This window comes from Leptospira langatensis (assembly GCF_004770615.1).
Classification (GTDB): domain Bacteria; phylum Spirochaetota; class Leptospiria; order Leptospirales; family Leptospiraceae; genus Leptospira_B; species Leptospira_B langatensis.
Genome location: NZ_RQER01000002.1, coordinates 115,343 through 293,891, shown reverse-complemented (window position 1 = coordinate 293,891; position 178,549 = coordinate 115,343). Strand labels below are relative to the sequence as shown.

Genomic DNA, 178,549 nt, shown 5'->3' with positions numbered 1-178,549 from the left:
CAAAGGCCACTCTCTCCCGAGAAGCTCTCCTTCAGGCGTAAAGACCATATTAATTACGTCGCCCAACCCGTCAAATCACTTTTGTATTATTTGATCCACTTTTTTTAACAATTTCTGCCCCTAACAGAAATAGAATTCGGACCCTTCTTCTTATAAATCGAAGCTGATCGGCGGTATTTGAGCCCTTGTTCATAAAGTAAGGATAAGTAGGAAATTTCTTTCTTAGAAATGCACGAAACTCTGGTTATGAACAAAATTCTGTCACATTATTTTGGTTTAATCTGAACTCATAATACGTTAAACTGTCCGAATCCGATCCGATCCATAAAGAGATATTTAAGAGAGGAAGAACTTTGGGACCCGCAGACGAATACATAGACCAATATCTTAAAGAGAATATTATAGAATCTGAAACTATTCAGAGAATGCGACATGTGATCCATGAGTTCAGTTCAAGGACTCCAAAGGTCATCGTTACGAAGTGTATAGACGGAAGAGTTCATGGAAGTAAGTTGAAAGGCTATCCAGTCACTACTATCAGGTTTGGAAGAACGGACGGCAATATCGTATCTACTAGTCAGAATAATTTTTGGTATTGGAACCGTATCGATAAGGCGGTGAATGATGCTCAATGCAATACTCCTAATATGCCTGCACTATTCATCGCATACATGCATAGATCCGATATACCCGGATTAGGATGTGCGGCTCATGGAGGAGATGAGGTTGCAGCAGCTAAGGCAGTGAGAGATCAAGTCACTGCGGTCAGAAAGGTTTTTCCTCGAGATAAGCTCTACGTGATCGAGGGGATTACGAATACGGATAGCATGGCGGAGACCTTGATATTCGAAGATGGAACTATTTTAGATTCGCTTCAGATCGGGAATGATTTTGGCCTCACGGATCCTTCTCAGGTGTTTCATTCTGCTTTTTTAAAATACCAGATCAAGGATCCGGCTATCTCTAAGAATATTGGATTTCGGACCCCCGAGCAGTTGTTTACAGGAAAGACATTCGATTTCTATGATGAATTCCAAACTTCTCTTTCTATGAAATCGTTTTTGATCCGGGAGATCTCTGCGATTGTGAGTTCCGGAGAATTCGATACGCAGAAATTGATCCAACCAGATCTACTGAGCGCGCTCTATCATAAGCTTTCCTCCGTCAAAGATCTCCCTAAGGCGTTGTTACCTAGTCTTTTATATCAAACGATTTGGAATATTGCCTATTCTATGTATCAGAAGAGAAAACTTTCGCTAATGAATCCAGACGATCGTTGGAAACTTTTAGACCATGCAGAAGAGATTATTTGTTATGGGGACGGTTTCGAACTTCTGCAAAGGAACAAGGCGGTGCTTGTAAAAACAGGGAGAGGGGATGATACCGACGCATTGCTCGTGGCAAAGAAGGTCTTGAGTAGAAATCGTCAGCATGAAGCCAAGCCCTACCCTATTATTATCCATTTGAATGTGGAGAACTCATGTGAGCTGCGTTCTTGGGCGGATTTTAATGAGAATATTTCTTCTCGAATGAATACCATGCTTAGAAATTTGGATACCGTTTTCGAAAAAGAAGAAGTAGTGATCTTGACGACCTTCTCTTATTTGGATCAGAAAAGATTTTATCCGATCAGAACGAAAGAGGATCCTCGGATCTCTTATCCTGTGAACATTATGACGGATATTAATGGAGAAGATCTGTTTTCTACGATCGGTCTAAGGGCGAGAGAAGCCTTTTACGCGGCAGAAAGGATCCCCTCCGCGTATGAGGCTCGGTATTTCGACTAAGACTATCTCGCCTTTTTCGCCTCGACGAACTTGGAAAGCTCTTCTCTGAAAGAGAATTTCTTAGTGCCCATGAGATAGCGAAAAGCGCTTATGATCACGTCCGGGCGAGGAGGATCTCCTCCGATGAATAGGTCGGGCTGTTTGGGAAGATTTCCGAGCGGGAAGAGACCACCGGAAACAGCTTCTGTTCCGCAGGCGACGAGTGCCTTTGGGCTTGGCATCGTGTCCCAGGCAACTTGTAGAGGGACTTCCATGTTTGGACCGACTGGCCCGGCATAGACGACAGCATCCGCATGTTTGGGAGAGGCCACCACTCGCACCATGCTTGCCTCGCTATCGAACACCGCATTGAAGCTTGCGTTTAACTCCGCTTCTGTGGAATTGTTGCCGCTTGCCGCAACTTCCCTGTATTGGAAACCGGTCTTACGAGTGATATTACGGAATTGTTTTACTTCGTCGGAGATCGACTCTTCGTGAGAAGTAGGGGTCCCATCTATATAAGAAACTTTTAATGCGCTTCTGTCTACGGAATACACGTGAACAAACCCCGAGTTCTCGAGTTTATCCGGAGAATGCTCCACGCAGAGTCCGCATTGCAGGCAGGCCCCGTAATCGAATATCACTTCTTTTGCTGATACTACCTTGATCCCACCTGTAGGACATACCTTCTCCACGGATTTATCCAGAGACGAGCCTTTCTTAAATGTAGGGACAGGGATCCCTCGAGCGTTCGGGTTCGTGGTCTGCATCTTCTCGAAATCTAAATTACGAGCAGGGCGAAGGATGTTTATAATTTCTTGAAATATTTTCATAGATCGACTCCCACATAACTTAGGTTGAAGGACTTATTGTTGAGAGGGAAATCCCCAATATTTTCCCCTCTGACTGCAAGCTCTAACGCATGCCAGTTCAAAACGGAAGGATCTCTTACATACGCCTCCGTGATATCCCCGGAAGAATTCAAGGTAAAGGAAACAAGAACAGGTCCTCTCCAACCTTCCGCGGCACCGAAATAGACTCCGGGCTTCGGCTTGGATGCTTTTGCTTTCTTGAATGCCTCGTTTGCCGCATGGAAATTCTTGAGCGCGGGGATCGCTTTGGTTAACCAGGCTCCGCTATTCTTCAACTCTTCATAACGAAGATAGAATCTTGCCCAAGCATCTCCTTTCATGTTCGCATGATCCAGGTCTAACTTGATCCCTTCTCCTGCGAGTGAATAACTTGTATCGTGATGACGTAAGTCTCTAGAGAAACCGATGCATTTCTCTACCATTCCCACAAAGCCAAGATCTTTCCATTGTTTTGGGGTAAGGGTTCCGCAGATCTGAAGCCTTTCTCTGTTTGTGGATTTGCTTGCTGCTCTTTCGAAATGGCCCGCCACATCTTCTGTGACATCTGCAATTCGTTTTGCAAGATCCATAAGTACGGATTCGGAGAGATCTTTTTTGAGACGCACTTTTCCCGGAGAGAGTGCTCCTCTTCCAAAACGATTTCCGGTAAGAGCCTCCATGACTCCCAGAGGAACCCCTCTTTGCATGGAGCAAACCCCTTGCAACGGATAATATCCTACGTCACCCGCAATCGCTCCTAGATCCCCGATATGGATGGCAATTCTTTCGATCTCGAGAAGAACGGTTCTTGCGAAATTTACTTCTTGTGGAACGGAGATACCGTGGGCCTCTTCGAATGCCTTACTGAATGCAATCCCATAAGCAACACTCGAGTCCCCGGAGACTGCTTCCGCATAAGAAGAGATATCGTCCTTATTCTTTCCTTTGAGTAGGTCCAGTAGTCCCCTTCTCTGGAAACCGAGACGGATATCCAAGTTTTGGATGACTTCTCCTTGGACAATGAATCTGAAATGACCAGGCTCGATCACACCTGCATGGATGGGACCCACCGCATGAGAATAATAAGAAGGAGGAACAGGAACATTGAAACCTCGATAGATAATGTCCTTGATCCCAGCCCTTGTTAAAAACTTCTCCAGGAGATGCTTTCTATCTTGGGAAAGATACTTCTCATAATCCATATGAGAATAATCTTCGGGACCTTGGTTGGTCCCGAGGCTATGTCTTAGGATCCAGATCGGATTTGCATGATCCTCATAGAGATTCTTCTCTTCGGATTTGGAAAGAGTCTCTCTTTCGATCCCGTCCTTAGTGAGCCAGAATCTATGAGTCTGTTTGGTTTCAGAAGAATGAAAAATACCGGTAACGTTTTTCATAATACACCGTGTAAAAGAAGATAGAATCCCCAGCAACCGGTGCTGAGAAGAAGTAGAAGTAAGAAGAATCCGTTCGTCATCCGGATCCTAAGAATGGTGGAAAGATCCTTGGGAAAAGGTCTTCCCTTGATATTCAAGAGAGGTGCAAGCTTATACAGCATCACTCCGAAGAATACGATCCCTAGGATCGGAACAAGGATAACAAAGGATTTTCCTCCGATCTGTCCTGCCTTGATCAGGATAATATCCGTCACGAAGATGGGAGATCCCGGCATCACGAAGGCTAAGAACAATGCGAGAATGAAAAGGGATAAAGCAGGCTTATTGATAGAGTCCGCCTGGATGATCTTACCCAATTCTCGTTTGCCAGCATCCATACGTACGATCCCCATGCTGATGAACAAAAGGGATTTCACGACTAAGTTCGTAGCCATTGTATAGAAAAACACATTCTCGCTTAAATCCATCCAAAGGAAGACGGCAAGAGCTCCTGTATGGAAAAGGGCAACTTTTGCAGAGATCCTGCGGATATCGTTTCTGTCGTAGATGGCGAAGATACTATATAAAATCGTGATGATCCCAAGCACCAGAAGCCCATCCGCACCGCTGAATGTATTCGGAAAGAGTTGGTGATCCAGATGCACGAAAGGTCTTAAGGCAAAGCAGACCGAAACAGGAATAAAGGAAGAAAGCAGAGAAGAAACCTGCGTAGGACTCTCCCCATATGTATCCTCGATCCAAACGTGATTTGGGAAAAGCCCGAGCTTTGCGGAATAACCGAAGATCGCAAGCCAAAGGCCGATCTCCACCCAGATAATTTCCGGATGAGAAGAAGCATTCGCCGCTAAGAACTCTATGGGTTGGTTGATCACATGCAAGGAAGAACGAAGAAGAATGATCCCAAGAAATGCGATACCAAGTCCGAATGAGTTGATCAGAAGGAATTTCCAGGCGATCGGAAAGGACTTACTCGTTCTACTGGAAGAGATGAGAAGTGCTCCTACGAATGTAGTGGCTTCGATCAAGACCCATTGCAAGGTAGAACCTTCTTCATGCCAATCACGGATGATCCAGACTGCGAAGTTAATGCCCGCACATAATACAAGAAGAACGGACCAGAATACTAGGTTCGTTTGGTTCTTAGTGGGTGCGAGAACGTATGTGAGAAAGATTAGGATAAAGACGGCAGCCCCTATCCCTAAAAGAATCTCGAAGCTCATCTGAAACTTTCTCCTTTATCCATTTCTTTCTCGGTGTTGATCCGAAGCGCTGCTCCTGCTCCGATAATAAGCACCGCATCCAAGAAGGAGCCAAGCTCGCTTCCGATCGGAACTCCGGATTTCAAGAGAAGAGTAAGTAAGAAGGTCCCGTTCTCGAAGATGCTGAAACAGGCGATGACTCCCACCCAGTTCCTTCTTACGATAAAACCGATCACTCCCACATAGATGAGAAGAAGAACATACAATAAACCGAACTGGTGAGCCTTTCCAAAGAATGCGGAGATTGCTCCCATGAAAATGAAGCTCGCAGCCGCTCCCGCAAACAAAAGCCCGAGTGTAGGAAGATAACCTACTTTAGGAAAAGTTGATTCAGGAGAATTGATCCTTCTTGCGGTCCAAAAGAGAATGATAGGGGTAAGGAGCCCTTTGAAGACGATTACCATTCCCGCGAGGAAAATAGAATGGAATCCGTCCCCTCCTTCTTCTTGAAAAAGAGGAAGAAGAAGTAAGAAACCCTGGACTCCGAGAAGAATGACAACCCTCTTGAGACGGTTCTCTAAGAGGATCATTACTCCCGTGAGAAGTATGATCAGGTAAGTAAGATCTGTGCTCATGTTTATTTACCTATTTTCAAGAGAATGCCTAGTATCAGCATGAAGATGAAGTTGAGTCCCAGAAGTTCCGGGATCCAGATCCATTTCCTGCGAGTGCTATTCGATTCCCAATAGCCGATAAGAGCGGAGAATAGAATGGCTCCTCCGAAAGCTGCGAGTTCCTTCCAGATCGGAAAAGAGACGAGTCCGAAAAAGACTTCCATATGCTCTAAACCCAATTTGGTAAGAAGAAGAAAAAGAGAAGCAGTCTTGAATTGATGAGCAAGCTCAAAGAGTGCTCGAGTTCTTCCGGAAGCTTCTAAAAGCATGGCCTCATGCACCATGGTAAGTTCCAGGTGGGTTCTAGGATCGTCGAAAGGAGGCTTAGAAAGTTCCGACAAGACGATTAACGTAGCTCCTAAGAAGAACAGGATCCCGAAAGAAAGATTCGCAAAGTTCGCCTGAAAGACCACATTGGATTCGAATACCACGAGGATAAGGATCATGATCGGTTCCCCGAAGATGAAAAGAAGCGCTTCTCTTGCGGCTCCCATTCCACCGAAAGAAGTCCCGTTCTCTACCGCATACGCAACCGTAGCGAAACGGATCATCCCGATCAAGAATGGAATGAATAACAGAGAAGCCCACTCGAAGGAAACAAGGGACCAGAGTACCAGACCGAATGTGGCTGCAAAGATCGCGGAGCTTTCCGAAAAGAATCCGGAGAATGGACCGTCTATCGGATACTTTTTGATCATCCGGACTGTATCATAAAAAATTTGTAATACAGGAGCTCCCCTTCTTCCTTGGGAATAGGCCCTGATCTTTTGGAGCACGCCTCCGCATAAGAACGGAAGCAATAGAAACGATAGTGTTTGGATCAGTATGTCCAAAACGACAGTAGTTGTGACCAAATGCCCCCCTCCGCCAAACGAACGACGATGATTACGATCAAGATTGCTAACACTGTAAAAGAAGAATACGTCAAATCCACAGAGATAGACTCATCATCCGCTCCCCGGATCTTAGCCTTCAAAGAAGATAGAAGTCTTAAGAGAATACGAATGAATCCGTTATCCAGTCTAGAGCTTCCGCTTTCATCCGTGAAATACTTCCCTAAAGGAGCGGCTAGCGGATCGGAAACTGCCGAGCTTGTGATCGCCACCTCCGATCCGCCGAATAAACCGCCACAATCCCACAGTTTTCTCTGTCTTATTTTGTGTCTGAGCCCTAACATTCCCACGGATAGGAGAATGACTAAACCTATAACGTCCAAGATCCCGATCCCTCGGAACCAGGAAACATCCAACCAGTCCACACGAACTGCATAATAATTTGCTAATGAAAGAATGACAACTGGTGCGAGTAATACCAAAGCCCCGGTCAATACCAAGGAAGCGTTGATCATCCTATTTGTGCCATGATCCTCGAAGTTCTTCCTAGGCCTGGACAGAACAAGTCCTAAGAAGAGTTTCAGGTGAGCCGCAGCTCCCACAGCAAGACCTGTGCAAACCAAGATCAAAAGAGGAAGGATAAGAGCCGCACTTAGATCAGTGACTTCCAAAACGGCGGAGAATAACTTAATGAAGGTCGCTTCCGACAAGAAGCCAGTAGTCCCGGGGATCGCAAGAAAACTCATGGTCCCAAGAGCCGCCAAAAATGTAGGAACTCCGCTAATTCTTCCTACACCTGTGTTCTCATCCGAATTCGAAGAACCGGAAAGTTTAGTAAGATATCCGAAGAATAAGAACTGGAATGTCTTGCTGATACTATGATGAACGAGAGAGATTAAGAATAAAACGCCGAATGCCTTGCTCAAAGAACGTAGACTCTCTTGCTCGCTACTCTGCCAAAGAGCGGAAAGAAGAAGGCAAAGCCAGAGAAAGTTCATGTTCTCCACAGTGCTATATGCGATCGACTTCTTCACTTCCTTGCTGAATAATGCGGTGATCCCTGCCCATAACACTCCGATCCCGGCAAGAGGGATCAAGATATATGCATAATGAGTTCCAGGAAGTAAGGGAACCGCAAACTTAGAGAATAAAACCAAAGGAAGGTTCACGAGTAAACCGGAGTAAGCGGCAGAGGCATGAGCAGGCGCTCCCGCATGCGCTTCCGGCAACCAATAATGCACTCCGAAGAATGCGGACTTGATGAGAAGTCCTAAGATCAAGAAGAAAAGACCCGCATGAGGATTGCTTGCAAAGATCCAGAAAGTAAAACAAAAGGCACCGATCCCGCCTGCAGCAACCAAGGCCACGAAGCTACGGATAGATGCGTCGTTCCATTTTCCTCCTACATACAACAAGAATGCGCTGATCGTGGACAATTCCCAGAACAGGATGAGCCACAAACTCTTGCCTACGAGATAACAAAGTCCCGTACTTAGGAAGAAGAAGGCATAACCGAGTAGAACGAGAGCCTTTCTCTCCTTCTCATACCCGTTAACATAAAGCGCGATAAACGCTCCCAGACCGGCTTGCAAACTCAAGCCGATCAAAAGAGGACTATCGCTTCCCAAAAAATCCAACCCCAATACCCTTCCGATCAGGAAGGGCAATATCAGGGAGGCTGCGATCGCGAGGTGAGCGAGTATCGTCATATATCTCCTCGAATATTCTTAGAATACAGCGTTAACTTGCAGATAGAACATTCTGGCCTGAGACGCTGCTCCCGCAGGACCGTAGACGGACGGTGCGCTTATATTATTCAATACTGCAGTAGGAGTCAAAGTAACTGCTCCAGTTGTATTGTTAACCGAATAGGTATAAAGCGCATTTCTTGCATTCTTAACGGCATCTCCCGCAGTTAAGAATCCTGCTCCGAGCCACAGAGAGCAATAGTCGTTTATCGTATAGTTCCAACCTATATCGAACTCGTTGTAGATATTTCTTCCCAACTTAGCTAGATAATGGGTAGTAGAACCGTTATTTGCTTCAGTACTCACGTTGCCGGTTGCACTGCTCGTTCCATTGATCGCATACCAGGAGTCTTGCACCATTGCTTTATTGTTGATAAAATAGGAGAAGTAGAAGGTTCCGAAAGAGTCCGTTTTATAGGAAGCGTTCACAGTGAAACTTCTCAAGTTCTTGGTATCGATATTCTCGGAAAGACCCGCGACGTTATTGAAGTAAGGGATTACTCCGAATCGAGGATTGGTCAGAGTTTGGAAGGTTCCATTGCTTCCATCTTGGCGATTCCCATCACCGGAAGCATATTGCCACTGAACTCCTAAACGAAGTTTTTGCGCGAAGGTATAACCAGTTTGGAAAACATAGAATTGACCGGTGTATTTTTGGTTTTTAGTTCCAGCAATACTCTGAGTATACGTAGTTCCGTCAATCGTAGCGGAAGTAGTAATATCTTGTCCACCTACTAGGTTATCCACTCTGGTTCCTGTAGAACCGGATTGCCAAGCGGCTTCCAAGGTCCAATCCCATCCGCCCCAAGGCCCCTCTTTCGGAAGGTTATTTCCTGCAGTACGGTTTGTGATCCGGAAACCTGTAGTGATCAAGTTGTCTTGCTGTTTATTCCAAGCGTTTGGAGTATTATCCGCTCCGTTCGCAAATGCAGCTGTAGTAGGGCTTGGAGGAGTATTAGACATAGGGGTCTTGTGAGTCAAAATACCCAAGGAATACACATCGATCAAGAACCAATCTTTCGCAGGTTTGATGGTGTTATAAGTTCCCACTAAGTACTTGTCAGGTTGTCCTACGCTAGTTCCTACAGGAGCGTTCGCAGAAAGAACTCCGTTCGGACCACTTTGGTTCCCTACCAATTTGTAACCAAGCAAATGGATATTGAACGTATCGTGGTCAAACATCAAACGAGCTCCGTCATAAGACAGACCGTTGATGGTCCAGTTCGCTCCGCCGATCATCCTTTGGTCCCCGTAAGAGAGGATCTGGCGACCGATTTGCAATTTTGCATCCAAAGGAAGTTTCTTCAGCATGAACCATCCTTCACGAAGAGTGGTCAAGCCTGCAGGGTTAATGGAACTTTGTCCCGCAGTCACCGTAGTCGCGGTACCGGCAAAAGTGTTCGCACGAACGTCCCCAGGAGAAGCTGGAGTTTCACCACCCCACACTCTTGCGTCCTGGATATTTACTTTCATAGAGAAATAAGGACTTGGATCTATAATGAAGAACAATTGAGAGGTCTGCATGATACGAGAGATATCGCCCTTGTTCGCTTTGTCGAAAGCGAGGTTTTCTCTATCTTCGAAGCGGGGACGGATATAAGCGCCCACGCGGACCCAGTCATTTAACCATGCTTTTTTGCGAGTAGTCACCTTTCTAGATAACTCCGGCTCAATCAACATGGATCTGTTATAGTCGGGGGTTAAGCCATTGGCTTTCAAAGGAGAAACATATTTGTTCTCCTCTTCCTCTTCCGGGGTCGGAGCAGCAGGAGCGGGAGTAGCTGCAGGAGTTGCAACTGTTCCGGCTGTAGGGGCCGGTGCTGGTGCCGCCGGTTTATCCTGTCCGAAAATTCCTAAAGAGGGAATCAGGTAGATCATACCGAAAAAGGAAATCCACTTAAGAGAAGATTTCGTCGGCTCGATGGTTCTATTCTTTATCAAGTCGAGAACTTTCATATTCTTCTTCCTCCAGTTTCATTTAAACCGGGTTTGTTGATCCGGTCATATTTTGGGGATCGCCTAACGCAGGCGATGGCGTTTCATTTTTTACAAAAATGTCCATCCGACCTCCAATTGAAGTCGGACAGACCTTGCTGTTTTTTCAAAGTAGGTTTAATCTAACTTTGAAAGGAGCGGATTACACTCCGAGAACTGTTTTCACTAAGTAGTAGTAAAGAGGGATTCCCGCAATGATGTTGATCGGGAATACGATCGATAGAGCTACAGTGAGATAGATACTTGGGTTCGCTTCAGGAATGGAACCTTTCATTGCAGCAGGGACCGCAATGTAAGAAGCGGAAGCGCAAAGAACTACGAACATGAACGCGTCGCCGAGCGGCATTCCGATGATTTTCACCAAAACTAATCCTAAGGTAGCGTTAACTGCCATCAAGAAAAGAGCGGCAAAGATCAAGAAGGAACCAACGCTCTTCAATTCTTTGAAGCGTTTCGCAGCGGAAATACCCATGTCCAAAAGGAACAGGGTCAAGATCCCTTGGAAAAGGTTCTCGGAGAAAGGAGATTCTTTCTTCCATCCGGATTCACCGGTGAAGTAACCTACGATCAAAGAGCCTAATAACAAGTAGATGGAATATCCGAAGAATGCTTCATGAAGCAAATGCTTCCAAGAGAAACCCTTGCCACTGCCAGTGCTTTCAGCCTTAGTGCGACCGATCCTGTCCAAAATAACCGCTACAACAATAGCTGGCGATTCCATAAGTGCCATACCGGCAACGATGAATCCACCGAATTCTTGGCCAACGTTATGAAGGAAGGCTCCTGCAGTAACGAAAGTAACCGCGCTGATGGAACCGAAGGATCCGGCAAGAGCGGCAGCGTTTGGACGATCGAGTTTGATCTTGAGTACGAAGTACGCATAGACAGGAACCAACATCGCCATAAACATACAGCCTAAGAGAACGTAAAGGTGCTCTTCGCTGAATGGAGTTTTGAAAAGCTCGTGTCCACCTTTGAACCCGATGGAGAACAAAAGAAACATGGAGAAGAACTTTCCGATCTGATCCGGAACTACCAGATCTGATTTAAAAAGAACTACCCCCATTCCCAGGAAGAAAAACAATACTGGGGGGTTAAGGACGTTCTCCACAACGGCATGAATATCCATAGAATCTCCTTTAAGATTCTCGGATGGCTTTCCTCAGGCCCGTCTTTCTCTTCTTTGGAGTCCGATCGAGAGCGATTCCCTTCATCCGAGAAGGAATATATAATACAAGACCTTCCAAACTTATAAAATTGGACACTAAAAAATACGGTAGATTGTAAAAAATTATAAAATCTAAACGTTATATTAAGAGCTGCCTAATAATTCAGCATAGGGTGCTTAATCCTAATTGACTTATGCCAAGCTGTCATCATTCTTAAGGGATAAATAACGAAAATTCGCCTGTTTCGAGATTCTTTGGCGAGCCTAATAGTAGAAATTTTATAGGAAAGAATTGATAAAAATCTAAACTGAGGTCTAAGATTTCTAAATTTTAAGGACTGGAATTTACCCGGATTCTTTTCATTTCCAAGATTATAATTTTAGATTTAAAAACATAAATTAGGATTTTCACTTAGAACTTTGTACTGTTTTTGATTTCGGTTCGATTGGCTTAAAAAAGAGGGTGACTCGAACAAAAAATCCTGGTATCCTCCTAAGAGGCGATATCTCTGGGATATTAAAGTAAATGGGGCATTTTCAGCATAAATTTCGCAGGTTCCTTTCTTTTTCGTTCCCAAAAATGCTCTTCGGATCCATCTTTCTGATCCTTTCCGCTAGCATTGGGATCTCTGCGGCTCCCAATGCCCCCGTTCCCGATACGATCCGCCTCTCTTCTGCTTCTCAAGCGGAGAATATTAGTTCTAAGATCGAGTATAGATACCGTGGGTATCAGTTCCAGCATTGTAAGCCGGAGACGATCAATTCCCTTAACCAGTTGGAATGGCATCTTAATGCTGGGAACGTTCTTCGTGTTAAGAGGAATTCTGCAGGAAATTGGCTTCGGTTTAAGCTCGCGAACGACGGAACGGATCCTCTTTTGAGGACTCTCGTTCTATTTTGGCTGAATTTACCCGATGCAGAACTTTGCTCCGTGGACTCCAAAGGAAAATACGAGGCAGGGTTTGCCGGTTACGATATGGACCCTCTTTGGGGCGAATTTATCTCTCCCCTTCCTCACTTCAATATTCGATTGGAGCCTAAGGAAGAACGGACCTTCTATCTATACGTGCTTTCTAACGAGGATATTAATTATCCGATCAGGCTTTTGTCGGAAGACGATTATATGCTTATTGTTCGTCTTCGTTCTGTCCTTTTCTTGGCAGTGGGTTTCGTGCTGGCTCTTGCTATCGGATTCAATGTTTTCTTTTATTTCAGATATAAGAAGGTACTTTTCTTAACCCTGCTGTTGCATCTTACCGCTGTGGCAGCTACTTTATATTTCTTGCATGGGATCGAATTTGCGTCCATCGCAGGAAATGCAAATAACCTATTCCGTCACAATTACTTTCTATTTTTGGGAATTACCCATGTTGCCTTCTTTTTATACATGGCTTCCTGGAATAAGGAGAGTAATGGACTCATCTATAAGTCTCCGCTTTTCTGGTTGGTTTGTTTTACTGGAATTCTCTATCCTCTTATTCCACTCTACCAATTCTGGTACGATCACCGCATTCTTGTCCTAGTTCTAAATTACGGTTTTATGTTATTCTATTTCGGAAAGACGCATGTGTCTTCTATCCGGAACAATACGATCTATGAAATGTTCTTCATTACCGTTTGGGGGATCTTCCTGCTTTTAGATCTGTACAAGACTATTTTCCATTTCGACTTCTATCCATACAATCGGATCGCAGTCTATGGGGTCTTGTATTATCTTCCTGCGCTTACTGTATTCGTATCCTTATTGTCCAGAGAGATCCTAAGAAAAAGAGAAGAAGAAGTCTCTTCTCGAAAGACGCATCTTTCTTCCTTGGATATAAGCGATTTTGTGAAGAAGATAGGGGCGCTTTTGGAAAAAGAGAAGATCTATCTTACTAAGTCCTTAAAAGAAGAGCATATGGCTAAGGAGCTCGGGATCAATATTCACCAACTTTCCGAGCTGATCAATACCGAGTTCAAGACGAACTTTCCTTCTCTTATTAATCAGTATAGAGTGGAAGAAGCGAAAGGATTACTCAAACAATTCCCGGATGAGAATACTACGGAAATCGGATCCAGAGCTGGGTTCAGTTCCAGATCCGCATTCTATTTGGAATTTAAGAAGATCACAGGTACGAATCCGAATTCGTACCGAAAAGAAAATCTGCAGGGAAGGACTGCGAATTAGATCTTGGCTTAGGCGTTCACTCGGAAATAGATCACATCTCCGTCCTGGACAATATATTCTTTTCCTTCTATCCTGAGTTTCCCTTCTTCTTTTACTTTGGTTGGGTTCCCCGTTCTATCCAGATCCTCGAATTTCATGACTTCTGCTCGGATGAATGCCTTCTCGAAGTCGGAATGAATGACGGAAGCGGCAATCGGTGCGGTGCTTCCTACTCCTGTGGTCCAAGCGCGAGCCTCTTGTTCTCCCGCTGTAAAGAATGTGACCAAGCCTAAGAGCTTGTAGGCTGCTTGGATCATTCTGTCTAATCCGCTTCTGGTCTCACCTATCTCTGCCAAGAATTCGGTTTGTTCTTCTCTGCTTAAACCGGAGATCTCTTCTTCGAATTTTCCGCAGAGGGTCACTACTTCCGCTCCTTCGTCTTTTGCCATTTTGCGGACTGCGTCTACCAAAGGATTTTCTTTTGCGGTAGCTGCTTTGTCTGTGATATTTGCAACGTACAGTACAGGTTTAGCAGTGATCAGATTGAATGTCTTTACTAGCTTTTGTTCTTCCGGCTTGATCTCTGCAAGTCTTGCTGGCTTTCCTTCTTTCAATACGCTGATGATCTTTTCTAATAAGTTATACGCTTCCTGGGCTTCTTTATTTCCGCCTTTTGCGTTCCTGGAAATTTTTTGGTACTGCTTTTCTGCAGAATCCAGATCTGCCAGTACTAATTCCATTGTGACTACTTGTGCGTCATCTACGGGGCTGATCTTACCGTGAACGTGAGTGATATTGTCGTCTTCGAAGGCACGGACCACATGGCAGATTGCGTCCACTTCCCTAATATGAGAGAGAAATTTATTTCCTAAACCTTCTCCTTGGCTTGCCCCTTTTACGAGTCCGGCGATATCCACGAATTCCATGATCGCAGGAATCGTTTTATTGGGTTTATAGATCTCAGCCAGTCTTTCGAGTCTTGTATCCGGAACTTCCACGATACCCGTATTCGGTTCTATCGTACAGAAAGGATAGTTCTGCATTTCGGCACCGGCCTTGGTTAACGCATTAAATATAGTGGATTTTCCTACGTTCGGTAGGCCTACGATTCCGCAATTCAAGCTCATAGAGTCAATTTTTGAGAAGTTTGGAATCTGTAAATTCGTTTCGAAACTCGAATATTACGGAAGAGAAAGGTTTGTAGGAACTCCTACAATCTACTGTTATTCCAGGATCCAAGATTTATTCGATTCTTTGGAATTCAGGTCTTGGACTTCTTCGCTGATCCGGATCAATCTTCCATTTCTAAAGAATAATTGCAGTATATTGATCTTCAAGGAATCCGCAGTCGCTCCGCAACCGAAGCTATATTCTCCGTTAAAGAAACGCAAAGATTGAGGAGAAGAAACTAACACAACGGAAGGAAGCTCTGCTAAAAGATCCTTTCTCCATTCTTCCAATTGAGAGGAGATCCTTCCCTCTTGGTTTTTTAGATCCGGAGTCGGGTCTTGGGCCAGTAGAAAATGGAAATTATGAAATTCGGAGATCCGATTGAATTGGGTCTTGAAATCCTCTATCCAAGGAGCCGGTGACTTGTCCTTGGACTGAAGGGATTGTAATGCGGGAGAATAGAATACGAAATTGAGTCCGCCTTCTTCCTTACTTATGATCTGTCCCGGAGGAATGATTGGATCCGCCTTTTTTGAAAGCTTAGGGAGCTTCTTCTTGGATCCTTTCTTTTCCTTTTTTTGAGAAGATATAGAAGAAGTCGATTTTACTTTGTTTGTCTTCTTCTTTTTTAGATCTGTCTCTGTGCTTTTCGGAGAGGATGTTTCCTTCGAAGGAGCTTGCGCAGAAGTATCCGTTTTTGTTTTTTCAGAAGAAGGAACCGATTTTTGAGTTTCCTGCGCCTGGCCGCTTGCATTCGGGATTTCGGTGATCCACACTACGGAGCCGGGAGTTTCCTTGGGACTTTCCTTGGGTTCCGGTTTTGTCGTGGGTTTTTTAGATCGAATCTTCTTGGTTTGCTTTTTAGAGGATTTTACTTTCTTCGTGTTAGATGAGCCAGGTTGTTTTTTTTCAACCTTTGCAGAATGGAATCCAGCAAATACGATCTCCGCTCCTAAAGCAGTCTTGATCCTTTCTATTTCGGGAGAATCTTTAGACAGATAGGGAGCCGAAACGAGAAGAATGGCTCCTCCTCCTTCTTGTATTCTTTCAGCTTTAAAGCGTTTGTACCAAAGTGACAAGGTCCTTTCGAAATCGAAGGGCTTCTCCTTTTCGGATTGGGCCGGGCAATATGCGATGATCCCGATCGGCGCATCTTTTCTGTTAGAAGAGGTCTGAGAAGAAAGAGCGAAACTTCCTCCCAGAATGAACAATAGGAATGTTAGAAGGAATACTCTGTATTTGGTAGATCTGGCGTTTTCTAACATTCGAATATTATACTATGCGACTCTAAGGATTTCTTTCTCTAAATTGCGGAAATATTTATGGAAGAATTCTGCTTCCTTTCCTCTGAATTCCAAGGTTCTTGCTTCGAAATCCGGGTCCAGCTCAGAAAGAGCATTGTCCATCTCGACGAGATGGACCTCTTCTTCCTTGATGATTCCCTTGATGGAGATCCCTGCTTGGTTCTCATCCAAGATCTTGTCATACAGCTCGTAGACAAGCCCTGCTCTTTCTTCTATCATTTTCGTAACGTATAAATAGCAAAGAAAGGAATGAGTTCGTTTCGCTAACTTTTCTTTAGAAAGGGATCTCTCTACACAGGAATCCAGTTTTTGAAAGTAAGATACTGCGGAATATCCTGCAAGCAAGGATCCTTTTTGAAAATCTTGGGTGCCTTCCGGTAAGACCTTGAGGGCAAGTCGTTTGAAGAAGGAGGCGTGCCTTGCTTCTTCCGAGGCATGACGCAAGACCATCTCGGAGACTTGCGATCCGGTTTGAGTGGTATGTATCTTTCTTGCTCCGATATGTTCTAACATGGAGAGAGTGTTTAGCCATCTGAAATGTAAGTCTTTAGATTTGACTATGGATTGGAGTAAGGAATCGATCTCATCCGTGCCGATGCTGCGATCCGGTTTTAAATCCGCTGTAGGAACCATTTGAAACGAGGATTTACTCGGGAGGGCAAAAAATCATCCATTTTCGTTTTGGTCTTAAAAAATCTGCTTTCTTAAGTTTTGCCCTTTCTTTCATGCTTTCTTGAGATGGCTTCTTCTACATTAGCAGCGTTTGCTAAATACGGTCGTTTTATTAAATTTTCACATACTCTGTTCGCGCTTCCTTTTGCGGGGATCGCATTCGTGTTAGCTGTGTTGCAGAAACCGAGTCTGCCTCTTTCTGTGCTCGGCCTAAAGCTCTTCTGGATCCTGATCTGCATGGTAGGCGCAAGAAGTGCGGCCATGGGATTCAATCGTTGGGCAGACAAACGCTTCGATGCCAAAAATCCGAGGACTGCCAATCGGGAGATCCCGAGTGGCCAGATCTCGGACCTGATGGCGGGCATTTTCATCGTCGGATCCTCTCTCTTGTTTTTTCTGGGGAGTTGGTTCTTAAATGATCTTTCCTTCTATCTTTCTTTTCCTACTCTCTTTCTTTTATTCACCTATTCTTATACAAAGCGGTTTACATTCCTCTGCCATTTCTATCTGGGAGTTACGATAGGGCTCGCTCCCCTTGCCACTTGGATCGCGATCCGAGAGGAATTTTCCTGGATGGCAGGTCTTTGGACTCTGGGACTAGCTTTTAATTTGGCCGGCTTCGATATCCTATACGCCTTACAGGATCGAGAATTTGATCGGAAAGAAGGACTCCATTCAGTGCCTGCCCACTTTGGGGAAAAGATATCCATCATTATATCAAGAATTTCTCATATACTCTCTGCTGTTCTTTTGGGACTTGCGGCATGGTATGCGGGCTTACATGGGATCTTTTGGGCATTCTGGCTTCTAATAGTTGCTTTTCTGACTTGGGAGCAATCCATTGCCTATAAGAGTAAGGATGGGAATTTTCCTCCTTTGTTCTATCAGATCCATTCCTGGATCTCCATTGTGATCTTTCTCGGAATTCTTCTAGAGAAAGGACAAGATCTGATCCAATTACTTCGACAAGGTTCTATTTAATGGACTCTAAAGATCGCATTCGACTGGTGGTTGCCATGGCGGGTGCGAGTGGTTCTATTTATGCCGCACGCTTTTTAAAAGCGCTCATGGAAATTCCGGGAGAGACCTGGTTTGTTCCTAGCCCAGCTTCTATCCGTGTTTTTAAAGAAGAGTTTTCTACCAAGGTGGAAACCGGAGATCAGGTCTTGGACTTCATCCGAGAGAAATGGAAGCCAAAACAGGTGCATAAATTCCATTTCAGAAAATACGAAGATATAGGATGCGATATCGCTTCCGGTTCGAATATTTGGGATGGAATGGTGGTTGTTCCCTGCTCTATGAAAACGATCGCTTCTATCCGTACAGGGATCACAGAGAATCTGATTGAAAGAGCGGCTGACGTAACTCTCAAAGAAAGAAGAAGATTGATCCTGGTCCCGAGAGAAACTCCCTATAACAGGATCCATTTGGAGAATATGCTTTCTCTACACGACGCAGGAGCGATCATCGCTCCGGCCTCTCCTGGGTTCTATCAGATGCCGAACAGCCTAGAAGACCTGGGAGATTTTATGGCGACTCGCATCTTTCGTTTACTTGGAAAAGAGATCGATCTCTATCCGCGATGGTTAGCGGAACCGAATACGGATTGAAGTTCAGGAATTGCTAAACATGTAAATTAAAAAGGCGGGTTTGGTTCCCGCCTTTTTATTCAACAAAGGTTGTTCTTACGATCAAGGTACGGATTCGATCGCTTGGATCTTCTTGTTTAGATCCGAAGCGTCTTCGTATCTCTCATAAGAGATCGCGTTGAATTTTTGCAGATAAAGCCCTACGAGATCTTCTCCTGTTTGGCCAGGAATTTCCAATGCTTTACGGAAATTATGAAGATCGAACTCAGGGTGCTTTCCGGAGAAGGTTTCTACCAACCTCTCCATATGGAGCAAAGAGGCCTCTCTTGCGATCCCACTCGAGCGCCTTACTTTTAAGGAAAGATTCGCGAGTGCATCCAGATAATCTCTCACGCCTTCCGGTTCTTTTTCCGGTTCTGAGAAATTGTTTCCTTCTCTATTCTTACAAAGCTCTACATAGCGGATCACTACGTTCTCGAAATGATCCATTCTTTCTTTGATATAAGAATTCGAATCTTCTTGGCCGGCTGGCATTTCGAAGTCCTTGATCTTGACCACGTCGTACTTGTCGTAATGGTCTGTGATGATCCTTTTTAGATCTTCATAGCTATCAAGGGATACTGGAGGAAAAGTTACTACAGGAAAGTTCTCTCCGATTCTGAGAAAACTTACCACGACGTTGGAAGCGATGATCTTACCGCCCGGAAAAAGCGGATTTTCTCCAACGACATTGCAATATACTATGAGGTTTCCGGATGGATTCTTTTCTGTGCCTTTCTCGAACTTCACGGTCTTCCTCCCTCTGTACTAACTGACTGTGCTCGGTAAATTATTCCCACTTTTTTATCTCTTCAGCGAGGTTTTGGAGTATGTTTTTATAGGATTTTGCAATAATTCCATCCGGTTCTTGGAAAACCAAAGGTTTTCCAGATTCGCCGGCGCTCATCACATCCATCGTAAGTGGGACTCCTCCCAGAAATCTTGTATCGGAAGAATCCGCTAATTTTTGACCTCCGCCCTTCGAAAAAATTGCGGAAGCATGGCCACAATTTGGACACACAAATTCGCTCATGTTCTCTACTACACCTAGGATAGGTACTTTTACTTGTTGGAACATGGAAGCCGCGCGATTTGCATCTAAAAGTGCGACGGATTGCGGAGTCGTTACTAGAACTGCGCCGTCTAAATCTATGAGCTGTGCTAGGGAGAGTTGCACGTCACCCGTTCCAGGTGGAAGATCTATAAAAAGAAAATCTAATTCTCCCCAGACGATATCGTACAAGAATTGCTCCACCGCTTTTCCAAGCATAGGACCTCTCCAAACAACAGGCTGTTTTTCTTCTATCAAGAAGGAGAAGGAGATGATCTTGAGTCCGTCTTTTTCTAAAGGATAGATCTTATCCTCTTCTGCTTTTAAGGCTACCTTTCCGTTCACGCCGAACATTTTTCCGATAGAAGGTCCGTAGATATCCGCATCCAAGACTCCCACTTTATAGCCGAGAGCTGCCGCTGCCGCCGCTAGATTCACTGTGACTGTGGATTTTCCGACCCCACCTTTTCCGGAACCGATCGCGATTACCTTCTTCACTCCCAAGATCTTATTCGAATCGTCCAGGGTCATTTTTGGATCTACTTCGAATTTGATCTTGATCTTGCCGACCCCTTCTTTCTTGGAAAGGGTCTGGCGGATCTGAGCTTCCAAACCGATCTGGACCCTTCTGTCCTGGCTTGGGGTCTTGACTAGGATATTCGTTTCTTCTTCGCCGATCTCCAAGGATCCGATCATTCCTAAGGACACGATGTCCTTTTTTAGTTCCGGATGTTTGATCTTGGTTAATTCTCTTTGAATGTCTATGGGTTGGATTTTACCGGCCATCTGTTTCCTTTTCTTCTTCGTATAAGATCGTGTTTGCTAGGATAAATTCCCCTTTTTCCAAGGAGAAGGTGAATCTCTGTATATCTAATTCTTTTCCATTCCAGTCCAGGATATGAAATCCGCTTTCGTGTTTTGGATCTGCGATCCTTGTGCTGGATGCGGAATTCACCACATAAAACGGTTTGTCCGGTCCAGGGGCCTTGACCCAGTTCGTATGCACATGTCCGTGAAGATACGCGATCGGCGGTCTTTTTTTGAGAAGAGTCGCTATCTTTTCGCGATTTCTCATTCTATGCCCTGGGCTCTCTTGTCTCTCCGGAGGGTTCCAAATGGGATGATGGCAAATGAGAAAGTAATGATCTATCTTCTCCCTTTCCAAGTATTCCAACGTGGAATGCACCACTTCTTCCGATACATATCCGTATGCATTCAATACGGAGAGAGGCATATTAGAGTCCCAGCCAACGAGCGCAAGATTACCTATTTTTTTAGCTCTTAGATATCCTCTTGGTTCGGTCACTTCTTCTCCCATCCAAGTGGAGAAGAATTTTTCATAATAAGGGAGTTCTTTTCCGTATGTGGCCTGTTTGGTGTATCGATCATGGTTTCCTGGGATCATGAAAGTCTTTTCGTTCAAGACCGGTTTCAGGATCTCCAAGGATCGATTGTATTCTCTGATATGAGAAACGTTTGTGATATCTCCGGAGATCACGACTGCATCCGGATGCACTTCTTCTATTTTTCGAACGATTGCATGCCAAAGGGAGATCGGGTATTTTTTTCTACGCCTAAAGGTATAGTTTAAATAACCCGGGATCATCTTTCCCTTCAAACTAGAGAAAGGAAGTGGTACGGGAAAATGCAGGTCCGATATATGGACCAATTTCACTCGGAAACTTCCCTCCGGATCATTCCTAATACCTCTCCTTTTCGGACGATCGAACCCTTCTCTCTGTCAATTCTGGAAAGAATTCCGTTGATGGGTGATTCCATTGGAAAGGAAGCCTTGTCTGTTACGAGTTCACAGACCTCTTCTCCAATTTTAATTTGTTCTCCCAATCGAAAATTCCAACGGACTAATTCGATTTTATCGGTGTCTCCCAGGTCGGGAGCGATGAGTTCGAAATCTTCGGTTTTTGGTGCCATCTTCCTAAAACCAGCTTGCCGTATAGTGTGTGCAAGCCAACGTGTACTAAATTTTCTAAGTTCCCTCCTATGGCAAACCAGAAATCTGTCCTCAAAGGGGCTGAAATCCTCCAAAATATCGAAGAGCTCAAAAAGAGAAGGTTCTTTCATCTTGAGATGAAAGGACTTACAAAACCGACTCGGGACATTCTCTCTGAGTTAGTAAATGGACTTTTGGAAGAGATCGGAGCCAATCCTTTAGCGGCCTTTCATCTATTCAGCGGGCTTATGGAAGCCCTACTCAATGCGATCAAAGGCAATATCCGTCATATCATCTTCCGCGATGAACTCTTAAAGAAGATCACGAATCTAGGCGAGTCTGAAGAAGAAGCCGAAGAACTACTCGAGATCATTATGGACACTTCTCCTTTGAGAGATGCGATGCAAAGATATGTGGTCCCTGAAAAGATCAAGAGACAGGTCCAAAACATCCTCCAGCTCGAAGATAGGATCCGCGCTAAGAAGCAGATCTTGAAATCGGAAGAGAAGGAATTCCTCGTAGATGTTCGTTCCAAACTGAAGAAGAACAGAATGCGTATCTCTGTTAAGATCAGGATCACTAAGGACGAATTGAATTTCAGGATCCGAAACGATTCACCGATCCATAATATGGATTTCGGAAGGATCGAAGAGTCCCGTGTTCGCCATAAGCAATTATTCGATGCCGGCAATTCTGCCGATTTCTTTAGACCTGAGTTCTTGGATGAGAAAGAGAGCGCCGGTTTTGGGATCGCTATGATAGACGAAGGATATTACACGATGGGATTGAATCCTCTGGATCTTTTGACCATCACTTCCGGTAGTAGAACCACTACCGTTTATATGAGGTATCCTTTATCTGCGCTTCGCGAAATGGCATTCTAAAGAATATAGCGACTCAGATCCTTGTCTTCTACGATCCCTTTTAACTTAGCCTCTACTGCCGCCTTATCGATGGTCAGTTTCCTTTGGTTTTCAGGAAGATCCGGACCTTCGAAGCTTAGATCTTCTAAGAGCCTTTCCATGATCGTGTTCAATCTTCTTGCTCCGATATTCTCATGCTTTTCGTTCATATCGTAAGCGATCTTTGCGATCTCTCGGATCCCATCCGGAGCGAATTCTATCTTGATCCCGTCCGTGGACAGAAGCGCTTGGTATTGTTTTACGAGAGAGGATCTAGGAGCCGTTAATATCTTTTCGAAATCGTCCATAGAAAGTTTTTCCAGTTCCACTCGAATTGGAAAACGTCCCTGCAATTCCGGGATCAGATCCGATGGCTTGGACATATGGAATGCGCCTGCAGCGATAAACAGTATATGGTCCGTCACGATAGGACCGATCTTTGTGTTCACCGTAGCACCTTCTACGATCGGAAGAAGATCTCTTTGCACTCCTTCTCTGGAAACGTCTGCGCCGCCTCTTCCTTCCCGACTTGCGATCTTGTCGATCTCGTCTAAGAATACGATCCCCATCTCTTCTACTCTTTTCTGAGCCTCTCTTTGGAGCTTGTCTGGATCGAGTAGTTTCTCCGCTTCCGCTTCTTCTAGGATCTTCATTGCTTCCGGAATGGGAAGTTTTCTCTTCTTTTGCTTTTTAGGCATGAGATCGCCTAAAACATTCTGGATATGATTGTCTAATTCTTCCATATTTCCGGCGCCAAATACTTGGAGCATAGGAAGTCCTTGGGGACCGGCTTGCTGTATATCTATCTCTACGATCTGCTCGTCCAGTTTTCCTGCCTTAAGTTTCTTGCGCATGGTTTCTCTGGTCTCGAAGAAACGTTTCTCTCTGTCTTCCTCGTCTTGGTTTACGGAGAATCCGATGGAAGGCGGATGAGGATCTGCAATAGAGGTCTTTTGCGGAAAAGGTAAAAGAATATCTAATAGAGCTTCTTCTGCCCTTTCCTTTGCTTTGGCTTCCACTTCTTTTCGGAACTCTTGTTTGACTAAGTTCAAGGAAACCATGGCCAGATCTCGGATAATACTTTCTACATCCCGACCAACATAACCTACTTCTGTGAATTTAGTGCTTTCTACCTTTAGAAAAGGAGCTCCGCAGAGTTTGGAAAGTCTGCGCGCGATCTCTGTCTTTCCCACTCCCGTGGGTCCGATCATGATAATGTTCTTGGGATAGATCTCTTCTCTTAATTCTGGATCTAGTTTTCTACGTCGAGTTCTGTTACGTAGAGCGATTGCCACCGCTTTCTTTGCATTCTTCTGGCCTATGATATGTTCGTCCAGCTTGGCAACGATCTGTCTAGGAGTGAGTTCCTCGTCGTGGAATTTTACTTCTTCTTTTTGGTCCGCTTGGGTTATGGAGTCGCTCATTGTCCGATTTCCTCCACGATAATATTATGGTTTGTATAAATGCAAATATCAGCCGCTATATTCATGGCTTCCTTTACGATCTGCACCGGATCTAGATCGGTATGATTATAAAGGGCCCTGGCCGCAGAAAGAGCATAGTTCCCACCGGAACCGATGGCAAGTATTCCGTCGTCCGGAGAGATCACATCCCCTGTTCCCGAAACCAAAAAGGATTCGTCCTTGTCCGCTACGATGAGCATCGCTTCGAGTCGACGAAGAGCTCTGTCAGATCTCCATTCTCTGGCGAGTTCGACCGCACTTCTGGAAAGACTTCCGCCATATTCGTGTACTTTCTTTTCGAATAACTCGAATAAGGTGAATGCATCCGCTGCGGAACCGGCAAACCCGGATACGATCTTGTCCGAATATAGTTTGCGCACCTTGCGGGCCGTATTCTTCATTACGGTATTCCCGAAGGAAACCTGTCCGTCCCCTGCTATGGCTACTTTTCCGTTCTTTCGAACGCAGAGAATTGTGGTCGCGTGTATTTTACTTGGATGAATCGAGTCTTGCATGGGGATGAGCCTTTCGGTAGACCTCTTTAATCTTTTCCTTACTCACACTTAGATAAACCTGTGTGGTGGATAGAGAGGAATGCCCCAAGAGCTCTTGAACGGCGCGGATGTCTGCTCCCGCATCGAGTAAGTCCGTAGCGAACGTGTGACGGAATTTATGGGGAGTAATGGGTTTGTCCCATCCCATTCGTTTCCTTCTCTCGTTCAAAATATAACGAACCCCTCTTGTCGTCAGTTTATTTCCCTTTTGGTTCAGAAAAATTTCATCGCATCTGGGACGGAACCTAGAACGAACGTCTAGATATTCCATTAAGCTCGCGATGGCTTCTTTTCCTAGATATACGAATCTTTCCTTTCTTCTCTTTCCCATGACTTTCAGAATGGAATGATCCGCAGATAATTGCGTTAAGGTAGCGTCCACAAGCTCGAATACCCGAAGCCCTGTGGAATACAATACTTCAATGATTGCTTTGTCTCTCAAATTTAAAAGTTCGGAGGCGTTCTCGTTCTCGTATTCCAAAATGCTTTCGGTCTCTTCTATCTTAAAGTTCCTAGGAACTTGTTTTCTTGTCTTCGGAAAGCTAACGGAAAGGATCGGATTGCTAGGTATGAGATCGTCCTTTAATAAAACCTTATAAAAGGTCCTTAGGCTAGACAGCTTTCTGCTTTGGGTCCTTCTATCCAAGCCTTGGTTTTTAGAGAGATAGGCAAAATAAGAGCGAACATCTATCGGTTCTAATTCGTAGATCTCCAGTTGTTCTTGTTGGCAGAATTCAAAGAAGGATTTTAGATCCAAGAGATACGCATTCAAAGTGTTTTGAGAATAGTTCTTTTCCACCTGCAGGTATTGGTGAAATCTGCGGGCTGCGGAGTTCAATAGCTCCGAGGAAAATTCTGGAATTTTAACTGCGTATTCGCTCACTTAGTTCTCCGGAGATGGATCCCCGAAGAGTGGCCGGGGTTAGTTTAATTGTCGGAGGCTTTCGAAAAAAGGATCTGTCTTTCCCGGACCCAATCCGAGATTTTTTGTTTTACCTGGTTGAATAATTCCGGGAATTGAGAGATCTCTTCCTTATTAAAATTCGCTAGAACATGTCCTGAGGTAAGAGAACTGTCTCCAGGTTTTCCTACGCCGAACCGAAGACGATAGAAGTTCGGTGAACCTAGTTTTTCGATGATATCCCGCAGGCCGTTATGGCCACCATGCCCTCCGTTCTGTTTGAACTTCAATTTGGCAAAAGGAAAATCCACTTCGTCATGAATGACTAAGATATTTTCCGGAGGGATACCGTTCTTTCTGGCAAGTTCTGCGATGGCTCTCCCGGAAAGATTCATGAATTCGAGTGGTTTCAGGAAATGAAAGGAGATCCCATCCTTCTCTATTTTTCCCTTTTCTTCCTTAGAAGAAGAAGAGAACAAAACTCCCCAGTCCTTGGCCAGGTCGTCTAGGACTATAAAACCGATATTATGACGGTTCTTTTCGTATTTTGGTCCGGGATTTCCGAGACCCACTATTAAGAGTTTCAGGCTTGCCATGCTTGGAGGATCAGGTTTAGCATTTTTTCTGTGGCAAGTACCGCGGCAATCGTTTGATCGCTATGTACCCCTATCGTCTTGAAATTTTCTTCTTCGTGGTTTTCGGCAGCCTTGTTCCAGGTGATCATGGTTTCGACTAACGCGTCCGTTTTTCCGCCGGGAGGAATGCGAACTTCGTAATCCACGAGTCTAGGAATGGAGATATGCGCCTTTGCTGCGATATTCGTGAGCGCGGACATGAATGCGTCGTAACCACCGTCTCCCTCTCCTTCCTCAGAATACTGTTTGCCATTTAATTCCAAGGCAACGAATGCTTTGGGACGGATCCCAAGTCCTGAGTTGATCTTGCAATCTAGGATCTTTAGCGCAGACCTAGAACCGGAGGATCCGGATACGTCGGCGATAATAAAGGGGAGATCTTCGGGGGTGATCGTCTTATTCTTATCTCCGAGTTCGATCACCTTTGCTAAGACCTTCTTTTCGATCTCAGGAGAAAGTACAAGTCCGAGTTGTTTTAAATTTTCAGAGATGCTTGCCTTGCCGGCGAGTTTGCCTAGGGCATAGCTTCTTTTTCTTCCGAATCTTTCCGGAAGGATCGGATTTGCGTATAGATTCCCTTTTTTGTCCCCGTCCGCATGTACTCCTGCAGTTTGGGTGAATACATCTTCTCCCACTACCGGACGATTTGCCGAGATGCGTTTTCCGCTGAACACTTCCACGAGTCGGCTCGCTTCTGTGATCGCCTTTTCATCCACGCCTGTTGGAATTCCGGCCTTATCATGAAGTGCAGTGATCACAGCCTCCAAAGGGGAATTTCCGGCTCTTTCTCCCAAGCCGTTTACGCTAACGTGTAGGCCCTTCGCTCCTGCCTTGACTGCGAACAGACAATTGGCTACGGAGAGATCGTAATCATTATGACCATGGAATTCAAAATGCAGTTCGGGATATTTTTGGGTAAGTAGGGAAATTCCCTCGTATGTTTCTTCGGGAGATAAGACTCCCAATGTGTCCGGAAGAAAGATCTTTCCTAAAGGTTCCTTAGAAAGATGAGCCACGAAATCCAAAACATAGTCTTTGCTATTCAAGTATCCGTTGGACCAATCTTCTAAGTATACATTCACTTCGAGTCCGTTCTTCTTAGCATACGTAATGGTTTCGGAAACTTCTTCAAAGTGTTCTTGCGGAGATTTCTTGAGCTGGCCTTCCAAATGTTTCAGAGAGCCCTTGGTGAGAAGGTTGAGCGTTCTTGCTCCGGATGCCAGGATCCAATCCACACTTTTATGGGAATCCACAAAGCCCAGGATCTCGATCCGATTTCCTACGTTTTCGGAATTGGCCCATTCCATGATGCGACGAACGCTGTCCAATTCTCCCTCAGAGACTCTGGCAGAAGCGACCTCCACCCGATCCACTTTCAGGTTTTGCAGAAGGAATTTTGCAATATTCAATTTTTCGGATGCGGAGAAGCTTACACCTCTGGTCTGCTCTCCATCCCGAAGAGTCACATCCAGAATTTGCACCTTGGATCTTTCTTCCTTCATTTTAAATACTTCTTTAGATCTTCCGCGGAAGGGCCCATGATCTCGATCAGAGTGGATCCCGGATTTCCTATATTCAATCCTGCATCTTCTAGGACTTTTAGGAAGGAATGATTTCGGATATAATCCTCGGTCATTTTGCGCAGGACTCCTTCCCCAATCCCGTGGATCACCTCGACTAGGGTTTCCCCTTTCAAGAAAGCCTCTTGGATCTCTTTGTCTAGGACCCGATACGCTTCTTCGAATCTCATCTTGCGGATATAAATTGTTCTCGGACCTTTCGTATTTCTTCCGGAACCTTTATCTCTCGGCATCCTGAGACCATCCTAGTCGGACCAGCCTCCGCGAAAACAAAGAAATTGGATTTTTGCTTTCCCTTTACGGACCCCATGATAGAGTTTCCTTTCTTAAAACCTGGAAAAAGGCCGGAAGGTTGGCAGAAGAATTAGAACGCAAAATTCCCCGGAACACGGATAAGAGAAGAGCAGCAATCTGCGGAGGAACTCTCGGCAGAGAAAATCGCTACTATATCCGTGGACAAGTCGTGGACATAGGTATCACAGAAGAAATGACGGACCCGAAAGATTGGGATCTGTTCACCGGGTTGTACAAGGGACAGGAAAAGGAGATCACTCCTTTTCTGGACTATGGTCTCGAGTCAGTGCGTAAGCCAATCCTTCTCGCAGAGATTGTGGATGGTTCGGGTAAAGTGCTGCATAGATCTCCGGAGATCCGAGGAGACGAGAGCGGTTTCTTCTTTCATGAGTTTACGTTTCCGCTTCCACCGGGAAATTATCAGTTCCATATCCATTTTCTAAAGCCGGATTCATACAGACAGTTCGGAAAGGACCTGGCTTATTTAAATACTCCCGGAAAACATGAGTTAGTCTCCCAAAGCCTGATCGGAAAAGGAGCCTTGCGTATCCTTTCCGAAGAATATTCGGGACTCGTTACCACTTCCGATATCGACCAAACATATTTGGCGACGGATATCCATTCCAATAAGGGAAAGATCTCCACGCTGTTCGAGACTTCCGAGCAGAAGCTTCCTTTGCCGGGGATGCCCATACTATTCAGAGAGTTGAGAGAAAATACGAACGATTCTCCTTTGTGTTTTATCTCCGCTAGTCCTCATTTTTTCAGAAGAACGCTTCTTTCCACGTTCCGTGCCCAGCAAGTAAGAACGGAATCCCTTCACTTGAAATATTTGGAAGGAACGATCAAAGGAATGGTAGATAAGTTCTGGGATACCTTATCTCATCCTACTCGCTTCTTAACGGAAGGTCTTTGGGGAGCCTTAGAAAGAGTTCGTAAGTTTGCAGGATCTTCTTTTCAGAGTCTATTCGATCAGTTGGCGTATAAGCTCACCATTCTTCTGCGAGATAGGATCTACCTGCCTACAAATTCCAAAGAGATCCTAATGGGAGATAATACGGAAAGCGATTATCTTATCTTTATCCTTTACCAGATCATTTTAACCGGGGCTCTCCAAGGAAAAGAACTAGAGGATTATCTCTACAAATTGAATTTCTTGGGAAGAGACGCAATTACTCGGGACAATGCGAAGCTCATCCGAGAGCTCGCCGAAGAGAACAGAAGAATTCACGGAGATATCAATCCTGTCGAACTGGTACTTGTGAATAAGACGGAACTTGGACCTTCTTCCGAAGAAATGCAATGGAATGTGAGAGGAGCTCTTCCTACCGGTATCGATCCTTGGAAAATATCGGAGCTGAAACCTTATCTTCCGACAGACGGGGCTCTCGGGTTTGCGCTTATCCTGGTCGAAAAAGAGATTTTGGATCTTTCTTCCGTTCTTAAGATCGCGGGAGAAATGGCAGGCCAATGGTTCGAAGGAAAAGTCATCGATTCCGATTTTCTGCTAGAGCTCGCAAATAAGTTGGAATTGCCGAAAGAGGCTCAACCGATCCATAAGAAATTTGTAAAGACCTTGAAAGAAGTCCTAGAGACTTAGGACTTCTTCTTTTCTATTCTCTTTTTATAAATTATAAATCCTAGAACTACTAGAATAAGGGTCGTGGTCGCGATCCTGTTATAGAGAGAAAGGAATTCCAATACCTTCTCCCAGTGGCTTCCCAAATAAAAGCCTCCATAGATCAATATTCCGCACCATAAGAGAACCGCTATGGAAAAATAAGAAAAGAAGATTGCTGGTCTCATTTCCGTCATTCCGGCTACGATGGAAACGAAGAATCGTATTCCTGCAGAAAAACGGGAGAAGATCACCACGAGCACACTATTTCTGGAAAACCAATCCAAGGTTTTTTGGATGGACTCCTCGTCATATAATTCCGATTTGAAAGGGAATTCCTTTGTCTTTAACCAATCCAAAACCTTATGGCCGAAGGAATACATGAGCCAAGCTCCAGCAAGGTTCCCGAATAAGGTGCTAGTGGTTAACTCCCAGAAACCGATACTTCCTCTTGCAAGTAAGAATCCTCCAAACACGGTAACTGTGTCGCCCGGCCAAGGGGGAAAAACGTTTTCGGTTAGATTAGAGAAGGCGAAGAAGAACCAAACCAGAGCGCTTGGCAGACCGGCGACCCAATCCAAAAGGATCTGGATGTACGAATCGAATCCGGTAAATTGCATTTAAAAAGGATTGTCAAGGTGGGAGCGCTGGATTCAACTAAATTTCGTGGAATCTCCTAGTTTCTCGTTCAAGCGAATTCTTGCTCTTCTTCTTTTACTCATTTTGAATGTTCCTCTCTTTTCTCAGGAACAAACGATTCCAGAATTGCCGGTCTTAGATCCTGTAAAACCCCAAAAGCAAGACAGGCCAAAGCCTAGGATCTTTCGTTACAATCGACTTACGATCCAAGAAGATCCGTACAAGGCCCCTTCTTCCATTCCGAGGGATTTTGTTCCTCCCCAAAACAGTACTTTATTATTTTCTACTGAATTGAAATCGGACCGATTGCTGGAGAATAAGGAATCCATCGTGGTTTTCAAGAGTACCTTCTCCAAGCAAGTTCTCGAGACTTACTATGAGATCCTGATCTTCAACTTGAATCATAAGATCCTACAAAACCAAAAGACGGACGCAAAGAGTTTGTACTTAGTGGAAGTATTCGGTCGGAAAACCGTCGCAATCTCCATCGTTCCAAACGAGAACGGTTCCTTGGTGAAATTATTCCACAGAACCTCCGGAGGCTTCTAATGGCAGAAAAGGACGGAATGGACGCAACGAACAGAAAGGTGTTCAATATCATTCTGGGGATTTTTTGTCTAGGAGCGGCTGCCCTTCTATTTGTGGTCTTACGACCTTATTTCTATTCCGCTCTGGTGGCTCTGATCCTCTATCTTGCAACTCGCAAGCAGTACAAGCAGCTGAGAAGGCTTATCGGGCCTCGTTTTGAATCATTTGCTCCTTGGATCATGATAGGCTCCGTATGTATGATCGTTCTTCTGCCTTCTTATTTTATGATCCGGACATTGATCGAGGAATCCCTTTCCATCCTATTCAAGATCCGTATCTCTCTTTCTGAGGATAAGATCATAGATACGATGATGAACCTGAATATCTTAACGGATCTAGTCACCGATAACCCTTTCTTTTGGGTGAAATTGCCGGAGATCTACGGAGAATTCGCTCGGAACTATATAGATATACTGAACTTGGACAGCTTGTATGCGGTCTTAAGCAATGCTTCTTCCTTTATCCTAGGCTCCATCGATCTTCCTGCAGGGATTATCATGAATCTATTCTTCTCGGTCCTGCTCTTATTCTTCTTCTACCAAGACGGAAGAAAGATGGAGCGTTTTATCTTGGACAATCTCCCCTTCTCCGCAGAAGTAGAGGAGCAGGTAGGAAGAAAGATCGCCGCCGCTGTACAAACTGTATTTAAAGGAAATCTAATTGTTTCGATCCTGCAAGGTGCCGGGATCTATATTCTCTTGCTATTCGCAAAGATCTCGAACCCGTTCTTGTACGCGAGTCTCGCTGCTTTCTTCTCTTTGATTCCTGTGATCGGAACCTCTGTAGTTTGGCTTCCGATCGGGCTTTATTTAATGTTCATCGAGAACAATATGTTAGGCGCGAGTTTCTTCATGATCATGGGGCTCACCTTATACCTTGTTCTGGAGAATGTGGTAAAACCCAAGATGTTGGATAAGAAGTTACGCATTCATCCTCTTCTGATCTTTCTCTCCTTGATCGGAGGGATCCAGGAATTCGGGATCATGGGACTCGTGCTCGGACCGGTGGCAGTGACCATGGTAGTAATCCTTTGGGATTTCTGGAAATTGTACAGAAAAGATTTTTTTACCAGCTAAGATCCGATGGAAGAAAGCAAACCTCTTTCCGTTTCGGAAGTAAATTCCATTATCAAGCAACTATTGACCGGGCCGGAGATCCTGAGAAATATCTGTGTCCAGGGAGAGGTCTCGAATTATTCCAAATCCCACCAAGGGCATATTTATTTTAATCTAAAAGATCCGAAATCCCTGATCGCCTGTACTTTCTTTTCCTATAGCAACGGAAAGTATAAGGGCAAACCGATCGAGAACGGAATGGAGATCAAGGCGTTCGGAACGATTTCCGTTTATGAGCCTAGAGGACAGTATAATTTAAATATTTCTAAAGTAGAAGAACTTGGACAAGGGGATCTTCTTCTTCAAGTGGAAGCTCTCAAAAGAAAGCTTGCCGCTCAGGGAGTATTCGACCTGGAAAGAAAGAGAAGACTACCGGCATTTCCCTGGAGGATCGGAGTCGCTACCTCTCCTACCGGAGCCGCGATCGAAGATATCATTCGGATCGCAAAGCAAAGGTTTCCTAAGATCGATATTCTCATCTCTCCCTGCTTGGTACAAGGGGATGATGCACCCGATTCCATCGTGAGTGCGATCCGACAATTGAACGATCCTAAATGGGATGTGGATCTGATTATTGCCGGACGAGGCGGAGGGAGCTACGAGGATCTCATGGCCTTCAATGAGGAGAAAGTGGTACTCGCATTCGCGGAGTCCAGGGTCCCGATTATTTCTGCAGTGGGTCACCAGATCGATTCTGTACTTTCGGATCTGGCAGCAGACCATTTTGCTCCCACACCCACTGCCGCAGCGGAAATGTCTGTGCCTGAAATGGAAGTGGTCGAATCCGAACTTTCGGAAATCGAGATCCGTTTGCGTACTGCTCTCCAGAACCGGGCTATGAACCTAAAGGAGAAGCTGCGCATCCTTACGAATAAAAAGGCATTTATAGAACCTAGATCCATGCTGAATGATCGGATATTGCAGCTAGATGAAATTAATTCCCGCATCCTCCTCTTGGGAAAGAACTATATCATGACTGCGCGGAATCGCTTTACTCCTATTTCGAGCGGGCTTTTGGCTTCCTTTAAATCCCATTTGGAAAGAAAGAGAAAAGAGTTCCAACTTCTCGCAGGAAAGGTGGACGGATTTTCTCCGTTGGGAACCTTAAAGAGAGGATATTCCGTGGTTCGAAAGAAAGGAAAAAAAGTCGTTACTTCTCCGACCCAATTAGAGAAAGAGGAAGAACTCGAGGTCATTTTGGCGGAAGGAAGGATCCGAGTCTCATACCAGGGTGAAATCAAATGACAAAGAAGACGGAAATCAGCTTCGAGCAGGCATTAACCGAACTAGAACAAATCGCCGAGAATTTGGAAAGAGGACAATTGACCCTGGAAGAGAGTATCAAGTCCTATGAGAGAGGAATGGAGTTAAAGACCATCTGCCAATCCATTCTCGCTGAGGCAGAAGGAAAGATAGAGTATCTTTCCAAGGCAGGCTCCGGAGAGACCCAAAAGAAAACGGCCAGTCCAAAATCGGAAACTTCTTCTAGAGCTGCTACTCCCCCACCTGCCGACGAAGAACTTTTCTAAAAGGATCTTTATATGCCTCGATCTAACCGGTTGCTAAAGAGAAACTTCAGCGCATAGATCGAGGCAAATTCAATATTTCTAAATTAAATCCCCGCTTCTTTCGTTAACGAGTCGTATATATAACCGTGAGAGGAAATTACGATCGGAAAGAATATAACGAATAGCACGAGAGCGATCAGATATCTTAAATACATGCTGATCATTCCTGCGATCCAGCCGAGTACAATTCCTCCTATAGCGATCGAGATTACTAACAGAAGGGAACCCAAGAAGATGGTCCATTTTTTTCCGTAAGTGATATCGTTGCTTTTCTTGATCGCTTGGCTGGGTTCCAGGCCTTTATCGAGCAATAGAAAGAGGGCTTGTCCCCAAGAGATACCGATCACCATTGCAGGGATGATCAGAAAGATCAGTCCAGCGGAGACCCCTACTGAGATCAGGCCATATGTGAGAAAGAATTCTCCCATATATTTTCTGTTTCCGGCATCGAATATATCTGTCGGAGATACGCTTTCCCCTTTTCCTATCTTGATCGGCAAATAATAGAATAAACCGATCGTAGTTCCGACGTTAAAGTAAGGGATCCATAGAGTAAGGATCCAAAGAATAAACGCTACAAATAAGGTCAGGAAATTCTTTAATCCCAACGCAATGCTGTTCTTGATAATTCCCTCGATAGTCAGTCTTCCATCCATCTTTGTCTCTCCTTTTGAGATTTTGAAGTCGGAAAGATAATGAATATTACTCAGGTGTCAATTATTTATTAGCCGAAAATTCTTTAATCTTAGTTCACGCTTAGGGTAAAAGAACCTGCATTCGTAACCGGAACGACTAAGCAGCGGGTGCTACCGTTAGTTGTGCTTACCCCGGAATACGATTCCGTCCCTACATTCTCGCTCCGAAACTCAACCCCACTGAAATCTGTTGGGATCAAGGAAACATCCTCCGATCCGATCCAGAGGTCCGCTTCTCCAGTGGTGAAAGTCACGTTGAACGTGTTGCTAGAACCGTTTCCGGTAAAAAGAAAGAAGTAATAGTAATAACTTAAGCCAGTGAAGGTGGTAGTCCCCCCTACACTGATCGCGTATGAACTGATGGTAGAATCAGAACATCCTCCTGTGGGAACAGGAGTAAATGTGGAACCGTAGGCAGAATACAATAAGGAAGCAGCGGAACTATCGTCCGTGCTTGTGTTCCCGGTTGTATGACAGGCCATGGAGAGGAGAAGCACTAGGACAAAAACTGTAGCTTTGGTTTTGAGTATAAATTTCATTTAGAAGGTATAGCCTCCTTATTAGAAACCCGGTTCCTAGGGTTTCGTTCCTAAAATATTCTATTCGGCGGATGAAATTGGAAAATTTGAGCAAAATCCTTCCGCCCCCAGAATCGGGGTTGGTTTCTATATTTCGAATGCAAGTAACTTCCAATATCACCTCCTTAAGGGATGAAAATCGCAACGGGATGTAAACTTCCGTTCATTAAATATTCATAATGAAACAATAAATAGATAAAATGGAAATTGTAATCCTTTTTTTGAAAAGTTATTTGTCGATCTGATCCAATTTCGTCGAATGTCCTGCTAAGAGAGGTATTAAAAATTTGAAATATAAAATCGCCTTATTTCGTTTATTAAGCGCAATTGTTTTTGCATCGTTTCTTGGATGCAAATCCCATCACAGTAGCAATATGCTAGGGTTGCTGTTACTTGACTCTAATTCTTCCGGCGGTGGCAGTAAAGGTTTTGTGACTGGCCAAGCTGCTTCGGTTGCGATAGGCCAGAATAATTTTACAACTGGTGTCGAAAATAACGACGGATCAGGAACGACGATTGCAGCCGCAGGCGTTTCCTTATCTTCCGTAGGAAATGCTTGCAGTTCAGTTGGTCCGAGAGGAGCTTCTCTCTATGCGAATGGTGTTCTCTTCGTTCCGGACACTGGGAATTGCAGAACCCTGGCCTTCAATTCCGTTCCTAGTTCAAATTATCCGACTGCGAATTTCGTAATCGGACAAGCGGATGGGACGAGTTATGCAAGTGTTGCTAGTGCAACCGTTTCTGTTAAACCGGTAGATATTGCAACCGATGGTACTAAGCTTCTGATCGGCGATCAAAGTGCGAATCGTGTACTCGTATATAATACTTTTCCGACGGCTAGTAACGCTTCCGCCGACGTCGTGATTGGGCAGTCAAATTCTACCAGTACTACCACTGGAACTACATCTCAAAGTACGTTTCGACTGCATGCAGGTGGTCTTACTGTTTCTTCCGGAGGAAAAGTCCTAGTTTCGGACAATACTCGTTGCGGTGTATTGATTTGGAATTCCATTCCAACTGCCAATGCGACTAACGCAAACCTTGTGCTGGCAAAAACGAATTTTACTAACGTTTTTGCAGGGTATGATTTAGCTAGTTGTTTAAATAATGTCGGAGTTTGGACAAACGGTACGAAAGTGCTAGTGGCGGATACAGGAAATCATCGAGTATTGGTTTGGAATTCCTTTCCCACATCTAATGGGCAGTCAGCTAATTTAGTATTAGGTACTACTAGTACTACCTCACCGGCATCCGGTTCTGGAAACAATCTGATGAATGGCCCTACCTTTGTTACTTCCGACGGAACTCGGATCTTCGTAACCGACTCCGGAAATAACAGAGTCCTCATTTGGAACTCTTGGCCGACTACAAGCGGCGCCGCAGCGGATGCTGTCCTTGGACAGTCTGGCTTCAGTGGAACGAGCGCAAATACAACCGCGACAGGACTCAGCAATCCGCAAGGGGTTGCCCTTATTAATTCAAATCAGCTCATCGTAACGGATACTGGGAATTACCGACACCTGATCTATAACGCGCAGTGATCTGAGAATCCCGAATATTCTCTAGGGTTTCTTTTAGAAATAAAAAGCCCTAGAGTTTACTGCTCCTTATTCTTTCAAGATAGGAGCCTTGAATTTTACGGATCTTCTTTTTCGATCAGAAATTCCCCTTCTTCTTTCTTTCATCGAAAGGCTTTCTCTTCTCAAATGTTCGTTTGATTACGAAATCGAAAATTTTTTCAAAAAGGACTACACAAATGTGGGGAATTAGGGTCTAATAAAAAGACCCTTACGGATCTATTTTTATAAGGCTGGAAGATGCGAAAGGAGTTGGCTCCCCCTGCAGGGCTCGAACCTGCGACCCAGTGATTAACAGTCACTTGCTCTACCGACTGAGCTAAAGGGGAGTATCGCGGTAGCAGAATCCAGTTTTTAGAAATGAGGCGAGCTGGCAATGAAAAATCTTCGAGACATAGGCATTTTTCAAATCGGCTCGCGCACAGAAATTTCCCTGAAAACAGAACCCCTTTGGAAAAAGTGCTATGGGAAAATTTGAAAGCTATAGTAGCGTGACATAATCCAAAAACGCACTATATTTTGCCGGAGTTTCATTGAGGAGCATGCTATGAAGCTAAATAGACATTTCACTTCACCAGATACGGGATTTTCCAAGGAATTGAATTGGGTAAAACGGAATTCTAAGATTTCGAACCCTGACGGTTCTGTCGTTTTCGAAGCCAAGGACATACTTGTTCCCGACCAATGGTCTCAAGTTGCCGTCGATATCCTCGCTCAGAAGTACTTCCGACGCAAAGGAGTGCCTAAATACTTAAAAAAAGTAGATGAAAAAGGCATTCCGGAATGGTTACAACGCTCCGAGCCTGACCAAGAGAAACTCACTTCCCTGAAGCAAGAGGATCGCTTTGGCGGAGAGACATCCGCTCTAGAAGTATTCCATCGTTTGGCTGGTTGCTGGACGTATTGGGGATACAAGTACGGTTACTTCTCCGATGAGGAAAGCGCTAAAATCTTCTACGACGAAGTCGTACATATGCTCGCATCTCAAATGGCTGCTCCTAACTCCCCTCAGTGGTTCAATACCGGTCTGCATTGGGCGTACGGGATCGACGGCAAATCCCAAGGACATTTCTATGTGGATCCAACCAGTGGCAAACTAGTGAAGTCTGCTTCTGCTTATGAGCACCCACAACCTCATGCTTGTTTTATCCAAAGTGTGGACGATGATCTAGTGAACGAAGGCGGTATTATGGACCTTTGGGTCCGTGAGGCTCGTCTCTTCAAATACGGTTCCGGAACGGGAACCAACTTCTCCAACCTGAGAGCGGAAAACGAATCCCTTTCCGGCGGAGGAAAAAGCTCCGGTTTGATGAGCTTCTTAAAGATCGGAGATCGCGCCGCAGGTGCGATCAAATCCGGAGGAACCACTCGCCGCGCCGCTAAGATGGTTTGCTTGGATGTGGATCATCCCGATATCGATCGTTTCGTAGACTGGAAAGTAGAAGAAGAGAAGAAGGTAGCTTCTCTTGTGACAGGTTCCATTCTGAACAATCGCCATCTAAATGCGATCATGAAGGCTTGCTATGAGATGGAAGGTGTAGAGCGTTTCGAGCCTACTAAGAACCAGGCTCTCAAAAAACAGATCCAAGAGGCAAAGAGAGTCCTTATCCCTGATAATTATATCAAGAGAGTGATCGATCTTGCGAAGCAAGGATACAAAGAGATCCTGTTCGAAGAGCTGACTACTGACTGGCAATCCGAAGCATATAACACTGTTTCCGGTCAGAACAGCAATAACTCAGTTCGCCTTCCGAATGAGTTCATGAATGCGGTAGAGCAAGACCTACCTTGGCATTTATTTAATAGAACGGAAAAAGAAAAGGCTCATAAGGAGAAGAGATCTCCTAAGCCTTCTAAAACGATCCGCGCTAGAGAGCTTTGGGATAGAATTTCCTTTGCTGCTTGGGCTTCTGCGGATCCGGGAACTCAGTATCATACAACCATTAACGAATGGCATACCTGTCCGGAAGACGGAGCGATCAATGCTTCTAACCCATGTTCCGAATACATGTTCTTGGACAATACGGCTTGTAACCTGGCTTCTGCAAACCTGCAGAAATTCATCGATCCGGAAACGCTTGTTTTCGACGTAGAGGGTTTCCGTTATCTTTGCAGACTTTGGACTGTGATCCTCGAGATCTCCGTGACTATGGCTCAATTCCCTTCCAGAGAGATTGCAGAGCTTTCTTATAAATTCCGTACCCTTGGATTAGGGTATGCGAACCTCGGTTCCGCTCTCATGATCATGGGAATTCCTTATGATTCTAAGGAAGCGATGTCTATCACTGGTGCAATCACTGCGATCATGCATATGACTGCTTACGCTACTTCTGCAGAAATGGCGAAGGAACTCGGACCTTTCTCTGGTTACGAAAAGAATAAGAAGCATATGCTTCGTGTGATCCGTAACCACAAAAGAGCTTCTTATAATGTTCCTTCCGAGGATTATGAAGGACTGACCATCAAGCCTGTGGGGATCGATCCTGCATTCTGTCCTTCTTATCTTTTGAAAGCGGCGCAAGAGGATTCCGACAAGGCTCTAAGTCTAGGAGAAGCCCACGGATATAGAAACGCTCAAGTAACCGTGATCGCTCCTACTGGAACCATCGGTCTCGTAATGGATTGCGATACGACAGGGATCGAGCCTGACTTCGCTCTTGTTAAATTCAAGAAGCTGGCCGGAGGCGGATACTTCAAGATCATCAACCAATCCGTTCCATTGGCGCTTCGTAAATTAGGATATTCTCCTTCCGAGATCGAATCGATCGTGAATTATTGCAAGGGACATGCCACTCTGAACGGAGCTCCGGTCATCAATACCCAAAGCCTGAAAGAGAAAGGGTTCACGAACGAGATCCTGGAGAAGGTGGAATCTTCCCTTCCTTACGCGTTTGATATCAATTTTGCATTCAACAAATTCAATTTGGGAGAGGACTTCTTACAAAAGAATTTGGGGATCGCAAAAGAGACCTATGATTCCTTTGCATTCAATCTGTTGGAGCATCTCGGATTCTCTAAGGACGAGATCAATAAAGCCAACGATTATGTTTGCGGAACCATGACTATTGAGAATGCACCTTACTTAAAAGAGAAAGATTATCCTGTATTCGATTGCGCGAACAAGTGCGGAAAATACGGAAAACGTTATCTTTCCTACGAATCCCATATTCGTACAATGGCAGCGGCTCAACCTTTTATCAGCGGTGCGATCTCCAAGACCATCAACCTTCCGGAAGATGCAACTATCGAAGATATCAAGAACGCTTACTATATCTCTTGGAAGATGATGGTGAAAGCGAACGCTCTCTACCGTGACGGATCCAAACTTTCCCAACCGTTGAATTCCGTAATGGAACTTCTGAACGGGATCGAGTTAGAAGAACAAGAGGAGATCGCAGAAGCTGCGGTTGCCAAGGATCCTGCTCAGTTTGCGGAGAAGATCGTATACAAATACATCTCTCATAGACGCAAGCTTCCGAACCGACGCGCCGGTTATACCCAGAAAGCAGTTGTGGGTGGACATAAGGTCTACTTGAGAACCGGTGAGTATGAGGACGGACAACTCGGGGAGATCTTCGTGGATATGCATAAGGAAGGAGCTGCATTCAGAAGTTTGATGAATGCATTTGCGATTTCCGTATCTCTTGGATTGCAACATGGAGTTCCTTTAGAAGAGTTCGTGGATGCATTTACATTCTTCAAGTTCGAGCCGAACGGTATCGTGACCGGAAACAAACATATCAAAATGAGCACTTCCGTGATCGATTTCATTTTCAGGGAATTGGCAATCACTTACCTCGGAAGATACGATCTGGGCCAAGTAGCACCGGAAGATCTAAGAGGAGACGAGATCGGATCCAGAAAATCCTCTGAATCGATCCAACCTAAGCCTGCTACTTCTGCAACTCAGACTGCGGCTCCTTCTGTAGAGACAGTTCCTCAATTAGAGCCTGAGACAATTTCCTACTCTCAGATGATGAGGACGGAAAAACCGACTTCTGGGATTGCACTGATGGAAGAGATCAAGCTTGCGAGGATCAAAGGTTATACTGGAGACTCTTGCACAGAGTGCGGATCCTTCGAGATGGTTCGTAACGGTTCCTGCTTGAAATGTATGTCTTGCGGTGCGACTACCGGTTGCTCCTGAAAGAAAGCATTTGGTTTAGAAAATAGAGACTTTAGGAAGAAGGAAGTTCCCTACTTCCTAAAGATCCAAAACTTTTAAATGCAAAATAAAAAGCCCGAGGTGGTAAATAACCTTGGGCTTTTATTTTCTAAGGCTTACTTGATACTTTAGCTCTTTGATAGAAAAGTGTGGAATTAGAATAAAAGAATAGAGCTGTTAAACGATCGATCATCGAATTTAGGATCGATTAATTAACTTAGAAAGCGATTTCTATTAGATTAAGTAGCTTGTACCTGATGAGATCAATTCTAAGGGATCAGCCCGCCATTGGGAGGACCAGCCGGGCCGTTTAATCCAGGGATCTTGACTTCGGGTCTTTGCACAAGTCCGGTGATCGGAACGCATTTTCCGCCCCCGCTCTTTTCTAACAGGGCAAGCATTCCTGCAATATCCTCTCTTTCCGTTGCGAAGTCCCTTTCTAACTCGAAGCAGATCCTAAGATTCAACTGGGAATAAGCAAAGTTGTCAGCGAGTCTTAAATTTCCGTGCAGATCCAATCTTCCGATAGAGGTATCTATCAGAAATTCCTCAAATTCCAGATTTCCTTGATCTAACTTGGAAGTAATGAGTATCTTATTGATCCTGAAGTTCTCTATCTTTCCTAAAAGAGGAAGCTCCGGCATTCCAGGCAAGAATCCCCTACTTCCTTCCGGCATTTTTAGGGAAAAGGAACCGCTGTATCTGCTAGCAGGAACAACGAGTGAGTCTATCTTGAGATGTCCCTCTAACGCGTCTATTGTCCCAACTTGTTCTCCGTCGTATTCTACCTTGATCCCGCTGATGTCAAAATCCCCGTTGATCTTCTTACGGATCAAAGAAAGGAGTCCGGCCTGGATCTCTGCCTTATTTGCTCTCATTCGAAAGCTTTGGCCCATGATCTCAAGTGATTTAACCGAAACCTCTCCGAGAAGAACGGAAACGGAAAGCTCCCTGAAAAATACCATGCTTGGTTGATTGGAGGAAGAATTCAATACCTGGCGAACTATATTCTCGTAAGGAAATAATAAGATCAGAAACAGAAGAAAGGAAATAAATCCGGATCCGACTAGGATCAACTTTTGTTTGATGGAAAATCTGGGAACTTCCTCTTCCGAGTCTTCCGGAGGAAGATCCTCCAATTCCATGGTCAGGAACTCTTCTTCCTCGTTAGAGATAATCTCTTCCTCTTCTATGTTTTTCTGACGAGGCATATCTATTTTCCAACCACGCTATAAGCCGCTATTTTCATACTTACGTCGTACGTATTCCTATCTTGGTACGGTTTGTTCGTCTGAAAGTATTCCACTCTGGCATTTACCTTATTGCCCTTATCTATATCATATAGAACTGCGAGCATAGTCTCGAGCGGTACTCCTCTGAAGCTTACATCGAATACGATGACCTGGTATTTACCTTTGTCGATCTGTTTTGCAGGGACCGGCCTCATCGTGGAGATCCTATCCTTGACCCCGTGCTCCATAAAGATCCTTTCCAACTTTGCGGAGAATTCACTTTGGTCTCTTTCTCCACTGTTTACGTTTTCCAAGGAATGGAAGTACAGATATTCCGATATGATCTTATCTAATTTCACGATCATTCCGGGAGTATCGTTGACTCTTTCTCCCAGTTCGGATCTCATCTTGTACACCTTGCGGATGGCTAAGAAGATCAATACAAAGGCAAGCAATCCTGCCGCGACTAATATGAGTAAACGTTCTCTAGGTTCTAATTTCTGCCACATAAAGAGTTGGTCCTTACTCGGATTCTCCGGTTTTGGACGCTACCTCCATTTTAATGGTGAAAGAGACCTTGTAGGTTTTTAAGCCGTAATTCGATCTATTGTTTTCCAAGCTGATCTTCTTGAACATCTGGGATTTTTCCAAGGATCTTTGGATCACTCCTATCTCGGAGATCTCGTTCACGGAACCCTGGATAGAAACCGTTCCATTATCGTACGTAATATTTTGGAATAAGAAAGCTTGCATTCCTGGATCCGGGAAATTTAAGGAAATCTCATGAAGCACATCTAACACGGTCGGCTTGGAAAGATATTTGCGATATAGTTCCGTCTTGCGCTTTGCTCCATCCCTTAGGCCTTTTGCATAATCCAAGGGGTCGCTATCCATAGGGACACTAGAGCCGGTTCCGGAACGGACCTTGTCAGCCAGAACCTTGTTTGCTGCATTGAGCTTTTTTCGATCGGAGAAGATCCCTAAGAAGAATACTCCGATCAAAAGAAAGATCGAGACCCCGGAGAGGATCATATGCGGTTTGAATGCGGAAAGATCGAATAAATTCTTGTTCAGCTTCTTTACATAAGGAGTTTCTAAGAAATCTATTTTAGCTTTCTTAGAAAGCACCAGCTGATGGGCCATTCCGAAAGCTGTAGCGAATCTATCCGGATCGGGAGAAAGAAAATCATATCTTCTTGCTTGGACTCCTAAATCCTCTCCTAAGAAAGATTCCAGATCTCTGACCTTACTTCCTTCGCCAGAAAGATAGATCGCTTCCGGTCTTTCCGTTTCCTCTAAGGAAAGAAAACTTCTTCTTACTTCTTCGCTTAATGCCAAGAAGAATTCCTGAGCGATCCCGAATGCCTTTTTGATATCCGCTACTTTTAGTTTGTATTCTTTTGCGAATAAGTTCAGGCCATCTTCCGGAGAATGAAACGGTTCGAATTGTATGCTGGTCTTAAGTGCTTCCGCTTTGTCCTTAGAGATCTTAAGACCCTTTGCGATCTCTTCTGTAAGAGTCTCTCCGCCTAAGGATAGAAAACGAGTATGCGCGATCTTTCCATCCTTACTCACGTTTAAGATCGTCCTCTTTCCGCCTATATCGAGCTGAGCCACATTCGAAAAAGGGATTTCCTTTCCTAGATGCTTCGGAATGAGAGAGCCCAGGCAGACTGAATCCACAAAGATCCCGCGAAATACCATGGTAGATTCTAGAAAAGGAGAAGCTAACGTATCAAACTCGGAATGATGCGCGGTGTATGTGATTACATCCGACTTGTCCTGGTCGATCCTCCAAACGGAGCCTAAGACCTCCACAGTTTCCATAGGGAAAGGAACCCTGCTCTCCACTTCGAAAGGAATGACTTCTTTTACGGCTTTCTCTGTGGTAAGAGGAATGGAGATCTCTCTCACAAACAATCTGTCCAGCGAAAGAGAAAGTACAAGTGCATTCTCTCCTGGAAAGTATGTATTCAAGAATCGGAGTATATTGGTCTCGTACTCCTTTTCTTCCATTTTAGAGATAGGCATGCTTTCGGATCTTAATAGAGTCAGATTGCCCGCAACTCTTTGGAACAAAGCTCCTTTGATGGAGGTCGTTCCATAATCCACAGCTAGGAATTTTTCGTATAAGAACATTAATCTTCTCTATAATATAGCATGATGTTATTTGTCAGATCAAAAATACCGGTGATCCGTCGGACGACTTTCTTTCCGACTAGGACGTCTGCGTTCTTGTTTTGATTCGAGTTCAGTCCCACTTCCCCGACGGCGGTAATTCTGTATATTTCCCCTTTGGATTTGATCCTTCCGCCGGAGACATCGGTTCCCTCACCCGCCAGTTCTTTGTAAAGAGAGAGACCACCCACAGAAGGAACCTGGAATTCGGGAACGGTTTCCAGATCCTTGGTCTCCTTCAGGTAACCGCCTTTCTTGATTTTCAATTTCATGATCTGCAGAGCGGCCTGACGGGTCATAAAATCGGATAGAGACATTAAAACGAAGTACGGCGCGGCGTTCAAGTTGATTCTATCGTCGTAGTTCCTCTGGAAAGGGACGAAGGCGGTAAAATTATTGGCCACCACAAAGTCCGCATCCGTAACTAGGCTCTTCTCCTCGTCTGTCATGAAATCCTTGGAGTTTTTCTCATCATAGTCGGGCGGCTTCTGGGAGCCATAAACGATCTTAGGATCGAAACCCTTGACGGAGGTGAGTTCGGAGAGAGAATACAGGTACCCGTTCTTGATCTTACGAGGGGGGATCAACTTTTCGTAATACGGCGCCTCCGCATTTCCCTGGCTATCGTCGTCCAGCCAATCTATAAGAGGATTCAAGATATCTCGTTTTAATCCCAATCTTTCCAAAAGCCTTTGGGCCATCTCTTGGTTTCTTAAATTGATATCTTTGGTATCGGTATTGAAGACTGCGTTGAGATTTATTTTTCCGTCTTCGCCCTGCAGTTTATAATAGATAAAGCCTCCGCCCAGAGGGACCGGAGGTGGATTCAGACCGATCCCAGATTGGTAGAGCTGCTCTTCCGGAATCTTCCGCAAGGCTCCTAGCCCTCCTTGGAATCCCGCTTTTGCAAGAAGAAGGGCTCGAAATCCCGACATCTCTCCTTGAGAGATCTTATATTCGGATACGGAACGGTCCGCAAAGTCCAAGGTAGTCATGATTGCAGCGACTCCCACTCCGAAGACTAAGAGCATGACTACGGCTCCCCTTCGTCTAGAAAGTCTTGTTCCTCTCATTCCTAAACCCTTGGATGAATTCATTTGATGAGTATCCCCGGGAAGGCCAAGGTCTCGAATCTTCTTTCCTTGGAGCCCATATTTGCAATGAGTTCGATCCGGATCAGACGAGGAATATTCTTGGATTCTCTTGAATCCCACTCGTCCTCCCATTTGGTCCCTGTGCGAGAGAATTTGAAGGACATGCTTTTTACATTATCCAGTAGCTCGTATTCCAAGCCGCCGGCAAAAGGATACTTGTCTACGATCTCATCCTCTCTTCGTACCAGGGTAAAAAAATCGGAGTCGGAGCCTTCTTTCCTTCGTAAGAAGTATTCTACCTCTCTAACTTCAGGTAGTGCTGTTTCTTCTGAATTCGGATGTACCGCGGCAAATACTAGGAACTGGTCGTTCGTACTTTCTCCGGGATGCTTTTTCCCGTCTTCCGATTTTCGATCCTTTCTACTTACGAATACAAGTCTCTTCTCGGATTGAAAATAGAATGCCATGGACAATGTGCTTCTGATATTTTCGATCGCAGAGATTGCCTTTTCTCGTTCCACTCCTTCGTTACTGGAGTTGTCCCTTGTGATCTTTAAAATGGAAGTATAAGTACCGAATACCATCACAAGTAAGGAGCCTAGGAGTGCAGCGACTATAACAAGCTCGATCAGGGTGAATCCCGATCTGGTCCTGTTTCGCATAACGAGATTTTTTTTATGAGCGAAGGATATCATCAATTCATCCTCGCCTTAAACGTCTCGACGGTATACTGTTCCTTTACCAGATTCCCCTGCTGATCTCTTCCACCTGTTGGATATTCGATGGTTACGTAAATATGGAAAACGTTGATGAGTCCCCCGGTCGCAGAGCCTTGGTTATTTCCAGTTCTCTTTGCGATCAGATCGTTCTGAGCGGAGTTCCCACCTAAAAGATCTTCCGGTCTCTTCCCGCCTTTTCCAGAAAGTTTCAAGAGATCCAAGTTCTCATCTTTGATAATGGTAGTGAACTTCCAGTCTTTATAGCCCGGTATCTCTCCGGACGTGGTGTCTTCTTGCAGAATGGTAGCAGAATCTATTTGGGCCATTTTGATCTTGGCTAAATGAGCCGCTTCCATTTGCAATGCCGCAAATTTTTTAAGCCGGACCCCTTCTGCCACCGTCATGAGTACATAGGCTAGCCAAGCGGAGGCGATCCCGATCGCGAGTACCATCTCTAAAATGGTAAAACCGGAACGCCTGCGTTTTAAAAAATTCCGTTTAGAGTTGGCTCGAACCGTACGTTTCATTCTGCTTGTACCAATCTAGGTTCTCTTTCGGGACTAGGACTTCTCCGTCCTTTACTTCCGACTTACCACCGTATCTTCGAACGATCAAGGTTCTCTTGATCTCAGGATCCGGACCTAAGTGAATATAAAAATCCTCGGAGATCGCCAAGGGAGAAAAAGGAATACGAACCTTTCCGTTCACATATCGATATCCTCTTCCATCCATTACATCCACGATAGAAGAAGAGCTAGGCAATTCTCTGTCCTTAAAGACCGGTATTTCTTTTAGACCGGTATCGTCCCTATCCATATCTATGACCGTGTAGGTTTCCGTATCGATATTCAATTGAAGATATACGGTCCTTTGGTAGAGTTTTGCCCGACGAAAGCAAAAGGTGACCACATCGTGCAGTACCATTGCTTCTTCCTGAGCTCCCGGTGTAAATAGGCTAGTGAGGGAAGGAAGCACGAGGGCGAACATGACTCCGATCAAGGATACAACGATCGCAAGTTCGATCAGAGTGAAACCGGAACGTTTCCTGTTGGTCCCCGTGCGCATAGTTGGATTATTTTTTGGAGAATTGAGGCGGGTATTCCTCTTCCTTCATGATATCGAAGTCTGCATTGTCTCCTTCTCCACCTTCTACCTTATCCTTTCCGTAGGTGATGATCTGGATCTCTCCTGAATTATCGAATCTCAGTTTATAAGGATTCTTCCAAGGATCTTTCAATACGTCCTTGCTATTTACCATGGGTCTCCAGTCCTCAGGAACATCTCCCGTGGTAGGCTTCTCGGCAAGAGCTTCCAGTCCTTGGTCCTCGCTCGGATAATTCCCGAATTTCTGAGCGTATCTTTCTAAGTGCATTCTAAGCTCTTGTTTGTCCTTACGGAGTTTTAGAGCTGCGGTATCGTTATTCACACCGGTGATATCTATGTTTACGATGATGATTGCCATCAAGGCTCCCAAAATAGCGACCACAATGGCTAACTCGATAAGAGTGAATCCTCTTCTTCTTTTATTTACCGTTTTCAAAGTCGGTTCTCCTACTGATTCTAATTTTAAATCCCCTGTAAGTTCTGGGTCAAGCTGAACATCGGGACGATGATAGCAGCCATAATGATTCCGATCGCAAAACCCATGAAAACCAGCATGAACGGTTCTATCGCTTGGGTTGCGTTCTTGAGGGAAGTATCCACTTCCGTATCGTAGATCTCTGCGAGTTTGTTCAACATTTCCGGAACCCTATCCGAAGCCTCTCCTGCGGACATCATCCCTAGGACTAATTGAGGTAAGATCTCGGAGTTCGCAAAGGAAGCGGAAAGTTTTTCCCCCTCTCGGATGCGAGAAGCCGCGTTTCGGATCTCTTCGCCGAACACGGAATGATTTACGATCTGCTCCACGATCTGCAGGGAGACGATCAAAGGAACACGGTTTGTAAGAAGGATGCCCAGGTTTCTCGCAAAGTTGGAAATGAGCACCTTTTTATTCAAAGTACGTAAAATAGGGATCTTTAATACGAATTTTTCCCACTTTTCTTTTCCTTCCGGAGTAGACTTATAAAAGAAGAAGCCTACGATCGCTGCACCGATTGCGGGAAAAAGCAAGAACCACCAACCGATAATCAGCTGAGACGTTCCGAGTACGATCCGAGTGATCATAGGAAGGGTCGCATTGAACTCGACGAACAAATGCTCGATCTGAGGGACTACTGTGGTGAGAAGAAAGATGATCACGATCTGCAATAAGATAAAGATAATCGCAGGATAGACTAACGCAGTCGTAACCTTTCCTTTTAATTCCAGGTTCTTTTCTTCCATTTCTGCTAATCGGATCAGAGCGGTTTCATAATCCCCTGTTCTTTCTCCTACGGAAACGAGGGATGGATACTGGCTTGGAAAGACATCCGGATGCTTTCTCATGGCATCGGATAGAGAACTTCCTTCAGTAATATCTGCTTGCATGGCGACCACTACCTTGCGAAACACTTCGTGGTCTGTTTGCTCTATGATATTTGAGAGAGATTTGTCTAGAGGGATCCCTGCTCCTAAGAGGGTTCCTAATTGTCTGGAGAAAAGTCCGATTACCTTCTTAGGTACTCTATATAAGAACTTTGCTAAGAATGGGAATAATTCCCTGTCCTTTCTTTCTGCGTCCTCGGAGATCTGCCTTACGTAGAGGCCCTTGCCTTTTAGTTTGGTCCTTGCGGATTGCACATTCGGGGCGTCGATAATCCCCTTCTCTTCTTTTCCTTTTTTATTAAAGGCTATGTAGGTATAGAGAGCCATTGGGCTTAAGTTACCCTTAACACTTCGTCAGGAGTCGTGATCCCATCCAATACTTTACGAATTCCATAATCTCTCATAGTGGTGAAGCCGTTCTCTAAGGCCACTTCGTTGATCTTATTCGTATCCGATCCTGCGAGGATCGCATTTTTGATGGGAGTATCTATGATCAAGAATTCATAGACTCCCGTTCTTCCTTTGAAACCTGTTCCCATGCAATGAGAACAACCCGTTCCCTTATGAAGAACCCCTCCTTTCAATTCCTTCTTAGAAATTCCAAGAGACTCCAGCTCGGCGGGAGTGGGTTTGTATGAGGTCTTACATTGAGAACAAATCGTTCTGACGAGACGCTGCGCCATGAACCCGAGCACGGTAGATGTAATTAGATAAGGTTCTATTCCCATATCGATCAAACGGGTTGCGGCAGAGGCGGCGTCGTTCGTGTGCAATGTGGAGAATACTAAGTGACCTGTAAGAGAGGCTTGGATAGCGATCCGAGCAGTCTCCTCGTCCCGGATCTCCCCTACCATGATGACGTCCGGGTCCTGGCGAAGAATGGCACGAAGACCGGTCGCAAATGTGAGCCCGATCTTTTCCTGCATTTGCATCTGGGAAACACCGTCGATCTGGTATTCCACTGGGTCTTCGCAGGTAATAATATTTCTTTCTTCCGTATTCAACTCCGTCAGTGCGGAATACAATGTAGTCGATTTTCCGGATCCGGTAGGTCCTGTGACCAGGATAATTCCATGAGGTTCATAGATCAAAGTGCGAAGGGTCTTGATGAGATCCGGATAGAATCCCATAGTATTTAGGGAATATTTCTGGTCCGTCTTATTCAAGAGACGCATAACGATACGCTCTCCGAATTGGCAAGGAATAGTGGAAACCCGGATATCCACATCCTTTCCTGCCAGCCTCAATTTGATCCTACCATCCTGAGGAAGCCTGTTCTCTGCAATATTCAGGTTGGACATGATCTTGATACGGGATGTGATCCCTGCATGATACGACTTGGGCGGGGTCAATACGTTATGCAAAATACCGTCAATGCGATAGCGGACCACCAGGCTCTTTTCATAAGGCTCTACGTGGATATCCGAAGCTCTTTCGTTGACTGCTTGGGAAAGGATCACGTTCACCATCTTGATGATGGGAGCGTCATCCGAGAGATCGATCGTCTCGTTATCGAAGCCTTCTGCGAGTTCGGAGAAGCTACCCTCCATCTCGTTCAATAGGTCTTTTGCAGCAGCGGAAGTGGTATCGAATTGAGAATGGATGATCCTCATGATCTCCGGTTCCGGAGCCAGAATGAAATCCACTTTGTATTCCCTTAAATTAGAGCGGACATCGTCCATAGGATGCAGATCCGTAGGATCGGAGACGGCAACCTTAATGTTTTTCTTATGTAATTCGAAAGGGACTAGTCTGCTTTTTTGGATAAGCTTTAGAGGAATACGATCGTATACCTCCTCCATTCCTTTGAAGTCCAGCTTCTCTCGGAATTCCATTCTATAAAGACGGGCCATTGCCTTGAGAACGTCAATTTCCCCAGCGATACCTTTTTTCTGGAGAATATGGCCTAGGGGTAAATGATTCTTCTTCTGCAGTTTAAGGGATTCTTCCAAATCCTTTGCAGAAATGACTCCGTCTTCGACGAGAATGTCCCCTAACGTCTTCAATGCTTATTCTCCGCGTTCCTTAATGGTGGCTTCCTTGTTTAGAACTCTTTCTCTTTCCAACTCGTATCTTTCTTGTTGGAGCTTCTTTTTGACCGTGATTTTATCAGCCTGTTCCCTATTATCCAAGATATGTGGAGTAATAAAAACCATTAAATTCGTCTTTTTTAATTGTTCCGTGGTCCTACGGAAGATCCAGCCCAAGTAAGGGATATCCCCAAGTAAAGGGATCTTGATGAGACGCTTCTGTTTGTCATTGGAGATCAAACCCCCGATCACGATCGTCTGTCTATTGTCGATGGTAATGGTTGTCTTTACCTCCCTTCTGTTGAAGGTAGGGTTTCCACCTGCAAGAGCGATAGAGGCGATGTTCTTGATCTCTTGTAGTAGATCTAAGGTGATCTTGTTGTTCTTGTTCACATGAGGAGTGAACTTGAGTTTGATACCAGTAGGACGGTACTCGTAGTTGTCGACAGTCACTGCGTTCGCACCACCGAGACCTGCGTTCCTACTTTGGGTCCTAACAGGAACGTCCTGTCCTACGTTGATCTCCGCCTCTTGGTTATCCAGTGTAAGTACTTGAGGAGCGGACAATACGTTGAAGTTCTCATTTCCTTGGTTCGCGCTTAAGATCCCTAGGATCTGCTGGGCACCTGCTTGTACAAAGCCCAAGGAAAAACCGGAGAGAGTGTTTAGGTTCGGGTTGATCCTACCACTGGAGTTGATGATATTTCCTTCTTTTGCGAGTCCCGAGTTGAACTGGCTATACGGACCCTGTCCTTGGAATCTCCAGTCAATACCGAAGTCGTTCGTATCTGTAGAAGTTAACTCCACGATCAGAACCTCTAACAGGACCTGCTTTCTGGCAGAATCCAAGATCCGGATGATCTTTCGGATCTCATTCCATTCCGATTCGGTTGCGGTTACGATAACAGAGTTGGATTCCTTATGACCAACTGCCTTGATCTTCTCCACCTTAGGAGCGGGAGGAGCCGGGGCACCCGGAGCCGCCACTGGGATAGGAGTATCTCCGACTGTAGGAGTATCCAATTTGATCAGAGTCGCGGAGATCTTCTCCGCTTCGCTATATTCCAGAGTATAAATATGAACGTCTCCGGCAGAAGCCACAGCACCAGGAGTAGATTCTTCCGGTCTTACGTCTAACTCGTTGACGAGCGTCAGGAGTTTATTGATATCCGCAGTGGAACCGGAAAGAACGATCGTATTCGTATTTCTATAAACGATGATATCCGTGTTTGGAGACGTTAGACGTTTTAGGATCGGTTCCAATTCCTCCGGTTTGACATTTTCCACAGGAATGATCTGAGTGATGATTCGGTTATCGGAGGCTTCCCCTTCTGGAATGGGTTCTTTGCCCACTCGAACATAAGGGGATCTTGCAAGAGCGTCCTTTAGTTTTACGATGGTGATCAGATCCGTTTCCTCGACCACCGCGAATCCCATGGATTCCAAGACAGCTTTCATGAACGGAAATGCGTTCCTGATCGGGATCTCTTTTTGGGAGATGATCGTGATCTTTTTCCCTTTTAGGCTTTCATCCAAAAGGATATTCTTCTTAAGAATGGCGCTCATTCCCTTTAAGAAATCGTTAAGTTCAGTGTCTCTCCAGTTCGCGAAGAAGGTTCTTTCCTTAGTTTCTTCCGCTGTAGAGCTGCCTGCACTAGCGCTTCTCTTCTTTTTCGCGGATTGCGAAAATAGATTTTCCTGCATGGAAAGCAACAGCAATACGATAAAGGTCGCGTTTCTAAGGTATCTGGATCTTAATTCATTTTTGCGCATCTAGTCGTTAATTCCGGATAATAAATTCATAAGACAAAACCTTTCCCCCGCGCTCCACATCTACGGATACTTTATCGGTCGTTTTGAGAGAATTCCAAATCTCCATCATCTTAACCGTATCGTTCAGGGGCATTCCGTTCACTCGGCGGATCACGTCTCCGTTCCTCGCTCCTAGGGAATAAAAAATATGATCGTTTGATATGCTATAAATTTTATAGCCCCCGATTATGTTATTCTCGAGGAAGGGGCCGAATCTGGCATTTCTATAAATTGCGGTAGGGTCCGCCAGTTTACGATTCACGTCCTGGCGAGACAGGATCTTCTTAACGGAATCAGGAGAAGAAGGAGCTCCAGGTGCAGCCGCTGCCGCTCCCAGTTTGGCTCTAGCCTCTCCTGGGGTCTGGCCGATCTCCACTTTTAAGGGAGAGCCACCCTTCTCTAATATTACATGGTTCAGAAGAATGGACTTCACCTTGTATCCGGCAATGGTCTCTCCGGTGGCGAATTCTTCTGCGTATTGTTTCCCTTTTTCTAAAATAGTCACTCGGGCAAAACTCCAGTGACCGCTAAGAGTTCCGGTGATCCGCATGTCCTCACCTTCTCCCGTATCGGGCGGAGCTCCCGGTGCACCTGGACCTCCAGCGCCGGCAGCAACTTCTCCCGGAGGAGGAGCAAGACTTCCCCTAAATAAATTCCCAGTGACCATTTCCTTGTAGGAGTCCATAGAGATCATGGGAGGATTCACCGGTCTTCTGGGAGCGACGGAAGCGGAACCGGTCTGTACGTCAGGGGTCAGAAAGAGGAGCAAGATACCACGGCAAAGATAGGCTAGAGAAAAGGAAAAGAATACGACTATAGGTATTAGAGCATAGAAAGTATGCTTTCGTAATTCTATAAAAATTGCGTTCATTGTCGCCTTGGATCTTGCCTAGGGAATTAGTTTAAAAAGAGCCGATCGAATTCGATTCGAGACGGCTCTTTTTCGGGAACCTTCTAGATCTTTGCTACCTTACCGGTATCTAGGTTGGTAACAATCTTTAAGGTCTTTCTGAGCGCTGCCTCAGGATTGATCCTCTTTCCGTCGTAGAACACCTCGAAATGGAGATGGGAACCGGTAGCCGAGCCTGTTCGACCTACGGCACCTATGACCGTCCCCGGTTTAACTTTCGTTCCCTCTTCGACGGTAATTTTCGCGCAGTGCGCATACATGGTTCTATATCCGTTTCCGTGATCAATAATGACAGAATTTCCGTAGCCCCCATTCACTCCAGCAAAACTTACGGTTCCTTCCGCAGATGCCAATATAGGAGCTCCCTGAGGTCCGGCCAGGTCTATCCCGGTATGATAGCCCCCTCCTCCGGTATGGAATGGGTCCTTCCTTTTTCCGAATCTGGAAGTGACCCTGGAATTTAAGACCGGGGTTAGGAATACCCTTCTGTATTCCACCTTTTGGCGGGACGCGTTACCCACCTTTACGGGAATGCTCAGGCTCTGGCCTACTTTGAGAACGGAACCTTTTTTAAGACCGTTCGCTTCGGTGATCTTGGCAGCCGTGGTCCTAAGTGCTTTAGCGATCCTGAATAGAGTATCCTTTGGTTTTACCACGTAGGATTTGAGGATAATACCGCTCTGGTTAATGATCTTGGAGGAAATGATCGGATTGATGCTAATGAAAGAAGGAAGTTCCAAATTGGACTTATCCTTATTATAGCTGAGAGAAGAATACTTGTCCGCAGTCTCCCATTCTTCCGGGGATTGGGAGAATAGTTGCTTGATCTTACGTTCTTCCTTGTCGGTAAAGAAGGAAGAGTCGCGGTTCGCATAATCGCTGATCGCGGTATCGTAATTTTTTACAGGCTCGGCCGATAAAGCCGAAGCCACCATGGCGGATATAATGGGAAGGCAAAGAATCGTCCGTTTCACGTATTTAATATCGGTCGCGTCCGGTTGCCTTCTTGAACCTTGGAATATAGGTCGTTTATTTTTTCTTTTTGTATTCCGTGAGCTCATTTGCTACGATCTTATCCAAATCCTCTATATTGATGGCCTTTTTCTCGAAATCCTCGTTTACCTGATACGCAAGCAACCTTCCGATCGCATGTTCCCGCTTTTGGTCTGCCGGGAAGCACTTGATCTTAATTAAGGAAGGAGTCGATTCGATATAGATCCGAACCAACATCCCTTTCTTGAACGTTTCATTGGCGGATACCTTCGTGTCTTTTTTGAGGGAGTATATCCGGTCCTGGTAATGATTATTGATCTCGAACAATCGATCCTTCTTGATCAGCCGGGCACTGCACCCTAGGGTCAAAAGTGCCAGGAGAAGGGTCAGGATTCGCACCATTTCCTGCAAAAGATATTCAGTGACCGGAGGGGATAAACTAGTTTTTCGAAAAAAAGCGCTCTAAGAAGATTTTTTCGGACCTGGCCTTAGTATGAAATCACTAAGACTGATTAAATTGTTTGGAGCATCCTTGGATGGCGTAGATCCGTTTCCTGTTTCCGTGGAGATCAATATCAAAAGAGGAATTCCTAGGTTTGCGATCACAGGACTCGCTGCTGCTGTGATCAAGGAGTCGGGAGACAGAATCCGGATCGCGATCGAGAACAGTGGATTCGATTATTCTCTTTGTAACATTCTAGTCCATCTCTCTCCTGCAGGCAGAAAGAAAGAAGGTACCTATCTGGATCTTACCATTGCTACAGGTATCCTAGCGTTGACCGGCCAATTGCAAGAGCCGGAAAGACTAGAAACATTTCTGATCTTGGGAGAACTCGGACTAGACGGTTCTATTCTTCCGATCAAAGGGATCCTGCCAATCTTACTCTCTTTGGCCCGGTCCCATTTTTCCGGCGCCATCGTTCCTTGGGCAAACAAAGAAGAAGCGTCGGTTCAGGAAAAGATCCCGATCTATGCGATCTCCCAGCTGAAAGATCTACAGGTTTTGTTGAAGGGAGGGATTTCCAGAGAACCTAAAAGGAATGTTAAATCCCACGTGGAGAATTCCCCGGAAAGAATAGATCTTTATAAGAGCCAATTGCCGGCGCTTCGGGCTTTGCAGATCGCTTGCGCCGGTTTTCATCATTGTCTTCTTTCCGGATCTCCCGGCACGGGAAAGACGATGCTTGCAAGACTTGCCTATTCTCTTCTGCCAAATCCCGATGAAAGCGAGGCAATCGAGTTATTGGCTTTTAGGTCCTTCCAAGAGAACACAAAGAATAGGAATGTCAAAAGACCATTTCGAAATCCTCATCATACAGCTTCCGATATTTCTTTGGTAGGAGGATCCATTCATTTGAAAATGGGAGAAGTCTCTCTCGCAAGCCATGGGATCCTTTTCTTGGACGAGCTCTCCGAATTCTCTTCCCGAAATCTGCAAGCCTTGCGAGAGCCCATGGAAGAAGGAAGGATCACGATCGCTAGGATCTCCGGGTCCGTTACCTACCCTGCCTCCTTTCTTCTACTCGGAGCCACCAATCTTTGTCCTTGCGGTTATTACGGTTCTTCCGTTCGGATATGTACTTGTTCCCTTTCTTCGATCCGAAATTACCAAGCTCCCTTTAGCGGTCCCTTCTTGGATCGGATCGAGATCTTCTACCATCTGAGTCTGCCTAGGGCTCGAGAGGAAAAAACTGTCTCAGTAGATTTGAAGAAAATACGGGAGTCGATTGCGCTCGCAGCATTCTTACAAAAACGAAGATTGTACAAGCAAATTGGAAAATTATATAACGGCAGATTAAGAGGAGAAGAAGTCGAGGCGTTTATCCCACTCTCCGAAGTATGTAACGATTTTCTAATGAGTGCTTCTGCTCAGGAAAAGTTCAGTATTCGAAAACTTTCTCATGCAAAGAAGGTAGCGAGGTCGATTGCGGATCTGGAAGGTTCGGAAGGGATAGAACTCAAGCATTTGGAGGAGGCCCTTGTTTTCCTGAATTCCGGATGGTCTCCGGAAAACAGGGCCGTTTCCTAGGCTTCGTTCTTTCGACGGTTTTATTTTTGTTAGTTTACTTGGCCAGGAAGTGAGAGAGCTCCATAGCGATCTTATCGATGGCGAAATCAATATAGTTTTCGTCCTCGATCTTCTTCTTGTAGTCCTCGAACTTCCGCTTTTTGATCGGAACTCCTCGTTTTCTCAGGATTACCGGGTCCGGACCGAACGGATCGGTCCCGGCCAAGTTGCCGAGAATTTGGATGCTTTTCATAGTTACTTCCTTGTAACGATTTAAGGTCCTCATCCTTGAGAACCCGCAGACAATTCGAAAATCGACTCCTTTTTCGATTCGCTTAACGAAGGTTTTAGAATAGATTCAGATAAAAAGTTAGTTCCCTTTTTTCGTTAATAAATGCCAAACAAAAGGAGACAAAATAATTTCTAAAAGAAACGTCCTTCTCCAAATAATGCTTAGCTGCGGTCCTCATCTTACGCATCTTCTGCGGAGTGAAGACTTCTAAGGGATGGAATTCCTCTCTCTGGATCCAATGTTTCACTTCGATAAAATGTAGGACGTTTTCTCTCAGAGTGATTATGTCGATCTCTGCCGTCCGGATCCTAAAATTTCTCTCTAAGATCTTGTGACCGTTTTTGGTCAGATAGTCCTGAGCCAGTTCTTCTCCCAGGTTTCCTTTTTCTTTGCTATTGTTTTGGAGCTTCTTCATATCCGAAACGGGTCGAAGAATGCCGTCGTGGTTTACAAAAAATTAATGGTTTGCAGTGGCGTCGATCAGGTCGAGAGCCTTGACGATAAAGAGATGATTTTCTTTTACAAGATCCACTAAGAGAAGATTTCTCACAAAGGTTCCATACTCGTCTTTGATGATCCGGATAGATGGCCTAAGAGGTTTGTCCGAATTTGCGGCGAGAACGATCCCCACTCTTTTGTCGGAAAGTTCCACACAGGAACCCACAGGATAGAGAGAAACCTGATTTAGGAAAGTCCGAACGATCTTGAGATCGAATTTACCCACATCCATACTGATCATGGACTTGATCGCTTCGTGCGGAAGGACCCTCTGTCTATGCGGTCGATTTGTAATAAGTGCGGAGAAATTATCCGCAATCGCATAGATCCGAGCATTCTCCTCGATCGCGACCCCGGTTAGCTTTTGGGGATACCCTTTCCCATCGAATCTTTCATGGTGTTGCAGTGCCACAACCGCCAAGCTATTCTTTACCTTGATCCTTTGAGTCAGGATCTGGTAACCGATGATAGTATGCTTCAGAATGGATTTGTATTCTTCGTCGGTGAGTTGGTCCGATTTTTCAGAGATGGTCGCAGGTACTTTGGTCATTCCCACGTCTGCTACTAGACAAGAGATCGCTAGATCCACCATCTTGGGACGGGAGAAGTCCAAAAGCTTTCCTATGATAAGGGCGTATAGAGTGGAATTCGTGATCTGATTGTACAGATAATAACCCGGGTTATTCATTCCCAGGATCAAATAGGAAAGATTATTATGAGCTCTTACGAAATCCGCGAGGGCTTCTCCTTGCTCTCTTACCGGTCCGAAATCGAAGGTCTTGTCTTCTGCAGCCTTTCTATAAACATCCTGTACCAGATTGAATGTATTCTTGTACAGATTCGTAAACTGTACCTTGATCCGATTTAGATTATCATACATTCCTTTTAAAGGAAGAAGGTCTTCGTCTACGATGGTACTGATAATAAAGTCTTCAAGCTGGGTTTCCAGATGTTCGGGAGGGACATCAATGATCAGAATATCTCCGTGAGTCAGTACCTCAGTGATCCCGAAGCGTTTCAGTCTTTCTAGATCCGAATCGGTGATCGGAGTATTGGAAGTGATGAATAGATTTTCTTTGTCCAAGTAGACCGGTTTCGTGAATCTCATTCCCGGTTTCAGTTCGGATACGCTTAACTTTTTCATTTTTTCTGGGGTCCCTTATTCGCTTGGACTTTTTTGAGAAAGCACAAAGGCAAAAACACTCGCCACTGCTCTGTATAAATTCTCGGGAATTTCCTTTCCCACAGGTATAGGAGTCAAGGCCTCCGCCAAAGGAGGATCTTTCACTACTGGGATACCGTGTTTTAGCGCTAGCCTGCGGATCTTTTCGGCCATGGTACCTTCTCCGCTTGCTAAAACCATAGGACCTTGATTTTCCTTCGGTGTAAATTTAAGGGCGATTCCTAATTTCACGCGGTCCATTCCCTCCTCTGTAAAGAGGGTTTATATTGTATCCTGAGTTCTTGGAATTTAACTCCCGATTCCTCTAAGAACTGCTTAAATTTTTTCCTATTCTGACCTATATGCAAGTACATTTTGGAACTAGTAAAAACTGCAGTTAGGATCAGGTCTGAGGCATCATCCTTCTTCCAAAAGAATCTGTAGAGACTTGGACCGTCTTCTTTGGTCTCTAAAAAGAGAACAAAGATCTTCTCCTCGCTTTCGAAGTCCAAATAACCTTCTGCATTTCCTCCTTCCCATTCCCACTCGAAATAGGGAGTTTCTGCCTTCCATTCTAGAAATGGAAAATAGCTTTTGAGAAAAGCAATAGCATTCTCTTGTGAGATCGGTCCCTCTTCTTTGTGAAGAATCTTTTCTAAGATCCCAGTCAATCCCTTCTCTAAAGGGGAAGGAGCTTCCTCCGAACCTGTATCCTCCGAGAGTTTACGTTCTAAGATGCGCCATTCCGGGGATTTGCCTAAAGAAGTTCGGGATAAAAGTAATTCTTCTCCGGAAAGTAAAGGGGTCTTTGCATTGGCTTCTATGGTTTCCCCTTGCCAGAATAGTTTAGCCCTCCCTTCTTTGGTCCCTTCTTTTACCCAGACCCGAAAGAAAGGGGCCTCTTTGGATTCCGCATCCAATAACTCCGGATTTTTAAGTCCGGATGCTGAGTTTAGGATCAGGGAAATTTGATGAGATTCGGGGACCCGATCCGGTTTGGAGATCGGTGTCTGGTTCCTATCGATCGGATTGGGAGGAGGAATGGGGAGCATGGAATTTTTTCGTGAAGGATCTTCTGTGGATTCTTGTGATGCCTAGGTTGCGAATTGCTTCTTCATGAGCCGCGCTTCCGTATCCCTTATGAGATTCAAAACCGTATCCCGGGAATTTGGAAGCGATCGTCTTCATGAACCGATCCCTTTTTACCTTTGCAATGATAGAAGCCGCTGCGATACTCGCGATCCTGGAATCTCCCTTCGTATAATAATGAGACTTATGCTTTAGGAGTTCGGACTCCTTGTATCTAGAAAAATTGTAATTCCCATCTATGAGAAGAAGCAAATCCTTTCTAGTATTTTCTATCGGTGATCTGGAACCCTTTCTATAACATTTGAGGATGCCTTCCAATACTGCCCGATTGATCCCGTGCGTATCTATGAAAGTGTGAGAAAGGAAAGCATGGGCCACGGTATGTGCGCTTTCTTGGATCTCCCTGAACAATCGTTCTCGTTTTGGTTCGGCTAATTTTTTGGAGTCATCCAAGCCTGCTAGGATCTCACCCGAATGGATCTTCTCCAAGGTTTCCGGAAGAAAACTCACTAAGGCAACGGATAAGGGGCCGGCATAGGGACCTCTTCCGGCTTCGTCGATCCCACAAGGTAAATACTCTGAGAAAAAGCGAAATTCTTCGGGTTCGAAATGATTCTTAGGCATAGGAGCGATTCGAAAAGATTTCAGTCAGCTTCTGCTAGTTGAAAAGAAGAAACAATTGCAAATTCGATTTAGGGAATATTCAGGATAGAAAAAGAGAACGGTGAATACGGGTCTCTTATCGGATCGAAGAGAATGAGAAAGGATAGAAGTGAATCTATTGGATAGGAAGGAAAGAGTGCTAGCTTGAAAGAAAGATGAAAAGAGTGAAAGACTGAAATTCCAATAGGACGACTGTAGCCCTATTGGAATTCTATCAGAATGATTTATTCTGCTGGAGTAGCTGCTGCGGCAGTTGCAGCTTCTTCGGCTGCGGTTTGGCGTTTTCTGTCTTCTGCTACCAGGACTTTTCCGCCTTTCAACTCGCGAATACGAGCAGACTTTCCGGAACGTTCTCTTAAGAAGAAGAGTTTAGAACGGCGAACCTTACCTTTACGTATTAGTTCGATTTTTGCAATACGAGGTGAATACAGTGGGAATACCCTTTCAACACCTACATCATAGGAAACCCTGCGAACAGTGAATGATTTTCCGTTTCCGCCATTGGAGATGGAGATCACTACACCTTCATACACCTGGACCCTTTCCTTTCCGGATTCTTGGATCTTGTAGTGTACCTTAACAGTATCCCCGACATTAAAGTTCAGGGTACGATTGGCTTCGGTAGGCAATCCGCCTTTCAGAAGTTCTTTCATAAATTCCTCGTAATATCGGGGTCGACTTTCTTTCGATTGGCATTTCGCCAAGATTCTATCGCCGCGTGGTTTCCGCCCAAGAGTATATCGGGAACCTTCCAACCATTGTACTCGGAAGGTTTCGTATATTGGGGATATTCTAGTATATCCCTTTCATTATGAGATTCTTCATCCAGGCTCTCTCGGTCGCCTAAAAAGCCGGGCAAAAGCCTGGACACAGCATCTGTTACGCAAAGGCTGGCCAAATCTCCGGCTGAAATTACATAATTTCCAAGGGACAGTTCTATGTCAACAAGATGCTCAGTTACTCTATGATCCACACCTTCATAGTATCCTGAGATGAAAGTAAGTGGCTTTTTCTGAGTCGAAAGCTTCTCCGCTACGCTTTGATCGAATGGGATCCCGGAAGGAGTCATTAGGATGACGAGCCCTTTCTCTTCTCCCAGCGATTTAAGAGCGAGATCGATAGGCTCTACTTTGAGCAGCATCCCAGGGCCTCCTCCATAGGGAGTGTCATCCACTTTCAAATGTTTATTATTCGAGAAGTCTCTCAGTTGCACTACGTTTACAGAGAAGACTCCGTTGCGAATGGCCTTCTCTTGCAAACCTTCCGCAAAGTAAGAAGCAATTTTGGAAGGGAATAAGGTGATGAAGTTAAATTTCATTCCAATCCTCAGGATTCTTGATCAGGATCTTGCCTTCGTCAAGTAATACCTTTCCCACATGCTTTTCCACATACGGAATGAGTATTTCTGAGTCCTTGGATTGGAATACTAGGATAGCGTGGGCCGGGTTCTCGATGAGATCGGTAAGTTCCCAGTCCAGTTTGGCTCCTTCTTCTGAGTATGCTTGGAGACCCTTTAATTCGAATAGATAGTATTCTTCTCCCTTGGACCTGGGGAAGTAAGACCTGTTTATGTAGAGATTTCCGCCGATCAGGTTTGCGGCCTCTTCCGGCGTAGTAACTCCGTCGATCTGTAAGATCACTCTTCCGGAATGACGTTGTGCCTTTAGGATACGAATCGGGATAGGTTCTCTAGAAGAGAACTCGAGAGTTGCATCGATTGGAAATTTGAGGTCCGGGAGGGCGCTTTCTTGGGCCACTAATTTGAGAAAACCCTTCAGACCGAAGGGCTTTCCTAATTTCCCGGTTAGGATCCGAGTTTCAGTCAATAATTTCCAGTGAGAAATTTTTTCCGGCTTTGACGGAAGCGGCAGTGAGGATCGCTCTGAGTGACTTCGCGATCCGGCCATTCTTACCGATCACCTTTCCCACATCCTTCGGGGAGACCCGGAGTTCTAAGACGGTTTGCTCGTCGCCTTCGATCTCCTTTACGGAAATCTCCTCCGGATGATCTACTAGAGAAGTAACGATATAACGGATTAGATCTTCCATTACTTCTTCAGGGATTGTTTATATTCCGCCCAGATCCCCTCGTTCTTAATGAGGTTCAGAACGGTTCCGGTAGGTTGAGCACCTTTACCCAGCCAATTTAGGACCTTCTCTTTATCGAGAGTCGTCTGACCTTTGATCTCAGCCGGGTGATAGTGGCCGAGAATATCGATAAATTTACCGTCTCTTGGGGAACGGCTGTCAGCAGCCACTACCCGGTAGTGAGGGTTATTTTTGGCTCCAGTTCTTTGTAGTCTGATCTTAACCAAAGTAAAATTCCTTCGTTTAAATAACGAGTGCGGACTATAGAGATAGCTCGCGCATTAAGCCATAATTTCGCAGAGAGCTCTTATGTCAAGGTTTAATGGAAAGAGCTAAATAAAGAGAAGGATCAGGCCTTGGAAGCCAGTCCTTTTAAGCGGACCCCATTCTCGCTCGGATCTCCCGACTTGAATAGCCCTGCTCCGACCACGCAAATATCCACACCGGCCTTGGCCAATTCCTGGATATTGGTATCGTTCACTCCACCGTCCACTTCTAGTTCGATCGGATAGGAAGAAATAAGGGACTTCACCTTGCGGATCTTGTCCATTCCCCCATCCACGAATTTTTGACCATAGAAGCCTGGCTCCACAGTCATGATCAGTACTAGATCGATATAAGGAAGCAATGTCTCTAATACTTGGACGGGAGTTCCTGGATTCAGGGAAACTCCTACCTTGGTCCCGTTTTTCTTGATCTCTTGGGCGAGACGGATCGGAAAGCGAGTGGTTTCCGCATGGAAAGTAATGCAGTACGGGGAAAGTTCATAGTACTTGGCCACATGGTTTTCCGGTTTTTCTACCATGAGGTGAACATCTAGAGGGATCTGGGTCATTGACTTGACCTCTTTATTGATCGCCTCGCCGAAGCTGATCTGCGGGACGAAGTTCCCGTCCATCACATCCATATGGACTAGGTCGATCCCTTCTTTCTTGAAATTAGGTACTATGTTTGAGAGCGCAGTCAGTTGGGTTGCGAGAATAGAGGCGGATATTTTCAAAATTCGTTCTCGTAGTCTTTGGATTTTACTTTGGAACCATTCGCATCTAGGAGAACCAGGGTAACATCTCCCGTTCTATAAAATACAGTTTGGATCTTCTCTCCTTCTTGGTAAGAAGTGGGAGAAGAGATCTCGGTTTTCTTATTCTCGTCGTTCTGATCCTGTACGATCATACTATACGTTCCGTTTTCTCGGATCTTGTATTCGAAGCTTTCGTATCCGCTCTCTACGTGATCTTCCGGCTCGAAGAAGAAGACTTTGAATTTGTATTCATTCCCGATCTTTTGGATGGATTCAATTCGTCCATTTTCCGGACGGAATTTTGTGGCCACCACTTCTGTCTTGAAAGGCACTTTGGATCGAGCCAAGGCTCTCTGCGCAAACGCGAAGGAATCTCCCGGACGGAAATCCAGGCCTAGTGAAGCCTCTCCTTCCTTCTTCTTCGTGGAGGACTTGGTAACGAGTAAAAAGACTTTTTCGGCAGCAGTAGTGTTTTTTCCGGCTTCCGGGATTTGATCCACTACAGTGTCAGGCAACTCCCCTTCTTTGGCTTCCACATAGGTGATCCCGCCTAGGGTGAGAGAAACGTAATTTTCTCCCGAGAGTACCTTCTCCATGAAGTTCTTTGCTGAAGCCAGGGTCTGTCCTTTCAGATCCGGCATAATGATACGATCCAGTCCGATGTTTACGGTCAAGGAAACCTTGGAACCGGCCTCGATCTCTCTACCTGGACGAATGGATTGATAGATAATAATACCGTCCGTTTTATCCGGATATCTCTTGGATTCTAAACGAACCTTGAGCTGTAGACGCATGAGCTCGTTATGGACTTCGTTATAGGGTTTCCCAACCACATCGGGCATGACCACCATATTGGCGCTCTTGGTCCGAACGAATACAACGAGAAAGGCTGCTATGAAAAATACAACCAAGCCGAATGCGATGAAAAAAAAGTAACCCCCGACAGGGAGATATTTAGAGCGGAGTTCTTCCTTAGTCACTCGAAGCGATCCTCATCCGTAATGCGGAAACCGTTTAGGAAATCGCCAACAGGCATTCTGTTTTTATTTTCCGGCTGAACGGAAATGAGTTCCAGAAAACGGCCATCTCCACACTGGAAAAGAAGGGCCTTTTTGTCCATTCGTTTCAATCTGCCTGGCTTACGCCCTTCTTCCGAAAAATCGGACGGTTTGGTTTTCCAGATCACAAGTCGTTTTTCTCGGAATTGGCAAAAGCCTCCTAGGTCAGGGCTAAGGGCTCTGATCCGATTGTGCAATTCCATGGCGGGAAGTTTCAGATCCAAGATCCTGTGTTCCGGCAGGATCTTGGTGCAGTACGTTGCCTCGGAATGGTTTTGCGGTACGGCATCGAATGCTTCTTCCCTCTTTCCTTTGAGCAAGGGAAGAAGAGCGGCAATCCCGGCATCTGTGATCTTTTCCATGAGAGTTCCGGTATCGTCTTCGAGAGAGATCGGAACTTCGGAGATATGGATGATATCCCCTTCGTCCATCTTCTCTCCTAAATATTGGATGCTGATCCCACTCTTGGTATATCCTTTCCAGAGTGCAGTTTGTACAGGAGAGGCTCCTCTTAGGTCGGGAAGAATAGAACCATGCAGATTGATGGAACCGAATCTAGGAATGGAAAAGATTTCCTTCGGTAGAATCGAACCGTAAGCGAATACAACATATAGATCGGGAGAAAATGAGGAAAGGTCCGAGATTGCTTTTTCCTTTTCCTTCTTTATGGATTCGTATTGGAAGACTGGTAGGCTTGCCCGGATTGCGATCTCTTTGACCGGACTAGGTTGCGGGGTCTTGCTTCTTCCTTTGGGCCGATCCGGATTTGTGACCACGAATTCGACCTGGATCTCAGGCTCTTCTAATAAAGCCTGTAACAGTTTGGAAGAAGGTTCCGGTGTTCCGAAAAATGCGATTTTCATCAGACTAGATCCAATGGATCAAAATCCAGTTCTAGGTAAACGTTTTTTGAGAGTTTGAGAGGTCGGATCTCCTTCTTCAGGATCTCTCTCCATTTGTTTTGCACAGTCGTCTTGATCAGTATATGATTTCGGAAATTCGCATCTATCTTATAAAAAGGACAGGGCGCCGGTCCGAGTAGGATCGAATTCGGTTCGGGCAAATACTTCTTCAAGATCCGATGTACTTCTTCTATGGTTTTGAGGGAGAGTTCTTCGTCCTTGGAGCGGGAAAGGATACGAACAAGCCTGGAGAATGGCGGATAGAAGAGTTCTTGTCGAGTGGGTAATTCAGATTCATAAAATTGAATATAGTCTTGGTTGAGAGCCATTCGAATGATCGGATGATCTGCCGCATTCGTTTCTATCAGCACCTCTCCTTCTAGATCGGAGCGCCCCGCTCTTCCAGCCACCTGAGTGAGAAGAGAGAATACTCTTTCTCCCGCTCTGAAGTCCGGGAGTCCGAGACCTATTCCTGCGTTCAATACTCCTACTAAGGTCACTCTTCCAGCGTCCAATCCTTTGGAGATCATCTGAGTACCTGTAAGAATATCGATCTCCCCTCCGACTAATCGTCCAATGACATCTGTGAGAACCGTCTTGTCTTGGATGGAGTCCTGATCCAGTCTTTCCACCTTGGTTCCTGGAAAGCTTTCGAGTAGGAACTCTTCCAGTTTTTGGGTGCCTGTTCCCATCATAACGAGTTTTTCGCCGAGCCTTGTTTCTAATCTTTGTAGAGAATCCGTGAAACCGCAGAGATGGCAGATAACGCTTCCTTTCTTATGATAGCATAGATGGGATGTGCAATTTGGACAGGGGATATAGGCTTTTTGCGTCTCCGAATATAGAAGAGGACTATACCCTCTTCTGTTCAATAGAAGGATGACCTGTTCCTTTCTATCTAGACGTTGCTTGATCGCAAAGGTTAGCTCCGAGCCGATCAGCCTCGCTTCTTTTTTGTTCTCTTCTATGCGGACCTTAGGAGGCTTGGCAACGCCGGGACGTTTGCTTAGGACTTGCAATCCAATCTTTCCCGTTTTTGCCAGATGATATACTTCTAAGGAAGGAGTCGCGGATCCTAAGACTAAAACCGCTTTGTTCTGTCTACATCTTTGGAGAGCGACCTGTCTTGCGTGATACCTCGGTGTGGAATGTTCTTTGAAGGACCCGTCATGTTCCTCGTCTATAATGACCAGTCCCAGATTTTGGATGGGTGCAAATACTGCGGATCTAGTTCCTACTGCGATCCTTTTTCGTCCATGAAGAAGATCCGTATATGCCTTGAATCTTTCGGAGACCTTTAACGCAGAATGAAGAAGTGCGATCTGTCCTGGAAAGACTGCTTCTAACTTTCGAATGATATGATAGGTAAGTCCAATTTCTGGAACTAAGAGTAAGATCCCCTTGTCCGTTTTCTGGAGAAGTTCTTGGATCAAATGCAGATAGACTTCTGTCTTTCCACTTCCTGTGATCCCGAATAAAAGATGAACCGCGTCCTTTCCGAAGTCCGACTTTATATTTTGATATGCTTTCTCTTGTTCTTCGTTTAGTTTTAACAGCTTTGTTTCCGAGACCTCTTCGTTTAAGACTACCTTGGAATGCCTTCTCCCGGTAGGGATCATCTTGTGTATGCATTCCCCCAAGGAAGCAAGATACTGTTCCTTTAACCAATAAGCGAGTTGGATCTGCTCTTGGTTGATGATCGGTGTCTTGTCGACGATCTTATCTATCGGTAGGACCTGGTAGCTCGGCTCGTTATGATGCAAAGAAAGGATAATGCCTTCTTCTTTTCGTCCCCGAAGTTTTGCTTCTACTCGAACGCCGACTGGAGTTCCTGCTGGGACCTCATACGTGAATGTGTCCTCTAAAAGAGGAAGATCGAAGGCAACCTCCGCAAACTGGATCAAATTCTTTCTCTCACCTCAGTATGAAAGATCCCTAATTGGGAAAGAATACTTTCCTTGATCTCTATTTCTTTCCTCTTTGCCTCTTGGAATTCAGGGCTTTCCGGTTTAGAGGATTTTCGTTTCTGTTCCGCTGCGAGAATTGCTTCCGGAGAACGAAGTACGATCATTGGGACTCCTGGTTGGAATTCTAATGTTTTTCCCATTTGCTTGGCGGCTTCTTCTTTTCCGAATAAAAGTGTAGCTGCAGCACCGAGTAAGACGATGCCTTGGATCCCTTCTTCTTGCACTGTTTCCTGCACTTGGGTCTTGCAGTTCTCCGTTCTTCTTTTCCAATCCGATTCTTCGGATCTGTCCTGGGAGAACAAGCAGCCTGGGAATTCTTGGTAATAGAATTCCTTCATAGTGAATCCGAACACCTTTTGGATCATCCTATCGAATAGATCTTCCGCCTCTGCAGTCCGAAAGGTCTTCAGAGCATTCGTCTTCACATAGGATTCCTTTCCGGAGATGGTCTCTCCTGTATAATGCAAAACTAATATTTTCTTTCTGCCTCTAATGAGGAAATGACGGACTGCGCTCAATCGATCCGGACAAAGTTTGCAGGTGAAATTTCGATCGTCCTTTTTGACCGGCGTTCGCACTTGGATCCCAGGCATAGAAACTGCTTGTTTGGAAGAAGAAGCCAAGGGCCAATTCCAAGATTCCTTCCAATTTAGGTCGAGATCGTTTGGGTCCACTTCTCCTTGCTTTCTGAAAATGGGAAATTGATCGGTCTGGATCAGGAATTTCAGATCTTGCAAGATCCCTTTCAGTTCTTTTAAGATGCCAGGCTTACTCATGGACGTCCTCCGATTGTATGCCTAAGGATTTCATCTTTCTATATAAATGGGATCGTTCTATTCCTAGGGATTTGGAGGTCTTGGAGACATTTCCTTCATTCATTTGCAATGTCTTGAGGATATATTGCTTTTCGAATTCTTCTTTCGCTCTCTTGAAGTCTCCCTTCTCTACCAGATCGTTTGCTTTTACGAATCCTTTCAGGGAGTCCTTTACGTCCTGGGCCCGGATGATCTCTCCCACGGTCATGATGCAAAGTCTTTCTACTACGTTCTTGAGCTCTCTGATATTCCCCGGCCAAAAATGGTTTTCCAGGATAGAAAGCGCTTCTTTCTCGATCTTTTTAGCTGGAAGATTATTCTCTTCTATCGTATGTCGTACATAATAATCCACTAATAAAGGAATATCCGATTTTCTATCTCTAAGAGGCGGGATCACGATCGGGATCACATTCAATCGATAGTAGAGATCCTCTCTGAACTTTCCTTCTTTGATCGCGTCTTCTACAGGGATATTGGTGGCTGCAATCACTCTCACATCCACGGAAACTTGCTCCGTGCTTCCCAATTTCTCGAATCTCTGTTCCTGTAGAATACGGAGCACTTTTGCCTGTGTGGATAAGGACATATCACAGATCTCGTCTAAGAATAGAGTCCCACCATTTGCCGCTTCGAATTTACCAATTCTAGTCTCACTTGCTCCGGTAAAGGCTCCTTTTACATATCCGAAAAGTTCGGATTCGATCAATTCTTCGGGAAGTGCGGCGCAGTTGATCTCTACGAACGGTTGCTCCCTTCTTTTAGAGTTTTGGAATATGGTCCTTGCAACGAGTTCCTTGCCGGTTCCGTTCTCTCCGTAGATAAACACTCTTGCGTTGGTAGCCGCCGCCTGTGCGATCGAGAATTTTACTTTTTGGATGGCGGAAGAATTTCCTAAGATCTCATCGTATTCCAGTTTGATCTCGGGAGATTCAGATCTTTCCGAATAGACCAAGGCTTCTTCGACTGCTTCGAGGACTTTTGCGATAGAGAGAGGTTTCTCTAAGAAGTTCAAGGCCCCTTTTTTGGTAGCCTGGACTGCGAGTTCTATCGTTCCATGACCGGAGATCATTACAATAGGAACGGTTGGATAGATCTTCTTGCATTCATCTAGGATATTCAGTCCGTCTTCTTTTCCGAGCCAAACATCCAAAAGTACAAGACTCGGTCTTTCTATCTTAAGATGCTTTAGGAAATTCTTTCCGGAAGAGAAATGTTCTACTTCGTAATTCTCATCTTCCAGGATGTCCTTTAAGGATTTTCGAATTTCAGGTTCGTCGTCTACTATGAAGATTCTCATTTACGCTACCGGAAGTTCTATCCTAAACTTGCAACCACCGAGTTCAGAAGAATCTACGGAAATATGACCGTTATGGTCAATCACAGTTTTTTGGACAATTGCGAGCCCTATGCCAGAAGTATGTTTGTCTTTTGTGGAATAGTACGGTTCGAATACCTTGGATCTATATTCGTTAGAGATCCCGATCCCGTTATCTTCTACGAGTAATACTACGGACCTTCTCATGATCCTTCTGTCCAGTTTCGTAGTGATACGTATTTTTCCTTGAGAAGGATCCAATTCCCCTTTCGCCTTCTTCTTCTCGATCGCTTCCAATGCATTCTTGAAGAGGTTATTCATGACTCCCAAGAATAGTTTCTTATCGATGAATATTTCAGGAAGGTTCTTGGTGAAGTTCAATTCTATATGGATGCCGGGGGTATGTTCGAATAACTTAGAACTTTCCATAACGAGAGGTTCTAGATGTTGGTTGATCAGTCTAGGCGTCGGCATTCTAGCGAACTCGGAGAATTCATTTACTAGATGTTCTAGGATCTTTACCTGACCCACAATGGTTTCGGTACCCTTAGTAACGATCTCTTGGAATTCCATTGGGACATTGCTGTTCAATTTTCTACGAATTCTTTCCGCTGAGAGTTGGATCGGTGTAAGTGGATTCTTGATCTCGTGAGCCATTCTCTGGGCCACTTCTTTCCAAGCTGCGATCCTTTGCGTGTGCATGAGCTCTTCATTCTTGGATTTTAGATCTTTTACCATCTGATTGAAGGATTCGACTAGGGCCCCTATTTCTCCTCCTTCTCTGAGAGGAAGGTTGATATCCGTATCTCCCAAGGAAACTTTTTGCGTGGCGTTTGCAAGATCTATGATGGGCCTCGAGATCTTTCTTGCGAATAATAATGAGAAGAAGATGGATAGAAGAAAGGTAACTATAACTAGAAGGCTTAAGGTAAGACGGATCTCATAGGGGAGTTTTTCCTTGGTCAGGTCCGCTGTTAGGTAGTTCTTTCTGGTATTTAGTAGGGAATAAGCCTTCTCTTCTTCTCCTATAAAAACACGCTTTCCTAATAGAAGGAATTTTTCAGGATCCTGGGACGGTATCTTAATAAGATAATATGCCAGATTTGGATATACAGCCAGACTATCGGAGATCCCTTCTTCTCCCGTTGGAGAAAATTCGAATTGATGGTTCGGCAATTTTAAGGCTCGGTTCTCCAAGATAGCCGTTTTCTTTTCGAACCAACCCACGTAAAATGCGGGATTGGAGATCAGATCTAGTTCGTTCGCTCTATGAGTTAAAAGTCCCGTGCTCGGTTTTTCATTTCGGACCAGATTGCGGAGTAATTTCCCTTTTTCTAATAGATTCCTCTTCTCCGCTTTTAGTTCCTTTTGGACAAAGTAATCCCCTGCATCCAAGGCTTGTGCTATGTCCAAACCGTAGAATCCCTCGAATACTTTGCCGATCACATTGGAGGATAGGAACAGGACTGGAAATGAAGGAAGCATCGCGATGAATAGAAAAGAGAGAGACAATCGGTATCGGATAGAGCTACGCAATCTTCCGGTTTCCAGATTACGTCGGTTCCTATAAACATAGGAAACCGTTAGGAATAGAATGACTAAAGGAACAGTATAATAAACGTAGATCAGTACTCGATCTACGAATGCTATACCGCTGGAATTCCGAAAAGAGATCAGCTCTGCGAGTATGATCGCAATACAGATCACTCCGGAGAGTATGAATAGGTCTCTTAGATAGTATCTATTCTCTTCGTTCCGGAATGGGAACCAGCTCATACTGCAAAATCGCCTTCCACTAATTTGGCTAGCGCAGAAGCAGCCTCCTCTTCTTGGGCTCCTTCGGTTTTGATCGAGAATTCTTGTCCAGGTGCCAGGGCCAACATCATGAGTCCCATGATACTCTTTCCGTTCACTTCTACTCCGTCTTTGGAGACCAATACATCGCAGGAATACTTTGCCGCGCAGTTTACAAATACCGATGCGGGACGAGCATGCATACCGGAACTGTTTTCGTTAATTTTGAGGTGGATTTCTTTCAACTTTCCCTTGCTGCAAATATATATTTAATTTCTGACTGAATTCAGCTGCCGCGTTCTTTCCTAATTTCTTTAATCGTTGGTTCATTGCGGCAGTCTCAACGATGATAGGGATATTCCTTCCTGGACGGACCGGAAGTTTGATCAAAGGGATATTCACACCAAGCACTTCTTCCGTTCTGTTCTCTAAACCGGTACGATCGAATTCCTTTTCTTCGGTCCATTCTTCCAAATTGATAATGAGCTCTATGAGTTTATGATCTCGTACGGAACCGATCCCGAAGATATCCTTAATATTCAAGATCCCTAATCCTCTGATCTCCATATGGTGACGAAGAAGATCGGAGCATGTCCCGATGAGATAGCTCTCGGAAAGTCTTCGGATCTCTACCATATCGTCCGCAACCAAGCGATGTCCTCTCTCGATCAGTTCTAATGCAGTTTCACTCTTTCCCACTCCGCTTTTGCCCGAGAGAAGGATCCCTATTCCGAATACTTCGATGAGCACCCCATGCCTCATCGTGCGAGGAGCGAGGCTTCTATCCAGGATCTGCGAGATGAGAGTGATAAACTTATGAGTGGAAACATCCGAACCCAAGAGAGGAATATTCAATCGATTGCAATATTCCACAAAGATAGGAGGAGGGGTGTTTCCATGAGTGAAGATGATGCAATTCAAATGGAAATGAAAGAACTCGGAAGCAAGATTCTCCAGATCCTGTCCTTGCTTGGAAGAGATATAGGCCCATTCTCCTTTTCCGAAGATCTGGATACGATCATGCGCGAAGCTTTCGTAGAAGCCGGTGAGAGAAAGACCCGGACGGTTGATCTCCGAACTATGGATCCTATTTTGTAAACCGTTCTCGCCAGCTATTAATTGCAGTCCTAGTTCGGGATGATCTTTGAGAATATTGGAGACATTAATTCCGGGTACGGACATTCGATTATCTCGCTTCTAGGGATTTGACTTTTTTTCTTTGGTTGGAAGGAAGGATCTTTAAGATCTTTCTGTACTTTGCCACAGTTCTTCTGGCGATCTCGATCCCCTTGCTTTCTATTTTCTCTACAATGTCTTGGTCTGAGAGAGGATTTTCGGGATCTTCTTCTTTGACTAGATTGCGGATGATATCATGGATCGTTTTGGAGGATTCCATTCCTCCTTCGGAAGTCTTGGATTTTAATCCGGAGGAGAAGAACCATTTGAGTTCCAAGATCCCCCAGGACGTTTGCACATACTTATTGGAAGTGATCCTGGAAACGGTGGACTCATGCAGATCCAGTCTCTCTGCGATGTCCTTTAGGGTAAGAGGCTTTAAGAAGCGGACTCCTTTTTTAAAGAACTCGGTTTGCAGTTCTATGATCGCGGAGACGACTCTGTATAAGGTCTGTCTTCTTTGATTTACGGAACGGATCAGCCATTCTGCGGAATTCAGTTTGGAAGAGATATATTCCTTGTCCGAATCCTTGGCTCCTGCTCCCTTCTTTAGCATTCCCTTATATTCTTTATTGATCTTGAGTTTGGGAAGCCATTCGTCGTTCAGAAGGATGCTGAACTCCCCCTCTATCTCTCGAATGATCACGTCTGGAACAATATAATCCGGTTTTTGAGGAGTGTATAAGGTAGCGGGAAAAGGTTCTAACTTCTTGATCTCTGCCGCCATGGACTCTATCGTCTCTATGGGAAGTCCCATCTTCTTAGAGATTCCTCTATAATCCAGTTTTTCCAGGTCTTTTAGATAATTGGAAATAAGATCGTGAAGATTCGTATCTTCCGGTTTTAGGATCTTCGCTTGGATATATAATGTTTCTTGGATGCTTCCTGCGCCTATTCCGATCGGATCTAGTTGATGGATCTGTTCTAGTACCTTTCGAACGGTTTTTTGAGGAACTCCTATCTCCGCCGCAAGTTCCGCCTGGGTCTGGGAAATGAATCCTCTATCGTCCAGCATAGAGATCAGGATCTCAGCGATCTCCATTTCTTTTCCTTTTAAAGAAGAGATCCGCAATTGCCAAAGCAAATGTTCCGATAGCGACTGGGTATTTGGAGAGGATTCTATGTATTTCTGATTTCTGTCGGAGGCGTCCGTATTTCTATATTGAGGCTTGTCTAGGCTAAAGGACTCTTGCCAGCCCGGATCGGAGTTCTTTAGGAAATCGTTCTTTTCCTTTCGTTTCAGATCGTCCACGGAATAGAGTTCCGGGCTCTTACTTCTTTCGGAAGAGATCTCCTCTTCTAACATAGGATTCTCGACTAGTTCTGCACTGATCCGATCTGCGAGTTCCAGAGTAGACAGAGGCAAAAGCTCTATCGACTGACGCAGGTCCTGCGTCATGACAAGCTTCTGAGTCTGCTTCTGTACAAGCTGATGGTTCAGGTTCACAGTTTGAAGTCCTCTCCTAAATACATTCGCTTCGCTTCTTTATCGTTCACGAGTTCCTTGGGAGTACCCGCGATCAGGATCCTTCCGCTATGCATGATATAAGCACGGTCGGTGATCTTCAGAGTTTCACGAACATTATGGTCCGTAATTAGAATGCCTAGTCCCTTCTTCTTTAAACTATTTATAACAGTTTGAATGTCTTTTACAGCTATAGGGTCGACCCCTGCAAACGGCTCGTCAAGAAGGATAAAGTCCGGATTTGTGACAAGGGCTCTGGCGATTTCGCATCTTCTTCTTTCGCCACCGGAGAGAGTAAAACCTTTTTGGTTTGCTACGCGCATAATTTGAAGCTCTAACAACAGTTCGTCTCTTCTTCGAACGATCTCCGAGCGGGGAATTTTCAGAGTCTCTAAGATGGCTTCTAAATTTTCAGCCACGGTTAGTTTACGAAAAATAGATGCTTCCTGAGCGAGGTATCCTACTCCTAATCTTGCACGAGTGTGCATGGGAGCCTCTGTCACATCTTGGTCGTCTATGAATACATGTCCAGAGTCCGGTTGCACAAATCCAACGGACATATAGAAGGAAGTTGTCTTTCCTGCTCCGTTCGGGCCGAGAAGACCGACTACTTCTCCCTTATGGACATCGAAGCTGACTCCGTCGACTACCTTGCGCTTATTGTATATTTTTACTAGATTTTGGCATCGGATCGTTTGTCCCATCTTGCGCTTTAATTTCCTAAATGGACCCCTTCCGTCAGAATTGATCTTCCTTCTCTAGGATAAAAGACGATTTTTCCTGCGCGGAGGATCTTGCCCGATCGATCTATGCGAGGATTCCCCTCTAAAAGGATAGACTCCTCGTTCTCGTGATAGGTTGCGTATTCGCCCATTGCGTCCGTGGATTTTGCTTTGATCCGGATATCTCCGCGAATTACTGTCTCCTTCTTATCTAAGAAGCGTTCGAATTCTTGTGCGGTGATCGTGCTCGTAACTTTATCCGAATTCTTTTCCAAGAATTCCATCTTTCCTTCTTCGGTGAGATGCATATATTCTTCTTTTCTAAAGTAATCGAACACATGTCCGGTGAGTAGCAGATTATTCTCCCGATCATGCACCCTGATGTTCTTTCTGGCCTTGATGATGCTCGAATCGCTTCCAATGGATTCAAGAGTATTCGAAGTGATCTTCAGGTCGTTTCGAAGAACCGTTGCATTTCCAGTGATTAGAACACTTCTTTCGTTATTCTCATTCGGACTACTAACTATTTTATCCCCTTTCAGGATGGTGATCACAGTCTGCTTGGATTCTTTTCCTTCCGAGTCTTTCTTGCTTTCGATTGCGGATTGGAAGAGAACAGTCTTTTCATCTAGGATGATCTTACTCTCGTTGGTATAGAATGCAAGTTTCTGTCCGGTCAAATAACGGTTTTTGGAAATAAGGATTGGATTCGGATCTGTGGTGATGAGCTGTTCCGATTCTTTAAAGACTGCTTCTGCACAGAATATGGTGATCTCCGGATGGGATACGATCACTCCTCCGTGCAGCCTTGTAGTCTTGGTAGCGAGCTCTCTGTCTATGGTAGTTGCGGAGATGATCGTGTTCTTTCCAGTCTTATCTCGGAAATACAGCCTGGGTCTTTCTCTAATATGAACGATCTCTTCGTACTTGTCGTATTCTCCGATGCCGGCCTTGAGAACGGTCCCGTTTTCATGATCCTCAATATTGACCCCATTCTTTAGAAAAGCCTTATATGCTTCCTTGCCGTAGACTTCGATCCGATTGGCGGCTAATTTCACCTTTTTATGTTGGATCCAGGCTCCACCCTCTAAACTGAAGATGGTTACTTTTAGTCCTTGCACTTCTCGATCTTCTTGGGTAAGAGCATTCCCTCCCCAATATGTGGGGAAGCTTTCATTTCGTTTCGGATCAGATTCTCCCACTCCCTGGAATGTCTTAGGTTCCAGATCTTCCGATGAGAAAAGCAAAGGAGGACGGGTATGCGACTGGGCCCGAGAGTGCAAAATAAAGAATAAAGCAAATAAGAAGAAGGATAAGGACTTGGATTTCATCTCTTTATTTATCTGTGGAAGAAAGAGGATTGGCTCCTCCTTGAGTGATCGCAGTAGGTCGGATAATGGTAAACTTATTTAGATCCTTGTCCGCCTTCAGACCCACTCCTCGAATATATGTGCCGCTAGCGTTGATTACCACTTCTTCGTTGGATGTGAGTTCTTTGGTTTCGTCGTTATAGTGTAAGGATTTTGCTTTTAGTGTCCGATTCTCGTCCGTTCTTAAAAAGATATTCCCTTGCAGTTCCATGGACTTTTCGGATTGGTTGATGACTCCCTTGTCTCCAGTGATCTTGGACTTGAATTTTCCGTTCTCATACTGATCGAAATCCACTCCATAGAGAATGTACATCTTTTTGTCCGAGAATAGATAAGCCTCTTCTGCTTTCAATTTCCATAATAAGGTTCCGTTCTCGTCATACTGGTCTTTCTGGAAATTCTTGAAGGAAACGGTGGAACCCTGTTCTCTTTCTCCTTCTACCCGGCTGTATTTTGCATCCGGTTTTCCACCTACGGAGAAGTAGATGAGTATGATCAGTACAACAAGCCCTAGAGCGGCAGGAGGACCGTACTTTTGGACGGTCTCCTTGTCTAGTTCTTGTAGAAATTTTTTCGGGGAAAACAAGTTTCTAGTTATTGCGGTTTAGGATTTCCTGCTTCACGTACCGATCTAAACCGATCAATTCCTTCAATAAAGATTTCACTTCGGATAACGGATACTGAGTGGTAGCGTCTGATAGAGCCTTAGCAGGATCCGGATGCACTTCCATAAAGATACCCTCTATTCCCAGGGCGACTGCGCTTCGTACCATACTCGGAATAAATTCTCTTTGTCCGCCGGTAATATTTCCAGCAGCGCCGGGAAGTTGAGCGGAATGAGTCGCATCGAAGATCACAGGAATATCATAACTATGTAATATAGGTACCGTTCTTCCATCAAATACTAGGTTTCCATATCCGAAGCTGCTACCTCTTTCGGTCACAATGTATTTCTCGGAGCCGGATTCCTGTATCTTGCTCTTGATATGTCTGCAATCTTGAGGAGCTAAGAATTGTCCCTTCTTAACATTCACCCACTTGCCTGTTTTGGCCGACTCTGAGATCAGATCCGTTTGTCTGGATAAGAAGGCAGGGATCTGATAGATATCCAGAACGTCCTGCAAGGGAGTAATTTGAGATGTTTCATGAATATCGGTGAGAACAGGGACATTGAACTTCTTCTTAATGAATTCTAGGTTCTTGATCCCTTCTGTGAGTCCAGGACCTCTGTAAGAATGAACGGAAGAGCGATTCGCCTTATCGAAACTACTTTTGAATACATAAGGGATCTTTAATTCGGAACAGATCTCTTGCATCTCCGCACAAACTTTCTCTAGAAGATCTCTGTTTTCCATCACACAGGGACCTGCGATCAGGAAGAAAGGATTGCTTCCTCCGATCTTAGTTCCGTTTAAAAAGTCCCTTTCTTGGGCGGTTTTATCGCTCATTATGCCTTCCTTGAAAATTTGACGGCCGCACGGATGAATCCGGCGAATAGAGGATGCGGTTTTGTAGGTTTCCCTGTAAACTCCGGATGGAATTGCACTCCTATGAACCAAGGATGTTCCGGAATTTCCACGATTTCAATCAGGTTTTCATCCGGAGAAATACCTGAGAATACGAGTCCTTTCTCTTCGAATCTTGCCTTGTATCTGTTCGTGAACTCGAATCTATGTCTATGTCTCTCGTAGATCAACTCTTGTTTGTATTCGGCAAATGCTAATGTGTTCTTCTTGATCTTGCAAGGATAAGAACCCAAGCGCATAGTCCCACCCATCTGATCGATCTCCATCTGCTCTTCAATAAGAGAAATGACTGGGTCCGGAGAATCCGGACGGAACTCAGTGGAGTTGGCTTCCTTCAGCCCTACTACATTCCTTGCATATTCGATCACTGCACATTGCATTCCTAAACAGATCCCGAAGAATGGGACTCCCTTAGTTCTTGCATACTGGATGGCCGCGATCTTTCCTTCGATCCCTCTGTCTCCGAATCCGCCTGGGACCAGGATCCCGTCTGCGAATTTTAAAACATCTTTCACATTCGTCTTATCCAGTTTTTCAGGATCTACTTTGATGAATTCCACATTGGCTTCGTTTGCGATCCCTCCATGAGAAAGGCTTTCGTAAACGGAACGATACGCGTCATGTAGAGAGATATACTTTCCTACGACCGCAACCTTTACGGTATGTTTCGCAGACTCCAGGCTCTTGATGATCTTTTCCCATTCAGTGAAATTGGATTTTCCAAGTTCCATTCCGAGAGTTTTCAGGACCACCTGATCCAACTTCTCTTCCTTGTACATCTTAGGGATTTCATAAATAGAAGTACTGATATCGGAAGCGGAGATCACATTTTCTTCCTTCACGTTACAGAAGGAGGAGATCTTACTCTTCATCTCCTTAGGCATGGGTTGGTTTACGCGACAGATCAATATATCCGGCTGGATCCCAAGAGCTAAGAGTTCTTTTACGGAGTGCTGGGTAGGTTTTGTCTTAGCTTCTCCTGCAACCGTAATGGTAGGAACTAGGGTAACGTGAATGAATAGGACATGAGTCGAGCCATGCTCGTATCTCATCTGACGGATCGCTTCTAAGAAAGGAATGGATTCAATGTCACCTACGGTTCCACCGATCTCAACGATCACGAAGTCTGTGGCATTTTCTCTAGCAAGAGTATAGATCCTGTTTCGGATCTCATTGGTGATATGGGGAACCACTTGTACGGTCCTTCCCAAATAATCTCCCTTTCTTTCTCTTTGGATAACCGTATTATAAATTTGTCCTGTCGATACGGAGTTCTTACGGGTGAATTTGGACTTGGTGAATCTCTCGTAATAGCCTAGATCCAGGTCCGTTTCCGCACCATCCTCGGTCACATACACCTCACCATGTTGGTAAGGGCTCATGGTTCCCGGATCAATATTGATATAAGGGTCCATTTTTTGGAGGGAAACCGTATATCCCCTGCTTTCCAGAAGACATCCCAACGCCGCCGCAGAAACGCCCTTACCCAAGGAGGAACAAACTCCCCCGGTCACGAAAATAAATTTAGTCTTGGACAAACCGCTCTCCTACCTGCTGAACAGAGTTTTCTTCAGTCTCTGAAAATCCAACTCGGAATTTCGCTATGTCGCAATGGAATTCTGCGGTTTTGGGAGGGTTTTACTTGTTTTCTCGGATCCTGCGGATGAGCTCTGTGCTGGAGAATCCCTCTACAAAAGGAAGGATTTGGACCTCTCCTCCTAGGCTACGGACTAGGGGGGTCTCGGGCAAGGCTTCTATATTATAATCTCCGCCCTTACTGTGGATATGAGGAGCCACCTGTGAGATAAGAGAAAGAGGGGTATCTTCCGTAAACACAGTGATAAAATCCACAAAACTCAGGCAGGAAAGAAGAAGGGCCCGGTCCTCTTCCGGATTTACCGGTCGTTCCGGACCTTTGAGTCTCTTCACAGAGCTATCCGAATTCAATCCCACCCAAAGACAATCCCCTAGATCCCTTGCCTGCGCAAGATAGGTAAGATGACCCTTGTGCACCAGGTCGAATACTCCGTTCGTGAAAACGATCTTCTTCTCTTTGCGGATCTTCTCGGAGACCTGTTTGGCTTCCGAGAAGGGAATGATCTTTTCCAAACATTGGGAGAAGGAATTCACAGGCGAAAGCTTCCTCTTTTTTCCAAAGCTTCTAAGAGTTCTTCCGGAGAAACGGTTTCCGCTCCCAGTTTTCCGACTACTACTCCAGCGGCAGCATTCGAAACGATTGAGGACTCTAATTCGTTTAATCCCGCGGCAAGAAAAGCTGTGTACACGGAGATCACAGTATCTCCAGCACCGGTAACATCGAATACTTCCTTGGCCACTGTGGGAATATGAAAGATCTTTTTTTCAGAAGAAAGATACAGGCTCATTCCCTTCTCCCCTCTAGTGATCATCATAGAAGGAGAATGCAATTTCTCCGCGATCTCTCTTGCGGCATTTTCGACTTGCTCGTCGGATTCTAATTTGATCCCGAGTGCCTTCCCTGCTTCATGATGGTTCGGGGTCATGACCGTGGCTTGATCATATTGGAAGAAATGAGAGACCTGAGGATCTACGGTTACGATCTTCTTATGTTTTACGGCAATATCAATGATCTCTCGGATCAGATTGGGAGTCAGAGTTCCTTTATCGTAATCCGATAGAACGACTGCATCCGATTCTTGTATCCTTTCTGCAAAGACTCGAATGAGTTCCTTCTCTTCTTCTTTTGAGAGAGGATGAGTTTCCTCTCGATCGATCCTACAGACTTGTTGATGGCCTGCGATCACTCTCGTCTTTAAGATGGTGGGGACTCTTTCGGAGCGAATGATCTTGTTCTTGTCTACTTGCGTGTTTTCTGCGAGAAGTAGATCTTCTAGTACATTTGCAGTCTGGTCATTCCCCGCTCTTCCCAGAACGAAAGAGCGAACACCTAGACGAGAGAAATTTTTTACTACGTTTCCCGCTCCCCCCAGGGTGGTTTTTTCATTTCGGACCCAGACGACAGGAACAGGAGCTTCCGGAGAGATCCGATTCACTTCTCCGATCAAGTACTCGTCTAGGATCAGATCGCCGATCACGATGATCTTTGTTTTTCCCAAGCGGGAGGCGGCGTCTAAATATCTGTTTTTATCTAAATAATACAATTTTAAACCGCTAGAACTATTTTATTTGCGTTTTCACTTCAACAGGTTAGGATAAATCCTAGGTGTCAAGAACTACAATTCCGATCTTTCCTCTGCCCGAAGTGATACTATTTCCCGGGACCTTTCTTCCTCTACATATATTCGAGCCTCGCTATAGAATGATGTTGGATTATTGTTCCGAGTCGGGAGAAGAGATGGCCATAGCTCCGATCAAAATGGAGCATTTCAATCCGAAAGATCCACATCCGGAGATAGAGACTATATTCGGTTGGGGAACTATTGTCCGAAAGGATCCGCTTCCGGACGGAAGATCGAATATTCTTCTGGAGGGAAAGGGGATCGCAAAACTAGAAAGTTACGAGACCATGGATCCGTTTCGGATCGGGATCGTCGAAAAGATAGAACCGAATTCCGATTATATAGAAGATCAATTATTCGTAGAGACTTTCGATCGGATCTTGTATCTTACGAAACGTATCCTTCTGTCGGAAGGAGCCAAGGAAGATCTGATCCTAAGAATGAACGATCTTTGGAACCATCCGTTTCCCGTGGACTTTATCTCTTCTATCTTAAATTTCAATTTTCAGAAAAAGCAGGAAATTCTTGCCCATCCGGATCAGATCGCTAAAGCGCAGTTGCTTGCAAATATTGTTGAAGAAATGAATTTGGGAGAATGATCTAAGTAAATTCGAGAGAATGAAAAGTCAGGTCCGAACGTTTTTATCATTCAGAATGGATACGAAATCCCTGGAGCATTCATTCTATTTAAAGCTTTTAAGTTTTGGCTCAGTCAATGACCTTCTTAAAAACTCTTCTGGAAAGAACGAATCGATCGATCCACCACTTCATTGCGATCTTATCTATGACCACACCGCGAGAAGAAGAAGCATGTGCGAATTCTTCCTTGGATAGAACCATTCCCACGTGAGTCACCTTGGACTGGTTGGGGGAAGCGGAGAAGAAGATGAGATCCCCTGCTCTCATTTCCTCGTGAGTCACTCCAGTTCCCATTTTAGTTTGCGCACTAGAAGCGCGAGATACCATTTTTTCAGGAACTCCAATCCTGCCGTCGGTTAAAACCCTGTACGTAAAACCGGAGCAGTCCGTTCCGGTCTTGGCAGCGTTTGCCCATTTGTAAGGAGTGCCCACCCATTCCCCTGCTACTTTTCTAAGGGAAGAAGCGGAGAGAGTTTCCCAGCCTTCTTTTGTCGGCTTGTCGTAATCGGAAGATTCTCCGGGCTCGGGAAGATTTGGAACGAGAGGTGCATCCGGCAAAGGTTCGAATTTAGGCCTTTCTCCTATGACGATTCCGCCTACCTCATCCAGAGAAGAGTCGATCGCACGAGCGTTCCCTAGATTCTTAGGCTCGCTTGCCTTCTCTCCTGCATGCAATTTCTTTAAATTAGAAAGAAGTATATAAGATCCACCTTCCAATTTGGAATCTAACGAATTCTTAAAACCTGCTTCTAATTTATCGAAAGGAACAGTTCTTCCTTTTGCAGGAAGAGAAGACAATACCTTAGTTGCCAATCTATTCTGAGGAAAATCCACGAGCTTCCCTGCAATGAGAGCTCTCCCTCCTGCCAGGATAGAGAGTCCGTCCCAATTCTTTTCTAGGGCAGCTTCTACGAACCGATTTCGGACCTCTTCTCGGATGAAAGCCTTTTTGGTTTCCTTGAAGTAGAGTCCTATATAACTGAAATCCTCTTTGGAGAGATCTCTCTTGGACATGACCGGGATTGCGTCTTCTGCCTCTTCAAAGGTAAGTCCTTGCCGAACCGCGTAGTCCAGGTTTACGATCAGATCAGCGGTTTTTTCCGGAGTGACTCCTTCTAAGATTGCCCAAGGGATCACATTCTTAGTGATCTTCAGTACATCTTTCTCGTTTGCCCTTCTTCCTAATCTTTGGAAGACAGAATTCTTGATAAGAAGTGTCTGGGACTGGTTCCAATCGCTTTTTAGCAGCTCCTCAAATGGATCCGCCTGCAAAGAAACCTGTGCAAATAGGAAAAGAAGAAGGAGCCAGATCCTCATTTGATCCCGTGCATCCAAGTCTCTAGTTTCTTTCTAAATAAGAATAGTCCGAAGGAAGCTGCACTCGGCAATAAGAAGAAGATCAAAAAGAATCCGGAAAGAGATTCTCTTCCACCCATCATTCCGGCAAGTTCTCCGGCGAGAATATGCGCAAAGAATGTCGCTAAGAACCAGATCCCCATCATCATGGATGCGATCTTATTTGGGGCTAATTTTGTGACTAAAGAGAGGCCTACCGGCGAAACGAATAATTCCCCGATCGTATGCAACAAGATGGCGAGAATGATCCAGATAGAGGAAAATTTCTCCGTATTATGGGAAGTGGCAAAACTCAGGATTAAATATCCGGTGCCCAAGATCCCGAGGCCAAAACAGAATTTTGTAATGGTAGAAACATGTCTTCCTGCCTCTTCGAATTTTTTCCAGATCCAAGAAACGACTAGTGCCAAGCTCATTACGAAAATGGGATTTAGGGATTGGTAATTTGCCGCCGGGATCTCCCAACCCATTATATTTCGATCCACATATCTGTCTATGATCAGGTTGAGTGAAGATCCCATCTGCTCGAAAGACGCCCAGAAAGTAATGGTCACCGCCGAGAAGACTAGGATCGCATAGATCCTTTCTCGGTTCTTTGTCTTGTCTTCTTCCGAATCGTTCGATGCGGTCTTTTCGATCTCGGTTGGGGAGAACGCTTCTGCGTTTACCCTTCTTCCGAATGTCCCAAAGATGATGAGACCTATGAGCATTCCTAAGGCCGCTACTCCGAACCCATAATGCCAGCCCTTGTATTCGGCGAGATTTGCGCAGGCCCAGGTTCCGAGTACTGCTCCTGTATTGATCCCGAAATAGAAGATGGTGAAGCCGGAGTCTTTTAGATCCGGTTTGCCTTCCAATTCATAGATCCTCCCTACTACCGTGGAGATACAGGGTTTGAAGAAACCGTTTCCTAGGATCAGAAGCCCAAGCCCCAGATAGAAAGTAGAAACCTGATCCAATGCTAAGGAAAGATGACCGAACATCATGAGGGTCGCGCCTATAAAAATGGAACGACGATACCCCAAGAAACGATCTGCGAGAAATCCTCCTAGGATCGGAGTTAAATACACGAATCCGTTATAGACTCCGTAGATCCGATTCGCTTCCTGGTCTTGCATGAGCCAAGACTTGGTAAGGAATAATACGAGCAAGGCTCTCATTCCATAGAAAGAAAACCTTTCCCACATTTCTACGAAGAATAGGACGAATAGACCTTTCGGATGTTTTATTGACCCTTGGCTCTGGACTTCCATTGAGGCTCCGCAATTTTAGATTCGAAATTGGCAAATCTTGCCGCTACAAACAAATAATCGGATAGTCTGTTCAAGAAGCGAAGATCTTCCGGGAAGACCTCGTTTCCTTCGTCCTTATAGCGCACCAAATCTCTTTCTAATCTTCTGGCCAGGGTCCTGGAAACATGCAAGAAGGAAGATCCAGCCGAGCCTCCTGGCAGAATGAAACTCTTTAAAGGAACCAAGGATTCCTCCCAAAGATCTATTTCTTTTTCTAAGGAGAGTATATCTTCCTCTAAAATGCAGGAAGTATTGTCCTTTTTCTTATATCCTGCTAGTTCGGATCCCAATTCAAATAACAAATTTTGAATATTCTCCAAACCGTGGCGGAGTGCGGAGTCTTCCTTTAGAAAGGATAGCGCTACTCCTAAAGAAGAGTTCAATTCATCTGCGGTCCCATACAACTCAACTCGTTTGTCGGACTTAGAGACCCGGGATCCGGATGCGAGAGAAGTGGTCCCGGAATCCCCTTTTTTGGTATAGATTTTCATATAAGGGCCTTTGTTTAGGGGACAGAATCAGAAAAAGGACAGAAATTTCCCCCAGAAAAGCGGGTTTGTTAGAAAAAAAGTTGCGAACGAGGAAGCCGGGTAGTAGGATGAGGGCGGTTTTCCCTGTATTTGGAATATCGCCATTCAGGGCTTTAGTCTTTAGGGAAAATCGTAAAAAAAATCTCCCCACAAAAAAAAGGGAGTGAAATTCGCAGTGGAAACCGGGGTGCCCGGGAGGCTTCTCACCTCCTAAAACCCCGAAATATGGTCCGGACGGATCCGGGCTCTAGCTACAGGGAGGTTGTTGATGATCATCAATCACAACATCAGCGCTCTTCGTACAAATAATGTACTGAAGACTGTCAATCACGAGCTGGACAAGACTACCGAAAAGCTTTCTACCGGAATGAGGATCAATCGTGCCGGTGACGATGCATTGGGTTTCTCAGTCTCCGAGAGAATGCGTACCCAAATTCGAGGAATTGCCCAGGCAGAAAGAAACGTAATGGACGGAGTGTCCTTTATCCAGGTGACCGAAGGGAACCTGGAACAGGTGAATAATATTCTCCAAAGACTAAGGGAACTCTCCATCCAAACTTCCAACGGAATTTATTCCGACGACGATCGCAAACTAGTGCAATTGGAAGTGGATCAGCTCATCGAGGAAGTGGACCGTTTGGGTAAGACCGCCGAGTTCAATAAAATCCGTCCTTTGAGTGGCTCCTATTCTAAGGATTCTAAGAATCCGATCCAATTGCATGTGGGACCAAACCAGAATGAGAAGCTGGAGATTTTCGTGGACGCGATGAATGCGGGAGCTCTTCAATTGGAGAGTAACGGCAAGAAGCAAACACTCTCCACCCCAGCCTCTTCGAATGCGATGATCGGGATCCTGGACAATGCGATCCAAAAGGTGAATAAACAGAGATCCGATCTAGGAGCTTATTACAACCGTTTGGAGATCACTGCCGAAGGACTGCAGGCCAATTATATCAATATGGTTTCTGCAGAAAGCCGGGTAAGGGACGCTGATATGGCGGAACATATCGTGGACTTTACAAAGAATCAGATCCTGACCAAGAGCGGTGTCGCAATGCTTGCCCAGGCAAACATGAGACCGGAACAGGTGGTGAAACTTTTGAGCGAAAGATTCGGTTGATCTTTCTTTACAAGTTTTGGTCTGAAATAAAAAAACCCGTCGTAAGACGGGTTTTTTTATTTCAAGGGCGAAAGAACGCTCTTAGTACTTATCAGCTTGCGCTTTGTAAACAGCGGCTTCTTTCTCGCAATGTTCTGCGAGTTTTTCGTACTTCTTCTTGTCGGCAGCATCCGTATTCGCTTTCGCACCATGGGAAGTGTTCGCTAAGGATTTGTATTTGTCCGCCAATTCCTTGTGGTCCTTGGCTTTTTTCAGGAAATACTCCTTAGCGATCTTTTTCAGATCCGGAGTAGTTGCCTCGTTGATCAGTAGCTGGTCCAGCTCGGTGAATGCGGAAAGACTCCCTACATACAAGAATGAAATTAGAAGAAATAGAATTAGTTTTTTCATACCTCTCTCCTTTTTAAAGATAGCGTTTAATGAAATATGTTAAATGAAGTTTTAGTCAAACGTAAAATAATAAAAAACTAATTTTTGCGACCCCGATATTTATCAGCCTTCTCTATCAGATTTTTATTAAATTTCTTGGAAAAGAGTTCAATGAAAGAGATTCTTCCCTCTTTCCAGAGCAGATAGATGGGAGGATAGACGAGTAACTCCAGGATAAAACTGGTAAATAGTCCTCCTACCATGGGGGCGGCGATCCGTTTCATGATATCGGAGCCTGTTCCCTGGGACCACATGATCGGAAGAAGGCCCATCATGGCAGCAAGCACAGTCATGATCTTCGGACGGATCCTATGAGCGGCTCCATGGACGATTGCCTCTATCCTGCCCTCTCTCGTGCTTGTCTTTCCCTTCTGGGAAGCCTTGTCATAGGATAGATCCAGATAGAGAAGCATAAACACCCCTGTTTCGGCATCCAGCCCCATGAGAGCGATCATTCCCACCCAAACAGCGATGGAGATATTATAATCGAGAACATAAAGCAGGCCAACGGCACCTACAAGAGAGAACGGTACTGCAAGTAGAACGATCAAGGTCTTTGCATATGATTTGGTATTGAAATACAATAGGAAAAAGATCAAGAACAAGGTCAGAGGAAGAACGTAGACCATTCTCTCGCGGACCCGGAGTATATTCTCATACTGACCGCTCCATACCAAAGAATATCCGACCGGAAGGTGAACGGAGGATTGAACGAATTTCTTTGCTCTGTCCACAAACCCTCCAATATCATCCGTGTTCGGGTCCACATACACATAACCGGCCAAAAATCCGTTCTCATCTCGGATCATGGAAGGCCCCATTTTCATTTTGATGTCCGCGATCTCTCCGATGGGAATATGACCGAATTCTTTAGTGGGCACTAGGATCGCTCGGATCTTTTCGACTGAGTCCCTAAGCTCTCTCGGATAACGTAGGTTTACGGAGAAGCGTTCCCTCCCCTCTACGGTTTGGGTAATTGATTCTCCTCCGATCGCGGCCACTATGATGGCTTGAGCAGTATCGACTGAAATATTATAGCGGGCTAATTTATCTCTTTTTAATTCTAGATCCAGGAAATATCCCCCCGCCGTTCTCTCCGCGAATACGCTTCTGACTTCCGGATCTTTTTTTAGAATCGATTCTATTTGGATCCCTAACCTTTCTATTTCTTCTAGAGAAGAACCCAAGATCTTGATCCCGATCGGGGTCCTCATTCCCGTGCTCAGCATATCGATCCTGGTCTTGATCGGCATGGTCCAAGCATTCGTTGCCCCGGGGAATTGCATCTCCGAGTTCATCTTCTCCACTAATTCGTCTTTGGTTAATCTTTCCGAACTAAACGGTAAAAAAGGATACTGAAGGACCCTGGGCCAATTCGAATAGAATCGATCTGCCTTTCTCCACTCGCTTTGGGGTTTTAGTAAAATGACTGTCTCCATCATGGAAAGTGGCGCCGAGTCGGTGGCTGTTTCCGAACGTCCCGCTTTTCCAAAGACCCTTTTTACTTCCGGAAAGCTCTTGAGCCTTTTGTCCATAACGGTCATAAGCTTTTCGGCCTCAGCGACCGAGATCCCCGGTAAGGTAGTAGGCATGTATAAGAGCGATTCTTCATAGAGCTGCGGCATAAACTCGGAGCCCAGGCTGAAATATACTGGAATACTAAGAAGAACTAAGGCAAAGGAGCCGAGTATGATCTGCCTCGGTCTTTCTAAGACCCAACGACATGCAGGTTCATAATATTTAAATAATACTTTACTGATCGGATGTTTTTCTTCCGGATAATATTTTCCTACGAAGATCGTGGTTGCTAATTTTGAGAGAGCCTTGTTTTTCCATGCAAACGGTTCCATTCTTGTGAATAGCATTCTCAGTGCGGGATCTAAGGTAATCGCAAGAATGGCCGCTATAAACATGGCGATATTCTTAGAAAAAGCTAATGGACGGAACAGTCTTCCCTCTTGGTCTACTAATGTGAAAATAGGAAGGAAGGCGACAGCGATCACTAATAGAGAAAAAAATACGGAGGGCCCTACTTCTAAAAGAGCTTCCAATCGGATCTGGTGGTAATCTCCTCTCCTTCCTCCGGAATCCCATTCTTCTAATTTTTTGTACGCGTTCTCCACTTCCACAATGGCTCCGTCCACCAGTACGCCTATGGAAATAGCAATCCCTGCTAAGGACATTAGGTTCGCATTGATATCCGCTAAATACATTGGAATAAAAGCAACGACCACAGAGATAGGGATGGTCAGGATAGGAATGATTGCCGAAGGGAAATGCCAGAGAAATAGAAGGATCACCAGAGAGACGATGATCATCTCTTCCGCTAGTTTGAATTTTAGATTGGAGATCGCATGTTCGATCAGCTCGGAGCGATCGTATGTGGTGACGAGCTCGCTACCCTTCGGCAGATTCTGTTTCAAGCCTGCTATTTTTTCTTTCACCCGATCGATCACGGAAAGCGCATTTTCTCCGTGACGCATCACAACGGTCCCAGATACTACGTCCCCTTCTCCATCTAAGTCTACAATTCCTCTTCTGATATCCGGTCCTACTTGAACTGAAGCTATGTTCTTGAGAAGTATAGGTGTGCCATTTGTGTCCGTAACTAAGGGAATATTTTCGATATCCTTCAAAGAGCTTAGATATCCCCTTCCTCTTACCATGTATTCGGCTCCGGAGAACTCCAGTAGCCGTCCTCCGGTTTCTTGGTTGCTTTCTCGGATCCTTTGGACGATGGTCTCGAAATCTACATTATAAGAACGCAATGCATTCGGATGGATTGTGATCTGGTATTGTTTTTTAAATCCTCCGATGCTTGCCACTTCCGAGACCCCGGGAACGGAGTTCAGAATGTATCTTAAGTGAAAGTCTTGGTAGGCTCTGAGATCTGACAGAGAATTTGCGCCTGTCTTATCAAGAAGGGCATATTGGTAGACCCAACCGACAGCACTTGCATCCGGACCTAATTCCATTTTTACTCCGGAAGGCAAAGACGCTTGTATCTTGGAAATATATTCTAGGACCCTGGATCTAGCCCAATAGATATCCGTTCCATCTTGGAAGATCACATATACGTAAGAGTATCCGAAATCCGAGAATCCCCGGACCACTTTCACTTTGGGAGCTCCTAGCAGGGACGTGATGATCGGATACGTTACCTGATCCTCTATGATATCCGGACTCCTGTCCCAGCGCGAATAAATGATCACTTGGGTATCGGAAAGATCCGGAATGGCATCCAAGGGGATCTTCTTCATGCAAATATAAGAGGCAACGAGTAAGACGAGTGCCAGAACAAGGACGAGAAATTTATTCTCGGCAGAAAATCGAATGATAGAGCGTATCATGTTTGTATCTCAATGTGAATGTGTTTTGGATCCGAATCGGATCTTTGCTTCCGAGTCGAGTAGAAAGGTGGACTCTGTAACTACTCTTTCTTCTGTCTTTAAACCGGATTTGATCTCAGTCCAAGGATCGATGATCCTTCCAGTCTCTATTTCTATCGCTCGAAATTTGTCCGGACCAATCTGAGTATAGACGATCTTTCTTGTACCTGTATCTAAGATCGCAGAACTCGGGATACTCAGTACATGAGGAACTTGGATCTGTACTAGGACCTCGCCGAACATTTGGGGTTTAAGCAGATGAGAAGGGTCCGAAACCTCGCTTCGTAAGCGTAGAGTCCTTGTATTCTTATCTAAGATAGTATCTACGCTTTTTATCTTCCCTTTGAATTCCTGATCAGGATACGCATCCGTTTTGAATATCACACTAAGCCCAGGCTTAGCAAAAGAAAGGTCCGACTCATAGATCTGGGAATAGATATGGGCCCTTCCCCCCTTTCCCCCAAGGATCAGTTCGGAAGGATCTCTCCCTCCTGATGTCCAAACTCGGATCTGTTCTTGGGAAAGCCCAAGTTGCTGTAACCTCAATTGCAAATTTCTAATATTCAGACCGGATCCGAATTCTGCAAGTGCTGCGGATGAGCGAACAGATTCCTTGTATTCCGTGAGGGCAGTATACAATTCGGGATCGTACGCTACATTGGAATAGGCTCGAAACTGTTTCGTTAGATTTCGCACCTTAGCGATATCAGTTTTGATCCCAATAGACTGCTGTTTTTCGAAAGAAAGGGAAAGATCCTCGTTCGAATTTGCTTCGGGAGAAGAATCGAATTCTGAACCATTCGGGTTCAATTCATGGCTTGCATGATCCGATCCGGACGAATGATCTGCGTGATCCTCTTTCTTGACCAGATCCATATTGCAGATGGGGCAAGTTCCAGGTCTATCCGAAGTGTATGTCGGATGCATGGGACAATAGTAAATGTCCTTTGCTTTTCCACAGGAGAATAGGACTGTAAAGATCAAAAGACTGGAAATCAGGAAAAGGATTTTAGAGGTCTTGCTTCGTTCTATAAGAGTTTTCATTTATCTAACCTCTATTGTTTATGATGGTGGGTTGGGATCTTTGTTTCTTTGTAAATGAAACTCAATAGCTTCAAGTTGCCGATGATGGTTTCGTTCCTTTTCTCTTTCAGATCTTCTAAACGTATCCTTGCGTTTAGGATCTCTGTTTGAGCCAAGAACGGTTCCTGTATATTCCCCTTACCGGAGCTATACTGGTACACTCCCGCTCTGGATGCTTTTTCCAATTCGGGGATTAGCCTCTTCTCGACGAGTTGGATCTGGTTGGTAAGTCCTTGGACTAACGTAAGATTCCGGTTCAATTGAGTGAGCATCTGGGCTCTTGTCTTCTCTACCGAATCTTTTCCTACTGCCGCAAGATGCTCCGTTTCTCCGGTGATAGAATTCCACTTTAAGGCGGACCAAACGGGAACCTTCATATTTACGCCAAGACTAAACAGATCTCCCCTATACTCGGTCACATCCATAAGCCCGTAATTCAAGGGTCCTTGGTCTTGCGTAAAGGTTTGGGACCTTCTTTTCATGTAAGAGAAAAACACTTCCGTTTGAGGAGCGAGAGAGTATTTGGTCAACTTTGCCTGTTCTTTTAGCCTCTTCTCTTCGGAAGCTACCGTTTTGTATTCGGGAGTGGTCTCTACAAGATTGTTTTCTCCTTGTAGTAAACTTAGGATCTCTTCATTCCGTTTTTCTAAAAAAGAGTTTAGCTCCAGATTCTCAAAATCGGAGAAATTCAATTTTTGGGAGATCTGAAAATATTCTAACTGGGAATGGAGATCCTTGATAGAAGTGGAATATTCGGTATCCTTCTCCAGTGCTTCAGTTTTAGCAACGCTCGCCTTTAATACTCCGGTCAGATTGCTTCCACCGGAGGAGTAAGAAGATTCACTGATATTCTTCTGCGCATTCGAAAGAACTAGGATCCTATCGTTTAAAGCCTTCTTCTTTCCGGAAGATTGGTAACGGTTCAAAAGGCTAAAGAAATCTCCTAGCATTCTGTTCACTCCAGCGAGATAGCCGAAATTCGCCTCATTCTGCATGATCTGGGAGATCCGATTTTCGGTGCTCAGTTTTCCTGGAAACGGGAATTCTTGGGAAATGGAGAACTCCATTCCTGTCATAGTGGGAGTGTCCAGTCCTTTGTTCCCGCCGAGTGAGTATCCGTTTCGAGTGGGATAATTCCGATAGGCAAAACCGATCTTAGGATCGGGTAAGATCCCGGAAGCTTCCGTATGCGCTTTGTGTGCTTGGGAAATTCCTGCAAGTGATTTGGATTCGGGATGCTCAGATGCCAGGATCTCTAGGATATTCTCTAATCCCTTGGGCTCGGCTAAAAGGATCCTGGAAGCGAATCCATAATTGAATAATAATATTATAATAAGGGTACGACTCATACGTCCTCCGATCAAAAATAGAAAGAAGAATGAGTAGATCTTAAATTAGAAATGTTTGAAGCAAACTTAAGGCTTGGGGTCTGGAAATATTGCGGATCTGCCGGGATTTCGGAACAACACTTTCCCTAAAGGAAAGACTCACACTTGTCTGAGGCAAGAATGAGTGTAGGACTATCTTTTCGATCTTTAATTTCTGCGCGTCTACAGACTGCCAGGAATCGTTTACAGAAACGGAAACGGGTGCGTCCTTGCCGCAGCAATCCTTTTGAGGATCGGAAGAATTCTTTTCATCCGATTTTTCGGAGGTTTTATGGCAGGGAGGAAGTTTTTCCGTCTGAACGGAAATTGCGGACTCCATGGTAACCGGGCAGGAACCGGTCAGGCTCGCGATAGAACTACAAGCCACCTGCAATGCGAAGCCGAGTGCTAATACAAATCCTATCGTTTTTTTGGAATGGGAATCCATGACCTTCCTCTATCTGACTGCAGCAAGTACGGAAATGTCAAGAAAAAAAGGTTTTTGTAATGCGAACGCTCCTCCCTTCCCTATTTCTTAGAGAAGAATGGATTACTCAGAATGATTGCCGTTGGAAAGACAGCTTGTATTCTCACGTAAGGATCTGTGGGGCGCAATGTATACGATCCTTTCTTGGAATAGGAAGTATGAGCCAGAACTTCGGAATTTTGGCCGATGAAGTCCACGGTGATCGGTGTGTCCTGGAACTCAAAAAAGACTTCTTCTCCTCTTTTTCCGATCGGACCCAATTTTGGATCTTCCAGAGTCCTTTCCATTTTGCGAACGCAGAGATAATTCCCTTCCTGTAAGGACTTTAGGATCTCCTTTTCTTCCAAGCTGTCCGTATTAATCAGAAGATATCTCATCAGGGACTCCCCATCTTGTCTATAGATCTCGGAACTGAGATCTCTCCAGTTCGAGACCCCCGAAGATTTGATGCGAACATATTCCTCTCTAGGAAGATAATGCAGGTCGTCGGCGGCCATACAAAAAGAAGGGACTTGATTGCTCAGCAATTTATCCCATTGCTTGGGAATGTCCCCGAAGGGACTGAATACTTCTAAAGCATTATAATTTCTTAATTCTGTTAATATTTTCAAGGGGAAGGTATTGTTCAGGAATGGGTGGTTGATAACTACGAATCCGTCCTGTGAACTGATCTTATTGATTGCCCACTGTATATTCTCAATGCCGGCATAAAGAGGAAAAGGATCTTGATCTACTTCTTCCGTTCCAAGAACCGTCATATGCCTTTTGATTAAATTCCTTCCCCACTCGTACCCTCGAACGGAGGAAAGCCTTGGAGGAAGAGTGATCTTTTCGTAATCCGTGAAACCTAGTATTTTGTATCCGTTTGCGGCATAGACTGTTTCGATCTCTTCCGGAGAATTCCTGCCGGGAGTAAACCAGATCTGATCCGTATGCAAATGAATGGCTGCCTTCTGCCAAGAAAGAGAGGTCTTGCGTTTGTAGGGATCTTCAAACTTCTCCCATTGGATCTGAGTTTGAGTAGAGGTCGGATTCGCTCTTAAATAGAGCCAGGCGAAAAGATTCTCTAATAGAAGAACCCCTAAAATGGCAGCAAGTAGAAGCAGGAAAATCCGCTTTTTCATTCTCAGCCAAGTTTGGCACAAGTGTGGTACGGAAAACTAGAATTCCTAGAATCGTATGTTACAACTTATCTACGAAACTATCTCGAATTCATCAATCTTGTAACAGATAGAATGCACGAAGTGCCACATCATTGACTGACATCTTCAATGAAAGAAGAACTACTTAAAAGAAGATACTATTCGTTTGAATTCACATAGAATGGATTACTAAAGACTGTTCCCGTCGGGAGTAAGGCTTGGATCCGTACATAGAAATCCTTCGGCTTGGCCTTATAAAACCCGGCCTTTTGATTCACTAAACTATGAAGGACTTGGCCATCCACTCCTATAAACTCTACAAAGAAAGGAGTGTCCTCGAATTCAAAATGAACTTCATTCCCGTTCTTTAAGTAGAATGATTTCAACTTGGGATCATCCAGGTTTCTCTTTAGTTTACGAACGCAGGCATAATTCCCTGATTTAAGAGCTTTCAGTATATCGTCTTGCTCATAAGAGTCCGTGTTTAAGAGGATGTATCTGGTAAGAGCCTCTCCCTTCTCCGCAAATAGAAGAGTGAGTTTTTCCCTTAGACCATGAGTCTTACTCGTTATCTTGACGTATTCTGCCTTAGGAAGATAATGTAGGTCGTCCCCGGACATACAGAAAGAATGAATTCCCTGGCTCAATAATTCATCCCAATATTTGAAAATGTCCCCATAAGGAGAAAGAACCTCTATAGCATCATAACCGGATAATCTTTCCAATTCGGAAAGGGTAAATCCGTTATAGAGTGTGGGATGGTTGACTACTACAAATGAGCCTTTCTCTTTTTGAACATTGATTTCCCATTGGATATTATCTAGAGAGGAATAGAGCGGGAAAAAATCGGATTCGACCTTCTCCGGACCAAGTATCGTAAGATGCCGCTTTTTAAGATTCCTTCCCCATTCATAGCCTGAGATCAGGACCGGATCGGAAGAATTCGGTTTAGTAATCTTCCCATAATCCGTAAATGCCAAGATCTTGTAGCCAAAGTTTCGGTAGATCTCCAGGATCTCTTCCGACGAATTCCTAAGAGGAGTATACCAGATCTCATTCGTATGCAGATGGATTGCGGTCTTGGCCCATTTAATTTTTGTAGTTTTTTCGTAAGGATTTTTTATTCCTGTCTGGTGTGGCTGGCCTTTGTGGAGCACTCGAAATTGCAGACTTGTCCACAAGTTAAAGGCGGCTACCGAAATGAGAATGATGGAAAAGAAAATAACGATCTTTTTTAGAATTTTCACTTTCATGTAATAAATTTTTTCAGATCGAAATCCGTTTTGAATGAATTGTCCAGCACTAATTGAAGACCTTAAAGGATAAAAGATGAAGGAACAAAGGATCGCTATCATAATACCCGCTTACAACGAAGAGTTGACGATCCGGGATACAATTCTTGCTTTTTTCAAAGAGCTTCCCAAGGCGGAATACTGGGTCGTAGATAATAATTCCTCCGACAAGACCCGTGACATAGCGGTCGATACATTAAAGAAAAATAAAATTCTAGGGAATGTACTATTCGAGCCTCGCCAAGGAAAGGCGAACGCAGTCAGAAAGGCGTTTACTCAGGCGGATGCAGATATCTATATCCTTACCGATGCAGATATGACCTATCCTGCGGAAGAAGTACACAAGCTTGCCTCACTCTTACAAGAAGAAGGCCTGGATCTTGTCGTAGGAGATCGTCTGAGCCAAGGAGTCTACGGAAAGGAAAATAAGAGGCCGTTTCATTCCTTCGGAAATCATCTAGTGATCAATCTGATCAACTTCCTATTCGGAGTACAGCTGAAGGATGCGATGAGCGGCTATAGAGTATTTTCTCGCCGATTTGTGAAGAATTACCCTATTCTCGCGACCGGATTTGAATTAGAGATCGAGATGACCTTGCACGCTTTGGACAAGAGGTTCGCTATGAAGGAAGTCCCGATCCAATATAAGGATAGGCCAGAAGGAAGCTTCTCAAAACTGAATACGATCCGAGACGGGTACAGAGTCGTGAATAATATCCTTTGGATCTTTAAGGATTATAAGCCGATGCATTTCTTCGGATTCTTTTCTTTTATTTCCGGAGTCTTTTCCTTGGTCGCAGGATTTCCGGCAATCCTAGATTATATTCGATACAAGTATGTTTACCATGTTCCGTTGGCGATCTTGGCAACGGGGCTTATGCTCTTCTCTTGGATCCAGATCGCGATCGGGCTCGTGCTTCATACGGTTTCTAAGATCCAAAGAACGAATTTTGAATTGGCTTTATTGAAGTTCGGAATGGAATTTCCGTTCCGCTCCCAAAATTCGGCGTCCCCCACCCGCAGTTTGGGTGATGGGGAGAGGCCCGTGGGCAAATCCGCTCGCCGTTAAATCATAGAATCGCGGACCTGACAACTCCGATCCGCAATTTCAAAAACGGAATCTAAATTCCGTGAAAGATTTCTTAGAGAAGAAGAAGTCGATTCTCGGATCGCTTCTTCTTCTCTGAATTGAATTTCTTATTTCAAAGAAGAAGTCAGTAGAACGAGTCCGTTCTCGGCAGATACTTCCTTAAACTCTCTCTTTGGATAGGTCAGCATCAATTCCAGAACGCTATTCCGATTGCAGATGATTGTCAGACTCTGATCCGATTCGAAAAGATCCGACTCATCCTTGAATTTGTAACTTCCTACAATGTGGATTTTTTGTTCTCTATAGAACATTGGATAGAAGGAAAGATACTTATAGAAGATAACCGGATTTCCGGACTTCTCCGCCCGATCGTAAAGGCGCAAATTCCCGTCTTGTAAAAAGGAAATGATCTTGGGTGCTAAGGTAGAAGAAAGAGTTCCGACAAATAGCATCATTCCCGCCCAGGTGGAAATCAGGAAGAAATACCATCCTTCCCCCGTTCCATTGCTCGAAAACCAAAGTCCTACCGCTCCCAAAATGACCCCTATACATAAAAGAATACCCGGCAAAGAATCGATCCCGGTAAACTGAGGCAAGGCTTCCTTTCCTACTCCGGTCAGAGAAGAAGATAATTCCAACAGGTTCGGCAAGAAGGCAAATAAAAGTCCTACAATGAGTCCGAGCCCTAAAAAGCTAAAGGAAATCCATTTTGCTTTGAAGACTTCTTCTTTCTCTGCGATCAAATAGGAGGCAAAGAAGGAAAGAGCAAAATACATAGAGGAAGAATAATGAGGGAGCTTTGTTTGCACTACGGAGAAGATCGCAAGTACGAGTCCAAGCCAGAGAAGTAAATAACGGGAGAATCGGGAGATCTTAGGATCTGTAAATAGCTTCCAATTCTTAGCCACGACAAAGAGCAGGACCGTCCAAGGGAAAAATCCGATGAACATTACAATAAAATGATAGAACCAAGGTCCAGTATGGGACTCCAAGGATTTGGTCAAAAGCTTCTTCTGGAAATCGAAGAATTGTACGATGAATTCCTCTCCGTACAGAATATAATTCGTGAGATAGTAAAAGGAAAGAACTAGCAAGGATACAAATCCGAATAGGACAAAATCGAAGAACTTCAACTTCCATCTTCTTTCCAAGATCCGGTTTGCCGCAAAAATAATGAGAGGAATGCCGAGTCCTAGTGGACCCTTAGTCAAAACAGCCATTCCCCCAAAAAAAGCGGCGGAGAAGATCCAACGAATCCTATCTTTAAATGCTTCCTTCTCATTTTCTTCGTAATAATACAAAGAAACCACGGAGAGTAAGATAAGCGTATTGAATAGATGATCAATATAAGCGGTCCTAGACAGAAGAAGAGGCAGTAAGGAGGCGGAATATAAGAATGCCCAGGCATAGCCGAAGAACCTGGAATGCAAAGAGGTTCCCAAACGCACTAAAATGAAAAAAGAGAGTAAGCCGCTTAGAACGGAAGGAAGACGGGTAGAAAATTCGTTTAATCCAAAAACTCCATAAAATGCGTTTGCTAACCAAAAATAAAAAGGAGGCTTTTCGCTGAATATCTGGCCATTGACCTGGATCCTGAAAAATTCACCGGATTCCCACATCCCTTTAGAAGCGGCACCGTAAATATTCTCGTCCCAATCGATCAGAGGAAAACTTCCCAAACCGAAAAGAAGGAACAGAAGATAGACCAGGATTAAAAGCGGGAAAAACAAATTTCGCATTGTAGATGAAAACCTTAAAGAAGAAGTACAAGCCTTGCCTTTGGTAATCCAAAAATTGAAGGCAATCTACTTCATCATTCCAAAACCGGAATTTTACAATCCAGTTTCGTTACAAAACGGAGAAAATTGAAACGGAAGAAAACTAGGTTTCGAATGCCAGGATAATACGGAATAACAAGATGGAAAAACTTCCGAAAGAATCTTCTAAGAGGAAGAAGACAAAAAAAAGCCTAACAATTCTTACGAAACGTTAGGCTTCAGAGTCGTACGGCGATTTATAAAAAATATAAATCCGTGGTCCCGTCGAAAGAACCAACATTCACTAGGCGGCTCCCCTGCCGGAGCATGCTAAAGATGGACCGGCAGGCCGCTATTGAATTACTTCAATAGCTGGAGCACGGTTTGTGGTTTCATGTTCGCCTGAGCGAGCATCGCAGTAGCAGCCTGGGTCAGGATCTGATATCTGGTGAAGCTGGTCATTTGCTCAGCCATATCAGTATCACGGATCCGTGATTCAGCAGCTTGGATGTTCTCGTAAGCGTTCATCAACCCCTTAGCGGCATGTTCCAGACGGTTGTAATAAGCTCCTAAGTCTGCTCTCTGTTTAGAGATCAGTCTTAGTGCATCGTCAGCGAGTCCGATAACGGAGTTCGCTTTTCCCGCCGTAGAAAGAGAGATGAAGGTCAGAACAGTCGGGTTTCTGAGTCCCAGAGCCGCGGTGTTCATCGTTTCAATATAAACTCTCTCTCTTTGGTGCATGTTAGCACCCATATGGAACCACATACTTGCGGTCGGATTCAAACGAGCGAAGGCTCCTGTAAGGAGTTTCATCTTGTTGAACTCGGCCTGAGAAGCAATCCTGTCGATCTCATCGACCAACTGGGAAACCTCTACTTGTATTTGTTGACGGTCTTCCTCGGTATAAATACCGTTCGCCGCTTGCACTGCAAGCACGCGGATCCTTTGAACGACTTCATGGGTTTCTTGCAGATACCCTTCCGCCGTTTGGATGAGGGACATACCGTCCTCAGTGTTTTGCTCCGCCCTGCGCAAACCTCCGACCTGAGTCCTCATTTTTTCGGACACGGCCAAACCGGAAGCGTCGTCACCTGCACGGTTGATACGCATACCGGAAGACAATTTCTCAATGTCTTTGTTCATGCTTTCGCTATTGAACTTTAAAGTTCTGTGAGCGAAAATGGCACTGATGTTGTGGTTAATAATCATTCGGTTCCTCCTTGAATCCGAATCCTCGCAAGCGAGGAATTGATCTTCCTAGAGGTCTTCCTTGACCTCTTCCCCTTAAAAATCGGGCCGGTTCCCAAAACGGAAGAGATACTTTTTTCCTGGATAGATAGATAAAAGATGCTTCCTAGGAAGATAGGATATGTCGCGTTTCGGAAGGAATGGATTTGGGCGCCCTCCGCGCTTTCGCTTAGAGCCGGGCTGCTACGGATTCGGCATTCGCCTCATCCGTCCGCGCGGGTATTTGTAGGCACTTCGACATCTCTTCCTGAATTCGCGCGTCCGGACTGAAGTCCTGCGCATCCCTGGCGCTCGGAGGACCTAGGATCTTTTTGAAAGTGCTTGCCGGAATAGAGACTTGCCCCAGTCTGAAAGAAAGATGCTCGAAAGAATCTATCTCGCGAATCCCCGCGGTTTTTGTGCCGGTGTAAAATATGCGATTTCCTATGTGGAACAGGTCCAGTCCCATTCCCAGGAACAGATCTATGTCAGAAAGGAGATCGTTCATAATCGTCGTGTCGTAGAAGACATGAAGAAAAGAGGGATCAAATTCATTAACGAGCTGAATGAGGCTCCGGACGGGGCGACTGTTATCTTCTCCGCACATGGGGTTTCTCCCGAAGTGGTCGAAGAGGCCAAAAAACGAAGTATGAAGATCGGGGACGCTACCTGTCCTCTCGTGACTCGGGTGCATAGGAAAGCCCGCCGTTATAAGGATTCCCATCAGATCATCTACATAGGGCACCAAGGACATGATGAGGCCATCGGGACCATGGGAGAAGCGGAGATGTTTCTCGTAGAATCTCCTGAAGATGTCCAAAAGCTCTCAGGAAGACTGGATACCTCTAAACCGATCACCTATCTCATGCAAACCACCCTTTCGGTTGCCGATACGAAACTGATCGTCGAAAAGATCGCCGAGCTATTTCCAAGTGTGGAACATCCTGCGAAAGACGATATTTGCTACGCTACCACTGAAAGACAGGAAGCGGTCTCTTCCATGATGGAAGAGATAGACGCGATGCTCGTAATAGGAGCGGATAACAGTTCCAATTCCTTACGCTTACTTCAATTGGCTCAGAAATCTAAACCTTCTTCCTTTAAGGTGAGTTCCTTAGAAGATCTTAGCAAAGAGTATATCGAAGAAAATGAGATCCAAACGATAGGAATTACTGCAGGAGCATCGACCCCTCAGATCCTAGTGGATGAGATCATTCGTAAGCTCAGAGAATTCTATCCCTTAGTGAGTGTGGATCTTTTCCCCGGATCTAGGGAAGATTCCATGAGTTTCAAGCTTCCTTCGAACCTGTTACTTTAAAATTCCTTATGTCCCGACTGAGTAGGATCGCAAATCCCTTTGCGAATTCAGGGCCTCTCTTTATGTTTTTATAAAATCTTTATCTTAAAATCATTATATAATCCTCGTGAAAAAGGCGTTATGCGAGAGAATAAGTCATTTTTGTGTATTTTTGTATTAAAATGGTTGAATTAACTCTTTTTTCGCGTAAGTTTTTTCCTCTGTATGGTCAAGGAAGATCTACGGTTCGGTACGGAAACCGAACTGTTCCAACTCATAATCTCTCAGACTTCCGATGCAATTCTCGTAACTGATTCGAATCTAAACGAGAACGGACCATCTATTGTATTCGCAAATCCTGCTTTCTGCGATCTCACCGGGTATCAGATAGAGGAATTAATAGGAAAATCAGCGAAGATCATGTTCGGACGGGACACCGACCGAAAAACATTACAAAATCTTAAAAATTGCGTCCAACGTGGAATCCCCTACTCCTCTTCCACGATCCACTATAGAAAGGATGGAAGCAAATACCATGCGGAGTGGACCGTGTCTCCGGTCAAAGACCCTGCCGGAAATATTACAAATTTATTATCTATTCAAAGAGATATTACGGATAAGATCCAGAGAGAGGAATTCGCAGCAAGAAGACTGAGATCGGAGATGGGTTTGACTGCCGCCTCTCAGATCCTGATGAGTACCCGACACGAAAGCTTCACGATAGAGAGAGCCATAGAACATTTTCTAGTACTGACCGGAGCGGAAAGGATCTATTACTACAAGAGGACGAGCAATCCGGACGTTCTTTTCTTGGAGGCGGAAAGTAAAAATCCATTCTCCAGTTCTACCTTAGCGGAGACCTATCCTGAGATTTCTTTGGCTTCTCGATTTTCCAGATGGAAGGGATTCCTTTACAAAAATGAGATCATCGAATTTAAGACGGAGCAACTCTCTGAGTCAGAGAGATATTTTTGTCAGGGAAGAAGATCGGATACCATCTTCTTATTCCCTCTAAAGATCTCAGGAGAATGGATCGGGTTTTTGGGAATGGAATTCTTCGAAAACCCTACTGGCCCCGAGGAACAATTCACATTTCGTACCTTTGCAGATCTGATCGGCTTCTATTTGGAAAGAAAGTCAATATTAGAAGAATTGAAAACACATAAGGAGACTCTTGAGGAAACCGTAGATAAACGGACCAAGGAGTTATCCGTACAAAAAGAAAAGGCGGAGGCTGCGAGCACCGCAAAGAGCGAATTCCTGGCGAATATGAGCCATGAGCTTAGAACTCCTTTGAATGCGATTATCGGGCTCTCTAAGCTCATCCAGCCTTCTATGGAAGATCCAAGCAACCAAAGGTATTTGGATGTGATCCATACATCAGGATTGCATTTACTAGGTCTGATCAACGATATTCTGGATCTTTCCAAATTGAATGCGGGCAAATCCACGTTCTATTTCAGCGAATTGGATCTGAGAAAAGAAATAGAACAAGTGGTCTCCGTATTGGAAGCAGAGATACTTAGGAAACATATTCACTTCGTTTGGCAGGAAACCAATGTCAGGAATCCGTTGATCTCGGGAGATCCGAAACGGATCCGACAGATCTTTCTTAATCTGGTCGGAAATGCGGTCAAGTTCACAGCGGAACAAGGATCCATTTATCTATCCATTACACAGGAACGTGGGGACTGGTTAGTTGAGTTAACGGATACAGGCATAGGGATCCCTGAAAAAGAACAGAGCAAAGTCTTTGATGCATTCTATCAGGTGGAGAACTCAAGGTCCAAGGACACGGAAGGAACAGGACTCGGCCTCTCCATCGTTAAAAAGCTAGTAGAAGCGCATAACGGCTCTATCCGTCTGAAGAGCAGAGAAGGCATCGGTACCTCTTTTTATATTAATCTTCCTATCTTGGACAAAGGAGAGAAAAAGATCCAGGTTAGGCGTACGTATTCCACTTCCTATCCCGAAAAGCTGAGAACTCATTCTTATATCAGATTCGAATGTGCGGATCGAAAAAACGAGGATTTACTTACCTCTTTCTTTAAAAAGCAGGAACAGGATCTGCACTTTCCCAAGAACAGCGGAATACATAAGAAAAAGATGATCCTCTTTCGGGATAATCTCTCTACTACGGGACTTCCCGGTTTATCGACGGCTTGGAAGACGGTTTATATTCTTCCGGAAGAAAATCGAATGGAAGGCCTCGGAGAGGATTTCGATTTCTATCTTTCTAGTCCGATCTCCATAGACGAATTGAAATTACTCCTAGAAAAATTGGCGGAAGAGATCCATGACTAATACCACCGGCTCTATCGGCACGCCCAAACTGGAAAGAAAGAGCCTGGTGCGAGATCCGGTTCTGATCGTTGAGGATAAACTGGAGAACACACTCATGCTCGAGGCACTTTGTGAGGAGTTCGGTATCCAGTATGAATCCGCATCGAACGGAGAAGAAGCTTTGGAAATGGCCAAGGCAAAAAAATATTCTATCTATATCGTAGATCTTTTGATGCCTGTGATGGATGGTCCTTCTTTCATTCGAAGATTGAAAGAGTTCGAACAGGATGCAATCATACTCGTGCAAACTGCGATCGATTCTACGGAAACAGTGATCGAGGTGATGAAGCTCGGCGTATTCGATTATATTATCAAGCCGATTTTCCCCGATCTTTTCCTGAAATCCATGTCCAAGGCCGTAGAGTATAAGGCACTGAAGGATAGAGAGAATTCTATTATAGAAGCGGAGAGTCTGAAGCTTCGGAGTCAGTTGGAATGGTTAACATATAAGGAAACGAAGAGGAAATCCGCAGACGAGTCTTGGGAAAAAACATCCATTCATTCCCTTCAGACATCCCTTTCCCAAGGTTCCGGAATAGGAGCCATTATCAGTCTTTTGGATATGGCGAGAGCCGATCTGAAAAAGGAAGGGGATTATTACCAGATCCACTCGAGCATCATGGATCTTATTCTGGAAAACCAAGAGATCACTAAAAACCTCCTGGCTGGTCTGACTCAATTATTAGAGATTATTAATAAAGATCTGAATAAGAAACCGATGCTGGCTTCCGAACTCGTCGATCGACTAAAAGGCGCCGTGGATTTCATTCGTCCCTATTTGGAACAGAAAGGGCTCAGGCTAAACCTTCCCGTATTAAAAAGAGAAGTGGAGGTGGAGATAGAGCCGGATCTATTTTTCTCCGCAGTCTATGAGATCGTTTTAAACGCGTTCAAATACTGCGCTCCTAAGACTTCCTTAGAGCTGTTTACAAGTATCAACCAAGGATACTTTTGCATCGTATTAAAGAACATCGTGGACGAAAGACCGTACGGTGGAGTGGAGGAAAAATACGAGAGTCTAGTATTACAACCGTTCTTCCGGCTTCATCCTCCTGTGGAGAGTGTCTCCCATCTAGAAAAATTCGGATTGGGTCTAGGGTTGACTGCCGTCGATCAGATCATGAGAAAACATAACGGACTATTTTTCATTCATAATGCAAAGGATCATACTGGGGATCAGATCCGTCTCTGCGTCATGAGTGAGCTATTACTGCCCATTCGCTAGGCAAGAAGAAGGGTACAAATGAAGAAAATATTGATCGTAGATGATTCCGCCGTTTTCAGAAAGATACTCAATCTACATCTTTCTCAAGCTTCTTTCAATGTGGTCGAAGCGGAAGACGGATTGAAAGGTCTTGAAAAATTGAAAGAGGGCAAAGTCGATCTGGTCGTCAGCGATATGAATATGCCGAATATGGACGGATTGAGTTTTGTCCGCGCGGTCAAGGAGGATTCTAATCATAAGTTCGTTCCGATCGTGATGCTAACCACCGAATCCCAAGAAGAGTTAAAGTCCGAAGGATTGAAAGCCGGTGCTAAAGCCTGGCTAACAAAGCCGTTTTCTCCCGAAGAGCTCCTGAAGACCATTCGGATACTGTTGGTTTAGATTTCGGTAATATTCTATGTCATTGGAAATCAAGATCTCAGAGTTAGGCCAAAAAGATTCCCGTCCTATGTATAGAGTGGATCTAATTGGGGAAGCTTCTATCTATTCCATTTCGGAATGGCAGGAGCGACTGAATTCCATTCTACAAAAAAATCCACTGCGATTGGAAATAGATGCGGGCGGTTTGGAAAAAGTGGATTCTAGCTTCCTGCAATCCCTTCTTCTTTTGAAGAGAGAATCTTTGGCTATGTCTTGGGATTTGAGTATTTCCAATCATTCCCATTCTTTATTAGAATTCTTGGATCTATATGGACTCATCGGCTATTTCCAGGATAGGATCCGGATCTCTAAGAAGGATTCGTCTTCCCTGAAATTTGCCTACGGATTGGAGAAGGCCTAATGGATCTTTCCGAAATCAAAGAGGCATTTATCCAAGAATCCACGGAGTTACTGTCTTCGGCAGAACTTCTTCTTTTACAATTAGAAAGAGGTGAATTCAACGAAGAATCCATCCATTCTATGTTCCGAGCCGTCCATACGGTCAAAGGCACGGCAGGAATGTTCGGATACGATGCCATTGAGAAATGTTCCCACGAATTGGAAACTCTGCTCGATCTGGCTCGTTCCGGAAAGACAGAACTGGATCCTGGGAAAATAGATTTTCTTTTAAGGGCGGTAGATCACCTAAAGAAGTTAGTTTCGGATCCTTATTCAGGCGATCTTTCGGATCTTGATGCGAAAGCCGAACAAGAAAAGATCATTTCCGAAGCGAAAGGATTTCTTGGCGGAGAAGAAACTCGGCAAGAAGGAAAAGGAGCACAGATCTCTCCAAAGCAATCTGGAGAATCTACAAAGAAAGGTTCCGTCAATTCAGAATGGCAGATCAGTTTCTTTCCCGGCCAAGATACATTTAGAAGCGGGATGGACCCCTACTCTTTTCTCAAGTATCTGAAGAATTTCGGGGAGATCCTTTATCTGTATGTGTATAAATCCCAACTCCCGAAATGGGAATCTTGGAATTCTGAAACCTGTTATTTAGGATTCGAGATCAAACTTCGCTCCTCGGCTAGAAAAGAGGAAATTGAGTCCGTATTTGATTTTTTAAAAGAAGGTTCCTTCTTGCGGGTGACTCCCCCTCACTCGGTAGAAGAAGTGTTCCATCAGATCTCAAAAGAGATTCCTTGCGGAGCGGAAGAATATTATAAAACTCTTGCATTATTAGGTTTAGAGATCGAGGGATTGGAGCAGGATTTTAAACACTTTCCTACTTCCCAAAAACAAGAAGTACAGAAAGTCCAAACTGCCGCAACAGCACCTAAGCTGATCCGGATCGATTCCGCGAAAGTAGATCAACTCGTGAATCTCGTGGGAGAATTGATCATCTCTCAAGCGAGTCTAGGGCGACTTCTCGCAGATACCGAAGATTCTGAATTGAATGAATCTGCGGAGATCTTTTCCAGACTTGTAGGTGAGATCAGAGAGACCGCAATGGCTCTTAGAATGGTCCCTATCGGCGAGTTGTTTGAGAAATATAGAAGAACTGTCCGAGATATTTCTCTCGAGCTTGGTAAGGATGTGGATTTTGAGATCCAAGGCGGAGAGACCGAGCTAGATCGTTCAGTGATCGAAAAGATCAACGATCCGATTGTGCATATTCTTAGAAACGCGTTAGATCATGGAATAGAACCGAGTGAGGAAAGAGAAGCATTAGGAAAATCGCAAAGAGGAAAACTGAAAATCCAAGCATCTCATGCGACTGGAAGTATCTCCATAGAGATCTCCGATGACGGAAAAGGACTGAACCAAGATAAGATCCGTAAGAAAGCTTTGGAGAAAGGGATTATAGATCCAGATCAAAGTTTGACGGAACAGGAGATCATCAATCTGATCTTTCAGCCCGGTTTTTCCACAGCAGAAGCAGTGACTAATCTTTCCGGCAGAGGAGTCGGAATGGATGTGGTCCAGCGTAATATTGAATCCTTAAGGGGATCGGTTAACGTTCAATCCGAGTTGGGGAAGGGATCAGTATTCTCGATCAGACTTCCGCTTACATTAGCGATTATTGACGGCTTCCTCGTGAGATCCAGCGATTCTTACTTCGTTGTGCCCATGGATTGGGTCAAGGAAACAATGGAATCGGAACTACAGCTCCTTCCCGAAGAGATCGCCGGTTCCATCAACCTAAGGGGTGAAGTTCTTCCTATTCTTCATTTGGGAAGGTTCTTAGGGCTCCCTGGCTCCGACGAAGGAAGAAAGAATATTCTAGTTCTGGAATATGAAGGAAAGAACTTCGGTATTTTGGTCCATGATCTACTCGGCGAGATCCAATCCGTCATCAAACCCTTAAACGAGATCTTTAGAGGGATCCAATGTATTAGTGGAACCTCTGTATTAGGCACGGGTAAGATCGCCTTCATTCTCGATGTTCCTGGACTTCATTCCCTATTAAAGATCCAAAGATCGAATTTGAGAGAAAGAGAAAAGATACGCTCTAAGTAGGAATAAATCCTATCATACTGCATTCATGATCGAATTAGAAATAAGTTATTAATTTTGAGAATAGGTAAAAACGTATGGCACAAGGCAAAAGCAAAGCAATCGTTCTGGTTTGGATCTTTCTATTAGGGATCCTTCTTACTTTTGGATCTGCCGGTTGGAGTTATTATTTCGACCATTTTGGACCGGATCAAAGGGATTCGAACGAATCCGGCTCGTCTCCTGGAGAAACGATCCGATCGAATTTTTCTTATTTAGGCTCGGATCTATATTCCCTTTTTATGCCGAACCAAAATAAAGAATCTCTAATATCGAAACTGGATTCCATTAAAAAGAAGAAGGAAGATCTGAAGGCTGATCTTTCGTCCTTAGCCAAGGCAGGATCGAATTCTTCCGAATTAAAAATGCTAGAAGAAGATCTGGATGAGGTCTATGAATCTCTCCTCGCGGGAAAGGCGATCCTAAGTGGAGCGGGTAAGAATACACAAGAAAATTTTGTCGAGCATCTGGTTCAGTCCACTCTTCCTAAGTTCGAGGTGCTACGAGAAAAGTGGTCCGGGACTTCTTTCGAGATCCCTCCTAAGGCCATTGCAAAAGGATCCGTATATTACCATTTCCTATTCGCGGTATTCGGGACACTGCTTTTGCCTGCCTTAGCCATCTACCTGAAACCATTCTCCAGAGGACCTGTGTTGGATTCTAGAGCGGATTCGGAAGAATTTGTTCGGATCAAGACCGCTTTAGATAACGTGTCTACGAATATCATGATGGCAGATGTAAATCTGAAAGTTACTTATATGAATAAGGCGATCCGCCATATGTTCTCCGATGCGGAAGAAGATATCAAGAAGCAACTCACTCAGTTCCGCTCGGAAGCATTGATGGGCACGAATATTGACGCATTCCACAAGAATCCGGCTCACCAACGGAACTTACTAAAAGATCTGAGTAAAACCTTCCGCTCTAATATTGAGATCGGTGGACGTTCCTTTGATCTGATCGCGAATCCTATCTTGACGAACTCAGGAGAAAGATTAGGAACTGTAGTCGAATGGGCGGACGTGACAGAACAGAAAAAAATGCAGGAAATCCGTAGAGCGGAAAACGAAGAGCTTACTCGTATCAAAGTCGCCCTGGATAATACGAGCACCAATATTATGATCGCCGATAATAACTTGAATATCAAGTACATGAATAAAGCGATCGTGAAGATGTTCGAGATCGGTGAGAATGATATCCGGAAACAACTGAGTAATTTCCATTTGAACAAACTCATCGGATCGAATATAGATACTTATCATAAGAATCCAGCTCACCAAAGAGGATTGCTCGGTTCTTTTACTACAACATTTAAATCCAGTATCGAGATCGGAGGTAGAACATTTGATCTCATCGCAAATCCAATCTTAACCGACTCGGGGGATCGACTCGGCGCGGTTGTGGAATGGTCGGATGTGACCGAGCAGAAAAAGGTCGCTGAAACAAGAAGGCTCGAGAATGAGGAATTAACCCGGATCAAGGTGGCATTGGATAATACCAGTACCAACGTAATGATCGCGGACATGGACTTCAATATCAAGTACATGAACAAGGCAGTCTATAAGATGTTCCAGGGAAGCGAGATGGACATTCGGAAACAATTGAGCGCCTTTAATTTGCAGAAATTGATCGGAACGAATATAGATAGTTTCCATAAGAATCCATCTCATCAGAGAAATCTGATCGGAAATTTGAATTCTACCTATGAGTCTTCTATCGCAATAGGTGGTCGCTCTTTCAATTTAGTCGCTAACCCGATCCTAAGCACAGACGGTCAAAGATTGGGCGCCGTGGTGGAATGGTCTGACGTTACGAATGAGCTTGCGGTGCAGAAGGAGATCGAAGAGATCGTAAATGCGGCAACCAAAGGAGATTTCAAGACCAGAGTTATTATGGACGGCAAGGAAGGTTTCTTCAAAACACTCGGAGGAGCCTTGAATTCCCTACTCCAGGTCAGCGAGGTGGGACTGAACGAGGTTCTCTCCGCGTTAGAGAGACTCGCTAATGGGGATCTTACTTCTAAGATTGAGAATGAATACTTCGGTACTTTCGGTAAGCTGAAAGAGTTCGGGAATAGTACCGTGGATAAACTAAACGAGATCATGGGAGATATCGTCATGAAATCGGGAAGTTTGGTCGGTTCCGCTGCAGAGGTTTCCTCCACTGCAAATTCATTGAGCCAGGGAGCTTCTCAACAAGCTGCGTCCGTAGAAGAGACTACTTCTTCTCTCGAAGAAATGACCGCTTCTATCGATCAGAACGCAAGTAACTCCAAACAAACAGAACAGATCGCGAGCCAGTCATCCAGAGATGCGGAAGACGGTGGAAAGTCTGTAACTGAGACCGTAAGTGCGATGAAGCAGATTGCGGAGAAGATATCGATCATTGAGGATATCGCTTATCAAACGAACCTACTCGCATTAAATGCAGCGATCGAAGCTGCAAGAGCCGGAGAGCATGGTCGAGGATTCGCAGTGGTCGCTTCCGAAGTGCGCAAGCTTGCGGAAAGAAGCCAGAAATCCGCAAATGAGATCTCTAGTCTTGCCGTTTCTTCTGTTGCGATCGCAGAGAAGGCAGGGAAACTCATTGGGGATATCGTTCCGAATATTAGAAAAACTGCGGATTTGGTCCAAGAGATCACCGCTTCCAGCGAGGAGCAGGCCTCGAGTGTGGTGGAGATCAATAAGGCAATGGGACAATTGGATCAGGTATCCCAGCAGAACGCTTCCGCATCGGAAGAGTTAGCTGCCATTGCGGAAGAGATGAATAGCCAAGCGGAATCCTTGCGAGAATCCGTAATGTTCTTCCGTTTGAGTAAAGAGCATCAGTTCAAGGAAGTGAGTAATGGGTCGAAAAAGGCCTCTCTGAGATCCATCAACGTGCAAGAGAAATCCAAGTTCGAGAAGTATTGAGGGTCAGATGAGCAATTTCGAGGACAATCAATACTTAACCTTTAAGATAGGAGACGAAACTTTCGGGATCGGGTTACTGAATGTAAAAGAGATCTTGGAATACACTCATGTGACCACTGTGCCCATGATGCCTTCCTTCATTCCGGGAGTGATCAATCTTCGTGGCAATGTGGTCCCTGTCTTGGACGTGAGCGATAAGTTCTTTAGGAAGAAACATTCTCCGGACAAGAGAACTTGCATCGTGATCGTAGAGGTGCCGGAATCGGTGAACGGGGCTAGAATGGATATAGGTCTTATCGTGGAATCCGTATATGAGGTATTGAGTATCCCTTCTTCGGAGATCGAGCCTCCCCCTACTTTCGGTTCGAGGATACGAGTGGACTTTCTTTCAGGGATGGCAAGACAGGCAAGCGGTTTCATTCTTCTTTTGAATCTTGTACGTCTTCTTACTGTAGAGGAATTGACCGCACTGGAAGAAACAAGAGAAGAAGCGAGTCATCTAACGGCTTCGAATCCGGCATAATGGAACCTGACATTGTAAAGGATATCTTCCTACAACCGGGAGGATTATACTGGGGAGAGAACGGTACAAGGATTCGAACTCTACTCGGGTCCTGTGTCGCGATCTGTCTTTGGCATCCTTATTATAGAGTGGGAGGAATGGCGCATATCATGCTTCCTAAGAGGCCCTCTAGTGTTCCCGATCCGCACAATAAGTATGCGGACGATGCGATCGAAACCTTCTTAGAGAAATTCAGTCTACTGGGCGAAAGGCCTGGCAGATTCGTCTGTAAGATCTTTGGAGGAGCTTCCATGTTCTCGCCGGATGAGGAGAATTTAGAGGAAGTGAGAAAGATCGTTGAGATTGGCGATAAGAATGTAGAGGCGGTCCAAACGCTGATCAAGAAGGCAAATATCACTCTTTCGGCCGCAAATACCGGCGGATCCTCTCATCGAAAGATCTATTTCTCTCTTTGGGATGGAGAGGTATATATGGAAAATCCAAAGAATTCATAAAATATGATATATGTTTTTATAATAGATGATTCCGCAGTGGTCCGCACTGTGCTTACGCAGGTTTTGGAAAAGAACAATGATATAAAGGTGATAGGCTCCGCTCCCGATCCGGTATTCGCTTTGGAAAAGTTAGAAAGGTCGAATATCTGGCCCGATGTATTCGTATTGGATATAGAAATGCCCAGAATGGATGGGATCAGTTTCTTGAAAAGGATCATGCAAGAAAGACCTACTCCTGTACTCATCTGTTCCTCTCTTGCGGAAAAGGAGTCGGAGACGACTTGGATTGCCTTGAAAGAAGGAGCCGTGGGTATAGTGACCAAGCCGAAGATAGGATTAAAGGATTTCTTGGAGGATTCGGTAATTTCCTTAGGAGAGGCGGTCCGTTCCGCTTCCGTTTCTAGGGTAAGGTCCCATAACAAGTCAGCAGTCCCAGTCATGAAAACAAATGCATTAGATTTTTCGAAAATTAAGACGACGGATCGGATCGTGGCTATCGGGACTTCTACCGGGGGAACTATCGCACTCGAAGAAATACTTACTTCTCTTCCTGCAAATTGCCCGGGAATAGTGATCGTTCAGCATATGCCTGAGAGATTTACGGAGGCCTTTGCAAATCGCCTGGATAAGCTCTGCAAGATCCAAGTCCGAGAGGCAAAGGATGGGGATAGGGTGCAAGAAGGCACTGCTCTCATCGCTCCCGGAAACAAGCATATGGAAGTCATAGGTAACGGAGCGCAATTCGTGGTTCGGGTCAAGGAAGGACCTCTCGTAAACAGACATCGCCCTTCAGTAGATGTTCTATTTCACTCGGTCGCTAAGAATGTGGGGAGGAATGCTAAGGCCTTCTTGCTCACTGGAATGGGAGCCGATGGCGCAGAAGGTCTATTAGAGATCCGTAAAACAGGTGGAAGGACTATTGCTCAGGACGAAGCAAGTTCAGTGGTATTCGGAATGCCTAGGGAAGCGATCGAGAGAGGAGCCGCGGAAAAGATCCTTTCCTTGGAGGAGATCCCAGCGGAGATCCTTGCTTAAGTAGAGACCAAAGCAAGGATCCTTTGCATTTTTTAGAGTAAGGAAAGAGTAACCTTGTTCCTTCTTTCTTGGATCTCTTCCGGGGTTTCGATCTTTAAGACCTCGTCCGGAACGATCTTGAAGATGGACTGTCCCTTTTGGATGATCTTTCCGTCGCTGTCTTTCAGAAGAACTTCTTTGACGGTTCCCGAGAATGGTGCAGTGATCTTGTTGAACATCTTCATAACCTCTACGATGAATAGAGGCTGACCAGCCTTGAAATGCTCTCCTTCTTTCACCATTGCAGGAAGATCAGGTGCTTCCTTGGAATAGAACATTCCACCCATAGGAGACACGATCTCGTCGGAACTTGCTTTAGGAGCCGGAGCCAAGAACTTGATAAACGCGTCTCTTGTATCCGCCTTTTTGAATTCCTCAGGGATCACTGGCTCTAAGTTTTCGTCGATCGAAAGTTTATAGAACCCGGATTTGTTTCCGAGATTCGGGATCAGTTTTAAGAGTTCCAATCCAAGTTGGAATCCTTTATGAGAAGCAACTGCCTTTGTCCAAAGAGCATCGTCGAAACCGGAAGGTTTAGGTCCTGCAAAGAACGAATCCCATTCCGCTGAATCCGCTTTCTTGCCGGTTCTTACTTCTAATTCTTTATAAAAAGCTAATGCAGCTTGGAGTATTTGTTGGTCATGATCCCAGATCTGTTCGGATGGGGATTGGTGCAATTCGCCTTCCATATGCTGGTAGTAATAGAGATCGGTAAGGATATGGACAGGATTTCGAAGCCACACGACCTGATCCTTCTCTATCTTCCAAGAAAGGTTCTCGTGATAACCGATAAACCCTGCAAGTAGATGGGCATCGGCGAGTATATCCGCCACTGGTCTTGTGATCAGGGTGAGTTTTCTGGAAAGTACCTTCTTCGCTTCTGCGGGAGCCGCGGAAACGATCTTGTTCCAAGCCACCTCCAGATCCACGTCTTTGCCTAAGCTTTCCAGAGCACCTACTGCCGCCAGATAGGAGATCATGAACGCAGTAGAAGGCTTGAATAGCGCATCCTTTCCAAGGATCCAGTTAATCAATCCGTAATGTACGATCAGGTTGGTTTGCAGATCTTGTCCTCGTAACTCGGTCTTACGAAGTATATTTCCGAGTTTACGAAGGTTGTCTTCTCTGCTGATCCCATATGTGATCAATAGAGCGATATTCGAATCGTATGCTCCAGCTACTTTATAATGTACGAATAAACCTGTGTCAGGATTACGAACGGAGATCCCTTGGTCGTCACGGATCTCTTCCGGTAAAGGTTTGGACCAATTCAGGATCACACCGCCGGCATGAGGTTGGATCGCCTTGTTCGTAGCATTGATCCGGACTTCCGCTCCGGAAATATTCCGAACGATACGCTCCGGCTTAGGCAATCTTTTTCCATGGAGTGCGATAAGCGCCATCGCTTCGATCAAACTATCTACGACGAAGAATTCGGCCTTGTTTTCCGGGTTGGTAAATTTAAGGGAATAGACCATCTCAGTCACTCTGTGTTCTACCTGGATACGAGTGTTCATCTCCATGAAGAAGTGATTGGTCCCTTCTACGATTAGCTCGAAAGTGGAAACGCTATTGAGTGCCACTGCCTTTCCGAATCTTTCGGATTGCTCTTCCATTTCTTGCAGTACTTTTAGATCTGCCTTTAGGATCTCTGCTTTCTTCGCGGAAACTTTCTCTACGGCAGCGATCTCGTTTTGGAGCAATTCCTGTGTTAAGGAGATCTCGAGTAGTTTTTGCTCGTGCATCTGAACGGAGCAATCCCTTCCCCCAAGAGCGAGACACCATTCTCCGTTTCCGATCAGCTGGATCTCGTTGTGACGGGTCTTTTCGATATTCAATTCGATGAGGAAGTTTCTATTGGAACCTGGAGCGGTTACCTTGGACTCGGATAGGATCTCCTGTACTGCAGTTTTGACCTCGTCCGGTTTAGAGACGACCCTTTGTCCTTTTCCTCCACCACCGCCCACATACTTAAAGCGGATCCTGTTGGTCGGATACTTCTTCCAGATCTCTGCACATTCGATTTCGGCCTGTGCTTGCAATTCTGCAATGGTGACTAACTCTACAATTTTCTCGTAACCGGCATAGAGAAGAGCTTCTGCATTTTCTGCCGCGCTAACGGAAGAATTATAAGTGAAGTTTAATCCCTTTTCTTTTGCGAGAGCAGAAAGTGCTTTCTCATCCGGCGCCTTCTTCAGTAAGCAAGTGGCAGAGATCGTATCCACACCTGGAGTTACGGAAACATTCAGTTTACGAGCGAGTTTCTTTGCCTCATCCTTAGAACCTGCCTGGTGAGCCACATGAGAAGAAGGTCCCATAAAGGTGATCCCACTCGCCTCGATCGCCTCGATGAACTCGGCGTCCTCTGCCATGAATCCGTATCCGGCAAAGATATGGGTGTAATCGTTATCCTTTGCGATCTGGATGATCTGCTTAATGCGAGCGGCTTTCTCTTCGGCGCCGGCACCCATATAATCCGGGACTCGGTGGATATTGGAAGGGAATCTAAAATCCCTTAGTTCGGGAGCAAGAGCCATCGGATAAACGACGGAGTCTTTTTCGGAGAGAAGGATCCCATATTCCCTAACTCCGATCTGGTCGAAGATCTCCATGGCTTCCTTACGCACAGGTCCTCTACAAACGATCAGACATTTGATCGTCTCTAAGGAGAAGGAATGGATCCAAGGTGAAGTAGATTCGCGAAATGTAATACGTCGATTTTGGTAGTCGATCATCTTTGTTTACTCGAACTCCCTTTGAGGTCCGGACATTGGTCCTGGTTTGTAGTGTCGGATTAAATAATCCAAGTTTTGGAAGAGTATATTTCTTGTGGTTCCCGGAAGAACGATCCTGGAAACGGATCCGAGAGAAAGAGCTTCTTTCGGGTTCATGAGTTCCTTTTCGTATCTTTGGGAAAGAGATTGGAGTTTCTTATCTCTAGTAGCGGCAGCTTCTTTCTCAGAAACGCCTTTCTTCAGGTTCTCTTTATATTCCCTTTGGATCTCGGAGATCTCGTCCTTGTAGACGTAGTCTTTCCCCGCAGGTCCCATCACTGCAATCCTTGCAGTAGGAAGAGCAAATACCATATCGGCTCCCGTATGATAAGAGTTGAAGGTAGCGTAAGCTCCGCCGAACGCATTTCGGATGATCAGGGTCAATCTTGGGGTCCTGATATCGATGATAGAATCCAAAAGTTTTCTTCCTTCTAGAACGATACCGTTTTGCTCCTGCTCTTTTCCAGGTAAGAAGCCTGTGGTATCCTCTAAGAAGACAAGAGGTATATTGTACACATTGCAGAAGCGGATGAATCTGGTTCCTTTTCTCGCCGCGCCGATATCGATCTGACCGGAAGAAACAGCAGAGTTGTTCGCTACGAAACCTACTACGTGCCCCCCTAATCTACCGAATGCAGTTACCAGGTTCCTGGATCTTTGCGGTTGGATCTCGAAGTACTGTCCATGGTCACATATATTCTGAATATATAATGTAATATCGAATGGAGTGTTCATTCCTGTTGGGGAATTGAACGTCTTTTTGAAAAGGATCTCTTCCTCGTAAATGAATCTGTCTGTAGGATCCGAGGTAGGATGGAAAGGAGGAAGGCTAGAGTTATTGTCCGGCAGATACGATAGAAGACGAAGTGCAGTTCTAAGAGAGCCTAACTCGTCGTTCGTAACCAGATCCACAACACCGCTTTGTCCATGGACTTTCGGTCCACCTAGATCGTCGGCGCTGATATCCTCTCCCAGAACCGATTTAACGACTCCAGGTCCGGTCAATCCGAAGAAGGTACCTTCCGGTTGGATCATGAAAGATCCCTGTCTTGGAAGATAAGCTCCTCCCCCAGCGTTGAATCCGAACATGAGCATTAGGCTTGGGACTACTCCGCTGATCTTACGAAGAGCAGTAAACGCTTCCGAATAACCGTCTAACCCGCCCACTCCCGCAGGAACATAGGCACCGGCGGAGTCGTTCATTCCGATCAAAGGAATTCCATGCTCTCCCGCCATATAGATGAGTCTCGCAAGCTTGTTTCCATTGGTTGCGTCCATGGAACCGGCTCTCAAGGTGAAGTCATGTCCGTAGATCGCGACATCCCTTCCGTTAATATTTAAGATTCCAGTGATTAGGGAAGCACCGTCTAGGTTCTTTCCCCAGTTTTGGTAGAGTATATTCGGTTCGGAATTGGTAAGTACCTTAATTCTTTCCCAAACAGTCATCCTTCCCTTGGAGTGTTGGACTAGGATCCTGTCCGTTCCACCACCTTTAAGGGGTTTCTCCAAGAGCTCTTTGCCCATGGTATTTGCTTCTTCATAGATACCGGGACTGGTTTCCGGTTCCGCATTACTAGTATTTAGGAATGGATTTTCAAACGAGTACGTGTGTTCCGACATATTGGTGTTGTCCGCCCGTACACAGGTTTTTAGAAAAAGGTCTGGGAGGAAAGCTTAAAATCAAATATGGGAAGAGGTTCAGAAGAAGTACTAGCGCCTCTTTTTAAAAATCGAGGCGGTTCGTATAGGGAACTATTGTAAGGAAGAATCTACCGTATCATAGATCCTAAAAAGAGAATCCATGTCTATGATCTCGAATACCTTTCTCACCGCAGGACGAAGCGCTGCAAGTTTCAATTGGATCTCTCTTTCCTTGCAGACTCGCAAGGATCCTACGATCACTCTAAGGCCTGCCGAAGAAACGAACTCTACATTGGACATGTCCAATACGATATTCTGCTCCGTAGCCTTTCGGATATGATCCATGAACGCTTGTTCGATCCTATGGGTATTATGAACATCCATGTTCCCGATCAGATGAATCACCCTCGAGTTCCCTTTGATTTCTACTGTAAGTTCCATCCTTTCCTCAGTCGCTTAACGAAAGTATTTTTGGAGGGTAAGAAGATTCCTTCCCTCCTCGATCTTATAATCCACAACGTCCATTAACGTCTCTATCAGATATACGCCGAAGCCGCCCTTTCTCTTTCCGGTGAGATTTTCCTCTATGGAAGGCTCTTTGACGGTCCTTCTATCGAATCCCCTTCCGGAATCCGTTAATACGATCGTGATAGAATCTTCCGTGAACCGAATTTTACAATCGAATTTCGGATTTCTGAGCAGAGTATCCCTATAACCGTGCATTACAATATTGGTCGCAGCCTCGTCGCAGGCCAAAAGTATATCATCTCTTAGGAAATCCGGTAGATTCCTTACCTTGATCGTATCGTAAATAAACTCTCTGAAAATGGGGATTTGAGCCGTACTGGCATCAAAGGTCCTAAAAAATTGAAAATCGTCGTTGTACTTCAGAAGAAGGACCGTAAAATCGTCGAAAGGCTCTTTTCCAGACGAGAACTCTCTCACTGTATGGTACAATTCTTCTACGATTTTCTTTGCAGGAAGATGCCTTCTCGCTCGGATCTCTTCGATCATCCTTTCCAATCCGAACTCATTACCTTGTGGATCCTTCTCCTCCACTGCGCCGTCCGTGTATAGAACGAAGATATCTCCCGGTTTGACTCGGAAATTCCCGCCCTTGTACTTTGCAGTTGGGATCACACCTAAAGGAGGACCTTGTCCTTTGAGCAATTCATAAGAGCCATCTTCCTTGATCCAGACCTGGTCGTTATGACCAGCGGATGCATACTCGATCGTAAAGAGAGAAGGATTATAGTGAATGAAGAATGCGGTTACGAACATCCCAAAATGAGAGTCCTCGAAGATGAGTTCATTTCCTTGTCGAAGGATCTCTTCCGGAGTTAGATCATGGTTTCGAGCTAGAGTACGAATGATAGAAGAACTCATCGCCATGAAAAGTGCTGCAGGTAGGCTTTTACCGGAAACGTCTGCGATCAAAAACGAATACTGTCCGTCGCTGTACTGGTAGTAATCGTAAAAGTCTCCCGAAACATCCTTGGCAGGAGCAGAAAGAATTCCCAGATCGAAATTAGAATGGAAGGACTTCTCCGAAGGAAGAATGTTCTGTTGGATCTTTCGAGTGATCTCCATCTCCTGTTGGATCGCCTTCTTCTCCAACATCTCGTTACGTAAACGGAATGCCTCGAATCCTTTTGTGAACTGAGAAGCCATGGTCTGCAAGAGCCTAAAATCAGAATCCTGGTAGGAAAGTTTATCCTTTCTATCTCCTACTGTCACGGCACCGTATGCTTCCCCACTGGATAAGAATAAGGGAACGATAATATAGGACCCTTTCAAGAACCTTCGATCCAACTCCTTGGGGAATGGTTGGTTTAGGATGTCTCTTTTTAAAACAGGCAATCCTTCTTTGATGCTGGATAGGATTTGGGTTCCTTCCATTTCGGATTCTAGGACTCGATCGATCTTTTCTCGATTCCCATCAAAGTATGCGCAGTTTACATGATCTTCTTTACTAAGGCTATATAAGAAGATACCGGCGACAGTCGCATCCAACTCTCGGATGATCATTCGGATGGATCTTCTGACAAGGCTCAAGCGATTGCTGGATTGACTAACTGCTTGGGAAAGTTCGAATAAGGACTGTAGTTCCGAGACTTTTTTTCGGAGATCCCTGTTTGCATTTTCCAAGTTTTGGAGAAGTCCCGTTTTTTGGATCGCAAGTGCTGAGGTTCCGGAAAAGCTCAAGAATAGCTCTAGGTCTTCGCCAGTGAATGTTTCTCTATCAACGGTATTGATTGCTTCGATAACGCCGATCACCTCGTCGTTTGCAACGAGAGGTGCAGCCATGATGTTTCTGGTAGTGAACTGAGAAGCCTTGTCCACTTCCTTATAGACACGATCGTCGTTTTGAGCGTCGTTGATAATGATGGGCTTTCTTTCCCGAACGACTAAACCGGCGACCCCTTTGCCGACCGGGACCTTCATCTTGGAGACTGCTTCGCTCTTTTCCCCCAAAACAGTATGAAAGTAAAGATTCTCTTTCGTCTCGTCCAGAAGAAGTACACTGCATGCTTCTGTCCGAAACACTGTCTTGGACGAAAGCATGATCGCTTCTAAAAGCTGAGAAAGATCCAGAGAAGAATTGATGAGTCCCGAAACCCGAATGACCTCGGTAAGTAGAAAATCGAAACGCTCAGATTGTCTCTTTGCCTGAGCCGCTTCCAAAACCAATTGAGTCGTAGCAAGTAAGGAGAGTGTCACAAGAGACGCATCACCTGAGACATGGGACTCCTTGAGAAGTCTTCCTACGGTTTTGCAAGTGGTACGGAGCAATTCGAAGTCAGTCTTAGCAAATCGATCCGCGGTAGTCTTTCCGAGAAGAACAAGGATTGCGTAACTGGACTGGTTCTTTTTGAGAGTATTATCCACATCTTCCGCTTTGAGTTTGCAGACAAGAATAGGATATTTGCTGGCGTGCTTGCCCCAGGGGGGAGTTTTACCTTTTTCTAATAAAAGGTCTTTGCCGGAATCGGAGAATGCCCAGTGAGATGCTTCTATCAGATCCTTTTCATTCTTTCCGGAAATTTGTCGGATCTGCCCCGACTCAGTTCTTGCAAAGATACCCCCGACTTCCGCTCGGGTGAGAGCCATGGACTCTCGTAAGAAGCTGTCAAAGATCGCGGAGACTCCGAGACCCTCCTCCAAGAAGAGGGAGCCGTCGGGTCGACTTCTAAGCAATGTCTCCTTTTTTTTAGGCTGAGTCAAGGTAGGAAAATTAGGCTTGGAACTTGAGGGATTGTTCCCTTAATTTTTTGTTTGCGAGTTCTAGATCTTTGATCTTGCTCATTGCGGTGATCAACTCGTCTCTGGATAAGTTAGTTACAATGGAGGTTGCGTCGAATGCTTCTTTTACGTTCTTTAATTCTTGTCCGGAATATTGTATGATAGTTTCATACATACGAATGATCTCATCCGCATTTTCTAATTCTTGTTCATTCAATCTCAGAACTTTCTCATAACCTTTGATAATATCGTTCTGGATTTTTATCTTTTTCTGTAGTTCCTCGACGGAATCGCTCATTCGATTGCTCCTATGAATTATCTATTGACAGTGGTCCCTGAAAAACCAACTTGGAATCGCGGGGACGTAGCTCAGTTGGGAGAGCGTTTGAATGGCATTCAAAAGGTCGGGGGTTCGATTCCCCTCGTCTCCAACCACCCTCCAGGCAACCTAATAGATAGTTTCCTTTCGTGAACACTGTCAAGACTTATGCAAGACAATCGCTGGACTTTTACAAGCCGAGGAAATCCGAAACGAGACGAAGTACTTTGGCTCCGGGACCCTTTGCATTCTTTCAACCGGTCTTTTTCTCCGGAACTTTCTTCCGAATATTACCTTACTGTTGCAGAGTCTCCTGAGAAATTTTCGGGATTTGCGCCGACGGAGATCTATCAGTTCCTTTCCACTCGAAAGAAGAAGCTGATCCTGATCGCCGAAGGATTCTCCGCTAGGATCGCACTTCCTTTTGCTTTCGAAAATCCCGATAAAGTGAGTTCCATTTTTCTAATTTTCCCGAATCCGATGCCTGTTTCCGGTTATGCCATTCCCCTATTGGAAAAGGCCGACTGGTTCCTTAGGAATCTTACACAGATCCCCCGCTTCTTCTTGGATCCGTTTGGCCTGGAAAAAGTATGGAACGGCCTTGAGAAGGAAGATTTGTATTCCGGAACAGTTCCTTGCCCCATGGGGATCCTATTGCCAAGGACGGTCGGACCCCTGGAATCCCAGGCGTCCTTTCTGCAAAATCTTTCCATTTCTACTTCCGTATATCGCTGGGAGACCTTAAACTCGAATTTTTCGGAACCTAGCTCGCAAATATTAGCTAAAATGTTAGAATCCTTTTTGAAATCTGGTGGGCAAAAACCGGTAAAAAATGGCACTAGGACTAGGTTCTAAAATGTCAGTGCGCAAAATCCTAAAAATCGGTGATCCTCTTCTGAGAAAAACGAGCGAACTCGTAAGTCCGGACGAATTGGGTACAAAAGAGTTCAAGAAACTGATCCGCGATATGTTTGATACGATGAGACATGCGGAAGGTGTAGGACTAGCCGCTCCTCAGATCGGGATCCTGAAAAAGATCGTAGTAGTTGGTTCCGAACCGGACGATGAGGCACCCGCAAGCTCTCAGGTTCCCGAAAGGATCCTGCTCAATCCGGAGATCACTCCGATCACAGAGTCTGTGGATGGAAATTGGGAAGGTTGTCTTTCCGTTCCAGGAATGAGGGGCTATGTGGAAAGACCGAACAAGATCCGAATGAAGTGGATGGACGAGAAGGGAGGTAACCATGACGAGGTCATCGAGGGCTACCAAGCTGTTGTCTATCAGCACGAATGCGATCATTTGAACGGAGTATTGTACGTGGATCGTTTGAAAAGCACCAAGATGTTCGGCTTCAATGATTCCATGGAATTTAGCGGTCCGATCCTGGACTAAGTCCTTCTTCCTAATCTAAAACCGTAAGCCAAAGAAGTCCTATGAAAACCATCCTAGAATATTTTCTCTCGAAGACTATCTTCGTGAATCTTCTCACCTTTTTGATCATTTTCTTCGGCGGGCTGGCAGCAGTCCGAATGAATCGGGAAGCCTTTCCGAATATTAACTTCGATATAGTTTCGGTTTCCACTTTGTATTTGGGAGCTTCTCCCCAAGAGGTAGAGAAGCTTGTCACGAACCCGCTGGAAAAAGCGATCAAGGAAGTGGACGGGATCAAGGAATACAGATCCGCTTCTATCGAGGGAAGATCCGGTATCGTGATCACTTTGGATCCGGATACTAAGAATACGCAAAAGGTCGTGGATGATATCAAGTCCGCTATCGATAGAGTGGAAGACCTACCGGAAGAAGCGGAAGATCCTATCGTTACGGAGATCACCACTGCCCGCACTCCAGTGATAGAAGTTTCCGTTACTCTAAAGAAGGATGACGGATCGGTCGAGGCGGAGAAGAGACTACGCCAGCAGGCCAAGATCGTTGAGCAGGCCTTATTGGATATTTCCGGGGTCGCAAAAGTGGCACGCAGAGGTTGGAGAGAAACCGAGATGCAGGTGGATATCCTACCTGGTAGCCTGAACGGACTCTATCTAACCGGGCAGGACGTAATCAATGCATTAAAGAATCGTAACGTAAACGTTCCTGGTGGGAATATAGTAGGTCTGGAGAAAGAGGTAATTCTCAGGACCATCGGAGAATTCGATACTCCGGACGAGATCTCTAAGGTCCACGTGAGAGGAAATGAGATCGGAAATGCGATCCGTATTCATGATATAGCCAGGGTTACAGAGGGCTTACGAGAAGCCGACTATGTGGAGAATGTGAACGGCAAGAAGACGATCGCGCTCACCGTTCTGAAACGTCAAAGTTCGGATGCCATTAAGGTGGTGGACGAGGTTAAGGAAACCGTCCGAAAATTCGGAGAAAGCAATCCCGAATTCGAATACGCATTCGTAAACGATCTCTCTAAGTATATTAGAAGAAGGTTAAATGTACTTATCTCGAATGCGACTTTCGGAATGATACTAGTCACCGCTTCCCTATTCTTCTTTTTAGGGTGGAGAGTAGCCCTTATGACTGCGCTTGGGATCCCGGTTTCCTTCGGCGCAACCTTCATTTTGATGAACCAGTTCGGACTCACGTTGAACCTGATCTCCATGTTCGGGCTAGTGCTTGTAGTCGGGATCTTGGTGGATGACGCAATCATTATCTGCGAGAACGTATACCGCTATATAGAAGAAGGGCTTCCTCCTTACGAAGCCACTCTGAAAGGAACCCTGGAAGTCGTCTCTCCCGTGACAGCGACGGTGACTACTACAATTGCCGCATTCGCTCCTATGCTCTTCATGTCCGGGATCTTCGGGAAATTCGTATTTAGTATTCCATTAGTCGTGATCATTGCACTTTGTGCTTCTCTTTCGGAGGCATTCTTCATTCTTCCGAATCACCTCTATGATATCAATAAACGGAACGTGAAAACGGGAGAGATCAAAGGCGAATCGGGTTGGTTTGCCAGATTCAGGAATACAAAGTACATTCCGGTCCTTAAATACGCTCTCAAACATCCTTGGCTTATGAGCTGGGGAGTCTTTGGGCTTTTGATCGCAAGCTTTGTGATCCTTGCAGGCTATCCCAGATTCAAACTCTTTCCGGGATCTGTGGATCAGTTTTACGTAAAAATATCAGCAAAGACGGGATCCAGTCTTCCGGAAACCTATCGTTACCTGAAAGTCTTAGAGCAAGAGATCTCCCAGATCCCTAAGGAAGATCTGGAGAATTATGCTACCAGGGTCGGGATCATCCAGGCCAATCCGAACGATCCGTTCACAAAACGAGGAAAGCATTTCGGAATGGTAATGGCTTATTTGACTGCCGAAGAGAACAGGAAGAAATGCCATAAGACCGACGATATTATCAAGAGACTTAGAAAAAGAACATTATGGTTATTGAATGAGACTTCTCGCAAACAAGAAGAAGAAAAGATCTTAAAAGAAGCAGAAGGCCAAAAGGACGAATGCGCCGGACATGATCCGGTGGTTATTCCTGAGGAATTCGCATCTTTGAGAGGAAAGCTTTTGTCCTTAGAATACGAAAAGATCTCCGGAGGACCTCCCGTTGGAAAACCGGTCGCAATCGAGATCCGCGGGGATAGTTACGATACACTTCTGAAGATCGCTGCCGAGTACAAGGAAATCCTAGGAAAAGTAGATGGAGTCGCCGATATCGCCGACGATTTTAACGAGGGAAAGGATGAGGTGAGGATCCGAGTCAGCGAATCCCTCGCCTCTACAGCCGGAGTTTCCGTATTCCGCGTGGCACAAGCGATCAATACCGCATTCCAAGGAACGGTTGCTACCAAGATCAAGCGCACGGACGAAGAGGTAGAAGTCAAGGTCCGCTTTCCGGAATCCTATCGTACTTCTGTAGAGAATCTAAACCACGTATTCGTTTCGAATATTGCGGGCAAGATGATCCCTGTCTCTCGCTTGGTGACCATGCAAAAGAATCCCGGGGTTTCCAATATCAATCACTTGGATAGCAAGAGGCTTGTCACTGTTTCGGCTAACTTAACAGGAAAGAGCACGAATCCTAGGCTAGCTAATGCGCAGGCCAAAAAGCTTGCGGATGAAAGAAAGATCTTGGATAAGTATCCGGGCTATACGGTCCGATTCGGTGGAGAGAATAAGGACACCGACGAGTCCTTTGCATCTTTGGGGATCGCTTTCGGAGCGGCTTTCATTATCATCTATATTATTCTCGCTTCCCTATTCGGTTCCTTATTGCAACCTGTAGTAGTGGTGAGTGCCATTCCTTTCTCCTTTATCGGAGTGATCCTGGCATTCGTTTCCCATGGAGAATACTTCGGGTTCTTGGCATTTTTAGGAATTGTGGGACTCGCAGGAGTTGTCGTAAACGATTCCATCGTTCTCGTGGATTTTGCAAATACTCTCCGAAGAGAAAATCCGAATAAGGACATCCTGGATGTTCTATTAGAAACTGGGAATTTGCGATTGAGAGCGGTGATTTTGACCACAGTAACCACTGTTTTAGGTTTATTGCCTACGGCTTACGGGATCGGGGGCTTCGATCCGTTCTTAGTCCCAATGGCTCTTGCCTTCGGTTGGGGACTTGCATTTGCCAGCTTGATCACTCTCATCATGGTTCCGGTATTCTATCTGCATCTATACAGATACCAAACCTGGTTCTCTAAAAAAATAGAGCAGATCTTCGGTAAAAGACAAAAGGTTGCCAGTACTGCTCTCCATTACTTCGAGCCGCAGAACTATACGACTACACCATCCGGCAAAAAGAAGAAATAGCTTCTTTCGAAGTTCTCTTTGGGATTCTGAAAAGATCGGTCTCAAAGAGAACCCATTTTGAACCGAAGGGTAGATCTTTATTCTTTAGGCTCTAAAGGGACTACACTTAACAATTTGCTAGAGATGTTCTAGAGAGGAGCAGGATGGGCTTCAATCCTGCTTGTCGTTCAGGATTTCCGGAACGGTCACGAATTTGTATCCTTTGTTCAGCATGGCTTGGATAAAGTCCGGAAGGATATAGATGAGTTTTTCGGATTGTCTAGGGGAACCAAGGTGCATCAGGATGATCGCTCCGTTCATCCCGTTCTTGTCTGCAGCCTCCCAACGATACAGAAAGTCCAGCATCTCTTCCTTGTTCTTATAATGAGGATTTTGGATGAGCTTTGTTTTTCCGGTAATCGGATCCTTCTTCGTAATGTACTTCTTATAAACGAAATCCGGAACATCCAAAGATCCAACCGTATTATTACTCCAAAAAATATGGTTCTCGTATCCTTGGGTCGCATATACGTCCAAAATGATCTGGTCCACTGCACCATATGGAAGTCTATAATACTTCGTTAAAGTATCTCCCGTGATCGTTTTGTATTTTTCCTCTACCGAAGTGAGTTCCTCTAAGAGAGCATTGAAATCGGGGATCTCGTCGGATACATAGCTTAAGAGAGCTCTCTTTCTTAAAGACGGTTCCTTTAAACTGCGGGGAAGATTGAAATGACTCCAAGTATGATTTCCGAACACTACTCTTCCCTGTAGATTTGCTAGTTTCTTTAAGTAAAGCAAATTGGTCTTGGAGAAGAGAGATCCTCCCTTCTTAGCAGGATTCTCGTTGGAAACGAACAAGGTCACCTTGATCGGGAAACGCATCATGAAATCGTAAAGGATCTGTAAGTCCTCTCCGGTTCCCAGGTCGAAGGTAAGAGCGATTTCCTTAAAGTCCTGGTTTCCTCGACTGATATTCTTACCGATCCCCGGCTTCGGAATGATCTGTTGCAAAGAGGCTAGATTCTTATTAATCTCTTCCGTCATATCTCCTTCCGGAACGTCGTCCAGAAGAGAAGATTTGAAACGAAGCACTTCCTCTTCTCTCTGTTGCTCTTCCAATCTAAGGCTTGTGATATCCTCGGAAAGACCGGTGATCACCTGGCTCTGTTTTTCTACGGTATTTTGGAGGGAATCCAAACGACGAGCCAAGGCAAAGACCGTGGTCAAGGTCAAGATCAAAAAGAATACGAGAGAGGTTCCGATTCGGATCTGACGGAACTTCCTCTCCAGGACTTCTGATTCGATCTCTACGTCCTGGATCTCTCGGATTGTTTTGGATAGAACTGAGGATTCTTCTTCACTAAGCATCTTGGGATCTTACTTTAACTAACCAGACGAATGAATTTTCCTTTTTTACCTTGGCGGATCAAGTATTCTGCATTCTTGCTAACGGTAAATTTTTCGTCCGTGAGTTTCTCTTCGTCGACATAAATCCCGCCGGACTTGATGATCCGTCTCGCCTCGGAAACAGAAGGAACAAATCCCAGTTTGGCGAGGACCCAGCTCAGCTGAGGGGTTTCGCTTTCCTCGAAAAATTCGGGTCCGAGAGAAGTGGCCGGAACATTCTCCGGAATGGCCCGAGCCTTAGGATTATGCACCTTATTCCATTCTTCTATTGCCTGAGCATTTGCGTCCGAGGAAGAGAATTGGTCCATTATTAATTTTGCAAGTTCTGTTTTAACTTCTTTCGGGTGCAATCCCCCGGACTGGATCCCTTTCTTTCTCTCGGAAACGGCGTCCATAGGGAGATCTGTAAGCAATTCGAAATAATTCCACATGAGTTCGTCGGAAATAGACATGAGTTTTCCGAACATATCTATGGGTTCTTCTGTGATCCCTACGTAATTGCCCAAGGACTTGGACATTTTCTTTACGCCGTCCAGTCCAACAAGGAGAGGCAAAGTTAGAACGCATTGTGCTTCTTTTCCGTATTCCCTTTGTAACTCTCTACCTACCAGAAGATTGAATTTTTGATCGGTACCGCCGATCTCCACGTCGGCTTCCATTTCGACAGAGTCATAACCTTGCACCAAAGGATAGAGGAATTCAATAAGGGAAATGGACTGGCCGCTCTTATAACGCCTACTGAAATCGTCCCTTTCTAAAAGTTGGGCTACACTGTATTTGGAAGTAAGCACCAGAACATCCTCGAATTTCATTCCCCCGCACCAGGCGGAATTGTAGACGATCTTGGTTTTTTCCTTATCCAAAACCCGAAAGACCTGGTTTTGATATGTCTCCGAATTCTGGAGCACCTCCTCCTTGGAGAGGCGTTTGCGAGTTTCGGATTTTCCTGTAGGATCTCCGATCATCGCAGTGAAATCCCCCAACAGGAAATTCACCTCATGACCCAGTTCCTGAAAATGACGGAGTTTTCGAAGTAGGACGAAATGGCCCAAATGCAAGTCCGGAGCCGTAGGATCGAAGCCGGCCTTGATCTTTAATGATTTCTTTTTTGTAAGTTTGGAGGTAAGTTCCTCTTCGCTGATTAGGTCGACGGTCCCACGTCGAATGAGTTCGATTTGTTTTTTAGGTTCCATTTGGCTCTTTTATTGCAATTTCACCTACCGAAATCAGCGTGTAAAGCAGGAAGACCCTAGATATGCAAAAACACGATCGCAAAAGCCGATTCCAAAAACTCAAAGAAGAGAACTTCGATATCCTCATCCTAGGCGGAGGTGCCACGGGAGCCGGCGCCGCTTTAGATGCCAGCCTGAGAGGACTGAAGGTCGCCCTTTTAGAAAAATCGGATTTCGCTTCCGGTACTTCTTCCCGCTCTACCAAACTGATCCATGGTGGAGTGCGTTATCTCGCTCAATTCCATTTTAAATTGATCCACGAAGCGCTTACGGAAAGACAGAGACTTTTAGAGAACGCTCCTCATTTAGTAAAGCCGCTTCCCTTCATTCTTCCCACCTATAAGATCTACGAGAAACCTTACTATAGCATCGGAATGACTATGTACGATATTCTTGCATGGAGGGGAAAACTTCCCGGTCATAAAAGAGTTTCTAAAGAGGAAGTGCTGAAGGATTTTCCTGCCCTTCAATCTAAAGGGCTCAATGGGGGAATTCTATATTACGATTCTCAATTCAATGATGCAAGACTGAATGTGAACCTAGCTAGATCTGCCTCTCAAGAAGGAGCCTTAGTACTCAGTAGGACCGAACTCGTATCCTTTGAAAAGAAGGACGGAAAGATCGTTGGCGGAAAGATCAAGGATCTGATCACCGGAGAGACTGCGACAGTAAAAGCCAAGGTAGTAGTAAATACAACCGGGCCTTGGGTGGACGAAATCAGACTCAAAGACGATCCAAGAACCTATAGAGTGCTTTCTCCTAGTCAAGGGATCCATCTTGTATTTAAGAAGGAGACCATTCCTTGTAATACCGCGCTCATTATTCCTAAGACAAAAGACGGAAGAGTCGTCTTTCTCATTCCTTGGGAGGATCATGTAGTACTTGGGACCACAGATACACCCATTCACGAAGTTACAGAAGATCCAATGCCTTTAGAATCCGAAGTGGACTTTCTGCTGCAAACTGGTTCGGATTATCTGGCAAAGCCGCTTCAAAAGAAGGATATTCTTTCCGTTTTCGCAGGCATCCGTCCTCTTATCTCCCCGGAAGGAAACCAAGACACCAAGAACATTTCTAGAGAAGAAGTAATTCTGGTCTCCCCTTCTGGCCTAGTCACCATGGGAGGGGGAAAATGGTCCACCTACAGAAAGATGGCGGAAGATCTGATTGATCGCGTACTGGTAGAAGGAGGGCTTGAGAATTATGGAGCCTCCAGAACTGCGAACCACGTGTTCCCAGGAAAAATCGGATACTCAGAGAACTTGTACCAAGAGATCCAAAAGATGTACAAGGTAGGAGAAGAAGGAGCAAAACGACTCCAAAACTACTACGGAGGAGAAGTCTTTCTTGTACTGGGCAAATCCCCGACCCCACTTGCCAAAGGACTAGAGTATTTCAAAGAAGAAGTGGAATGGTTTGTAAAAGAGGAATTTGCCCTGAGTGTAACGGATGTTCTCGCAAGACGTTTCCGGATCCAGTTCTTGGATTTGAAATTGGCTGCGAAACTCGCCTCTCCCATTTCCACTATTCTCGCAAAATCCCTAGGTTGGAAGGAATCGTTCCGAAAAGAAAAAGAGGCGGAAGCACTCTCTCTAATCGATTCCCTAAAAGCCACCTATAACGGAAAATAAAAGAAAAGCCGCTCGGATCCTGGGTCGTCGATAGGACAGACGCCTTGTATCGGAGCGGCTTTTTTAAGACCAAACTTTAAGAAAGCTTAATCTATATAATCTCTTAGTTTCTTGGAGCGAGACGGGTGTCTTAGTCTTCGAAGAGCTTTTGCTTCGATCTGACGTATCCTTTCTCTGGTCACCTTGAACTGGTATCCAACCTCTTCCAAGGTTTGAGGATAACCGTCGTCCAGACCGAAACGCATGCGAATGACTTTCTGCTCTCTTGCAGGAAGAGTATGAAGTACCTGACGGATCTGTTCTGCGAGAATACTGGAAGCAGCAGAATTGACCGGAGATTCCACATCCTTGTCCTCGATAAAGTCCCCGAGTTCCGAATCTTCTTCGGAGCCCACAGGGATCTCGAGAGAGATTGGCTCTCTTGCTACGTTCTTAACTGCTTTTACCTTCTGAACAGGCCAGCCCAAACGTTCCGCTATCTCTTCGTTGGAAGGATCACGTCCGAATTCCTGAACGAACAAACGGGTCTCACGGATCACCTTGTTCACCTGCTCGATCATGTGAACCGGAACTCGGATCGTTCTCGCTTGGTCTGAGATCGCGCGGGTGATTGCCTGGCGGATCCACCAAGTCGCATAGGTGGAGAACTTATACCCTTTCTTGTACTCGAACTTATCCACTGCCTTGATGAGACCGATATTTCCTTCTTGGATCAGGTCAAAGAAATGCATTCCTCGGTTCGCGTAACGTTTTGCAATGGAAACCACAAGACGAAGGTTCGCTTTCACGAGTTCTTTCTTGGCTTGGGCGATCTCTCTTTCGCCTTTGATGATCTTTTCGCCCCAGTCCTTGATCTCTTGGACGGAAGAACCTGCTTCCTGTTCCATGCGACGGAGTTTACGTTCGTTGTTGCGGATATCCTTGATGACCTCACGAACCTCGTCTATAGAGACTCCCATCATCTTTTCGATATCTTCTAACTTCTCATTCTTCTCGATGAATCGGTTGAATGCCTTGATATCTTTTACGTCGTATCCGTACTGAGCCTTGATCTTTAAGAAATGACGATCGATCTCCTTGATCCTAAAGACCATGGACTTGATCTTTTGAGAGATCTTCTGGATCTCCTTTTGGGAAACTCCCAATTCGCGAACAGCTGTATCGATGATCCCTTTGGATACGTCTATCTTCTCCTTGAACTCTTTGTATTTCTTAGAGTTTTCGGAATACTTACGGATCCTGGATTGAGCTTCTTGTAATACTTTTTCCTGTTCTTGGATGACGGAGATATTCTTGAAGAACAGTTCTTCTAATTTCTTCGCCTCTTCGGCATTCATCGCATACATCTTGTCCACTCGGACCAGATCGTATACTTTCGTTTTCTTACTGCGGATCTTGGGCAGAAGCTTGATGAAGTTTGCTCTAAGAATAGAAGAACCTAAGATCGTTTCTTCTATGATCTTCTCTCCCTTCTCGATCTTCTTAGCTAGAAATACTTCCGTTTCTCCGGAGATCAAATTTACTTTTCCGATCTCTTTCAAATACAAACGGATCGGATCTTCCGAACCGCCTGCAGAGGAAGCAGTCTCCTTCTTTTTGCGAGCGGGTTTTACGGGAAGAGCAGGATCATCCTTAGGCAGGATAGAAGTAGCCGGTTCCAAGGATTTTCTTGTATATTCTTCTACGATCTCGATTCCCATCTCGTGAAGAAGAGTGAAGACATCGTCAATCTTCTCTGAGTTTAAGATCTTATCCGGGAGTATCTCGTTGATCTCGTCATAGGAAATTTCGCTATTCGCTTTTCCTATTGCGATGATCTTCTGCACTTCCGGCATGCTTTGTAGATTTTCCATTCTGCGGTCCCCTATTTTACGCCCGAATTCTCATTGCGAATGTTCTCTAACAATTTCGCCTTTTCGGTCTTGTAATATGCCAGTTTCGTAAGCTTTTCCATTTGCTCTAAAGAAGAGTCCGAATCCAATTCTCTCATTCTTTCGTCTACGACGAAGACTCTCTGTTGTTTCAGCAAACCTCGAAAAACCTTTGCTCCTTCTTCCGGAGCCATTTCCGTTTCTTCCAAAAGGAAGGGAGCGATCGCTTCCTTAAATTCCCCCGGTATTTCGGAGGAAAGAATCGACGCGGGAGATATTTCCTCCTCGCTCGCGTATCTTGTATATAAAAAGTCCCATAAAAATGCGCTTTTAGGATCCAAGAATTCCAAGGCGGATAATTCCTCGGAAAAGTGAAAAAGAGAGTTTATTCGTACCAAAAGTGCGATGATCTTGCGTTCACAGTTTTCCGCCGGATTTGGACCCGAAGATCTCTTTAACGATCTTTCCTTAGTATTATCGGACCCGGAAGGGGCAAACTTGGCTCCCCCGCCTTTATAATCCCGCAAAACCGAATCCATACTAATGCCCAATTGGCGGGCTCCCAGACTTAGGAAAAATTCTCTATCGGAGTCCCGAGTGAACCCTTTCAAGAACTGGTATAGATTATTGAGAGCCTTTCTCTTTTTTTCCGGCAAGGCCCTGGAATCCGCTTTTTCCAAAAGCTCTTCGACCACGAAGGAGGAAGCAGGAATGGATTGGTCTAGTAGTTTATGCAATTCCTGGCGGTTTAATTCCTTGGACAGATCGAAGGGATCCTTTCCTTCCGGAAGGAGTACCACAAAACAATCCAGTCCTTCTTTTAGACAGAGTTCTGCCGCGTGAAGGGCGCCTTTCCTTCCTGCAGTGTCCCCGTCTAATACCAAAAGAAATCGATCGGTGAATTTCTTAATGGTACGAATATGATTTTCTGTTACCGCAGTTCCCATACAGGCCACAGTGTTCTCGATCCCCTTATCTACGAGACCGATCACATCCAAATATCCCTCCACTAAAATTGCGGTTCTGGATTTTTGGATAAATTCCTTGGATTGATGCAGATGATAAAAAGTCCTTCCCTTATCGAATATGGAAGAAGCCGGACTGTTCACATACTTAGCTTCTTTTCCGGGACCGACTATCCTGCCGGAGAATGCGATCACCCTTCCGGAGAGATCGAATACCGGGAACATGATCCTTTCTCTAAAGAAATCGTAAGGCTCTTTTCCTTTGTCTGATTCACGGATCAGACCTACTTCGAGTGCGGCCTTCACTTCTTCTCTGGAAGAAAAAACCTTAGGAGTCAGATTCTGGAATCCGGCAGGAGCAAATCCCAACTGAAAGGATTTTTGGATCTCTTCTCCCAAACCGCGGGATGTTAGATATTCTCTCGCTGCAAGTCCCTGTGGCCCTCTTAGATTTTCTTGGAAGAAGTGTAGAGCTTTTCTATTTACTCTGTAGAGAAGTTCCGTTCTTTCGATCTCTTCTCTTCCCTTCTCAATGATCGGGATGCCCGAATATTCGGAGAGTACTTCTTTGGCTCTCTGAAAGTCTACCTTCTCATAGCTCATCACGAACTGGAAGATGTCTCCCGAGGCCTTGCAGCCGAAACAATGATAGAATTGCTTATCAGTGGAAACGTTAAAAGATGGAGATTTTTCCTGATGGAAGGGGCAAAGGCCTACCATATTTCTCCCTTTCTTTTGCAAGGGTACGAATCGGCTGATATAAGATTCGATAGGAACTTCCCTACGAATACGCTCGATAAATTCCCTTTGGAACTGCAACGCTTTGCCCGCTTAGGAAAGTTTTGATTTTACGATCGCAGAAACCTTTGATCCGTCTATATTTGCCCCTTTGAACTCCGCCATGACTTTTCCCATGACCTTTCCTATGTCTTTGGGGCCTGACGCGTTGAGTTCCTGGACAATCTTTTCTACTGCGGCGCGGATCTGTTCTTCCGGAACATCGGGAGGAAGATAGCTTTTCAGTACTTCCGCTTCTCTCTTTTCTTGATCCGCTAGATCGGTACGATTCGCCTTTTCATACATTTCAATGGCGTCGGTACGTTTTGCATATCCGCGTTTAATGAGTACAATGACCTGCTCGTCACTCAATTCCTGAGCGCCATTCTTGGTTAGCTCATACTGGATATCTGCCTTCAATAGGCGTAGAGTGGAAAGAAGAGGTTCCGTCTTAGACTTCATCGCCTCTTTTAGGTCGGTATTGATTTTAATTTGGAGGGACATGCCCGCTCTCTTGCTATCCTCGCTCGGAGAACCGCGGATTAACCGCGGTCTTTACGAGAGAAGAGGCGTTTTTTCTTTTCTAGTTTGCGTTTTGCGGATTCGAGAGCCTTTTTCTTTTTGATGCTTGGCTTCTCATAGAATTCGCGTCTTTTGATCTCGCTCATGATTCCAGCGTTTGCACAATCTCTCTTGAAACGTTTGAGAGCGGATTCGATGGACTCGCCTTCCTTTACAATGATTCCTACCATTCGGTGGAATTCCTCCCTGTTGGATTCTTTAAGGACCGGATAAACGGTAGCGGCAAAACCGGTTACCGACCAAAATGGACATACCAATGGTCCGGAGTCTGGGGACAAAGTACCCCGTATTTACTAATTTCTGTTGACCACTCCGGAAGTCAATGCCATTTGGCCAGATTTCAGGTTGTAAAAGACGAAATTTAGACATAATCTAGTTCATCCCCAGGACCAATCTGAAATTAAATCCTGCCAGGCCTAAAACCACCCCGACTCCGACCCCATAGATCAAATGTCCAAAAACATGGGCGGCGGCAACGCTGATCCCTGCCTCTCTGAATTGTTCCAAAGGGTGTCTTTGTGCTACCAAGGCCACCAAAACGAAGCCAACCAAATAGCCGTGGAAGAACCCAAGGGCTCCGCCAGTAACGATATATGCGATCAACACATGGGGAGCAAGATTGATAATCAATGCGTAAGGAAAGGCAAACATGATCCCAAAGACAATATGAGTGATAATTCCCGGAACCAGGGCCTTATTCATATCCTTGGTGAAGAAGCTTCCGATCGCACGGATCATATCCGCGTTCACAGAACCTGCGTAGTGGATAGACCACATTGAGATGGACATACAAACCGTCCCAATGAGACCAGCGAGCAGGATCAAACCTATTGTTTCCATGAATTCCCCCTGCGGAACCTAAGTCCCTTCCATTGCGGGGAAAAATTGTACTCTAAAAATAAGAGCCCAGCAAGAACTAAAACAGAGTTTTGGAATGGTTTTGAGAGGAAGGAAACTAGGATCCGAAAGGATCCTAATGGATATTTTATATTAGAATATTAAGAAAAAAATGGAATTAAGCCGCGAAGAAATCGGCCTTCTGGATTTGAGCGATCTCTATTGTAGCTTCTATACCGAAATCACCGTTCTTAATGACAACGTCGCCGTCCATTCTTCTGTTCTTGTCTAGCTCGATCACTGTACCGTCTTTCAGAGTAAGAATGATGTCGATCCCTCTGTAGTTGATATAACGCTCCAAGGTATTCTTAAAATGCTCTGCCCTGTCCTTCATCTTTCCCTCCCGTACGGTTCAATTTACGGTACAAACGTTCATTTTCGAGAGAGAGTTTTTTTGATACTTCCTGTATTTTTTGGAAGATGATCCGAAGGAGCAAAGCTCATTTCAAAAGAAGAGATGATGTACCACACAAAGGTTTAGTACTTCATATGTTTGGTCGCAACGATATGCTTTCCTTTCGATGCGGATCAATTTTAGATCTATTTAGAGAGTTTCCGGTAAGGGTTTCAGGAGTTTTTCGTACACAGGCTGGAAGGAATCCAATGTCTCCGTCAATTCTAAGAAACGGATCTCATAATCAATGATGAGATGGTTTACTTGAAAGATCACCTCATCGAAACGGCTCTTGACTATATCCAATCTACAATCCGGACAAAAAGTTAAGAAGGATCTGGAATTCAAAACGTAAAGCTTATCATAAGGACGAAGGTGGGCTTGGATCACCGATTTCAGTTCCTCTAGGATCTCTCCCGATTTCTGCTCTCCCAATAACCGAAAATACTGAGAAAGATCCTGAAAATAGAAATGGGTCAGTACCATTTCAGTGCTCAGAGAGTTTTTCACATCTCTTAGGAATTGGTTGGTGAATTCTTCGAATACGTCCGGAATTCTTGGCTTTTGATCCGTGCTTTCCATGTTCTTGGTTTGAATATCGACTTCTTCTTTTCAAAATTCCAGGCTTTTTCAACGCATCGATTTCTTTTCGAGGAAGGGAAATGCCTGGCCTTTATGAGGATTCTCATTATACTCCCTAGAGGCTTGAGCCAGAAATCCCGCTTGTCAGGCGGGCTAGGCTGGATTTTCTATCCGGTAAGCAGTTAAATGAATCCAGGAGAACCATCGTGAGCGCGCATCCCACACAATTAATGAGTCTTTCTCAATATCTGATCGAGGAACAACTCAAACTTCCTCAAGCAACGGGAGATTTTACCGCGCTAATGAGTCACTTGGTATACGCTGCCAAGATCGTTTCTAGAGAAGTCCGAAAAGCAGGTCTCTTGGAAAATATTCTGGGATCCACAGACCAAACAAACGTCCAAGGCGAGACTGTAATGAAGCTGGACGAATACGCTGATAAGATCTTCACTCATACTCTCACCCGATGCGGTCACCTTTGTGCCATGGGAAGCGAGGAGCAAGAAGAGATTATCGCGATCCCGAACGGTTATAAGATCGGAAAATACACCATCGCAATCGATCCGTTGGACGGATCTTCCAATATTGATGCTAACGTTTCTATCGGAACGATCTTCTCCGTTCATTTACGGATCACTCCTCAGGGAACTCCAGGAACCAAAGAAGACCTTTTGCAAAAAGGTGCTAAGCAAAGAGCGGCAGGTTATATCGTGTACGGCTCTTCTACTATGTTAGTGCTTTGTGTGGGAAAGGGAGTCTCCGGTTTTACTCTGGATCCTTCTTGTGGGGAATTCATTCTTTCCCATCCTGAAATGAAAATGCCTGAGTCTGGAGGGATCTATTCCATCAACGAAGGGAACTACGACTACTGGTCCGATGAAGTAAAGAACTATATTAAGAATATCAAATCTATCGAAGGCGGAAGAAAGCCTCAATCTCTTAGATATATTGGTTCCCTCGTAGCGGATTTCCATAGGAACCTATTGAAAGGAGGGATCTTTCTTTATCCCAACGATACAAAGTCCTCTAAATATCCGAAAGGTAAACTTAGACTCCTATACGAAGTGGCTCCTATGGCTCTCATCGCAGAGCAAGCCGGAGGAATGGCTGTTACTGTAGAAGGAAAACGTATTCTGGATCTGCAACCGGAAGAGTTGCATGAAAGAACTACTTTCGTTGTAGGTTCCAAGAAAGAAGTGGAGCATTTTCTCACTTTCGTTAAGTAAGTCTATATTCAAAAATTCGAATTAACCTTGGGACTTATGGAACTCCCAGGCGCTGGAGACGATTGTCTCTATATTTGCAAACTTAGGATCCCAGCCTAGGATCTTTTTCGCTTTTGCATTATCTGCGATCAGAATGGCTGGGTCCCCTTCTCTTCTTGGGCCTATCTTATATTGCAATTTCTTGCCTGAGATCTTTTCGACAGTTTGGATGATCTCCAGAACGCTGAAACCGGTCCCGATCCCTAAATTAAAAACGTCGGAATTCCCACCGTTTTGCAGATATTTCAATCCGAGATAATGTGCCTGAGCCAAATCCATTACATGAATGTAGTCCCTGACCGCGGTACCATCCTTTGTATTATAATCATCCCCGTTGACGACCAGTTGGTCCCTCTTGCCTAACGCATTCTCGATCACGATCGGAAGTAGATGAGTCTCCGGATCATGCTCTTCTCCAATATCTAGGTCGGAACCGGAAGCATTGAAATATCGCAAGGCAACATACTTGAGACCGTAGGCCTTGGAATAATCCTCTAAAACCCTTTCGATCATTAACTTGGACCAACCGTACGGATTGATCGGGCTTTGCGGATTTGTTTCCACGATCGGGACTTGAGTAACCGCACCGTAGGTAGCGCAGGTAGAGGAGAAGATGAAATTCCTTACTTTGTGGCGAAGCATCGCCTCCAAAAGATTGATGGTGCCTACTAGATTGTTGATATAATATTTTTGCGGATCGAGAACGGACTCACCTACATAAGCGAATGCTGCGAAATGGATCACCGCTTCTATCTCGTTTTCCTGAAATACCTTTTCTAGATCTTCCTTATTCAGAAGATCTCCTTGGACAAAGGTCCCCCATTTTACCGCTTTCTTATGCCCGTTGGATAGATTGTCGAAAACGACGGTATCTACACCTTCTTTGTGCAGATATTTATTCATGTGAGAGCCGATGTATCCGGCTCCTCCGGTGATTAGGATTTTCTTCATAGGGATTTTTACCTTTTTCTATCCGTACATGAAATTGTAAAAAGGAATTTCAAGTTCCGATATCTGTATTCTCTAAACTACCAAGCGATGAGTAAAATCAAGTTTACTTGGCCATTTTGTGTTTTATTCATCGAAAAAGACCTTTATAAAAATAAAGAATCCCCTCGAATAGTCGAGGTGATTGACGTGCAAAATATACGAAGGCCGTGGAGTTCCAATTGAAGCCAAATCCCTCTTACCAAGGTTTAAGTTCAAAAGAAGCTGAGGATTTACTGAAGCAATTCGGGCCAAATGAAACAGCTTCCGAAAGTGGATCGCTTTGGAAAACTGTGATTTCAGTTTTGAAGGAGCCTATGCTTCTTTTACTCCTCTTCTGCGGCCTTATTTATGCTGTGCTCGGAGACCTTGAAGAGGCACTTACACTTTCTTTCGCAGTAATTGCGGTTATATTTCTAACCATCTTACAGATGAACAAATCCCGAAAAGCGATCGAGTCACTGAAAGACTTGGCTCCTAGTACTTCAAAAGTATATCGGGATGGAAAATGGAACCGGATCAACTCTACGAAGATCGTCCCGGGAGATATCGTTCTAATCGCAGAAGGGAATTTTGTCCCCGCAGATGGTTCCGTACTGGAAGCGTTGAATCTTTACATTGATGAATCACAACTTACCGGCGAATCGGTTCCCGTACTAAAATCAAGATCGGAATCGGAAATGGCCGAAAAGGATCTAGAGGACTCTGGAAAAGTATATTCAGGTTCGATCGTCCTTTCCGGAGAAGGGATCTTTCAAGTCACCGCCACAGGAGCTTCTTCTTGGCTTGGTTCTATCGGGACGAAATTGGATCTTATCTCAGAATCGGAGAGTCCATTGCAAAGAGAGGCAAGGCAGTTCACTTCTATCCTGTTCTTAGGTGCCTTAGTACTTTCGGCATTCATTTTCTTAGGCTTATTCTTTCATTCTAGGGAATTTCTAAGATCCATATTGGCAGGCCTTACTTTCTTGATGGCAGCTCTACCGGAAGAGATCCCAGTCGTGATGAGCGTATTCTTTTCCTTGGGTGCATGGAGAATTTCGAAGGTAGGCGTTCTTACCAAAAACCTGAATTCTATAGAAACTTTAGGGGCGGCAACGATCCTCTGCGTAGATAAGACAGGTACGCTTACCGAGAACAATATGAAATTGCGGGGATTGATCTCGAAAGAGATGGGATCCATATTCGATTTTTCACAGCAATCCTTTCCGGAGGAATATCATGAATTATTGGAATTTGCGATCCTTGCCTCTAGAAAGGACCCGTTCGATCCGATGGAACGTGCAATCAAGGAAACCGGTTTCGAGCTTTTAAATACTACCGAACATTTGCACGACGATTGGGATTTAAAAAGGGAGTATCCATTGACTCCTAAGTTACTCGCGCTCTCGTATGCCTGGTCTTCTCAAGATCATGAAAAATACGTGATAGGAGCGAAAGGAGCACCCGAGGCAATATTCGATCTTTGCCATTTCTCTGAACCAGAAACCGCTCGGTGGAAAGAAGCTGTGGATCAATATTCTTCCCAAGGTTACCGAACGATCGCAGTAGCAAAGTCGGAATTTTCCAGATCCATTCTTCCGGAAAATCAACACGATCTAGATTTCGATTTTTTAGGTTTGCTCTTGCTGGAGGATCCAATCCGGGATTCCGTCCCGTCTTCTGTTGCTCAATGTAAGTCCGCAGGAATTCGTGTAGTCTTGATCACCGGAGATTATCAGGGGACGGCAAAGGCGGTTGCGTCCAAGATAGGCCTTTCATTCTTGGACTGCATTACCGGGGACGAGATCGAATCCATGGAGGAAGAAGAATTCCTAAGAAAGATTGAAACTGTAGGGATCTTTTCCCGGATCAGACCCGATCAAAAATTAAAGATCGTACAAGCCTTTCAAAAGAAAGGAGAGATCGTTGCGATGACGGGTGACGGAGTGAATGACGGACTCGCATTGCAAGCGGCTCATATAGGTGTCTCTATGGGAAAAAGAGGAACAGATGTGGCAAGAGAAGCATCCGATCTTGTATTACTGGACGATAACTTCTCCGCAATCGTATACTCCGTGATGTTGGGAAGGCGCATCTATGAGAATATAAAGAAAAGCATATCGTACATCGTAGTCGTTCATATCCCCATAATAGGAATGTCTATATTACCTGCGATTACTGGAGATGAGATCTTCTTCTTTCCAATACATGTCCTTCTCTTGGAATTGATCATCGACCCATCCTGTACATTGATCTTCGAATCCTTACCGATGGAAGAGAGAATGGCTCTTGCTCCTCCACGGAAGTCCGGATCTAAGCTATTGAGTAATCGGGACTTTCTAGTGTCGATCGCCCAGGGCACGATTTGTCTTTCTGTTTTGCTCCTATTCTACTTTTGGGCAAAGGGAAGAAATTTACCCGAGACCGATATCCGTTCCTACGGATTCGTATTTATAGTGGCCTCTAATTTCGGCTCCATGTTCGGAAATCTCTCTAGCGGAAAGGAAAGGTTCTCTATTTTTAGAAGACTGGACTGGAAAATCTATCTCATCCCTACACTTTCCACTTCCCTATTGATCATAATATTCACTTTTGATCTTTCCATTCATATGTTTGGATTTGCACAAGTGAGTTGGTATGCATTATTCATAGCTTGGCTTTCCGGAATATTTTCCGGGTTCTTTGGAAAGATACCTGTTTCGAACAACGTATAGAACGAGGAAATTTTCATACAGAAATAAGATATTGCGACGACAAGACTCTCGCCGTTTTATTTTGACAAAAATCACTGCGCTCGCATCGCTTTCAGATGCATTGCTGATTGACCTTTTTGTTTTTATGATCGATCCTAAATATAGGAGATTCACAATGAAATTCATCAATTCAGGCTTTTTCGATCGCGCAGTCCGGGTCTTATTGGGGACCGGTTTGATTGCATGGGCATTTTTTACCAACGAATGGTATAAAATACCTCTCTTCGCAATAGGTTGTATTCCCTTAGTTACCGGTATTATCGGCTGGTGTCCGATCTACTCTGTGTTTGGAATTAACACTCGCTTTCACGCGCACAAAAAATAGGAGCTGAATATTACTTCTTTTTACTATGGCTTTGGATTTGGTCAGATTCGATCATGCCATCGACCATATTGATCTTTCGTTCAGCAAGAGAAGCATAATCGGGATCATGGGTCACGAATAAGATAGTCGTCCCGTTTTCCCGATTGGTTTTTTGGAAGATCGCCATCGCCTTGTCGCCGTTCGAAGTGTCCAGATTCCCGGTAGGCTCATCTGCAAAGATCAAGCTAGGATTCATGATCAAGGATCTTGCGATCGCTGCCCTTTGTTGTTCTCCTCCGGACATTTGAGAAGGATATTTATCCTTACAGTGCTCTAAACCAAAATCCCTGAGTAGAGTACGGGCAAAATCCTTTCGAGTACCTTCCTCGTTCATCTTCCTTGCCGGCATGAGCACATTCTCCAAAGTCGTTAATTCAGGGAGAAGATAATGGAATTGGAATACAAAACCTATATTCCGATTCCGAAATATATGAGTCTCTTTACTTTCCATAGCGAAGATGTCTTTGTTTTCCAGATAGACATGACCTGAGCTGGGTTGGTCTAACCCACTCAACATATAGAGTAAAGTGGACTTTCCTGATCCGGATCTTCCGGTCAAAGAAACAAATTCCCCTTTCTTGAGATCGATATCCACGTCCTTGACCGCCAAAGTGGGAGGTTCTCCAAAGGATTTCGTTAAGGATCTACAGCTAAGTATGATATTCTCTTTAGATTGCATTATATTCTCCGAAAACAAGGATCAGATTCGTTTATAAACGCGGTTTCTTCAGGCGCTACCGCGTATGATCTCAACGGGAGAGAGTTTAGATGCCGCTCTCGCAGGTATATAGGCGGCTATCCCGCTCGTAACTACGGATAAAAGGAAAGCGTTCAGATAGATCTGGTAATTCCAAGATATCTTCATTACGTTCATCATTGCCGGACCGCTTTTGGATGTCCCACCGATCGGATATCCGTCTAACGCATAGCAAGCCGCCGCTCCCACGAGTAATCCCAGGATTGCACCGACAAATCCTAACAATAGACCTTGGATAATGAATAACCGGATCGTATCATTCTCGTCGAAGCCAATAGATCTTAGTATGGCAATCTCCCTTTTTTTATGATTTACCACCATATTTAGTACATTATAGATCCCGAATGCTACAACTAGGATGATCGTAAAGGTAGTAGTATCTCTAACAATATTCTGGGTCTTAAACACGGAAAGAATGCTTTCGTAAGCCTGGTCCCAACTTTGGACCTTATCTTTAGTAAAGAAAGACCATTCGGTGGCGACCTCAGCGGCTTGAGAGACATCTTTCAGGCGGATTACGATTTCCGAAATGATCCCGTTTGCTTGCGTAATTCTTTGCACAGTCCTTAATGATGCGTAAACCGAACTTTCATCGATCAATCGATTTCCTACTCGGATCACTCCCGCTACTTTTACATTCGATACTGTTCCATTTGTGGAAACGACTTGGATCGTATCTCCCGATTCGGCTCCTAATTTTTCCAACAATCCGGCTCCGACGAAGATTACATCTCCTCCTCGGTCTAGGTCTCTTAGATTTCCTTTTTCCACGTAATTCCCGATGGTTGTTACACGCAATTGCCGAGTAGGATCGATTCCATATAATTTTCCGGGTAAGGTCTGCTTTCCGTATTTAAAGATCAACTGCCGGTTCAGTTGAGGAGCATACGCTTCTACCCTCTCATCCTGTTCCAATTTCAAAAACCAACCGTTCACATTCGTTAGTTGTGTCGAATCCGTCTTTCCCGAAGGAGGCTTGATCCAATGCACCGTAGAATCCGGGAAGAATACTCCTTTGAAGCTTTCTTCCTTCAGTACTTCGTCCCTTGGAGAGATCCTGATCTGCGCGTCATTGTTCACAAGTTGATCTGTAATGTATTCTTGGAACCCTAACATCATTCCTGAGAATACGACGTAACCTGCGGTTCCAAGCAATATTCCGAAGAAAGTCAGAAAGGTTTGCTGAGGTCGACTGATGAGTTGGCGAATGGCTAGAAAGAACATGTATGATCTACTCTCTTGCCAATAGTATGGTGTCAGTAGGTAGAATAGAGTCCTCTAATACTTCACACCATTCTCCGTCCACGGCTCCTACCTTTGCATCTACCCAAATAGAATGTCCGTCTCTCTTAATATGGATCCTTCCTTTCTCCACTGCTTTCACAGGAATCAGAAGTGCCTTTTCTTTTCTGGCGACCTCGACAGCAACGTCAGCCGTCATTTCTGGAAGGACACCCTCCGGCATCGCATCCACATCGATCATGACATAGAACTGACCATCTGAAGGATAGACTCTATGGACCTTACCTGTCAGTTTATTCCCCCGGATCGTTTCGAAGCTTAGTTCCGCCTTTTGTCCAGGACGTATCCTGAGCATGGAATCCTGGTCCAAGGAGAGAAGGATATATGTCTTCTTCAGATCCATGATGGTAAGGATGGGAGTACCAGGCATCACAACTTCTCCCTCCTGGTATGGAAGTGTGGTGACTGTCCCAGAAAAAGGAGCCTTGAAGAGTGTTCCGGTATCGGCGTACAGGAGTTGTTGTCCTTCGCTAACGACCTCCCCTTCTTTTACAAAAAGCTTACGGATAGATGATGTTACGCCTAACTTCAGATGGTAGACCCTGTCGGATTTGACAGTTCCCAAGGAATATACCAATTCGACAATCGGACCAGATTTCGGATGGATCTCTTCTTTCCTTTCTTTCAGCCATAAGAATAGAAGCGTAAATATTAGAAGTAGGAGGAAGGCTGCGGCAATGATCCTTTTTCGTTGGGATGTTTGGATTAATTTAAGAAAGGCGAGTATTTTGCTCATCGAACGTCTCAATCGTATTGTGAATAGATGATGAATATCCTATTTTCGAATGAAAGTCAATCCTCGAGAGGAGGAAAGGAAGAATCCTAGGATATTCGGCGGAAGAGAAGGGAAAAACTTTCGAGGATTTGCTATGGGATCGGGTAGAATTCCCGAAGGTTCCAGATCTTTCTCGCATATTCGGAAACTACTCGATCGGTAGAAAAGCTACCAGCCCGAGCCGCATTGATCACTGTCTTTTGGCACCAAGTTTCTTTGAAAAAATAATCCGAAGAGATCTGATTTTGGACTGAAATGTACGGTTTGAAATCTGCCAGAAGATAGTATGGGTCGCCTTCTTCTAACAGCCCCTTGCAAAGATCCTCGAATAAACTCGTGGCTTCTTTGGAAAAGAAACCCTTTCTGATCGCGTTGACCGCGTTTCGCAGACTCTCGTCTTCACGGACCATCTCTTTCGGATCGTATCCGGAGTCCCTAAGTTGTTTTAATTCATCTACTGAATTCCCGAATACGTAGATATTCTCTCTTCCCACATTCCCAATTATCTCTACATTGGCACCGTCCATCGTACAGACAGTTAAACTCCCGTTCAGCATAAATTTCATATTTCCTGTTCCGGATGCCTCTGTGCCGGGGGCAGAGATCTGTTCGGAAAGATCGCTTGCCGGAAATATTTTTTCGGCTAAACTTACATTGTAGTTAGGCAGAAAGACGACTTTCAATCTTTGGTTTACTTCAGGATCGTTATTGATCACATTCCCCACGGCATGGATCAGTTTAATGATGAGCTTTGCCCTTCTATAACCAGGCGCGGCCTTCCCTGCAAAGAAGACGGTCCTAGGAGCATAGGAAAGCGAAGGAAATTCCCTCAATCTTTGACAATCATGAACGAGCCGGAGCACATTCAGAAATTGTCGCTTGTACTCGTGGATCCTTTTTATCTGCACATCGAATAGTGAATTCGGATCGATCTTGATCCCGACAAGCTTATATGTCAGATCGGCTAATTTTTGTTTGTTAGTTTCCTTGATCCTGGCCCACTGCGCACAGAAATCCTTATCTGTAGCAAATTCCTCTAAGAGGGAGATTTGGGTAAGATCTCTTTTCCATCCGTCGCCTATCCTAGCGGTGATCAGATCCGAAAGCGCCGGGTTAGCAGACAGCAGCCATCTTCTGTGAGCCACTCCATTCGTTACGTTGATGAATTTATGCGGATATAAAGAGGAGTATTCACGGAATAACTGTTTTTTCAAGATTTCCGTATGAAGATTTGCGACCCCATTCACAGAAGAAGAAGCAACCAAGGCCAAATTGAACATCCGGATCCTCTTAGGGCTGCCTTCTTCAACGATAGAGACTTTTTGAATGATATCGTCCGAGACACCTTCTTTTCTCAGATCCTCTAAGAACTTAAAGTTGATCTCATAGATCAATTGCAAATGCCTCGGAAGAATGGACTCCAAAAGATCTACAGACCAACTTTCGAGAGCTTCCGGCATAATGGTATGATTTGTATAAGCAAAGCATTCCGTTGTATATTTCCAGGCCAGATCCCAAGCGACTCTATGTCGGTCGATCAGTAGGCGCATGAATTCAGGAATGGCTAATGTCGGATGAGTATCGTTTAGATGAAACACCAATCGATTCGGCAGTTGTTCCCATTTTTCCCCTTCCTCCATTATGAACTGGGAGAGCGCATCCTGCAATGTGGCGCATACTAGAAAATATTCCTGCTTTAAGCGAAGTTCCCTTCCTTGTTCAATGCTATCGTTCGGATACAATACCTTGGAGATATTCTCGGATTTCTGTTTATCTTCAATGGCTCGCAAATAGTCCCCGTGATTGAAGTAGTCCAAGTTGAACTCTCTACTCGATTTTGCCTTCCATAACCGAAGATTCGTGACTGTCTTTGTTTGGTAGCCTGGAATGAACACGTCATACGCTTCCGCGAGTACTATCTCTCTAGGCTCCCAAATTACAAAATTCTGCCCTTTATGATCCACATCCGTCTTCAGGGACCCGGAGAATTGAATCGGATAGATATGATCCGTTCTAGGGATTTCCCAAGGGTTATCTTGGTTTAACCAGTTCTCCGGATATTCTCTTTGGAAGCCGTTCCGAATTTCCTGACGAAAGATCCCATACTCATAACGGATCCCAGCCGCCTGAGCGGGAAGATCTAAGGTTGCCAAGGAATCCAGAAAACAAGCGGCAAGCCTTCCTAATCCTCCATTTCCCAATGCAGCATCCGGTTCGCATTCGATCAGCTCCTTCAGGTCGTAGCCAAGATTGGAGACTGCTTTCTCCGCTATCTCATAGATCCCTAGATTGATTAAATTCGTTTTTAATAATGTACCTAGAAGGTATTCGATAGAAAGGTAGTATACTTTTCTGACTTTGTGCTTTCTATATTGCTCCTGTATATCGTTCCAATGACTAATGAGTAAGTCTCGAACGGACAATGCCAATGCCTTATAAATATCGGAAGTGTGAGTGTCCGTCTTATATTTTCCGAGCTCGTATTCTAGCTTCTTCACTATGCTCGAGCTAAGCGAGTCCGTTTCGATCTTTAGATCGATATCGAATAGATCTAATATCTTCTTATGTTTGTTTTGACTCATTTTTCACTCCCCCATAATAAGCGGATAGATCGATCTCATGAACGGATTTCGAATAACGGATAGACCAATTCGGATACTGATCCGTGGTCCCTGGAAAGTTGGTCTGATCCTCTTCCATAAGGATATCGTTTAGGGAAAAGAAAGTGAATTCGGATCCGCTCATATACAAATATCTGAATAAGGCATCTCGAACTTCCGAGGAATAGTGTTCCGGACAGTGGTCCAAGAATCCTTCTTCTTGCAGCATGTCGCAGATCCCCTTTTTTTCCCGATCGCGGATCTGAAAGTATACGTTAGAAGTCGCTTCGTCCCAGATGGAGGTACGTTTTCGGAAGTCTATATCGAAACCGGTCCAAAATCCTCTCAACGTAGGAAGATCGTGGGTATTATGCACAGATACGGAAAGCTTAGGATATTCTTCAGGTGGGGAAAACTTTCCGGATTCTGTTTTCTCAAAATAGAAAACACGAGAGGAATACATGCCCAGGCTCATCAAGTTCCTGCGGAACATCTCGGGAACATTGCCTAAATCTTCTGCGACGACGACGCATCGTTTGCGATGGCTCTCCAAGGCTATAATCTTACTCAATTCCAAAAAGGGATATAGGATATACGCTCCTGAACTGGAATCCTGAGGGATCCAATAGACTCGATGCAATCCGACCGCATGGTCGATCCGAAGCATCCCGTCTTCGATCATATTGGTTTGGAGAAGTGAGATGAAGTGACGGTAACCAGTTTCTCGCATTTGCCTAGGAACAGTAGGATAGACTCCCCAGTTCTGCCCTAAAGGAGAGAATCGATCCGGTGGCGCTCCCATATACGCGTCTATTCCAAAAACATCGAAATAATATTGCGATTCCGAGCCATGTGGGTCGGATCCGACAGCGAGATCTCCCATTAATCGGATCCCGCGTTTTCGGAATTCTGCGAGCGTCCTTTCGTATTGTCTTTCCGCTAGCCATACGAGGAATATAATGAAGTATTTTCCCCGTTCTTTATAAAAGTGGAATGTATCCTCAGAGAACTTCCAAGGGAAGAAAAGGCCCGAATGGGAAAATACCGATTCGGAAAGTTTCTTTTCCGCAGCGCTTGCGTGATAAAGTAATTCTTCTCCTTTATCCGATATAAAAGAAAAGAAATTGATGTCCATTTCTCTGGATAGTTGCGCATACTCGGAAACGAATTCGGAGTACGCGATCGCTAGGGATCTCAATTTGAAATCATGAACCGCTAAATAGTCGATGTATTTGTTCTTTGCTTCCTTTTGGATCTTCTTCTTTCTCTCCTTATGATACCACTCTGACGTCTTAGTTAATCCGAATTCCTCTAGCACCCAGGGAATATGGATATACAGATAACTGCGGAAGGAACGGCTCCACGCAAAATACGGACTAAAATCGGAGGAAGCAGAAGGATACGGAAAGTGGATCGGATTTATACCTATGCATTCATATCCGTTCTCCGCACAATTCTCCAAAACGTTTAGCAAGTCATTGAAATCGCCGATCCCATCGTTCTGTTCGGAACGAAGAGAATACAATTGAATGCTAATCCCTTTCTTCTTTCTACGATCAGGAGGAAGATAGCATTCACTAGGATGAACGATCAGTGTAGAATTGTTTCCAGACATAGATCCGAGAACATTATGAAGCGTAAGACGATGATATCCCAACTCAAGATGTCCATCTAGGGAGACCAGATAAGAGAAGTGTTTTGTGTCATCTTTCATTCTTTCGATCGGGACTTCGCAAAGACGTATCTCTGAGGATCTCCCGGACTCCCAATCTACTCTCAGAAACGTATCTTCTGGGAATTCAGCAAAGGGCCATCGGATCGAGATCTTCTTTTCTGGAGAAGATAGTTCGATGAAATAAACGGGCTCGAGAGATCTAGAGGAATTCGCTCTATTGATCCCGGCTAGTGCGCGCCTCGGATTGTTCGCATCCTCTTCGGGGCAACCCATTGCCAATAGGAATGATCTAATATTCTCTGGTCGGATAGAATGTAGATTTCCATCCAAGTCGTAGTATTTAGGCAGTATCCCTAAGGCGAGACAGATCTCTTCTTCCTCTTGGGTCATGTATTTCCTTAACCTTCTTGTGCTCTCAAGTGGGTTTCCAAAATGCAGACGGACCTCGCTTGCATTGGATAGTGAACCATAGAATAACAATTAGAAGGAACGAAAGGGATCTCTTCCGAAGTATCTAGTATTTTCTTGAAGCTGTGATTTTGGAAATATGTCGGGATCGAGTAAGTGAAAGGTTCGTCTTCCCGATTGATCAGTACTAGGATCCCGTTACGATATGCCTCTTCCTTCTCGCTCTTTATTTCCAAGAAACGAGAGAAGAATCGGAATGGAAGTCCTTCTAATAGGTTTGGATGGATCTCGTTTCCGTTTACATCAAACCATTTTTCAGTAAGATCGATTTCCTCTTTTTGTCCGAATACCTTTCTCGCCGTTCTGAGAGTAGGATTGGTTCTCCTATAATTCAATAGGAAGGTCAGAAAGGAAAAGAAATGTCTTTCATGGGAAGAAGGATCCCAAGATAGATAATTCGATTCGTTGTCCTGACAATAGGCGTTATTATTCCCGTTTTGAGTCCTAGAAAATTCATCTCCGGAGAGGAGCATAGGGATACCGTTTGCCAATGCCAATGAAACGATCAAATTCCTTTTTTGCTTCTCTCTCAAACGCAAGACCTCGATATTGAACGACTTGCCTTCTTCTCCGCAATTCCAGGAATAATTTCGATCATTCCCATCCTTATTATTCTCTAGGTTCGCTTCATTATGTTTGGAATTATAGGATACAAGATCTTCTAAAGTAAACCCGTCATGACAGGTAACGTATTGGATATTTCTTTCCGGGCTTTTCCCTAGTGTGGATCTCGCATCGAACGAAAGGAATTCCGTAAGGAAGTTGGTTTCTCCGGAAGTTCCCATCCAGAACCTTCTTTCGGAATCCCGAAAGCGATCGTCCCATTCCCTCCAAGGAGAAGGAAAACTGCCTTTTTCATATCTTTCTATGTCCCAAGGTTCAGCGATCAATTTTAGATCCGATAAGACCGGATCCTTGCGAAGAATTGTGATCAGATCCTTTCCTTCTCTTTTGTCTTCCTCACTTCCGAGTAAGCTAGCCGCTAGATCGAAACGAAATCCGTCTATATGCGTCTCTTGCGCCCAATATCTAAGAGAATCAACGATCAGATTCTTGGTGATATCATTATGAATATTTAATGTATTTCCACAACCTGATGAATTTACATAATGCATCAGGTCGTTGCTCTTTAATAGATAATAGGAAGCATTATCCACTCCTCTAAGAGTCAGGTTCGGGCCATAAAGATCCTCTTCACAAGAATGATTGTAAACTACATCCAATAGGATCTCCAATCCGGCCGAGTGAAAGGACTGTACCATCCTTTTGAAATCATCAAGCGCTTCCTTCTCCTTTCCCTTTCTAGCGAAACGAAGATCCGGGGAGAAGAAAGACAAGGTATTGTACCCCCAGAAATCGGTTAATCCGGCTGAGAACAATCTCGCAGAAGGAAACGATTGGAAAATAGGAAGAAGTTCCACAGTAGTAACGCCCAATTTTTGGATATGTTCCAATACCGGTTCGCAGGAGAGACCTAAAAAGGTTCCCCTGAGCTCGGCTGGAACCTTAGGATGGTGTATCGTCATTCCCTTTACATGTGCTTCATATAGAACGGTTTCTTCCCAGGGGATCTTGGGACGAGTATCCCCTATCCATTCAAAGCTTAAACCTGTAGGTATCCTAGCAAGAGGTGCTACAGAAGAATTATCCCTTTCATCCATCTGCAAGATGGCCTCTTCCGGAAATTTAGATTTTATATCGTCTCTCGGATAAGAATATGATAATGTATCGATTTGCGGAAGCCTTGCGATCTCTCGCGCATACGGATCCAATACGATCTTGTTCGGATTAAATCTATGACCATTCTTTGGATCGTACGGACCATAAACCCTATATCCGTAGATGGATCCGGGGCCTAATCCTCTTAGATAACCATGCCACACGCTTCCAGTCTTCGCTTCTAAGGTAAATCTTTCCGTCTCTTCCTTCGAATCGGCTTCCTCAAAAAGGCATATTTCAACCTTAGTTGCGTTAGGCGAATCGATCGAAAAATTCACTCCATTCCCGTCCCAACTTGCTCCTAAAGGTTCTGGACTTCCTGTCTCCAAGGACATCCGCAAATGGGAGGGTAACGGCGTCTGCGGATCCATTCCCATTCCTTAAAGAACGAAATCCCCAACGGAGATCTGTTTCGATTCCGCATAGGAGATATTCGGACGTCCTAATGATTGTTTAAAGTCTTGTAATATATTCATGAAATAGATATAGGCCTCATAAGGGGATCCGTACGGACTGAAATATTTGTGTACGTCTCCGTCGTTGAAGAACTTCGTGCACATATAATAGAAATGATCCGAGGTCTGCAACTTTCCGAATGTGTCTAGGATCTTCTCGTCTCCTAAGGAATAGATCTTATCCTCTAATTCATATAGGGATTCCAATGCCTGTCTTTGCATGGAATTTCCTCTCCATGCAGTTAGATCTCTTTCTGCATCTGCCCAAGAAACTGCCTCTGGGGCATCAAACTCACCTACGCTTGGATATCTTTCTGCGGCTTCGGAAACGGTTCTAAATTTAAAGTCGGGATGTTTTAGGATCTCTTTCGGAGTATAACGAAGGAATTCGAATATACCTGATTCTTTCCACTGGTGCTCTCCGAAGGTCTCGAAATCCATGAATAAGTTAATGCATTGTCCGTTTCCTGCAACGGAATGTACCCATTTTGAGAACTTCTCCGCACTCAAAGGAAAGTCCGCCCAAGATCTCTCGGAAAACCGGAACGCGATATCATCGCTCAATCGATAATTCTTGAGCATTAGATTCAATTCAGGCTCGTTGGAGGAATGATAGAGAAAATTCGGACTTCTCCAATTCAGGATCCGATCTACTCCTTCGGACAGCATTGTGGAATATCCCATCTTCCTGACCTTATGAGCGATATCATTAGAATAGATTAACTCTGTATTTCGAAATGCTTTCGGAGTGACTCCAAATTCGCTTTGGATCAATCCTTTATGCTTTCCTACTTGTCTGGAAAATTCACGATCTGAATAAAGACTGGATAATGAGTGATAGTATGTTTCTGAAAGGAACTCAACGCAACCGGTATCGGCTAATTCCTTGAAGTGATCCATCACCTCGGGACTCCATTTCTTCAGTTGTTCGATTACCGTACCTGTAAGGGAAAAAGTAAATTTGAACTCCTCCTTATGATCTCTGACCAATTCTAGAAGGGCCTTCGTCGTCGGAAGATAGCATTTATGAGCCACCTTTCTCAGGATCTCTTCGTTCTTTTTGTCGTCGAAGTACGGCAGATTCCTGCCTATCTTAAAGAAATTAAATCGATCCAGTCGGTATGGTTGATGGACTTCGAAGTAAAAACATACGGAAATCATAAAATACTCCTATATACTTGTGTGATCTTTTTGGCAGTTGCCGACCAAGTAAGCTTATTCACGTCGGACCTTGCCCTTCTTCCTATCTCCTCACGTAATGGACCGTATTTTAAGATGCAAACGGTCTCTTCAGCAAGACGATCGATGTCCCAAAAATCTACTTTGATACATTGGTCCACGACTTCGCTGACTCCTGATTGTTTAGAAAGAATAACAGCCTTATTGTGAGACATCGCTTCTAACGCGGTAAGGCCGAAAGGCTCCGACACAGAAGGCATGATAAATACGGAAGACATGTCGTATAAGGCATGAGCCTTTTCCGAATCCAGAAAACCTGTATAATGAAAATGAGCACCTAAACCTAGATCGGCGGCGAGCTCGACCATTCTGTTGTGTAGGTCCCCGCTTCCCGCCATTACGAACTTCACTTCAGGTATTTCGTTCGCGATCTTTCTTGCGGCCTTTACGAAATAATCCGGACCTTTTTGATGGGTCATTCTTCCCAGGAACAATACGATTGGGTTCTCGAAGAATGGTTTCTCGACAGAATCAGTAAGGGAGGCTTCTTCTAGATTTACTCCGTTATGCGCAACCCTGATCTTACTTTCCGAAATCCCGTATTGGTCTATGAGTATTCCTTTCGTATACTCACTGACGGAAATAACGATATCGGCGAGCCTGCATCCCTTCTCCTCGATATTGCGTATTTCGCTATTCCCCGATCCGCCACAACGATCAAACTCCGTAGCGTGGACATGTACAATGAGTGGAGCTCCGGTGCTTTCCTTGGCTGCGATCCCTGCCGGAAAGGTCATCCAATCATGAGCATGTATCAGATCCGGCTTGGATTTTCGAGCAAGGATCGCGGAGAATTGTGCGAACCAGTGAATATCACGAAGTAGGTCTTTGCCATACCCGCCTTGGATCTCGGGAAGAAGGAATGTTTTTCTTTCTTTCTCCTTTACTGCCACGAAACCGGGGGCAGGCATCTTATCCTCGTCAAGGTGATTGATAGAGGCACTTTCTTTCCAGGTAAAATATGGGGAGAATTGAAGTCTTTCCGATACCTCAATCCATTGTCTGGAAGAAGCTAGAGATTCCCGATCCGATTCGGAAAGCTCTTCCCAGCCGGAAGAAATATCTAAAAGATGAACGCCTTCTATTTGTTCCTCATTTCCGGTAAGTCTTGGTAGAAGAAAATCGATCTCATATCCTTCCAATGCGAGATTCCTTGCGATCTCTTTACAAGCTACCGCAAGTCCTCCCGTTATATTGGGGGGATATTCCCATCCGATCATGAATATCTTTCCCTTTCGCATGACGTATTTCTATTCTCTTATTTGTCGATTATACGTTATGAAGCACACTTATGCAAGGGGCAGTCAATGCGAGAATAGCCTAACGGCAAAATGCTAGGGAGAACAGTGAATTCGCAGGGGATGGCGCGAACTTATTAGTATGCTTTGACTTTTATCAATGCATCTGGCCTTCCGCACTGGTATAACTGGGGCGGAAGAGCAGGTTAAGAAGGGGTTTTTCTACTTAAAGATTCCTTTAAGCTTAAAAAATCAGATAAAACGAAGATAATCGTAATAAATGATACGATTGCTTCTAAAATGACTAGGATCTCCGATTCCGTAGTTTCCGGAATGATCTTAATGATCCCAATATTTGTGAAGATCATTAGACTGAAATAGAAGAACTTAAAAGAAAGACCTACGTTCGTTGCACCTACAGGCAGTCCAGAAAAGGAGTTAGGATCGATCCGAAACAGGCAAAAATAATCGATTCCGAAAGAAACTATGATCATACTGATGTTTACGGCAATAAATACTAGAAATTCGTAATATCTGACCTCAAGATCCGAGAATTCTGAGATTTTCTTGAATCCTTTAATAAAGAAGTACACCGATTTCATACTAGTTAGAAAGATAATGAGATAGGTGATATTCACTCCCGAAAATTCTATTTCGTCCAAATAGATCACCAAAAGGCCGAAAGCGATAAGTACGCTGTATTCGATTAGGCTTTTAACGATATTCTTAATGATGAATTTATCTATTGTCATCCCGATCCTTCTCGCTAGATCTTCACTCTTTTATAAAAGAATTTCTTTGCTACTTCCGCCATACTTACGTATAGAAGTACGATCACGAATAGGATCCCCAAGAATTCTAAAGGTAAAGGAACTAGCTCGAACGCTTTTGCAATCGGAGTATACGGGAATAGGATTGTGGCAAGGATCACGAGTAGTGTCGCAATAAAAAGAGGTCTTCCTGGCCTACTTCGGAAGAATAGATCTCTAGTTCGTATCACTAACACGATAAGAGAAGCGGAAACCACAGATTCAATGAACCAACCGCTCCTGAATTGCTCCGGATCTACTTTTAGGATCCATTGTAAGACACCAAACGTCAAATAATCGAAGAAGGAACTCACCAACCCGAAAACCAGCATGAATTTTCGGATCACCGAAATATCCCAACGTTTTGGAGAAGAGATCATCTCCGCGTCCACCTCGTCTGTGGCTATCGTCATTTCCGGAAAATCGGTCAGAAAATTAGTAAGCAGGATCTGCTTAGGCAATAACGGCAAGAATGGAAGAAATAAGGAAGCCCCTGCCATACTGAACATATTCCCAAAATTCGCGCTAGTTGCCATGAACACATATTTTAGGGTGTTCGCAAACGTTACGCGCCCTTGTCTTACTCCTTCCACCAAGACTTCCAGGTCTTTTTCCAATAGAACAATATCCGCCGCGTTCTTAGCGACATCTACCGCTGTCTCAACGGATATTCCTACATCCGCAGAATGCAGAGCGGATACATCATTGATCCCGTCTCCGATATAACCTACGACGTTCCCAGCCTTCTTAAGTGCGATGATGATCCTTTCTTTGCAATTCGGTTCGATTTCCGCAAAGATATTCACATCTCCTACTAAATGGATCAAGGCCTCATCGCTGACTTGATTCAATTCTTCTCCGTACAATACCTTTGTATTTTGCAATCCGATCTGTGAGCAAAGAGAACGAGCTACGTGTCGGTTGTCGCCTGTAATTACTTTCAGAGAAACCCCTAACTGGTTCAAGGTAGTGATTGTCTCGTGCACCATGGGTTTAGGAGGATCATGAAAAACTAATAGACCTAAAAAGACCATCCCTTCCTCGTCCGATTTGGAAACTCGAGAGAAAGTTCCCATATCCTTACTTGCAATTCCTAAGATACGAAGTCCCTGGGCACTTAAATCTTCGTATTGTTTCTGGATCTTATCTTGGATCGTGTTTATTGGTATTTGGGAATTTGCTCCTTCTCTTGCAAATTTGCAAACGTCTAGAATATTAGAAAGAGCACCCTTCGTGATCAGAATGGAAGAATTGTCATGAGATACCAATATGCTCAGTCTTTTCCGAATGAAATCATATGGGATCTCGTCTGTCTTCGTATATTTTGAGAGATCGAATTGCAAGTCCTTTCGGATCGCCTCGTCAATGGAATTGATAAAGCCTGTCTCAAAGGAAGCATTGATAAAAGCATGCAGAGAAACTTCTTCGCTTTGATTTCCGTTCGGATCCAAAGAAGAATGGAATTGGACCGTGCCTTCTGTGAGAGTTCCGGTCTTATCGGAACAGATCACATTCATATTCCCAAAATTCTCGATGGCCGAAAGTCGTTTCACTATGACTTTCTTCTCCGCCATTTTCTTTGCGCCATGAGAAAGATTAATGCTGATGATCGCAGGCAGAAGCTGAGGAGTCAATCCTACAGAAAGCGCGAGAGAGAACAAGAACGCCTCTAAGACAGGACGTTCCAAAAGAACATTGATCACAAAGATTCCGAGTACCAAAAGCAAAGTGATATGGAGAAGGAAATATCCGAATTTCTTTACTCCCACTTCGAATTCATTCTCGGGCGGACGGAGCTTTAATCTTTCCGAAATACTTCCGAACTCGGTATCCTTGCCTGTCTTTACAACGACTGCCTTTGCTTGGCCGCTAATGATATGAGTTCCCATCCAAAGGGAATTGATCCTCTTTGCAAGGGGTGTGTCTGCTTTTAGGTCGCTAAGTGATTTCTCCACAGGGAAAGTTTCCCCGGTGAGAGTTGCCTCATTCACGAATAGATCCTTGGATTCGATGAGAAGGCTGTCTGCTGGAATGATATTCCCGGCATTTAAATCCAAAATATCGCCAGGAACGATCTGATCTAACGGCAATTCTACAGAGGCACCGTCCCTATACACGGAAACGGTGATCTGCACCATTGCCAAAAGCTTCTCCACTGCATTCATGGCTCCGTATTCTTGCCAAAAGCCCAAGAGTCCGCTGGCTAAAACGATCCCAAGAATGATGATCGCGTCCGCTGCGTCCTGAACGATAATGGAAAGTCCCGCAGCCATAAAAAGAAGAAGGATGATCGGACTCTTGAACTGGTTGAATAATAGACCGAGAGCCGAGGTCCTCTTCTTGGCAGTTAAGCGGTTCTCCCCGTATATTCCGACCCGCTCCTCCACTTCCTCGCTCGTTAAGCCTTTGGATGAAGAGTTTAGTTCCTGTAGACAATGATCGGGAGAAAGAGACCAAAATGAGGAGAGTGTGTTTGTTTCATTCATACGTATGATTGGAAGGTTCACAAAAAGATAATGAGATAGTAAAGCTTCTAGATCTACACTCTACCATTTTCAGAAAAGCGAAAAAAGGGAAAACCGGGAAAAAGGGAGATGAGCGATATCATCGATCCTATCAGACAAACAAAAGAGAGAAAGGAACCGCTCGATCGAGCGGCTTTCAAAAAGAGCCGTAAAAACTTCTGCCGTTTGATGCGAACAGGAAACGGCAGAATCGGGTTTAAATTTTATTCGAAATAGGTTTCACAGTCTGCAAATAGGCAAAGATCGCAGCCAAGTCGTCCTTGGTCATCCCTGCATACATGGTCCAAGGCATGATGGTCTGACGCTCACCGTCCTTTACCAAATGAGGTTGGTAACGAGGAGGCTCCATACTTTTAAACCGTTCTACAAATTTTTCTTCAGACCAATGACCGATACCCGTTTCCTTGTCAGGAGTAATATTGGAAGAAACGATCTTAGTACCGTTTGGCAAAGGAAATTCAAATCCACCGGCCAGATCCATCCCTTCTACCGGTTTTCCTTTGTCTTTTTTCGTATGACATTCGGAACAAGCTGCCGCGTTGAACAAATATTTGCCGTAAGCGATTTTATCCTCTTTCTTAGGCGAGGAAGAAAACTCCGCAGGTTGCGGGATCGTCCTTAAGATGAGAGAAAAGGGAAATTCAGGTTTAGAAACCTCATTCTCCTTTTGGATCGGAGCAATATTCCTTAAATATGCGATGATGGAAAGTAGGTCGTCCTTAGACATTTTGCCATATGCAGGATGAGGCATGACAGGAAATAGAGGGCGACCGTTCTTGCTAATCCCGCTCGAGATCGCACGAAGGATTTCTCCGTCCGTCCAAGTCCCGAGGGAAGCAGGAGTGATATTTGGTGCAACGAAAGAACCAGGAAACCCGATCTTTTGATCGAAGATCTCACCGCCTTCTCCAATGGATTCCGGAAGTAAAGGCCCCGAGAATCTTTTCCAGTCCCTTGTGGAGTGGCAATCGATGCAAGCGGAGACATGATTGGCAAGATATCTTCCCCTTTCAATATTCTCACGATCTTGTCTAGCTTGGATCTCTTCCGGTGGGTTTATCTTCGGAAAGGCAAGATATAAGAATCCGATCAATACGATGGGAAAAAGGATCAGGATCGCTCCGACTATCTTCAATAGTTTCTTCATTCAGTTCCTCTGGCTTTATGCTAGGAACTTTTTAAATAGATGCCGATCTTGCGCGATAACTTTTTGACAAATCGTCGGATTTAGTTCTGAATCTGTGCACGCTCCCTTATTGTAGAAGCAATCCATGCACCCGGAACATCGACAAACTCTTTATAGGTCGGAACATTTCCTCACAGCCTGGGTCCGGATCTTACAATGAATGGATTGAACATCCTGGATGAATGTTTCCGTAACTGCTTTGTAAGCCAAAGCACCCGAACCGTCGCTTCCTGCCAAAACAAAGTCCCCTACTTTTAGATTCTCTACGGAAGTATACCCATGCTTCGTTTTGATGAAGGTTTGTTGAGAAAAGCAATTCTTTTCCTCAGGAGTATCATACGAAGATCCTAACACGGAGAGCTTCGCAAAAGATATTAAGGATCTGCCTTCAAGAACAAGTCGGAGAATTGGAGACCGAGTATTCCATAAAAATCGAATATTTAAGGAAGAAGGATCTGTATTCGTGGATCTGACCGCGACCTTAGACAAAAGAGAGAATCTTTGCTGGATAGCAACTTGTTCCGGATTCTCCGCTCCTAGCAAGGAAAGTCCGTAAAAGCCGAAGACAAGGAAAGAAAGATTCTTTAAATATACGAAGTACAAAATACTTCGAGAAGAAGATCCCCCTTCTTCGATGCGAGTTCGGACTGTCTTAAAGTTAAAGAGATCCATCGAAATTAAGAACGTACTACTTTCATAAATAGAGATTTTTGTCGGACAGAGAACTGTCAAAAAAATCGAAAATGCAATAGGCAAGCTAGTTTCAGGGGTCCGAAAAAAGAAGGATCCGACCGAAATTATCCGTAAAACGTCGAAAATTACTTCTTGAACCCAGAAATAACTGTGATATTGTTGGAACCAATCAAACCAACAAAATGCAAGTTTGCAAGTATTTTTTACATTTTGCCGATTATGAAAAAAAGAGAAAACAAATATGGCTAAAGATCTGATTGCGGAAGGCGAAAGACTCGGACTTGCAATTAATTTGCTGTCTAACGTCAAGGAGGTCTCTAACTACCTGCAAAGGTCGGAAACCACCGTTTATCGTTGGATCAACGGAAATGTAGAGACTCCAGAATCTGTATTAAACCAGCTCTTATTCCAGTATGGGATCTCGAAAATATTTGTTAGAACTGGGAAAGGACAGGAAAAGGCGGAGCTTGCCGAACTTTTACCGATCTTCAATAAGGAGTTTGGTGCCTGGGTAAAAACGAACACCAATCTCTCTGAAGTAAAGAACGCGCAACTCGCAAGGATCATGAATCTGAGTGAGACCCTCGAAGAAATAGATCAGGATCTAGTCAGTAGATTTTGTATTAAGTTATTTAGTGAGAAGAAGAATCGACTATTCCGAAATTTGATCTCTGTCATGCTGGATCTACCGAGCGAAGGATACGAGGATATTCTAGACGCCGCACTCAAGGTAGAAAGAAAAGTCATTCGAAAGAAGAAATAGATCCTCTTAAGGAAACAGAGTCTTAATGATCTTCTCCGAAGTATTCACTATGTATTTTACTGGATTTCCAGTCTTTCGGATCATATTGTACAGACCAGACATCTGGATCCGTTCTATCTCTTCCATTTTAAGTTTTTCATACTGATCGCAAATATCTTTATATGCGATCGGGTCCATCTTGTTCAAAAGGAAACGATTGATCGTGACAATGATAGAAGAAAGCCTAGGATTTCGAAAATCCTGTCCGAAATCGGTGAGCGCCACATTAAACAGCCTATATTTCGTAGCCGGAACCCAGCTAAACCAGAGGAAGGCAAGCATCCCAAAAGAGGCCACGGGACTTAAGTTGGGCTCCTGCGATGGCAACGCGATGAGAAACGTGAATGCAATGATACTCGCAAGCAGGATCCCGGTAAAAATATAAATGGAATGCAGACGGACGAAATAGCTTCCCTTAACCATATTGTAAACTACCCTTCCTAGACCCCAGATGGTAGAAACGTAGATATACAGCATTAAGAGGATATACGTTAAACCACCTCTGTAACGGACTACGTCCCCATCCAAATAGTACGGAGAAACGAGACCCATCACGGAAAGAGCAGAAAAAGCAACAATAGCAGTGGTATGCGCTATCATAAAGCCCATCGGGACCGGTATTAGATCATGAGGTCGAGTGTAGTTTCGAATAATATAATTATTGAATAAAGGGAGAAAAATGATCGGGATCAGGGTGATGTCCAGGATAAAGGTTCGAAGTCCCCTTGGGAGAGGCAGACCCCCCAAGAATACCAAAAGACACCAGAGAGCTATCGTAATCGTCAATAGAGCAAAAACGAGAGCTAACTTGTTCCTCTCGGATCTGTAATAAAAGAATAAAGCCGAGCTAAACAAAAGCAGGAAAACGAAAAGGGACAAGGTCGGGGCTCCAACACAGCAAATCTATATGGGATCACGATTTCTGCCCTATTCCTAGTTGGCAAGGATTCTATAGCAAATTTTTTCTGGTACTATATTCCAAATGGTAGATGTGGGGGCTTGCTTAGGGCTTTCGGGTATCCCACAATTCCGCATTCGAATTTAACCCGGCCAGTAGCCTTTGCCTAAGGGTGTTGTGGTTAGGATATTGTTGGCGGTAAGAGTATTCGCAACGGAAACGAATATACCAAGTTCAGGGGACCAACAAATTCCACTCAAAGCAAGGCTTGCAGATCCTGCTCGCGGGGCCCAATTTATTCCATCTGGCGAGGTAAGAATATTATTAGCAGTAGTGGTTACCGACGTGGCAACAAATAAGTTTAATTGGGAAGACCATACAACTCCCCAAGGGATAAGGCTTGATGATCCCGATTCCGGGGTCCAATTGACTCCGTCCGGTGAGGTAAGAATATTATTGGCCACCGCATTATTACCTGTTGCAACGAATAAGCCTAACTCTGGAGACCAAGTGATTGAACGAAGCCCTAAACCTGCTACTCCTACTCGTGCACTCCAATTTATTCCATCAGGCGAGGTAAAAATATTATCCGGACCATTGAGAAAAGAAACGGCTACAAATAATCCTAATTCTGCCGACCAACAAACATCTGAGAAAAGCACGCTTGATGATCCGACTCGAGGAGTCCAATTCACTCCATCCGGTGAGGTGATAATATTATTGGTCACATTGTTGTTTGCAACTGCAACAAATAAGCCTAGTTTAGCTGACCAGCAAACTCCGTAAAGAAGTAGGCTTGCAGAACCCGCATGTGGAGACCAAACTATCCCATCAGTAGATGTTAATACATTGTTCGCAGTTGCAGTTGAAGCTACGACTACAAAAATTCCTAACTCTTTAGCCCACACTACGGAACGCAATGAAAGGCTTGCTGATCCTGCCCGCGCCGTCCAATTAATTCCGTCAGAAGAAGTGAGAATATTATTAGCAGTAGCCGTTACTGAAACAGCTACAAATAAATTTAACTCGGGAGACCAGCAAACATCTGTGAGCCCCAAGCTTGCTGACCCTGCTCTCGCCGTCCAAGCAGACGCATACCAGCCGGCGAACATGGCCGCTACTTTCTTTATTCGTAAATCGACAGCTTTCACCGATGGGGCTATAGTAGTAGATGGATTAGACCAATTAGGGTTGTCTGAAACTTTCCCTGCTATATCAATTGTATGTTGATCAATTTGAGATTGAAGTCCAGAAATATCGGAAGTTAGCATAGCGGAAATTGCATCTATATCAGACTTCAATACGAAATCATTATCATATAAGCGCCCAAATTCTCCTCCAAGTAGATTTCCATCAGTCGGAGTGGAGCGATTAAAACTTGTTTGTGGTGTAGGATTAAAAGTGGGCATATTAGTTACCTTTTATAATATTATGAAGCATAATATCCTTTGCCTAACGGAGTAGAAGTCAGAATATTATTTGCGATAGCAGTGTTAGCAATTGCAACGAACATTCCAAGTTCGGGAGACCAACAGACTCCGGAAAGACTCAAACTGGCGGAGCCAACTCGGGGGGTCCAGTAATACCCATCAGGAGATGTGTAAACGTTGTTAGCAGTAGCGGAACTTACAACTGCAATAAACAAATTTAACTCAGGCGACCAACAAACCGAATTCGATATTGGACCCGGACACCAAGTCCAGTTAAATCCGTCAGTGGAATACTTTACGGGACCTGGAACACCTGAATTTCCAACCGCAATAAACATGTGAAGTTGAGGGGACCAGCATACACTTTTGGCACTCCAGCCATTCACGACAGCCCAATTAGTACCATCCGATGAAATAAGAACACTTTGTCCAACAGCTACAAAAAAACTCAATTCAGCTGCCCAACAAACGCCATTAAGAGTCTGATTGCTCGCACCTGTCCTCGGTGTCCAATTTGACCCGTCGGATGAAGTTAAAATATTGTTTGCTGTCGCCGAAGAGGATACTGCGACAAATAGATTCAATTGAGATGACCAACATACGCTAGTTAAAGCTAAACTTGCGGATCCTACCCTTGGTGCCCAATTCATACCATCTGAAGAAATTAAAACATTGTTTGCTGTCGCCGTAGAGGATACTGCGACAAATATATTTAATTGAGACGACCAACATACGCTAGTTAAAGCTAAACTTGCAGACCCTGCTCTTGCTACCCAATTTATGCCATCTTGCGAAGTCAAAATGTTGTTTGCAGCTGTTGTTGAAGCGGTCGCTACGAATAAATTTAATTCCGGAGACCAACAAACGCTAGATAAAGTTAAACTAACAGATCCAGCTCTTGCAGTCCAAGCAGATGCGAGCCAACCTCCGAATATTTGAATTATACGGCGTATTCTAGGGTTTATTGAAATTGTAGAAGGCGCGCTCGTTGATGAAGGACTTGTCCAGGTCGGCGAATTAACAACCATTCCTGCGATATTTGTAGTTTGCTGATCAATTTGGGATTGTAAATTCGCTATATCAGAAGTTAGTCCCGCTGAAAGAGTATCAGCATCTGCTTTTAAAATTACATCGTTGTCATAGAGCCTCTGGAACTCAGATCCAAATAGATTTCCATCATTCGGCGTTGACCTACTAAAGCTAGTCGCAGGCGTCGGATTGAAACTTGGCATTTTAGATCACCGTCTCTTTTAATTTAAAGTCATATACAATAGAAGAATCTTTCGGTTTATCAGGGAATTGGTCTCGAAAAATCGGCCGAGTTCCAGAAAGAAATAGGATCTCACTCAAGAGTTCCCCGTTCAATTCATTATACAATAAATGGAATGTATATTCCCTTGTCCCGTCTGGTAGGTTCGTAATCTCAATTGGCTTTCTTAATAATTCGTGAGATAGTTGTCCGTTTGTAGGAGGAGGATGTATTGCACCTTGGTTTCCAATTGCACCTTCATCGATTGCATAATTTGCCTGAGGATTTAATAAAGTCAGCCCATCAAAGGTTCCGCCTGCATCGAAATTGGGCCTCCGCGTAGTGAATAATTCTCCGCTTGTTTCCGTGAATACAAAGCGAAGCAATATCTTCGCATACACCCCGGCAGGTCGGATCGCATCGATTGCGTTTGCTAAGAGAACCGGGACGTTAAAATGATCAATATCTCCTTGGATCTCTATTGAGAATGTAGCAGGTTCGGATTCTACATTCGAGTCCGGAATGAAGACCCCTCCATTTTCTAATCCTGCTACCGTGTTTCCGATCTCTATAATCTCGGGGACCGTGCCTTTTGCGAGGCGTTTCGCCATGGCAACAAGTATAAAGAGTCTGTAGGTGTCATCGGTCTGTCCACTTGCTCTGGATTGGTTCACCAATTCTCCAATGCGATCCAAGTTTAATCCGGTGGCCAAATAGATATATTCGATATCCTTTAAAGCCTGAAGTTGGAATTCGATCTCGTCGAATTCTGCAGAGATGACTTTCCATAATTTTCCGAGCCATGAATTTGTATCACGGTTTAATATGGATTCAGGAAATTTCTGCAGTAAATCGATAGCACTCATGTCGCAATTACTTGGATCAAAGAATTGAAGGTTTGCGCAAACTCGGACGCGTTGATCGAGACTTTTGCTGTAGAAGTCGGATTCGGAGCAATGCCTAAATTGATCACAACATCATCGATCCCTTTTATGCCGTCGAAGTTCGCAATGATTTGCCATCCGAAAACATCCGCACCGACATCCAGTCCAGGATATTCTGTGCTCACGGAGCCGATCGTATCCACACCGCCGATCACTTGGATCACCCTTGTCTGAATGAGTTGCTCGTTTGTAGTCACCCAATCCGTATTCTTTGTGATCAGGACCTTAATATAGATTTCTACTGCAGTTGGCACGGACCAAAGCATAGTGTGAGGTTGACCATTCGCATCTAATATATCTTTCGATTTCTTGTTCGGACCTTCTGCGGCATACGTTTGTATTCCTGCAGGCTTTGAATTAAATATGGCTGTCGCGATATTTCTATCATATTCATCCTGACTGGTCGAACCAGAAGGTGTTCCGGCTACGATGATCTCTATAGAATGTGCCGGCCTTCCATCCGGATCCACTGCACTAGTAACATTCTCATAGACGGTAACGGCGGAAACAAACTCCACTTGAAGAATTGATTCTCGAATGGCAGGTACAGAAGAGCCGCCGAATGTGGATCTATCCTTATATCTTTGCCGAAGTTCCGCGTCCGATTCGACAGGAGCCCCTCCGATGGATGGAAACGGATTAGAAACGGAATCAACGCCACTTAAAGGAACTACGATCTCCGTAATACTTCCTGCGGGAACTACCGTTTCCGAACCGGAATTGATGCTGGTAAACGGAAGTAATTGGCCCGTGCTCACCGTAAGAGTTGTATCTCGACTCAATCCGAACTGGATACCCTGTGCAGTTTGAACGAGAAAACCTTGCGGAACCACAGTATTGGTCTCTCCGGTGACTCGAATATCCACCGCAGACCTTTGCGCAGGAATTCTAGAAAGTCCACCTTGTGCGACTACGCGATCTAGCTGTACCCCTTCCGCTTGATTAATAAATTTGGAATAATACGTTTCTTCTAAACCTTGCCAAACTTCGTCGAATTCTTTGGCGACGTTTTGCAGGATAATCCCTAACTCTCCGTACGGAGAAAGATCGATCTCGGGACCGAAGTTTTCTTCTAACTTCGCTCGATCTTCTAGGGCCTGCAAGATATCGGAATAAGATTTTCGTATAAATCCTTGTGGGGTTACTCCAAATGCCATTAGTTTGCTCCGTTTGAAACGGAACCGGACAAGGTACCGAAACTACTTTCTACTTGAAAGACGATTGTAACCGCTCTGGTCTTCGGATCGAAGTTTGCATCCAAGGATAAGATCTTAATTACATTCGGCTCCTTTAATATAGCCTTCTTTACTTCAGCTAAGAATCTTGGGCGAAAAAAGAAATTTTGATCTATAAGACCCAGCCAATCCACTCCTTCCTGTGGGGCCAAATACCATTCCCCCAAGAACATTTTCAGTCGGTTTCCTAAGATCTGCTGAAGAGCATCTATCCCTTCTAACATGACTAGACGACCTCGACTCGGATTCGTATCTCCTGGGCCTTGGCTTTTTACATAGGCGAGATCATTACCTTGTATTTTTAAAGTTTTCATTATGGAGTTCCGATTTGAGAGTTCGGCGTCCCTGTTGAGCTGCCTGGTGCAGAAGACAGATGTGTATGAGTATTAAATGTCGTTTTTATATCGCCGATCGAAACCGCAGTGCTCGATTCGCTTGTTTTTTCTTTTACAACATGACCGGATATCTCATCGTTCGGTACAGATAAGTTCCCGGTGATCTTAACTCCATCCGATCCAAGAGAAAGTTCTGTGTTCCCCACTTTCAAAGTCAGTTTATTGTCTTCGAATTTGATCAGGTTTTGCGGCTCTTCCCAACCCTGCTTAGCAATTGCTCCTAAAACGCATGCATTCTCTAAACCGAATATCTTGGAATCCGGCTTAACTTCTTGCTTCGATCCTTGCAAACTGCTGGAAGTATCGAACGTAGAAAAACCTACCCAAACAAAATCTCCTCTTTGGTAGAAAGGTTTAATATAGCAACCTTGCCCGATCTGCACATACTCGACAGGGATCCCGGGAATGACGGGATAATCGAAACTATCATCCAATTCATTCTTTTCGCGGACCATAGGAAGGACGTCCGCCCTCATAGAGGACGCATCAAAGGATTCGATCTTACAAACCATTCCCAGCTGGATGCTTCTACCTTTCTTGTCAGTATAACGATCTAATAATTCTGCAAAGCTCATATTGGCATTACCTCGAATTCACAAGATGCTTCTCCGAATGTGGAGAAATCTTTTTTTCCCTTTACGATCTTTGCAGTCATATTCATGTCCTGGAATTCGATCTTAACGATCATCCCGATCCGTAAATTATATAAAAATAATGTTTTGATCTTATAGCCTTTCGCGGTTTTTTCGGGCTTTCCTAAAAGACCAGAAGAAGAATTTAAAACGATTGCCTTGGATTTCTTAGGATTCTTTGGCTGAACGGTAAGTTGACCGTTTGCAAAATAATATTCGGACTCTGTATCGGAAGCGATCTTTCCGATAGAACTTGCGAATTTACCCAGGGTAATCGAGTCGTAGGTTTTATCTGTTCCCAATTCTACACTTCCCGTAGTGATACCAGCGGCCTTACAGGCATCTTTGATTACTGCGGAAGCCTTCATCTTCTTATAGCTCTTATTTATGATCGCGGTTCCCCATTTAGTCGCAGAATCGGAGATATTGACTTCCAAAACTCGATCCACACCGTCTAAAGAAACCTTAAATCCTATGGCCTCTCCAAGGATCACTGTTCCAGACTCTTCCTTATAGCCTGCGTTCACAGTGACTTTAGGAAAGACCTTACCTGCACCCTTTTTCTGAGGTTCGAAGGCTTGGATTGTTTCTGGAGAAGGATTATAGAGTTTTAATGTCGCTGACTGTAGGTTACCTATCTTCTGTTCTTGAGTGAATTCAATAGAAAAAGGTGGATAGGAAAACTCCCGTTGCGCTATACTCACCTTGGCAACTCGATTGAAGAGTTGGCTCATAAATTCACCTCTTTACCCAGAATTAAAAGAATCTTACTTCCAAATAAGAGTTTATTCACTACTTGTCCTTGTAAAACGCTAGCTTGCTCTAACTCTTGGGGATTGAAGGGAATAATCAGCCGATTTATTTTAAGATCATTCACTACGGCATCCACCAATTCCCGAGCGTAACAGATCTTAGTAGTAAATAAGATCTGATCATCCGCGTTTAAAATCCTGCAGGTATAAAAATCCGCTCTTTCATTATATAGAAATTGAAATGAATACGTTTCACCTATCGTGAAATCTTTCTCAATAGGAACTTCGTCAGCGGAAATGGGAAGATATTCTAATTCTATCATATTCCCCTCTATACTACTCCGGCACTCATGGGTTTCGTTATGCCAGCGCTGCCAGAAATTTGAGTGGTAGCTGTTGAAGTTGCGCCAGCCTTGGTGATTTCGGAGCCTACAGGAGTTGCTGTGGTATTAGAAGACACAATCACAATCTCTTTCAGTTTTAGGCTAATTTGTCTTCCTTTTCCAAGCTCTACAGACTGCTCTTCAGTTAAGGATTCTATAATTAAGTTTTCGTAATCTCCTTCGTATGAATTAAAGATCAAAACTTCTCGATCATCCATCCAGTCCTTTAAAATGCCTAGACGATCACTTACGGTTTTGTTCAGGAAAGAGAAGGGATCTAATGGATCCCAGTCTGCGTCGGTAATGACCGCAGTCACACTGATATTCGTGGGTTCAGTAGTGATATGATCCGAGATTTGAGCTCCCTTCTCTACTGCATGAGAGGAAACACTGGCAGCACGATCCTTGCTAATACTGATCGTAGAATCAAATACGATACTCGTAGAATTAGAACTCAAGGATGTCTGGTTCTTTTCATCCAATAGACTGGTAACTTTTTGAACTAAGGACATATTAGGTGATCGCTAATCCCAATTTCGCTGGTAAAATATCTTCGGACAATTCATCCAAGGCTCGCATCACTGCATCCTTGATCTCCGAGCCTACTTCAGAGGAACCAGTTACATTTACGGTAAGAGTTCCTACAACGCTTTGGACTATAACGGAAGAGCCCCCCAATGCCCCATTAGGGGAAATTCTACCTGAACTTCCTGGCGTAAATAATTCTGGTCCTTTCTCACCTACAAGATACGAATTGCCTGCAGAAACAGGACCACCAGAAGCGCGAGCGCCAGCAATCAACCCTTCGCCGTTCTTGTTTGCGCCGCCTATCATATTTGAGAAGACGCTCCCTAGTTTTAATAAGAAATCCGGGACTTTGATATTGGATAGTAGATCGCTAATCGTATTTACGAAATCCATTACGCTCGCTTTGATCTGATCAAAATAGTAATATAAGATGGAAATAGGAAAAAGGGCCATGATAAAGTATTTACCGTATGCTTTGGCAAAATCTATCAGACCATTAAATGCATTCCTGACCCAATCTATTGCGGATTGAACAGCCTTTATGATCCTAGGTTTGAATTCATCGAAATATTTCAGGAAATTTCCGATCACTGATTCCCCTCCGGAAAGCCAGGCATAGAGATCGACTAAAATCAGAATAATCCCAGCAATCACTGCTCCCCAGACGAAAAAGCGAGTAGCTAAAAATATGATCCCGTACTGTAACACTCTCACTATCTCGACTGTATTTGTTAGCATATCCAAAAAGCCTGATAAACCTGATGCAAGTGAGGCAAATCCTTTGATAAGCGGTGTAACAATCGGAATGAACAGCTTCGAGAAAGATGTCGCGACATTATCAAGGCTCTTACTTAGTTGCTCTTGCGCTCCTGAATATGATAACAAATATTCGTTATATTGATTTTGCAGATCGGCATTCTTCGTAAGAGCTTTATTCAGTAATTCTCTACGCTTTTCTTGAGAAGCCTCATCATTTCCATCACCGATAGCTTTCGCTTCTTCCAAATATTTGGAAAGTGCCGCATTCCCTTTAAGAAGAGAAGTGTCTCCACTCTCTATGAAACTTTGTGCCGACTTAAAAACTTCAGGCAATGTGCCACCGGATAGAACGGCGAGTTTTTGGACTCCGGAAAGAGAGCTTTTTACGAAATCGAGCGAATGACCGTAACCAATCGCCTCTCTGACTGACTGTGTAAGATCCGTTTCTGTAGCCAGGCCTTCAGATTGCAGTTTTGCATTTTGGATTGCGTCTGCAAGGCCCGCATAACCTCCCTTTCCTACCATATTCTTCAGAAGACTTTTTTGTTTATCTAGTTCCTGCCCTACTTTCGCAAATTCAAACCAATTTGAAACCGTTGCACCAGCCTTTGCCCCTTTCGCCAATCCCCCAATTTTCGAAAAAGTTTGGTTTAAGGAAGCAGAAAGCTCTTTCGTACTCGCAGTAAAGGCAGCGCTCAAACTGGAGCCGATCTTTTTCGTCCAGTTGATAGCGCTCTTTCCCCAAGCGTTTAAAAGGGCAGAAGAAGATTTAAATGCTTTTGTAAGTGAATCGCCAAAAGAATCCTGCAGCTTCTTAAACTGGGCTGCCAGCTTCTGCATTTCCTTGATCCATTCTTCGTCCATCTTATCCTATCTCTTAGAACGCAAGGGCGCGCTTGATTGCTTCTGTTCTTTGATCATGCGATCCACTAGTATATTCGCTTTTGCCAAATCTCGTGGATGCAGATTACAAGCTTCCGAATATGTAAGGATCCCATTGACCACGGGTCTCCATATCGCAACTTCCTCGTCCAACTCTTGCTTAAGCCTGGTTTCCTCCAGCCGGTTGATAGCCAACAGGTGCCTTACCGTTTTTTGATCCATTTTCTGGCCAGGAAAATCCGGGCTCAAGCTCCCCTCTAAGAAATCGGGGAAGAATAATTTCCCAGACCTCCTCTAATTCACGGATCCATGCCTTCAGTTCAGTTTGTTGCAATGAAATAGGACTTCCGTCAGGACCAAGAGGGCCATCGATGGAAAGTTTATTTGCTCCTTTTCCCGGGAAGACGACGTGGTCGAAACAGTATTCCAGGATTACCGATAGATCCATGTTACCGTCCGTAATCCGGAACATTTTTGATTTTAGTTTGATCCATTCCTTTGTTCCTGGGTGTTGAAGAATGTATTCCTTTCCATTGACTTGGATCGTTTCTTGATAAGCAGACATGCAATATTCCTACATTTTGAAATTTTAATATATTTGTGACTTCCGGCTCTGAAAGAAGTCGGGACCTGCCCTAAGGGCGAGACTTATTTTATGCCAAATGGGACTTGTTTAGATCCGCACAAGTCAAAACCCATTCCACTCCAGTCTCATCCACTCCGAATTCCTTGTCCGGATCCACGGAAACCCAGGCTTGGCTAGCGATCGCAACAAACTTGCCATCGGAATTATTCTTTACCATAACAGGAAAAGTATTCGGTAGATTCTTTACCAGATCTAAGAAAGCATTATCTGGAGAAGTTCCCTTCAATGTGAAAGTGATCTGACCAGAAGTGTCGTTATTCTTAGTCCTAGAGATCTCACCTTTAGCTCCTACATGGGTCTTGTAGGTTTCATTATTACTCCGTTTGACGGAAATAAAAGTCCCGTCAAAGAAGCCAGAAACGAGCCTTCCGGAAACGGAAAGAGTAACACTATTTGGGTCATAAGTACCTAAAAATTTATTCGCCATAAAAAGACTCCTTAAACAGTAATTAGGCCGTTCACGTTCACTTTATGGATCGCACCGGCGAGATAATAAACGAATCGAATTCCATCTAAGGTCCGATTAGCTCGATCCGTCGGAGATATCTCCGCTCTAGTCGGAACGAAAACTTGGCTCATATATACCTTGTCATCTGATAGTCTCAGATCGTCTTCAGAGGAAGCTCTTGCTACGATACCTGCGTCGCCTGCTCTTTTCAGAACATCTCGTATCACGCTCTCTACTTGGGCAATGCCTGGATCGTCTAACGAGATCTTGTCATTGTTCAAAAGAAGAGAAAGCAGATTCGTCTGTAATTGGTCTTCGACCCAGTCTTGCCCGACAATTACATCGATGAACTCACCCGAAGTTGCAATTCCTTCATTCACATAAATGGACCCAGACAGTTCTTGCAACGCTTGACCATGTTCACTTCTGATAGAAGTTAGATCTGTTTTCGAAAACGAAGATGCATTCTGGCCATTCAATCTTTTCCACTTATAAGTTGTGGAGCCTGGTTGTTTGGGGATATTCTGCCCAACCCAGGCACACTCCGGAAAATCAGAAGGAGAGTTATTATGGATTAAATAGGCTTCACGATCAACATTTCTTGAGCTCAATGCGGTAAGATCCGAAGAGCAACCGAAGAAGAACTTTTTGTTACTGTTTGCCCAAGTCCCGGCGGCATTTAGATCTTCTTTGTCCCGAGCGGTAATTGTTATCGCATAGAAATTGTCATCAAGCTCTCGAAGCTTATCCAATGCAGTACCGATCGCATCTGGGGAGATTGCGATCATGATGTCTTGAGGCTTAGGAGATTGCGCAAACATTGCCGCGGCCATTTTGTATACGTCAGTCGTAGAGACAAAGCCTGCAGAAACCACATCAGAAATATCGGAAACAATATACTTTGTAAGCTGAGGCGCAGTGGTATCGGAAGCCTTCAATATCAAAGGACGAAACGATTTTTGCGTCAAACCCTGAGTTCCTCGAGTGATATCGATTACGATATCGTTAATAAATGCCATTGCTTAAACCTCTACCTCTAAATTTTGATTATGACTCGCGTATTCTTCTGCGACCTTGATCGTAGATAATTTCTCGATTTCTAAACCCACTTCGTTCGTGTAATCAAATCGAATATCGAAGCCTACTTGGTACTTCCAACTGGAATCCTCGAGAACGCTACGATCTTGAACAGTAGTAGCTATAATGCGAGGAACGACACTCTGCTCTCTGCAAAAGGATCGATTATCTTCCTTTCCAAACCAATGAAAGACGTTCAACGCAGCGGATCTTGCGTTCTCTAAGTTTTGTGTATCAAAAAAATTGAATGAATATGTATCTTGGTATTTTTCTAGTCGGGTTTGGAGTATGATTGTAGGATCTCCTACCTTCTCAGCGTTAGAACGAACGTTTCTGTAAGCCGATTCTACCAAACAGGAAGAAGACCTATAAGTTCCGTACGGATATGTATTCTGACTTTGATCATATCGTACTAAAACAACGGAGGTATCCGTTTGGATCTTAGTGAATAGTACGTTCATCACCGAGGCAGGAATCATCCCAGTTTAGCCTCCAAATTTTCCATAAAACATACTAAAATCACTCAATATCCAAAATGAGATATAAAACTGACGAGAACCTACCTTAAATTTGTTATTTTATATATTAAAAATAGCAAACTTACTATAATTAGGTTCTTATATTACGAATAGCGATAATTAAGAAATATTCCGACAGGGACAAGAAGAAAAAATGTAATTTTATTAAATTTTCATCAAATGAGGCAATATACTACGATACAGAACCCATTTATCCGTTTTTGAAAGCTCGTATTCGCGCCCTTCTCATATGGTATCTGAAAAAGGACATCAATACGTAGACTAGCTAATCTTATATATTCTTAGCGCGAGGCGAGGCTTTCCTTTATGGAAACTTAAAAAGAAAGGTTATATTCAATATACTATAATTAACAAAATACGTTATGCGAATTCTAGGAATTTTAAAAACTCTAGCTAGGTAGCCGCATCAATAAGAGGACGTGCGCTATCCTGATTCAGTACGCAATAACAGAGATAAGGCTGCAAGCGGGAAGAAATAGCCTCGTCCACTATGGAATAGAATTCTTTCCAAGGTTCGTCTGTCCAAGTTGAATTCAAGACCGTGCAGCCTGCACTAGCCATCTCTACATATTTCGAAGTACTACTCTTAGCATGAATGTCGATCGCAAAAAAACCAGTATCCTTCATAGAAGGAGATTCACTCTTCCATTGAAACCAAGGCTTGCCTGCTCCATGGATGGCATATCGATTTACGGTAACTTTTGCATACTGAGTCAATGCCTTGTGACCCCGATGGATCCCTAAAGTATACTTATATACTCCTTCAGCGATACGCGCCGTACCATTCGGATTCATAGGATGGTTCAACCAATATCTTCCAGGGTCGATCGTGCAAACATATGTCTTACATTCAAGGGAACCGTTCAGATTTCGGATTAGGAATAATGCGTCATTGTATTCATTAATCGCATCATTGTTTAGATTTACGGAACCTTCTTCTGAGCTAATTCCTCTAACGCCAAAAAGCACCCACCGATTATAGAGAAGGCCATATTTTTCCTCTCCATATTTCATAAGGCTTTCCGTAAAATCTAATGAGTTCATAGGTCCCGATTTAGATGGAAAGAGAAAATGATATCAGCTATTTTGCAAGAAAATATCAAAAGTTAGGCGAAAACTTTTTCGCCATCAGAGTTTCCGCAACGTCAGCGTCAGTAAAAAGGGGCTAAAAATTCTTTTTTATAAAACTCTCATCCAGCGTGTCTGCAATTTTTTGACCGTAAGACACAAATCGGTTTATGAATTCAACTTTATCCAATTCGTTCTCTTCTTCTTGGATAAGAGTATCAAAACGATGGAATCGCATATCCGGATTCTTTTGAGCGATATAGCCTGCTTCTAATACCTGTGCTAAGGTAGACTCTTTTCTGGCTTGGAACGGATACTTTGCGATCTGTTGGAAGAAGTCAGTCTTGGAAGCTTCCGCATACGAAACGTAGGAACTCACATTGCCTGTCCCAAGAGAGACGATTAGGCTTCCTTTGTCTTCCCAGTCATTTGCGAGGATCTCAGTAAGGATGTAATGGATCGTATTATTATTAATTCCCTGCCCTCCATCCTGAAATACCGCTCCGGTTTCGACCTTTTCTTTACCATCGGGAGAATAATTAGTCCATTTAAAGCCAGGAACGTTGATCTTACCGAAATAATAGGCAGCAGAAAGTGCAGACCAAGTAATCACATCCGCTAATGTTCGATGTCCATCGGATTTGTCCCAGGACTTTAGGAAATGCGTCCTTTGCGAGCATAAGTTGAAGGAAGTCGCCATAAAAGAAGTCTTTAGATCTTTCATTTTAAGTTGACCTAAGAATTTTCCGTCAGACGTTTTTATCGAGTTCAGTTCCGTAACAAAAGGGGTTCGATCATACTTCGGTCTGATCCAATTTGCGGGATTTAACTTGCTCCTCGGAGTAAAAAGATTTGCACCTTTTTTAATATACAGATCTGCTATGGCCTGAATTGGAACACCTGCAGCGACAGCTCCTCCAATAATTGCTCCAGTGGAAGAGCCGGTAATTAAATCGAAGGAGTCTGTGAGGCTTTTACGCTTCAATTTTTTAAGCAGCGCCTCTAGACGCACGAGCACCAAGGCAGGCATGATGCCTAAAATTCCACCACCATCAATTTGTAATATTCGTTTCATAAAATTCTTGATAAGTTTTCCACACTCGAGATAGGGTTAAGCGAAGTCACGTTTGGTCCCAAAGATTTAGGAAGTTAATAAAAGTAAACTATAAAATTTCAAGAGAGAAATAGTGTATTCAGTATAAACAAAGTTACCCATTTTCGATGAGAATATTAGGATGACATCGTGAAAAAAGAAAATTAAGTAGAAGCGTCGACGTAATATTACCTGCTCGAGGCGGTTTGGATCTATGGCTTCAGATAAAAAGAATTCAAAAGTTTTATTATGGTTAGTCGCCTGTGGCTTCTTTGTACAAACACTGGATAGCACGATAGTCAATACCGCCATTCCTGCAATCGCTAAGAGCATGGGAACAAGTCCTCTCAAAATGCAGTCCGTAGTAGTAGTCTACCTACTCACCATGGCGATGCTTATACCGGCCTCAGGCTGGATCTCCGACAAATTCGGGACTAGACAGGTTTATATAGGAGCACTTTCCTTATTCGTGATCGGGTCATTGTTCTGTGCAGCCTCAGGGAACCTGACCCAATTGGTACTAGCTCGGATCGTGCAAGGAGTTGGTGGAGCACTTCTTCTTCCCGTGGGACGCTTAGCATTGCTTCGATCGGTACCGAGAACCGAATTCCTGCAGGCGATCAGTTTCGTTGCCATACCCGGACTGATCGGGCCTTTAGTAGGACCCACCTTGGGTGGATGGCTCGTAGAAACAGCGTCTTGGCATTGGATCTTTTTGATCAACCTACCTGTCGGGATCGTAGGTGTTATCGCCGCCTCTATCTATATGGAAGGAGATCCACTCTCCGAACTCTCAAAATTTGATCTAACAGGATACGCGTTACTTGCATTCGGAATGGTCACCTTCTCCATGGCGTTAGACGCTAGTTATAGCTTAGGAATACAGAGAGCTGGCATATTACTACTTACGATCTTCGGGTTGGCAAGTTTAACCGCCTACTGGATCCATGCGGCGAGGACTCCCAAGCCCCTCTTCTCACCTAAGATCTTCTCTATTCCCACTTTAAGCATAGGGCTACTCGGAAATTTATTCTCCCGTTTAGGAAGCTCCAGTATGCCATTTTTAGTTCCGTTGTTCTTACAAGTGAACATGGAATATTCTCCCTTTCAGGCGGGGCTCATGATGCTTCCTATGGCGATCGCAGGAATAGCGATCAAGAGACTCGTTCCCGTCCTGATCTACAAGTTTGGCTATCGGATCGTCCTCATGACAAATACTTTGTTAGTCGGGTTCGCAATGTGCAGTTTTCTACTAAGTGAATCCAATCATGCCTGGTGGTTGATATCCATCCAGTTGCTCTGCTTTGGAGCGTTCAATTCATTGCAATTTACGGCGATGAATACACTCGCCTTAAAGGATCTAACTGAAGAATACACAAGCAGTGGAAATACAATGCTTTCTATGGTCCAGATGTTGGCCATGGGAATGGGAGTTTCCTGCGCAGCCACAGCCTTAGAAGCGTTTACAGATCTATTCGGGAGCATCCACTCCGAACAGATGATCTTAGCGTTCCGAAGCACTTTCGCGTGTATGGGACTCATTACTCTTTCTTCTAGCTTTATCTTCTGGCAACTCAAGACGGAAGACGGAAAGATCGTTCATTTGAACGAGCATTTGTTGGATTGAGGGAAATAGAGGACCTATGACTTGATAAGGCTTAAATCGTTTTTACGAGCTTACGCAAATCTTTAAATAATTGGGCCGGACTTATTTCGTCCTGCTCAATTTCTTTTCCATATTTATAGATCAGTTCTTTCGCCAAATTTTCTTTGCCAATATAAATATAATAGAAGGCAGCGGAAATCACGGAATTAAGATTTTCTATATTTGTTTTATTCGAATTAATATTGCTTATAAGCGTTTCAGCCTCTCCTTCGTATATCTTAGAAAAAGCTTTTTTATCTTGTACAAACTTGCCGTTTTTAAATCGAAAGAAAATAGATGCGTCCGCTGAATCGGCATGACTTTGGTGGAAATAGTCTAGATAGTTTCCTGCAATCGCATCAATGAAACCATCTTTATCAACATCTTCGAAACTAATTCCATCCGGTGTTGGAATATTAGATATTGAAAGGGTGTCTTTAGAATCTAAAGCGATTACGTCCACGACGGAACAGCAATGAGCTCCCTCGGTATACGTTATAACCGCAAACACATCGTATCCGCCAATTCGAAAGTGTTTGGTTTTATCGTAACGGAGGGACCAAGTTTCAATTTCAAGATATGATCTAGAAAAAACCTTTTTTCCCTTATATTTTACAACTACTGTATCATGAAGAGTATGGGATCCTTGAGTATTCTCGCTTTGGAGATTAACTTCGAAAATTTGATCGTTCTTTAGGATATGCCTGAAAACGTTTCGCTCTGGGCGAACGCAGGTTTCCCAATCATCTCCCTTCTTTGTGACTAACTTTCCATCAGCGCATTTTTCTAAATCCGGTGCTTCATGCTCGTCTTGGATTGAAGTCTCTTTCAGTGGATTTGAGGATTCCTGCTTACAATCACACGCGGATAAAAATAGAAGAAATGAGAAAGTTAAGCGGGTAAACATAAATATAAAGTGAGAAAGACGCATGCAAAGCGACGAGACTAAAGACAATTCCTGAAACTAGATCGATTCATTCTGATTATTCTTTTTACGCCACAAATCAAGTATTCCTCCCATTATTCCTGCAACCACCACTATATCCAGATGGCGCAAACCTCCGTCATACCATATTTCATTGATAAACCTCGTGAAATATTCCTGAAAGCCGAATAGAAGTGCTTCCAAAATCCAGATCTCTATAGTCCATAAAAACGAAATTATCAAAAACTTTTTGAATAGCGGGTAAGAAATTTCCTTGGAGAGTGAATTTAGAAAAAAGCAACTCATGATCTGAGTAGGAAAGAGCAAAATAGAATAAGAAAGCAGGGACAAAGCTCTGGGGGGTCGACCGCTATGAGAATATGGATATAATAGCAAGACTGTAATGCCAAGGCTAACAAGCGAAATCAGTCCTAAGACAACACCGAGTCCCAATGCAGAGGTAAATATCTTTTTCATTTTGCCTTTACCTATTTTAATTTTTGAGGTCAAAAAATTTGATAACAACTATTATCTATTTTGAAACCTCTTTCACGACATGCGTCGCCCATAGAATTTGCAAAAAGAAAAAAATTTTTAGCACTCTCGGGAAGTTGGTTCTGAATACCAACGAAAGGCTGCGGTAATTTTAATTCAGTGCGGTTTGTAAAGAGATTATCCCTACTTCCGAACTTCCTTCTTCAACTGTTCCTTCACACCATCTCTGGTGGTCCCAGACTTATTCTCTAACTTAATAGAATAATGGATCTGATACTTAGTAACGACAGGTTTCTCTTCCGAATGCTCCATGGACCAGCGAGTAACGTCATTTTGGATGATCTTTGCGAGATCGTTGATGCGAGGGACCCGGGTATTGAATCGGATCGTCTCCACGGCTCCCGTATTTCCATTCAAGATCACTAATATGATCCCGTCGTCGGTGAAATTGATCTTATTATATTTTACTAATTCTTCGCTGATGAGTGCGTCTCCGCCCTTATCCACTTTGCGTTTAATGAATTTGGAGCCTCTGATCTGTCTCACCTGATAGGTATCGCTTGTAATATAGACCCTAAAGTATTCTGCGCTATCCTTGGACACTGCTTGGAATGATTGGGGATCCAAAGTGGTGATCTTGACCTCGTCCCCTTCTTCATTGATCACAACCTCCGATTCTCCGGCAGGATTCGGGAGTATCTCTCCCTTTGGCTGTTCCGGTTTATGAACGGAGCCGCCGCTAGCACAGGATGCCAAGAAGAAGAAAAGTGGAACCACCAAACCAATCATGGAGGAACGAAGGAACGATGCACGGATCATAGGATTTCCTACCCAATAAATCTGTATTTATATGCGAATTTCGTAACTATACTAAATATTGCAAGAACAGTGTGGCAAGACCTAGGAAACAAAAGAAGCCGAACGTGTCCGTTGTCATAGTCACGAAGATAGAAGAAGCGATCGCCGGGTCTATCTTTAGTAGTTTTAGCGCCATAGGGATACAAGCTCCGACCAAGGCCGCCATGATCAAATTTGCAAGCATGGCAAGAAAGATCACCATTGCGAGTGCAGGCTTCCCAAAGAAGAAGTATACGGCCAGCCCAGTGATCGATCCTATCGTGATCCCGTTAATGAGCCCGATCAGACTTTCCTTACGAAAGGCCACCTTCCAGTTAGAAGGCCCTAGATCCCCCGTCGCAATATTACGTACCACAACTGTGATTGCCTGAGTTCCTGCATTGCCGCCCATTCCCGCCACGATCGGCATGAGCGCTGCTAGAAATACAAGGGATTGGATCGTGCTCTCAAAGAAAGAAACCATAGAAGACGCCATAGTCGCAGTGCCCAAATTAAAGATAAGCCAAACCAATCTTCTTCGGATGGAATCCCAGATAGAAGTATTTAGTCTTTCTTCTTCCGAGACTCCCCCCATACGCAGGATATCTTCGGACGCTTCTTCTTGGACGATGTCCAAGATATCATCCACTGTGATCCTACCGATGATCCGATCCAGATCGTCCACCACAGCAGCGGATACTAAGTCGTATTTACGGAACATCCGTGCCACTTCTTCCTGGTCCGTATCGTAATGAATGGAGAAGACCTCTTCCTTAACGAGCCGACTCACTTTTTGGTTGAGAGGTGCAAGAAAGAGATCCTTGAGTTTGATAAAACCTTTTAAGTGGTTTTCAGAATCGGTGACATAGAGAAGATAGATATCGTCCGTCTCTTTTGCGACCCTTCTTAGTTTGATAATTGCTTTTCGGACCGTGTCCGCCTCGAATGCGGAAGCGAATTCCGTGGTCATTAAACGACCCGCGGTATACTCCCTAAAATTCAACTGCTTTCGGATCTGGGAAGAGTCTTCTCTGTCGAGAGAGTTCAGGATCTCTTCGGCCTTCTCCTTGGAGACTTCGGAGATCAGGTTCGTGACATCGTCCGGTTCCAGATTCTCCACAATGGGAGAGATCTCCTGCATATTCAGCCGCGAGATGAGATCCGCCTGCAAGTCCTCGTCGAACTCTACCAGGATCTGGGACTGCATTTCAGAATCGCAAAGCTTAAATACGTAAAATGCTTCGTCTATATCCAGCCTTTCCAAGACTTCGGCGATATCCGCCGGGTGGTTGGAAGAAGTGAAGGCGCGCAGATATTCGCTATCTTTCTTTTCTACTTTTTCGGAGAAGGACTCCATCCATTCGGCAGATGTTGTCTGAGCCTTCGTGGAAGAAATTTCCTTTGTGCTGTTTGTTTCGTCCATTTCGGCTTTCCTCCCCTTTCGACAGAATCCTGAGGGAATTTACTCGTTCAATGACTTTCCTGATTTTTCGGTTCTGTGTTTTTCATTTGACGATGGGCCGGAAGGCTTAGAATAGAACCTAGTGTCTCCTTATCCGACTATGAAACAGTTTTTTTTCCGACTTACACCGGTCATTCTATTCACCATCGCCCTTCCTATATTCTCCGACGCATTCTATTTTCCTTGGGAATACAATAAGCTTTATAACGAAAAAGTGACTATGGAACTAGAGTTAGATTCCTTGAGACTCAGATACAGGAACGAATCCGAGAACTCGAAAAAGGAAAAAGCCTCCTTAGACGGCAGGATCAAAAGCCTTGAGGACCAGCTCGCGAACGAGAAAACCTTTCGAGAAAAAGACAAGGATCTTTACTCCGACCTGATCAAGGCCCTGGAAAATCAAATTTCCCTTCTCAAAGCCAAAAGCAGCAATAAGGAGAAGGAGCTGATCGAGGAGAATGAAAAGCAATCCAAGAAATACCAGGACCTGATCGCAGACCTGAAATCAGAACTGGAAAAAGAAAAGCTGAATTGCATCCAAAAAATGGACGCAATGAAGAGGGATTACGAAACT

At 44.5% G+C, this 178,549-nt stretch carries 162 protein-coding genes and 2 tRNA genes (1 of these 164 only partly in view); 37 read left to right on the top strand and 127 right to left on the bottom strand.

Translation table 11 applies throughout. The annotated features are described in order from the left end of the window. The first annotated feature begins 353 nt into the window (after window positions 1-353). Entirely contained in the window at window positions 354-1,787 is a 1,434-nt protein-coding gene (locus EHO57_RS04160) for a hypothetical protein (RefSeq protein WP_135643203.1), read from the top strand. Window positions 1,788-1,789: 2 nt separating this feature from the next. Here the strand turns inward: EHO57_RS04160 and EHO57_RS04155 are convergent, their stop codons facing one another. From EHO57_RS04155 to EHO57_RS04120, 8 genes are all read right to left on the bottom strand, one after another. Further along, a complete protein-coding gene (locus EHO57_RS04155; protein ID WP_135643201.1) occupies window positions 1,790-2,599 on the bottom strand; it encodes an NADH-quinone oxidoreductase subunit B family protein in 810 nt (269 codons plus the stop codon). Then, the gene (locus EHO57_RS04150) at window positions 2,596-4,014 is read right to left on the bottom strand and encodes a hydrogenase large subunit (RefSeq protein ID WP_135643199.1); all 1,419 of its coding nucleotides are present in this window, start codon (window positions 4,012-4,014) and stop codon (window positions 2,596-2,598) included. Before EHO57_RS04150 ends, EHO57_RS04155 begins: the two co-directional genes overlap by 4 nt. Beyond that, the gene (locus EHO57_RS04145; protein WP_135643196.1) at window positions 4,011-5,234 is read right to left on the bottom strand and encodes a proton-conducting transporter transmembrane domain-containing protein; all 1,224 of its coding nucleotides are present in this window, start codon (window positions 5,232-5,234) and stop codon (window positions 4,011-4,013) included. Before EHO57_RS04145 ends, EHO57_RS04150 begins: the two co-directional genes overlap by 4 nt. Continuing rightward, a complete protein-coding gene (locus EHO57_RS04140) occupies window positions 5,231-5,848 on the bottom strand; it encodes a formate hydrogenase (protein ID WP_135643194.1) in 618 nt (205 codons plus the stop codon). The genes EHO57_RS04145 and EHO57_RS04140 overlap by 4 nt, the downstream gene beginning before the upstream one ends. Before the next feature lie 2 nt (window positions 5,849-5,850). Further along, window positions 5,851-6,741 (bottom strand): NADH-quinone oxidoreductase subunit H, encoded by an 891-nt coding sequence (locus EHO57_RS04135; protein WP_135643192.1) that lies wholly within the window; start codon window positions 6,739-6,741, stop codon window positions 5,851-5,853. Next, the gene (locus EHO57_RS04130; protein WP_135643190.1) at window positions 6,708-8,429 is read right to left on the bottom strand and encodes a proton-conducting transporter transmembrane domain-containing protein; all 1,722 of its coding nucleotides are present in this window, start codon (window positions 8,427-8,429) and stop codon (window positions 6,708-6,710) included. Before EHO57_RS04130 ends, EHO57_RS04135 begins: the two co-directional genes overlap by 34 nt. Window positions 8,430-8,447: 18 nt before the next feature. After that, window positions 8,448-10,424 carry an alginate export family protein gene (locus EHO57_RS04125; protein ID WP_135643188.1) on the bottom strand — a complete coding sequence of 659 codons (1,977 nt, stop codon included), beginning with the start codon at window positions 10,422-10,424 and terminating at the stop codon, window positions 8,448-8,450. 181 nt (window positions 10,425-10,605) lie between these two features. Continuing rightward, window positions 10,606-11,592, bottom strand: a complete 987-nt coding sequence (locus EHO57_RS04120) for a sodium-dependent bicarbonate transport family permease (RefSeq protein WP_135643186.1) — start codon at window positions 11,590-11,592, stop codon at window positions 10,606-10,608. A 619-nt stretch (window positions 11,593-12,211) separates the two neighbouring features. On the opposite strand from EHO57_RS04120, the gene EHO57_RS04115 reads away from it, so the two are divergent. After that, on the top strand, window positions 12,212-13,798 hold the full coding sequence (locus EHO57_RS04115) for a helix-turn-helix domain-containing protein (protein ID WP_135643184.1): 1,587 nt from the start codon (window positions 12,212-12,214) through the stop codon (window positions 13,796-13,798). An 8-nt stretch (window positions 13,799-13,806) separates the two neighbouring features. Here the strand turns inward: EHO57_RS04115 and ychF are convergent, their stop codons facing one another. The 3 genes from ychF to EHO57_RS04100 form a co-directional block, all read right to left on the bottom strand. Further along, window positions 13,807-14,904 (bottom strand): redox-regulated ATPase YchF, encoded by a 1,098-nt coding sequence (gene ychF / locus EHO57_RS04110; RefSeq protein ID WP_135643182.1) that lies wholly within the window; start codon window positions 14,902-14,904, stop codon window positions 13,807-13,809. Between the two features lie 96 nt (window positions 14,905-15,000). Continuing rightward, complete coding sequence (locus tag EHO57_RS04105) at window positions 15,001-16,212, bottom strand: LIC11612 family fibronectin-binding protein (RefSeq protein ID WP_135643180.1); 1,212 nt, start codon at window positions 16,210-16,212, stop codon at window positions 15,001-15,003. Window positions 16,213-16,224: 12 nt separating this feature from the next. Beyond that, window positions 16,225-16,884, bottom strand: coding sequence for a hypothetical protein (locus tag EHO57_RS04100; RefSeq protein WP_135643178.1), 660 nt, complete (start codon window positions 16,882-16,884; stop codon window positions 16,225-16,227). A gap of 105 nt (window positions 16,885-16,989) precedes the next feature. On the opposite strand from EHO57_RS04100, the gene EHO57_RS04095 reads away from it, so the two are divergent. Together EHO57_RS04095 and EHO57_RS04090 are read left to right on the top strand one after the other, a co-directional pair. Further along, a complete protein-coding gene (locus tag EHO57_RS04095) occupies window positions 16,990-17,904 on the top strand; it encodes a UbiA-like polyprenyltransferase (protein ID WP_135643176.1) in 915 nt (304 codons plus the stop codon). A gap of 17 nt (window positions 17,905-17,921) precedes the next feature. Beyond that, entirely contained in the window at window positions 17,922-18,533 is a 612-nt protein-coding gene (locus EHO57_RS04090; protein ID WP_135643343.1) for a UbiX family flavin prenyltransferase, read from the top strand. A gap of 81 nt (window positions 18,534-18,614) precedes the next feature. Here EHO57_RS04090 and EHO57_RS04085 read toward each other — a convergent pair whose 3' ends face one another. From EHO57_RS04085 to EHO57_RS04070, 4 genes are read right to left on the bottom strand one after another with little or no spacing between them, the layout of a single operon-like run. After that, window positions 18,615-19,301 (bottom strand): hypothetical protein, encoded by a 687-nt coding sequence (locus tag EHO57_RS04085; RefSeq protein WP_135643174.1) that lies wholly within the window; start codon window positions 19,299-19,301, stop codon window positions 18,615-18,617. A 40-nt stretch (window positions 19,302-19,341) separates the two neighbouring features. Continuing rightward, window positions 19,342-20,388, bottom strand: coding sequence for an Mrp/NBP35 family ATP-binding protein (locus EHO57_RS04080; protein WP_135643171.1), 1,047 nt, complete (start codon window positions 20,386-20,388; stop codon window positions 19,342-19,344). Further along, window positions 20,378-21,277 carry a metallophosphoesterase family protein gene (locus EHO57_RS04075; RefSeq protein WP_135643169.1) on the bottom strand — a complete coding sequence of 300 codons (900 nt, stop codon included), beginning with the start codon at window positions 21,275-21,277 and terminating at the stop codon, window positions 20,378-20,380. The genes EHO57_RS04080 and EHO57_RS04075 overlap by 11 nt, the downstream gene beginning before the upstream one ends. After that, complete coding sequence (locus EHO57_RS04070; protein ID WP_135643167.1) at window positions 21,274-21,534, bottom strand: lipoyl domain-containing protein; 261 nt, start codon at window positions 21,532-21,534, stop codon at window positions 21,274-21,276. The genes EHO57_RS04075 and EHO57_RS04070 overlap by 4 nt, the downstream gene beginning before the upstream one ends. Window positions 21,535-21,603: 69 nt before the next feature. Between EHO57_RS04070 and EHO57_RS04065 the strand changes: the two genes are divergently transcribed. Continuing rightward, entirely contained in the window at window positions 21,604-22,437 is an 834-nt protein-coding gene (locus EHO57_RS04065) for a hypothetical protein (protein ID WP_135643165.1), read from the top strand. Here EHO57_RS04065 and hslU read toward each other — a convergent pair. From hslU to EHO57_RS04035, 6 genes are read right to left on the bottom strand one after another with little or no spacing between them, the layout of a single operon-like run. Further along, window positions 22,434-23,879 (bottom strand): ATP-dependent protease ATPase subunit HslU, encoded by a 1,446-nt coding sequence (gene hslU, locus EHO57_RS04060; RefSeq protein WP_135643163.1) that lies wholly within the window; start codon window positions 23,877-23,879, stop codon window positions 22,434-22,436. The two genes, EHO57_RS04065 and hslU, sit on opposite strands and share 4 nt — an antisense overlap. Next, window positions 23,876-24,433 (bottom strand): ATP-dependent protease subunit HslV, encoded by a 558-nt coding sequence (gene hslV, locus EHO57_RS04055; protein ID WP_425460766.1) that lies wholly within the window; start codon window positions 24,431-24,433, stop codon window positions 23,876-23,878. The genes hslU and hslV overlap by 4 nt, the downstream gene beginning before the upstream one ends. Continuing rightward, a complete protein-coding gene (locus EHO57_RS04050) occupies window positions 24,408-25,355 on the bottom strand; it encodes a tyrosine recombinase XerC (RefSeq protein WP_135643161.1) in 948 nt (315 codons plus the stop codon). The genes hslV and EHO57_RS04050 overlap by 26 nt, the downstream gene beginning before the upstream one ends. Window positions 25,356-25,399: 44 nt before the next feature. Beyond that, entirely contained in the window at window positions 25,400-25,969 is a 570-nt protein-coding gene (gene pth, locus EHO57_RS04045) for an aminoacyl-tRNA hydrolase (RefSeq protein WP_135643159.1), read from the bottom strand. Next, on the bottom strand, window positions 25,957-27,510 hold the full coding sequence (gene cimA / locus EHO57_RS04040; protein ID WP_135643157.1) for a (R)-citramalate synthase CimA: 1,554 nt from the start codon (window positions 27,508-27,510) through the stop codon (window positions 25,957-25,959). Before cimA ends, pth begins: the two co-directional genes overlap by 13 nt. Further along, entirely contained in the window at window positions 27,507-27,821 is a 315-nt protein-coding gene (locus tag EHO57_RS04035; protein ID WP_135643155.1) for a Smr/MutS family protein, read from the bottom strand. Before EHO57_RS04035 ends, cimA begins: the two co-directional genes overlap by 4 nt. 119 nt (window positions 27,822-27,940) lie before the next feature. Here EHO57_RS04035 and EHO57_RS04030 point away from each other — a divergent pair, with 119 nt between their 5' ends. Continuing rightward, complete coding sequence (locus tag EHO57_RS04030; RefSeq protein WP_135643153.1) at window positions 27,941-29,482, top strand: phosphatase domain-containing protein; 1,542 nt, start codon at window positions 27,941-27,943, stop codon at window positions 29,480-29,482. Here EHO57_RS04030 and EHO57_RS04025 read toward each other — a convergent pair. Next, window positions 29,479-30,120, bottom strand: coding sequence for a DedA family protein (locus EHO57_RS04025; RefSeq protein WP_135643151.1), 642 nt, complete (start codon window positions 30,118-30,120; stop codon window positions 29,479-29,481). The genes EHO57_RS04030 and EHO57_RS04025 overlap by 4 nt on opposite strands. A 46-nt stretch (window positions 30,121-30,166) precedes the next feature. On the opposite strand from EHO57_RS04025, the gene EHO57_RS04020 reads away from it, so the two are divergent. The 4 genes from EHO57_RS04020 to EHO57_RS04005 are packed head-to-tail and all read left to right on the top strand — an operon-like array spanning window position 30,167 to window position 33,371. After that, window positions 30,167-30,688: a hypothetical protein gene (locus tag EHO57_RS04020; RefSeq protein WP_135643149.1), complete on the top strand. Its 522-nt coding sequence runs from the start codon at window positions 30,167-30,169 to the stop codon at window positions 30,686-30,688. Further along, window positions 30,688-31,803, top strand: a complete 1,116-nt coding sequence (locus tag EHO57_RS04015; RefSeq protein WP_135643147.1) for an AI-2E family transporter — start codon at window positions 30,688-30,690, stop codon at window positions 31,801-31,803. Before EHO57_RS04020 ends, EHO57_RS04015 begins: the two co-directional genes overlap by 1 nt. Window positions 31,804-31,809: 6 nt before the next feature. Then, complete coding sequence (gene xseA, locus EHO57_RS04010; RefSeq protein ID WP_135643145.1) at window positions 31,810-33,087, top strand: exodeoxyribonuclease VII large subunit; 1,278 nt, start codon at window positions 31,810-31,812, stop codon at window positions 33,085-33,087. Further along, window positions 33,084-33,371: an exodeoxyribonuclease VII small subunit gene (locus EHO57_RS04005; RefSeq protein ID WP_135643142.1), complete on the top strand. Its 288-nt coding sequence runs from the start codon at window positions 33,084-33,086 to the stop codon at window positions 33,369-33,371. Before xseA ends, EHO57_RS04005 begins: the two co-directional genes overlap by 4 nt. Before the next feature lie 83 nt (window positions 33,372-33,454). Here the strand turns inward: EHO57_RS04005 and EHO57_RS04000 are convergent, their stop codons facing one another. Continuing rightward, window positions 33,455-34,066, bottom strand: a complete 612-nt coding sequence (locus tag EHO57_RS04000; protein ID WP_135643140.1) for a hypothetical protein — start codon at window positions 34,064-34,066, stop codon at window positions 33,455-33,457. Between the two features lie 89 nt (window positions 34,067-34,155). After that, a complete protein-coding gene (locus EHO57_RS03995) occupies window positions 34,156-34,644 on the bottom strand; it encodes a hypothetical protein (RefSeq protein WP_135643138.1) in 489 nt (162 codons plus the stop codon). A gap of 413 nt (window positions 34,645-35,057) precedes the next feature. Between EHO57_RS03995 and EHO57_RS03990 the strand changes: the two genes are divergently transcribed. After that, a complete protein-coding gene (locus tag EHO57_RS03990; RefSeq protein WP_135643136.1) occupies window positions 35,058-36,224 on the top strand; it encodes an NHL repeat-containing protein in 1,167 nt (388 codons plus the stop codon). A gap of 289 nt (window positions 36,225-36,513) precedes the next feature. On the opposite strand, the gene EHO57_RS03985 is transcribed toward EHO57_RS03990, so the two are convergent. Beyond that, a tRNA-Asn gene (locus EHO57_RS03985) sits at window positions 36,514-36,589 on the bottom strand. Window positions 36,590-36,807: 218 nt separating this feature from the next. On the opposite strand from EHO57_RS03985, the gene EHO57_RS03980 reads away from it, so the two are divergent. Further along, window positions 36,808-40,407 (top strand): vitamin B12-dependent ribonucleotide reductase, encoded by a 3,600-nt coding sequence (locus EHO57_RS03980; RefSeq protein ID WP_135643133.1) that lies wholly within the window; start codon window positions 36,808-36,810, stop codon window positions 40,405-40,407. Between the two features lie 287 nt (window positions 40,408-40,694). On the opposite strand, the gene gspN is transcribed toward EHO57_RS03980, so the two are convergent. The 14 genes from gspN to EHO57_RS03910 form a co-directional block, all read right to left on the bottom strand. Beyond that, entirely contained in the window at window positions 40,695-41,636 is a 942-nt protein-coding gene (gene gspN, locus EHO57_RS03975; protein ID WP_135643131.1) for a type II secretion system protein GspN, read from the bottom strand. Between the two features lie 2 nt (window positions 41,637-41,638). Then, window positions 41,639-42,166 carry a hypothetical protein gene (locus EHO57_RS03970; protein ID WP_135643128.1) on the bottom strand — a complete coding sequence of 176 codons (528 nt, stop codon included), beginning with the start codon at window positions 42,164-42,166 and terminating at the stop codon, window positions 41,639-41,641. 13 nt (window positions 42,167-42,179) lie between these two features. Beyond that, complete coding sequence (gene pilM, locus EHO57_RS03965; protein ID WP_135643126.1) at window positions 42,180-43,796, bottom strand: pilus assembly protein PilM; 1,617 nt, start codon at window positions 43,794-43,796, stop codon at window positions 42,180-42,182. Then, window positions 43,796-44,932: a type II secretion system minor pseudopilin gene (locus EHO57_RS03960; protein WP_135643124.1), complete on the bottom strand. Its 1,137-nt coding sequence runs from the start codon at window positions 44,930-44,932 to the stop codon at window positions 43,796-43,798. The genes pilM and EHO57_RS03960 overlap by 1 nt, the downstream gene beginning before the upstream one ends. Then, on the bottom strand, window positions 44,929-45,624 hold the full coding sequence (locus EHO57_RS03955; RefSeq protein ID WP_135643122.1) for a type II secretion system protein GspJ: 696 nt from the start codon (window positions 45,622-45,624) through the stop codon (window positions 44,929-44,931). The genes EHO57_RS03960 and EHO57_RS03955 overlap by 4 nt, the downstream gene beginning before the upstream one ends. Next, a complete protein-coding gene (locus EHO57_RS03950; RefSeq protein ID WP_135643120.1) occupies window positions 45,624-46,175 on the bottom strand; it encodes a type II secretion system protein in 552 nt (183 codons plus the stop codon). Before EHO57_RS03950 ends, EHO57_RS03955 begins: the two co-directional genes overlap by 1 nt. Then, window positions 46,147-46,713 (bottom strand): pilus assembly FimT family protein, encoded by a 567-nt coding sequence (locus EHO57_RS03945; RefSeq protein WP_135643118.1) that lies wholly within the window; start codon window positions 46,711-46,713, stop codon window positions 46,147-46,149. The genes EHO57_RS03950 and EHO57_RS03945 overlap by 29 nt, the downstream gene beginning before the upstream one ends. 7 nt (window positions 46,714-46,720) lie before the next feature. Further along, window positions 46,721-47,188 carry a type II secretion system major pseudopilin GspG gene (gene gspG, locus EHO57_RS03940; protein ID WP_135643116.1) on the bottom strand — a complete coding sequence of 156 codons (468 nt, stop codon included), beginning with the start codon at window positions 47,186-47,188 and terminating at the stop codon, window positions 46,721-46,723. 26 nt (window positions 47,189-47,214) lie between these two features. Further along, a complete protein-coding gene (locus tag EHO57_RS03935; RefSeq protein WP_135643113.1) occupies window positions 47,215-48,441 on the bottom strand; it encodes a type II secretion system F family protein in 1,227 nt (408 codons plus the stop codon). Window positions 48,442-48,446: 5 nt separating this feature from the next. Then, window positions 48,447-50,120, bottom strand: a complete 1,674-nt coding sequence (gspE, locus tag EHO57_RS03930; protein WP_135643111.1) for a type II secretion system ATPase GspE — start codon at window positions 50,118-50,120, stop codon at window positions 48,447-48,449. A gap of 3 nt (window positions 50,121-50,123) precedes the next feature. Beyond that, window positions 50,124-51,917 (bottom strand): type II secretion system secretin GspD, encoded by a 1,794-nt coding sequence (gene gspD / locus EHO57_RS03925; protein ID WP_135643109.1) that lies wholly within the window; start codon window positions 51,915-51,917, stop codon window positions 50,124-50,126. 7 nt (window positions 51,918-51,924) lie between these two features. Continuing rightward, the gene (locus EHO57_RS03920) at window positions 51,925-52,827 is read right to left on the bottom strand and encodes a general secretion pathway protein GspC (protein WP_135643107.1); all 903 of its coding nucleotides are present in this window, start codon (window positions 52,825-52,827) and stop codon (window positions 51,925-51,927) included. A gap of 83 nt (window positions 52,828-52,910) precedes the next feature. Further along, window positions 52,911-53,927 (bottom strand): M23 family metallopeptidase, encoded by a 1,017-nt coding sequence (locus EHO57_RS03915; protein ID WP_210410004.1) that lies wholly within the window; start codon window positions 53,925-53,927, stop codon window positions 52,911-52,913. Then, window positions 53,896-54,261 carry a type II secretion system-associated lipoprotein gene (locus EHO57_RS03910; protein WP_167882238.1) on the bottom strand — a complete coding sequence of 122 codons (366 nt, stop codon included), beginning with the start codon at window positions 54,259-54,261 and terminating at the stop codon, window positions 53,896-53,898. The genes EHO57_RS03915 and EHO57_RS03910 overlap by 32 nt, the downstream gene beginning before the upstream one ends. Window positions 54,262-54,352: 91 nt before the next feature. On the opposite strand from EHO57_RS03910, the gene EHO57_RS03905 reads away from it, so the two are divergent. Continuing rightward, the gene (locus EHO57_RS03905) at window positions 54,353-55,888 is read left to right on the top strand and encodes a YifB family Mg chelatase-like AAA ATPase (RefSeq protein WP_135643103.1); all 1,536 of its coding nucleotides are present in this window, start codon (window positions 54,353-54,355) and stop codon (window positions 55,886-55,888) included. A gap of 34 nt (window positions 55,889-55,922) precedes the next feature. Here EHO57_RS03905 and EHO57_RS03900 read toward each other — a convergent pair whose 3' ends face one another. The 28 genes from EHO57_RS03900 to rfaE1 all read right to left on the bottom strand — a co-directional run bounded on the left by EHO57_RS03900 (window position 55,923) and on the right by rfaE1 (window position 79,930). Beyond that, on the bottom strand, window positions 55,923-56,120 hold the full coding sequence (locus EHO57_RS03900) for a hypothetical protein (RefSeq protein ID WP_135643101.1): 198 nt from the start codon (window positions 56,118-56,120) through the stop codon (window positions 55,923-55,925). A 94-nt stretch (window positions 56,121-56,214) separates the two neighbouring features. Continuing rightward, entirely contained in the window at window positions 56,215-56,574 is a 360-nt protein-coding gene (locus EHO57_RS03895) for a YraN family protein (protein ID WP_135643099.1), read from the bottom strand. A 42-nt stretch (window positions 56,575-56,616) separates the two neighbouring features. Further along, window positions 56,617-57,801, bottom strand: coding sequence for an HD-GYP domain-containing protein (locus EHO57_RS03890; RefSeq protein WP_135643097.1), 1,185 nt, complete (start codon window positions 57,799-57,801; stop codon window positions 56,617-56,619). 15 nt (window positions 57,802-57,816) lie between these two features. Next, the gene (locus EHO57_RS03885; RefSeq protein ID WP_281283353.1) at window positions 57,817-58,080 is read right to left on the bottom strand and encodes an EscU/YscU/HrcU family type III secretion system export apparatus switch protein; all 264 of its coding nucleotides are present in this window, start codon (window positions 58,078-58,080) and stop codon (window positions 57,817-57,819) included. After that, window positions 58,068-58,871, bottom strand: a complete 804-nt coding sequence (locus EHO57_RS03880) for a hypothetical protein (RefSeq protein ID WP_135643092.1) — start codon at window positions 58,869-58,871, stop codon at window positions 58,068-58,070. Before EHO57_RS03880 ends, EHO57_RS03885 begins: the two co-directional genes overlap by 13 nt. After that, entirely contained in the window at window positions 58,837-59,532 is a 696-nt protein-coding gene (locus tag EHO57_RS03875; RefSeq protein WP_135643090.1) for a ribonuclease HII, read from the bottom strand. Before EHO57_RS03875 ends, EHO57_RS03880 begins: the two co-directional genes overlap by 35 nt. 263 nt (window positions 59,533-59,795) lie before the next feature. Further along, window positions 59,796-60,224 carry a 50S ribosomal protein L19 gene (gene rplS / locus EHO57_RS03870; protein WP_135643088.1) on the bottom strand — a complete coding sequence of 143 codons (429 nt, stop codon included), beginning with the start codon at window positions 60,222-60,224 and terminating at the stop codon, window positions 59,796-59,798. Beyond that, on the bottom strand, window positions 60,221-60,889 hold the full coding sequence (trmD, locus tag EHO57_RS03865) for a tRNA (guanosine(37)-N1)-methyltransferase TrmD (protein ID WP_135643086.1): 669 nt from the start codon (window positions 60,887-60,889) through the stop codon (window positions 60,221-60,223). Before trmD ends, rplS begins: the two co-directional genes overlap by 4 nt. Beyond that, window positions 60,879-61,397, bottom strand: a complete 519-nt coding sequence (gene rimM, locus EHO57_RS03860; protein ID WP_135643084.1) for a ribosome maturation factor RimM — start codon at window positions 61,395-61,397, stop codon at window positions 60,879-60,881. Before rimM ends, trmD begins: the two co-directional genes overlap by 11 nt. Then, entirely contained in the window at window positions 61,390-61,620 is a 231-nt protein-coding gene (locus tag EHO57_RS03855) for a KH domain-containing protein (protein WP_135589205.1), read from the bottom strand. Before EHO57_RS03855 ends, rimM begins: the two co-directional genes overlap by 8 nt. Continuing rightward, window positions 61,620-61,886: a 30S ribosomal protein S16 gene (rpsP, locus tag EHO57_RS03850; RefSeq protein WP_135643082.1), complete on the bottom strand. Its 267-nt coding sequence runs from the start codon at window positions 61,884-61,886 to the stop codon at window positions 61,620-61,622. The genes EHO57_RS03855 and rpsP overlap by 1 nt, the downstream gene beginning before the upstream one ends. Window positions 61,887-62,008: 122 nt before the next feature. Then, the gene (rpe, locus tag EHO57_RS03845; protein WP_135643080.1) at window positions 62,009-62,659 is read right to left on the bottom strand and encodes a ribulose-phosphate 3-epimerase; all 651 of its coding nucleotides are present in this window, start codon (window positions 62,657-62,659) and stop codon (window positions 62,009-62,011) included. Beyond that, entirely contained in the window at window positions 62,656-63,660 is a 1,005-nt protein-coding gene (locus EHO57_RS03840) for a PASTA domain-containing protein (RefSeq protein ID WP_135643078.1), read from the bottom strand. Before EHO57_RS03840 ends, rpe begins: the two co-directional genes overlap by 4 nt. Continuing rightward, complete coding sequence (fmt, locus tag EHO57_RS03835; protein WP_135643076.1) at window positions 63,657-64,601, bottom strand: methionyl-tRNA formyltransferase; 945 nt, start codon at window positions 64,599-64,601, stop codon at window positions 63,657-63,659. Before fmt ends, EHO57_RS03840 begins: the two co-directional genes overlap by 4 nt. Further along, window positions 64,601-66,544 (bottom strand): replication restart helicase PriA, encoded by a 1,944-nt coding sequence (priA, locus tag EHO57_RS03830; protein WP_135643073.1) that lies wholly within the window; start codon window positions 66,542-66,544, stop codon window positions 64,601-64,603. Before priA ends, fmt begins: the two co-directional genes overlap by 1 nt. Further along, window positions 66,541-67,383: a hypothetical protein gene (locus EHO57_RS03825; protein ID WP_135643071.1), complete on the bottom strand. Its 843-nt coding sequence runs from the start codon at window positions 67,381-67,383 to the stop codon at window positions 66,541-66,543. Before EHO57_RS03825 ends, priA begins: the two co-directional genes overlap by 4 nt. Next, a complete protein-coding gene (locus EHO57_RS03820) occupies window positions 67,376-68,719 on the bottom strand; it encodes a sigma-54-dependent transcriptional regulator (protein ID WP_135643069.1) in 1,344 nt (447 codons plus the stop codon). The genes EHO57_RS03825 and EHO57_RS03820 overlap by 8 nt, the downstream gene beginning before the upstream one ends. Continuing rightward, entirely contained in the window at window positions 68,720-70,513 is a 1,794-nt protein-coding gene (locus EHO57_RS03815) for an LIC_11548 family sensor histidine kinase (protein WP_135643067.1), read from the bottom strand. It lies immediately after the preceding gene. Next, the gene (locus EHO57_RS03810; RefSeq protein WP_210410003.1) at window positions 70,510-70,776 is read right to left on the bottom strand and encodes an HPr family phosphocarrier protein; all 267 of its coding nucleotides are present in this window, start codon (window positions 70,774-70,776) and stop codon (window positions 70,510-70,512) included. Before EHO57_RS03810 ends, EHO57_RS03815 begins: the two co-directional genes overlap by 4 nt. Continuing rightward, window positions 70,751-71,713: an HPr(Ser) kinase/phosphatase gene (gene hprK / locus EHO57_RS03805; RefSeq protein ID WP_135643065.1), complete on the bottom strand. Its 963-nt coding sequence runs from the start codon at window positions 71,711-71,713 to the stop codon at window positions 70,751-70,753. The genes EHO57_RS03810 and hprK overlap by 26 nt, the downstream gene beginning before the upstream one ends. 4 nt (window positions 71,714-71,717) lie before the next feature. Beyond that, window positions 71,718-73,154 carry an RNA polymerase factor sigma-54 gene (gene rpoN / locus EHO57_RS03800; RefSeq protein ID WP_135643063.1) on the bottom strand — a complete coding sequence of 479 codons (1,437 nt, stop codon included), beginning with the start codon at window positions 73,152-73,154 and terminating at the stop codon, window positions 71,718-71,720. Then, window positions 73,151-73,876: an LPS export ABC transporter ATP-binding protein gene (gene lptB / locus EHO57_RS03795; protein WP_135643061.1), complete on the bottom strand. Its 726-nt coding sequence runs from the start codon at window positions 73,874-73,876 to the stop codon at window positions 73,151-73,153. The genes rpoN and lptB overlap by 4 nt, the downstream gene beginning before the upstream one ends. Window positions 73,877-73,884: 8 nt before the next feature. Further along, entirely contained in the window at window positions 73,885-75,225 is a 1,341-nt protein-coding gene (locus EHO57_RS03790; RefSeq protein WP_135643059.1) for an LptA/OstA family protein, read from the bottom strand. 4 nt (window positions 75,226-75,229) lie between these two features. Next, the gene (gene lptC / locus EHO57_RS03785) at window positions 75,230-75,850 is read right to left on the bottom strand and encodes an LPS export ABC transporter periplasmic protein LptC (protein WP_135643057.1); all 621 of its coding nucleotides are present in this window, start codon (window positions 75,848-75,850) and stop codon (window positions 75,230-75,232) included. Between the two features lie 4 nt (window positions 75,851-75,854). Next, on the bottom strand, window positions 75,855-76,712 hold the full coding sequence (gene kdsA, locus EHO57_RS03780) for a 3-deoxy-8-phosphooctulonate synthase (RefSeq protein ID WP_135643055.1): 858 nt from the start codon (window positions 76,710-76,712) through the stop codon (window positions 75,855-75,857). After that, window positions 76,712-78,328 carry a CTP synthase gene (locus EHO57_RS03775; RefSeq protein WP_135643053.1) on the bottom strand — a complete coding sequence of 539 codons (1,617 nt, stop codon included), beginning with the start codon at window positions 78,326-78,328 and terminating at the stop codon, window positions 76,712-76,714. Before EHO57_RS03775 ends, kdsA begins: the two co-directional genes overlap by 1 nt. A 100-nt stretch (window positions 78,329-78,428) precedes the next feature. Next, entirely contained in the window at window positions 78,429-78,920 is a 492-nt protein-coding gene (gene rfaE2, locus EHO57_RS03770) for a D-glycero-beta-D-manno-heptose 1-phosphate adenylyltransferase (protein ID WP_425460765.1), read from the bottom strand. After that, window positions 78,917-79,930, bottom strand: coding sequence for a D-glycero-beta-D-manno-heptose-7-phosphate kinase (rfaE1, locus tag EHO57_RS03765; protein ID WP_135643051.1), 1,014 nt, complete (start codon window positions 79,928-79,930; stop codon window positions 78,917-78,919). Before rfaE1 ends, rfaE2 begins: the two co-directional genes overlap by 4 nt. A gap of 62 nt (window positions 79,931-79,992) precedes the next feature. On the opposite strand from rfaE1, the gene EHO57_RS03760 reads away from it, so the two are divergent. Continuing rightward, on the top strand, window positions 79,993-80,607 hold the full coding sequence (locus tag EHO57_RS03760) for an LON peptidase substrate-binding domain-containing protein (RefSeq protein WP_135643048.1): 615 nt from the start codon (window positions 79,993-79,995) through the stop codon (window positions 80,605-80,607). Between the two features lie 109 nt (window positions 80,608-80,716). Here EHO57_RS03760 and EHO57_RS03755 read toward each other — a convergent pair whose 3' ends face one another. The 3 genes from EHO57_RS03755 to EHO57_RS03745 are packed head-to-tail and all read right to left on the bottom strand — an operon-like array spanning window position 80,717 to window position 83,786. Next, window positions 80,717-81,964, bottom strand: a complete 1,248-nt coding sequence (locus EHO57_RS03755; RefSeq protein ID WP_135643046.1) for a C40 family peptidase — start codon at window positions 81,962-81,964, stop codon at window positions 80,717-80,719. Then, window positions 81,961-83,256 (bottom strand): peptide MFS transporter, encoded by a 1,296-nt coding sequence (locus tag EHO57_RS03750; RefSeq protein WP_135643044.1) that lies wholly within the window; start codon window positions 83,254-83,256, stop codon window positions 81,961-81,963. The genes EHO57_RS03755 and EHO57_RS03750 overlap by 4 nt, the downstream gene beginning before the upstream one ends. Then, on the bottom strand, window positions 83,229-83,786 hold the full coding sequence (locus EHO57_RS03745) for a cob(I)yrinic acid a,c-diamide adenosyltransferase (RefSeq protein ID WP_135643042.1): 558 nt from the start codon (window positions 83,784-83,786) through the stop codon (window positions 83,229-83,231). The genes EHO57_RS03750 and EHO57_RS03745 overlap by 28 nt, the downstream gene beginning before the upstream one ends. Window positions 83,787-84,093: 307 nt before the next feature. Between EHO57_RS03745 and EHO57_RS03740 the strand changes: the two genes are divergently transcribed. Further along, on the top strand, window positions 84,094-84,945 hold the full coding sequence (locus EHO57_RS03740; protein ID WP_135589227.1) for a flagellin N-terminal helical domain-containing protein: 852 nt from the start codon (window positions 84,094-84,096) through the stop codon (window positions 84,943-84,945). A gap of 81 nt (window positions 84,946-85,026) precedes the next feature. On the opposite strand, the gene EHO57_RS03735 is transcribed toward EHO57_RS03740, so the two are convergent. The 7 genes from EHO57_RS03735 to EHO57_RS03705 form a co-directional block, all read right to left on the bottom strand. After that, complete coding sequence (locus tag EHO57_RS03735) at window positions 85,027-85,335, bottom strand: LIC_10421 family protein (protein ID WP_135643040.1); 309 nt, start codon at window positions 85,333-85,335, stop codon at window positions 85,027-85,029. Window positions 85,336-85,412: 77 nt separating this feature from the next. Next, window positions 85,413-88,724 carry an efflux RND transporter permease subunit gene (locus tag EHO57_RS03730; RefSeq protein ID WP_135643038.1) on the bottom strand — a complete coding sequence of 1,104 codons (3,312 nt, stop codon included), beginning with the start codon at window positions 88,722-88,724 and terminating at the stop codon, window positions 85,413-85,415. A 9-nt stretch (window positions 88,725-88,733) separates the two neighbouring features. Then, the gene (locus tag EHO57_RS03725; protein ID WP_135643036.1) at window positions 88,734-89,807 is read right to left on the bottom strand and encodes a heavy metal-binding domain-containing protein; all 1,074 of its coding nucleotides are present in this window, start codon (window positions 89,805-89,807) and stop codon (window positions 88,734-88,736) included. Between the two features lie 11 nt (window positions 89,808-89,818). Beyond that, on the bottom strand, window positions 89,819-91,195 hold the full coding sequence (locus EHO57_RS03720) for a TolC family protein (RefSeq protein ID WP_135643034.1): 1,377 nt from the start codon (window positions 91,193-91,195) through the stop codon (window positions 89,819-89,821). A gap of 40 nt (window positions 91,196-91,235) precedes the next feature. After that, window positions 91,236-91,661, bottom strand: coding sequence for a hypothetical protein (locus tag EHO57_RS03715; RefSeq protein WP_135643032.1), 426 nt, complete (start codon window positions 91,659-91,661; stop codon window positions 91,236-91,238). A gap of 80 nt (window positions 91,662-91,741) precedes the next feature. Further along, complete coding sequence (locus EHO57_RS03710) at window positions 91,742-92,824, bottom strand: phosphoesterase (RefSeq protein ID WP_135643030.1); 1,083 nt, start codon at window positions 92,822-92,824, stop codon at window positions 91,742-91,744. A gap of 176 nt (window positions 92,825-93,000) precedes the next feature. After that, window positions 93,001-94,095, bottom strand: a complete 1,095-nt coding sequence (locus EHO57_RS03705) for a CehA/McbA family metallohydrolase domain-containing protein (RefSeq protein WP_135643028.1) — start codon at window positions 94,093-94,095, stop codon at window positions 93,001-93,003. 76 nt (window positions 94,096-94,171) lie between these two features. Between EHO57_RS03705 and EHO57_RS03700 the strand changes: the two genes are divergently transcribed. Next, on the top strand, window positions 94,172-95,203 hold the full coding sequence (locus tag EHO57_RS03700) for a glycosyltransferase family 2 protein (protein WP_135643026.1): 1,032 nt from the start codon (window positions 94,172-94,174) through the stop codon (window positions 95,201-95,203). Between the two features lie 128 nt (window positions 95,204-95,331). Here EHO57_RS03700 and EHO57_RS03695 read toward each other — a convergent pair whose 3' ends face one another. Both EHO57_RS03695 and EHO57_RS03690 read right to left on the bottom strand, forming a co-directional pair. Next, window positions 95,332-96,963, bottom strand: a complete 1,632-nt coding sequence (locus tag EHO57_RS03695; RefSeq protein WP_135643024.1) for an ArnT family glycosyltransferase — start codon at window positions 96,961-96,963, stop codon at window positions 95,332-95,334. Window positions 96,964-97,341: 378 nt separating this feature from the next. After that, entirely contained in the window at window positions 97,342-98,190 is an 849-nt protein-coding gene (locus tag EHO57_RS03690; protein WP_010515586.1) for a flagellin N-terminal helical domain-containing protein, read from the bottom strand. 397 nt (window positions 98,191-98,587) lie between these two features. On the opposite strand from EHO57_RS03690, the gene ispH reads away from it, so the two are divergent. From ispH to EHO57_RS03640, 10 genes are all read left to right on the top strand, one after another. Then, window positions 98,588-99,526: a 4-hydroxy-3-methylbut-2-enyl diphosphate reductase gene (gene ispH / locus EHO57_RS03685; protein ID WP_135643022.1), complete on the top strand. Its 939-nt coding sequence runs from the start codon at window positions 98,588-98,590 to the stop codon at window positions 99,524-99,526. Between the two features lie 204 nt (window positions 99,527-99,730). Continuing rightward, complete coding sequence (locus EHO57_RS03680; protein WP_135643020.1) at window positions 99,731-101,809, top strand: PAS domain-containing sensor histidine kinase; 2,079 nt, start codon at window positions 99,731-99,733, stop codon at window positions 101,807-101,809. Continuing rightward, window positions 101,802-103,073, top strand: a complete 1,272-nt coding sequence (locus tag EHO57_RS03675; RefSeq protein ID WP_135643018.1) for a hybrid sensor histidine kinase/response regulator — start codon at window positions 101,802-101,804, stop codon at window positions 103,071-103,073. Before EHO57_RS03680 ends, EHO57_RS03675 begins: the two co-directional genes overlap by 8 nt. An 18-nt stretch (window positions 103,074-103,091) precedes the next feature. Continuing rightward, on the top strand, window positions 103,092-103,454 hold the full coding sequence (locus tag EHO57_RS03670; RefSeq protein ID WP_135643015.1) for a response regulator: 363 nt from the start codon (window positions 103,092-103,094) through the stop codon (window positions 103,452-103,454). A 16-nt stretch (window positions 103,455-103,470) separates the two neighbouring features. Next, on the top strand, window positions 103,471-103,854 hold the full coding sequence (locus tag EHO57_RS03665; RefSeq protein WP_135643014.1) for an STAS domain-containing protein: 384 nt from the start codon (window positions 103,471-103,473) through the stop codon (window positions 103,852-103,854). Next, entirely contained in the window at window positions 103,854-105,953 is a 2,100-nt protein-coding gene (locus EHO57_RS03660) for a chemotaxis protein CheA (RefSeq protein WP_135643012.1), read from the top strand. The genes EHO57_RS03665 and EHO57_RS03660 overlap by 1 nt, the downstream gene beginning before the upstream one ends. A 278-nt stretch (window positions 105,954-106,231) precedes the next feature. Next, the gene (locus tag EHO57_RS03655; RefSeq protein WP_246050517.1) at window positions 106,232-108,901 is read left to right on the top strand and encodes a methyl-accepting chemotaxis protein; all 2,670 of its coding nucleotides are present in this window, start codon (window positions 106,232-106,234) and stop codon (window positions 108,899-108,901) included. Window positions 108,902-108,908: 7 nt separating this feature from the next. Continuing rightward, window positions 108,909-109,424, top strand: a complete 516-nt coding sequence (locus EHO57_RS03650) for a chemotaxis protein CheW (protein ID WP_135643008.1) — start codon at window positions 108,909-108,911, stop codon at window positions 109,422-109,424. Then, a complete protein-coding gene (locus EHO57_RS03645; RefSeq protein WP_135643006.1) occupies window positions 109,424-109,918 on the top strand; it encodes a chemotaxis protein CheD in 495 nt (164 codons plus the stop codon). The genes EHO57_RS03650 and EHO57_RS03645 overlap by 1 nt, the downstream gene beginning before the upstream one ends. A gap of 3 nt (window positions 109,919-109,921) precedes the next feature. Then, the gene (locus EHO57_RS03640; protein WP_135643004.1) at window positions 109,922-110,953 is read left to right on the top strand and encodes a protein-glutamate methylesterase/protein-glutamine glutaminase; all 1,032 of its coding nucleotides are present in this window, start codon (window positions 109,922-109,924) and stop codon (window positions 110,951-110,953) included. Between the two features lie 32 nt (window positions 110,954-110,985). Here the strand turns inward: EHO57_RS03640 and EHO57_RS03635 are convergent, their stop codons facing one another. The 5 genes from EHO57_RS03635 to EHO57_RS03615 all read right to left on the bottom strand — a co-directional run bounded on the left by EHO57_RS03635 (window position 110,986) and on the right by EHO57_RS03615 (window position 118,948). After that, window positions 110,986-113,727, bottom strand: a complete 2,742-nt coding sequence (locus EHO57_RS03635; RefSeq protein WP_135643002.1) for an ATP-binding protein — start codon at window positions 113,725-113,727, stop codon at window positions 110,986-110,988. 6 nt (window positions 113,728-113,733) lie between these two features. Continuing rightward, a complete protein-coding gene (locus tag EHO57_RS03630; RefSeq protein ID WP_135643000.1) occupies window positions 113,734-115,386 on the bottom strand; it encodes an acyl-CoA carboxylase subunit beta in 1,653 nt (550 codons plus the stop codon). 132 nt (window positions 115,387-115,518) lie between these two features. Continuing rightward, entirely contained in the window at window positions 115,519-115,848 is a 330-nt protein-coding gene (locus tag EHO57_RS03625; RefSeq protein WP_135642998.1) for an STAS domain-containing protein, read from the bottom strand. Between the two features lie 15 nt (window positions 115,849-115,863). After that, window positions 115,864-118,632, bottom strand: a complete 2,769-nt coding sequence (locus tag EHO57_RS03620) for a SpoIIE family protein phosphatase (RefSeq protein ID WP_135642996.1) — start codon at window positions 118,630-118,632, stop codon at window positions 115,864-115,866. Between the two features lie 10 nt (window positions 118,633-118,642). Then, the gene (locus EHO57_RS03615) at window positions 118,643-118,948 is read right to left on the bottom strand and encodes a hypothetical protein (protein ID WP_135642994.1); all 306 of its coding nucleotides are present in this window, start codon (window positions 118,946-118,948) and stop codon (window positions 118,643-118,645) included. A gap of 60 nt (window positions 118,949-119,008) precedes the next feature. Between EHO57_RS03615 and EHO57_RS03610 the strand changes: the two genes are divergently transcribed. From EHO57_RS03610 to EHO57_RS03595, 4 genes are all read left to right on the top strand, one after another. Beyond that, window positions 119,009-119,081 (top strand) — tRNA-Ala (locus EHO57_RS03610). A 56-nt stretch (window positions 119,082-119,137) separates the two neighbouring features. After that, on the top strand, window positions 119,138-119,824 hold the full coding sequence (locus EHO57_RS03605; protein ID WP_135642992.1) for a hypothetical protein: 687 nt from the start codon (window positions 119,138-119,140) through the stop codon (window positions 119,822-119,824). Between the two features lies 1 nt (window position 119,825). Next, window positions 119,826-120,362: a peptide deformylase gene (gene def / locus EHO57_RS03600; RefSeq protein WP_135642990.1), complete on the top strand. Its 537-nt coding sequence runs from the start codon at window positions 119,826-119,828 to the stop codon at window positions 120,360-120,362. 41 nt (window positions 120,363-120,403) lie between these two features. Continuing rightward, window positions 120,404-123,739: an efflux RND transporter permease subunit gene (locus EHO57_RS03595; protein WP_135642988.1), complete on the top strand. Its 3,336-nt coding sequence runs from the start codon at window positions 120,404-120,406 to the stop codon at window positions 123,737-123,739. A 150-nt stretch (window positions 123,740-123,889) separates the two neighbouring features. Here the strand turns inward: EHO57_RS03595 and EHO57_RS03590 are convergent, their stop codons facing one another. Further along, window positions 123,890-125,089, bottom strand: coding sequence for a polysaccharide deacetylase family protein (locus EHO57_RS03590; protein WP_135642986.1), 1,200 nt, complete (start codon window positions 125,087-125,089; stop codon window positions 123,890-123,892). Between the two features lie 14 nt (window positions 125,090-125,103). Continuing rightward, window positions 125,104-126,321, bottom strand: coding sequence for a tyrosine--tRNA ligase (gene tyrS / locus EHO57_RS03585; protein WP_135642984.1), 1,218 nt, complete (start codon window positions 126,319-126,321; stop codon window positions 125,104-125,106). Between the two features lie 62 nt (window positions 126,322-126,383). Here tyrS and EHO57_RS03580 point away from each other — a divergent pair, with 62 nt between their 5' ends. Continuing rightward, complete coding sequence (locus EHO57_RS03580) at window positions 126,384-127,991, top strand: glycerol-3-phosphate dehydrogenase/oxidase (protein ID WP_135642982.1); 1,608 nt, start codon at window positions 126,384-126,386, stop codon at window positions 127,989-127,991. Window positions 127,992-128,077: 86 nt separating this feature from the next. On the opposite strand, the gene rpoD is transcribed toward EHO57_RS03580, so the two are convergent. The 7 genes from rpoD to EHO57_RS03545 all read right to left on the bottom strand — a co-directional run bounded on the left by rpoD (window position 128,078) and on the right by EHO57_RS03545 (window position 134,059). Further along, on the bottom strand, window positions 128,078-129,844 hold the full coding sequence (gene rpoD, locus EHO57_RS03575; RefSeq protein WP_135642979.1) for an RNA polymerase sigma factor RpoD: 1,767 nt from the start codon (window positions 129,842-129,844) through the stop codon (window positions 128,078-128,080). Between the two features lie 11 nt (window positions 129,845-129,855). Beyond that, on the bottom strand, window positions 129,856-131,646 hold the full coding sequence (gene dnaG, locus EHO57_RS03570; protein WP_135642977.1) for a DNA primase: 1,791 nt from the start codon (window positions 131,644-131,646) through the stop codon (window positions 129,856-129,858). Window positions 131,647-131,658: 12 nt separating this feature from the next. After that, the gene (locus EHO57_RS03565) at window positions 131,659-132,108 is read right to left on the bottom strand and encodes a GatB/YqeY domain-containing protein (RefSeq protein ID WP_135642975.1); all 450 of its coding nucleotides are present in this window, start codon (window positions 132,106-132,108) and stop codon (window positions 131,659-131,661) included. Between the two features lie 38 nt (window positions 132,109-132,146). Next, the gene (rpsU, locus tag EHO57_RS03560; protein WP_008591132.1) at window positions 132,147-132,356 is read right to left on the bottom strand and encodes a 30S ribosomal protein S21; all 210 of its coding nucleotides are present in this window, start codon (window positions 132,354-132,356) and stop codon (window positions 132,147-132,149) included. A 202-nt stretch (window positions 132,357-132,558) separates the two neighbouring features. Then, a complete protein-coding gene (locus EHO57_RS03555) occupies window positions 132,559-133,026 on the bottom strand; it encodes a hypothetical protein (RefSeq protein ID WP_135642973.1) in 468 nt (155 codons plus the stop codon). A 175-nt stretch (window positions 133,027-133,201) separates the two neighbouring features. Continuing rightward, on the bottom strand, window positions 133,202-133,417 hold the full coding sequence (locus EHO57_RS03550; RefSeq protein WP_135642970.1) for a hypothetical protein: 216 nt from the start codon (window positions 133,415-133,417) through the stop codon (window positions 133,202-133,204). Window positions 133,418-133,627: 210 nt separating this feature from the next. Further along, entirely contained in the window at window positions 133,628-134,059 is a 432-nt protein-coding gene (locus EHO57_RS03545; RefSeq protein WP_135642968.1) for a hypothetical protein, read from the bottom strand. A 206-nt stretch (window positions 134,060-134,265) separates the two neighbouring features. On the opposite strand from EHO57_RS03545, the gene fbp reads away from it, so the two are divergent. Then, the gene (fbp, locus tag EHO57_RS03540; protein ID WP_135642967.1) at window positions 134,266-135,285 is read left to right on the top strand and encodes a class 1 fructose-bisphosphatase; all 1,020 of its coding nucleotides are present in this window, start codon (window positions 134,266-134,268) and stop codon (window positions 135,283-135,285) included. A gap of 21 nt (window positions 135,286-135,306) precedes the next feature. Here the strand turns inward: fbp and galE are convergent, their stop codons facing one another. Continuing rightward, complete coding sequence (gene galE / locus EHO57_RS03535) at window positions 135,307-136,275, bottom strand: UDP-glucose 4-epimerase GalE (protein ID WP_135642964.1); 969 nt, start codon at window positions 136,273-136,275, stop codon at window positions 135,307-135,309. 206 nt (window positions 136,276-136,481) lie between these two features. Between galE and EHO57_RS03530 the strand changes: the two genes are divergently transcribed. Both EHO57_RS03530 and EHO57_RS03525 read left to right on the top strand, forming a co-directional pair. Then, window positions 136,482-139,007, top strand: a complete 2,526-nt coding sequence (locus tag EHO57_RS03530; RefSeq protein WP_246050513.1) for a cation-translocating P-type ATPase — start codon at window positions 136,482-136,484, stop codon at window positions 139,005-139,007. Window positions 139,008-139,161: 154 nt separating this feature from the next. Then, complete coding sequence (locus EHO57_RS03525) at window positions 139,162-139,371, top strand: YgaP family membrane protein (RefSeq protein WP_135642960.1); 210 nt, start codon at window positions 139,162-139,164, stop codon at window positions 139,369-139,371. 10 nt (window positions 139,372-139,381) lie between these two features. Here EHO57_RS03525 and EHO57_RS03520 read toward each other — a convergent pair whose 3' ends face one another. The 12 genes from EHO57_RS03520 to EHO57_RS03465 all read right to left on the bottom strand — a co-directional run bounded on the left by EHO57_RS03520 (window position 139,382) and on the right by EHO57_RS03465 (window position 156,830). Then, window positions 139,382-140,089 carry an ABC transporter ATP-binding protein gene (locus EHO57_RS03520; RefSeq protein ID WP_135642958.1) on the bottom strand — a complete coding sequence of 236 codons (708 nt, stop codon included), beginning with the start codon at window positions 140,087-140,089 and terminating at the stop codon, window positions 139,382-139,384. Window positions 140,090-140,137: 48 nt separating this feature from the next. Continuing rightward, window positions 140,138-141,391: an ABC transporter permease gene (locus tag EHO57_RS03515; RefSeq protein ID WP_135642956.1), complete on the bottom strand. Its 1,254-nt coding sequence runs from the start codon at window positions 141,389-141,391 to the stop codon at window positions 140,138-140,140. Between the two features lie 7 nt (window positions 141,392-141,398). Then, a complete protein-coding gene (locus EHO57_RS03510) occupies window positions 141,399-142,205 on the bottom strand; it encodes a biotin/lipoyl-containing protein (RefSeq protein WP_135642954.1) in 807 nt (268 codons plus the stop codon). A gap of 131 nt (window positions 142,206-142,336) precedes the next feature. Beyond that, entirely contained in the window at window positions 142,337-144,826 is a 2,490-nt protein-coding gene (locus tag EHO57_RS03505; RefSeq protein WP_135642951.1) for a glycogen/starch/alpha-glucan phosphorylase, read from the bottom strand. After that, window positions 144,807-146,909 (bottom strand): 4-alpha-glucanotransferase, encoded by a 2,103-nt coding sequence (malQ, locus tag EHO57_RS03500; RefSeq protein ID WP_135642949.1) that lies wholly within the window; start codon window positions 146,907-146,909, stop codon window positions 144,807-144,809. Before malQ ends, EHO57_RS03505 begins: the two co-directional genes overlap by 20 nt. Window positions 146,910-146,917: 8 nt before the next feature. Next, entirely contained in the window at window positions 146,918-149,077 is a 2,160-nt protein-coding gene (glgX, locus tag EHO57_RS03495) for a glycogen debranching protein GlgX (protein ID WP_167882237.1), read from the bottom strand. Between the two features lie 9 nt (window positions 149,078-149,086). Next, a complete protein-coding gene (locus EHO57_RS03490) occupies window positions 149,087-150,322 on the bottom strand; it encodes a glycoside hydrolase family 57 protein (protein ID WP_135642945.1) in 1,236 nt (411 codons plus the stop codon). Next, window positions 150,319-151,641, bottom strand: a complete 1,323-nt coding sequence (locus EHO57_RS03485; RefSeq protein ID WP_135642943.1) for a glycosyltransferase family 4 protein — start codon at window positions 151,639-151,641, stop codon at window positions 150,319-150,321. Before EHO57_RS03485 ends, EHO57_RS03490 begins: the two co-directional genes overlap by 4 nt. A 203-nt stretch (window positions 151,642-151,844) precedes the next feature. Then, window positions 151,845-152,390: an ion transporter gene (locus EHO57_RS03480; protein ID WP_135642941.1), complete on the bottom strand. Its 546-nt coding sequence runs from the start codon at window positions 152,388-152,390 to the stop codon at window positions 151,845-151,847. Window positions 152,391-152,404: 14 nt separating this feature from the next. Then, window positions 152,405-154,933 (bottom strand): magnesium-translocating P-type ATPase, encoded by a 2,529-nt coding sequence (mgtA, locus tag EHO57_RS03475; RefSeq protein WP_135642939.1) that lies wholly within the window; start codon window positions 154,931-154,933, stop codon window positions 152,405-152,407. Between the two features lie 235 nt (window positions 154,934-155,168). Next, window positions 155,169-156,119, bottom strand: a complete 951-nt coding sequence (locus EHO57_RS03470) for a c-type cytochrome (RefSeq protein ID WP_135642936.1) — start codon at window positions 156,117-156,119, stop codon at window positions 155,169-155,171. Window positions 156,120-156,269: 150 nt separating this feature from the next. Then, window positions 156,270-156,830 carry a hypothetical protein gene (locus tag EHO57_RS03465; RefSeq protein WP_135642934.1) on the bottom strand — a complete coding sequence of 187 codons (561 nt, stop codon included), beginning with the start codon at window positions 156,828-156,830 and terminating at the stop codon, window positions 156,270-156,272. A 262-nt stretch (window positions 156,831-157,092) separates the two neighbouring features. Here EHO57_RS03465 and EHO57_RS03460 point away from each other — a divergent pair, with 262 nt between their 5' ends. After that, on the top strand, window positions 157,093-157,614 hold the full coding sequence (locus EHO57_RS03460) for a hypothetical protein (protein ID WP_135642932.1): 522 nt from the start codon (window positions 157,093-157,095) through the stop codon (window positions 157,612-157,614). Window positions 157,615-157,620: 6 nt separating this feature from the next. Here the strand turns inward: EHO57_RS03460 and EHO57_RS03455 are convergent, their stop codons facing one another. From EHO57_RS03455 to EHO57_RS03375, 17 genes are all read right to left on the bottom strand, one after another. Beyond that, window positions 157,621-158,532: a histidine kinase N-terminal 7TM domain-containing protein gene (locus EHO57_RS03455; protein WP_167882236.1), complete on the bottom strand. Its 912-nt coding sequence runs from the start codon at window positions 158,530-158,532 to the stop codon at window positions 157,621-157,623. 162 nt (window positions 158,533-158,694) lie between these two features. Then, window positions 158,695-159,960 (bottom strand): hypothetical protein, encoded by a 1,266-nt coding sequence (locus tag EHO57_RS03450; RefSeq protein WP_135642928.1) that lies wholly within the window; start codon window positions 159,958-159,960, stop codon window positions 158,695-158,697. Between the two features lie 20 nt (window positions 159,961-159,980). Continuing rightward, window positions 159,981-161,213 (bottom strand): beta propeller repeat protein, encoded by a 1,233-nt coding sequence (locus EHO57_RS03445; protein WP_135642926.1) that lies wholly within the window; start codon window positions 161,211-161,213, stop codon window positions 159,981-159,983. 1 nt (window position 161,214) lies between these two features. Beyond that, the gene (locus tag EHO57_RS03440) at window positions 161,215-162,096 is read right to left on the bottom strand and encodes a hypothetical protein (RefSeq protein WP_135642924.1); all 882 of its coding nucleotides are present in this window, start codon (window positions 162,094-162,096) and stop codon (window positions 161,215-161,217) included. Then, the gene (locus EHO57_RS03435; protein WP_135642922.1) at window positions 162,093-163,331 is read right to left on the bottom strand and encodes a baseplate J/gp47 family protein; all 1,239 of its coding nucleotides are present in this window, start codon (window positions 163,329-163,331) and stop codon (window positions 162,093-162,095) included. Before EHO57_RS03435 ends, EHO57_RS03440 begins: the two co-directional genes overlap by 4 nt. After that, window positions 163,331-163,723 (bottom strand): contractile injection system sheath initiator, encoded by a 393-nt coding sequence (locus EHO57_RS03430; protein WP_135642920.1) that lies wholly within the window; start codon window positions 163,721-163,723, stop codon window positions 163,331-163,333. Before EHO57_RS03430 ends, EHO57_RS03435 begins: the two co-directional genes overlap by 1 nt. Beyond that, a complete protein-coding gene (locus EHO57_RS03425) occupies window positions 163,723-164,379 on the bottom strand; it encodes a Gp138 family membrane-puncturing spike protein (protein ID WP_135642918.1) in 657 nt (218 codons plus the stop codon). Before EHO57_RS03425 ends, EHO57_RS03430 begins: the two co-directional genes overlap by 1 nt. Further along, window positions 164,376-165,170 carry a phage protein gene (locus EHO57_RS03420; RefSeq protein ID WP_135642916.1) on the bottom strand — a complete coding sequence of 265 codons (795 nt, stop codon included), beginning with the start codon at window positions 165,168-165,170 and terminating at the stop codon, window positions 164,376-164,378. Before EHO57_RS03420 ends, EHO57_RS03425 begins: the two co-directional genes overlap by 4 nt. Then, window positions 165,167-165,511 (bottom strand): phage baseplate plug family protein, encoded by a 345-nt coding sequence (locus EHO57_RS03415; protein WP_246050511.1) that lies wholly within the window; start codon window positions 165,509-165,511, stop codon window positions 165,167-165,169. The genes EHO57_RS03420 and EHO57_RS03415 overlap by 4 nt, the downstream gene beginning before the upstream one ends. Before the next feature lie 8 nt (window positions 165,512-165,519). Beyond that, entirely contained in the window at window positions 165,520-166,083 is a 564-nt protein-coding gene (locus EHO57_RS03410; RefSeq protein ID WP_135642914.1) for a phage baseplate protein, read from the bottom strand. Window position 166,084: 1 nt separating this feature from the next. Then, window positions 166,085-167,722 (bottom strand): LIC12611 family phage tail protein, encoded by a 1,638-nt coding sequence (locus EHO57_RS18880; protein WP_210410002.1) that lies wholly within the window; start codon window positions 167,720-167,722, stop codon window positions 166,085-166,087. 178 nt (window positions 167,723-167,900) lie between these two features. Continuing rightward, window positions 167,901-168,305 carry a hypothetical protein gene (locus EHO57_RS03400; protein WP_135642912.1) on the bottom strand — a complete coding sequence of 135 codons (405 nt, stop codon included), beginning with the start codon at window positions 168,303-168,305 and terminating at the stop codon, window positions 167,901-167,903. An 88-nt stretch (window positions 168,306-168,393) separates the two neighbouring features. Then, window positions 168,394-168,813, bottom strand: coding sequence for a phage structural protein (locus EHO57_RS03395; RefSeq protein ID WP_135642911.1), 420 nt, complete (start codon window positions 168,811-168,813; stop codon window positions 168,394-168,396). A gap of 11 nt (window positions 168,814-168,824) precedes the next feature. After that, window positions 168,825-169,853 carry a DUF3383 family protein gene (locus EHO57_RS03390; protein ID WP_135642909.1) on the bottom strand — a complete coding sequence of 343 codons (1,029 nt, stop codon included), beginning with the start codon at window positions 169,851-169,853 and terminating at the stop codon, window positions 168,825-168,827. Between the two features lie 3 nt (window positions 169,854-169,856). Continuing rightward, window positions 169,857-170,390 carry a phage neck terminator protein gene (locus EHO57_RS03385; RefSeq protein ID WP_135642907.1) on the bottom strand — a complete coding sequence of 178 codons (534 nt, stop codon included), beginning with the start codon at window positions 170,388-170,390 and terminating at the stop codon, window positions 169,857-169,859. Between the two features lie 453 nt (window positions 170,391-170,843). Then, window positions 170,844-171,464 (bottom strand): hypothetical protein, encoded by a 621-nt coding sequence (locus EHO57_RS03380; protein WP_135642905.1) that lies wholly within the window; start codon window positions 171,462-171,464, stop codon window positions 170,844-170,846. Between the two features lie 151 nt (window positions 171,465-171,615). Then, window positions 171,616-172,593 (bottom strand): patatin-like phospholipase family protein, encoded by a 978-nt coding sequence (locus EHO57_RS03375; protein WP_135642903.1) that lies wholly within the window; start codon window positions 172,591-172,593, stop codon window positions 171,616-171,618. A 232-nt stretch (window positions 172,594-172,825) separates the two neighbouring features. Here EHO57_RS03375 and mdtD point away from each other — a divergent pair, with 232 nt between their 5' ends. After that, the gene (gene mdtD, locus EHO57_RS03370) at window positions 172,826-174,238 is read left to right on the top strand and encodes a multidrug transporter subunit MdtD (protein WP_135642901.1); all 1,413 of its coding nucleotides are present in this window, start codon (window positions 172,826-172,828) and stop codon (window positions 174,236-174,238) included. Between the two features lie 31 nt (window positions 174,239-174,269). Here mdtD and EHO57_RS03365 read toward each other — a convergent pair whose 3' ends face one another. The 4 genes from EHO57_RS03365 to mgtE form a co-directional block, all read right to left on the bottom strand. Then, on the bottom strand, window positions 174,270-175,187 hold the full coding sequence (locus EHO57_RS03365) for a hypothetical protein (protein ID WP_135642899.1): 918 nt from the start codon (window positions 175,185-175,187) through the stop codon (window positions 174,270-174,272). Window positions 175,188-175,220: 33 nt separating this feature from the next. After that, the gene (locus tag EHO57_RS03360) at window positions 175,221-175,658 is read right to left on the bottom strand and encodes a hypothetical protein (protein ID WP_135642897.1); all 438 of its coding nucleotides are present in this window, start codon (window positions 175,656-175,658) and stop codon (window positions 175,221-175,223) included. Between the two features lie 201 nt (window positions 175,659-175,859). Then, on the bottom strand, window positions 175,860-176,495 hold the full coding sequence (locus tag EHO57_RS03355; RefSeq protein WP_135642895.1) for an LA_2219 family laminin/E-cadherin/plasminogen-binding protein: 636 nt from the start codon (window positions 176,493-176,495) through the stop codon (window positions 175,860-175,862). Between the two features lie 46 nt (window positions 176,496-176,541). Beyond that, window positions 176,542-177,936, bottom strand: a complete 1,395-nt coding sequence (mgtE, locus tag EHO57_RS03350) for a magnesium transporter (RefSeq protein ID WP_135642893.1) — start codon at window positions 177,934-177,936, stop codon at window positions 176,542-176,544. Between the two features lie 139 nt (window positions 177,937-178,075). On the opposite strand from mgtE, the gene EHO57_RS03345 reads away from it, so the two are divergent. Next, on the top strand, window positions 178,076-178,549 hold the 5' end (the start) of the coding sequence (locus tag EHO57_RS03345) for an OmpA family protein (RefSeq protein ID WP_135642890.1). The gene runs 558 nt beyond the window's last position; 474 of the gene's 1,032 nt are visible here — the first part of the coding sequence; the start codon lies at window positions 178,076-178,078; its stop codon lies beyond the right edge, outside the window.

Excerpts from the sequence above, each read along its gene's own strand:
- EHO57_RS04140 (WP_135643194.1), bottom strand. The coding sequence starts at position 5,848 with ATGAGCACAGATCTTACTTACCTGATCATACTTCTCACGGGAGTAATG.
- EHO57_RS03410 (WP_135642914.1), bottom strand. The coding sequence starts at position 166,083 with ATGTCCTTAGTTCAAAAAGTTACCAGTCTATTGGATGAAAAGAACCAG.
- EHO57_RS03720 (WP_135643034.1), bottom strand. The coding sequence starts at position 91,195 with ATGAGTCGTACCCTTATTATAATATTATTATTCAATTATGGATTCGCT.
- EHO57_RS03815 (WP_135643067.1), bottom strand. The coding sequence starts at position 70,513 with ATGAGCTGGTTCCCATTCCGGAACGAAGAGAATAGATACTATCTAAGA.
- lptB (WP_135643061.1), bottom strand. The coding sequence starts at position 73,876 with ATGGGACAAACGATCCGATGCCAAAATCTAGTAAAAATATACAATAAG.
- mgtE (WP_135642893.1), bottom strand. The coding sequence starts at position 177,936 with ATGGACGAAACAAACAGCACAAAGGAAATTTCTTCCACGAAGGCTCAG.
- EHO57_RS03790 (WP_135643059.1), bottom strand. The coding sequence starts at position 75,225 with ATGAAATCCAAGTCCTTATCCTTCTTCTTATTTGCTTTATTCTTTATT.
- ychF (WP_135643182.1), bottom strand. The coding sequence starts at position 14,904 with ATGAGCTTGAATTGCGGAATCGTAGGCCTACCGAACGTAGGAAAATCC.
- EHO57_RS03450 (WP_135642928.1), bottom strand. The coding sequence starts at position 159,960 with ATGCCCACTTTTAATCCTACACCACAAACAAGTTTTAATCGCTCCACT.
- EHO57_RS03905 (WP_135643103.1), top strand. The coding sequence starts at position 54,353 with ATGAAATCACTAAGACTGATTAAATTGTTTGGAGCATCCTTGGATGGC.
- EHO57_RS03900 (WP_135643101.1), bottom strand. The coding sequence starts at position 56,120 with ATGAAAAGCATCCAAATTCTCGGCAACTTGGCCGGGACCGATCCGTTC.
- malQ (WP_135642949.1), bottom strand. The coding sequence starts at position 146,909 with ATGACCCAAGAGGAAGAAGAGATCTGTCTCGCCTTAGGGATACTGCCT.
- EHO57_RS03485 (WP_135642943.1), bottom strand. The coding sequence starts at position 151,641 with ATGCGAAAGGGAAAGATATTCATGATCGGATGGGAATATCCCCCCAAT.
- EHO57_RS03725 (WP_135643036.1), bottom strand. The coding sequence starts at position 89,807 with ATGAAAACTCTTATAGAACGAAGCAAGACCTCTAAAATCCTTTTCCTG.
- EHO57_RS03745 (WP_135643042.1), bottom strand. The coding sequence starts at position 83,786 with ATGAAAATCTATACCAAAAAAGGGGATTCCGGGACCACTTCTCTCGCA.
- EHO57_RS04015 (WP_135643147.1), top strand. The coding sequence starts at position 30,688 with ATGGCAGAAAAGGACGGAATGGACGCAACGAACAGAAAGGTGTTCAAT.
- EHO57_RS04070 (WP_135643167.1), bottom strand. The coding sequence starts at position 21,534 with ATGGCACCAAAAACCGAAGATTTCGAACTCATCGCTCCCGACCTGGGA.
- EHO57_RS03365 (WP_135642899.1), bottom strand. The coding sequence starts at position 175,187 with ATGCGTCTTTCTCACTTTATATTTATGTTTACCCGCTTAACTTTCTCA.
- EHO57_RS03740 (WP_135589227.1), top strand. The coding sequence starts at position 84,094 with ATGATCATCAATCACAACATCAGCGCTCTTCGTACAAATAATGTACTG.
- EHO57_RS03445 (WP_135642926.1), bottom strand. The coding sequence starts at position 161,213 with ATGCCAAGTTTCAATCCGACGCCTGCGACTAGCTTTAGTAGGTCAACG.
- EHO57_RS03755 (WP_135643046.1), bottom strand. The coding sequence starts at position 81,964 with ATGAGGATCTGGCTCCTTCTTCTTTTCCTATTTGCACAGGTTTCTTTG.
- EHO57_RS03360 (WP_135642897.1), bottom strand. The coding sequence starts at position 175,658 with ATGAAAAAGATATTTACCTCTGCATTGGGACTCGGTGTTGTCTTAGGA.
- EHO57_RS04120 (WP_135643186.1), bottom strand. The coding sequence starts at position 11,592 with ATGGATATTCATGCCGTTGTGGAGAACGTCCTTAACCCCCCAGTATTG.
- EHO57_RS03375 (WP_135642903.1), bottom strand. The coding sequence starts at position 172,593 with ATGAAACGAATATTACAAATTGATGGTGGTGGAATTTTAGGCATCATG.
- EHO57_RS03960 (WP_135643124.1), bottom strand. The coding sequence starts at position 44,932 with ATGAATTCATCCAAGGGTTTAGGAATGAGAGGAACAAGACTTTCTAGA.
- hslU (WP_135643163.1), bottom strand. The coding sequence starts at position 23,879 with ATGAGCGACTCCATAACCCAAGCGGACCAAAAAGAAGAAGTAAAATTC.
- EHO57_RS03355 (WP_135642895.1), bottom strand. The coding sequence starts at position 176,495 with ATGATCCGTGCATCGTTCCTTCGTTCCTCCATGATTGGTTTGGTGGTT.
- EHO57_RS18880 (WP_210410002.1), bottom strand. The coding sequence starts at position 167,722 with ATGGACGAAGAATGGATCAAGGAAATGCAGAAGCTGGCAGCCCAGTTT.
- EHO57_RS03625 (WP_135642998.1), bottom strand. The coding sequence starts at position 115,848 with ATGGAACTTACAGTAGAAATCAAAGGGAACTCGAGGGTGATTCATCTG.
- EHO57_RS03515 (WP_135642956.1), bottom strand. The coding sequence starts at position 141,391 with ATGTTCTTTCTAGCCATTCGCCAACTCATCAGTCGACCTCAGCAAACC.
- EHO57_RS04105 (WP_135643180.1), bottom strand. The coding sequence starts at position 16,212 with ATGTTAGAAAACGCCAGATCTACCAAATACAGAGTATTCCTTCTAACA.
- EHO57_RS04035 (WP_135643155.1), bottom strand. The coding sequence starts at position 27,821 with ATGCCGAGAGATAAAGGTTCCGGAAGAAATACGAAAGGTCCGAGAACA.
- EHO57_RS03525 (WP_135642960.1), top strand. The coding sequence starts at position 139,162 with ATGAAATTCATCAATTCAGGCTTTTTCGATCGCGCAGTCCGGGTCTTA.
- EHO57_RS03380 (WP_135642905.1), bottom strand. The coding sequence starts at position 171,464 with ATGAAATATGGAGAGGAAAAATATGGCCTTCTCTATAATCGGTGGGTG.
- EHO57_RS03460 (WP_135642932.1), top strand. The coding sequence starts at position 157,093 with ATGGCTAAAGATCTGATTGCGGAAGGCGAAAGACTCGGACTTGCAATT.
- EHO57_RS03735 (WP_135643040.1), bottom strand. The coding sequence starts at position 85,335 with ATGAAAAAACTAATTCTATTTCTTCTAATTTCATTCTTGTATGTAGGG.
- EHO57_RS03565 (WP_135642975.1), bottom strand. The coding sequence starts at position 132,108 with ATGTCCCTCCAAATTAAAATCAATACCGACCTAAAAGAGGCGATGAAG.
- EHO57_RS03750 (WP_135643044.1), bottom strand. The coding sequence starts at position 83,256 with ATGGAAGTCCAGAGCCAAGGGTCAATAAAACATCCGAAAGGTCTATTC.
- cimA (WP_135643157.1), bottom strand. The coding sequence starts at position 27,510 with ATGAAGGAAGAAAGATCCAAGGTGCAAATTCTGGATGTGACTCTTCGG.
- EHO57_RS03820 (WP_135643069.1), bottom strand. The coding sequence starts at position 68,719 with ATGAGAATCTTCATAGTAGACGACGAACCTGAAATTCGAAAATCCTTA.
- EHO57_RS03700 (WP_135643026.1), top strand. The coding sequence starts at position 94,172 with ATGAAGGAACAAAGGATCGCTATCATAATACCCGCTTACAACGAAGAG.
- EHO57_RS03605 (WP_135642992.1), top strand. The coding sequence starts at position 119,138 with ATGCAAGACAATCGCTGGACTTTTACAAGCCGAGGAAATCCGAAACGA.
- def (WP_135642990.1), top strand. The coding sequence starts at position 119,826 with ATGTCAGTGCGCAAAATCCTAAAAATCGGTGATCCTCTTCTGAGAAAA.
- EHO57_RS03680 (WP_135643020.1), top strand. The coding sequence starts at position 99,731 with ATGGTCAAGGAAGATCTACGGTTCGGTACGGAAACCGAACTGTTCCAA.
- EHO57_RS03635 (WP_135643002.1), bottom strand. The coding sequence starts at position 113,727 with ATGATCGACTACCAAAATCGACGTATTACATTTCGCGAATCTACTTCA.
- EHO57_RS03550 (WP_135642970.1), bottom strand. The coding sequence starts at position 133,417 with ATGAAGGACAGGGCAGAGCATTTTAAGAATACCTTGGAGCGTTATATC.
- EHO57_RS04065 (WP_135643165.1), top strand. The coding sequence starts at position 21,604 with ATGGCAAACCAGAAATCTGTCCTCAAAGGGGCTGAAATCCTCCAAAAT.
- EHO57_RS04025 (WP_135643151.1), bottom strand. The coding sequence starts at position 30,120 with ATGCAATTTACCGGATTCGATTCGTACATCCAGATCCTTTTGGATTGG.
- EHO57_RS03895 (WP_135643099.1), bottom strand. The coding sequence starts at position 56,574 with ATGAAGAAGCTCCAAAACAATAGCAAAGAAAAAGGAAACCTGGGAGAA.
- EHO57_RS03435 (WP_135642922.1), bottom strand. The coding sequence starts at position 163,331 with ATGGCATTTGGAGTAACCCCACAAGGATTTATACGAAAATCTTATTCC.
- trmD (WP_135643086.1), bottom strand. The coding sequence starts at position 60,889 with ATGAAATTTAACTTCATCACCTTATTCCCTTCCAAAATTGCTTCTTAC.
- EHO57_RS03415 (WP_246050511.1), bottom strand. The coding sequence starts at position 165,511 with ATGATAGAATTAGAATATCTTCCCATTTCCGCTGACGAAGTTCCTATT.
- pth (WP_135643159.1), bottom strand. The coding sequence starts at position 25,969 with ATGGCAAGCCTGAAACTCTTAATAGTGGGTCTCGGAAATCCCGGACCA.
- galE (WP_135642964.1), bottom strand. The coding sequence starts at position 136,275 with ATGAAGAAAATCCTAATCACCGGAGGAGCCGGATACATCGGCTCTCAC.
- EHO57_RS03545 (WP_135642968.1), bottom strand. The coding sequence starts at position 134,059 with ATGGAAAGCACGGATCAAAAGCCAAGAATTCCGGACGTATTCGAAGAA.
- EHO57_RS03945 (WP_135643118.1), bottom strand. The coding sequence starts at position 46,713 with ATGCGCACGGGGACCAACAGGAAACGTTCCGGTTTCACTCTGATCGAA.
- EHO57_RS03655 (WP_246050517.1), top strand. The coding sequence starts at position 106,232 with ATGCCGAACCAAAATAAAGAATCTCTAATATCGAAACTGGATTCCATT.
- mdtD (WP_135642901.1), top strand. The coding sequence starts at position 172,826 with ATGGCTTCAGATAAAAAGAATTCAAAAGTTTTATTATGGTTAGTCGCC.
- EHO57_RS03955 (WP_135643122.1), bottom strand. The coding sequence starts at position 45,624 with ATGATATCCTTCGCTCATAAAAAAAATCTCGTTATGCGAAACAGGACC.
- EHO57_RS03580 (WP_135642982.1), top strand. The coding sequence starts at position 126,384 with ATGCAAAAACACGATCGCAAAAGCCGATTCCAAAAACTCAAAGAAGAG.
- EHO57_RS04125 (WP_135643188.1), bottom strand. The coding sequence starts at position 10,424 with ATGAAAGTTCTCGACTTGATAAAGAATAGAACCATCGAGCCGACGAAA.
- EHO57_RS03705 (WP_135643028.1), bottom strand. The coding sequence starts at position 94,095 with ATGAAAGTGAAAATTCTAAAAAAGATCGTTATTTTCTTTTCCATCATT.
- EHO57_RS04115 (WP_135643184.1), top strand. The coding sequence starts at position 12,212 with ATGCTCTTCGGATCCATCTTTCTGATCCTTTCCGCTAGCATTGGGATC.
- fmt (WP_135643076.1), bottom strand. The coding sequence starts at position 64,601 with ATGAAAATCGCATTTTTCGGAACACCGGAACCTTCTTCCAAACTGTTA.
- EHO57_RS04150 (WP_135643199.1), bottom strand. The coding sequence starts at position 4,014 with ATGAAAAACGTTACCGGTATTTTTCATTCTTCTGAAACCAAACAGACT.
- EHO57_RS03890 (WP_135643097.1), bottom strand. The coding sequence starts at position 57,801 with ATGAAAAAGTTAAGCGTATCCGAACTGAAACCGGGAATGAGATTCACG.
- EHO57_RS03880 (WP_135643092.1), bottom strand. The coding sequence starts at position 58,871 with ATGCTCCCCATTCCTCCTCCCAATCCGATCGATAGGAACCAGACACCG.
- EHO57_RS03430 (WP_135642920.1), bottom strand. The coding sequence starts at position 163,723 with ATGAAAACTTTAAAAATACAAGGTAATGATCTCGCCTATGTAAAAAGC.
- EHO57_RS04080 (WP_135643171.1), bottom strand. The coding sequence starts at position 20,388 with ATGGCCGGTAAAATCCAACCCATAGACATTCAAAGAGAATTAACCAAG.
- EHO57_RS03490 (WP_135642945.1), bottom strand. The coding sequence starts at position 150,322 with ATGATTTCCGTATGTTTTTACTTCGAAGTCCATCAACCATACCGACTG.
- EHO57_RS03615 (WP_135642994.1), bottom strand. The coding sequence starts at position 118,948 with ATGAGCGATTCCGTCGAGGAACTACAGAAAAAGATAAAAATCCAGAAC.
- EHO57_RS03915 (WP_210410004.1), bottom strand. The coding sequence starts at position 53,927 with ATGAGCTCACGGAATACAAAAAGAAAAAATAAACGACCTATATTCCAA.
- EHO57_RS03935 (WP_135643113.1), bottom strand. The coding sequence starts at position 48,441 with ATGGCTCTCTATACCTACATAGCCTTTAATAAAAAAGGAAAAGAAGAG.
- rplS (WP_135643088.1), bottom strand. The coding sequence starts at position 60,224 with ATGAAAGAACTTCTGAAAGGCGGATTGCCTACCGAAGCCAATCGTACC.
- kdsA (WP_135643055.1), bottom strand. The coding sequence starts at position 76,712 with ATGAGCGATAAAACCGCCCAAGAAAGGGACTTTTTAAACGGAACTAAG.
- EHO57_RS03995 (WP_135643138.1), bottom strand. The coding sequence starts at position 34,644 with ATGAAATTTATACTCAAAACCAAAGCTACAGTTTTTGTCCTAGTGCTT.
- EHO57_RS03400 (WP_135642912.1), bottom strand. The coding sequence starts at position 168,305 with ATGTCTGCTTATCAAGAAACGATCCAAGTCAATGGAAAGGAATACATT.
- rpoD (WP_135642979.1), bottom strand. The coding sequence starts at position 129,844 with ATGGAAAATCTACAAAGCATGCCGGAAGTGCAGAAGATCATCGCAATA.
- EHO57_RS04005 (WP_135643142.1), top strand. The coding sequence starts at position 33,084 with ATGACAAAGAAGACGGAAATCAGCTTCGAGCAGGCATTAACCGAACTA.
- EHO57_RS03465 (WP_135642934.1), bottom strand. The coding sequence starts at position 156,830 with ATGGATCTCTTTAACTTTAAGACAGTCCGAACTCGCATCGAAGAAGGG.
- EHO57_RS03390 (WP_135642909.1), bottom strand. The coding sequence starts at position 169,853 with ATGGCATTTATTAACGATATCGTAATCGATATCACTCGAGGAACTCAG.
- EHO57_RS03670 (WP_135643015.1), top strand. The coding sequence starts at position 103,092 with ATGAAGAAAATATTGATCGTAGATGATTCCGCCGTTTTCAGAAAGATA.
- EHO57_RS03470 (WP_135642936.1), bottom strand. The coding sequence starts at position 156,119 with ATGAAGAAACTATTGAAGATAGTCGGAGCGATCCTGATCCTTTTTCCC.
- glgX (WP_167882237.1), bottom strand. The coding sequence starts at position 149,077 with ATGGATCCGCAGACGCCGTTACCCTCCCATTTGCGGATGTCCTTGGAG.
- EHO57_RS04000 (WP_135643140.1), bottom strand. The coding sequence starts at position 34,066 with ATGGATGGAAGACTGACTATCGAGGGAATTATCAAGAACAGCATTGCG.
- EHO57_RS03425 (WP_135642918.1), bottom strand. The coding sequence starts at position 164,379 with ATGAGCTTTGCAGAATTATTAGATCGTTATACTGACAAGAAAGGTAGA.
- hslV (WP_425460766.1), bottom strand. The coding sequence starts at position 24,433 with ATGCAAGACTCGATTCATCCAAGTAAAATACACGCGACCACAATTCTC.
- EHO57_RS03885 (WP_281283353.1), bottom strand. The coding sequence starts at position 58,080 with ATGGACCGCGTGAAATTAGGAATCGCCCTTAAATTTACACCGAAGGAA.
- EHO57_RS03660 (WP_135643012.1), top strand. The coding sequence starts at position 103,854 with ATGGATCTTTCCGAAATCAAAGAGGCATTTATCCAAGAATCCACGGAG.
- EHO57_RS03630 (WP_135643000.1), bottom strand. The coding sequence starts at position 115,386 with ATGTCGGAACACACGTACTCGTTTGAAAATCCATTCCTAAATACTAGT.
- EHO57_RS03505 (WP_135642951.1), bottom strand. The coding sequence starts at position 144,826 with ATGAGTCAAAACAAACATAAGAAGATATTAGATCTATTCGATATCGAT.
- EHO57_RS04145 (WP_135643196.1), bottom strand. The coding sequence starts at position 5,234 with ATGAGCTTCGAGATTCTTTTAGGGATAGGGGCTGCCGTCTTTATCCTA.
- EHO57_RS03440 (WP_135642924.1), bottom strand. The coding sequence starts at position 162,096 with ATGAGTGCTATCGATTTACTGCAGAAATTTCCTGAATCCATATTAAAC.
- ispH (WP_135643022.1), top strand. The coding sequence starts at position 98,588 with ATGCTCGAAAGAATCTATCTCGCGAATCCCCGCGGTTTTTGTGCCGGT.
- EHO57_RS03590 (WP_135642986.1), bottom strand. The coding sequence starts at position 125,089 with ATGCTTAGTGAAGAAGAATCCTCAGTTCTATCCAAAACAATCCGAGAG.
- EHO57_RS03690 (WP_010515586.1), bottom strand. The coding sequence starts at position 98,190 with ATGATTATTAACCACAACATCAGTGCCATTTTCGCTCACAGAACTTTA.
- EHO57_RS03640 (WP_135643004.1), top strand. The coding sequence starts at position 109,922 with ATGATATATGTTTTTATAATAGATGATTCCGCAGTGGTCCGCACTGTG.
- EHO57_RS03980 (WP_135643133.1), top strand. The coding sequence starts at position 36,808 with ATGAAGCTAAATAGACATTTCACTTCACCAGATACGGGATTTTCCAAG.
- EHO57_RS03645 (WP_135643006.1), top strand. The coding sequence starts at position 109,424 with ATGGAACCTGACATTGTAAAGGATATCTTCCTACAACCGGGAGGATTA.
- EHO57_RS03855 (WP_135589205.1), bottom strand. The coding sequence starts at position 61,620 with ATGGAAGATCTAATCCGTTATATCGTTACTTCTCTAGTAGATCATCCG.
- EHO57_RS03715 (WP_135643032.1), bottom strand. The coding sequence starts at position 91,661 with ATGGATTCCCATTCCAAAAAAACGATAGGATTTGTATTAGCACTCGGC.
- EHO57_RS03825 (WP_135643071.1), bottom strand. The coding sequence starts at position 67,383 with ATGAGTAAGCCTGGCATCTTAAAAGAACTGAAAGGGATCTTGCAAGAT.
- xseA (WP_135643145.1), top strand. The coding sequence starts at position 31,810 with ATGGAAGAAAGCAAACCTCTTTCCGTTTCGGAAGTAAATTCCATTATC.
- EHO57_RS03665 (WP_135643014.1), top strand. The coding sequence starts at position 103,471 with ATGTCATTGGAAATCAAGATCTCAGAGTTAGGCCAAAAAGATTCCCGT.
- EHO57_RS03420 (WP_135642916.1), bottom strand. The coding sequence starts at position 165,170 with ATGAGCCAACTCTTCAATCGAGTTGCCAAGGTGAGTATAGCGCAACGG.
- EHO57_RS04095 (WP_135643176.1), top strand. The coding sequence starts at position 16,990 with ATGGCTTCTTCTACATTAGCAGCGTTTGCTAAATACGGTCGTTTTATT.
- EHO57_RS03970 (WP_135643128.1), bottom strand. The coding sequence starts at position 42,166 with ATGTGGCAGAAATTAGAACCTAGAGAACGTTTACTCATATTAGTCGCG.
- EHO57_RS03595 (WP_135642988.1), top strand. The coding sequence starts at position 120,404 with ATGAAAACCATCCTAGAATATTTTCTCTCGAAGACTATCTTCGTGAAT.
- hprK (WP_135643065.1), bottom strand. The coding sequence starts at position 71,713 with ATGTCCGTACCCGGAATTAATGTCTCCAATATTCTCAAAGATCATCCC.
- EHO57_RS03950 (WP_135643120.1), bottom strand. The coding sequence starts at position 46,175 with ATGAAACGTACGGTTCGAGCCAACTCTAAACGGAATTTTTTAAAACGC.
- rpsU (WP_008591132.1), bottom strand. The coding sequence starts at position 132,356 with ATGGTAGGAATCATTGTAAAGGAAGGCGAGTCCATCGAATCCGCTCTC.
- EHO57_RS04155 (WP_135643201.1), bottom strand. The coding sequence starts at position 2,599 with ATGAAAATATTTCAAGAAATTATAAACATCCTTCGCCCTGCTCGTAAT.
- pilM (WP_135643126.1), bottom strand. The coding sequence starts at position 43,796 with ATGTTCTTATACGAAAAATTCCTAGCTGTGGATTATGGAACGACCTCC.
- EHO57_RS04130 (WP_135643190.1), bottom strand. The coding sequence starts at position 8,429 with ATGACGATACTCGCTCACCTCGCGATCGCAGCCTCCCTGATATTGCCC.
- EHO57_RS03910 (WP_167882238.1), bottom strand. The coding sequence starts at position 54,261 with ATGGTGCGAATCCTGACCCTTCTCCTGGCACTTTTGACCCTAGGGTGC.
- EHO57_RS03650 (WP_135643008.1), top strand. The coding sequence starts at position 108,909 with ATGAGCAATTTCGAGGACAATCAATACTTAACCTTTAAGATAGGAGAC.
- gspN (WP_135643131.1), bottom strand. The coding sequence starts at position 41,636 with ATGCCTCGTCAGAAAAACATAGAAGAGGAAGAGATTATCTCTAACGAG.
- EHO57_RS03385 (WP_135642907.1), bottom strand. The coding sequence starts at position 170,390 with ATGATTCCTGCCTCGGTGATGAACGTACTATTCACTAAGATCCAAACG.
- gspD (WP_135643109.1), bottom strand. The coding sequence starts at position 51,917 with ATGCGCAAAAATGAATTAAGATCCAGATACCTTAGAAACGCGACCTTT.
- EHO57_RS03990 (WP_135643136.1), top strand. The coding sequence starts at position 35,058 with ATGCTAGGGTTGCTGTTACTTGACTCTAATTCTTCCGGCGGTGGCAGT.
- mgtA (WP_135642939.1), bottom strand. The coding sequence starts at position 154,933 with ATGAATGAAACAAACACACTCTCCTCATTTTGGTCTCTTTCTCCCGAT.
- EHO57_RS03875 (WP_135643090.1), bottom strand. The coding sequence starts at position 59,532 with ATGCCTAAGAATCATTTCGAACCCGAAGAATTTCGCTTTTTCTCAGAG.
- tyrS (WP_135642984.1), bottom strand. The coding sequence starts at position 126,321 with ATGGAACCTAAAAAACAAATCGAACTCATTCGACGTGGGACCGTCGAC.
- EHO57_RS03710 (WP_135643030.1), bottom strand. The coding sequence starts at position 92,824 with ATGAAAAAGCGGATTTTCCTGCTTCTACTTGCTGCCATTTTAGGGGTT.
- EHO57_RS03920 (WP_135643107.1), bottom strand. The coding sequence starts at position 52,827 with ATGAACGCAATTTTTATAGAATTACGAAAGCATACTTTCTATGCTCTA.
- EHO57_RS03480 (WP_135642941.1), bottom strand. The coding sequence starts at position 152,390 with ATGACAATAGATAAATTCATCATTAAGAATATCGTTAAAAGCCTAATC.
- EHO57_RS03730 (WP_135643038.1), bottom strand. The coding sequence starts at position 88,724 with ATGATACGCTCTATCATTCGATTTTCTGCCGAGAATAAATTTCTCGTC.
- EHO57_RS03555 (WP_135642973.1), bottom strand. The coding sequence starts at position 133,026 with ATGGAAACAATAGGTTTGATCCTGCTCGCTGGTCTCATTGGGACGGTT.
- EHO57_RS03675 (WP_135643018.1), top strand. The coding sequence starts at position 101,802 with ATGACTAATACCACCGGCTCTATCGGCACGCCCAAACTGGAAAGAAAG.
- EHO57_RS03395 (WP_135642911.1), bottom strand. The coding sequence starts at position 168,813 with ATGGCGAATAAATTTTTAGGTACTTATGACCCAAATAGTGTTACTCTT.
- EHO57_RS04100 (WP_135643178.1), bottom strand. The coding sequence starts at position 16,884 with ATGGTTCCTACAGCGGATTTAAAACCGGATCGCAGCATCGGCACGGAT.
- EHO57_RS03520 (WP_135642958.1), bottom strand. The coding sequence starts at position 140,089 with ATGCAATCTAAAGAGAATATCATACTTAGCTGTAGATCCTTAACGAAA.
- EHO57_RS03695 (WP_135643024.1), bottom strand. The coding sequence starts at position 96,963 with ATGCGAAATTTGTTTTTCCCGCTTTTAATCCTGGTCTATCTTCTGTTC.
- EHO57_RS03510 (WP_135642954.1), bottom strand. The coding sequence starts at position 142,205 with ATGAGCAAAATACTCGCCTTTCTTAAATTAATCCAAACATCCCAACGA.